The 169,645-nt window shown below is 54.8% G+C and carries 143 protein-coding genes (1 of these 143 running past the window's edge); 60 read left to right on the forward strand and 83 right to left on the reverse strand.

Annotated features, from left to right (window positions below):
• From AC5DDB_RS16360 to AC5DDB_RS16375, 4 genes are all read right to left on the reverse strand, one after another.
• A protein-coding gene (locus tag AC5DDB_RS16360; protein WP_491740813.1) for a 3-keto-disaccharide hydrolase crosses the window boundary here: on the reverse strand, positions 1–65 show its 5' end (the start). The gene continues 1,195 nt to the left of window position 1, outside the view; the window shows 65 of its 1,260 coding nt (coding positions 1–65); its start codon is at positions 63–65; its stop codon lies beyond the left edge, outside the window.
• A gap of 122 nt (positions 66–187) precedes the next feature.
• A complete protein-coding gene (locus AC5DDB_RS16365; RefSeq protein WP_491740814.1) occupies positions 188–730 on the reverse strand; it encodes a YegJ family protein in 543 nt (180 codons plus the stop codon).
• A gap of 63 nt (positions 731–793) precedes the next feature.
• Complete coding sequence (locus tag AC5DDB_RS16370) at positions 794–1,672, reverse strand: ThuA domain-containing protein (RefSeq protein WP_491740815.1); 879 nt, start codon at positions 1,670–1,672, stop codon at positions 794–796.
• A 105-nt stretch (positions 1,673–1,777) separates the two neighbouring features.
• Positions 1,778–2,050 carry a MoaD/ThiS family protein gene (locus tag AC5DDB_RS16375; RefSeq protein WP_491740816.1) on the reverse strand — a complete coding sequence of 91 codons (273 nt, stop codon included), beginning with the start codon at positions 2,048–2,050 and terminating at the stop codon, positions 1,778–1,780.
• Positions 2,051–2,213: 163 nt separating this feature from the next.
• Between AC5DDB_RS16375 and tyrS the strand changes: the two genes are divergently transcribed.
• The 4 genes from tyrS to AC5DDB_RS16395 all read left to right on the forward strand — a co-directional run bounded on the left by tyrS (position 2,214) and on the right by AC5DDB_RS16395 (position 6,188).
• The gene (tyrS, locus tag AC5DDB_RS16380; protein ID WP_491740817.1) at positions 2,214–3,440 is read left to right on the forward strand and encodes a tyrosine--tRNA ligase; all 1,227 of its coding nucleotides are present in this window, start codon (positions 2,214–2,216) and stop codon (positions 3,438–3,440) included.
• Positions 3,398–3,937: a dual specificity protein phosphatase family protein gene (locus tag AC5DDB_RS16385; protein WP_491740818.1), complete on the forward strand. Its 540-nt coding sequence runs from the start codon at positions 3,398–3,400 to the stop codon at positions 3,935–3,937. The genes tyrS and AC5DDB_RS16385 overlap by 43 nt, the downstream gene beginning before the upstream one ends.
• Before the next feature lie 126 nt (positions 3,938–4,063).
• Positions 4,064–4,348 (forward strand): hypothetical protein, encoded by a 285-nt coding sequence (locus AC5DDB_RS16390; RefSeq protein ID WP_491740819.1) that lies wholly within the window; start codon positions 4,064–4,066, stop codon positions 4,346–4,348.
• A gap of 127 nt (positions 4,349–4,475) precedes the next feature.
• A complete protein-coding gene (locus tag AC5DDB_RS16395; protein ID WP_491740820.1) occupies positions 4,476–6,188 on the forward strand; it encodes a sodium:solute symporter family protein in 1,713 nt (570 codons plus the stop codon).
• 69 nt (positions 6,189–6,257) lie between these two features.
• Here AC5DDB_RS16395 and AC5DDB_RS16400 read toward each other — a convergent pair whose 3' ends face one another.
• Both AC5DDB_RS16400 and AC5DDB_RS16405 read right to left on the reverse strand, forming a co-directional pair.
• Positions 6,258–6,587: a hypothetical protein gene (locus AC5DDB_RS16400; RefSeq protein ID WP_491740821.1), complete on the reverse strand. Its 330-nt coding sequence runs from the start codon at positions 6,585–6,587 to the stop codon at positions 6,258–6,260.
• A 71-nt stretch (positions 6,588–6,658) separates the two neighbouring features.
• Complete coding sequence (locus AC5DDB_RS16405) at positions 6,659–7,687, reverse strand: hypothetical protein (RefSeq protein ID WP_491740822.1); 1,029 nt, start codon at positions 7,685–7,687, stop codon at positions 6,659–6,661.
• Between the two features lie 390 nt (positions 7,688–8,077).
• Here AC5DDB_RS16405 and AC5DDB_RS16410 point away from each other — a divergent pair, with 390 nt between their 5' ends.
• Positions 8,078–8,941: a sugar nucleotide-binding protein gene (locus tag AC5DDB_RS16410; protein ID WP_491740823.1), complete on the forward strand. Its 864-nt coding sequence runs from the start codon at positions 8,078–8,080 to the stop codon at positions 8,939–8,941.
• A 301-nt stretch (positions 8,942–9,242) separates the two neighbouring features.
• Here AC5DDB_RS16410 and AC5DDB_RS16415 read toward each other — a convergent pair whose 3' ends face one another.
• The 8 genes from AC5DDB_RS16415 to AC5DDB_RS16450 form a co-directional block, all read right to left on the reverse strand.
• Entirely contained in the window at positions 9,243–10,169 is a 927-nt protein-coding gene (locus AC5DDB_RS16415; protein ID WP_491740824.1) for a DUF1559 domain-containing protein, read from the reverse strand.
• 24 nt (positions 10,170–10,193) lie between these two features.
• A complete protein-coding gene (locus AC5DDB_RS16420) occupies positions 10,194–10,634 on the reverse strand; it encodes a hypothetical protein (RefSeq protein WP_491740825.1) in 441 nt (146 codons plus the stop codon).
• Positions 10,631–11,197: a hypothetical protein gene (locus tag AC5DDB_RS16425; protein WP_491740826.1), complete on the reverse strand. Its 567-nt coding sequence runs from the start codon at positions 11,195–11,197 to the stop codon at positions 10,631–10,633. The genes AC5DDB_RS16420 and AC5DDB_RS16425 overlap by 4 nt, the downstream gene beginning before the upstream one ends.
• Positions 11,194–11,709, reverse strand: a complete 516-nt coding sequence (locus AC5DDB_RS16430) for a type IV pilus modification PilV family protein (RefSeq protein ID WP_491740827.1) — start codon at positions 11,707–11,709, stop codon at positions 11,194–11,196. Before AC5DDB_RS16430 ends, AC5DDB_RS16425 begins: the two co-directional genes overlap by 4 nt.
• 31 nt (positions 11,710–11,740) lie before the next feature.
• Positions 11,741–12,802 (reverse strand): type II secretion system F family protein, encoded by a 1,062-nt coding sequence (locus AC5DDB_RS16435; RefSeq protein ID WP_491740828.1) that lies wholly within the window; start codon positions 12,800–12,802, stop codon positions 11,741–11,743.
• 34 nt (positions 12,803–12,836) lie between these two features.
• Entirely contained in the window at positions 12,837–14,039 is a 1,203-nt protein-coding gene (locus AC5DDB_RS16440) for a type II secretion system F family protein (protein WP_491740829.1), read from the reverse strand.
• 77 nt (positions 14,040–14,116) lie between these two features.
• Positions 14,117–15,166, reverse strand: coding sequence for a type II secretion system F family protein (locus AC5DDB_RS16445; RefSeq protein WP_491740830.1), 1,050 nt, complete (start codon positions 15,164–15,166; stop codon positions 14,117–14,119).
• On the reverse strand, positions 15,166–16,389 hold the full coding sequence (locus AC5DDB_RS16450) for a GspE/PulE family protein (RefSeq protein ID WP_491740831.1): 1,224 nt from the start codon (positions 16,387–16,389) through the stop codon (positions 15,166–15,168). The genes AC5DDB_RS16445 and AC5DDB_RS16450 overlap by 1 nt, the downstream gene beginning before the upstream one ends.
• Positions 16,390–16,657: 268 nt before the next feature.
• Between AC5DDB_RS16450 and AC5DDB_RS16455 the strand changes: the two genes are divergently transcribed.
• The 3 genes from AC5DDB_RS16455 to AC5DDB_RS16465 are packed head-to-tail and all read left to right on the forward strand — an operon-like array spanning position 16,658 to position 19,492.
• Complete coding sequence (locus AC5DDB_RS16455; protein WP_491740832.1) at positions 16,658–17,833, forward strand: glycosyltransferase family 4 protein; 1,176 nt, start codon at positions 16,658–16,660, stop codon at positions 17,831–17,833.
• Positions 17,834–17,859: 26 nt separating this feature from the next.
• Positions 17,860–18,264, forward strand: a complete 405-nt coding sequence (locus AC5DDB_RS16460; RefSeq protein WP_491740833.1) for a hypothetical protein — start codon at positions 17,860–17,862, stop codon at positions 18,262–18,264.
• Between the two features lie 28 nt (positions 18,265–18,292).
• Positions 18,293–19,492 carry a M24 family metallopeptidase gene (locus AC5DDB_RS16465; protein WP_491740834.1) on the forward strand — a complete coding sequence of 400 codons (1,200 nt, stop codon included), beginning with the start codon at positions 18,293–18,295 and terminating at the stop codon, positions 19,490–19,492.
• 48 nt (positions 19,493–19,540) lie between these two features.
• On the opposite strand, the gene AC5DDB_RS16470 is transcribed toward AC5DDB_RS16465, so the two are convergent.
• Positions 19,541–20,365, reverse strand: coding sequence for a metal-dependent hydrolase (locus tag AC5DDB_RS16470; RefSeq protein WP_491740835.1), 825 nt, complete (start codon positions 20,363–20,365; stop codon positions 19,541–19,543).
• 370 nt (positions 20,366–20,735) lie between these two features.
• Between AC5DDB_RS16470 and AC5DDB_RS16475 the strand changes: the two genes are divergently transcribed.
• Complete coding sequence (locus AC5DDB_RS16475) at positions 20,736–22,451, forward strand: helix-turn-helix domain-containing protein (RefSeq protein WP_491740836.1); 1,716 nt, start codon at positions 20,736–20,738, stop codon at positions 22,449–22,451.
• A gap of 459 nt (positions 22,452–22,910) precedes the next feature.
• On the opposite strand, the gene AC5DDB_RS16480 is transcribed toward AC5DDB_RS16475, so the two are convergent.
• The gene (locus AC5DDB_RS16480; protein ID WP_491740837.1) at positions 22,911–23,315 is read right to left on the reverse strand and encodes a DUF7674 family protein; all 405 of its coding nucleotides are present in this window, start codon (positions 23,313–23,315) and stop codon (positions 22,911–22,913) included.
• A gap of 456 nt (positions 23,316–23,771) precedes the next feature.
• Complete coding sequence (locus AC5DDB_RS16485) at positions 23,772–24,584, reverse strand: Sir2 family NAD-dependent protein deacetylase (protein WP_491740838.1); 813 nt, start codon at positions 24,582–24,584, stop codon at positions 23,772–23,774.
• A 205-nt stretch (positions 24,585–24,789) separates the two neighbouring features.
• On the opposite strand from AC5DDB_RS16485, the gene AC5DDB_RS16490 reads away from it, so the two are divergent.
• Positions 24,790–25,755, forward strand: a complete 966-nt coding sequence (locus AC5DDB_RS16490) for a hydroxypyruvate isomerase family protein (protein WP_491740839.1) — start codon at positions 24,790–24,792, stop codon at positions 25,753–25,755.
• Between the two features lie 85 nt (positions 25,756–25,840).
• Entirely contained in the window at positions 25,841–28,351 is a 2,511-nt protein-coding gene (locus AC5DDB_RS16495; RefSeq protein WP_491740840.1) for a heavy metal translocating P-type ATPase, read from the forward strand.
• A gap of 160 nt (positions 28,352–28,511) precedes the next feature.
• Here the strand turns inward: AC5DDB_RS16495 and epsC are convergent, their stop codons facing one another.
• Positions 28,512–29,447 carry a serine O-acetyltransferase EpsC gene (gene epsC / locus AC5DDB_RS16500; protein WP_491740841.1) on the reverse strand — a complete coding sequence of 312 codons (936 nt, stop codon included), beginning with the start codon at positions 29,445–29,447 and terminating at the stop codon, positions 28,512–28,514.
• 589 nt (positions 29,448–30,036) lie between these two features.
• Here epsC and AC5DDB_RS16505 point away from each other — a divergent pair.
• From AC5DDB_RS16505 to AC5DDB_RS16530, 6 genes are all read left to right on the forward strand, one after another.
• Positions 30,037–31,371, forward strand: a complete 1,335-nt coding sequence (locus tag AC5DDB_RS16505) for an HD-GYP domain-containing protein (RefSeq protein ID WP_491740842.1) — start codon at positions 30,037–30,039, stop codon at positions 31,369–31,371.
• A gap of 290 nt (positions 31,372–31,661) precedes the next feature.
• Positions 31,662–32,474 (forward strand): CPBP family intramembrane glutamic endopeptidase, encoded by an 813-nt coding sequence (locus tag AC5DDB_RS16510; protein ID WP_491740843.1) that lies wholly within the window; start codon positions 31,662–31,664, stop codon positions 32,472–32,474.
• A 73-nt stretch (positions 32,475–32,547) separates the two neighbouring features.
• The gene (locus AC5DDB_RS16515; protein WP_491740844.1) at positions 32,548–33,066 is read left to right on the forward strand and encodes an exonuclease domain-containing protein; all 519 of its coding nucleotides are present in this window, start codon (positions 32,548–32,550) and stop codon (positions 33,064–33,066) included.
• Positions 33,067–33,111: 45 nt separating this feature from the next.
• Entirely contained in the window at positions 33,112–33,732 is a 621-nt protein-coding gene (locus tag AC5DDB_RS16520) for a Uma2 family endonuclease (protein ID WP_491740845.1), read from the forward strand.
• Entirely contained in the window at positions 33,725–34,195 is a 471-nt protein-coding gene (locus tag AC5DDB_RS16525) for a bis(5'-nucleosyl)-tetraphosphatase (protein WP_491740846.1), read from the forward strand. Before AC5DDB_RS16520 ends, AC5DDB_RS16525 begins: the two co-directional genes overlap by 8 nt.
• A gap of 20 nt (positions 34,196–34,215) precedes the next feature.
• Positions 34,216–34,704 carry a hypothetical protein gene (locus tag AC5DDB_RS16530; protein ID WP_491740847.1) on the forward strand — a complete coding sequence of 163 codons (489 nt, stop codon included), beginning with the start codon at positions 34,216–34,218 and terminating at the stop codon, positions 34,702–34,704.
• Between the two features lie 62 nt (positions 34,705–34,766).
• Here the strand turns inward: AC5DDB_RS16530 and fbaA are convergent, their stop codons facing one another.
• Positions 34,767–35,798 carry a class II fructose-bisphosphate aldolase gene (gene fbaA, locus AC5DDB_RS16535; protein WP_491740848.1) on the reverse strand — a complete coding sequence of 344 codons (1,032 nt, stop codon included), beginning with the start codon at positions 35,796–35,798 and terminating at the stop codon, positions 34,767–34,769.
• 376 nt (positions 35,799–36,174) lie between these two features.
• Between fbaA and AC5DDB_RS16540 the strand changes: the two genes are divergently transcribed.
• The 4 genes from AC5DDB_RS16540 to AC5DDB_RS16555 all read left to right on the forward strand — a co-directional run bounded on the left by AC5DDB_RS16540 (position 36,175) and on the right by AC5DDB_RS16555 (position 46,341).
• Positions 36,175–37,326, forward strand: a complete 1,152-nt coding sequence (locus AC5DDB_RS16540) for a XylR family transcriptional regulator (RefSeq protein ID WP_491740849.1) — start codon at positions 36,175–36,177, stop codon at positions 37,324–37,326.
• Between the two features lie 208 nt (positions 37,327–37,534).
• Positions 37,535–42,052: a PVC-type heme-binding CxxCH protein gene (locus AC5DDB_RS16545; RefSeq protein WP_491740850.1), complete on the forward strand. Its 4,518-nt coding sequence runs from the start codon at positions 37,535–37,537 to the stop codon at positions 42,050–42,052.
• A complete protein-coding gene (locus AC5DDB_RS16550; protein WP_491740851.1) occupies positions 42,045–43,583 on the forward strand; it encodes a N,N-dimethylformamidase beta subunit family domain-containing protein in 1,539 nt (512 codons plus the stop codon). Before AC5DDB_RS16545 ends, AC5DDB_RS16550 begins: the two co-directional genes overlap by 8 nt.
• 94 nt (positions 43,584–43,677) lie before the next feature.
• Complete coding sequence (locus AC5DDB_RS16555; RefSeq protein ID WP_491740852.1) at positions 43,678–46,341, forward strand: hypothetical protein; 2,664 nt, start codon at positions 43,678–43,680, stop codon at positions 46,339–46,341.
• Here AC5DDB_RS16555 and AC5DDB_RS16560 read toward each other — a convergent pair.
• Positions 46,338–46,979: an antibiotic biosynthesis monooxygenase gene (locus tag AC5DDB_RS16560; protein ID WP_491740853.1), complete on the reverse strand. Its 642-nt coding sequence runs from the start codon at positions 46,977–46,979 to the stop codon at positions 46,338–46,340. The two genes, AC5DDB_RS16555 and AC5DDB_RS16560, sit on opposite strands and share 4 nt — an antisense overlap.
• A gap of 342 nt (positions 46,980–47,321) precedes the next feature.
• Here AC5DDB_RS16560 and AC5DDB_RS16565 point away from each other — a divergent pair, with 342 nt between their 5' ends.
• On the forward strand, positions 47,322–47,558 hold the full coding sequence (locus AC5DDB_RS16565) for a hypothetical protein (protein WP_491740854.1): 237 nt from the start codon (positions 47,322–47,324) through the stop codon (positions 47,556–47,558).
• A gap of 351 nt (positions 47,559–47,909) precedes the next feature.
• On the opposite strand, the gene feoB is transcribed toward AC5DDB_RS16565, so the two are convergent.
• From feoB to AC5DDB_RS16585, 4 genes are all read right to left on the reverse strand, one after another.
• Positions 47,910–50,156 carry a ferrous iron transport protein B gene (gene feoB / locus AC5DDB_RS16570; RefSeq protein ID WP_491740855.1) on the reverse strand — a complete coding sequence of 749 codons (2,247 nt, stop codon included), beginning with the start codon at positions 50,154–50,156 and terminating at the stop codon, positions 47,910–47,912.
• Positions 50,157–50,360: 204 nt separating this feature from the next.
• Positions 50,361–51,257 carry a hypothetical protein gene (locus tag AC5DDB_RS16575; protein WP_491740856.1) on the reverse strand — a complete coding sequence of 299 codons (897 nt, stop codon included), beginning with the start codon at positions 51,255–51,257 and terminating at the stop codon, positions 50,361–50,363.
• A gap of 149 nt (positions 51,258–51,406) precedes the next feature.
• On the reverse strand, positions 51,407–52,336 hold the full coding sequence (locus AC5DDB_RS16580; RefSeq protein WP_491740857.1) for a DUF1559 domain-containing protein: 930 nt from the start codon (positions 52,334–52,336) through the stop codon (positions 51,407–51,409).
• A 168-nt stretch (positions 52,337–52,504) separates the two neighbouring features.
• On the reverse strand, positions 52,505–52,975 hold the full coding sequence (locus AC5DDB_RS16585) for a hypothetical protein (protein WP_491740858.1): 471 nt from the start codon (positions 52,973–52,975) through the stop codon (positions 52,505–52,507).
• Positions 52,976–53,146: 171 nt separating this feature from the next.
• Here AC5DDB_RS16585 and AC5DDB_RS16590 point away from each other — a divergent pair, with 171 nt between their 5' ends.
• The 3 genes from AC5DDB_RS16590 to AC5DDB_RS16600 all read left to right on the forward strand — a co-directional run bounded on the left by AC5DDB_RS16590 (position 53,147) and on the right by AC5DDB_RS16600 (position 57,671).
• Positions 53,147–54,796 (forward strand): hypothetical protein, encoded by a 1,650-nt coding sequence (locus AC5DDB_RS16590; protein ID WP_491740859.1) that lies wholly within the window; start codon positions 53,147–53,149, stop codon positions 54,794–54,796.
• A gap of 125 nt (positions 54,797–54,921) precedes the next feature.
• Complete coding sequence (locus AC5DDB_RS16595) at positions 54,922–56,328, forward strand: DUF1800 domain-containing protein (RefSeq protein WP_491740860.1); 1,407 nt, start codon at positions 54,922–54,924, stop codon at positions 56,326–56,328.
• Positions 56,329–56,477: 149 nt separating this feature from the next.
• Entirely contained in the window at positions 56,478–57,671 is a 1,194-nt protein-coding gene (locus AC5DDB_RS16600; protein WP_491740861.1) for a DUF1501 domain-containing protein, read from the forward strand.
• Positions 57,672–58,099: 428 nt separating this feature from the next.
• On the opposite strand, the gene AC5DDB_RS16605 is transcribed toward AC5DDB_RS16600, so the two are convergent.
• Positions 58,100–58,900: a cyclase family protein gene (locus AC5DDB_RS16605; protein WP_491740862.1), complete on the reverse strand. Its 801-nt coding sequence runs from the start codon at positions 58,898–58,900 to the stop codon at positions 58,100–58,102.
• A gap of 183 nt (positions 58,901–59,083) precedes the next feature.
• Here AC5DDB_RS16605 and AC5DDB_RS16610 point away from each other — a divergent pair, with 183 nt between their 5' ends.
• Positions 59,084–61,738, forward strand: coding sequence for a VWA domain-containing protein (locus tag AC5DDB_RS16610; protein ID WP_491740863.1), 2,655 nt, complete (start codon positions 59,084–59,086; stop codon positions 61,736–61,738).
• An 81-nt stretch (positions 61,739–61,819) separates the two neighbouring features.
• On the forward strand, positions 61,820–63,280 hold the full coding sequence (locus AC5DDB_RS16615) for a DUF8809 domain-containing protein (protein ID WP_491740864.1): 1,461 nt from the start codon (positions 61,820–61,822) through the stop codon (positions 63,278–63,280).
• Between the two features lie 47 nt (positions 63,281–63,327).
• On the opposite strand, the gene AC5DDB_RS16620 is transcribed toward AC5DDB_RS16615, so the two are convergent.
• The 4 genes from AC5DDB_RS16620 to AC5DDB_RS16635 all read right to left on the reverse strand — a co-directional run bounded on the left by AC5DDB_RS16620 (position 63,328) and on the right by AC5DDB_RS16635 (position 66,544).
• The gene (locus AC5DDB_RS16620; protein WP_491740865.1) at positions 63,328–63,528 is read right to left on the reverse strand and encodes a hypothetical protein; all 201 of its coding nucleotides are present in this window, start codon (positions 63,526–63,528) and stop codon (positions 63,328–63,330) included.
• 400 nt (positions 63,529–63,928) lie between these two features.
• On the reverse strand, positions 63,929–65,128 hold the full coding sequence (locus AC5DDB_RS16625) for a Gfo/Idh/MocA family protein (RefSeq protein WP_491740866.1): 1,200 nt from the start codon (positions 65,126–65,128) through the stop codon (positions 63,929–63,931).
• A gap of 280 nt (positions 65,129–65,408) precedes the next feature.
• Positions 65,409–65,879 carry a hypothetical protein gene (locus AC5DDB_RS16630; protein WP_491740867.1) on the reverse strand — a complete coding sequence of 157 codons (471 nt, stop codon included), beginning with the start codon at positions 65,877–65,879 and terminating at the stop codon, positions 65,409–65,411.
• 137 nt (positions 65,880–66,016) lie between these two features.
• Positions 66,017–66,544, reverse strand: a complete 528-nt coding sequence (locus AC5DDB_RS16635) for an acetolactate synthase (RefSeq protein ID WP_491740868.1) — start codon at positions 66,542–66,544, stop codon at positions 66,017–66,019.
• Between the two features lie 333 nt (positions 66,545–66,877).
• Here AC5DDB_RS16635 and AC5DDB_RS16640 point away from each other — a divergent pair, with 333 nt between their 5' ends.
• On the forward strand, positions 66,878–67,510 hold the full coding sequence (locus AC5DDB_RS16640; protein WP_491740869.1) for an HAD family hydrolase: 633 nt from the start codon (positions 66,878–66,880) through the stop codon (positions 67,508–67,510).
• A gap of 6 nt (positions 67,511–67,516) precedes the next feature.
• On the opposite strand, the gene AC5DDB_RS16645 is transcribed toward AC5DDB_RS16640, so the two are convergent.
• The 6 genes from AC5DDB_RS16645 to AC5DDB_RS16670 all read right to left on the reverse strand — a co-directional run bounded on the left by AC5DDB_RS16645 (position 67,517) and on the right by AC5DDB_RS16670 (position 73,382).
• A complete protein-coding gene (locus AC5DDB_RS16645; protein ID WP_491740870.1) occupies positions 67,517–68,905 on the reverse strand; it encodes an ATP-binding protein in 1,389 nt (462 codons plus the stop codon).
• Positions 68,902–69,291, reverse strand: coding sequence for an Hpt domain-containing protein (locus AC5DDB_RS16650; protein WP_491740871.1), 390 nt, complete (start codon positions 69,289–69,291; stop codon positions 68,902–68,904). The genes AC5DDB_RS16645 and AC5DDB_RS16650 overlap by 4 nt, the downstream gene beginning before the upstream one ends.
• Positions 69,292–69,317: 26 nt before the next feature.
• Positions 69,318–70,205, reverse strand: a complete 888-nt coding sequence (locus AC5DDB_RS16655; protein ID WP_491740872.1) for a hypothetical protein — start codon at positions 70,203–70,205, stop codon at positions 69,318–69,320.
• A gap of 138 nt (positions 70,206–70,343) precedes the next feature.
• Positions 70,344–71,273: a response regulator gene (locus AC5DDB_RS16660; protein ID WP_491740873.1), complete on the reverse strand. Its 930-nt coding sequence runs from the start codon at positions 71,271–71,273 to the stop codon at positions 70,344–70,346.
• A 134-nt stretch (positions 71,274–71,407) separates the two neighbouring features.
• The gene (locus AC5DDB_RS16665) at positions 71,408–72,235 is read right to left on the reverse strand and encodes an STAS domain-containing protein (RefSeq protein ID WP_491740874.1); all 828 of its coding nucleotides are present in this window, start codon (positions 72,233–72,235) and stop codon (positions 71,408–71,410) included.
• Positions 72,236–72,389: 154 nt separating this feature from the next.
• Complete coding sequence (locus AC5DDB_RS16670) at positions 72,390–73,382, reverse strand: NAD(P)/FAD-dependent oxidoreductase (RefSeq protein WP_491740875.1); 993 nt, start codon at positions 73,380–73,382, stop codon at positions 72,390–72,392.
• A 350-nt stretch (positions 73,383–73,732) separates the two neighbouring features.
• Between AC5DDB_RS16670 and AC5DDB_RS16675 the strand changes: the two genes are divergently transcribed.
• Entirely contained in the window at positions 73,733–74,791 is a 1,059-nt protein-coding gene (locus tag AC5DDB_RS16675; RefSeq protein WP_491740876.1) for a PA0069 family radical SAM protein, read from the forward strand.
• 14 nt (positions 74,792–74,805) lie between these two features.
• On the opposite strand, the gene AC5DDB_RS16680 is transcribed toward AC5DDB_RS16675, so the two are convergent.
• From AC5DDB_RS16680 to AC5DDB_RS16690, 3 genes are all read right to left on the reverse strand, one after another.
• On the reverse strand, positions 74,806–75,885 hold the full coding sequence (locus tag AC5DDB_RS16680; RefSeq protein WP_491740877.1) for a protein-glutamate methylesterase/protein-glutamine glutaminase: 1,080 nt from the start codon (positions 75,883–75,885) through the stop codon (positions 74,806–74,808).
• Between the two features lie 179 nt (positions 75,886–76,064).
• The gene (locus tag AC5DDB_RS16685; RefSeq protein WP_491740878.1) at positions 76,065–76,430 is read right to left on the reverse strand and encodes a response regulator; all 366 of its coding nucleotides are present in this window, start codon (positions 76,428–76,430) and stop codon (positions 76,065–76,067) included.
• A gap of 98 nt (positions 76,431–76,528) precedes the next feature.
• Positions 76,529–77,125, reverse strand: a complete 597-nt coding sequence (locus tag AC5DDB_RS16690; RefSeq protein ID WP_491740879.1) for a chemotaxis protein CheX — start codon at positions 77,123–77,125, stop codon at positions 76,529–76,531.
• A 257-nt stretch (positions 77,126–77,382) separates the two neighbouring features.
• Here AC5DDB_RS16690 and AC5DDB_RS16695 point away from each other — a divergent pair, with 257 nt between their 5' ends.
• The 3 genes from AC5DDB_RS16695 (at position 77,383) to AC5DDB_RS16705 (ending at position 81,171) form a co-directional block, all read left to right on the forward strand.
• The gene (locus tag AC5DDB_RS16695; protein WP_491740880.1) at positions 77,383–78,717 is read left to right on the forward strand and encodes an HD-GYP domain-containing protein; all 1,335 of its coding nucleotides are present in this window, start codon (positions 77,383–77,385) and stop codon (positions 78,715–78,717) included.
• A 181-nt stretch (positions 78,718–78,898) separates the two neighbouring features.
• Entirely contained in the window at positions 78,899–80,167 is a 1,269-nt protein-coding gene (locus AC5DDB_RS16700) for a pyridoxal phosphate-dependent aminotransferase (RefSeq protein ID WP_491740881.1), read from the forward strand.
• Positions 80,167–81,171, forward strand: coding sequence for an ABC transporter permease (locus AC5DDB_RS16705; RefSeq protein WP_491740882.1), 1,005 nt, complete (start codon positions 80,167–80,169; stop codon positions 81,169–81,171). Before AC5DDB_RS16700 ends, AC5DDB_RS16705 begins: the two co-directional genes overlap by 1 nt.
• Positions 81,172–81,187: 16 nt before the next feature.
• Here the strand turns inward: AC5DDB_RS16705 and AC5DDB_RS16710 are convergent, their stop codons facing one another.
• The 3 genes from AC5DDB_RS16710 to AC5DDB_RS16720 form a co-directional block, all read right to left on the reverse strand.
• Positions 81,188–82,909, reverse strand: coding sequence for an ArnT family glycosyltransferase (locus AC5DDB_RS16710; protein ID WP_491740883.1), 1,722 nt, complete (start codon positions 82,907–82,909; stop codon positions 81,188–81,190).
• 87 nt (positions 82,910–82,996) lie between these two features.
• Positions 82,997–83,392, reverse strand: a complete 396-nt coding sequence (locus tag AC5DDB_RS16715; RefSeq protein WP_491740884.1) for a hypothetical protein — start codon at positions 83,390–83,392, stop codon at positions 82,997–82,999.
• Complete coding sequence (locus AC5DDB_RS16720) at positions 83,389–84,312, reverse strand: DUF58 domain-containing protein (protein ID WP_491740885.1); 924 nt, start codon at positions 84,310–84,312, stop codon at positions 83,389–83,391. Before AC5DDB_RS16720 ends, AC5DDB_RS16715 begins: the two co-directional genes overlap by 4 nt.
• 339 nt (positions 84,313–84,651) lie before the next feature.
• Between AC5DDB_RS16720 and AC5DDB_RS16725 the strand changes: the two genes are divergently transcribed.
• From AC5DDB_RS16725 to AC5DDB_RS16745, 5 genes are all read left to right on the forward strand, one after another.
• On the forward strand, positions 84,652–85,068 hold the full coding sequence (locus AC5DDB_RS16725) for a hypothetical protein (protein ID WP_491740886.1): 417 nt from the start codon (positions 84,652–84,654) through the stop codon (positions 85,066–85,068).
• A gap of 123 nt (positions 85,069–85,191) precedes the next feature.
• Positions 85,192–85,506 carry a Rieske (2Fe-2S) protein gene (locus tag AC5DDB_RS16730; RefSeq protein WP_491740887.1) on the forward strand — a complete coding sequence of 105 codons (315 nt, stop codon included), beginning with the start codon at positions 85,192–85,194 and terminating at the stop codon, positions 85,504–85,506.
• 176 nt (positions 85,507–85,682) lie between these two features.
• The gene (locus AC5DDB_RS16735) at positions 85,683–88,136 is read left to right on the forward strand and encodes a DUF1553 domain-containing protein (RefSeq protein ID WP_491740888.1); all 2,454 of its coding nucleotides are present in this window, start codon (positions 85,683–85,685) and stop codon (positions 88,134–88,136) included.
• A 30-nt stretch (positions 88,137–88,166) separates the two neighbouring features.
• Positions 88,167–89,492, forward strand: coding sequence for a DUF1501 domain-containing protein (locus AC5DDB_RS16740; RefSeq protein WP_491740889.1), 1,326 nt, complete (start codon positions 88,167–88,169; stop codon positions 89,490–89,492).
• Positions 89,493–89,576: 84 nt separating this feature from the next.
• On the forward strand, positions 89,577–91,181 hold the full coding sequence (locus tag AC5DDB_RS16745) for a PPC domain-containing protein (RefSeq protein ID WP_491740890.1): 1,605 nt from the start codon (positions 89,577–89,579) through the stop codon (positions 91,179–91,181).
• A 98-nt stretch (positions 91,182–91,279) separates the two neighbouring features.
• On the opposite strand, the gene AC5DDB_RS16750 is transcribed toward AC5DDB_RS16745, so the two are convergent.
• Positions 91,280–92,398 carry a Gfo/Idh/MocA family protein gene (locus tag AC5DDB_RS16750; protein ID WP_491740891.1) on the reverse strand — a complete coding sequence of 373 codons (1,119 nt, stop codon included), beginning with the start codon at positions 92,396–92,398 and terminating at the stop codon, positions 91,280–91,282.
• 167 nt (positions 92,399–92,565) lie between these two features.
• Here AC5DDB_RS16750 and AC5DDB_RS16755 point away from each other — a divergent pair, with 167 nt between their 5' ends.
• On the forward strand, positions 92,566–94,038 hold the full coding sequence (locus AC5DDB_RS16755) for a DUF1501 domain-containing protein (RefSeq protein WP_491740892.1): 1,473 nt from the start codon (positions 92,566–92,568) through the stop codon (positions 94,036–94,038).
• Between the two features lie 117 nt (positions 94,039–94,155).
• Here the strand turns inward: AC5DDB_RS16755 and AC5DDB_RS16760 are convergent, their stop codons facing one another.
• The 13 genes from AC5DDB_RS16760 to AC5DDB_RS16820 all read right to left on the reverse strand — a co-directional run bounded on the left by AC5DDB_RS16760 (position 94,156) and on the right by AC5DDB_RS16820 (position 109,609).
• Positions 94,156–94,617, reverse strand: coding sequence for a TraR/DksA family transcriptional regulator (locus tag AC5DDB_RS16760; RefSeq protein WP_491740893.1), 462 nt, complete (start codon positions 94,615–94,617; stop codon positions 94,156–94,158).
• A gap of 332 nt (positions 94,618–94,949) precedes the next feature.
• Entirely contained in the window at positions 94,950–95,495 is a 546-nt protein-coding gene (locus tag AC5DDB_RS16765; protein WP_491740894.1) for a class II glutamine amidotransferase domain-containing protein, read from the reverse strand.
• Positions 95,496–95,677: 182 nt separating this feature from the next.
• The gene (locus AC5DDB_RS16770; RefSeq protein ID WP_491740895.1) at positions 95,678–96,754 is read right to left on the reverse strand and encodes a FemAB family XrtA/PEP-CTERM system-associated protein; all 1,077 of its coding nucleotides are present in this window, start codon (positions 96,752–96,754) and stop codon (positions 95,678–95,680) included.
• Positions 96,755–96,837: 83 nt separating this feature from the next.
• On the reverse strand, positions 96,838–98,022 hold the full coding sequence (locus tag AC5DDB_RS16775; RefSeq protein WP_491740896.1) for a glycosyltransferase: 1,185 nt from the start codon (positions 98,020–98,022) through the stop codon (positions 96,838–96,840).
• Entirely contained in the window at positions 98,012–99,205 is a 1,194-nt protein-coding gene (locus tag AC5DDB_RS16780) for a glycosyltransferase (protein ID WP_491740897.1), read from the reverse strand. The genes AC5DDB_RS16775 and AC5DDB_RS16780 overlap by 11 nt, the downstream gene beginning before the upstream one ends.
• Positions 99,198–100,334 (reverse strand): glycosyltransferase, encoded by a 1,137-nt coding sequence (locus AC5DDB_RS16785; RefSeq protein WP_491740898.1) that lies wholly within the window; start codon positions 100,332–100,334, stop codon positions 99,198–99,200. The genes AC5DDB_RS16780 and AC5DDB_RS16785 overlap by 8 nt, the downstream gene beginning before the upstream one ends.
• A gap of 58 nt (positions 100,335–100,392) precedes the next feature.
• Positions 100,393–102,951: an RIFT barrel domain-containing protein gene (locus tag AC5DDB_RS16790; protein WP_491740899.1), complete on the reverse strand. Its 2,559-nt coding sequence runs from the start codon at positions 102,949–102,951 to the stop codon at positions 100,393–100,395.
• Positions 102,948–104,861, reverse strand: coding sequence for an asparagine synthase (glutamine-hydrolyzing) (gene asnB / locus AC5DDB_RS16795; protein ID WP_491740900.1), 1,914 nt, complete (start codon positions 104,859–104,861; stop codon positions 102,948–102,950). Before asnB ends, AC5DDB_RS16790 begins: the two co-directional genes overlap by 4 nt.
• A gap of 157 nt (positions 104,862–105,018) precedes the next feature.
• Entirely contained in the window at positions 105,019–105,639 is a 621-nt protein-coding gene (locus AC5DDB_RS16800) for an acyltransferase (protein WP_491740901.1), read from the reverse strand.
• 4 nt (positions 105,640–105,643) lie between these two features.
• Positions 105,644–106,192: a mechanosensitive ion channel family protein gene (locus AC5DDB_RS16805; RefSeq protein WP_491740902.1), complete on the reverse strand. Its 549-nt coding sequence runs from the start codon at positions 106,190–106,192 to the stop codon at positions 105,644–105,646.
• A gap of 94 nt (positions 106,193–106,286) precedes the next feature.
• Positions 106,287–106,790: a hypothetical protein gene (locus AC5DDB_RS16810; RefSeq protein ID WP_491740903.1), complete on the reverse strand. Its 504-nt coding sequence runs from the start codon at positions 106,788–106,790 to the stop codon at positions 106,287–106,289.
• A gap of 68 nt (positions 106,791–106,858) precedes the next feature.
• A complete protein-coding gene (locus AC5DDB_RS16815; RefSeq protein WP_491740904.1) occupies positions 106,859–107,899 on the reverse strand; it encodes a response regulator in 1,041 nt (346 codons plus the stop codon).
• 258 nt (positions 107,900–108,157) lie between these two features.
• Positions 108,158–109,609 (reverse strand): sulfatase family protein, encoded by a 1,452-nt coding sequence (locus AC5DDB_RS16820; protein WP_491740905.1) that lies wholly within the window; start codon positions 109,607–109,609, stop codon positions 108,158–108,160.
• Positions 109,610–109,817: 208 nt separating this feature from the next.
• On the opposite strand from AC5DDB_RS16820, the gene AC5DDB_RS16825 reads away from it, so the two are divergent.
• The 12 genes from AC5DDB_RS16825 (at position 109,818) to AC5DDB_RS16880 (ending at position 124,532) form a co-directional block, all read left to right on the forward strand.
• A complete protein-coding gene (locus tag AC5DDB_RS16825) occupies positions 109,818–110,564 on the forward strand; it encodes an SIR2 family NAD-dependent protein deacylase (protein ID WP_491740906.1) in 747 nt (248 codons plus the stop codon).
• The gene (locus tag AC5DDB_RS16830; RefSeq protein WP_491740907.1) at positions 110,561–110,875 is read left to right on the forward strand and encodes a DUF167 domain-containing protein; all 315 of its coding nucleotides are present in this window, start codon (positions 110,561–110,563) and stop codon (positions 110,873–110,875) included. The genes AC5DDB_RS16825 and AC5DDB_RS16830 overlap by 4 nt, the downstream gene beginning before the upstream one ends.
• 90 nt (positions 110,876–110,965) lie before the next feature.
• Positions 110,966–111,475 (forward strand): flavin reductase family protein, encoded by a 510-nt coding sequence (locus AC5DDB_RS16835; RefSeq protein WP_491740908.1) that lies wholly within the window; start codon positions 110,966–110,968, stop codon positions 111,473–111,475.
• Positions 111,476–111,662: 187 nt separating this feature from the next.
• Positions 111,663–113,120, forward strand: coding sequence for an FAD-binding oxidoreductase (locus AC5DDB_RS16840; protein WP_491740909.1), 1,458 nt, complete (start codon positions 111,663–111,665; stop codon positions 113,118–113,120).
• Positions 113,121–113,126: 6 nt separating this feature from the next.
• Positions 113,127–114,326: an FAD-binding oxidoreductase gene (locus AC5DDB_RS16845; protein WP_491740910.1), complete on the forward strand. Its 1,200-nt coding sequence runs from the start codon at positions 113,127–113,129 to the stop codon at positions 114,324–114,326.
• An 81-nt stretch (positions 114,327–114,407) separates the two neighbouring features.
• The gene (locus tag AC5DDB_RS16850; RefSeq protein WP_491740911.1) at positions 114,408–115,757 is read left to right on the forward strand and encodes a (Fe-S)-binding protein; all 1,350 of its coding nucleotides are present in this window, start codon (positions 114,408–114,410) and stop codon (positions 115,755–115,757) included.
• 8 nt (positions 115,758–115,765) lie between these two features.
• Positions 115,766–116,236, forward strand: coding sequence for a VOC family protein (locus AC5DDB_RS16855; RefSeq protein WP_491740912.1), 471 nt, complete (start codon positions 115,766–115,768; stop codon positions 116,234–116,236).
• A complete protein-coding gene (locus tag AC5DDB_RS16860) occupies positions 116,223–116,408 on the forward strand; it encodes a DUF2256 domain-containing protein (RefSeq protein ID WP_491740913.1) in 186 nt (61 codons plus the stop codon). Before AC5DDB_RS16855 ends, AC5DDB_RS16860 begins: the two co-directional genes overlap by 14 nt.
• Before the next feature lie 98 nt (positions 116,409–116,506).
• Positions 116,507–119,878, forward strand: coding sequence for a hypothetical protein (locus AC5DDB_RS16865; protein WP_491740914.1), 3,372 nt, complete (start codon positions 116,507–116,509; stop codon positions 119,876–119,878).
• Between the two features lie 432 nt (positions 119,879–120,310).
• On the forward strand, positions 120,311–121,915 hold the full coding sequence (locus AC5DDB_RS16870) for an arylsulfatase (protein ID WP_491740915.1): 1,605 nt from the start codon (positions 120,311–120,313) through the stop codon (positions 121,913–121,915).
• A gap of 78 nt (positions 121,916–121,993) precedes the next feature.
• Entirely contained in the window at positions 121,994–122,971 is a 978-nt protein-coding gene (locus AC5DDB_RS16875; protein ID WP_491740916.1) for an HAD family hydrolase, read from the forward strand.
• 286 nt (positions 122,972–123,257) lie between these two features.
• The gene (locus tag AC5DDB_RS16880; protein WP_491740917.1) at positions 123,258–124,532 is read left to right on the forward strand and encodes a carbohydrate porin; all 1,275 of its coding nucleotides are present in this window, start codon (positions 123,258–123,260) and stop codon (positions 124,530–124,532) included.
• A 14-nt stretch (positions 124,533–124,546) separates the two neighbouring features.
• Here the strand turns inward: AC5DDB_RS16880 and AC5DDB_RS16885 are convergent, their stop codons facing one another.
• Positions 124,547–126,025, reverse strand: coding sequence for a sulfatase-like hydrolase/transferase (locus AC5DDB_RS16885; RefSeq protein WP_491740918.1), 1,479 nt, complete (start codon positions 126,023–126,025; stop codon positions 124,547–124,549).
• A 274-nt stretch (positions 126,026–126,299) separates the two neighbouring features.
• Between AC5DDB_RS16885 and AC5DDB_RS16890 the strand changes: the two genes are divergently transcribed.
• Both AC5DDB_RS16890 and AC5DDB_RS16895 read left to right on the forward strand, forming a co-directional pair.
• On the forward strand, positions 126,300–127,667 hold the full coding sequence (locus tag AC5DDB_RS16890) for an excinuclease ABC subunit UvrC (RefSeq protein ID WP_491740919.1): 1,368 nt from the start codon (positions 126,300–126,302) through the stop codon (positions 127,665–127,667).
• A gap of 93 nt (positions 127,668–127,760) precedes the next feature.
• On the forward strand, positions 127,761–128,729 hold the full coding sequence (locus AC5DDB_RS16895; RefSeq protein ID WP_491740920.1) for a DUF892 family protein: 969 nt from the start codon (positions 127,761–127,763) through the stop codon (positions 128,727–128,729).
• A 6-nt stretch (positions 128,730–128,735) separates the two neighbouring features.
• Here AC5DDB_RS16895 and AC5DDB_RS16900 read toward each other — a convergent pair whose 3' ends face one another.
• Positions 128,736–129,506, reverse strand: coding sequence for an HpcH/HpaI aldolase family protein (locus tag AC5DDB_RS16900; protein ID WP_491740921.1), 771 nt, complete (start codon positions 129,504–129,506; stop codon positions 128,736–128,738).
• Positions 129,507–129,658: 152 nt separating this feature from the next.
• Between AC5DDB_RS16900 and AC5DDB_RS16905 the strand changes: the two genes are divergently transcribed.
• Complete coding sequence (locus AC5DDB_RS16905; RefSeq protein ID WP_491740922.1) at positions 129,659–130,573, forward strand: leucine-rich repeat domain-containing protein; 915 nt, start codon at positions 129,659–129,661, stop codon at positions 130,571–130,573.
• Between the two features lie 174 nt (positions 130,574–130,747).
• Here the strand turns inward: AC5DDB_RS16905 and AC5DDB_RS16910 are convergent, their stop codons facing one another.
• From AC5DDB_RS16910 to AC5DDB_RS16920, 3 genes are all read right to left on the reverse strand, one after another.
• Entirely contained in the window at positions 130,748–131,512 is a 765-nt protein-coding gene (locus tag AC5DDB_RS16910; RefSeq protein ID WP_491740923.1) for a gamma-glutamyl-gamma-aminobutyrate hydrolase family protein, read from the reverse strand.
• Positions 131,513–132,043: 531 nt separating this feature from the next.
• On the reverse strand, positions 132,044–133,480 hold the full coding sequence (locus AC5DDB_RS16915; RefSeq protein WP_491740924.1) for a UdgX family uracil-DNA binding protein: 1,437 nt from the start codon (positions 133,478–133,480) through the stop codon (positions 132,044–132,046).
• Entirely contained in the window at positions 133,477–134,730 is a 1,254-nt protein-coding gene (locus AC5DDB_RS16920; RefSeq protein WP_491740925.1) for a putative DNA modification/repair radical SAM protein, read from the reverse strand. The genes AC5DDB_RS16915 and AC5DDB_RS16920 overlap by 4 nt, the downstream gene beginning before the upstream one ends.
• A 127-nt stretch (positions 134,731–134,857) precedes the next feature.
• Here AC5DDB_RS16920 and AC5DDB_RS16925 point away from each other — a divergent pair, with 127 nt between their 5' ends.
• Both AC5DDB_RS16925 and AC5DDB_RS16930 read left to right on the forward strand, forming a co-directional pair.
• Positions 134,858–135,538: a hypothetical protein gene (locus tag AC5DDB_RS16925; protein WP_491740926.1), complete on the forward strand. Its 681-nt coding sequence runs from the start codon at positions 134,858–134,860 to the stop codon at positions 135,536–135,538.
• 90 nt (positions 135,539–135,628) lie between these two features.
• Positions 135,629–137,041: a DUF1501 domain-containing protein gene (locus AC5DDB_RS16930; RefSeq protein ID WP_491740927.1), complete on the forward strand. Its 1,413-nt coding sequence runs from the start codon at positions 135,629–135,631 to the stop codon at positions 137,039–137,041.
• Between the two features lies 1 nt (position 137,042).
• Here AC5DDB_RS16930 and AC5DDB_RS16935 read toward each other — a convergent pair whose 3' ends face one another.
• From AC5DDB_RS16935 to AC5DDB_RS16980, 10 genes are all read right to left on the reverse strand, one after another.
• On the reverse strand, positions 137,043–138,974 hold the full coding sequence (locus AC5DDB_RS16935) for a flagellin N-terminal helical domain-containing protein (RefSeq protein WP_491740928.1): 1,932 nt from the start codon (positions 138,972–138,974) through the stop codon (positions 137,043–137,045).
• 78 nt (positions 138,975–139,052) lie between these two features.
• Positions 139,053–140,747 (reverse strand): flagellar hook-associated protein FlgK, encoded by a 1,695-nt coding sequence (gene flgK, locus AC5DDB_RS16940; protein ID WP_491740929.1) that lies wholly within the window; start codon positions 140,745–140,747, stop codon positions 139,053–139,055.
• A 39-nt stretch (positions 140,748–140,786) separates the two neighbouring features.
• Entirely contained in the window at positions 140,787–141,287 is a 501-nt protein-coding gene (gene flgN, locus AC5DDB_RS16945; protein WP_491740930.1) for a flagellar export chaperone FlgN, read from the reverse strand.
• A 33-nt stretch (positions 141,288–141,320) separates the two neighbouring features.
• On the reverse strand, positions 141,321–141,719 hold the full coding sequence (locus tag AC5DDB_RS16950) for a rod-binding protein (RefSeq protein ID WP_491740931.1): 399 nt from the start codon (positions 141,717–141,719) through the stop codon (positions 141,321–141,323).
• A 27-nt stretch (positions 141,720–141,746) separates the two neighbouring features.
• Positions 141,747–142,829 (reverse strand): flagellar basal body P-ring protein FlgI, encoded by a 1,083-nt coding sequence (locus AC5DDB_RS16955; protein ID WP_491740932.1) that lies wholly within the window; start codon positions 142,827–142,829, stop codon positions 141,747–141,749.
• A 72-nt stretch (positions 142,830–142,901) separates the two neighbouring features.
• Entirely contained in the window at positions 142,902–143,960 is a 1,059-nt protein-coding gene (locus AC5DDB_RS16960) for a flagellar basal body L-ring protein FlgH (protein WP_491740933.1), read from the reverse strand.
• The gene (gene flgA, locus AC5DDB_RS16965) at positions 143,957–145,063 is read right to left on the reverse strand and encodes a flagellar basal body P-ring formation chaperone FlgA (protein ID WP_491740934.1); all 1,107 of its coding nucleotides are present in this window, start codon (positions 145,061–145,063) and stop codon (positions 143,957–143,959) included. Before flgA ends, AC5DDB_RS16960 begins: the two co-directional genes overlap by 4 nt.
• Before the next feature lie 63 nt (positions 145,064–145,126).
• Positions 145,127–145,927, reverse strand: a complete 801-nt coding sequence (flgG, locus tag AC5DDB_RS16970; protein WP_491740935.1) for a flagellar basal-body rod protein FlgG — start codon at positions 145,925–145,927, stop codon at positions 145,127–145,129.
• 60 nt (positions 145,928–145,987) lie between these two features.
• The gene (gene flgF, locus AC5DDB_RS16975; protein WP_491740936.1) at positions 145,988–146,755 is read right to left on the reverse strand and encodes a flagellar basal-body rod protein FlgF; all 768 of its coding nucleotides are present in this window, start codon (positions 146,753–146,755) and stop codon (positions 145,988–145,990) included.
• Between the two features lie 223 nt (positions 146,756–146,978).
• Entirely contained in the window at positions 146,979–150,125 is a 3,147-nt protein-coding gene (locus AC5DDB_RS16980) for a hypothetical protein (RefSeq protein WP_491740937.1), read from the reverse strand.
• A 237-nt stretch (positions 150,126–150,362) separates the two neighbouring features.
• On the opposite strand from AC5DDB_RS16980, the gene AC5DDB_RS16985 reads away from it, so the two are divergent.
• Entirely contained in the window at positions 150,363–151,079 is a 717-nt protein-coding gene (locus tag AC5DDB_RS16985) for a hypothetical protein (protein WP_491740938.1), read from the forward strand.
• Positions 151,080–151,095: 16 nt separating this feature from the next.
• Complete coding sequence (locus tag AC5DDB_RS16990) at positions 151,096–151,452, forward strand: hypothetical protein (protein WP_491740939.1); 357 nt, start codon at positions 151,096–151,098, stop codon at positions 151,450–151,452.
• Between the two features lie 9 nt (positions 151,453–151,461).
• On the opposite strand, the gene AC5DDB_RS16995 is transcribed toward AC5DDB_RS16990, so the two are convergent.
• The 6 genes from AC5DDB_RS16995 to AC5DDB_RS17020 form a co-directional block, all read right to left on the reverse strand.
• Positions 151,462–152,151, reverse strand: coding sequence for an ABC transporter ATP-binding protein (locus tag AC5DDB_RS16995; RefSeq protein WP_491740940.1), 690 nt, complete (start codon positions 152,149–152,151; stop codon positions 151,462–151,464).
• Positions 152,148–152,573, reverse strand: a complete 426-nt coding sequence (locus tag AC5DDB_RS17000; RefSeq protein ID WP_491740941.1) for an acyl-CoA thioesterase — start codon at positions 152,571–152,573, stop codon at positions 152,148–152,150. Before AC5DDB_RS17000 ends, AC5DDB_RS16995 begins: the two co-directional genes overlap by 4 nt.
• A 5-nt stretch (positions 152,574–152,578) precedes the next feature.
• Positions 152,579–154,111, reverse strand: coding sequence for a sodium:solute symporter family protein (locus AC5DDB_RS17005; RefSeq protein WP_491740942.1), 1,533 nt, complete (start codon positions 154,109–154,111; stop codon positions 152,579–152,581).
• Positions 154,108–154,344: a DUF3311 domain-containing protein gene (locus AC5DDB_RS17010; protein ID WP_491740943.1), complete on the reverse strand. Its 237-nt coding sequence runs from the start codon at positions 154,342–154,344 to the stop codon at positions 154,108–154,110. The genes AC5DDB_RS17005 and AC5DDB_RS17010 overlap by 4 nt, the downstream gene beginning before the upstream one ends.
• Positions 154,345–154,434: 90 nt before the next feature.
• The gene (locus AC5DDB_RS17015; RefSeq protein ID WP_491740944.1) at positions 154,435–156,945 is read right to left on the reverse strand and encodes a TRAP transporter permease; all 2,511 of its coding nucleotides are present in this window, start codon (positions 156,943–156,945) and stop codon (positions 154,435–154,437) included.
• Positions 156,946–157,127: 182 nt separating this feature from the next.
• A complete protein-coding gene (locus AC5DDB_RS17020; RefSeq protein ID WP_491740945.1) occupies positions 157,128–158,159 on the reverse strand; it encodes a TAXI family TRAP transporter solute-binding subunit in 1,032 nt (343 codons plus the stop codon).
• 449 nt (positions 158,160–158,608) lie between these two features.
• Here AC5DDB_RS17020 and AC5DDB_RS17025 point away from each other — a divergent pair, with 449 nt between their 5' ends.
• The gene (locus AC5DDB_RS17025) at positions 158,609–158,836 is read left to right on the forward strand and encodes a hypothetical protein (protein WP_491740946.1); all 228 of its coding nucleotides are present in this window, start codon (positions 158,609–158,611) and stop codon (positions 158,834–158,836) included.
• A gap of 186 nt (positions 158,837–159,022) precedes the next feature.
• A complete protein-coding gene (locus AC5DDB_RS17030) occupies positions 159,023–160,312 on the forward strand; it encodes a PASTA domain-containing protein (RefSeq protein WP_491740947.1) in 1,290 nt (429 codons plus the stop codon).
• A gap of 83 nt (positions 160,313–160,395) precedes the next feature.
• On the opposite strand, the gene AC5DDB_RS17035 is transcribed toward AC5DDB_RS17030, so the two are convergent.
• Positions 160,396–160,896, reverse strand: a complete 501-nt coding sequence (locus tag AC5DDB_RS17035; protein ID WP_491740948.1) for a DUF1579 family protein — start codon at positions 160,894–160,896, stop codon at positions 160,396–160,398.
• A gap of 176 nt (positions 160,897–161,072) precedes the next feature.
• On the reverse strand, positions 161,073–162,932 hold the full coding sequence (glgB, locus tag AC5DDB_RS17040) for a 1,4-alpha-glucan branching protein GlgB (protein WP_491740949.1): 1,860 nt from the start codon (positions 162,930–162,932) through the stop codon (positions 161,073–161,075).
• A gap of 341 nt (positions 162,933–163,273) precedes the next feature.
• On the opposite strand from glgB, the gene AC5DDB_RS17045 reads away from it, so the two are divergent.
• The gene (locus AC5DDB_RS17045; RefSeq protein WP_491740950.1) at positions 163,274–164,392 is read left to right on the forward strand and encodes an LptF/LptG family permease; all 1,119 of its coding nucleotides are present in this window, start codon (positions 163,274–163,276) and stop codon (positions 164,390–164,392) included.
• A gap of 100 nt (positions 164,393–164,492) precedes the next feature.
• Here the strand turns inward: AC5DDB_RS17045 and AC5DDB_RS17050 are convergent, their stop codons facing one another.
• From AC5DDB_RS17050 to AC5DDB_RS17070, 5 genes are all read right to left on the reverse strand, one after another.
• Positions 164,493–165,614, reverse strand: coding sequence for an aromatic ring-hydroxylating oxygenase subunit alpha (locus AC5DDB_RS17050; RefSeq protein WP_491740951.1), 1,122 nt, complete (start codon positions 165,612–165,614; stop codon positions 164,493–164,495).
• Between the two features lie 124 nt (positions 165,615–165,738).
• Positions 165,739–166,701, reverse strand: coding sequence for an NAD-dependent epimerase/dehydratase family protein (locus AC5DDB_RS17055; RefSeq protein ID WP_491740952.1), 963 nt, complete (start codon positions 166,699–166,701; stop codon positions 165,739–165,741).
• 79 nt (positions 166,702–166,780) lie between these two features.
• Positions 166,781–167,935, reverse strand: coding sequence for a hypothetical protein (locus AC5DDB_RS17060; RefSeq protein WP_491740953.1), 1,155 nt, complete (start codon positions 167,933–167,935; stop codon positions 166,781–166,783).
• 84 nt (positions 167,936–168,019) lie between these two features.
• Entirely contained in the window at positions 168,020–169,420 is a 1,401-nt protein-coding gene (locus AC5DDB_RS17065) for an O-antigen ligase family protein (protein WP_491740954.1), read from the reverse strand.
• Positions 169,417–169,645: hypothetical protein (locus AC5DDB_RS17070; RefSeq protein WP_491740955.1), on the reverse strand; the 229-nt coding region annotated here is incomplete at its 5' end. The genes AC5DDB_RS17070 and AC5DDB_RS17065, both read right to left, overlap by 4 nt.

Consider the following 169,645-nt stretch of genomic DNA (forward strand, 5'->3'; position numbering starts at 1 on the left):
TCTGACGAAGACTTGGCACAACCGACAGAAAAAATAGCAACTAGCAACAGCAAATTTCGAGGCATGGAATAACTCATGGAACAAGTATTAGGAATGATCAATTGGGGTCGGTCGGGAGAGTGGAATTCTAAGATCTAATCTTCATGATACGACGACTCTTACTTTAGCCTGGAACTTAGGCCAACTGCTAATCAAATGGGCTTGACTCGATCTTGTAGGGAGACTGTTGGTCGAACGCTTCTCGTTCTGCCTCCGAAAGGCGGCTATGCATCAGTCGGATCGAGTACCCGCCAACTAGTTTTCCGTCTTCGATATATCGCCAGTCCGAGATCTCATCCGTCGAAGCTTCCACCTGATCACCGGCTTTGACGGTTGTGATCATCACAGGATTGTTGTTGAGAACTCCAAAAAAACGACCGGCGTCATGTCGCACAGGATTGAGCCACATATGTTCGACCAAGTCGTTTTCTTCAATCGGTACCTTGATGGCAAAGTGAGACTGTGATGGCGTTGGCGAGTCCAGAGCTTTGATGAACTGGTCGACAGTTTCACGCGCTTTCTGACGCGCTTGTTCCATCTCTGAGTCGCCCTTTTCGACATACATAACGTCGGGTTGGCCGTCCCGTTGAATGGTATCGCCAGACTCGATGGCTTGGTGATCACAGCCTGCGAATGCTAGTAGTAAAACTAGCAATCCTAGCGAACTGATACTGCAGGTAGCTTTGGTCATAAGCTGTGACTTTGGGATTTCATCGTTCGAGCGATAGGAACCACATTCAACTCGATACACAAACTAAGGTTGATTGGTGCTTGTTTTTTCGGCGGTCGGAAAACTGTCTGGCACGGGGAGAGTTACTTCGCCGGTTGCGGCCCATTCGCAGCCACGGGCGGTGATGGTTTGGAAGCCGACGCAATGCATGGAATAGTCGGCGTGACCCATTACGTTCGTGAACACACGGCCTTTGCCGTAAGGGATCCACCAGACCATCGGCTCGTGAGCACCGGTGCCGCGTTGATCGGGAGCGGAATAAGCGGTGGCGAGAATATGCATATTCATCGCGGGACCACGTTGGCCGTGATAGAGTTCATCCTTCGCATGCAGCCATTCGGCGGGAATACCTTCCATGACAGCATGGCCACGGTCACGAACGACAACCGAAAATTGGTGTTGCGGCCCGTGCCCAGCTCCCGGCCCCTCCCCGGCTTCGGTGCGGATGGAATCACCCGCGTCATTGACGGTCACCCGCGGACCGTATTTTGCGTTTCGCCAACCGAGTCCGATCATCTTGTTCCATTCCGGCCAACCGGGAAACGCATTGTTAGCCGCATGTACAATCACCAACCCACCGCCGCCGGAAACATATTCTTCCAGGCTCTTTTGCACCTTCTCCGGCCATGGTTCGCCGTTGTAATTGCTGAGAACGACATCGTACTTCGCAAATTCCGGGCGGAACGATTTCCAGGCGTCCGGCTGCGAACCCTTGCCCGGCGACGTCGCCACATCGACGGTGAACCGATTCGTATCTTCTAAGAACGCTTTCAGAATCGGCGTGGTTTTCTGCCACTGGTGATTGTTCTGGCCGTCCACGATCAAGAGCTTCAGTTTGTCCGCAGCGATGGCGGAAGAACAAACGCTCACGCAAACGACGAAAGCTAGCGCTAGTTTTCGCATGGTGTCCCTTTATCGGTATGTTGAATGTCAACGGTTGTCAGTATTGGGCTAGGATCTTCTCTTCCACCCTCTACTCTCGACTCATTACTCTCATCGCCACCCACTCTAACCACCTTCAGCGAGGGCGACAATTTCCAGCGTGTCGCCGGTGTTCAGCGGGTGAGTTTTGAATTCCGACCGCGAAAGTTTGTGCCCGTTGTGAAACAGCAGTAGGTAAGGGAACACCTCGCCGTTGGCGTCCAGTACACGGCTTCGCAGTTTCGGAAACCGCGTCCACAACTCTTCGAGTGCCTCGCCCACGGTGCCGGCTTCGAGTGGAACCGTTTCCTGCTCGTCGGTGAAGCGATTCAACGCAGCTGGGATTTCAAGTTGAATCATGATGGCACGTTGGCGGTCGAATTCGATTTTTGACCCTCAAAGTATGACAAAACCGCCCGGCGGCAACAATTCCGCGGTGGAATGACCGGCGACAGCTTGCTACGCTTTCGCTTTGATCTTCGGATCGCCAACCCGTAACGGATGTTCTGAATTTGGCCGCCCCATGACCACCGCATTTCCGCCCGTCGCCGAACAGCTTGCCATCATTCGGCGGGGTATCGAAAAAATCGTTCCCGAGGAAGAACTCGCCCAGAAACTCACCGCCAGCCGCGAAAGTGGCCAACCGCTGCGGATCAAGTACGGCATCGACCCGACCGCTGCCCATGTGCATCTCGGTCATACGGTGCCGCTACGGAAAATGCGGCAGTTCCAAGAATTGGGGCATCAAGCGGTGATCATCATCGGCAACGCCACCGCGATGGTCGGCGACCCCAGCGGCCGCGACGAAGCCCGCAGCAAACGGCTGTCAGCGGAGGAAGTCGAAGAGAATGCCCAGTTCTATCTCAGCCAAGTCGGCAAAGTGGTCGATCTGGAGAAAGCCGAAGTGCATCGCAACGGCGATTGGTTCGGCGAGATGGGCCTGGCGGACATTCTCATGCTGTGCGGGAAGGTTACGATTGCCCAACTACTGACCCGCGACGACTTCTCGAAACGCATGGCGAACGAAGCGGCGATTTATCTCCACGAATGTCTTTACCCGCTAATGCAGGCGTGGGACTCGGTGAAGATCAAGGCGGACATCGAACTCGGCGGCACCGAGCAACTTTACAGTTTCATGCTCGCCCGCGATCTGCAAAAAGACGCCGGTCTGCCCCAACAGATTGGCGTGATGAGCCCGATCCTCGTCGGCACGGACGGCGAAAAACGCATGGGCAAAAGTTTGGGAAATTACATCGGCATCAGCGAGCCGGCCTACGAGATGATGAAGAAGTTCATGCAGCTACCCGACGCGGTCATGCCGATGTACTTCGAATTGCTCACCGATCTTCCGTTAGACGATGTAAAAAAGTTGGTCGCCGGTCATCCGAAGGATGCGAAAGTCGCGCTCGCGAAAGCGGTCATCGCGGACTATCACACCGCAGATGATGCGAACGCCGCCGCTGACCGCTGGCAAACGGAAATCGGTGGCGGCGGACTGCCCGCGGATATCCCCGTCAAAGAACTCACAAGCAGCCAACTGCAAGACGGCCAAATGCCGCCGTTGGATTTGTTTGTTGCCCTCGACTTGTGCAAATCGAAAGGCGAAGCCCGTCGACTCGTGCAGCAAGGCGGCGCAAAACTCACCGAGGACAAAACACCAATCCAGTCCATCGAAGACCCGATTACGGTCACGGATGGATTACTCGTTTGGGCTGGCAAAAAGAAGTTTTGCCAGGTGAAACTTGTGTGAAGCCAATTGAGAGTTCCTTTATGTGGCAAGTCGTGAAGGGATTATTCGTTTCAACCGATGCCGATGCGCGTGATTTCGAAACTCTCAACGCTGCAAAAATAACGCATATCGTCAACTGTGCGATCGAGTTGCCGAATTACCATCCTGATCAGTTTGCATATTTACGTCTCAACCTTAAAGACCCTGATGATTCCATGATTTCCTCGATCGAGGAGTCTTGTCGTTTCATCGAGAACGGGCGCATGAAAGGCAATGTGGTTGTGCATTGCCGTGGAGCAATCAGCCGCAGCCCCGCAATTGCCCTGTCCTATTTGTGCTACTGTGAAATGTCAATTCTGAGTGCCGCCGAACAGCTCTCCGAAGTAGTACGGACTCGACCGAACGAGTTATTCTTACGACAAATCATGGTTCACTTCGGCGAAAAAGTGGATGAAAGAAAACTTTCCATTTTACGCCAAATTTTGAGTGGAACCGAGGATAGTGCGTACAGTCAATAGGCAGGTTAAATTTGATCTAGACGCGGTTCACCGTTTTTGCAAGACTCCGCGCACTCTCTCAAAATCTCAACTCAAATGACTCATGATCCGCCGGGATGATTCTCGCCATGCGGTCGGGGTGCGTCTATGTCTTTCAAGTCGACTCTCATCTTTACAGTTTTGGTGGGCATTAGTGGCTGCGGTTTGATGAAGCCGATTCAAGCCACCGGTGACTATCTGAAAAGCTCGTTGGCACCCAAGGGCCATGATCAAAATGCCTGGGCCGACGATGAATCCGACGCTTGGGTTGAGGAGGCCGGTCGTGAGGCCCGCTCCGATCAAGTCCGGCAACGCGACCCGGACCGTTGGTTCCACGACTTAGGCAAGTCCGAAAAGCACCGCAGCATCGAACGAAACCTTGGTATCGACTAACAAGTGCCAGTTCTCGGTTGAAACGTCGATCCACCTCCTTCGTTTCCTCTAGCGTGTCACGAGGCGACTTCGCATGTTACAGTGCGAAGTCTGCAGACATCGACGCTCATGCTAGAAGGCGCACAGGATGAACGGGGGAGGCTATTTTACTTGGCTCGATTGGGCCGTCCTCATTGGTTATTTTTTGCTGACAATGGGGATCGGAGCGTACTTCTACCGGAAAACACGCTCCACCGAAGGTTACACCGCCGCGAATCGGTCGCTGCCCGGTTGGGTGTGTGGACTCTCGATCCTTGCGACTTATCTCAGCAGTATTAGTTATCTCGCGCTGCCGGGAAAATCGTTTGCGGACAACTGGAATCCATTTGTTTTCTCGCTGTCGATTCCCATCGTTGCGTTTTTCGCCGTCCGCTACTTTCTACCCTACTATCGCAACAGCGGTGAAGTCTCCGCGTATGCCTTGCTTGAACGTCGCTTCGGCTTATGGGCGCGGATCTATGCGAGCATCTTCTATTTGTTGACGCAGATCGCCCGAATTGGCGTAGTGATGTACTTGATGGCGTTGCCGATGCAAGTCATCTTCGGGTGGGACATCTATACCATCCTTATTGTCACTGGGATTTCGGTGACACTGTATTCGTTTATTGGCGGCATCTTAGCCGTCATTTGGACCGATGCTATTCAAGCGTTGATTCTGATGGTCGGTGCAATCGCTTGTTTGCTAGTGATGCTAGGTAAGATACCTGGCGGCGTGGGGCATGTTATCGAAGTGGCTATGTCACACGATAAATTCTCGCTTGGTGAGTTTGGTCTCGGTTTTCAGGACGAGGAGTTTTCGACGGGCAAGTTAGTCTTGGATCTCGCGAACCCGACGTTCTTAGTTGTGCTAGTTTATGGTGTCGTGATCAATCTACAGAACTTTGGTGTCGATCAAAGTTATGTGCAACGTTATATCGCTTCGCGTGATGATCAAGAAGCTCGACGAAGCATTTGGCTAGGCGGGCTGCTGTATGTGCCGGTGAGTATGTTGTTTTTCTTTATCGGCACGACATTGTTTGTGCTCTATCAGGCGGATCAACCCACTGCGACACGCGAGGGTAGTGATCTTTGGGAAGTCAATCAGTTAGTGCTTGCTCAAAAAGAAGCACAAGGTCGCAACCCTAACCCCGAGCAAGCTTCAACCGAAGACATCAAACTGGCTGATATCGGAGATCGTGTTTTCCCACACTTTATCGCTTCGCATTTGCCACCTGGAATGACAGGGTTATTAGTGGCCGCTGTGTTCGCGGCAGCGATGAGTACGGTCTCAACTAGTTTGAATTCGTCCGCAACGTTGATCATGACGGACTATTATCGACGACTCATCAAGCCGGATGCGAGTGAAAAGTCCTCGATGCTTGTGCTCTATGGAGCGACGATTCTTTGGGGTGTTCTAGGAACAGGGCTTTCGTTGGTGCTAGTTCGCCTGTCAGAGAGTGCACTCGATGTATGGTGGACTCTATCAGGGATTTTTGGCGGTGGGATTACCGGCTTGTTCCTATTAGGTTTTCTCAGTCGTCGAGCAAACAACGTGGCTGCCATGATTGGCGTGCTGACCGGAATCGTTGCAATCCTGTGGTTGTCACTACCGAAAGTGCTTGATTACTTGATGGACTTGCAAGCCGACTCATCACTACATCAGATGGCAAAGTCATTTGAGATGAAACAAGGACAGTGGATCAGTCCGTTTCACGCGTTTTTAGTTCCTGTGTTAGGAACACTAGTCATCCTCTTGGTGGGAATTGCAATTAGCAGCTTATCGCGTCGGTCGAATGCTAGTTCTTCGCAAGTCAAACAATAAAAAAAGCTAAGCCCCCAATGGCGAGGGTCTTAGCTTTAAGATGAATAATCAAATCTAAGCTGTGACAACCTAGTAGGTTGGTAGGGGATTCACTGGCATTGCGACTGCAGTCGACGGGTAGGCAATGGTCGGTTGCATGGCGACAGGGCCGTTGCTCACGGGGACACCGGCAGGAACGGCTGCGGTGGTTGCTCCGTAAGAGTTGTAGAATCCGGTTTGTGTATAGCCTGGAGCCGCCGCTGTCGGATAGCCGCCAGGTGCAGCACCAACGCCGCAAGCACCGGTCGAACATCCACCACCGGCAGGTGGATAGTAGGCGCCGTAACCACCTCCGGAATGGCAGCAGCCAACAAGACCAAGGGAAACAGCGGCGATGATCAGGCTAGCGATCGTTTTCATGTCATCTTCCTTGCTACAAGAGAGCAGACGTGTCGAGAGAGAGGGACTAGCAATTCGAATGCTACCGAGAGTTAGGCAGCAGGATGTGTCTTTGATGTCGTCGAGTCGGTTGCAGCGAGCGCTGCCACGGGACTTTTTACTGGAGTGAGGGATTGAACTCCGTCGGGCCACCATGATGTGAACCCGGCGGGGTGACGCTTGGATTGTTGTTCAAACACCAAGCCATCGAGTCGAACTTTCTTGGAATTGGCATCGAGTGGAACACTCGCCACATGACCGCCCCGCCATAGTTCAATCGCAGCGGTGAAGTCGTCTGGTAGATTCTCTGCGTGAATCCGATAGTGGCCTGCGTTTTGGACCACTCGTAATTGAATGCGACTTCGATGTCGCCACCAGCGTGAAAATTCTCGTTGATCCGTCTGCCACATGAAGGGGTACGATCCGATGTTCGGCGTTTCCCACACGTCGCTTTCATCGTAGACCGCTGATGTTTCGAGCATCATCGGGAGACCCGCGCGGTACCGTCGTGTAATCCGCTCGGAGAGTTTGGCTCCCGAGTGGTCTCCAAGTGCTTGACTCCGAGGAATCGTCAGCGGGATCGGTTCACTGCCTGGGATTTCCCCATCGATGCACAAAACACAGCGGTAAGGAAATGGATAGTCGGCAATTCGAGCCCAGAGTCCGTTGTTGCGTTCGATGACGTTTTTTAAACGATCGAGGAACGTCGATCGGGCGGGATTGTCTGGTCCGTGATTGGTGATAATCGTTGATAACGTCGGATTCGCGAACGGTCCCGCGGCTGCACCGGTGGGAGCGTCGTAAATCAATGGGGCGATATCAACGCGAGTAATTCCGTAGCGTTGACAAAGTTGGGTATCTGGTTTTTGTGCAGAACGCCCGGAGTGATACAGCACGAATCGTCCCGGTGGGAACGGTGCATCTTTGCCGGTGACAAGTGCGAGCGGAGATCGCGGTCGCGCTGCTGCTTCCGGCGACCAGGCGGTCACGGGAATTCCAGCTTGCGTAAGCCAATCGGCTACTCGGCCGGAGACTCCGGCGAGCATCAATGGCAACTGAAGCTGTGCGTTTCGTGCAGCCATGGTTCGTGTGATCGAGCAAACATTGAGAGTGTTGAGAGGCTCCGTTTGAGCGGGCGGAACGATACGTGACGAATCGCGAATCGTCAACACGACTTCGCCGAAGACTTGAGTCTTTTTTGGTAAATTCTGCGAACCCAGTTTGAGAAATTGCCGATAGATTCGGTGGCGTATGAGGTTACGACTTTGCAAATAGTTCGTTGCAAGTTTTGCAAAGTGAGAGACCGCGAATTTTGGAGAATTAAGGTTGTCCTTAGAAACCCCGGATGGATATACTCCGCCTCCCGTGAGAAGCGGATTGGCAAGGAATGACTAATTCCGTTTCTCGATTTTTGGACCGAAGTCCCGCACTTGATTTCGATCCAAACGACCCGCAACGCAAGGAGGCATGGCGTGGAAACGATTCTCATTACCGGCGCGAATACATTAGTCGGCGCGAATCTCGTGGCGGAATTGTCGGCGTCTTATCAGGTGTTCGGCGTGAATGCCGATGCTTCACCTGCCGAATCTCTGGCGACCTATCAGCCCACCGTTGTGATTCATTGTGGCCCGGTTAGCGATGGCTGTTGGGCGTCTAACGGTGTGGCCGATCAAACCGCTTGTGATTGGGCGACGGCCGCCGAGTCGGCAGGTTGTCGGTTTGCATTGATTTCCTCAGACGCCGTATTCAGTGGCCCGTGGATGTTCCACGAAGAAGACTGCCCTGCTGTGTGCGACAGTTCTGAAGCCAAGCAGATTCGTGCAATCGAGCAAAGTGTGATGGCGGCCCATGCGAACGCACTTGTCGTGCGGACACACGCCTTTGGTTGGAGTCCGACTGGCGAAGGTTGGTTGGAGAACGGTTTGGCTGTGTTGGAGTCGAAGAAGGCGATTGCCGCCGACACCACACGTCATGCGACGCCGATTCTCGCCACCGAGTTGGCGGCACTCGTCATGCAAGCGATTGAAAACAACCTGACCGGCCCCTGCCATATCGCAGGTTCAGAGCGTGTCAATCCGACGCAATTCTGGCAGCAAGTGGCCCGAGAATTTGGGATTGGTTCGGTGACCGCAGAAATGGCCACCGCAACCGAGCAGCCATCACGTGGCTTCGGACGCGGTGAAACCAGTCTCGACTGTCAACGCATTCGGCAAGAATGCGGCGGGAGTTTGCCGATGCTCTCCGAAAGTTTGCGAGCACTTCACGAACAAACGGAAAATGGTTTCCGCGATCAATTGCAATCGTCTGCGAAAGAGATGTTGCCGGTCGCTGCGTAAGGTGCGGCCGCGTTGTCTCAACGAAATCCATCAAAGAAATCGAGGATAGCCAAGACGGTTCGGCCATCCTCGATTTTTGATTCATGCCATGCGTTATGTCAGCGGTTTGCTCGTTGACTACGAACGTTCGGCACTGGCAAAGCCAATGATACCCGTTGCCCATGCTGCGAAATTGGCACGCATGATATGGGATCGAAGATGGCTTCTTGACGATCGATATCAATCGGCCATCCTCAATGTGAAGGGCACGCGACGTTCCAGTCGTTGACTGAAACCTCCATCTGCGCAGGTCGCGGTTCGACTAAAAATCGTCACCGATGAGTTTGCCGTCGGAACGGTGGCCGAGGCTTTGGAGAACCCCCGGTTCGATGTTTTCACTAAGGAAGCGAACCGAACCATCACCGAGGGCAAACTGAGCACCACCGGCGTGGGCACTGCCGAAACCACCGACGGCTAACGGATCACCGGCAACAAAATTCGCGGGTGGATTCGGGTTGAAGTTGTTGAAGTCGCGATCGCTGTTGAAGCTGCTCGTGTTCCGCAAGCTGGATCGCGTTCCCGATGCCCAACCAAGATCGTCCGGCTCGACGAACTTCTCGCCGACGAAAATCGTGTTGGAACTGCCATCGAGAATGTCCTCGTAACGAATGTCGCTGTTGAGGAACATCACGCCTGTGTTCTCGGTGTCGATTGGGTCTTCGGTCGAGTTATGACAGGCAGCGTAGGTTGTCATTGCGATTTGGAAAGTAGGGTTCATCGGGAGCCCAACTTCATCGACGGCGTCATCCGTATCGTCTCGGACACGTCGATCAGGACTGGACGGGCAGAAAAATGCACTGACCGTCATGGCTCGGACTTCCGCGTTTTCTGGGGCGTAGACGCTCTTCGAGAAGTCGACTTGGCGAAACGCCTGGCCCTGTTCGATGTGCGGTAGAAGTTGCACCATCCAACTCATGTGGTAGCCCTCGGGCACGGAACGGATCGGGCCGGTCGGGTTGACCACACCAGGCGGAAGCACTTCGTGCATGTGCTCGTAGTTCAGCAAGGCCAACCCAAGCTGCGCGAGATTGTTCTTGCATTGGGTGCGACGGGCAGCTTCCCGGGCCTGTTGTACGGCGGGCAGCAGAAGGGCAATAAGAATTGCGATGATGGCAATCACCACCAGCAGTTCAATCAATGTGAACCCACGCGGGCGGTTTGATGAGCGATGCGGGGGAATCTGTCTCATGAATATTCTCCAGAAAGTTGAGTCTTAAGATTTCGGTTTCTCGGCAACCGCTGCTGGGGAGCCGTTTGTTGAGGGAACAGATACGGTGATGGTTTTCGAGCGGCGAACCGCAGCCACCGATCCTGCGGGATACAGTGTCGTGACCGTGACTTGCGATCGATCATCTGCAGACACGCTGATCGTGACTTCGCCGGTTTCGAAACCGTTCAAGTGTTCGGCGGCAACAGTCCATGTTTCGCCTTCGTAATTGGGATTTGTACGGAGATGGTAAACCGCTCGGGATACGCCGGCTTCCGTCAACCATGCGGCTTGTTCGATTTGCAGTTCCTTCCGCTGTTGCGATCGATTGGCGAACGTCATCTTCGCCAAATTCATTACGAGAAAACTGGCCAGCATGAGACAGATCATCGCAATGACGACAACACTACCACGACGGGGCAAAGTTTGTTTTCGTACGAGTTTCATGGAGTTTCCTCCTCGTCGTTGGTCGACGGTGCGAACCGATTGTCTCGACCGATGGCAGCTTTGATCTGGTACTCGCGGTGAGGTTGATCGACCGTCGCTGCTCCTTTGCTCGCCGGGCCCGATGGACGTCGCACGGTGAGTGTGGCAAGTGGTCGCGTGTCGGTTTGGTCCAAATTCATCAAGACGATCGTGCCCTCAGGAAGTCGAAATTGGTCGGACCGGAGATTCTCGCCGTCACTTTGAACGGTGCGAGTCAAACGATCGTCGGCAAAGTTCCACACCACTGATTCGGAAGACGTGGCATGAAAGAGGATTCCCGTGGTGACGTTGTCGTCTTGCATCAGTTCCGCGTTGGTTGCGGTGTGCGAATCTTGGCGGAACTCGTCGGTTAAGCGGCGTTCACTGCCGGACGTTTGCAATGTCTTCGAGATCGACTTCTCGACGCGAAACAAACACACGATCATCGAGATTGCCACCGCCGCAATGACCGAACCAACGCTGACGGCGATCAATACTTCAACGAGCATGGAACCGCTACGGTTTGTGGGCAATTTGCGGATCATGGTTCGTCTCCTGTGGGATAGACCCATGTCGTTAAGCCGACGGGAGCCGACCGTTTGTCGTTAGTGCCCTGCCAGCTCAATTGCACGCGAATGCGTTTCGCATCGCCCTCCGGTTCCACGAGGACTTGCAGTTCGGCTTCGGGGAGTTGTTGGGCGATTGCATCCGGTAGCGAGATGTTACCCGCCGATTCCGGTGTGATCTCGTCCCAGGGTTGGAGTGTGATTTCTTCGAGAATGTTGGCGGCGGTTGTCAACGCTTCGGTTTGCCGATCGTTTTGACGACTCGTCACCATCGCAATTCGCAAGACGGGAGCTGCGATCAGGAACATCGTGCTGAGCAGGATCGCTGCCATCAACAGTTCCACAATCCCTAGCCCACGACGCGACGAATGGTGACAACGCGAATGGCGGTTACGCTGCAAAGGTTTGTGTGGCGTGACCAAGTCGAAATGGGGATGCCACCCCGATGTCGTCGCTGCGACATTCGACATGGGTTTGAAAAAACGGGACAAAATTCGATTCCTCATTTCAGGATTCGATCGATTACGAAAGGTCATTGAGCAATTTTACCAACGGCATAAACAGACTGATCACGAGGAAGCCCACGAACACTCCGATGGCGAGCAGAACGAAAGGTCGCACAAGTTCGAGCAGAATTTCCCAGCGATTGCCTCGTCGTTCTTCCATGCGGGTGGCGATTTCCTCCAAGGCCCACGGCAGATTTCCGACACGTTCGGCGGCATGCAAAATGCGGGCTTCGCGAAGCGTTAAAAATCCTTCGTCCACAAATGCCAGCCAGACATCGTTGCCCCTCTCGGCTGCTTGACGGATGGCAAGCACTCGGTTCGAGAACCGCGAACTGCCGCTGGGTCTTCCGAGTGTTCCCAGCACACCCGCCAACGGTCTGCCGGCGGACACGGTGTCACTCAGTACCCGTAGCATGGTGGGAGTCCGCGAACGTGTCGAACGGTAGCTGTCGATAAGCGGTACCCACAACCACGTGCGACGTAAAACCAACCAAGTTAGCAGGCAGACGACGAAGAGTACGATAGGAACATAAAAGTAATTGACGAAGGCGTCAGAAAGAGTGATCGAGATCTTTGTCATCGCCGGAAGTTCGGTCGCGAAGTCTTCGAAGATCTTTTTGAACTTCGGAATGATGGAGTGCATGATGAACCCCACCACGCTGACCATGACCAGCAGCAACATCGAGAGGTACAGGAAAAAACCGAGCCAGGAATTCCGTCGTTGTTCACGTTGCGTGAGTGCAATGGCTTGATGTTTCAGCGTCCTCCCGAGTGTGCCGGATTCGGCGCCTGCTTGGACGGCCAGTTGCACATCGCGGGGGAACAAGTTCGGCACTTGATCGAGGGCATCGGCGATCGGCATGCCATCGTCGAGGTAGTCCGCGAACAGTTCCGTCCGGCGACTCCACCGTGGAGCCGGCGAATCGGCAGCGACCGCTCGCACCGTGTCGGACAGTGGCATGTTTTGCTCGACCGCAGCAGAGAGCATCCACAGCAAACTACTTTGCCGACGCCGCCGCGAACGAACTAAGAACGGTTCGAACAAGTGAGATGGATTGAGACTCAGCCAGTAAAACATGAAAGGTGTCTTTACGGAATTGAATCGAAAGTTATCAACTCAAGTCATTGAGCAGTCTGAACAGCGGCAGGAACATCGCGATGACGAACCATGCGACAATCCAACCGGTGATCAGTATGACCACCGGTTCCAGAACGGGGGCCAATGCGAAGATTCGCACTTCCGAACGGTTCTCGTAGTCGTCGGCGAGTGCAGCTAATGTTTCACCAAGATTTGGACGACGTCCGACCGCGGTCAGCACTTGCATAAAGCTCGGCGGAAACCGAGACGCAATCGGAAACGGCAAATCATTCAAGCCGCGAGTTTCGAGCACGTCGGCCAGGCGGTCGGCGTCTTCCTCCAAGGCGGAATCGTTGGTCGCTTTTCCTGCCAAGCGGATCGCCGCCGGCAACGGCGTGTTGTTATCCACGAGCAAACTCAGCATCCGTGTGAAGCGGGCAAACGACATGTGTCGCAATGTCGGACCAATCACTGGGACCCATCCGAGAATCCGTCGTCGCCATGAGGCTGTCCACACGGTTCGCAGAATACGGACGCAGATGCCAATCAGCAAAACGAGACCCGAAAGGATGGCAATCCCGTAGTTTCTCACAAGGTCAGACAGGGCAAAGACGGCCATCGTCAACGATGGCAGCTCGATGCCGAAATCTTCAAAAATGTTTCGGAACTGTGGGATCAAAAAGATCAGAAGGACTAGCAGCACACCCAGACAAGCCATCCCGACGACACCGGCATAACCGATCGAGTACATCGCTTTGCGACGCAGTTCGACGGACCGGCGACTTTGCTTCACGTATTCCGTGAGGACTTCACCCAGACGATTGGAACGCACACCGACTTCCACTAAGGCCCGCAACTCACTTGGTGCTCCACGACCTTGCAGGGCTTCGTCGAGCGAGTCACCACGATCCAACCGCCTTGCCACGGTTTGCAAGGCCCGTTTGGTTCGGCCGCGTGGAATCTCTTCCGCCAACACCGCCAATCCCGACGCCAACGGCAAATCGGCAGCGGTCAGTTCCGCGAGGTGTTTACCGAGTTCAAAGTCCGTCTGCGAAGAGCGACCGAACGGCGGATCGTCATCGTCAGCCGTCTCTGAACGGTCGACCTGCGTGAGCGATTCCACGGTCCACCCCAACCCAGTGAGTTGTTGTCGGGCTTCGCCCTCGTCACGAGCCCGAATTCGCCCCGTGTTGTGGCCGCCATCGATGTCGATCGCTGTGTAATCAAATTCCGCCATGTGTCATCTCGTCACTTGTATATGCTCTCGACTGCCGGGGCACACTGTTTGTCCGTGCTAATCGTTTTCAGTTTTCGTTATGACAACATCTTCAAAAGTTGCGTGAATGGTCCGAAGACCGCGAGACAGTAAAACAGCGTGACTCCGCCGCCCAACACAATCGCTGCGATTGCGGGAAAGGCGATGCGAATCCATGCGATTTGGGATTCCGCGCGGCCGTAATACATCTCCTCCGCACTTTGCAACGACCGCACAAGTTGCGACTGCTCAACCGGTCGTGACAGGACCCAATGCAAGAATGGCGGCATGCCGGCATGACGAGCAGGTTTTCCACGCCCCAGGCGGATATCGTCGGCCAGCTGTTCACTCGCTTTCCGCAAGCGGGGGTCGGTCATGGCATCGGCCGCAAGAGTGAGGGCATCGGGTAACGGCACACCGTGTTCGATCATGATGCCCAGGAGATTCGCGAACCCCGCATATCCAAAATTCCGATTCACCGCCTTCACGCCCGGAATCCAGCCAAGCGGACGACTCAAACCTTGAAAGTGCAGCGAGCCGGACCGTTGAATCACGACCCACCACACAAAGATCAACAGAAACACAACCGGCCCGATCCACCACCACGCCGCCAGCGATTCGGATAGATCCACCAAGACGCTAAAGAACCCGCGTACGTCCCCGATGAACGATATGTAGGTCTCGTGCAGCATTCGCACTAAGATCGGAAGAATCAGTCCCACGAACAATCCATAAGCGGTCATGATCACGATCAACGGATACATGAGCGCGACAGCAATGCGGTGTCTGAGACGCCCCATTTCTTCCGCGTGTTCGGCGAGCGATTCCAACGCGACCGGCAACCGATTCGAACGCAAGCCCGCTTCCACGATTGCCCGATAACTCGTCGGCAACCGCTTGCCTTCCGCTGCAATCGCTTGCGGAAGCGACTCACCCTGCCCGAGTCGAGCTTCCACGCGTTCGGCCAACTGCACGACTTGTCCGCGTTGAGTGCGAGCGAATGTTCGCAGCCCGTCTTCCAACGGCACACCCGCCTTGACCAACGCGATAATTTCGTCGTTGAACGCGATCAACTCTTCGAGAGGAATCGCCCGCTCGTTGCCAGCCATCAGGTGTCCTTTGATCCAAAAACGCGAATGAATTCCGCGGGTGATGTGCGACCGTCGCGAACGGCATTCAGTCCCGACTCACGCAACGATTGCAACCCGTTCGCCTCCGCGACGCTTTCCAAGGTCCGGGAATCGACACGCGATGCCATCTCCGCACCCACGCCGTGTCGTTCGGGGGCTAAAAACTCCGTGACAATGAACCGCCCGACGTAACCGGTACCGCGACATTCTTCACAACCCACCGGTCGCCGCACCGTCTCGACGGGCAAACCAAGTCGGTCGGCAACGTCACGAGACTGCTCTGCACATTCGCAGAGTTTTCGCATCAATCTCTGACAGATCACCGCCAACAACCCGCTGCGTAGCAGATACGGTTCAATGTCCATATCTAACAGCCGACCAATGGACCGAGCCGCACTCCCGGCGTGAAATGTCGTCAGGACCAGATGCCCCGTGAGTGATGCTTGAAACACAGTCTCCGCCGTTTCGCGGTCACGGATTTCCCCGACGAGCAGCATGTCCGGGTCTTGTCGCAAAACGCTTTTGAGTCCCGTTGCCAAGTCGAAACCCGCGGAGGGATTGACCTGCGTCTGGTCCGCACCGGGAACGACAACTTCGATCGGGTCTTCCAACGTGACCACACTCCGTCGGCCTTCCGATGTCGCGATGATCTCTCGCAAGGCTGCGTAGGCGGTTGTGGTTTTTCCGCTGCCGGCCGGTCCCGTAAGGAGAATCACGCCATCGGATTGACCGAGCAATTGACCGAGTTCACTGACGACATTCGTCGGCAAACCGAGTTCGTCTAGCCGCCGATACCGCCCTGCTCCCACGAACAACCGAATCACTGCTTTCTCACCGAACAGCGTTGGAAACGTGCTCAGTCGGGTTTCGGTATCGGAACCGGCGGTCGGGAGTTTTTCGGTGTCTTCGCCATCACGCCACGGACGAATCCGGCCTTCCTGTGGTGTTTCTGTACGATACGTGAGCAAGTCCGCGAGCACTTTCAACCGAGCAATGACTTGTGGACCGGCTTGCCGAGGAAACTCACACACCCGCTGCAACACGCCGTCAAGCCGCCATTTCATTTCGAGTGCGTCTGCGGTCGGGACTAAGTGAATGTCGCTCGCCCCGGCCGTTCGCGCTTCGGTCAACACCGTCTCGACGAGCCGAGGCACATCGACGGGCAACGAACGAAAAGCAGCAAACGCATCCGCAAGCGACATGGATTCTTGATTCTTTCGTAGTGTGATCGCAACTCTAAAGATCTGAAAGTTCGTGTGCCACTGGCAATGTCAGTGCGGTTCACCTTTTAGGAACCGATCACAGAACACTGGCAAAGCCAGTGGCACACGACTGAACCGGCAGATCAGACAATCCGATATTCAGACAGACCGCCCCACGACGGGGATTTGTTTAGCGGATTTCACGGAATCTTTCTGTTATCGTGTCTCTCCGACTCTTGTCTCTGGCCCCTTGCCCCTGACCCCACCCATGCGGACTGTTCATTTCATTACGCGATTGATCATCGGCGGTGCTCAGGAGAACACGCTGCTGACGGTCGAAGATCAATTCCGCGATTACGGAGATGAGGTTACGCTTGTCACCGGTCCCGGATTGGGGCCCGAGGGAAGTTTGATCGAGCGAGCCGAACGCGGCGGATTCGATTTGCGGATCATTCCGCAGTTGGTGCGAAACATTCGGCCACGAGCGGATTGGCAAAGTTATCGCGAGTTCATCCGTTTGTTGCGGGAGATCAAGCCGGAAGTCGTGCATACACACAGTTCGAAAGCCGGGATTCTCGGGCGGATGGCGGCGGCGAAACTTGGTATTCCGGTTGTGCACACGATCCACGGAGCGGCGTTTCATCCGTATCAGAATCCAGTCGTCAATCGCGTCTACACCGGTCTGGAACGCCGTGCGGCCAAGCAGTCGGCGAAGATTATTTCCGTCTGCGATGCGATGACGAACCACTACCTCGCCGCGGGCGTCGGGCGACCGGAACAGTACGTCACCATTTATAGTGGCATGGAAGTCGAACCGTTTCTCACGCCGCCGAAACCACGGGAGCAAGTCCGAGCGGAACTTGGTTTCGGTCCCGACGACGTGGTCGTCGGCAAGATCGCAAGGTTGTTTCATCTCAAAGGACATGACGATGTCGTCGCGGCCGCCGCGAAAGTTTGCGGTCAGTTTCCGCAGTTGAAATTTCTGTTCGTCGGTGATGGAATCTTGCAGGACGAGATCCGTCAGCAAATCGCGGCCGCTGGCTTGACGGATCGGTTCGTGTTCACCGGGTTAGTGCCACCGGATCGGGTACCGGAGTTGATTCACGCGATGGACATCGCCGTGCATGCCAGTCTGCGAGAAGGACTCGCGCGGGTGTTGCCACAGGCATTGATCGCGGGCAAGCCGGTGATCACGTATGATATCGACGGCGCCCGCGAAGTCGCGATCCCCGGCGAAACCGGTTATCTGTTGCCGCCGCGTTCGGTCGACGGCATCGCCAATGCCCTAACCGAACTCGTCGAGCAACCGGAGTTAAGATCACACCTCGGCCAAACCGGTCGCGAACGGTTCACCGAACAGTTTCGACATGAAACTATGACACGCCGGATACGAGAGGTGTACGCCGAGGTCTTGCATCTTTCAGTCGGTAAGTCATTGCCTTGATCCACCGCTGATGGGAGTCGAGCACCATGAAAAAAACAAAACTTGTTGCCTGGCTCATCAATTCTGGAATCGTCGTTTTACTGTGTTGGTGGGTCTGGAATAGCTCAGCGATTTGCGCAGCATTCCGATTGAGTCGTGGAGATGCAACCGTTAGTTCTGGCGTTAAAGGCGGTTATTTCTTAACAATTCCGAATTATATCGACTTGGCCACATATCTTAGGCAACACGATTCTGATATCCGAATCCTAGCATCTCATAATCGACCAATGACAATAACACTCAAACACACAACAACTGACAGGGATGGTTTTGAATCGTTGTTGAGATTGAAAGGTAATATCATCCTCAGTATAGAGAGCAGTTTGCTCGACAGTGATCAACTTCGTGAACTCAGAGAACAAAAGAATCTTTGGTCCGTGTCAGCAGATTGAGGCTGGACCTACTTCGCTAGGAAACACCATGTTCGATTTACAAGCAATCCAAACCGCGTTGCGGGAGTTTGGGTTGGACGGTTGGTTTTTGTATGACTTTCGCGGGTCGAATGTGTTGGCCGGGCGAGTGTTGAAGTTGGATCCATCACAGATGGGGTCGCGACGGTGGGCGTATTGCATTCCGGCGAACGGGGAACCGAAGAAACTCACGCACCGCATTGAATCGGGGGCGCTCGATCATTTGCCGGGGGCGAACACGATTTATCTTTCGTGGCAAGAATTCGAAGCCGGCATCGCTCATTTGCTCGACGGAATGAAAAAAGTCGCAGTGGAGTATTCGGAACGCGGTGGCAATCCGTATGTGTCTAAGATTGATGCGGGCACGTTGGAACTCGTGCGGGAGTGCGGCGTCGAACCGGTGTCGTCGGGAAACTTGATTCAACTCTTCGAAGCCGTGTTGTCACCGCGTCAGCAACAGTTGCACCTTGATGCCGCGAAAGTGACGGACTCCGCGTTCACAAAGGCGTGGCAGTTCATTCGCGATGGCGTGCAAAACGGCGGCAGTGTGACGGAGAAAGCCGTCGAACAGGTCATCATGGATCATTTCGCTGCGAACGGGATGACCACCTATCACCCGCCGATTGTCGGCGTCGGTTCGCACAGCGGTCTGCCACACTATGAGACTGGCAGCGGTGAGGACACGAACATCCGCGAAGGCAGTTTTGTGTTGGTCGATTTGTGGTGTAAACATGACGATCCCGATGGCATCTACAGCGATCTCACTCGCACCGGTTTCGTCGGCACGGAAGTCCCGCAGAAATATACGGACATCTTCAACATCGTCGCGGCGGCCCGAGATGCAGCGGTGGAGTGCGTGCGGAGTGCGTTCGCCAGTGGCGAGGAACTGCCCGGTTGGAAAGTCGATGCGGCCTGTCGAAAAGTCATCGAGGACGCGGGATACGGCAAAGAGTTCGGACACCGCACCGGGCACAACATCGGTCGGGAAGTCCACGGCAACGGGGCTCACATGGACAACCTCGAAACTCGCGAAGATCGCTCCGTGATGCGGAACACGTTGTTCTCCGTCGAACCCGGAATTTATCTGCCGGAATTCGGTGTCCGGAGCGAGATCAATGTGCTCATTGAAGACGACGGCACCGTCCGCGTGACCGGTGGGATCGGGAACGCAGAACCACAAACGGAAGTGATTCCGATTTTGAAGACGTAGAGCATCGTGGGTGAGTCGAGTCTCTACTCTCTACCCACCACCCTCTACTTAGTACAGCATTCCCCGTTCTTCTTCCGCAACACGTTCGCGTTGAATCGGCTCACGCGGAACCGTTTCTGGTGGCTGGGGCACAATCGGGTCGGGTTGGAAGATGTCGCCGGTTTTCGGAGTGAGTTCTTCGTCGGCTTGCATGCGGTCGGCGTGCATGTGTTTGGTTCGCAGTCGGTCATACGGATCGACAACCAACCCTGCGTCGATCAGCGTCAGCCAAGTCAATAATGCCAGGAAACCGAAGCAGCCGATGTTTGCATGGGCGGCTTTGCCAAAGACTTTGAGCGCACTTCCGGCGGACTTCTTCAACTTCAGTCGCACGCCGGACCATTGCACGCTGTAGAGTTCATCGAGAATTAGGTGTGAGAGAAACCCGACGGCCACTCCTCCTGCCATCAGAAGTTTGACGGACTTCGCCTCGCTGAGATACCCGAGGTACACCAACTCTGCCGAGATGAATAACGCCGGGATGCTGTGGAACATGCCCCGATGGACCGACAGTCGGCGAATCAAAGTGGCCCCGCCGTAGCGGATAATTGCGTACAGCACGACCGCGACCAAAATGGCGGCATCGACGGACCCGAACGAACGGACCAGACGACGAATCACAATCATCGGCACAACCGCCCCGACGAGTGCCGAGATTTCACGCACCGGACGTCCGCCGTCGGCGTCCAAGTCCGGCAGCATTCCGCCGACCCATGTCAAGACGCCAGCGAGCGCCGCCTGTACGGGCGTAAATCCCAGTCCGAATGTCGCCGCCGCTCCGTAGGCGATGCCACAAAGTCCGCTGACGCTAATATGTTCGCGATAACCCGCCATCCAGAATCCCTCCCGGGCGGGACGATATCACGACCGCCACCAAGCGACAATGGCGTTTCTGCCCTCCGGAATGCATGTGATTCAACTTCAATACAAATCGGCAAAGTCGGTTTATTTTGCTAAAAGTGTTGGGAATATGCACATTCTACGCGAAAGGGGAAGCGGTCGTAACTGGCGTTGAGTTTTTGCATTGTGACGGAAACATGCCCCTTGCTTGCCCTTCGACATGGTTTAGAATGAAGGTAGAAAGGGTGAGAAACCCCTACCGTTCCCATTCCGTCCGGGAGAAGAGTCGTCCCGGTCCGATGCCGCAACCAGTCGTCTGCGGACACGGAAAATTGAGTCGTCAGCCGGCGGAGACTTGTCGATTATGCCTAAAAAGTATCACAGCCTTGAAGAAGCCGCTCAGATGGTCGGCGTTAGCGCAGACGAACTGATGAAGCTCAAGGAAGCGGGCGAAATTCGTGGCTTTGCCGATCGAGGCACTTGGAAATTCCGCGAAGACGATTTGGAAGAACTCAAGCGGAGTCGCAATTTCGATTCGAATCCGGATGTGCCGATCCTGACCGATGACGATCTCGAAACCGAGGAAGATCGTTCGGTTTTGGCGGGTGAGGAAGATTCGCTCGGTGAGATGCCCACGGTCATTCGTGGCGAAGCTCCGACGATGAGCGAACATAAGTCCGACAGTGATGTCCGGTTGATCTCCGATGACGACCTCACTACCGACAGCGGTCCCGGCGATACGCCCGTGACCGACGACTCCGACAGTGACGTGCAGTTGTACGATTCATCGCCATCACTGGTCGATGACGACGACAGCGATAGCGACAGCGATGTCGGTCTGATGGGTGGCACGGAAAGCGACTTGCGGCTGATCGATGACGATAGCGACAGCGATGTGCAGTTGCTCGACGCCGGTCACAGTGACGATGCCACTCTTGTGAGCCCCGACGAACACACCGACAGCGACGTACGACTCATCGATCTCGATAGCGACAGCGATGTGGCGTTGGTTCCGGACGGCAGTTCCGGTTCCGCGTCAATCGAAGCCTCCGTATTCGATGACGAAGAAAGTGGCGTATTCGATGACGAAGAAAGTGGTGTTTCGCTGGGCGAAGGCAGTAGCATCAAACTTGCCAGCGAAAGCGGTATTTCCCTGGAGAGTCTTGATAGTGGCATCGACCCTGATCGCGCAGATAGCGATTTGGGCAACAGCGGAATGTTGATGGGCGGCGACGAGGACGACGACAGCGGATTGACGCTAGAAGTCGACGATAGCGGGATTGCTCTCGAAGGTTGGGACGACAGCGGAATTACGCTCGAAGGCGACGACGATGCGTTCGTCTTGGGTGATGACGACGACAGTAGTTTCGCCGGTCCTTCCGATAGCGGGATCGCGTTGGAGAGCCTCGAAGACAGCGGCATCGGCCTGGAAAGTGGCTCGGTCGACATGGGTCGCACGATGCCCATGATGGATGCCCAAAACGACCTCGATCGCGACGATACCGCAATGGAAGTTCCCGTTTTGGGCGGGGAAAGCGAATACGAACTCGCGACGACGGGTTCCGACGACAACGTCTTGATGTTCGATGACGAGTCGGACTTCAACGAAGATGAAGCCACCGTCGTCCGCAAAGATGCGAAATCCAGTGAGGAATTCGATCTGACTGGCGGCGACGATTTCGACATGGAAGACGACTTCGACGACGATTTCGGTTCCGAAGATGAAATCGCAACTGCAGCCGATGAAGACGAAGACGCCTTCGCCACGGCCGACATGGGCTTCGATGAAGCCGACGACGATCTCGACCCCTACGATGACGACTTCGACAGCGACTACGACGAAGGCGAAAGCCACGCCGACTTCTCCCCCGGAGCGGCCGGCGGCGGTCAGCAAATGGTCGTGGCGGCACCCGAAGCGGAATGGGGCGGCGGAGCTTTTGCCGGTCTCGCAATTTCGACCGTCCTTATGACCGTCTGTGCTCTGATGATGTTCGACCTCGTCAAATCCATGTGGTCCTGGCAAGAACCCTCCGGCTTCAACAGCACCCTACTCGGCATCGTCAAGGACATGATCAAGTAGACGACGATCGACAAAATCCATCGAAACCGCCCGTATGGTCAAACATCATACGGGCGGTTTTTTGCGTTGGTCACAATCCAACGAGATTTTGGACGCAGATATGAGCATCTGGTTGCTAGCAACAGTTTGCACTCTCGTTTGGTTCTTGTGGGTTTTGGGAAGTGTCTTGTCGCTCCATGCCGATCAGCTCGAAAACAAACGACCGGAAGACGCGGGCGTCAGTATCGCACCTATCATCCCGTGCTTTCCCATCGCAGCTGTTCTTTTCGCGATGTTGATTGACCTAGTGATTGCCCCCTGGGGTACCCGAGTTATCGCGACGTTGCATGGATTGATCGCGGTTGCGTTTCTGGTCGGAATCGTAAACGTTATTCGACGTATTCGCTCTCACCAAAGATAAGGGCGAGACCCATCAGTTGATTGATCTTGTTTGCAACCCATGCTACGACTTGTCCTAGCCTATATAAGCCGAGGATTTCCAGGACCTTGCCCGATGAACTCGGATTCGCCCGTCCAAAAACGGATCACTTCGCTATACCAGTATCGAGTCTGAATCCCGAAGTGCTTTTCGAACAAGGTCTGTTGGTCCGTTAGCTGCCCGCTGTAGTACCAGAGGTCTTCGAGCAACCCTACTGTGATTGCTTCTGATGCTGCATACGTCCCGTTCTCTAGGATTCTTTCAACGACAGCGAAAATCTCTTTGAGCTCTTGTGTGTTCTGCGAACTCTCGGGAGATGCAATGTGTTTAGCTAACTCTGCCAAGTCACAATAGAGAAGCTGTTCCTCGCCATCTTCATACTCTTCCGCCACATAGGTTGTCCATCTCTCTTTGAAAGAGTTGGCTACACTTAGCAGCAATGGCATGATCTCTTGGGGCTCAATTGACCGATGCTTTCTATTGGAGCGATTGCTATGAATTCTCGACCAAAGAATTCGAAATGGTGTAATGAGCTTTTGGCGATCAAACATGTCATTCAGTATAACGGTTCGGTTCGGCTGGGTCGCGACTTAGCTTTCGTTTGACCACATAAAATCAAAGCTGAGACATGTTCTAGCTTACGCAAACGAACCTTGCCTCATCCTAGCCTAGACGGATTCAACCAGCGTATCGTCGACTCCATGCACCCACCTGTGAAACCTATCATTGGGCCGGGAAGTAATGTCGCTGTTTCAAATGGCCATCCATTCTTAAAAATGCAGAGTAACGCAATCAAGATTCCGCCCACGATTCCCATGACAGGCGGCAACCAATATCGTTTATTGGTCATGGTAATCTCGCGTCCATCGTTTGGGGGTACTGGTGCTAGGTCACGTTCCAGTTTACCCGAACGCGCGTTGTACCAGACGGGGTAACGTTTCGGTGGCGTTGCTTTGGAGCCAGACGTTGGCGTTGGTGCCGACGGTGGGGTCGATGACTAACACTCTCGCGCCGGCTTCACGGGCTTGGATGGGAAGTAACGCGGCGGGGTAGACTTCGCCGGAGGTGCCGATGCTGATAACGAGATCGCACTCTCGGGCGGCATCCAGCGAATCGCTCCAATCCGGTTCGCTGAGTTCGTCGCCGAACAACACGAGTTTCGGACGGTACGCATCGTTGGCGTCCATTCCGATGAGAGGTTCGATCGTTGCTAGAATCGCTTGTGTTTGGGAACCTTCAGCGCGAATGCCGTGAAGTTGCCGGACGATTCGTTTGAGTTCTTCTCGGTCGATCAATCGCACGAACCGCCCACCCAGTGTCACGACTTCGAACAGCGTGCCATGAATTTCCTTCACAACCGCATTGCCCGCCAATCGATGTAACCCGTCGACATTCTGCGTGACCACGGTGACATCGCGATGGCGTTCGAGTTCCGCGAGTGCCTCGTGAGCGGCATTCGGGAGTGCTTTCGCGATTGGTTCCAACACGGCAAGCAGAAAGGCCGCTAATTCGTCCGGTCGGGATTCCAAGGTTTCCAACAAACCATCCCAGGTGGCAAACCGCTCGGGTGGGAAGGTCTCCCAAATGCCGGCGTCATCGCGAAAGGTGGCGATTCCACTGTCCGCGGAAATGCCCGCTCCGGTGAAGGCGACAATCCGCTTGGCATATCGCAGCCATTCGACCGCCAGTTCAAACTCGTCCGACGTTTCACTCATGCTATCCGCCCTGCAACGATTCCGTCGAACCGCATTGTTTTCATGAGAATTCCACCATCAAGTGTTTGCAACGGTGGTCGGTTTGGTCAAGGGAAGAAGTGTTACGGATGACGATATCGCCGTGGTCTTGTAAACTGAACGACGAGTGCTGCCGGTTGCGCTGGCAAATGGTACCGAACTTCTCGAATCCCACACGAGGTTTCCGATGGCTGATCAATCTGAAAACAAACTGTCGCGTCGAGCGATTCTAACCCGCACCACCGGAGCGGCATTGGCGGGTGCAATTGCGATGCAGGCCTCTGCCCAAGAAGTCAAACCTCTTGAAGTTCGCCCGGATACCACGCTGATTGACGACGTCAGCGAGACTAAGAGTAATTCGGCGGGCAAGAAGATCAAGCAGTCGATCGTGCAATGGTGCTTCGCCGAACACTGGGACATGGAACAGACTGCAAAGGTGGCGAAAAAGTTAGGTTGCCAAAGTGTCGAACTTGTGGCACCCGAGCATTGGCCGATGTTGAAAAAATATGGTCTGACCTGTGCGATTGCCTCAGTGGATATGTCGCCCGATCCGCCGTTCGTGAACGGGTTCAACAACCCTGAGAACTATCCGAAGTTGCTGAAAGCGACTCGTGATGCGATTGAAGCCGCCGCTGCTCACAACGTGCCGAACGTGATTTGCTTCACCGGGATGGCGGGGGATATTTCTCGTGAACAGGGGCTGAAAAACTGTGTTGCCGGGCTGAAGGAAGTCATTGGCTTGGCAGAGAAGAAAGGCGTAACGCTTTGCCTGGAAATGCTCAACACGCGTGACGATTCGCACCCCATGAAAGGCCATCCTGGTTACCAAGGCGACGACATCGACTATTGTGCCGATATTTGCCGAGGAGTTGGCAGCGAACGGATGAAGTTGTTGTTCGACATCTATCACGTGCAGATCATGAACGGCGATGTGATGCGGCGAATCGAACAACTGAAAGACCTCATCGGTCACGTTCACACGGCTGGCAACCCCGGTCGCAAGGAACTCGACGACACCCAGGAAATCAACTATCCGCCGATCATGCGGAAGCTTTTGGAAATCGGCTACGACGGATACGTCGGTCAGGAATTCATTCCCACCGGTGACCCGCTCGCCGGTCTGAAACATGCCGTCGAATTGTGCGATGTGTAAGACGGCCGAGAATCGGAAAAATCGTGTTTGCTAGCGTACAACAGGCGTTGTGTAATGCACCGAGATATCTCGTCGAGACAAATTGGTGCGTTACCCTTCGCTTGGCGCACTCTACAATTCCGACATGAAACCAGACCCTAAACTTCAAATCGTAACCCAGTCCGCGACCGATCCCGTGTGCGGGATGACGGTCGATCCGAGTTCGTCATTGTCGAGCGAACACGACGGGCAAACGTATTACTTCTGCTGCGAGCATTGCCAGCACAAGTTCGAAAGCGATCCTGAGTCGGTGTTGCATGCGGACTCAGCGGGCGGGTGTTGTCACAGTTCCGAAACCGCAACCAAGCGGACGCACTCCGCGAAACCGGGCGTTTATATTTGCCCGATGTGTCCGGAGATTGAGCAAGATCACCCCGGTGATTGTCCGAAATGCGGGATGGCGCTCGAACGCAGCGGTCCGCCACCAACTTCGAAGACGATCTACACTTGCCCGATGCACCCGGAGATCGAACAGGACGAACCTGGCGATTGTCCGAAGTGTGGCATGGCGTTGGAGCCAAAGACGGTCGCCATGTCGGCGGAGGACGAGGACGACCCCGAACTGCGTGACATGAGCCGCCGGTTCTGGGTGGGAGTGGCTCTCGGTGTGCCGTTGTTCTTGCTCGCAATGTTGCCAATGCTCGGCGTTCCGGTGCACGACGTGATTTCCCCGCAGGCATCACAGTGGATTCAACTCGTCCTCGCCACGCCGGTGGTGTTGTGGTGTGGCCTGCCGTTTTTTGTGCGGGGGTGGAAGTCGATCGTCAATCTCCACGGAAATATGTTTACGCTGATCGCGCTCGGCGTGGTAGCCGCGTACGGTTATAGCGTGATCGCTGTGCTGTTTCCGCAGGTGTTTCCGGCGTCGTTTCAAGATCATGCAGGCTTGATCGGTGTGTACTTCGAAGCGGCGGCGATGATCGTGGTGCTGGTGCTGCTTGGGCAAGTCATGGAACTCCGTGCTCGCAAACGGACCGGTGGCGCACTGCGGGAATTGATGAATCTCGCCCCGCCGACGGCTCATCTTGTCGGGGACGATGGCGAACGCGAGATTCCCGTCGACGAAGTGCAATCGGGAAATCTGCTGCGTGTGCGACCGGGTGAAAAGATTCCCGTGGATGGCACAATTACCGAAGGCGAAAGCAATGTCGACGAGTCGATGATCACCGGCGAACCGATTCCCGTTGCCAAGACGGTTGGTGATTCCGTCATTGGTGGCACATTGAACGAGACGGGTTCGTTTTTGATGCGGGCCGATCAGGTCGGCAACGAAACGATGTTGGCTCGAATCGTGCAAATGGTCTCCGAAGCACAGCGGAGTCGCGCCCCGATCCAACGCATCGCCGACCAAGCTGCCGGGTACTTTGTGCCGTTCGTGGTCGGCGTGGCGATCATCACGTTTTTCGTGTGGCTCGCGGTGGGGCCGTCGCCGGCGTTCACTTACGCACTTGTGAATGCCGTCGCAGTGTTAATCGTGGCCTGCCCATGTGCATTGGGGTTAGCGACACCGATGTCGATCACCGTCGGCGTCGGGCGAGCGGCCCAAGAAGGCGTGTTGTTCAAAGATGCGGCTGCCTTGGAAACACTCCGGAAAGTCGACACACTCATTGTCGACAAGACCGGCACACTCACCGAGGGCAAACCGAAACTGACCGATGTTCAACCGGTTGGGGAACGATCCGAACAGGATGTCTTGGCACTCGTTGCTGCGATCGAAAGTCAAAGCGAACATCCGTTGGCTCGGGCGGTCGTGGATGGTGCCAAGGACCGGAATGTCAGCTGGAACGATGTCAACGACTTCCAGTCCATCACTGGTGGCGGTGTGCAAGGCAGTGTCGATGGAAGACGCATTCTCATCGGTAAACGGGAACTACTCGAAAAGGAAGGCGTTTCGGGAATCGCGGAACTCACCGAGCAAGCCGACCAATGGCGACGCGAAGGCAAGACTGTGTTGTTTGCTGGTGTCGATGGGGAACCGCTTTGTCTTCTAGCGGTCGCCGACCCGATCAAATCCAGCACTGCCGAAGCCGTTCGAGAGTTGCATCGCTTGGGATTATCGATTCGGATGCTGACCGGCGATCACGAACAAACCGCTCGTCACGTCGCAGAGCAACTCGGCATCGATGATTTCGAAGCCGGAGTCAGTCCGGAAGACAAGCACGACCGTGTCGAGTCGTTGAAGCAGAGCGGTCATGTTGTGGCGATGGCGGGTGATGGCATCAACGATGCCCCGGCACTTGCAGCAGCCGACATCGGTATTGCAATGGGTACGGGCACGGATGTGGCCATCGAAACCGCCGACGTCACGCTTGTGCAGGGCGACTTGCAAGATATCGTGCGGTCAATCCATCTCAGTCGGGCGGTGCTGCGAAACATCAAACAGAATCTGTTCTTTGCATTCGCTTACAACACGCTCGGCGTTCCAATCGCAGCCGGCGTGTTATACCCCGTGACTGGATGGTTACTCAGCCCGATGCTTGCCGCAGCAGCCATGAGTTTCAGTTCCGTCTCGGTGATTTCCAACGCGTTGCGATTGCGGCATACGGTCGACGTGTAGACTTCAACGTCAATAAGGTGTTGGGAATGAGGATGGAGGATAGACGATGGAGGATGGCGACTTGCTGATGCCCAGCTATCCTCTATCATCCATCTTCCATCCCGCAGGACCAACGAAGCCGAACACTGAGCGAGCAACCACCGGTATCCAACCGCAGCAACTAAACCGCTTCACGGAATCGCAGATTGGGTTTTTCGATGGTGACGACGGTGTTCGCTGGCACGCTCTTCATTAGCGAGACGCTGGCCCCGATGACGGAGTTATGTCCGATGACGGTGTCTCCGCCGAGGATCGTGGCGTTGGCGTAAATCACGACATTGTCTTCGATCGTCGGGTGGCGTTTTTGGCCGCGAATGATTTCGCCGTTCTCGTCTTTCGGGAAACTCAACGCACCCAACGTGACGCCTTGATAGACTTTCACACCGGCAGCGATGTCGCAAGTTTCGCCGATCACCACGCCTGTGCCGTGATCGATGAAAAACGACGGGCCGATGTTCGCCCCCGGATGAATGTCGATGCCGGTCCGCGAGTGAGAGCACTCCGCGAGAATCCGTGGAATGAGCGGCACCTCGAGTTCGTACAACCGATGAGCCATGCGGTGAATCGTGACGGCCTCGAAACCGGGATAGCAAAAAATGATTTCGTCGAGCGACCGTGCCGCCGGGTCTCCGTCGAGTGCGGCTTGGGCGTCTGTCGAGAGAAGTTTCCGCATGTCCGGAAGAGATTCCAGAAACGCGATCGCTTTCTTCTGCCCTTCGGCTTCGAAATCGATATGTTTTTTCTCCTCGCATTGGACACCATGTTCGACATCGTACGCATGACGCAATGCTCGGCAGATTTGCACGGTCAGGCGGTCATGGAGGTCGTCAATCAAATTGCCGACGTGGTACATGACGTTGCCCATGTGCAGATTCTCTCGCCGGCGATAACCGGGGAACAGAATCTCCTTCACGTCTTGCCCGATTTGAATGATGGCGTCAATGTGTGGCAGCGGACAGTGTCCCAGATGGTGCGTCGCCGCTGTTTCGAGATAGCTCTCGACAATTCGATCCGTCAATTCCGGCAACTGCTCTTTCAGGCGGACATCGGTCGCCATGCGTCTGATCTCCTGGGCCGTCTCTTGGCCTACTGTGTCTGCGGTCGAAGCGGAAAGCTTCACGTACTCAAGTTTTTTCCGCGAGACACAACCCGCGTTGATGAATGGTAACCCACCCTGGGCACCACAAAGGTGAACAAATCTAATCTCTGCCGTCCCCATTCTACCGGACGAACGCTAGAAAGTGGACACTCGAAATCCGGTGGAAGTTCATCCGTCTGGAAGGACGCGGTCGCGCACCGGCATCCTTGTCTTTTCGTCTATCGGATTTCCTGGTATTTCAAGCGGTCTCGTCGTAGGTGTTGCAGCCGGGATTTTCGTCATCGTTTGCCATCGACCAATCAATCTTGTGAAAACTCTCCAATTTACCGAAGTGGTGAAGCTTCCGCCGATCAGATGGCGTTGCAATGTGGCCTGTCGTCGTAACTTGGAACAATCTTGAGTCTTTCTCGGAATTTTCCTCGACTGAGTTGGCAAAGTTTGCCGATTAGAGAGACAGGTGTGTTTTCGGGGGTGTGGTGAACAAAAATGCTCATCCTCCCCGGTAGATCCGGGTTGCAAGCCATCCGATCGTGAAGGCCGAACGCAGATGATCGATGCGAACGACTGGGTGTTCCCAGGAATCTCGACAAGCGAACTCCAACACCGTGTGGTGTCACAGCGCTTCCACCCCAACGACACCGAGCGACTCGAACTCGCGAACCGATATCAGATTTTACGCCGTTCCTTTGGACGGTTGAGTCATCGTTGGACACCTTTGTTACAAGATCCTCAATGTCCGGTTCGACATGAACCGGCACTGAATCGATTGGCAAAAGAGGCCATCGGTACGTCGAAAGTCGTCTATGCGGAACTTGGGCGGATTAAGGAATCCTTAGACGATTGTTTGCCCGCGAGTGTGCTGTCGTCCCTGCTCGATTGGAACTCGCTACAAATTGGACGTTTGGAGTCGCAAACCAAGTTGCTGGCGTCTGCTAAAAACACGATGCAAACTTTGGGCAAGCAATTGGCGTTGATTGCCTCGGGGCGACAGGAATCCTTCGCCGAGTTGGCGAGTTTGTCGCGGAGCATGTTGATCGATTTGCGTTGGCGACCACAGATTGAAAGTGTGTTGCCCGACCCCGATTTGGACCTGTCGCTAAGTTACCCCAATGCCAAAGATCATCCCACGCTCAGTCACGCTGCGGCAGTGGGTTGGGAGACGGCACGTTTGACGGCATGGTTGATCCATCACGGTTTGGTCGTCAACGGTCGCGCGGTTTGTGGCGACTTGGACGCGGGTTTGGTCGTGGCAGCATCGCTTCTCCAAGACGTGGGATTGATTCGCCTGGAACGCAAGTTTCGCCTCTCGCCGAAGGAACTCCAGGCGAAACACGGGGACGATTACAAACAACATCCCATCTATAGCGTGGCGTTGTCCTCGCAGATTGCCGACTTGCCGGTCGAGTTGTGTCGGGCGTTGGGGCAACATCACGAACGGCTGGATGGAACCGGTTACCCGCGGGGGCCGGAAACGGGGCGGATGTCGGAAGTGTCTCAGTTGTTCGGAATTGTCAATCGTTTCTGCAGCTTGGTTCATCACGCACCGGATGATGTCTCCGACATCGAACGATTCGATCCATCATGGAGATACTGTGCGGCGGCGGCTCAACTTTACGACGAAGCTCAACGCGGTTGGTGGAACATCGAGTTGGCCAAGCAGATCGGCGAGTTGCTCGACCCCGAACTCCCTTCAGCAGTGGATCGATCGTTGGACACCGGAATGCCGGTTGATCTGGGGATGATTGCTCGTCGTCGATGGAAATTACACGTGCCACACCGCGACTTGGGCAAACCACACATCGAGCCGGCGGCGTTCCCCACGCAGAACGACGGAAACTGGCGAACCACCGCGTCCGCCATCCCCCAACAACGCTCCGCATAGGAACGAAAAACGATAGCAACGACGGAACACGCGACTTCACCTCTCCCTCTGGGAGAGGTCGGACGCAACGCGGCCGGGAGAGGGTCTTCGCTCGACCAGCCGAACGCCGCGATTTTACGAATCACATAGATGTAGGATTCCACATCACAACAACAGGTCGTCAGTTCAGCCCTCTCCCGAGTCTCCGACTCGACCTCTCCCAACGGGAGAGGTGAAGAAATGCTGACGGGTTTTCATTTTCGTCGCGACAAGTCATTTGCACTATAGAACGAACACAAGGACGCATCCTGATGGTGAGTTCGGTACCCAATCTGCCTTCGTTGGAGGCACCGAACGAATACTGGGACCAGACTCGCCGACCGTTGGTGTGTCTGGTGTTCTTGCTGCCGTTGTTGGTTGTGTACGAGTTCGGTGTGTTCTGGCATACCGATCCGGAAATTGACGTCCGCAACGGAGCCGACGCCTGGATGCGGTTGGGCTTGGAAAACGTGGGCGTACAGTTTGATTGGCTAGTGCCGATTGCGATTGTCGTGGTGTTGTTCGGTTGGCATCTCGTCATTCGAGACCGCTGGCGGATGTCGTTGGACACCCTGCTCGGCATGTTTGCCGAAAGCCTGTTGTTCGCGTTCTTGCTGATTGTGTTCGGCCAATTGCAGAATCTGGCGTTTGAACGCTTGATGCCGCCGGATCCAGTTTCGATTCTTCCCCCGTCACTGTCGGTCGACGCGAATTTTCTCGCCTCGGAAACGCCCTCGAATGCCATTGGTTCAACGTCTAAGGCGGTGACTTATCTGGGGGCGGGCATCTATGAGGAATTCATCTTTCGATTGTGCTTGCTTCCAGCGTTATATGGCCTGGCCCTCATGACACGCGTGCCGAAACGTTGGGCGGCTGCATTCGCGGTGCTGGTCACGAGTCTCCTGTTCGCGGGGGCGCATCACGTCGGTCCTATCGGCGAACCGTTCGCGATTTTCCCCTTCGTCTTCCGCTGCACCGCGGGGTTGGTGTTCTCCGCCCTATTCGTCCTCCGAGGCTTCGGCGTCACCGTCGGCTGCCACGCTGCTTATGATTTGCTCGTGGGTGTGCTGTTGGTCGTGATTTGACGATTGAAATATCAGACGTTTCCCATCGTACAACATAACAAGTCAAATCTTGTTCGCGACTGGAGACGCCAACATGCCTTACGTCATGGTCGACATCGAATCGGACGGACCGATTCCGGGTGATTATTCGATGGTCTGTTTCGGGGCCGTCGTAGTGGAACCGGAGTTGGACCGCACGTTCTACGGCAAGCTCAAACCAATCTCAGAGCAATTCATCCCGGAAGCATTGGCCGTGAGTGGGTTTTCCCGTGACGAGTGTCTGGCGTTCGATGAACCGACAACCGTGATGCAGAAGTTCCGTGATTGGTTGGGCACACTTGGGAAAAGTCGGTTGATGTTCATCTCCGACAACAACGGTTTCGATTGGCAATTCATCAACTGGTACTTTCACCATTTCCTCGGTGAGAATCCGTTCGGTCACAGTTCGCAGAACTTGGGGTCACTCTACAAAGGATTGCAGAGAGACACCTTCGTGAACTTCAAGCATCTGCGAAAGACCAAGCACACGCACGATCCCGTCGACGACGCCCGAGGCAACGCCGAAGCCCTCCTGCAAATGAAAGAGATGGGTCTAAAGATCAGCTTCTCGTGACGCACACCCTTTGCGAGAGTACAATGGGAGTATTGGAGATAGCCCATGAGTACAACGATTTCGACACTTACGATTCGCCCGCATTGGAACGGTGCCCATCTCACACCGGAGGATTTCGACGCCTGCGACGATTGGGAACCCGGCCACCGTTACGAACTGATCAACGGAGTGCTGATCGTGACTCCCCCACCCTCCGAAGGCGAACGCGGACCAAACGAAGATCTCGGCCGTTGGTTGTTGAACCACTTCGACTCGCAGGATTCGCCACCGTATTATTACACGCTTCCCGAACACACCGTTGTCAGGGATGCGAATCGACGGCGGGCGGATCGGGTGATTTGGGCGGGGTTGGATCGGTTTCCGAATGTGCGGGAAGATCAACCGGCGATTGTCGTCGAATTCGTCTCGGCCGACCGACGAGATCGTATCCGCGATTGCGAAACCAAACGGCAAGAATACCTCAGTGTTGGTATTCAGGAGTACTGGATTATCGACCGGTTCGTGCGACAGATGCTCGTCGTTCGAAAAACTGATACGGGGTTTACCGAACACCGGATCGTCGAGACGGAAAACTACGCAACGAATCTGCTTCCCAGGTTTGAATTGCCCATCCGGCGTTTGTTTGCGATTGCCGATCAACTGCGAGATGCCACGACTGATGAGTGATAAGAAACGGCGGCGGAAAGTAAAGTCGTGTGGGGTGATTCTGTTTCGACGCCAGCCGGAGTTGGAATTCCTGCTGATGATTCATCCGAAACGGTTGGATCTGCCGAAGGGCCACGTCGATCCGGGTGAAACGGATTTGGAGTGTGCCCTGCGGGAGATGGAAGAAGAAACCGGTGTGCCCCGATCGGCAGTGAAAATCGAAGAGCGGTTTCGTTTCGAGGAAATCTATTTCCCACCCGATAAACGCTACGGCCGACCGGTCGAAAAGACGCTAGTGATTTTCCTCGGTTGGTTGCTCGAAGATCGCCCGATCATCGTGACCGAACACGATGACTACAAGTGGTTCCCCTGGAACCCGCCGCATGATCTGCAAAAAAAGACGATCAACCCAGTGCTAGCAGCGATTGAGGAACACTTCGATATCGTCGAAGATTCTATGACATCAACCCGCGAAAACCTGTGATTCAGTCGGAGAGGACTTTGATGAAGACTTCTATCGCTATCTGGGGCATTCTTGGACTCATCGCAGTGTCCGAGTCATTCATCTACGGACAGAACACCGAGACGAATGCTCGCAACGAACGTGTTGCGGCGCCAGTTGTCTATCACGATTTGGTGTTAATCGTTTCAACGAAGGCCGGTGTTGCAGCGATTGACTTCGACAAGGCGATTGAAAACGGAATCACGTACCGCTACCGATTCTGCCCCACGGACACCGTTGAGGAGCAAAATGGTACGGGTAAGGTCTTCGAGAAATATCGACGTTTTCAGAATATGATCGGAGCAACTCGACTCGTCGACGATGGTAGTCAGCTTTGGATTGAAGCAGATGAGATTCGCTTGGAATGGTCGTTCGGTGGTCCTGACCGCGGCTGGGTTTACTATTCTCCCGAGAATACTCGAGTGCAAATTGCCAACTCGAAAAAGTTCGCTGAGTTGCAACTCAGTCAATTTGCTTGGTCGAACAAATAAAAAAGTGAGGAAGGAAAGCTCCTCCCTCACTTTTCCGTGAATCTGACATTGTCAGTGTCGAATTAAACTTTGCCGAAGATCGTGTTCCCGCTGGAACGCAAGCCGTCACAGGCAGCGGCCATGCGGTCGGCGACGCCTTGTTCGGCTTTCTTGAGGTAGCTACGAGGATCGTAGACTTTCTTGTTGCCGACTTCGCCTTCGATTTTCAGCACGCCGTCGTAGTTCTTCATGATGTGGTCGACGACGGGACGAGTGAAGGCGTATTGGGTGTCGGTGTCGATGTTCATCTTCACGACGCCGTATTCCAGTGTCGCTTGCAGGTCTTCGACGGAAGTCCCCGATCCGCCGTGGAAGACGAGATCGAACTCGGCTTCTTTGCCGTATTTGGCCATGACAGCGTCTTGGCCTTGTTTCAAGATATCGGGACGCAGTTTAACGGCACCCGGTTTGTAGTGGCCGTGCACGTTGCCGAAGGTGGCGGCGAACATGTAACGACCGAGCCCGTCGAGAGCCTCGTAAACAGCCAGCATGTCTTCGGGGGTGGTGTAGAGTTTGTCGGCGGGTTGATCGGAATGATCCACGCCGTCTTCCTCACCACCGACGACGCCGGCTTCGACTTCGAGAATAATTTCGTTCTCGGCACACAGTTTCAGCAACTCTTTCGAGAGGGCGATGTTCTCGTCCAAGGGCAATTCAGACGCATCGAGCATGTGTGATTGGAACAAGTTGGCTTGCCCGGCTTCACGACGTCGTGCGGTTTCTTGGATCAGCGGTTTGAGGAAGCTGTCCACTTTGCCCGGTTGACAGTGGTCGGTGTGCAAAGCGATCAGCACATCGTATCGTTCGGCCAACCGATGACAGGCTTCCGCGAGCACGATCGCTCCGAGCACTGCATCATTATTGCTGAGACCAGAAGCAAATTGCCCGCCGCCGGTGGAGACTTGAATAATGCCGTCAGACTTTTTCTCTGCGAAGGCCTTAAGTGCTCCGTTCATGGTGGTCAACGAAGTCACGTTCATCGCGGGATAGGCATAGCTGCCTTGTTGTGCCGCATCCAACATGGCGGCGTATTGGGCGGGAGTTGCAATCGGCATTGGAAAATCCTGTTGGGCAAAAAATCTCAGAAGCAAAGCGGACCGTCTCGGAGACAATCGGGGCGCGGACCGTCCTCCCAGCTTGTTCAGCCGCATTGTTACGAAGTCGGCATCCCTCCGCAAGTGACTCCTTTGTGTTCTCGAACGATTCTCCATCGCATCGAAAAACTCGAATCAGTAGGGGCCATCAGTTTTTCACTTTGAGTCATAGGTGGCACATCCCAGAGCGTGGCGATGGGCGTGGCGAACGTGGAAACCACGCCCTTCCCGTTGGTCATGGCGTGCCACCCAGGTTATTCCTAGTTTCATCTCTGACCAGCCCAGTCCGAATGAGTGGATCGGTCTCAATTCGTGAATCGGACGTTACAATCAAGGAATGAAACGTCGTGTCGTGCTGATCATCGAAACCTCCAGCGTCTACGGAAGGGATTTGCTTTCGGGCATCGTGCGGTTTATGCGGATGCGTGACGACTGGTCCGTGTTCCTCGAACAACGCGACCTGTGGAAGCAACCGCCCTCGTGGCTGAATCGTTGGAGCGGCGATGGAATCATTTCCCGCGTCACAACGCCAAAACTTCTCGATTCCGTCGCGAAGACGGGTGTGCCTTTGGTCGAAGTGACCGATCGGCATGGGGAAACGAAGTTGCCGCAGGTGCGGTCGAATGATGCGGCCATCGGGCGGATGGCGGCGAATCACTTGCTCGAACGCGGGTTTCAGCGATTCGCGTTCTGTGGCTTTCGTGGAGAAGCCTGGTCGAAACGCCGCGAGGACGCTTTCGCGAATGCGGTGGCGGACCACTCCGACGAACCATGTGCCCGTTACAACACTCCCTGGCATGGACCGTCCGCGTTGTCGTGGGAAGAGGAACAAGATCGGATTGTCGATTGGCTTCAACGAATCGAACTGCCGTTCGCGGTGATGACGTGCAACGATATCCGTGGGCAACATGTCATCGAAGCCTGTTCGAAACTGGGATTGTCTGTGCCGGAACAAGTCGCGGTCATTGGGGTCGACAACGATGAACTATTGTGCCGAGTGTGTTCCCCGCCACTCTCAAGTGTCATTCCGAATGCGGAAGCCGTCGGTTATCGGGCGGCCGAAATGCTGGCCGAGTTGATGAGCGGTGACGACATCCCGCCACGAACGGAAATCATCGATCCTCTCGACATCGCGACTCGGCAATCGACAGATGTTGTCGCGATTCAGGATCGAGACATTGCCTCAGCGCTCAAGTTCATTCGGGAGAACGCCAGCCGAGGGATTAGCGTCGAGGATGTGGTGCGGAATAGCGCTGTGTCTCGTAGCACCCTCGAACGGCAAATTCGCAAGTATCTCGGGCGAACGCCGCAAGAAGAAATTCGGCATGTGCAGATCAAACGTGCCCGTGAATTGTTGCTGACGACCGATCTCACCACCGAACGCATCGCCGAACTCTGCGGCTTCGAGCACACGGAATACTTTCACGTCGTGTTCAAACGCATCACAAAGACCACGCCAGGCGAGTTTCGTCGGCAAAGTCCCCGTTGACCAGATTCCGTCTTGCCGGACTGCGGTGAACATTCAAACGCCTTGGTTTGCAAACTTCTGCGAGCCGAAACCGACTTTCGTGGAAGTAAACCGCATGCACGGTTTGCACACCGGGATCAAGTTGGCAGAATGAACGCATCAAAAAACCTTGGTGTGTGGCGGCTTCACTCCAAGCACTCCGAAACCGTACGCGAAACTGAAACGAATCATGCGACGATTGATCCTACAAACGTGCGTTCTTGTGTTGGGCGGAATTTCGGAGTTCAGTTACGCCCAGATCGCGACACGTCCGAATGTGGTGCTCATCATGACCGATAACCACGGGGCGTGGACACTCGGCTGTTATGGCAATCAAGATATTCGCACGCCACGAATCGACCGGATGGCTCGCGAAGGCACGTTGTTCACGCAGGCGTATTCGTCGAATCCGGTGTGCTCGCCGACACGGGCGACGTATCTCACCGGGTTGATGCCCTCGCAACACGGCGTGCATTGTTTTCTTGTCGGTGGTCGACTGCAGACCGGTCCCGCTGCGCGGAACACGCTGGAGGAATTCACTTCGCTGCCGGAGATTCTGAACGATGCCGGTTACGCGTGCGGACTCGTCGGCAAATGGCATCTCGGCGGAAACATGTCGCCACAGGAGAAGCTCGATGAGTACTGGATCACCATGCCCCATGGCGGAACGAGTACGTTCTACAATGCGAACATCATCGAGGACGGCAAACTCCGCCAAGAACCACAGTACCTGACCGACTTCTGGACGAACCATGCAGTCCAGTTCATCGATCAACAAGCCGCTGACGAGAAACCGTTCTTTTTGTTCCTGTCTTACAACGGTCCGTACGCGCTGAGTCGGTTATTGCTCCGTGAGGGACAGAACCGGCACGCAGCGTACTACGCCGACAAACCGTTGCCGTCGTTCCCGCGTGAGCCGGCCCACCCTTGGCAGTATCACAATCTCGATTACCACAACAATCCGATTTCCATCCGCCGGGTGGCAACGGAAGTCAGCGGTGTCGATGACGGCGTCGGTCGCGTGTTGGACACACTGAAAGACAAAGGCATCGACGAAAACACCATCGTCATTTTCGTGGCTGATCAAGGATGGAGCGGCGGGCACGGCGGATACTTCGGCATGGGCGACCACACCCGCCCCGTTACCGCCGACGATGAAATGATGAAAATCCCGATGATCTGGCGTCACCCTGGTGGGATCACCGCTGACGCGAAGTCGAATGTGCTCATCACGAATTACGATTTCCTGCCAACGCTCTTGGGATATCTCGGCCTGAGTGATCGGTTGCCAAACGATCCACCGCGTCCCGGACGGGATTTCTCACAGGAGCTGCGAGAGGCGAACGCGGTCGAAGTGAAAGACGAAGCCGTCTTCTACGAATTCGAGCGACTACGGTGCATCCGCACGCGGGATTGGAAGTACGTGCATCGCCATCCCAACGGACCGCATGAACTTTATCACCTCAAAAACGACCCCGACGAATTCACGAACCTCGTGACGTTTTCAGAACACGAGGCGACTAAGCGACAATTGAAGCAACGTCTCGACGCATATTTTACGAAGTACGCCGAACCGCGGTACGACATGTGGAACGGCGGTGGATCACAGACGCGAGTATACGTCGGCATCGACGAGGAACACGCTCAAGTTGAAGACGTCCCATCCCCTGCATTGCCGAAAGATTTTCAACCGGTCGACATGACCGTGCCGGACGGATTCACGGTTGAACTTGTCGCTGGTCCGCCGTTAGTCGCACACCCGACGTTCGCGACGTTCGACGATCGCGGCCGCCTCTTCGTTTGTGAGAACGCCGGCGTGAATCTCTCCGCGAAGGAACTTGAAGAGCAACTGCCAAACTCGATTCGCATGCTCGAAGACATCGACCAAGACGGCCGCTTCGAGAAAAGCACCGTCTTCGCGGACAACATGACATTCCCGATGGGTGGTGCTTGGCATGATGGTGCGTTGTATGTCGCATCGCCACCAAACATTTGGCGTCTCGAAGACACCGATGGTGACGGTGTCGCGGACAAGCGAGACAAACTCGTCAGCGAGTTCGGTTACACCGGCAACGCGGCCAGCATTCACGGCTGCGTATCGGGACCGGACGGGCGGTTGTATTGGTGCGACGGTTATCACGGCCACACCTTCGAAAACGAGAGCGGCGAAGTCACTAGCCAGCGGGAAGGTTCGTATCTGTTCTCTTGCCGACCGGATGGCAGCGACGTGCGAATTCACTGTGGCGGCGGGATGGACAACCCCGTCGAAGTCGATTTTACCTCCACCGGCGAAATGCTCGGAACGGTCAACATTCTCTATACCCGTCCGCGGGTCGATGCCCTTGTGCATTGGCTCTACGGTGGTGCATACCCGCACCGCGAACGCGTTCTGAAGGAACTGCAAACTACCGGCGATTTGCTCGGCCCGGTGCACGAGTTCGGTCACGTGGCGGTGTCGGGAACGTTGCGGTATCGGTCGGGGATTCTCGATCACCGTTGGCAAGACAACTTCTTCGCCACGTTCTTCAATCAAGGCAAAGTCGTGCGGTTGGAAGTCTCGCCGGAAGGTTCCACGTTCCAAGTCCGTCAGCGTGAATTTCTTGCCAGCGAGAACCGCGACTTTCATCCCACCGATATCGCCGAAGATGCCGACGGAAGTTTGCTTGTGGTCGATACGGGCGGTTGGTTCTATCGCGGTTGCCCGACGTCGCAGTTCGCCAAACCCGATGTGCTCGGTGGCATCTATCGAATTCGTCGTCAAGGCATGACATCCTGGGATGACTCACGCGGCAACGCCATCGATTGGCAGTCGTTGACACCCGCCAAACTTGTGAAGTTCCTCGGCGATCGCCGACCGGTCGTGTGGGAACGTGCGATCAATGAATGTGTGAAACGCTCGGACGAGGTCGTGCCGTTGCTGAGCACAACAATTCAGAGAGGCGATATTCGCCCACGGTTTGGTGCGTTGTGGGCACTCACGCGGATGCACCCCAAAACGCCCGCGATTCGCAAAGGCATTCGCACTGCACTCAACGATCGCGATGTCGGATTGCGAGCGGCAGCGTGTCGTAGTTTGGTAGCCGATCCCGATCCAACTGCTTTGGGTCGTCTCAGTGAAATCGTCGTCAAAGACGAACCGCAAGTTCGCCGTGTGGCAGCGACGGCACTCGGTCGGTTGGGTGATCCGCAAGCGGTCTCGGCGTTGTTGGAATCCCTCAAGACTCCCGTCGATCGCGCGTTGGAACATGCGTTGACGTTCGCACTCATCGAGATCGACGATGCCGCGTCTGTGCAGAACGCTCTCGTCAGTGACGACCCCAATATCCGCAAAGCGGCGTTGATTGCGCTCGATCAAATGCACTCCGGCGGACTCACCGAAGCGGACGTGTTCGCCCAAATCAAGTCCGAAAGTCCAGTCGTCGCTCAAGCTGCTGCTCGCATTTACGAACGCCATACCGATTGGAAGCGACACACCGCCATTGTCGCGAGTCGCTTGCTCGTCGACTATGAAAAGTTCAACGCCAACCAGGAACTTATTCGTCGTTTGCTCTCACGGTCGCTGACTGATCCAGCTGTTGCCGACCTGATCGGAACATTACTGGTCCGGGAGGATCTTCCCAAAGAGATGCGGTCGTTAGCCCTTTCTGTGTTGGCGAGCAGACCCGGATTACCCGTCGCCGAAAGGTGGGTTGGTCCGCTGGAATTGCTGTTGTTGAGCCGTGACGAACAAACGGTCCACGACGCGATTGCAGTGGTCGCTGCATTGAAGACGGATCGGTTTGCCGGTTTGCTGGAAAGAATCGCGACAGATACATCGCAGCCGATTTTGCTCCGTGTTGCCGCGAAGGAAGCGCGTTCGGGGAAACCGGGACGACTGACGGATGAATCGTTTCGTTTGTTGATTCAAACCATCGCAAGCAGTCCGAAACAGGCGACTGCCATCGCACAGAAAATCGGTTCGACTTCGTTGAGTAAGTCGCAGTTGTTGGAATTAACGACTGTGTTGACAGATGTGTCGGCGGACGTGTTGAGTGAATTGATCCGCCCGTTTGCCCGAACGAGCGATGCCGAAGTGCGGGCACGGTTTCTCCAGGGCGTCGGTGGAGCCCGACAGGGAACGAAACTGTCGTCCGTGCAATTCTCGGACATCATCAAAAGTTATCCGCAAGATTTGCTGCCGGAAGCGAACCGGCTACTCGACCAAATGCGACAAGCTGAGCAAGCGAAACTCGCCCGGTTGGATTCACTGATTGCGGCACTCGATGACGGCGACGCCGAACGCGGTCGTGAGTTGTTCGCTAGCGAAAAATCTAAGTGTGCCACATGTCATCGCATCGGCGAAGTCGGCGGGAAAATCGGTCCTGATTTGACGACCATCGGGGCGAATCGATCCGCTCGCGATTTGTTGGAATCGATCGTGTTTCCCTCGGCGAGTATTGTCCGCGACTACGAACCGTACCGAATTGCCACCAGCGACGGACGAGTATTCGCCGGGCTGATCGTGCGGGAAACCGATGCGGAAGTTGTCATCCAACAGCAAACGGGCGATCCCATCACGATTGCCCGGGACGACATTGAAATCCTCTCCCCCAGTGATGTGTCGATCATGCCGAAGGGGTTGGAGGAGAACCTTTCCGAAACGCAGTTGGCCGACCTCGTCGCGTATCTGCGAAGTTTGCAGTCTCGCGAGGGAGGCCAAGATGACTGACGAAACGAACCAGTACAGCCGCCGCGAAGTTTTGAAAAGTGGCTTAGCGGCACCGTTGGCGTTGGCGGCGGGTTCCGCACAGGCGTCTCCCGCGACGAGTTCCATCATTCAGCGAGAGAACCAGCAACCTGGCACGACGGATTGGCAACTCACGCGAGTTCGCATCAACGCCGGTCCGTACCGGACCACATTGATCGAGGGCTATTGCTCGCATCAATCCATCGAAGCCGGAGAGACACTTTCGATCTCTGTCAGCACAGACCCAGTGCGTCAATTTACGATCGACATCTACCGTATGGGATTTTACGGCGGAGCTGGCGGGCGACACATGACAACACTCGGTCCACTTAACGGAACCACCCAACCGGTTCCTGAACTCGGACCGATACCAGGGCGATTACGCGAATGTGATTGGTCCCCGAGTGTCGAATTCAAAATCCCGGATGATTGGGTGAGCGGGGTATATCTCGGCAAGTTGACGACCGTACCGGAATCCCCTTCAGACCCGTATTGGCAGAGCTACGTGATCTTCATTGTTCGCGATCGCCGACCGGCCGCGATGCTCTTTCAATGTAGCGACAACACCTGGCAGGCTTACAATCGGTGGCCGGTGAATGAGTCGCTCTACACGCACCCTGACGGTGCCCATGCTCCCGGTGTGGCCGTGAGTTTCGATCGGCCTTACGGCAAGTACGTGCAGATCTTCGACCATCCGCTGTCGATCGGTTCGGGCGAGTTTCTGCTGTGGGAATACCCCTTGTGTTATTGGCTGGAACAACACGGTTACGATGTGACCTACGGTTCCAATCGCGACACAATGGACTCCAAGTTTCTCACCCGCTGTGGCACGTTTCTCAGCGTTGGGCACGATGAATACTGGGACGTGCGGCAATACAACGCGGCCGAGACCGCAATCAACAGGGGCGTGAATTTCTTGTGGCTGTGTGGGAATTCGGTGTTCATCGATTCGCCGTTTGCCGCCAATGCGAAAGGACAAGCCAACCGTCGAATTTCGCGAGCCGGATGCTACGGGCCGTTGCGACAAGATGAAATCGAATCCTATTCATCCCTGTTCGCTGGTCTAAAGAGTACAGCCCCCGACGAGCGAAAAATCATCGGGGCTCGGAGTGTCGTCCCATTCAACGGCGGCGGAGATTGGACCTGCACCAATCCCGAACATTGGGTTTTCCAAGACACGGGAATGAAGAACGGCGATTCGATCCCCGGTTTAGTCGGTTGGGAACATCACGGCGAACCAGATCCCGATCGAGTCGGTTTAGAAGTCTTGGCCGAAGGGCGTGTCTGGTCGGGTGGCGTGCGTGAAGGGGCTTATGCCGCAACGATTTTTCCCGGTCCGAAGAACAACTTCGTGTTCAATGCGTCCAGCATCTTCTGGTCGCAGGGATTGAGTTCACCACCGGGACACATCTTGCCTTGGTCGCATGGCTCACGTCCGCACGGTCCCGATCCACGGGTGCAGCAAATGACTCAGAACCTGCTGAATCGGGCCGCGAGTTCATCGCCCGGCTAATCATCACCGGACTCGATTCCTAGTGTCGATGCGTTTATGCTCAGTGCGATCATGTTCCCTGTTGCTTTCATCCGCGCTGACGAAAGACCCGACAATGGACCGAATCATTTTTGAACGACTGATTCTGAGTGTCGTGTTCCTAGTGGGAATTCCCACGCTTGCCGACGCCGAGTCCATTTGGATCGAAGGCGAAAATCCCGTTCAAAAAACGGTGACGAAACACGGCTGGTACGACAACGTTCGCAAAGACGGTATGTCCGGCGGCGAGTGGTTGTCGCATTACGATAACCGTCGGCCCGGCATGGCGACTTATCGTTTCAACGCAGCGGAATCTGGTGAGTTCACGTTTTGGTGGCGGGGCAATGTGCTGTTGTCGGAAGTCGCGTTTCAGCTCAATGGCGGCGACTTTGAGACGATGAACTTTCGTGACAAACGCGGCCAATATCAAGTGTCGCCGAATCCCGATCACCGAGCCCTCGCGTGGGTGAAAGTGGGATTGGTGCAACTGCGGCGTGGCGAGAACACGCTCACGATTCGCTTTCAAAGCAAGGTGTCCAATCATGGTGGGACCGATGCGATTCTGTTCGACAACACCGGTTTCGTTCCCAGTGGCATCCGCAAACCGAATGAAGACGTCGCCGGCAAACCCGATGAATGGTTCCCCGTCGTTTTCGATACCGATCGCTTCTCGCCCGATTCCGTCATTGATATGTCGAAGTACATCGAAGCCCCTGCCGGGAAACATGGGTTTTTGAAACGTGAGGGCAGCACGCTGAAGTTCGAGAACGCGGGTGCACCCGTCAAGTTTTGGGGGTGTGGGGCGAACGTGTCGTTCGGCAAATTTACGCGGGATCAGCAAACGTCGCGGATCAAATATCTGCGGAAGCACGGCGTGAATATGGTCCGGCAACACCCAGTGTTCGGCGAAGTCGGTCCGCTTGTGAACGGGAAGTTCGATGCCAGAAAAATCGACGAATTCGACTGGTACTTCGCGGAACTAAAGAAGCATGGGCTGTATATGACGTGGTCGGTGTTCTACCCGCTCACGATTGGCCCAAACGACGGCTACGACCCGAAATTGTACGCCGAGTTGCCGGACGAGGGTCGCGGACGCAAACGCACTTACGGTCTGGTCAACATCGAACCGAAACTGCAAGAGTTGCAGTGGGATTACGTGAAGGCGTTGTTGCTGCACAAGAATCCTTACACGGGTCTGCGGTACATTGACGATCCCGCGCTTGCGGTCCTCGAAACGCACAACGAAGACTCGATTTTCTGGCATTTCCCACTGGGCGATTTACGCGACCCGAACAAATTCCCGTTGCATTCTCAACGGTTGCGACAGAAATGGTTCGCCTGGGTGAAACAGAAGTACGGTAGCGAAGCGGCCACGAAACAAGCGTGGGGACAACTGCGGCGAGGTGATGCTTGGTCGCAGGGCGAACTGGAATTGATGGGGGCGTATCACTTCGGAGGCGACGGTCCGACTTACGAATTCAAAGGCCAAACGAAACGCACCGGGGACTTCATCGAGTTCCTCGCACGACTGCAGAGAAATTTTTACGAACACCGCGAACGACAACTTCGCGATTTGGGCTACCAAGCCGTCACCGTGACAACGGCGTGGAAAGCCGGTGGGCCGTCTGCGGACCCCGCGAACTTGTGGACCGATCTCGCTGCCGACATGATCGATCGGCATAACTACTTCGGTGGCGGCAGCGGTGGACATGGCATCGCGGAGGGCAAAGTCAACAACGCGTCGCACCTGAGTCGACCCGGCAGCGGGTTGCTCGCGATTAGCTTGTACCAAGTGGGAGATCGCCCGTTCTCCTGCACCGAATGGACGCAACTTCCCCCGAACCAGTACAAACTCGAAGCAGCCCCGCTGATTGCCTTCTATGGCATGGGTCTACAGGGTTGGGATGCGTCGTATCATTTCACGAGCAGTCGGGAGTATCCCGGCGACGGTTGGCCGAACCTGAGCAGTTACGTCACCGACACTCCGCATTACATCGGCCAATTCCCGGCGTTGTTCTTCGCGTTGAAACATGGACACATCGAAGAAGGCCCTGTCATTGCCCGGCGAATACTTTCCGAGTCGAACTTGTTCACTGGCACCGATCCGCTCCACCAAGATCTCTCCAGCGGGCATGATGTCAAAGATGTCGACGAAAACGCGGGCACCTCACCGGCAACACTGGCGATCGGCAGAGTGACGATCGACTTTGCCAATGAAGAGTCGGCGAGGCAGAAGACTGCTCTTTCTCAGTATTGGAACCCGAACGAAAAAACCGTGCGGTCGGCCACCGGTGAGTTGGTGTGGAATTACGGTCGTGAATTGGTCACCATTCAAACTGAGAAGACGCAGGGACTCATCGGCCGCGTCGGCACGAAAGCCGTGAAACTTCCCGGCGTGACCGCGAGTGTCAACACACCGTTCGTGTCGTTGCTGTTCACGCCGCTCGATGACCAACCGCTGGCTGAATCAAAGCACATCCTGATCACCGCGATGGCCCGCGACAAACAAACCGGCACGGAATACTCCGCCGATGGCACGCAGTTGAAGACGATCGGCGGTCCGCCGCTACTCATGGAACCCGTGCAGGCAGAGATTCAAATCGCTGGTGCAAAACCGAAGCAAATCAACGTGCTCGATGTCTACGGCGTGCCCACCGGAAAAACGGTATCGACGGACCAGAGCGGGAAATTTCAAATCGACGGTCGTCATCGCAGTTACTACTACGAAGTGAAGCGTTAAGACTGTGCGACGACTTTAACTTCGTACGGGTTCTCGCTGGAGGGTGATGCCGGCAGTGGTGCGTTGAGATAGACTTCTTCCGCGCGACGATTCAGCCAAGGACGAAAGAGTCTTGTGAGCAGCGGCATCACGACCCACGCGAGTGTGATCACCATTACCACAGTCGTGATCAACATGGCAACCAGCGAGGGAAGCCGGGTCAAGACTGGTCCCAGCGTGCTCGAAACCACCACAATGGATGGGAACACGCCGAGCCAAGTCACGAGGGCCATCTTCCACTTCGGCGGAACAAAGTTTCCGTCACGGAAGAACGCTTCAAAACCGTGGAGCCGACGAATCACGGCACTTCCATCGATCAAATCTGCGGTTTCGTCTTGGTACTGACGAAACAATTCGGATTCGTAGAAATCGTGACTATGTTGCAGACTTTGGAATGCCCGATGCACCCGGAACTCGCGGGAGTTGCTGCCCGGTGCTGGTTTCATGAGATGTACACACATGACTCCCGGTGATGCCAACGAACGCTGTACTAATCGCACCAAAGCCGCTTCGAGTTCCGCTTCCTTGCCTTCCTTCGCGACTAACGCGATGGCCCAATGAACCGTTTCAGTCGAATGGGAAACATCGAATTCGGGCATCGGCGGCGATCCAATCGGGGGAGAAACAGCGAATGGCGAATTGTAAGTCGCGTTCCCGGCTGGATTCAATCAGCGATTTTGTTCGGACAAATCTGCATTCTCGGGAAACTCAGAAACCCTGGAGATTTCACGCGGTCTCAGTCGATAACAGCGACTCCGTGTGTGGAGACCGCAGAACAAAAATTTGACGGTTTCCGCCTCATTTGGTAGAATGCGATCAATACCAAACCAACAATTCAACGCCGGCCCCCCGGCGTTTTTGTTTTTGCCGACTTAGGCGATTCCATGGGGAATCGTATCTTTTGCTCGGGTCGGCTCCGAGCGTAACCCACAGGAGTTTCTATGTTTCGTTGTGAAAAGTGTGATCACGTCGTCGAACCCGGAACCCCGGCCCAGCACGTTGTCGTGCAGCGACGTCCAGTCGAGTACCCCGAACGAAGAGAACCGCTCTCAAGGCGTCCTGGTCGTCAGTTCCGAGATAAAACTGTCGACAAAGGTGGTGAGGGCAGCGAAATTGTCCGCGAAATGAAAGTTTGCCCCGATTGTGCCAAATCGTCCGAAACGGCGATGGCCGGCTAATTTGGCATCGATTCGGGCAGATCGGAATTTGATTTTCCCGAAGCCGCGAGGTCCTTCTAACCCCTCGCGGCATCTTTATGCGCGGTGGTTACCGCCGACGTAAATCGTCTAGCGCGATAAAGTTATCGCTGCTTGAATGCTGGGGCTGGTTCGAGGAGCAGGAACCACAGCGGCTACCACATGCGGAATCTTCAGCTGTCTTCAGAAACTGTACGATCCGTCGCACGAGTTCCAATGAGGCTAATCCGACGAGGACCAGCGCAATGACAGTTTGCCAAAATTGTGCGTCCATAACGATTTGGGTTTCCTGAATTGAGAGGTTACGTCGATTCCTTCGACGCGACGAGCGAGTTATGAGAGGATCGCCATCCCGATTTGATAGGTGACGAGAGCTCCAAGGTAAGCCAAGCAAGTCATGTACAAGAAAGTGAACACCGGCCATCGCCAACTATTCGTCTCTCTTGCAATCACCATCAACGTGGCCCCGCACTGGGCACATAATGCGAAGAACACCATAATCGAGAGTGCCACCGGCGTATTATATACCGGCTGACCTGCGAGAGAACCACTTTCCCATTTGGCTTTTCGCATGTGTTCGACGAGACCGGCATCGGGTTCGTCAGTCTCGATGTCTCCGCCGAGACTGTAAATCGTGCCCAATGTGGAAATGATGACTTCACGAGCCGGGAACGACGCGATCGCCCCCACACCGATTCGCCAGTCCCAACCCAATGGCCGCACCACGGGTTCGATGGCATGTCCCATCCGACCGAGCATGCTGCCGGAGATGAGTTCGCTACTGAGCCTGTGGTGTTCGTCTTCCAACTCTTCGATGCGGGCTTCCTCGGCTTCGGTGTGAGTTTCTTTGGCGTCGAGCGATTCCAACTCCGTTTGAACGGCGTTGAGTTCGGTGTGATCACCCGGCCAATAACCAGCGGCCCACACGACAATTGTGGTCGCGAAGATCAATGTGCCCGCACGGGTGACGAAGGCTTTGCCTCGATCGTAGACACGACTCAGCACGATCCGCGGCGATGGCCACTTGTAACTTGGCAGTTCCATCACGAACGGCGGTGTTTCGCCTTTGAAAATGGTCTTCTTGAGAATCCACGCGACCGGAATCGCCACTATCGCTCCGAGAGCATAGAACGCAAACAGGACCAGCCCATGTAGTTCGACCCAACCGCCGAGGTAACTCACGGAGGGAATGAACGCAGCGATCAGTAAAATGTAAACCGGCAGCCGGGCGGAGCAACTCATTAGCGGGGCGACGAGCATCGTGATCATGCGGTCGCCGCGGTTTTCGATCACACGGGTCGCCATTACCCCGGGAATTGCACAGGCATACGACGACATCAACGGGACAAACGACTTCCCTGACAGACCGATTTTTGTCATCAGTTTGTCCATCAGAAACGCGGCTCGGGCCATGTAGCCACAGTCTTCCAGAATCGCGAGACAGAAGAACAGAAACACGATCTGCGGCAGAAATATCAGCACGCCACCGACTCCGGCGATGACGCCATCGATCAGCAGACTCCGCAGTGGACCGGGAGCCATCGAAGACTGCACAAGGTCGGCAATTGCCCCCTGCCCGGTTTCGATCCAGTCCATAAACGGCCCGGCCCAGGAATAGATTCCCTGAAAGACCAGGAACATGAGAGCCGCGAAGACGACGAGACCGCCGACACGGTGCGTGAGAATTCGATCAATCGAATCACTCGCGAATCGGCGTTCTTCAGCGGGGCGGGTGACGACGCCATCGAGCGTATCTTTCACCCAACCGTAACGGGTACGAGCTTCGATCGCCGGCACTCGACAACCACTTTCCGCCAAACGCTCGCGGGTTGCCTTCAATGAATTCGGCAACTGATCGGGGTATCGGTTGCCCCACTCGCGTTCGGTTTGCCCGCCGACATCCAAGACCAATCGGTCCATGAGATACACGGGCAACGGTTCGGTTTCTCCCCATCCGCGAATCGTTTCCGCGAATTCGTCACGCACCCGGCGGAACTCTTCGGGGAACACGTCTCGCGGTTCGGTCGGAGGTCGATCGGCGGCCGACAAGATCGTTTGTCGCAACTCCGCCAGTCCGACTCGGCGATGGGCTTCAGTCTTCACCACCGGCACACCGAGACGTTCGGAGAGCAGATTCGTATCGATTTCAATGCCCCGTGCTCGGGCGACATCGCTCATGTTCAAGCACAGCACCACCGGCAAACCGATATCAAGCACCTGACTGAACAGATACAAGTTTCGTTCCAAGTTGCCCGCGTCGACGATGCATAACACGGCATCCGGTCGGCCGACGTCGTCTTGTCTGCCGAGGAGCACGTCGACTGAAACCATTTCATCGAGCGATCGCGGCGAGAGACTGTATGTGCCGGGCAAATCGACCAACGAAACTTTGTGCCCCTCCCATGTTACGCGGCCGATCTTCTTCTCGACGGTGCAACCGGGAAAGTTTCCGATGCGGGCATTCATCCCAGCCAACGCATTGAACAGCGTGCTTTTCCCGGTGTTCGGGTTACCAACGAGTGCAACCGTGTAAGATCGAGACTCGACAGGCGATTGAAGATTTGAATCGGCAATGGACATGAGGACTCGCGGCGGGTCGGCAATGCATGCGGATGGATTGGAACGTCGAGCGGAGACGGTGGCACGACGAGTTCTGCTACACTAGCAGGATTGAGACTGAATCTCAACGTCCGCACGCTGCGGAGAATCGAAGCGACCAACGAAAACAGCCTCGCACGTTTTCACGTCGAGGCTGTTGCGTTGAATGATTAGGTTCGAATCCGGCTATCGGCCCAGCAAATTTCCTAATCCGCTGGCGAGAGCTTGTGTGTTGGCTTCGAAATGAACCATCCAGGTCACGAACCAGTTGTTCTCTTGGATGTTCGTGATCGCTTGGGTGCGGTATAGCGTGGAGGCCACACTCGTCGAGACGGCAAATCCTTCGGCGAAAGCGATGCCGGTTTTGACTTGTCCACGGTAGCCCCACAACGCTTCCAACTCGTCATTCACGGGAGGTTTGGCTCGAAAGACTTCCGAAGCGACTGTGCCAGGCGGAAGGTTCACGACATCCGCGTCTGCCCATCCAACAAGCCCTTCGAAACTCGCACCGACAAAGTATTCCGGTCCGGTTTCATCTGCCGGATAGAACATGAATGTCGCTTCCGGTCCAATGCCGAACGTGTACGAACTGAGCGAGTCCACTTGAAATGGTGCATAGTTCGCGTTCGGTGTGGCTACATTGGGAACGCCTGGCGTGAAGTTTGGGAGGTTCGGATAGCGTGTGTTCGGAGATGTCGCTCGGGCACTTAGCGGAGCGTCATCCGGTGTGGAAAACGTCGCGTACTCGAAGCTGCCGGTCCAACCAAGGAACAGCCGACCAAAGTCTAACGGCTTTTTCAATGTCGGATGATGCCAAGCCAATCGCGTGGCAAAACCGGTATCCGCGACTTCGTCGAACAACCCGGCGGTCGGTGTGATCGTCCCGAAGCTAATGTCCGCGACTAAGGGCGGTTCCCAACCCGCGTCGAAGAACGTTTCCGGGTGATCTAACCCGGTCGGGTCCATCGAGTATTGGCCGGGTGGGGAGTAGATCAGAAAGTGACCCTGTGCCCGTGCTTCGGTCGTCAACAGCGACAACAGCAGACCGGCCCCGATCGACCAACCAAGAAAAATTCGTTGCATGGAACGACCTCGCAATGCACGCAAGGCGGGCGCGATCCATCGCAACAGCCCGCCCGCGCTGTGAAAGACAGTATCGAGTGTATCGTCACAACGGGTCGTATCGGTTGACCGAAATTCACTGCTTCTATCGTTCGAACCGGATTGAACGTCTAAAAGTCGCCCACAACTTCACCACCCGACCGAGTCGCCAACGCATTGTAGATGTCCGCATCGATGGTTTCGCTGATCGCCCGCACCGAACCGTCCCCCAAGGCGAACTGACAAATGCCCGCATGCGGAGCACTCAGTCCTTTGTCATCGGTGCCCAGTTGATTGGGCCGAAATTGCGTTTCAAACAATACCATATGACCGTGATCGTCCGTGGGATCGGCGACATCACGAACGGCAGCACACCAGGCCGTTTCAAACACCGAGTGTCCACCGGATGTCGTGCCGGGCAACGGTCCATTGGTGCGTTCCCCGATGAACAACGTCGATGTCAGTCCGTCGGTGATGTCTCGCAAGCGTGTCGGACTGTTGCGGTAGAATACGCCACGACTTTGCAACGGTGTGTCGTCCAGGTTGACGGACGGTGTCGACGGTCCCCAGTTGGCGGCGTAACTCGCGGTGGCGTACTGTTCGATTGGCGAACTGGAATCATCACGCACCACGAAAGAGTTTTCCGAGTACGGATCGGACGGGCACAGGAACACCGAGAGATGCGTCTCCCGCGGAACTTGCTGAGACGGGTCGAAGATCGGAATGGTACAGTCAAATTGATCGAACAAGTTCTTCTGTTCCAACTGAGGCAGCAACATCAAGCCCCAGGAATAGCCCATTTGATTCGCACCGGCACCGGAGGAGGCGAACTTATGGAGATATCCCGGCGGCAATGTGCGGAATGTCGATTCGTAATTGTGCATACCCAAGACAAGTTGCTTGAGGTTGTTCTTACATGCCGACCGTCGAGCGGCTTCGCGGGCTTGTTGAACCGCCGGTAACAGCAATGCAATCAAGATCGCAATAATGGCGATGACAACTAACAGTTCGATCAAGGTGAAGCCGGATGCCTGCCGGACTCGGGAAGAAGTAGGATGCATAGAAAGTCCTTGTCTTGCCGTGTGCGTACGCTCGTCGGCGTCGCGGTGGCAACGAGATGGATGATGGAACGTCCGCCCCTATTGGGGCGACGGAATTCGAACGCCGGACACGAAGACATGCCCGTCGTTAGCACAGTGGAGAGTGGCCGCGGAGGTGCGGCGGCGAATTCAAATCCATCTCGGAGAAGGCAGCACCGGGCGTTCGCGAAGTCGCCCAAGTTTCGACGAGAACTTCGACAATAGCGGTAAGGACATCGGGCTGGGGCAAATGACCTTCCGGTGTCCCCACAACCCGACAAGCATCACCAGCACTTGAAGCCAGTGCATCCACGCATGAGTTGAGACCGGATGGTCCGCAACTTCATCGGCGTTAGAAGCATGGTCGACGGGTTCGGACAGGCTGGCCGAATCGGAGACCGAGAACTCCCACCACAAAAACCGGATATGCGTGTGGGACTGCCCCGAAGCGACCGACGCATGGGAATCGTCACGGTGATGATGCGGGTGCGGATGGGCATGCGAGTGCTCGCCATCGGAGTGCGTATGCCGACGTCCGGGCATGACGAACATCGCCGCCAACACGCCAAACACGAGCAGCCCAGCGAGACCGAGTTTTCGAGTTCGCCCGCGAAGTCTCAAAACGAGTTCCCTATCAAGATTCGAGAGGCTGATCTTACTCGTCCCAAACTTGGGCCCGCAACGCAATGTGTTCAGATTGGATGAAGACAATCGAAAAACATTGAAACCGTGAACGGCATCGGTGGGTAACACTCAGCAGATGATAAATTGGTCTTACGAATGGAAATTCCCATGCGGCACGTTGGACGTCAGATGCTGATCGGGCTTTGGGGACTCCTCTTGGTAGGATCATCACATGGGGTCGCTGGACCCCCGACCGCGACGGAGTTTCTAGAGTCTCCACCGCTCGTGCGTGTGGAAGTCTCGAACGCGGGTCGTTTGTTGAATCATCCTCGCATCCAGGGGTTCGTAAAACGGATTGCGACGACGGCGGAGTTTCGTCATCAGTGGAATCGCCCGGAAGCCGACCCGATTCAACAAGTCCTCGCCTACGCCGAACGTGTCACAGGAGAAACCGGCACCGCTGGACTGGCGGAGTTGCTTTCCGGACGATTGAGTTTGGCGGTTGCGGGGCCGAAGCAGTACGTTTGGCTGTATGAGCTTTCAGACGCCACATATCGCGAACGACTCAGTTCCGAGTTGGCCGCTTTGGGCGTACGGAAAACGGAAACGCCGGACATTCGCAAACTCGGGTCGATGTCCGTCGGTTTGATCGATCGTTGGCTGGTCGGTTCCGAGGATCGTAGCACCGTTGCATTGGCGTTGGAGAAGCTCAAGTCGAGTCCGCCCGCACGAAACGACGACGCACCGATCCTGAATCTGTGGTTGGACTGGAAAACGCTCAACAGCCTCAATAAAAAGCCCGATCGGTTGCAACTTCCCGTGAAGGACGCCGGTCAACTGATCGTCTTTGGCAACTGGTTGGGTTTGCTGGTCGGGACCGACGAACTCACGGTCCATGTGACGGAGAATGACCACAAGTTGCAGATCGAGGTTCTCGGAGACGGCAACGCGGATGCCCCGGCTTCGCTGTTCGGAAACGGAGCCAAACTGGCACCACTGTTGAACGGCCCCGGCACATTATGGTCAGTTAGCGGACTGCGAGATTGGTCCGGCTTGTGGCAAGATCGCGAGGAGTTGATGACTCCTCAAGTCATCGCTGCGGCAGAGAAAGCCAATGAGCAAATCGCTCAGCAGTTCAAAGCACTCAGGTCGCAGTTTTATCCAATTGAACTCGCGGAGACGCTCGGCCCGCAATTCCGCTGGGCGATTGCTCGGCAACAGAATCTCGACTATCACATCGATGAAAACAACTCGCTTCCCGCTGCGGTGCTGACCGTTTCACTTCGCGACGCGAAACGCTTCAGGGAGATCACCGCCGGCCCGCTGCGAGCGGTGAGTTTTATCGCCGCCTTTGGCGAAGCCAAAATGCGATCTGTCGCCGAAGACTATCAAGGCGTGAAGATTTCGAGTCTTGCATTCCGTGATGATGCCGTCTCCGTCAAGAATTTCGATCAACGATTGTTCAATCTCCGCCCCGCTTGGGCGACGACAGACGATCATTTCATTCTCGGCAGCACGACGGAAATCGTCCGCAACACGCTCGACGAAATCAATTCGACAGCCGCGGAAAGCCCCAACACGAACGTAATTGCTGCCCAAGCCGGTTCGTTCGCGGAGTTGGCAGCCGCTCTGCGGGATTACCGCAGGACGATCGTCGACGAAACCGTGCTCAACAACGGCATTGCCCCCGACACCGCGAATTCTGATTTCGACATCGTCGCGGACGCGATCAAAACACTCGGAAATCTCCAAGGCCAACTCGAACGCACACCACACGGTTTTCATTACACGCTGACTTGGATGACCGAAAATCCGTAAGCCGGGGAAGCCCCCGCTTTGAAGTTCACGAAATAGGGTGCCACGGCTTAGTGAGCCGTGCTTTCCAATCAACGGTCATTTGGCACACGTTGAACCATTGTTTTTCGACTCGGAACGAAACAATCATGTCCGATCCACAAACTACGCTCGACCGCTTTCGTCCGCGAACCGCTTGGGCGGCGTATTTTCCGAACGGCGGTAACCCCTGGGACGCTACGAAAGTCGCCCACCTACTGCGGCGAGCCACTTTCGGGGCAAGTCCCGAGGAATTGAAAACCGGCGTCGATTCCCGTCCGACGAAGCTGGTTGCGGATTTGATTCGAGGTGGCGAAGGACAGTTCGAGTTCGAAGCACAGATGCACTCGCTCGTCGAAACCGCCATCGCTTCGCATGACCCGAAACAACTGCAAGCGGCTTGGGTGGTGCGGTTGTTGTCGTCTCCGCATCCGCTCCGGGAACGCATGACGTTGTTCTGGCACGATCACTTCGCGACCTCACAAGCCAAGGTCGATAATCTCCGACTGATGCAACGCCAGAACGACACCCTTCGCCAGCATTCGCTCGGTCATTTCAGCGAAATGCTACACGCGATGGTGCGGGACCCGGCGATGTTGATTTGGCTCGACTCCGACACGAACCGCAAAGGCAACCCGAACGAAAATCTCGCTCGCGAAGTGTTCGAACTGTTCAGCCTCGGTGTCGGCAATTACACCGAACAAGACATCAAAGAAGCCGCCCGCGCACTGACGGGATGGAGTGTCCAAGGCGAGAACGCGGTCTTCGATCCCTCGCAACACGACGCCGGCTCGAAGACGATTCTCGGCAACACCGGTCGTTGGACCGCTGGCGATGTGGCCCGCATTGCTTTGCAACAACCCGCCTGTGCCCGGTTCCTCGTTCGCAAGATCTTTCGAGAGTTCGTCAGTGAAACCACCGAACTTCCCGAAGACTTGCTGAACCCGTTGGCCGACGAATACCGTCTTCGCGATTACGACACCGCCTGGCTGATGAGCACCATTTTCCGTAGTTGGGTGTTCTACTCCGATGCGGCGATTGGCCAGCGAATCAAAAGCCCGGTGGAATTCCTCGTCGGAGCGGTTCGCAGTCTCGGCGGGCAAGCGAGTCCGACCAAACTGGCGGAAGCGTGTGACACGCTCGGGCAAAGTCTGTTCTTTCCGCCGAGCGTCAAAGGGTGGGACGGCGGAGCGGAATGGATCGATCCGAACGCCCTGCTCCTTCGGCAAAACATGGCATTCCAACTCACCCGTGGCGACGGACCCGCTTCGCATTGCGACCCGGCGATGTTGGCCTCGGAGATGAAACTCGACGACGATCAACGAACCGCCCGATTCTTCCTCGGGTTGTTCCTCCAGTCCGAAGAACATCCGGCGAGTCCGGATATCACGTCGGCATTACGAAATCAGAGAATCAAATTGCGTTCGCCATTCCGCAGCGACCGCGCTATCAACGGATTGCTCGCGAGAGAAGCCGCTCATCTGGTGATGACGCTGCCAGAGTTTCAGGTGGCGTGACGAAGTGGAACGCAAAGGGCGGCGAGTGGAGAGCCGGAAGATCAAAAACGGGTGGGGCAGACAACGTAGGGTGCGTTGCAACGCACCGCCAACTGGTTCGATCAATACTTGGTGCGTCACGACGCACCCTACGAATGAGGGAATTCGTCATGGCCGGTTTCAATCGTCGAGAGTTTTTGCAGGCGTCTTCGGGGCTGGCGATGGGGGCGGCGTTGCCGATGGCGTTTCGTCGGGCAGCAATGGCGGCGGAGCAATCGAAACGCGAAACCGTGCTCGTCGTAATCGAATTGACCGGCGGGAATGACGGACTCAACACGGTCGTGCCGTTTCGCGACCCGCTCTACAAATCCGCCCGTCCGCAACTGAATCTCGCTTCGGACAAAGTTCTCAAGATTGATAGGCAATTAGGGTTTCATCCGTCGCTCACGGGGTTTTCGCAGCTCTTGGAGGATTCCCAACTCGCGATCGTGCAGGGCGTGGGATATCCGAACCCGAATCGCTCGCACTTCGAGTCGATGGATATTTGGCACAAAGCGACGCGGGAGAAGTCCGAACGCTTCGGTTGGTTGGGACGGACAACGTCACTGGCTGGCTCGAAACTCTCGGCGATGTCCGTTGGCGATGGCGAAAGCCCGTTAGCACTGTTCTCGCCTGCAGGACCGGCAGCGTCGGTGCGGTCATTGGATTCCTATCGTCTTAAGACCGGTGAGGACCGTCGCGAGATGATGGAAAAATTCGCCAATCGAAAACCATCGACAGCGAACCCGCTGCTCTCATTGGTCCAGAACTCGACGGCTTCCGCGTACGAGACAGCTCGGCGATTGGAAAGCGTGGCAGCGGGGGCGAAGAAGACGGACTATCCGCAAACGAGTCTGGGCAAGCGGTTGCAACTCGTCGGGCAGTTGATCGCCGCCGAGTTGCCGGAGCGGATTTATTACGTCTCGCATGGCGGATTCGACACGCACGCCAACCAACTTGATGTCCATCCCCGTTTGCTGAAAGAGCTAGGCGACGCGGTTCGGGCGTTTCAAACCGATCTCAAAGACCAAGGCCATGCCGACCGAGTGGTCACGATGACCTTTTCCGAATTCGGTCGCCGGGTGAAAGAGAACGGTTCCGGCGGAACCGATCATGGCGTTGCTTCGCAGATGATGTTCGTCGGTCCGAAAGTGCAAACCGGTGTGATCGGTGAGCATCCACGTCTCGACGACCTCACCGATGGCGACCTCAAACACCACACCGATTTCCGCTCCGTCTACGCCACCGTGCTGGATCAATGGCTCGGCGTAGATGCAAAGGCGGTACTGGGCAGAGCGTTCGAAACGGTGCCCGTTTTCGCATGACGTGTCGAGTCGAGAGCGTACGATTTCACGCTTGAGAGATTGCAAGGAACACAAACTCTTACCAAGAAAGAAGTTGTGTGCCACTGCAGGAAATTGCATCGAATTAGCGTCGTGGGTGGCATGCCCACCGTTTTACGTGGGCATGATTAGACATTCAAACACCGCTGGCCCATGCCCACCCCAAACGGTGGGCATGCCACCCAAGTATAAACCGCATTGAATGTCACGCAATATTGTCTCCAATACATGCAATTTCCTGCACTGCTAGCTTGCCTAGCAGTGCGAGTGACCAGCCTGCCGGGAGTCGCTAGAAACACTGCTGGACAAGCCAGCAGTGGCACGCATTGACGCTGGCAAATGCGAAATCGTATCTTCGACACCCTACTCTCAACCCTCTACATCATAATGCAGAATGGCCACGCGGCGTCTCACTCCGTCGCTGCCGCATCCAACACCGCCCACACACGTGTCGGTCCGCCGGTGCCGGTTTCGAGTTTGATCGGGGCGACGATCAGCGTAAAACCTTGGGGCGGGAGTTTGTCCAAATGAGCTACGTTCTCCAAGCCAAACTTGCCAGCTTTGTTCACGATGTGATGCACCTGAAACTTCTTTGAAATCCCGCGATCGATGCTCATGTTGTCGACACCGATGCCGAGCACGTCACGCTGCTTGACCAGAAATTCCGCGGCTTCCGGAGAGTAGGACGGAAAATGGAGTTCGCCGCGTGAGTCTCGATTCTGGTACCGCGTCAGGTTGTTCCAAAATCGACCCCAACCAGTGTTGAGCAGCACGATTGCACGTTTGGGAATTTCGCCGTGTTGCTTTTCCCAGGCTTGGATATCGGCCACGCTGAGCATCGCATCCGCGTTGGATTCGGCTTGCAAAGAGATGTCGAGCACAACGCCGCGACCGATCAAATTCGCCAGCGGGATTTCATCGACCGACGGCTGATTCGGTTCGAAATGGTTCGGGGCATCGATGTGCGTGCCGAGATGCTCGGGCATGCGGAACGCCTTGGAAAGCACGCCGTCTTTCTCCAGCGTCGCAATCGTGTCCATTTGAAACGGATAGTAATTCTCACCCGGCCAAAACGCATTTTTTGAGTTGAGCGGATAACTCAAGTCGACCGCCTTCGCGAGTGACTGGGCCGGGAACAACTCCTCCGCATGCGAGTCGACGCTGACAATTGCCGTCAGAACACCCAGAAGGATTCGGATCCGTTTCATCATCCACTCCCTGACATTGGCGAGACCATCAGTAACCGACGGGCATGATAACACGTTTTTCACCGCCTCACCCCCGATGCTTCACCGCCCGCGATTTCAAGATTTTCCCAGATCACCCTGCGTGATTTCGCCCGCACATTCGTCGTTCCAATTGACAAACGGGGACGGCACAGGCGATGGTGTGACGTGAACGCTTGGTCAAACACGCTGGGAGAAACCGCCCGTATGACGGAATACGCCCTGGAACTCACGCGACCGTTCTGGCTCGTTACACTCACGTTGCTCGTGGTGGTGCTGTGGTTTCACGTGCGGAGTTTGAGCGATTTTTCCCTGTGGCAACGTCGACTCTCGCTCGCGGTTCGCTCGTTGATTGTCGTGTTATTGGCGTTCGCGATTGCTGGATTATCGCTCCGCACACCCACGAAACAACGCACGTTGCTCGTCGCCATCGACGCTAGCAAAAGCGTCGGCGAGGATGCGAAAGAAAGAACCGACGAGTTACTGTCTGAACTCCAAAAGTCCGCTGGTGATGTCGCATTGCGATTCGTACGCTTTGCAAATACGCCGTCGGCGGCGGTGGAAGATCCGAAAACGTGGACTGAAGAACTCACAGACGATGAACAACTCGGCAGCGATCTTTCTGCCGCGATTCGAGTCGGTGCGGCGGCGATCGCTCCTGACCGCGTGCCGGAATTGCTTTTGATCACCGATGGCAACGAAACGAGTGGCGACGGACTCGCAGCAGCGGACCGGGTCGGTTTTCCCGTCCATGTGATTTCGCTGCCGACGCGGGACGATCCCGAAGTGCAACTCAGCGAGGTACTTGTGCCCGCTCAAGTTCGGCAGGGAGAACCGTTCTATGTGGAAGTCGTCGTGCAATCCAATCGCCAGACGAAAGCGAACATCGACGTTTTCCGCGACGACATCCGCATCGAGTCCAATGGCGAATCGCAGACTTATCAATTGCAAAAGGGTGAGAACCGCTTCCGCATTCGGCAAACGATCGACGACCAACGCCAAGTCGATTTCGCCGTCCAGGTTCGCACGGAGTCCGACACACTCCTTGATAACAACCTGGCTCGCGGGTTGGTGTTCGCGGCTGGCAAACCGGCGGTGTTGGTGATCGATCAGGAACCCGACCAGACCGATTCCTTCCGCTGGGCACTCGAAGAACAAGACATGCGGGTCGAAGTCCGTCCGCCGCAGGGTATCCCCCGCGATTTGGCCGAGTTGCAAAAATACGACTGCCTAATTCTCTCGAACATCCCCGCGACGGAAATGTCGCTGCATCAAATGGACATCATCCGCACGTACGTGGAAGACCTGGGCGGCGGGTTCATTATGACCGGCGGCGATCAGGCGTTCGGACTTGGCGGTTACTACAAAACCACGCTGGAAACCATTCTGCCGGTCCGCAGCAATTTTGAGAAGGAACGCGAGAAGCCGAGTTTGGCGATGGTGTTGGTCATCGACAAATCCGGTTCGATGGGCGGGCAGAAAATCGAGTTGGCCAAGGACGCTGCGAAAGCCGCCGTCGAGTTGTTGGGCCCGCGGGATCAAATCGGCGTGATCGCATTTGATGGCTCAAGCAACTGGGTGAGTGAACTCCACGCCGGTTCGGACAAAGGCTACATACTCGACCGGATCGCCACCATCGAAGCTAGCGGCGGCACGAGCATTTATCCTGCACTCTCCGATGCCTACGACGCGTTGCTCGGGGCGACGGCGAAGTTGAAACACGTGATTCTTTTGACCGACGGCCAAAGCGAACCGGGCGATTTCGAAGGTCTCGCCAGTGATATGGCCGCCGCCCGGATGACAGTCAGTGGTGTGGCGGTCGGTGATGGAGCCGATCAGGACTTGCTCGAACGCATCGCGGAAATTGGCGGCGGTCGTTACTACTTCTGCAACGATCCCAACTCCGTGCCACAAATTTTCGCCAAGGAGACCGTCGAAGCCAGTAAGTCGGCCATCAACGAACTGCCCTTCATCCCGCAAATCGTTCGTCCGACCGCGGTGCTCAATGGCGTGGATATGGAAAATGCTCCATTCCTGCTCGGTTATGTGGTGACGCGTCCAAAACCGACGAGCGAGTTTATCCTCGCCAGCGAAACCGGCGAACCGCTGCTGTCTTGGTGGCGATACGGCCTGGGCATGAGCGTGGCGTTTACGTCGGACATCAGCCCGCGTTGGTCGGCGGAATGGCTTGCCTGGCCGGAGTTCGGCACGTTCTGGGCCCAAGTCATTCGGCATGCGATGCGAAAATCGACGTCCGAAGGAGCATTCGTCACTGTCGAGCGAACTGGCAACCAAGCGCGAGTAGTGCTAGACGCCGTCGATGCCTTTGGCAACTTCGTCAACGAAGCCGACACGGAACTCAGCCTGATCCGGCCTGATCTTGATCCTCAAAAACTCACACTTCGCCAGACAGCTCCCGGTCGGTACGAAGCCGAATTTGATGCCGACGATCGCGGTGCGTATCTGATGGAACTTCGTCAGAAATCTGTCGGCGGAGACGTTCGGCTCCGACAGAACCGAGCCCTGGTCGTCGGTTACCCGGACGAACTTCGTCTGCGTCCCACCAATGAAGACTTGCTCAAGAAAATCGCTTCGACAAGCGGCGGGCAATACAACCCGACGATGGAAACGCTGTTCGCACCCACCGAACGGACGGCCGAACTTCGATTGGCGTTGTGGCCGTTCTTGATGATAGCGGCGTTGGTGTTGTTCGTGTTCGACGTCATGTTGCGACGAATCGATTTTTCCACGGGAAGTCGTGGATTGTTCGGACGACGAGCAAACTCGGAACGGATGGGGGCGGAAGCTGCGGTCACTCACTGAGAATCTGCTTGATCCGTCGTTCAGAATTTGTATAGTAGCACGTTGGTGGAATTTCCTCACTTGGAAGCCAAGGGAACGAGCATGCACACAGAAATCCGCACACGACTTTCAGGAGTGCAGCGTCGCTTGCGATTCATGCGGTCGATTCAGTGGCTGGTCACCGGCTTGTTCGTCGGCACCATTCTCGGGTTGGTGCTGGCGTTGTTGTGGAAATCCGGCTCGAACATCGCATGGTGGATGCCACTTCTCACGCTAGGAGTATGCGGTTTGACCGGGGCGGTTTTGGGGCTCGTCCTACCATTGTCTTGGCAGAAATCCGCGATGGAAGTGGATAACCACTACCAACTCAAAGATCGATCGCTCACGGCGCTGGAGTTCGCCCAAGACGATCGCAACGATCCGCTCCGGAAGTTGCAAGTCGAAGAAACACTGCAAAAGCTCGATGGCGTTGAACCAAACCGCGTTGTGCCGTGGCGTCGGCCGCATTGGTTGCTTGCATCACTTGGGACCGGGGCGGCTGTTCTCACGATTATGTTGTGGCCGGTTCAAGAACCGGTTGCGGCCAGTGTGCCATTTGAAACGCGGCAAATGCTCGAAGCGCAGGCTCAGGAACTCCAAGAAGAAATGCTCGACGAGTTGAAAGAGTTGGCAAAAGACAAGAACGAAGACGAACTCGATGAACTCGTGCAGAAATTGGAAGAACTCGTCGAGGAACTTCGCGACCCGGCCGTCGATGAACGTGAAGCGCTCGCGAAGTTATCGCTGATGCAACAGTCGATCACGAGCACGATGGCCACATTCAACTTAGAGCAGGTCGATTCAGCCATGCAATCGCTGGCGGAATCCGTCGAGTCTGCCGACGCACTCCAACCGCTCGCTGCTGATCTTAAAAACCAAGACTACGAAGACGCCGCCGAGAAACTCGAAAAGTTCGATTCCGAGAAACTCTCGAACAAAGAAAAACGAGCCGTCGCCGCGAGTCTGAAGAAACTGTCACAAAACCTCGCCAAGGCGAAACAAGGCGAACTCAGTGAATCGACTGGCGAATTGTCCGAAGGCTTGGAAAAGAAAAATCAATCTCAATGCAACGGAGCGGCTTGCAAGTTGGCCGGGCTGTGCAAGAAGCAATCGTTACGAAAATCGATTTGCAATTGCTTGGGGAACCAACTCGGGCGGCTGAGTCTTTGCAAAAGCCAATGCAACAAAAACGGTTGCAAAGGAACCAGCAAGAGTGACAACCCAAGCAACAATTGGGGCACCGGTGCCACCAACAAACCCTTTGGCGAGTTGGCGACGAAACTCGACGGCAACCGAGACGAAGTCAACGTCGATGGGCAGCAAGGTGACGGCCCAAGCGAACGGGAAATCATGACAACAACGGAAGCCAAGCAGCTGGCGTCACGCAGCTATAAAAAGCGGTATCAGGAGTTCCGCAAACAAGCCGAAGCGGTTCTCGAAAGTGAACCGTTGCCGTTGGGACATCGTCAGACCGTCAAACAATACTTCGAAAGCATTCGTCCTACTGAATCGGATACCGAGTAGATCGACTCATGCTGGGCTGGGGGGCGTTTCGCTAACCCAGCCGCTTCTCAACCTGCGAACGGTTGGTCTTCCAGAGCATGTGGTTCGCTCTTTTCTGCCATGTCGCGAGCCTGCAGGAAGGCCGACAGAATGGGGCGTTGGTTCACACCGCTCGACTTCCGTGGCAAGTATCGGCCATAGACTTTTCGCGGCGTGCTGGCGAAGACATTTAACCGTGATGAGTGACGTGCGAAAAACGAATTCGACATGATCCATACTCCATTCCAGAAGGAATTTTCGTTTCGAGCCAGAGTTGGCTCTCTGCTGTAGGGATCACGGAATTCGTGTGTAAGCGGACACACATTAGCGACGGTATTTTAAAAGGGAATGCCAAGGAACGAGTGCTTACGCTCGTGCAAACCGTCTCGCCAGGCTTCATAGGTCTGACGTTTGACGGTCATAACGAAGTCGTTCTTCGGGCGAATCGAATGACATTCGATCCAACCCCCACGGTGATTCCGTACGAGGAGAATAGCGTCCCGAAAACGGAACTTAACCCCCGCGCACAACTCCTCCCAAGCCAAATCTTCGTCCATTGTTTCCAACTGTCCGCCAGTATTGTGTGTCACTAGCGAGACGCCAGTGACACACGCAATCGAGCCTTGATTTTTACTTTCGGCAAGCTTCGTGATGGAACGGCAGCCAGGCACCATTGTCTGCACTACTGGCGACGGACTTTTCAATGAAGTTCATGCCGTCGACACCATCGTAGACGTTGGGGTAGATCGTATCACGTTTCTCGAAATCGGAACCGGTAATGCGAGCGACGATGGCATCGTACGCCGAGCGGTAAATGTTGGCGAAGGCTTCGAAGAACGCTTCCGGATGCCCTGCCGGCAGTCGGCAAGCGGCTGCTCCGCTTTCGTTCATATAAGGGGCGTTCGGATTGCGGGTGTAGAGTTTGTGTGGTTCGCCGTTGCGTCGCACCAACATCTCATTGGGGGTTTCTTGTCGCCACGCCAGTGCGCCTTTTGTGCCGTCGACTTCGATGAACAAGTCGTTCTCGCGACCGTGAGAAATCTGGCTCGCGGTCACGGTGCCAAGTCCGCCGTTTTCGAACCGAATCAAAGCACAACCATAGTCATCGAGTTGCCGACCAGGGGCAAACACCTTCAACGTCGCCGAGATTTCCGCCGGAATCAACCCGGTCATGTAGCGAGACAAGTTATAGGCGTGTGTGCCGATGTCGCCAAATCCGCCTGCGACACCACTCTTCGCCGGGTCGCTCCGCCACTTGGCTTGCTTGTTGTCTTCGTCTTCGAGTTTCGATCGCAACCAACCTTGAATGTAGTTCGAACGAATCGCCTGAATCTCGCCGAGTTCGCCATTCAAAATCATTTCGCGAGCTTGGCGGACGAGCGGATAACCGGTGTAGTTGTGCGTCAGTGCGAACACCGCGCCGCTGTTCTCGACGATGCCGACCAATTCTTCCGCCTGACCCATGTCGAATGTCATTGGCTTATCGCAAATTACATTGAAGCCAGCTTCAAGCGCGGTTTTTGCAATGGCGAAGTGAGTGTGATTGGGAGTCGCGACACTGACAAAATCGATCCGTTCGTCTTCGGGAAGTGCCGATTCCTTTTCGACCAGCTCGTCAATGGATCCGTACGCCCGCTCAGGAGCGATGTCGTAGGATGGGGCAGATTCTTTCGAACGCTGCGGATCGGACGACAACGCACCTGCGACAAGGACGGCTCGGTTGTCCAAAACGGCTGCGGTGGCGTGAACGCGGCCGATGAACGATCCTTTTCCGCCGCCCACCAACGCCATACGCAATTTTCGATTCAGGGGGCCGTTTGTGGTGTCCATCGTGTGTTTCCCTCTCGAGCGGGTCAGTCAAGGAGTGCGTCGCTCCGGTATGAAGAACCGGGACGCATGAAGATTGGATTCGTTCTCACAGAGGATAACAACGGCCGGATTAAATCTGCAACCGTTGGCATTCACAGACCGCTGATGCAGTCGTTCAGCGGCAAAATCGAGAATTTACAAGGGATTACAGCCGTCATCGGTAATGTGGTGTTATGCAACTTTATCGACGTAAGCCGTTGCCCGTTAGTGGCTTGCGGTGTGACTTTTTTGGGAGGGCTGTTTAATTCGTAGAGCAACGATGGAGGTAGGCATGAGGTGCGGTTGGGTCGATGATTTTAATCACACCACTGATCGCATTTTGAGAATCGAATGCAGACGAATATTTCCGATGGTTCACGGGATCGATTTTGTTAAGAACAACCGTTTGCCCGATGAGATCAGCAAGAATTTGCCCACGAGCTAGAACTTCGAATGTTGCCGAACCGGCTTCCTCGACCTGAATCTCGCCGAGACGTGTCGTTTCGGGAATCTCAATGGTGTACAACCCGGGTGGAAGATTTTGCACATCGCAGTGCAACTGCACGCCGTTGAACATTTGGGTGAAATGAATCTGGTTGCTTTGCGACTCGTCGGAAAGTGTTTTTAGTACAGACTTTGCGTAAACTGTCGGCAAAGAAGTTTCGTGCGAATTCACAGCACCGACGAACAACGCCACGCTTAACACAATTCCCAAGGCATTCCAAAAGCTCATCGGATTCCGACTTCTCCGTCAAAGAGTCCGCCGATCGATTGCCCTACGGGACGGGTTCTCCCTCGCGATGGAGTGATCAGGCGTTCTCGGTAACTAAACATCAGAACGTTCCGGTCACTTGTACCATGTGTCTCTTTTTACATCACATCCTCGTCATCTTCAAGTAAGTCTTTTTCGGTAATGACCGTGAGTCCATTTTGGGCAAGAGTCTTTAGGCCGAGATCGATGTCGTCGACGTACACCGCGATTGCTCCCTGGCCTCCCCGTCGAAATAGCAAGGGGTAGCTGTAGTGGATACTGACTTCCGCGCGCAGAAGTGCTGAGCAAACTTGGACATACGGTTGAGCAACGTTCGGAAGTTGCACACCGATGACGTCGGTTTCGAACACCGTAAAACCGGATAAGTCCAGTAGTTCTCGTCCACGTTCGTAGTGATTGAGCATCAATCGCACGACACAGCAGTCGATCGAGTCGGCAATCGACAATGCCATGATGCGGAGGTCTTGTCGCTCGAGATGTCGCATCAAGTCATTCAGGCTACCGACGCGATTTTCCAGAAACACGCCAAATTGCCGCAAACATGGCCATTCGCGACCACGCATCGTACCGGCCTCGGTGACAATTCCGCTGCCCGAGTCGTCTTCATCGTCGTAGAATTCCGCCATTATTGTCCGTATTGGTCAAGGGGATCGTCTCGAACCGACCGTTCTTGGGGTTCGGTTTCCTTTGCCTGATCGTACGCAACCGAATTTTTTTTCGCTACAGAATTCCCGGAAACAGTCGTCACAACACATGATTTCCCAGGCTTCGACGCATATGGTGCGACATCCGCAAAGTTTTCCAGTTCGTTTTTACGTTCTGTGCTTTTTCATGGATTCCATTTGCCGAATTTACGAATTGTTTTTCATAACCGCGATAATTGATCGGCGAACTGATATCTACGGTTCAACGTCGAAGCGGCTTGAGTTCGTCGAAACCACACTCCTCCGAGGACCATTGTGACAAAGATTCGCACAATCGTGTTTGATTTGGGCAATGTGTTGCTGAATTTCTCGCATGACCGTATGCGGCAACAAGTCCGCGAGTTATGCCAGTGTTCGTTAGAGGATGTTGAACCGCTGCTGGACGCATATCGTGGTCTATTTTATGAATTCGAACGGGGTGAGGTCTCGCAGAGCGAAGTTCATCAGCGGTTCGAAGATGTCCTGCAGAAACCGATTGCGTACGACGATTTGATGACAGCAGTGAGTGATATCTTCATTCTCAATGAGTCGATGCGACCGCTGTTGACTGCAATTCGTGACCGTGGCACGCGGTTGGTGCTGCTGTCGAACACGAACGCGGCTCATATCGAGTTCGCCAAACGACAGTTCGATCTCTTCGAGGATTTCGATGCGGAGGTGTTGTCGTACGAGGTGAAATCGGTGAAGCCGGAGCGAGCCATTTTCGAGGCGTTGTTCGAGGCGATCGAATGCGATCCGGGCGAGTGTTTCTATACCGACGACACGGTCGGACACGTCGAAGCCGCTCGGAAGTTGGGAATCGATGCCGAGGTGTTTATCGATGCCGCGACATTGCGTGATCAACTTCGCCGACGCGGTTACGAATTGCCTGCAACTGGTTTCAATTGAACGACGTTAGAGTTGCGGGCCGAATTTCTGCAGACGGTGGAGAAGATCGTCGCGATTGATCGGCTTGATGGCGACTTCATTGAAACCGGCTTGAATGCACTCTTCCTCATTGCCTTGCATGGCGTTTGCAGTGAGAGCGATGATCGGTCGCCGATAGCCGTGTTTCCGCAAATACTGGGTGGCTTCCAAACCACCGAGCACCGGCATTTGCAAGTCCATCAGTACGACATCGAACGGCCAATTTTCTGTCTTTTCAGCGTGTCGGATTTTCTCGATGGCTTCGTGGCCGTTTTCTGCTTGAACAATTGCAGCGTCGTGTTTCTCGAGGAACTTCGAAATGATCACTTGGTTGTCGGGTGCGTCATCCACGAGCAGAATCCGCATACCGGCGAGTGTGCCCAATGTCGGTGGCTGCATTACGCCACTTTGTTCGGGAGTCGCGATTAGAGACGTGACTTGATTCGATCGGTCAATCGGGCCGGTGGGTGTCGTCAGCCGAAACGTGCTGCCTTTGCCAAGTTGACTGGTCACGTGCAGATCGCCGCCAAGCATCAAGGCCAATCGCTTGCTGATCGTCAGTCCCAAGCCGGTGCCGCCGTATTTGCGAGTGGTGCTATTGTCGGCCTGATGGAACGACTCGAAAATCCGGTCACTCGCTTCTTGCGAAATACCGATTCCCGTATCGATGACGTCAAGTGCCAGCAACGGACTGCGAGAATCCATCGCCAAGCACCGCCCGACAATTTTGACGCTGCCGGTTCCGGTGAATTTGATCGCGTTGCCAACCAAGTTAATCAGAATTTGTTTGAGTCGAATCGGGTCGGATTGGATGTGCTCGGGGATGTGTCCTTCGACTTCCGATCGCAATTCGAGACCCTTCTCCTCGGCTCGGTTTCCGAGGAGATCAATCACGTCCGTGACGAGTTTCGGAACGGAAAGTCGTGTGTTCTCGATCGAAAGCCGACCGGATTCGATCTTCGCCAGATCGAGAATGTCGTTGATAATTTCCAGTAAGTGATCGGCGTTTCGACGAATGGTTTTGAGAATCTGACGGCGTTCTTGGGGCGGTATGCCCTCGCTACGATCGTCAAGCAGATGATCGACGTAACCGATGATCGCGGTCATCGGGGTGCGGATTTCGTGACTCATACTTGCCAGAAATTCGCTTTTCGCCTGATCGGCGGCGACGGCTTCTTCCTTGGCCTTTCGCAGTTGTTCGGCGAACCGGCGGGCATCCTCGATCGAACCGCCACGCACTGCTTCGACCACCGCGGAACTCGAACCGGATTGATTCCATGTGTTCCGAATCTGCGAAAACGCATTCTCCAAGGCAAGTTCGAATTGACCGAGTAACTCGGAGCGTGTCTCGTCGAGAATCTTTTCGATCTCTGTCATGACGGATTCTCACCGGCTTCGCAAAACTCGGTTAACGGTGGGAGGCAGCGTTGAAGTGCTTCGTCAAGCTTGGCGATCAATGGTTCGAGTGAGTCGTATTCGTTGGCGGCCACTGCGGATTCAATGCTCCACGCCGTTGCTCGTGTTTCATGACATCCGAGGTTGTCCGCTGATGACTTCAGCGTATGGGCGATTCGCTGCGCGGTTGGCCAATCGGAACTCGCGATCGCCTGACGAAGTTGGTCCAACCATTCGGGGCCGTGCTCTAGAAACATTCGTGCCACGACTTGGGCAATCTCTCGATCGTCGCCGGCACGGGCGAGTGCGTCGGCTCGATGAAAGATCGCAGGGGCATTCTGACTAGACGCTGAGTGTTCAGACGACATGGGAATCCTGGTTTGCACGAATTCGGTCACGTGGGTGGCGTGTCTTTGGTGTTCGGTAAATTCCATGCGCGGCCAAGTGGTACGCCACGACGGATGGCAGACATGAACCGTTTGGTGTCGCGGACGCGTTCATTGACTTCGATGACGCTCAAATACAGATGCACGGCAATCAACAGGGCCAAGACCGCGATTGTCCAAATCAGAGCGTTAAGACGTGTTTGCTTCGCGGTAATCAATTCCAGACCATTCCCCATCACGAATTCGACTTTCTTATCGTCGGCCTGGGGTGTTTGGGGGGGGACGGCTTTAGACGCGACGGATTCTAACGACTGAGCGGCCGGTGTGTCGGTAGTTAATTCGATTTGAAACTGATCAACAATGTTGCAGACGGTTTCGCGGAACGCCTGCGAGTTTTCCGTAGCATGGAAGATTCGAATGAGACTATGCACATCGTTGCGTAGCAATTCGAGTTCGACACGCATCGGTGATTGTTTCTCGACGGTCCGCCAACGTGTTTTTCGCTCGGCGTCAAAGGCCCATTGGGAGTCGGTCAGCTTGTCGAGCAACGGCAATTGCATGTCCCCTGTGAACTGCTGCGACCATTCGGTCTCGTTGGCATCGCTACCGGTGACCGCTTCGATATACACAGACGGGTATGGCTGCGGTGCGTGCTGGAAGACGACTTTTGCGAGCTTGGTCGACGTGCTGGGAAGTTGATCCGGTTCCCATCCCGCAGGAAGACGCAACGTGATTTGCCGCGATGATTCTTCGTCCAAGCAAATGTGATGCGTTGTTCCGAGCGGCGGGGGATTGAAACGCGCCTCGGCAATGGCTTCCGCGACACACCATAACGCTGCGATGAGCAAAAGCAGTAGCAACGGCCATCCTAGCAAATTTTGCCAAAATCGCGTCATCCTATTTGGACTTTCTGGTGAACGTTCGGAGACACTGTTTCTCGGCGAGCACTAAAGCAATTGACTTCTGATCGTAGCTGCTTTGGTTTTGCGGAGGTCGAAATTGTAAGGCTCACATCAAACTTGCCTGGGGGCTCGTCAGACAACCTGATCCGGGTCTGCGGATGGTTGTTGTGAGCGTCGATAGACCAACGTAATCTCGTTACCTTTTTCATTGAAACGCACTTCATCCATGAAAGTCCGGATAAGAAACAACCCGCGACCACTCGGGCGAAGCAGGTTTGTAGGATTGGTGGGGTCGTAGTTGAAATTGGAAACGTCGAAACCGTCACCATCATCGCGAATCTGGTAGACGACTTCATCCGGTGATTCTTGCACCCAAACGTGGACGCGACGGTCCCGATACGGCAACTGCGTGACACGTTCAGCGGCCAAACGGTAATACCGAGTGCCATCGCCTTCGCGTAACTCGGAATCGAGGCCAAGGTTTCCGTGATGGACCGCATTACGAATTGCCTCGTGTAATGCCACACCGATGCGGATCACGTTCGCTCGTTCGGTGCCGGGAAACTCGGAAAGCGATTCCTGTAAACGGGACACCAGCGGCGAAATCAACCGGCTATCATTTTCCAGTTCGAAGAAATACTCCGACCGTCGCCAACAGGTACTCAATCGTTTTCGTTGTCGACGTTCGCGGGCAATTTCCAGAACATTGTTGATCGTCTCGTGGGCGGCACCGGCAAAGTTAGCCTTGGGGATATAATGCGACGCACCCACCCGCAACGCTTCCGCGGCGATCTCCTCGCTGCCATGCGCAGTGACGAGCACAATCGGGATTTCCGGGGCCTGCTCGTGGACGTGTTTGACGAGTTCCAAACCATCCATGCGGGGCATCCGCAGGTCTGTCAGGATGACATCCGGCGGGCAATTCGCGATTTGCTCCAACGCATGGATGCCGTTATGCGCGGTGCTGACCAAGCAGCGTTCATCTTTCTGCATCAACGCTCGGTACAATTCCCGGTCTACGGGGCTATCGTCGACGATCAGAAGTTGAAAACTCTCACTCATGGTCTTGATGTTCGAATTCCGAGAACAACGGCCTGGTGATCTTCACTCGACTCCGATCAATTCACTCTAACAGGAGCGGTTTTTCACGGACACCAATTCTCGATAAATCTTCACTAGGCGAATGTGTCTACGTTTCAAGGACCGTCCTGTTGGCTGCGAGTCTTCGCAACTTGCACGGCCAGTTCAATCTCGCGACGTGCTTGGTCCGCCACGGCGGAATCTTGAAGTGAGATAGGTTGCCGACGCCGAAGTATCGGTAGAAACTGCGATTCAATCACGTTCTTCAGTTTGTAACGTTCCGCCACCAGCGGCCCTGGTTGGCCAAGTTCGTCTGCGAAGGACTTCACCTTTTTTGTCATCGTCTCGCTGTAAGCCGCCCATTCCGATTTTGACGGAACCGTGGCGGAGAACTTTTGATAGTCGTCCCAGTAATCCTCAAGTGTCGAAGCGGAACGGGCGAGTCGCTGTTCTGGTGGGACGGGACCGAACAGCCACCACGCACCGAACCCGATGGCGGCCGTCATCAGAATGGGCAGCCACACGCGACGTTGTCCAAACATGGCCAATTTTTGCCACAGCGGTTCCTCGACGATTTTACCGATGGCTGTCGATTCTCGCTCGAAGACCGGCCACTGGTTTTCAATGTTCAACGCTCTGAACATCTCTTTGGTGTCGTGACTAGGTTCGCAGACCGCGAAAGTGCCACCTTTCTTCTGAACAGCCTCCCCCAGGCGAGCCAAAGACCCAATCAGCTGAGTTCCCACATAGGACATCGCACCGAGATTGACAATAACGTTCTTGACCTTTTCCTTTTCGTAATACTTCACCACACCTTGAAGTTCGGTTTCCGAATCGACGACTCCGAAACCCACCGGATGCCCTTGAAACGTGACCAGCAACGTGTTGCCTTTGCGTTCGGTCGCGTAGAGCTGATTATTGGTCAGAACGTTGGTTCGAGTCATGGGCGAGGACAACGTGGCGAGGAAGGTGGCCCCAGCGAGTTTGGTCGCCGGCCAATCCAAAGACGGAGTTTGTCCCCCACTCTTAGACGTTGAGTGTGAAGACAGCCCACCACGAATTGTGAAGAAATGGAAAAGGCGACGCGTCGGGTTCGGTCTAAGAGTTCACAATTTTGTTGGCCAAAGCCAATCCGCTTTGGAACGCACCCTCGACTCGCGGACCGCCGCACCAGTCCCCGCACGCACCAATTCTGAGTTGTTCGTCAAACAAGCAACGCGTCTTCAGAGGATTGGTGGGCTTCGCGTACCGCCAGCGATGCGTCCAACTTCGAGAAATCGCCGCCGGCCAATGTCCCGTCTCGCGTTGAAAAACGGTCAGAAGTTCTCGCTCGATCGTGTCAGGCGACTCATCGAGATGCTGACGGCTCCACTCAGCCGATGCATGCAACACCCACACCTCGGGGGAACGTTGTCGACCGGGTTTACTAGAGTTGCAGGCGATCCATGCCAACTCGGAATCGTTGATAAACGCGCCGCCGTATGGCAGGTTCATACCGACGTTCAGAATCAACACAAGTGTCCAACAGGCTTCCATCTCCACGTCACGTGCTGGAACTGCTATCGAGGGAATCGAATTCAATAAGGCAGCGGTCTGCGGTGCGGGAGCCGTACAAATCACCGTTTCGGACCGAGCGACCGCCTTCTCATGGTCGTCGTAAAGCACCCATGAATCCGCGACCTGTTCCAAACCAGAGATCTGCGATCCCAAATGGATCGTCAGTTCGTCCGCCAACGATCGACAAACCGCGTTCATCGTCGGAACGCCGACGTAACGCGTGGCATCCGACTTGTCCGCCACAACTTCGCCGTGCTTGAGTTCGACAATTGGAGCACGCCACTGGTCCACAATACCAGACTTCAGCCAATGGTCGAAGACCGTCTGAAAGGCCGGCTCTGTCACCGTGAAGTATTGGGCGCCGTGATCGGTAAGGATTTCGGTGTCCGTCCGACGAGTGGCCATCCGACCGCCCACGCCACGGCTCTTCTCGAAGATCGCAACGTTCAAACCGGCATGCTGCAAAACTTGAGCACAGATCAACCCCGACATTCCCGCACCAATGATGACGACATCCGGATTGTGCACTGCCATCCCGAGCGGCCTTTCTCGACTCTGGGTCTCGTCTATCGGTGTTCCCAATTGAGCGACTACGGACTTCACACCTAAGGAGACGTTCTTCTCGAATGAAACCAACCGAAACCCATCAAAGTTTCGTGATATTTTCGGTTTGTGAAGAAAAAGTACGACGACAGGTGTGAAATGGCAGTAAGCCGCGTACCGAGTTCTTAGACGCAACCGCAACTCTGGCCAGCCAATCGCCCGGCGTACTCTCGGAAATTGACGATTGGAATCGGTTTGCTATAATCGTTTGTTCACGTTTTGGGCAGTGGGTACTGGCTTGCGTGATGATGGATCAATCAATCGACAAGGCACCTGACCGGATGAGACACGGCTCGCAACTCGATCCCCCGAATCGGTTCGAAACCACTCGACGCGAGTACGACTTTGAACATATCGAGTGGGACGAGGAGTACATCGATGCTCTCAAAAACCGACGGATCGAGTACATCTACGACAAATCGCAGTCCATCATTTCCAAAAACAACTCCCCCGACCTCCCCTTCAACCACAGCCTGAACCCCTACCGCGGCTGCGTCCACGGATGTAGTTATTGCTATGCCCGTCCCGGGCATGAATATTTAGGGTTCAATGCCGGTTTGGATTTTGAGACGAAGATTGTCGTCAAACCGGATGCGCCGAGGCTGCTCCGAGAGTTTCTTTCGCGAAAGTCGTGGCGACCGGAACCGATTTCTTTTTCGGGCGTGACTGATTGCTATCAACCGGCGGAGCGAGAATTCCAGTTGACTAGGGAATGTTTAGAGGTGGCCCTGGAATTTCGGCAACCGTTGAGCATTGTGACAAAGAACGCGTTAGTCATCCGCGACTTGGACTTACTGGAACCATTAGCCGCCTTGGGACTGGTGCACGTTTACTTGTCGGTGACGACGCTCGATCCGAATTTGGCACGTCTCATGGAGCCACGGACGAGCATCCCCGCTGCCCGACTGCGAGCGGTCGAAATGCTTTCGGCGAAGAACATTCCTGTGGGCGTGATGACGGCACCGATCATTCCCGGATTGAATGATTCCGAAATCCCGGAGTTGTTGGAAGCCGCCAGCAAAGCGGGGGCGATGTGTGCGGGTTACACACTGCTACGGTTGCCTCTTTCCGTCGAGCCGGTGTTTCGGGAATGGCTCGAACGCACCCATCACGACCACGAAGAAAAAGTTCTCGGTCGGATTCGTCAATCGCGTGGCGGCAAACTCAACGACTCGACTTGGGGCCAACGAATGCGTGGAGACGGAGAAATCGCAGACCAAGTCCGCAAACTATTTCGCGTGTTCGCCAAGCGATTCGGCTTGGAAGCAAATCTTCCGTCCCACAATTGCGACAGCTTTCGCAGATCCACTCAAGACGGTCGGCAACTGACTCTTTTTTGAACTCTGCAAACGGATTATGCAAAGCACTTCCGTTTGACAGTTCGTTGCAAACTTGTCGCCATGTCCGGCAGCGAGACAACTTCGTCGGCGAGTCGTTCCTGAATCGGAAATCGCGGCATCCCGAACACAACGCAGCTAGCTTCGTCTTGGACCATGATCTTCGCGCCAGCTCGTTTGAGTTCTCGACAGCCGATCAAGCCATCTGAGCCCATACCCGTCATGATAACGCCTAGTGAATTGGCTCCGAAGACAGGAACCATCGATCGAAACAGATAGTCAACAGCCGGGCGACAACTATTCTCGGGAGGATCATCCGTCACCCGAACTTGCACGCCATCGACGCCGCTAACAACCTTCATCTGCTTTCCACCGGGAGCAATCAGAACATGCCCGGGTTGGACCGGGTCTCCGGTTTCCGCTTCCTTCACCTTCAGTGCACTCGATGCGTTCAAACCATCCGCCAATAGTTTGGTAAACATCGGTGGCATGTGTTGCACGATGAGAATCGGAGCCGGGAAATCTGCAGGCAGTTCAGGAATCAACTTCCGCAAGGCATCCGGCCCACCCGTGGAAATGCCAATGCCAACTGCATTAATGACACCGGCCGACTTGAAATTCTGACTCCGAGAAATACTCGGCGGGGCCGACCGGGTTGGTGCTGATGGCCGGTTTGCACTTTGCATCTTCGCCCGAAATGCTTCGATTCGTGTTTTCAAGTCGTGAATGAGTTGCTGTCGGCTCTCTTCGATGGAGTCCGTGCGAGGTTTAACGATGAAATCGAATGCCCCGCGACGGAGGGCGTTCATAGTCCGTTCGGCATCCGTTCGATTGGCACCACTAATCATGATGGCCTGTGTCGATAGTTTCTCGGTTTTGATTTGTTCGAGAACTTCAAGCCCGTTCATGCGTGGCATTTCGAGGTCAAGCGTCATGAGATCTGGCGCATATCGCTTAATTTTCTCTATCGCGGCAACACCGTCTCCCGCCGAGGCAACAATCTCGACATCCGGGATCGCATCCAACGCATCCCGGACAATCTTACGGTAAAGAAGTGAGTCATCGACAATCAGCATGCGGATAGGTTGCTGAGTCACAGAAACGATCTTTCTAGTTTCGACGGACATGAAGGGACAAGGCCGTCGCATGGTGTCTAGGTTAATATTGAGCGTCGAAAATTCACGGGACGATCTGTGTGGGGCAGTCAGATCGGATTCACGACAAACTGTGGAGAATTGTCTAAGCGAGGAACCGCTCGTCGTGAGCCCGCCGCTCTTTATGTCGCTGCAGGAACCCAACGATCGAGTTTAGCTTTGAGCACGTCGACCGTGAACGGCTTGACGATGTAGTCGGAAACACCGGCTTGAATCGCAGACACAACTCGTGAGCGTTCTGCCTCTGTTGTAATCATGACAAAAGGAATCGTCTCGTTCATTCCACGAACGTTCTGAAGGAACTCCAGCCCGTCCATATTCGGCATGTTCCAGTCGCTGAGAATCAAATCGAACTCACCACTTTGGAATAACTTCAATGCCACGGCGCCGTCTTCAGCGTCGACAACATCTGTGACATTAAGTAGCGAAAGGCCGCGTTTGATAATGGTTCGCATTGTACCGGAATCGTCGACAACTAATGCCCGCATGAGCAAAGTCTTTCTGTAATAGCATCAAGAACAAGATGGCGAGAGAATGTCGCGTCTAACTAAGAGCTGAAACTAATTTCAAAATCGAGTCTTTTGAACTAAGCGGGTGCGAAACCTGCTTCGAGGCAAAACTTGCCGACATCAGACTGGTAGTTCAAACAGATCGGCTGAATGGAAGTCGGGTAATGAATTTCATGGTTGCTACCGCTAATGATGTTCGGAGTACTGATCGATAAGTTCAGTGATGCGAATTTTGCCTTCGCGGAACCGGCGATCATATTTGTGATCTCACCGACGGCGTCAAGTACATCGGCATTGACTTCCTCAACCTTCATGCCAAGCATTCGCTCGACAATGTTTAAGGCCGTCTGGCGAGCGACACTGAAAACGACAGTGCCAGTTGCTCCGCCGGTAATGCCGATCACCGCGCTCAGATCGTAAGCTGGAACCTTCGAGTTTCTAAGGGTCAAGCTTTCACGAACAGGTTCGCAACCGAGCATCATTGTGAATACATCGCGTGTCGAGCCCATAAGTGGGTTCACGATAGCCGCTGTCAATCGCGACGTTTGGCTGGTCGTTGTCATAGCGTAGCTGCCAGTCGGGAATTCAATGACGGGGAAATGCAACAGAGGGGCATGCTTTGAATACGTGCCCAAAGCTAGCTTACGGTCAGGCGTGTGGTGTTTCGTAACCATCAGGAAACTCGTCGAGAGCTAAACAGCCGGTGGAGTTCTAACGATTCTACGAGTTTGCACATCCACAACTCTGTAAAGTGGAACGGTTGAGCAGCTGATGCAAGACTTCATGCTGTTAATTTTCAACGAGACCATGAATTCGACATGTTGGCAGCAATCGTGGACTATGGTTAGATGTAGTTGCTGTCGCGTTACGACTGTGCGCTCGTTGAGATTCCATCGACTCTAAAACACTCTTTTCGCCGATGACCAACGCCTTGACATCTGAATCCACGCAGGAAACCGAACCACAGAATGTGTCTGTGCGAATCGCTGATCTGCTAATTGGCTCTAAGTTACAGCATCCGCTCTGCAATAGTGCCGGTGTGCTGCTAGTTGCTGCGGGGACAGTCATTACTTCGCAGTTAAAGCAGCGAATCTCTTCTTATGGCTCGGATAAAGTTCATATCGATGCCGACGATTTAGGAAACGTGACATTAGATGTCTCCGAAATTGAGGACCGTAAGTTTGTTGGCGGAAGTGCTGCACTGATCGACCGTCTCGATACCATCATTGATCAAGGCATTCTGTTCGTCAAGAACGATGGTCCTGCGATGCAGGATCAGATGGTGTCTAACGGTCGAAAGGCCTTTGATAGTTCCCGTGGAGAAGAATTGCTTTCACAGCATCAAACAACTAGCGATTCGCTAGATTCCATGATGCGCGAGGCTGTACACGGAAGACAACTCGATGCACAACAGATTACGCAAATGGTGGCGACTTATCTGACAGACATGATGGAAGATAACGAGCATGTGTTAAGCATTGCGATGAGTGCCGATCAACAGAGACTCAGTGAACGGTCCTTGCAAACCGCGTTGATATCGATGACGATCGGTGCGGAAATGGGCTTTGATGCCGACAACGTCCGGTTGCTAGGGATCTGTGGGCTCGTTCACGACTGGGGAATGACTCGCGTTCCTGAGGAGATTCTCTTAAAGAATGCGCCGCTGACAGAAGTGGAATTCCTAGAAATTCAAAAGCATCCCGTTCATACAATTGATTTGTTAGGACAAATTACAGGTATTCCTGGGATCGTGCCACTAGTAGTTTATCAGGTTCATGAATCGCTCAATGGCACTGGGTATCCGCGTGGACGTCGAGGAATGGCGATTCATCCATTCGCCCGGATTTTGCATGTTGCCGACACCTATACAGCTATGACTATGCCCCGATGCTTTGCAGATTCGACAACTCCCTACGGAGCTATTGAATGTCTGTTGAATCTCGCCTCTGAGAAATACATCGATTCCAAAGTTGTCACGGCGTTGCTCAATGCGTTCAGCCTTTTCCCGATCGGAAGCTTCGTGACACTCGACGATGCCAGCGTGGCCCAAGTTCTTCGTCCCAATCGAGGGAAGTTCAATCAGCCGATTGTGCAAATCGTGAGAGATTCGAGCGGGGCCAAAGTGCCGGTTTGCGACGAGGCGATCGTCGATCTGGCGAACTCGGAGCGGAGCGTTGTTCAAGCGATTCCAACGCCCGGGCGGAATGAAATTCCGTTCTCGAAAGACATCTTCCGGGGTTCGGCGGCTTACCAGTTTCGGTTCTAGAACGCGAAACTCTTGTCCATCACCACGTGTAAGATGTCGACAAGGTCGAAGTCGATTTCTTCTTCTTGGCACGTGAAGGTCCGCCAAGGGGGACTTCCCGCGATTGCGTTGCCGCAGCACTCTGGGCATACTGGTGGCTCGTCTTGAACCCAGGCTACCTGCGCTTTTTGAGGATTGCATCGTGTCGGCCACGCTGAGTGAGTTTGCGAAATCGTTGACGGTGGAAACCGCATTTACTGTGTTGGCGGTTGCCAAAGCGTTGAAGGCGGATGGGAAGGATGTCGTCGAACTGGAGATTGGCGACAGCCCGTTCGATAGCACCGCGTCGGCGAAGTCGGTCGGGATCGAGTCGATTGAGCAGAATCATTCGCACTATTGCCCGTCGCCCGGTCTGCCGGAGTTTCGCGATGCGGCCGCAGCGATGGTGGACCGAGAGTTCCGCATCCCCGCCAAACGCGAGAACATTGTCGCCGGTCCCGGAGCGAAGGTGTTCGAGCAGTTCTTCTGCGAAGCGTTCGTCAACCCCGGCGATGGCGTCTTGGTGTTCAGCCCGTATTTCCCGACATATGTGCCGAATATCGAGCGACGCGGCGGACGGATCACGCTCTCGGCCTTGAAGCAGGAAAACGAGTTCCGACCGAATATCGAGGAGATCGATCAGTTCGTTAATCATGGCGAACAACCGAAAGCGATCTTCCTGAATTCGCCACATAACCCGACCGGTGGCGTGACGACCGAAGACGATTTGCGAAACATCGCCGACATCGTGCGGGGCAAAGACATCGCTGTATTTAGCGACGAACCGTATTGTCACATGGTTTGGAAGGGGCGGCATCATTCGTTGCTCGCTCAACCGGGCATGATGGACCAATGCGTCGCGGCGTACACGTTCAGCAAGTCTTACAGCATGAGCGGTTGGCGACTTGGGTTTGCGGTGTCGGCTCCGCACATCATCGACGCCATCGGCAAAATGGTGAATACCACGCTGTCTTGCACACCCGCACTCGTGCAGCGGGCAGGAACAGCGGCACTCAACCAGGACGATGCCGAACGCGATGCCACGATGAAGAAGTTCCAAGAGAAAGTCGAACTTCTCACCAACGGCCTGAACCGCATCGACGGTTTTCAGACCATCGAACCGACATCCACGTTCTACGTCTTTCCGAATGTCGCACCGGTATGTAACCGATTGGGAATCACAAGCCACGGTTTGGCGCTGTATCTGCTCGAAGGAGCCGACGAAAACTTCGGCGTGGCGTGCTTGGGCGGCGAATGTTTTGGCGAAGCGGGAGCCGGTTTCTTGCGGTTTAGCTGTGCCGAACCGAACGAACGCCTTGAACAAGCTCTTGGATTCTTGCCGATCGCGATTTCGCGGGAAGATAAGGTCTCCGAGTATTTGGCCGCGAATCCGAAACACCGACTCGATACCCCCTACCCCGTTCCGAACTAATGGCCGCAAACGTTTCGATTATTCGTCGTCTGGCCGCGATGCTCGGTCCGTTGTTGGGATTGGCGGTTGTGTACGTCATCTTCGGCGTCGCGGATATGCTACACGCAGACGACCCGGAAAACGCACTGTTCTTCACCTGGGGAACGGTGCAAAAGATTTTGCGTGACGCTTCGCTGGTTGGTGTGGCAGCGTTGGGGATGACGTTGGTTGTGATCTCTGGCGGCATCGATCTGTCTGCCGGGGCGGCAATCTCACTCTGCGCCACCGTAACAGCGTGGTTTTTCCGCGAGGAGTACGGAACCGTCGTCGCGTTGACGGCGGGCTTGCTTACCGGATGCGCGAGTGGTCTGTTGAACGGTTTGTTGATCAGCGGTCTCCGCGTGGTGCCGTTTATCGCGACGCTGGGCACAATGACCATTTTCTTCGGCCTTGGTTTGATTCTGTCAGATGACACCCCGATTCGCGCCTTCGGCAAAGCCCCCGATTGGGTGTTGAATCTGCAGACTCCCTATCCGATCCCAGATTGGCTTGGTGTGTCCAGTGGCGTGTGGGTGATGTTCATCCTGTCGATCCTGACCGCGATCGTATTGCGGTTCACGGTGTTCGGGCGACGTGTGATTGCGATCGGTTCGAACGAACAAGCGGCTCATCTGTGTGGCGTACGGGTTTCGCGGGTCCGCGTGTTGGTCTACACATTGGCGGGGGTGTTCGTCGGCGTGGCGGGCTTATTTCAGTTCGCGATTCTCAACGGCGAAGGCGATCCGAAAGCCGGGATGGGCAAGGAACTGGAGATCATCGCGGCCGTAGTGATCGGCGGCGCAAGCTTGAACGGCGGACGCGGTTCGATTCTCGGAACGCTTTCCGGCGCGATCGTGATGACGACGATCATCAACGGTTGTGTCACGCTGGAAATTCCTACGTCTTATCAACGCGTGATTCTCGGCGTGATTATTATTGCCGCCGTCACCCTCGATCAATGGCGACAACGACGCTCCGGCAATTGAGCGGTGGGAACTGCCGTTAACGTGCAACGACCGGTTCTTCGGCAATTGCGGGTGGACGCAGAGCGGTCGTCGCGGGGAACGGCGTGAGCTCGAAGAGTGCCAGCGGTTCTCCTTTGACGGGTCCGGCGTTATCCGTATTCCGGGCATGGCGAATGAGCCGACAGTTTCCGAGTTGACTGAGTTGGTCCGTGCGAGTCGTCGCAGATATGACCAGCAATCGGCCCGATGACTGCAATTGCTCGCTGAGTTGCTGCGGTTCCTCAACCCGCGTGACGGGCTCCGGGAGATAATAGACCACCGGGTGCTCTTTGAGATCATACACACGCACCGGAGTCGGCGGCGGGTTTTCTGCCAAAGCTGTTGCGAACTGCACGTCCGCCAAACGACCATCGCGATTGGGGAAAATCCATCCCATCACAATGACGTAGCATCCGCCGAACCCGAACGCGGCGGAGAGTACACCGGCTCGCCAATTTTGTCTTACGAAGAAGATTGAGGCCGCGAGAACCCCCACGCAGAAACTGGCCAACGCGAAGCCGGTCGGCTCGATCAATTGCGGCCACTTGCGATTGACGACCGCCAACCCGACCGCCGTTAACAGGCAACCGGTGAACAAGTTAACCACCACCCAACCTCGCCAGAATTTCCGTTGACCGGTTCGTAACTCTGTGACAACTTCGGACAGCGTTCGCCCGAGCGTCAAGGAAACTCCCGGCAACGCGGCCATCAGATAATGATGATGTTTGAACGCCGAGGCCGTCAGGATGGCGAACTGCACGCCAAACCAAATCCAGAGAAAGCGTTCGCGTTCATCGCCACCACGCAGACGGGCCCAACTGCGAGGCCACATCAGGGGCATTAACAACGACCAAGGCAACGTGAGTGCGACGACTTGTGGAAGGTAGAACCAAATGGGTTGTCGTCCAAGTTGGCCGATAGCCCGCCCGACGGTTTCCGCTTGCCAGATCTCCCAAGCATCAGGGATTTGTCGCAGAACCAAGTACGGCCAAACGAAGACGGCCGCCAACACAACAAGCAATCCTAACGGATTGAACAGATTCGCGAACGATCGCCACCAGCGTTGCGCGACGAACCAAACGCCGCAGACGGAGAGAATCATCGCAGGGCCGTAATGGAACTTGGCCAACCAGGACAGACCCACGAGCGACAACACACCCGCCCAACGCCAGAATGAACGCGTGCGGGGTTCTCCCGGTCGGTATGTTGCGATCAAAAACATCGCGGCGGTTGTAATGAGACAAAGTTGCATGTCGACTTCGGCTTTGCGACCGAAATCGATGGTCGAAACCATCGAGACTTGCACCAAGGCCGTCGCGATGCCCGCCGCATTTCCATACCAACTACGTGCCCAGTATCCCATCAGCCCGGCCAGCATTAGTGCGGCGATTACAGACGGCAGACGCACGGTCCATTCCGCATGCGTTCCAAAGACCGCGCTCGAAGTGGCAGCCGTCCAGTAGGCCAATGGCGGTTTCTTCAAGCGAGGCAGGTTTGCGAAGCGTGGCACGACCCAATCGCCGCTGGTGAGCATCCCTCGTGAGACGACCGCGACAAAACTTTCGTGTTTCGTCAGCGTGCGATAACGCCCGATTTCAAAGAATAGAACGAACAGCCCAAATACCGCGACCAACGCCCAAAGTCGCCAAGAGCGGTGGTTGGCGGTTGGTAACGTGATCGTTGGGTTTTCCGTCACCATTCGTTGATCATGGTCCGTCATGATCGGATTCTCCGAGAGTCCATTTTGTTCGGCTCGCGGGAGAATAGGAGAAATGGGAATTCCGCTCAAGACGGTTTCCGCCAGCGTTCAATTCGCGTCGTCGTCGGACTTCCACATTCCTAGGATTGCGTCGGTCAGGTCGTCAGTGTCGGGTTCCGGCGGAACGGCGGGGTCGGAATGGAGCGAACTCAGCAGGTGATCGGCTTGTTCCGGTCCGCAAATTCGCTGAAGTTGTCGCAGGAAGACGGGAAACTCGTCGCTGCGGAGTGCGTCGGCGAAGGTCTCCCAGCGACCGATGAGGTGTCGCGGATTATTGGCCAGCACCAATCGTCGGGCTTCTTCGGCGATGGTTGGCCAACCCGCTCGTGTCGCAGCGACACCGGAGAGAATCAGAAACCGATCTCGCCCCGACAACTGCTGTTTCGCTGCTGACGCCGCCGCCAATCGAGCGTAGATGACCAAGTTACGTTCGTCCTCGCTCATCGTTTTTTCGCTTTGCGTCGGGTGCGGTAATCGAGGAACTTTCCAAGCGCGGTGTGATAGGGCTGAGTCGTGACCAACTTATGGTAGTCGATCCCGATCTTCCCGCACGTTTGCACTAATTCCTCACAGAACTGTTGGTACTGTTCGAGGTACAAACTCCGAAGTTGATGGGGGTCGACGAGAACTCGGTGACCGCCACGTTCCAAACTGCGGAATTGTGTCGGGTGGCTGAACGGAAACTCTTCTTCCTCGGGAGCCACGATATGGAACACGATCATTTCGTGCCGGGCGTGGCGATACAGCTTGAGTGCAGTTGCAAAGTCGGCAATGCGATCGAAACAATCGCTAAGAAACACGATGAGACTGCGTCGCTTGATAGTCGGTAACAAATCCGCCAGGACTTTAGCGATACTGGTCTCGCCGCCGGTGCGGATGTCTTCCAGAGTTTCAACAAGCCGGCGAAAACTCTGCGGATTCGCGGACGGTTCGAAGCGATTCCGTACCGTCGTGTCGAACGTCATCAAGCCGGTGGCATCGCGTTGTGTAAGGAGCAAATAGCCGAGAGAAGCCGCCAGATAGCGGGCGTAGTCGTACTTCGCCAGCGTGCTCTGCTTGTATCCCATGCTGCCGGAGCAATCGACAATCAGGTAACACCGTAGGTTGGTTTCGTCTTCAAATTCTTTGATGTAGTACTTGCCGGTCTTGCCGTAGGCTCGCCAATCGATGTGACGGATTTCATCGCCCGGGTAATACTTGCGATGCTCCACAAATTCGATACTCGACCCTTTGTACGGACTTTTATGCTGCCCGATCATGAATCCTTCCACGACCAACCGGGCAACCACTTCCAACTTGCCGAAGTTGGCGAGAGCCGTGGGATCGAGAGGAACCTCCGAACCGCCGGAAGATCGGAATGCCATCGTGTTCTTCCTTTGGCTCTGACCAGGGAAAATTGTTGGGTGTTCAAGGGGTGAAACAAAAATGTTTCAGGCTTTAGCAGTGTTTGTTAATGTATCTGAATGTGTCGATTGAGAGGCAGTCGACGTATGTGGTGTTTTGTCAACAGTTTTGGATTGTATTTAAGGTCACATTTGCTTTGGCACTCAAGTTGCCTCACTCTGGTCTGCGAATTGCAGAATGTATTCACCCTTAGTCGCTCATCCCATTGTGAATGGAGTGCTCAACTTCCGCAAGGATTTTCAACTCCGAGTTTCCCACCGATTTCAGTCCTCAACGACGGCAGTATCCCCAGACTTCCCATGGCTAACCCACCCGACTGGCTTTCCGAACTTGCAAACGCTGTTGCCGGCGATATCCTGCCGGTCGACATCCTCGCACCGGTGGGATGTCATTATTGGACGAACGGTGCAATCTGGGAGGTGACGTTATTCGTCTCCAAAACGGAAACTCAGGGCGGAGCCTGTGACGGGCGGCTGAGTTGGTCACGATTCACCTTTGATATCCAATCCTTGTACAGACTGTTCGACTCCATTACCTCGCTACAATGGCAAGCGTTGCCGTTCGACGACGATGACGATTTCGGTGCTCATCTGTTGTGTGAGGGGATTTACGAGGGAGAATCCGTCAGTCTGCGTGTGCTTTCCCGACCACCAGAACGGTTCGAAGTCGGTCGAACTGCCGATCCCTACGGTAACAAGTTGAATGATGAATGGTGATTCAACCGGCCGGTTCTGGCGGTGAAGTTCAAATTGTGCCTGCACGTCGTCTATGATGTTCTCCCGATTCGCCGTGGATGACGCACGGCTTGAATACCATTGTGTGTTTTGGGGAACGTGACTGTGGCCGAACGTATTCAAGTGTCCCGCGTAAGCGAAATTCCGCCGGGAACCAGCCGAGAGGTGGTCGTTCGCGGGCGTGTCGTCGCGATCTTCAATGTGGACGGTGAATTCCATGCGCTCGACGGCGTCTGTCCACACGCTGGCGGACCGCTCGGTGAAGGAGCGTTAAACGGCAACATTGTCACCTGCCCCTGGCATGGCTGGCAGTTCGACGTGACATCGGGGCAACATTGTCTCAATCCGAACTTGGTTCATGCTAGCTTTCCCACGAGCATCGAAGACGAATACATCGTCCTCGAGTTGCCCGATGCTTAGGTTGATGAAGAAAAAGCGTTCCGATGTGCATCCTTGCACCGCTAGCAAGGCCGAAATGTGAACACCGGGGATCGTAAAAAAATGATTTCGCAGGGGGTTCCGAATTGTCTTTGCCGAAGTGAGTTTCCTATACTATCGATAGATTGGAGTATTTTGATCTGTCGGTGGGAGCCTTGATGAAACGACTTTTGCTCTGCTGGAGCGTTTTGGCATGTGTTTCTAGTGTCGCGTTTGCAGAAGACGTGACCTGGACACGGCTGGAACTGACGCCGAAATCGATCACGTTACGTGGCCCGAACGCCAAGCAACAGCTGTTGGTGACGGCGTGGGCGTCGGATTCTCTCCGGAAAGACGCGACCCGCAACACGGAATTTCTTTCGGATAACCCGCAAATCGTTCGTGTGGATGCTAGCGGATTGCTGCAACCTGTCGGCAATGGCACGACCACCGTCCAAGTTCGCCACGCTGGTCTGACGGCCACGGTTCCTGTGGAAGTCATGCAGTCCGAACATCCATTACCCGTGGATTTCGAACGCGACGTGCAACCGATTCTCACCCGCTTCAGTTGTAACGCCGGAGCCTGTCACGGTAAGGCCCGTGGCCAAAACGGGTTCCAACTTTCCCTGTTAGGGTTCGACCCGAATTTCGATTACGACGCGCTCACGAAAGAAGCCCGCGGCCGCCGCGTGTTCCTGCCCGATCCGTCGCAAAGCTTGCTTCTCACCAAACCGATCGCCCGCACACCGCACGGTGGTGGCAAACGCCTCGATCCCGAAGGCGAGCACTTTGAAACGCTCACGCGTTGGGTGCAATCCGGGGCACCGCGAGAACTTCCCGGTGTGGCGAAGTTGGAAAGGATCGAGATTTACCCCACCGAACGCATTCTGAAGAACAACGATTCGCAACAACTTCTCGTGACCGCGATTTACACCGACGGCACACGTCGAGATGTCACGCGACTCAGTTCGTTTCAGTCGAACGAAGCCGCGATTGCATCGGTCGACGAAAACGGAATCATCACCGCTGGGCAACTGACCGGCGATGCGGCTGTGATGGCGCGGTTCATGGACCAAATTACCGTTTCGGAAGTCGCCGTCCCGCTGCCGGGAAAAGTACCGCCAGAATTCTACACCGAGTTGCCAACGCAGAATTTCATCGACGGTCTGGTCTGGGACAAACTCCAGAAGCTCGCATTGAAACCTTCAGAACCGGTCGCCGATCACACGTTTCTGCGTCGGGTTTATATCGACATTATCGGTCGTACCCCAACCGCCGACGAAGCGCGGGCATTCCTTGAGGATCCATCACCAAGCAAACGTAGCGAGTTAGTTGACGATTTGTTAGAGCGTCCCGAATTCGCTGAACACTGGGCGAACAAGTGGGTCGATTTGTTGCGACCGAACCCGTATCGCGTCGGCATCAAAAATACGTTGAATTACGACTATTGGATTCGGCAAAAGTTCCGCGAGAACACGCCCTGGGATGAATTCACGCGGGAACTGCTCACCGCTCAAGGCGGCACATTCCGCAATGGTGCCGTCACACTTTTCCGAGACCGCCGCGAGCCGGACGAACTGACGACGATCGTTAGTCAACTGTTCCTCGGCGTGCGACTCGACTGTGCGAAGTGTCACCATCACCCGTTCGAAGTGTACGGGCAAGACGACTTCTACAGCTTCGCGGCGTACTTCGCGAAAGTCGGTCGTAAAGGAACCGGGTTATCGCCGCCGATCTCCGGGTCTGAGGAGATTATCTTCACGGCGAGCAAAGGCGAGGTAAAACATCCGCTGACCGACGAGGTGCTTCCGCCGAAGCCGTTGTTTGGCGAACCGGCGGAAATTCCTGCGGGAACTGATCCACGCGTTAAATTGGCCGAGTGGATCACCTCGGACGAAAACCCCTTCTTCGCCAAAGTGATGGCCAACCGCATTTGGGCGGACCTGATGGGCACCGGCATCGTCGAACCCGTCGACGATTTGCGTGGCACGAATCCACCCGCCAATAAACCGCTACTCGATGCTCTCGCGAACGATTTCCGCGAAAGCGGGTACGACATCAAACACCTCGTCCGCCGGATCGCGAACTCATATGTTTACAGCTTGAGTTCATTGCCGAACGATCGCAATTTCGTCGATACCCGCAATCATTCGCGGTACTATCGACAACGGTTGCGGGCGGAAGTGTTGCTCGATTCGGTCGCCCGCATCACTGGCAAACCGAACTCCTTTTCCGCGATGCCGGATGGTTCACTCGCCAAAGAAATTTGGACACACCGCGTGAAATCCGATTTCCTCGATGCCTTCGGTCGCCCTGACCCCAACCAAGATCCACCCTGCGAACGCACCAGCGACACAACCTTGGTCCAGGCCCTTCACCTGATGAATTCGCGGGACTTGGCGGCGAAAATTACGAGCGACAGTAGCCGGGTCGCGGAGTTGGCCGCCAGCGACAAACCCGTCGAATCCCTCATCGAAGACCTGTACTTATGGGTGTACGCGCGATTTCCTTCCGATCAAGAGCGACAAATCGGCGTAAATTTATATAATCAAGATGGACAAACCCGCCGAACGGCGACCGAAGATCTCCTGTGGGCACTGCTCAACACGCCGGAATTCGTCTTCAAGAACTGATTCCCACCTTCAAACCCTGCCGAGGCTCCCATGCCAATTCATCGAAACTGCGAGGGAATGACTCGCCGAAGCTGCTTGCAACTCGGTCTGACCGCACTCACCGGCGGCGGACTCGCACATGCTCTGCAGCTGAAAGCTTCTGCCGCTCCCACTGTGGAATTTGCCGCCCAGGCAAAAAGTTGCATTCTGATCTGGCTTGATGGCGGTCCGTCGCACTACGAAACCTTCGACCCAAAACCGACCGCGCCAGCGGAAATTCGGGGCGAGTTCTCGGCGATCAACACCAGTGTGCCCGGCGTGCATTTCTCGGAGCACTGCACGAAACTCGCAGCGATGATGGACCAGATCGCGGTCATTCGGTCCATTCGACACAACCAAGGCAACCACGGGGCCGGCAACCACTACATGATGACCGGTGCACCGCCGCGAATTCCAGTGGGTTGTGGAGCATTCGTCAGTTTCCATCCGAGCTTAGGGTCCGCGACGGCTTACCATCGGGGTAACAACGGCGGTCTGCCGGCGTATTTCTCGATGCCAAGTATGTCCCGATCGGGTGGCCCGAACTTCCTCGGCGCAAAGTACGCCCCGTTCGTGGTTTCGGATAACCCATCCAGTTCGAACTTCCGCGTGCGAGACGTCGCTTTGCCCAACGGTTTGACGAACGAACGCTTCTCCAGTCGGACTGACCTGCGAAAACTCGTCGACCAATTGCCCCGCATGAACGAAGCGGCCGCGTCCGATCCGGTGCCCGCGTTGGATGAATACTACGAACAAGGCATGGATTTGGTGACTTCGCCGGAAGCTCAAGCTGCGTTCCATATTCAAAGCGAACCGGACGAACTGCGAGACGAATATGTCCGCGACGGATTCGGCCAACGTGCGTTACTTGCTCGACGATTGGTCGAAGCCGGTGTGCCGTTTATCACGCTATACGAAGGCGGTTGGGACCATCACCGTGGTCTGTTCGACTCGTTCAACAAGCGGATGCCGAAGGTCGATCAAACGGTCGCCACCTTGATTCGCGATCTCGATAACCGGGGTATGCTCGATTCGACACTCGTCGTGATGCTCGGCGAATTCGGTCGCACGCCGAAGATCAACAAAGACGCCGGTCGCGATCACTGGTCGAATGCGATGTCCGTCCTCATGGCCGGTGCCGGCACACCCGGCGGAACGATCGTCGGTGCCACCGACCGGGCTGGTTATTCGGCCGTCGATAATGTGAAGAGCCCCGAGAACTTCGCGTCCACCATCTACAGCAAACTCGGGATCGACCCGAACACCGTCCTCTACACACCTCAAGGTCGCCCCACGCACCTCGTGACCGATCCGACACCGATCAGCGAATTGATGTAGGGATTAGGATTTAGGGGTTAGGGTTTTGTGGGGTGCATTTAACGCACCGATTCGAAGAGACAACGGGCGAGATATAGTAAATCAATGACACGATCCTACCTGGTCTCTGGCCTCTTGTCCCTCGCCCTCACCGTAACGGCGTTTGCGGAAAAACCGTCTGTGACGGCATTGTACCCTACAGGAATGCAGGCTGGCACGACAGCGACGATAACAGTCGATGGCAAAATCGGTGATCGGCCGGTTTCCGTGTGGTGCAGTCGTGACGATGTCACGATCGAAGTGGATGAGAAGAAAAACGAGTTCCGCGTCACTGCTCCTTCCGAAGCAGTACCGGGGCCGTGTTGGATTCGACTCTACAATGCGGAGGGAGCGTCGTCGGTCCGACCGTTCGAGATCGGCACACTGAAGGAGCTCAACGAAACCGAACCGAACGAAACGCCTGAGAAGGCCAATACTCTGGAATCGTCTCAGATGACGGTCAACGGTCGCTTGGCAAAATCGGGCGATGTGGACACGTTCGCGATTCCCTTGAAGACGGGCGAAACACTCGTCGCATCGCTGGCGGCTCACGAATTCGGATCACCGATGGACGGTGTGTTGCAGGTGCTTTCGCCGGAGGGGTTCGTGTTGCTGCAGAACGATGATGCACGCGGTATTGATCCGCTGTGCGTGTTTACGGCTCCGAAAGATGGCGAGTATTCGGTCCGCGTGTTCGCGTTTCCGGAGGCACCGAATAGCACGATCGGTTTCGCCGGCAACAACACTTATATCTATCGTTTGACCCTCACGACCGGCCCGTTTCTCGATCACGTCGAACCGCTAGCGGTTACGAGTGAAGATACACCGTTGCAAGCAATCGGTTGGAATCTTCCCGCCGACTTTGGTGGATTGATCACTACGCGCGATGCAGCGAAAGCAACAGCCATCGTCTCTCATCCAGAAGCCGCAGGGATCATTCGTGTGCCGATCTTGGCGACTTCGGTTAGCGCGGAATCGAATGCCGGTGAAACCATTCCCACGCCGACATCAATCGGCGGTCGCATTGATCCACCGGGCGAGACGGACGTGTTCAAGTTTGACGCCAAGAAGAACGATACGTTGGTTTTTCGGGCGGAATCGCGTTCATATCGACAGGAACTCGATCCCGTGTTGCGGCTATTGGATGCGAACGGAGCCGAGATCGCCCGCGTCGACGACCCAAAACGCAATGAGTTTGATGCCGTCCTCGAACGCAAGATTCCTAGCGACGGGACCTTCCAGATCGAAGTGTCGGATCTGTTTGGGCACGGCGGCTTGCGATATGCGTATCAGTTGCAGATTGGTCCAAAGCCGCAGGACTTTTCCTTGTCGATCGCGCAAGATGCGTTTGAGTTGAAGGCGGGCGAGTCGCTGAAGATTCCCGTCACGATTACGCGTGAAAACGGTTTGGCGACTGTGCTCGAAATCGCAGCAGCCGGACTTCCGGATGGCGTGACTGCAAAGCCGGTTCGTTCGGAAGGCAAAGGCGATTCCGCGAAGAAAGTCGAACTGGAATTGACCGCCGCGAAAGACTTCGCCGTGAATCAACCGTTTCAAATCGTCGGCAAAACGATCGACACCGACACGGTTCAGGAACACACCGCGACTGCATCTGCTCCGGGTGCGTACTCACCGATCGCCGATCTCTGGCTGACGGTTCGCAAACCGTGATCAATACCTTGGGTGCCACGGCTCTGTGAGCCGTGCGGAGCCATACGCCAGAAAACCACGGCTCACAGAGCCGTGGCACACTCTCTATCTTTGTTCGTTTACGAGAGCATCGTGAGTGGGTTGTCGCGGTTTTCGAGGGGGAACGAGACTGGTTTGTTTTGCCGATGCGATTCGAACACAGCGGCGATCATTTCGATGGAAGCCCGTGCGTCTTCCACGTTGCAAAGTGGTTCGCGGTGGTTTTCGATGGCATCTAACAAGTCGCTGACAATGACCGCGTGTGCGCCACGGTAATCGAAATCTTTGAGCGTCTCCGCTTTACCAGGGCCGTTGGAGGTGATGGGAATCCACTCGGCTTCACTTCTCGCAGCAGACCAACTCGGGCTTTTCAACCAGAACGCCGGATTGAGATAACCCGACTGCATTTCGATGACTCCTTTGCTACCGAAGATCGACAGACCGAACTTCGACGGTCGTCCGCCTGCATCCTTGTGCGAGTTGAAGTAGCCGGTGATGCCATTCGTGAAACGATACATTGCATCAACGCCGTCACCCGTAAGCGGTCCGATACCTTCGGGACCGTCTTTCACGTCGCTCTTAGTCACGCGGTGTCCATCTTGCCGGACTTCGGCAAAACACCATTCGACCTTCCCGCCGATCGCTTGCATCAATTCGAGCGAGTGAGAACCGAGCACCCAAAGATCTTCGCTGCCGCCGCGTCGGTCTTCCTTGCCCCGAGCGCGAATCTCCAACACATCGCCGATTGCCCCGTCTTGCAACATCTTTTTGACGATCGGCAACACTGGCGAATAGTGGGCAATATGGGCGATGGTCAATCGCAGGTGACGCATTTGGCACGCTTGCACAATGTCGTCAGCTTCGGCGAGGGTGCGGGTGAATGGTTTCTCTGTGTAAACGTGGCAACCGTGCTCCAAGGCCGACATGATCATCTTGTGATGCTGATCGATCCACCGCGGACACACGGCGACGATGTCGAGTTTTTCTTTCTCGATCATTTCGCGATAGTCCGCGTAGCCGGTGTCGACCTTCAACTTCTTCAGAGCCGCCTGCAAACCGGATTCATGGGCATCGGCGACGGCCACGATTTCCGTTCGCGGATTGGAAAGCCAAGCCGTGTCCATGCCGTGTCCATAATTTCCTCGTCCCGTATGGCCGATCACTCCGACGCGGTAAGACTTCTTCGATTCGTTAGGCATGAGGCGGCTTCCTCTTTGATTGGGCGAAGATTGATGCGTTCATCATGGCTAGCCAGTTGCATTTTTCCAACCGATTGAAAAGTGGAAGTTGTCGGATGAGTCGAAACCGTTCAGAATAGTCGGAACTGGAACCATCGACCGCAGCGCTCTTCGCGGAATCAAAGCTCATGAATACCAACACCATGAATCAACATATTTGGACCCGCCGTCAGCTTCTCGCACGTGCCGGTGCCGGAGCGGGTTTGTTGGGGTTGGCAGGGTTGCTGCACGACGAAGGCGTGCTGGCGGCGAGCAATTCGACGAGTCGCTCACTCAATCCGATGGCTCCCCAGGAAACGCACTTCCCGCCAAGTGCGAAACACGTGATTTGGATCTTCGTCAACGGCGGGCCGAGTCAGGTCGATACCTGGGACTATAAACCCGCGTTAGAAAAGTGGGACGGTAAATCGATCAAGGAATTCGACGAAAGCTTTAAAGACACGACTGGCTTTTTCAAAAATGCCGTCGGCGGGTTGATGAAGTCGCCCTTCAAGTTCACACCACGGGGCGAGTGTGGCAAACCGGTTTCGGAAATCTTCCCGCATCTGGGCGAACACGTCGACAAGATGGCGTTCATTCATTCCGGCCATACGGAATCGAACAACCACTCGCCGGCGTTGTTCATGATGAATTGCGGGTTGCCTCGCATGGGCTTTCCGTGCGTCGGTTCCTGGGTGACTTACGGACTGGGTAGCGAAGCTCGCGACTTACCGGGGTTTGTGGTCATGAGCGATCCCAAAGGCCGCGGGTTGCCGAAAGGTCACGCCGCGAACTGGGGAGCCGCGTTTTTGCCGGGCGTGTATCAGGGCACGCATTTGAAACCGAAGGGGCCGCCGATCGAAAACCTCTCGCCCCCAGCGAGCAGCACACCGACCACACAGCGAAACCAACTCGATTTTCTCAAGAAGATCAACGAAATGCATCGCGAGCAGTTCGCCGCCGAGGCGGAACTGACGGCTCGAATTCAGAGTTTCGAGCTGGCCTATCGGATGCAATCCGCCGCACCTGAAGCGATCGATCTGTCCGCTGAACCCGAACACATTCAAAAGTTATACGGTTTGAATCAAGAGAACTGTGGGCACTTCGCGGCTCAATGTTTGACGGCACGACGCATGGTCGAACGGGGCGTGCGGTTTGTGCAGATTTATTCCGGTGGGATGGAAAATCAACGTTCGTGGGACGGTCACGCCGACATTCAGGGGAATCATTCGCAATTCGCCGGGGAGACCGATCAACCCGTCGCCGCACTACTGACTGACTTGGCTCAGCGGGGGTTGTTGAATGACACCTTAGTCGTCTGGTGCGGTGAGTTCGGTCGATTGCCGATTGCTCAGAAAGGTGCGAAGCCCGGTCGCGATCACAATCCGCATTGCTTCACCGCATGGCTGGCGGGCGGCGGTGTGAAAGGCGGCGTGAGTTATGGTTCGTCGGACGAGGTCGGTTACAAAGCCGCTGAGAACAAAGTCCACGTGAACGATTTGCACGCCACGATCTTGCACCTCTTAGGCATCAATCACGAGCAACTTACCTATCGCTACAACGGTCGGCGGTTTCGTTTGACCGATGTCGCCGGTCATGTCCTGCACGACATCATCGCGTGAATTTTCTTTCCGGTATATAGGCAACGTTCTTGGATATCAGCGGAAAGGCATCGACAAAAAAAGCCCCGGATTGGTTATCCGAGGCTTTGGAGATTCATCGTCAGTGACAGGGCGTCATCAATCGCGGACGTCGATGTCACCGATCGTGTATTCTTTCTCGCTCATCCGGCCTTCCATTTCGTAGGCAGATTCCCAGTTCGCTTCGAACATTTCGGAACTTCCGCCTTCTTGCTCGTAAACACGTTGGCAGTTAATGCACAGCGATGTGAACGGTAGGGCTTTCAAGCGTTCGATCGGGATGGCTTTATCGCACATCTCGCATTGCCCATAGCGGCCAGTGCGAATTTGCTGAATGGCTCGCTCGATTTGCTTTAACTCACGGCTTTCCAACTCCGCGATGTGAGTATTGAGCTCGTCAGATTCGCCGTCCAGGGCGGCATCACAGACATCACCGCCACGTTCAAGGCCGACATCCGAATCTTGGGAACGTTCAAACTCGCGGAGGAGCTTTTTCCGAAGAGCGTCGCGTTTGCTGGTCAAACGCTCGTGAAGTCGGAGCAATGCATCTTTTCTCGCCATGAGTGCGTTCCTTCCTCCGGCACGCATCACCGTAAAGTTCGTGATTTCGTGCGTCGCAGAGACGTGTATTGGAGAAATGGGGGGTAGACCATGAAATATAGGTCTGACAAAACAGGAAGGAAATTTATGAAACGCAAAATTTTTCTGAAAATCACAAATCACTTCTGTTTTGTTCCATACTCCGTTTCACATTTCATACGTTGCTGACGAAGGAAATGTTGACAAAAACAGATGCGCAGAGCGAAATTTTCGGATTCCGCGTTTCGAATAGCAGTTCGTTCGGGAGAATCGCGTTTGGAGAGGATGATCGGGTTATGACGATTGCGAATTCGTCATACCAGGACGGCGGTCGACTGGCGAATGCGGACCAACTGGGTTTGTTGGGTTCCTAACTTGATGCAGGGTATATGGTTGTGTTCAATAACGCCAGTGTGCGTTGAGTATGTGAACACATCGTCATTGTCTGACATCCAGATATTGGGACTCTCATCCCAGCCACGAGCCAGGACCAAGCGGTGTCGAGGGGCATCCCAGATTGCCGCCGCCCATTGTCCCCACAAGTAACGGAAGGCAGCCGGGCCACGTGCTTGGTAGAACTCCAGCAACTCCCGCGGAACAAGCCCGTCTTGGGTCTGTTGTCCAGATTCCCCCCATTGGGGACAGCCTAAGACGGTCGCACAGAGCGTACCATCCGCATTTTGAACCGGCTGACGCTCGGGGAGTGTCGCAAGATCATACCGCGTGTGAATCATTGCAGCTTCGCCAAGCAGAACCATCCCGTTTCCGGTTCCAGGTTCCATACGCTGCAACACCGCTTCGACTCGTGTGGAATCGATTCTTTCACCATCGTGTCGAATAAGACCGGCCATTTCCGCCATTATCTTTGCTCCGATTCCCTAAGTCGTCAAAAAAGTACGAACTTGACTCGGGAAACGATAGGTCGCAGTACTCATTCGTCAAATGACTCGTGACTTACCTATTTGAAGAAATTGGAAGCGCTGGCAATCAAGATACCTGAAACGGATATTAGATCTAGTCAAAAGTTCAAAAGTGTACAAAACTAGGGGATTCCCCGGACGATTTTTGGGCCAATCCACTGCGTGATACGGATCGGAATTTTTTGCCAGATGCGGATTGCGAGGCGAAACTTTCCGTTGTCGGGACGCATCTCTCCAGGGTCACCCTTTCGAATAAGAGACTGCCAAACTGCGGGGCATTCCTGAGCACCCCACTGCTTCTTGAAGCGATATGTTCCGCTGTCGATCGTGCTGCGACCGAAGTCGAAGGTGTGCTGTCGGCGTTCGACGCTGCGACACAATTGATGCCAATACATTCGCATATTGACGCCGGTCGGGTTGAAGTCGCGAATGGTGCTGGCACTGGGCACCTGCGTTACGCCCGGCCCATGCACCAATAACGCGGCCGATGCCAACTGCCCATCAAAGTAAACACAGCAGATTTCTGCATTATCCGGGAACGCATCCAAGATGCCTGCGAACAGGGATTTCGGAAATGGCGGCGTGCCGAGATCTCGCATGTTTCGACAAAAGACCTGATAGAAATCGTCGAGCAACTCCTGACGACCCCATACGACGACAAAGCGTTTATCGTTCAGCGGTTTCCGAACCTGGCTGCGAACCTTGGATTTCAAGTCCGTCCAAAGTTGCTCGGTCGTTTCCGGCAAGGCCAAACGCATGTGGACTTTGGAGGTGTTCTCGGCGTTCAAACGTGGATGGTTGTGTTTCGTCTCGTGACGTAGTTCCAAGGAGCGGACATTAAGTTCATCCGCCAACTGAGTTGCGTGGTCGATCAGGGATTCGGCAATCTCTGCGGAGTCTGCCAAGACACCGCCGCTATTGAGATAGGGGAGACTCACGAGAAATCGTCCGAACAGCCATGTATCGAGCAACGACAATGGCAACACGCCCCCGATACGGCCATTCACATAGGCCGTAAGAAAGTACGGCTGTTGCCCCATGCTCCGCTGAAAGATCGCGGGCCATTCACGACGCAACATGAAGCCGAGATAACCATGAGACGAAACGTATTCGTCCCAATCCGCCGGAGCAATCTGCGAGACAACGATTTTGAGTTCTGATGAGGCCATCGTCGGAGGAGCAATTCGCAAGGATGTCATGTGTGACTCGGTCAGATAATTGGGGTTGCGAAGTGAGCTGTCGTATGCGTCATGCTGTATCGTACGATGACTGGCAGACAAGATCATCCAGCGATTGCCGGCTCGCGTTCGATTTGGGGCTCTGGAGTTGACAGCACATCCCGATAGATATTCACGATCGATTCCATCCGTTTGGCGAAACCGAAACGCTCCACGACGGATTCGCGAGCGGCAGCTGCCAACTTCGCCCGACGATCGGGAAACACCAACATTTCTCGAAGACGATCTCGTAGCACTCCCCAGCACCCTGGTTCCACAAGCAACCCATTTTGATTGTCGTCAATCGCACGGGGAACACCGGCAATTCGTGTGGCTACGATCGGCAATTCACTGGCCATCGCCTCAAGGACGACGTTCGGTAAACCTTCGCGTAGCGAACTGAGGGCAAATACATCGAGTGCTTGGAAGAACTCGCGCGGATCAATCAAGTGTCCGATTAAATGAATTCGATCTTCCATCCCCGCCGACTTGATCGCCGCTTGCAGGGAATCGTGTTCGCCGCCCACGCCTCCAATCAGCAACCCGACATCGCGGCCCTCTCGAATCAAACTGCTGACGGCTTTGATCAAAAGATCGAAACCTTTCTCCGGAGAAAGTCGACCCAAAGCGCCAATCAAAATTCGATTCTTTGGCACATGGAAAATTGCTTTGGCATCTTCACGGGAAAGCGTGCGGTCGTAGTCTTCGGCAATGATGCCATTTTCAACGAGTTGGACACGATCCGGCGACAACCCCGCATTCAGACAATGGTCGACCAAGTCCGGCGAGACGCACAACACGCGGTCGTACCACTTCATGGACCAACGGTCGACCTGGTAATAAATCTCGGCTCGACGCGTATTCGTCACCCAACCGTGCACGGTGGTGACAAGCTTCATCGGGTGCAGTTTTGCCACTGCCAGACCGAGAACATTACTTTTGTAATCGTGCCCATGCCAAATGGTCACTTGGCGTCGCCGACAGATCCGTGCCAATTGGAACAACACACGAGGATCGAACGGGCCGCCATCACGCACGGAAATGATATCCGCATCGGCTAGTTCCGCACGTTCTTCGAGCGTGTCCCAACCGGGATCTTTCGGCGGATGCATGAACGCGCACGCGCTGTCGTATCCGGCTTCGGCAAGAAAGCGGGGCGAATTGAGAATGGTTTTCTCTGGCCCGCCACCGACCCCCGTGACGACACGGGTGTGCAACACAAACGGGCGACGGTCCGATTCATTCGACATAAGAGTTGGTCTCGATAGATTCTGCACACACCTTTGCGTGCGGGGTCCAGACGGATTCCAATCGACGCGCTTTCGCGTCCCAACTTTCATTCTCGAGTCGCTGGCGAGCGGTTTGCTGACTCGCTGGCACACCGGTGCGAAGACGTTCGATGATTCGGTCGGCAAACGCTTCCGGTGTGCTGACGGCATCAAGGCAGTCTTCCCACTCCGTCACGGCGGGTAACTGTCGCGTGACCACCGCCCGACCGGTCGCTAGGTATTCCTTGAGTTTCAACGGCTGCATGGCTTGGGTCACAGGCTCGTCAACGTACGGCATGATCAAAACCGACGCGCGAGCCGCCCATGTTGGCAGTTCCGCAAATGGTACCGGTGGCCGCAGTTCGACATGTGGCAATCGAGACAGTTTCGGATCCGGATCTTGTTGCGGTCCGAGTAGCACAATCGTTCCACGCTCGAGACTGCCCGAAAGTGCTTCCAAGAACCGCACATCCATGCGACGATCAATCACGCCCCAGAACAGGATCATGGGTTCTTCGCAGTTCAACGGTGTCGCTGCAATTTCGGGCAAACTTTTCCAATGATCCAAATCGACGCCATGCGTGAGCATTATCGGTAACCGCCCTTCGGACTTCGCGTGTCGTTGCAACGTTTCACTGACGACGACCACATCATCCGCTTCACGAAGCATATCGCGGTCCATGCGAGCGAGCGTATCGCCATCCAAGCCGGGCCAAACGCTGAAGTCGTCGACGCAGTAGTAAACCCATTTCGCCACCGGCAATTGGCTGGGTAAGTCGGCAGTGATGGGTAACGTCGTCAATGCGATGACGGGTTGGGGTAGGGATTCCACGATCGGTTTCAATTGGCGGGTGAGCAACGCACGATTCAATCGCCGATCCCAAGTCCGCGTGAACCACGGCCACATTCGCGGATTCAGAACGGTCAGGTTTTCGGGAATAGCCTCGGATTCGGACCGTTCAACCCGTCGCCAATCTCGAAGTTTCTCCCAAACGCGGTTGACCGTCATCCGATCCAGTTTGGGGGTCCGTGTGCCGATTGTGTTGACCCACACTGTCGGCGTATGCGGTAACAATCGTCGCACGAGGTGTTGGCAACTCGACGGATGCCGGCCCCAGTCATCAGAGAACACTAACAGCGAGGGACCACCGTCCGATTCAGACATCGGTCATCTCCTCGTAGTGTGTTCGGTAGGCGTCGAGCATGCCATCCAAGGAAAACATCTCATAAGCTTTCGCACGGGCATTGCGAATGAGATCGTTCCGTAACGACTCATCGGACGAAACAGTGAGAATCTGTTCGGCAATCGCGGCAGGAGATTTGGGTGGTACGAGCAAACCGGTTACCCCGTGCGTCACCATCTCACCCACTCCGCCGACATCGGTCGACACCACAGGAATCCCCGCGGCCATGGCTTCGATGATCGTCAGCGGGATTCCCTCACTGATACTGGAAAGCAAAAACACGTCCGCCGTCGATAACAATCGAGCAACATCGGTTCGTGTGCCCAACGCTCGCACGTTCGACACGAGCGAATGCTCTTTGATAAACGAACCGATTCGCGGACGTTCTTCACCATCTCCCACTAACACAAGTTTGACATCCGGCCGCAACTTCGACAGTGACCGCACCGCTTCGAGGGCCGTCAAATGATCTTTGAGCGGATGTAATCGCGCGACCATCATGACGACCAAGTCGGAGTCAGCCAATCCGAGTTTTTCGCGGACATCGTTCCGTAATTCGTCATTTGTCGAACCGAAGGCCGAGAGATCAACGCCGTTGTAGATCACTTCGACACGTTGACGCGGCAAGCCTTCCTTCTCGATGAGAGCGTCCCGGACAGCGGCTCCGACTCCTACCAAACGATCGTCCCGCTTGAGTAGCAATCGGTTGCAAATGACACGTTTGGTTTTGCGAACATCGGGATAATGTCGACCGTGCTCGGTGAACAGAATCGGCAAACCGCCACGTCCGCGACGGGCGAGCATCGTTTGGAAGAACGGTGTGTATTGGTGGGCGTGCACAAGTTGCACTTGCTCGGATTCGCAGAACGACCACAGTCGTTTCGCACATTGCCGATCGACACCCGGCTGGCGTTCCAACACCTGAACGGTAAACCCTTCCGCCTGAAGCGTTTCGCCGACCGGGCCGAGTTCATCTAGGCAAGCGAACACAAATCGAAATTGGTCGGACAACCGGCGGGCGAGCGTCGCAGCCAATAACTCCGCACCGCCAACATTCAAGCTGTGAACAACTTGGCAAACCGTAGGACGCGAGTGAGTCGGGGCAATCATTCGAACAAATCCGGTAATCAGTCTGACTGGGAAAAATGGCGAGGGTCATCGCCAGAGTTCAGGCATCACGATGTGACTGCCAACGTCGGGGGTTTATGAGTCTGACCGCGATCCGTCCCCATTGGGATGGTCGTTTCAGCATCCGTTTGACTCGTGTTTTCTGGGAGAGAAACGGAGCACGTGGCGGAAATGGCGTCGTCGGTAAAGGCCGATCGATTTGAGGAGGTTCCGACTCGTTGCGGAAGGCGGCATCGCGTGCGCCTTCGGTCATCAAGACGGAGACACACCGAACGACCGTGCGATTTTCAAACCGATGCAAATCGGCCCATGCACGGTCTGCCCATTTCTCGCCACGTTCGAGAAGTTGCTGGCGAAGTTCCACATCGTCTGCATACCGAGCCGCCCACCGCAGTACGTTCGCTTTCCGCATTTCCTGAGCAGCCCATGTCTCGTTGGGGTATTCCAATTCGTCGGCCCGATCGAGCCAAGGGCTCTCGTTCTGTAACATCCATCGAGCATAATGCAGCAACGAGCCACGTGCGTAATCGAAGGTTGCGTCGAATTGCTGGTACTCAGTTTTCCTATCGAGGTACTTCGCCAGCGACGTCAAGAACACGACATAGGACCAACGCTCTTCCGCGTTGAGTAAATCGAGCGAATCGATGTCGTCTGCGGGATGGACACAACGTGTTACGAGTGTCTCCGCGAAATTCAGGAAGCGGTCTTCACCGGTGAGTTCCCAGGCATCGAGACACGCATTCAGCGAATTCCCCGCCCCACGACCGGGACCGTGATAGTCTGGATCGTAAGTTGCAGACGCCAACCCCGTCGGTCCATCGTCGACGACTCGCATCACCGTTCGACGACCGTCGTCCATACGGATGACCCACTCCGCCAGTCCGATGACCGCGTTTCTCGCCAAGGTGGAACCGGTGAGATAATGGTACGTCAGCAACCCGGTCGTGTAGTTGTGTTCGTTACTCGGGCCGCCGCCATAGTCTTTCCCCTGCGGGCAGTTCGCTTTCGAATACGTTCGGTGGGTCGCGGTGCGGGCGTGCTGAAAATGGTCGGTGTGCCAAAACATACCACCGGCATAGGCGGCCTTGTCGGCCATGGTGTGGTAGATGTCGATGTCCATCACGTGCCGAGCCAACGGGTCGAACAACTGCCACCATTTGGGATCACCCGTGCGAGCCAATTGCAGAATGCTGCCGTAGATCAGGTCAAATTGATTGTTGTAGTGTGAGACAATCGGAGTCTCTTCGGCGAATTCGGCTTGCTCGTGATCCGCCCGGATGTCCCCGAAACTTCGCCAACCATACTCGTCGGTGGTTTCTCGTCGGGCCGGTACGGCGTTGGTGCCGCCAAGTGCCTCGTTCAAATAGTGTTCGAGTCGGTCCGTGCTTCGTGCGCATGTGACCGGCGCAAAAACTCGGCAGTCATCGATCCACTGCGCGGAAGGCAAACTGCGAACCGGTCGGTGAACATGAGCAAGAACTTCGCCTTCATCCGTTCGCGAGGTGTGAAACCAAACGGTGTGCGTCTTGCGTTCGCCGCCTTGAAGTTCGTGTCCGCCCGGCCAATCTTGGGGGAAGAGTTCGACGATAACAGTGTCGTCACTAATTCGAAGGGCTTTCGGAAACTGTTGCCAAAACTCAGAAACGCTGCACTGGAGAACTTGGCTCGCGTTTTGAATTTTGATCGTTGGCTCGGCCCGTTTTCCTTCAGCGACATTCGGTTCGTTCAAGCGATAACCTCGGTACCGCATCGGCACGCGACCCGTATGATCGACGTGTGCCTCACTTCGCCATTTCTCTCCGCCACTCGATTCCTGATGCAAGTGGAACTCGACGTGTTCGCTCTTCTTCCAGTATGTGCCCGGTTCTAACTGCCAAGATAGTTCACTCGAAGCATCCGCAAAAATCGCAGGGACTTCGACCATGAAGGCCTGAAACATGACCGAACCCGAGTCGCCCAAGTCCCACAATCCGCCGGCATGCTCGGCGGCCTGCGGATTGTGCAGTGTGACATCCAACCGAACCGCCCCGGTTGCGGGGAACACATCGATTCGCACCGCGACACGCAACGGGTTATCGGCCAAACTGCCAGTCGCATGAGCCGACCATCGCACCGGACCGGAGGCAGCCCAAGTCACGGAATTCCACGTGATCGGAACGGGACGACCGTGCTGATCGTGCAGTCGCAATGCAATAGGCAATACCGGTCGATCGTCAATCTGCACCTGGAGACTGTCGGACAACGGTGTCAGATCGACATGGAAATTCGTCTCGACGGCTGCGATCGGTTCCATCGTAATCGGCCATTCCGAACGGCCTGGTGCGACACGATTGGCCAGGAAGTCGACGAGCACCCATTTCGCGGAACCATCCGGCCACCGAGCGAGAATCTCCGTTTGTGCCGGAACCTGTTGACCGGACGAATTGGTGATGCTCCAACCATCGCATTCCATACTCATGCCGCGTGGCAAACACACGCCTTGCGAAATTGGAACGCCTGTGAGTTCACGGCTTAAAGGGTTATCCAGCGCGAACGGAACGATGGTGCTGGTGGAAGTCGTTGACAGCTTTGCCGACTGAAAGTTCTTTAACGATGTCATGCTTTCACCGCCTTTGCAGAAGCCACGTTTGGCGTCGGGGATGTGGTATAAGTTTCGAGCCAACGTCCGAGAACAAGCAGCGTCCACAGCATCGTGCCGTGACGACCGGTACCCGATCGGTGTTGCCGTTCGATCCGGCGGACGGTATCGGGTTGGACGAACTCATGAAGACGACAACCGTCGGCGAGCAGATACGCTTCGCATTGGTCACGCAGTGGTCCGCGAAGCCATGTGTCGATCGGGATCTCGAACCCTTGTTTTCGTCGATGTGCCAACTTCGGTGGCAAACGGTCTTGATAGAGTTCCTTGAGCAGCCATTTCGTCTCGCCGTCTCGGACTTTGAACCGTGACGGGATCGTGGCGGTCAGTTCCAATAGTTCGTGATCGACCAACGGCGGACGAACTTCCAAACCAAACGCCATGCTCGCGCGATCGACTTTCGTGAGAAAGTCGTCTGGCAGTAGCACATTCGTATCGACCGCAAGCATGCCGGCTAATGTGTCGCCATTGCCTGCCGAGTACGCCGCGGTAATGTCAAAACCAGGTCTCGCATCGGTGAACGCATCCGGGTTGAGCAGTTGCCCGAGCCATGCGTCGTCGCGGATGGCGAGCGTGTTTCGGTACGCATCCCGAGTCGACCGCGAGAGGTTTGTCAGTGCCGAACGCAATCGCATCGGTCGTGGTAGCCAATCAGCTTGCGGCCAACACGACGCTAACCGGGCCAACACTTGAGAGCGAAACCATGTCGGTAACCGTCGTCGCCAACGGTCTTCTTTCAGGTCGTGCGAGTACCGAGCATAACCACCGAAGGCTTCGTCTCCACCATCGCCGGAAAGCACAACCTTCACCGATTTCGCCGCGACTTCCGCCACACACATGGTCGGCACGGCGGAAGCGTCTGCGAAGGGTTCGTCATAGTGGTGGATCAACCGATCCAACCCCGCGACCGCTTCGGCTCGTACGATTTGCTCGGTGTGTTGGGTGCCGAATTGCTCGGCTACTTGCTTGGCATAAGGAAGTTCATTGAAAGCGTGTTCGTCGAAGCCAATTGAGAACGTTTGCAAAGTCGACCTGCTCGCAAGATGCGACACGATCACACTTGAATCCAATCCCCCGCTCAAGAAGGCACCGACGGGTACATCCGCAATGCGGTGTGACTGAATCGTTTCGGTCAGTTTGGTATCGACGCGGTCCTTCCACTCTTCCAAAGTGGTGGCGTGATCCTCTTGGAACTTCAACTCCCAGTAACGCTGTGGTGACGATTGCCATTTGGTCGCATTGATGTGTATCCAACTAGCGGCCGGCAACTTACGAACCTGCCGAAACACGCACCGATCACCAGGGATAATGCCGAAAGTGAGGTAATCGCGAATGGCCGATGCTGACAACGACCGATCGATTCCCTCGTGCGCCAAGATGGCTTTGAGTTCCGAACCGAAGACGAGTTTTTCTTCGTCCTGATAAACGAACAACGGTTTTTGACCGACGCGATCGCGGGCCAGGAAAAGTTGTTGCTCTCGCGAATCCCAAATGGCGAAGGCGTACATCCCCCGCAGATGGTCGCACATTGCGGGGCCGTGGTCTTCGTAAAGATGCACCAGCACTTCGGTGTCTGACTGGGTGCGAAACTGATGACCATTGGCTTCAAGTCGCCCACGCAACTCGGCGTGGTTGTAGATTTCGCCGTTGAAGACAACCTGCACTCGGCCGTCTTCATTACCCATCGGCTGGCGACCACCTTCGAGATCGATGATCGAAAGTCGGCGGTGAACGAACCCGAGTGGTCCGTCACGGAATGTCCCTTCGCCGTCCGGTCCGCGGTGTGCGATTGCTTGGCCCATCCGTTCGACGGTCGACTTTTCGACGAAACGGGCCGGGTCTCGATACAAAACCCCTGCAATCCCACACATTCCACGCCTCGAAGTTCGATCACAAACTCATCGGCGTCGAGTGCGAACGCAACGCGTCCACTCCGACTCGACAACCGAGTGTGATAGAACTCTACAACGTGTTTGCGGGTGCGTTTTGATTGAGACCGTACGCACCTAGGGATTCTACGAAGTCGGTTCAGTGTGTGCCGAGTTCGGCCGGTGAGAGATTATTAACCGGAGTTGCGGAATCGGAGGGTTGGTTGCGATAACGAATCACGCGGGCGGGAACACCGACGGCAACGGCATAATCCGGCAACGGTTTGGTGACGACGGCTCCGACACCGACAATACAATGCCGACCGACGTTCGCCGCCACAACTGCGCGTTCGCCGATCCAGGAATCCGCACCGATCGTGACCGGTTCGTAAACTCCTGGTTGCTCGCGGATGGGGATATCGAGACGTTCGGTGCCATGCTGTCGGCAACCGTTCATGATCGATACATTCGATGCAATGAGCGCATCTTCTTCAATCGTTACATCGCCTAGCGTGCAGTAACTGCCGATATACGCGTTGCGGTGGAGTCGCGCGGTGGGGTGGGAAATCGTGGTGCCAAATGAGATGCACACATTCGCTTCGCAAGTGGGCAAGACGAGACGATAAAACGCCCGACGTAACGTCACCCCGATCGTGCCCGGAATCAAACTGACCGTTTGCGACCAAAACGAAAATGTGCCCGTCACGCGACAGAGCCCCGCCGCCGGTGCCATGATGACGATGGCAATGCCGTCGATGAGTTTTTTGATTCGGGCACGCATAGGTTTACTCGGATTTGGCGGCCGATTCCGGCTGCACATTCAGCAGTTCCACGGGTGTCGTGAAGAGGTTGCTATTGGGAATCAGCACCATCCCGTTTGCGGTTTCCAGAGTGGTGTAACGCAGGTCAATGTCGTTCACAATCCCTTCCCAACCCGAAACCTTGATGCGGTCTTGTCGCTTGAACGGTTGGTAAATGAGCAACAACATTCCCGAAAGCACGTTCGAGACAATGTCCTTCAGAGCAAACCCCAATGCGAACCCGGTTAAACCAAGTCCCCCGACCAAAGCCGCAACATCGATCCCGAGTGTGCCCAACACCGTGATAATGGCACAGCACCAGATAACGCCTTTGATCATTTTAACGATGAAGTCGATCACACTGACGTCGGCTTCTTGTGCTTTTAGCACGCGACGGACAATGCCGACAATCACAAAAACGACCACCCAGGTCACCGCCAGGATGATGACAGACGAAACGATCTCCGGCAAGTAGTCGCGAAACTGAGCTTCCCAGCTTGCTGGCGTGTTGTCTTCGGGAGCGGCAAAGAGCATGTCTGGGTCCGATCTGGGGAAATAGTCGTAGGTGCAGAGGAGCGTCGTGTCTCAATGCATCATGTTACGCACCAGATCTCCAATCGCAAGACGATTAGGTATCGCTCGGCGAGAGTTCCCATTGTTGATGGAAGTTTTGGAGGAACGTTTCACAGACCGCTTGCCATTCAGTCAGGTCGGCGGTTCGGGTGTCATCGCTGGCGAATTGGCTCAGCGAGGATTCGAACGCTTCGTGAAACTGGCTTCCGATATTGCTGTAAACCACGTCGATACCCGATTCCGTGGACCGAATGCGGCCGTTGAACGATTCCTGAGTGATCAACCGTCTGAAGTGTTTGGCCGACTTGTGAAGTTCGTACGCGAACTGTTTGACGGTTTCGCTTTCGGATTCGGAGCACCACTTTTCTGAAAAATCAAGAATCTCGACCAGCATCTCTTCGGCGGATTCCAATCGAGACGTTGGCAGCATTGTCGTTTCGGAGTTCGTCCAGCGAGACAATTCGTAGTCCAAACGACCGAGCAACGAGAACAAGGCGTGCTCGTAATCCGTGGGGGCATCGTGCAATTCGCAGGCACTAGTTGAGTTTTCGGCAATCATGAATAATCCCCACGAGTCAGTCGGGCTGTGCGTGGCTAGAACGCAGTTTGACGAATCAGACGATCGGGCTAAGAAGCAACGACACGGGCGACATGTCGTTCGACCTTGGCCACTAAATTCTCCCAGGAGACCGGCTTGGCCACCGAACCGGCACAACCGCTCAATCGCCCTCGCATGCGGTCGAACAGCGTGTCCTCTCCGGAGAGCAGTAACACGGGAATATGTTTCGTTTCAGCGTGTTTTTTGATTTGCTTGCAGAATTGATAGCCACCCACGCTCGGGGTTGTCGAGTCGATGAGAATCACATCGGGAACAACGGCCACAAGGTGATCCAATGCATGGATTTCATTGTCGGTCGCTTCGACTTCATACCCGGACCGCGTCAATGCGAGTGTCGCTAACTTGCGGAAGGTCGGGCTGGCATCGAGCAACAACACACGGGGCGGCGTGGGATCTTCCGGTGGTTCATCCTGGACGGAATCGTGCGTGTCGGCAGTTTCCTCATTACAGACTTCTTCCTCGTCACAGACTTCAGCGACTTCGAGAACTTCGCTCGGTTCGTCCTCCAAGACTTCCAAGTACACGGGTTCCGCTTCGATCTCTAGAATCTCGCCGACTTCACTGTCGTCGAGCACACGCCAATCGGCCTGTGAACTATCGAGAATCTCGTCGACAGACCATTCGTAGGTTTCGCCTGTGTCATCGCCGATCACTTCGGACTCCCAGGTCTGCAAAACCGAGGGGGCGATTTCGATCTCGGCCGTGCTCGAATTTTCGGGGTCGTCCGTCAAATCCTGCGAGACATCCAAGTCGGTAAGGATATCCGCATCAGAGACAGCAGTACTCGCAAGTTGATCGCTGAGAGATTCGATCCAGACGAGACCGGCTTGAGCCTGCGGACTATCGGGCGAAACCGTCAACGCTTCCCGCAAGTGCTTCGCTGCCTCGGCGGGGGAATCCGCGACCCAAGCTAACCACAACCAGACTTCCGGGTTTTGCGGGTCGTCATGGGCGGCTTTTTCGAGATGCAACCGAGCCAACAAACGGTGTCCGCCGCGTGCGGTTTGGATCCCTTGTTCCAGACTGTCTGAGCGCAACAACTGGGCCATGCTCTCTCTCCACTTCTTCTTCACGAGAATCGGATCACGGCCGCAAGCTATGCGGAATTCCGAGTCTTTGAAGAAAAGGTAGGTTGAGTTCGGCGATGCCCAAAATCGCGAATGGTGTTTTCGGCAAGTTTTCGTTGTGGATCGGACGAACACGTTCGATGAATCGGTTCTAACGATTCGATGCATCACACCGAAAGGCACGATACCGACAACGCCAACCGCCAGGAATCATGGATGACGGATTCCGTCGTCGAATGATCACTTGGCGTTCGCTTTCGTTGCAGCTAACTCGGGAAAAGCGGATTTTAAATCGAGTGTGTCGCCCGTCTCACGCTGGAGTTTTATGAGCACTTGAAACAATGACCGTAGCTTGGCTTGGTGCTTGGGCTCGTCGGCAAGGTTCTTTATTTCCAACGGATCGTTCGCCAAGTCAAACAGCAACACCGTCGAGGACTTTGGGTAGAGAATCAATTTGAAGTCGCCATCAATCACCGCCCGTTGAAGTTGCAGGTAGGCACCGTAGATCGCGTCGTACTGGCGATCCCGCTTGCCGGTGATCAAGGGGAGTAAACTGCGGAACTGCACGTAGTCCGGTTTTGGAATACCCGCTAGTTCCAACGTCGTCGGCATGACGTCCTGCAAATAAACGCGAGCATGGATTTTCTTGCCGGCTGCAACGCCGGGACCAACCATCATCAACGGCACGCGGATACTGTGGTCGAACATATTCTGTTTGCCGATCAGACCATGTTGTCCGACGGCCAAACCGTGATCGGCGGTGAAGAAGATCATCGTGTTCTTGGCTTGTCCGGTCGCTTCAAGCGTATCGAGAATTCGCCCGATCTGCTCGTCCATGTGCGTGATGATTGCGTAGTATTCCTGTCGGTGCACTTTCACTGCGAACTCGGTGCGTGGAAACGGTGCGAGTTTCTCGTCACGCAGTCCCTTGCCGGCTCCCATTTCTTCCTTGTGCGGGTACTCGGGGAGATAATTCTTCGGAACCGAAATGTTCTTCAGCGGATACTTCTCGACGTATTCTTTCGGACTCTGACGCGGATCATGCGGCGCGTTGAAGGCGATGTACATGAAGAACGGGTCCTTGCTCTTCTTCGCTTCACGCAGATAACTTTCCGCATCGTCGGCGACGACCTCACTCCAGTGTTTTCCGCCTTTCCAGAAACCCTCGAACTTGGTGTCCCATGGCTTCCACGCATCCGGTTTGCCTTCAATTGGCCGGTTGTAGCCTTGCGGGGTTTGGTTGGGCATGCCGCCGCGAATATGTTGGGCGGTGTCGAACGCTTTCTCGGCTTTGGCTCGCACATGCCATTTACCGGTGAAGTAGGTGTCGTAACCGGCGTTGCTCATCAATGTCGGCCAAAAACGACCGGCTTCGCGTTCGGCATCGGTTTTGGCGTAGACCTTTTCGGCCTTCCATAGGAACCGTCCGGTGTTGAGCATCGTGCGACTCGCCACACACACCGCCCCGCTCCACGAACCCATGTTGTATGCTCGTGTGAACGTGGTGCCTTTGGCGACCAGCCGGTCGAGGTTCGGCGTTTTGATTTCCTTATTACCGAGTGCCGCGAGCGTGTCGAACGCTTGGTCGTCCGCGAACAGAAACAACACATTCGGACGGTCTGCCGCGGTGGCAGGCGAGGTGAAAATCGTCGTCAGAACAAGTGCGACGATCGAACAAAGAGTGCAGCGCATGGAAAACCTCGAATTCGAACCGATTGAAGAAATCCCACGCTATCGCGGACGTTCCAACGCGTCAAGCAGTTCACCCAGCATCGGGAGCGAGTCAAATTTGGAAACGCATCGAACCTTTCATCTCGAAAGGGCATCCGCTATGGGTTGAGTGTTCGATTTTTGGAAACGACCCTTGGGTCTCGACTCTCCAAGAGGAAAAGGTTCCCGCATGCAAACCATCGTCATCTTCAGCGGCGCAGGCCTATCGGCGTGTAGCGGGTTGCCGACGTTTCGAGGAAGCGGTGGCCTGTGGGAGAACCACAAATTCGAAGACCTCGCCGAGCACACCGCGTGGTTTCGCAACCGGGAGTTGGTGTTGCGATTCTACGCAATGCGATTCAACCTCTACTGTGATGCAAGTCCACACGCCGGTCACGATGCGATCGCAAAGTTGCAAGAGCATTTCCGCGTTTTCAACATCACACAGAACATCGACGATTTGTTGGAACGCTCTGGCAGCCAGGAAGTCATTCACCTGCACGGTTCGATCAATCGCAAGAAGTGCGAATGGCATCAGGATATCAATCCCGAGGAGAACAACCGCTTTCGTTGCGACTACAAAACCGTTGCCGAAACCGCCGTCGAAATGGGTGATATGTGCCCCAAGTGCGGCGGACAAATGCGACCGGATGTCGTGTGGTTCGGCGAAGCCGTCCGGCAAAGCGATACGGAGTTGGACCTGCTGCACCGTACCCGTCGCAAGTTGGCGGACGAGAATGGTATCTTTGTGTGCGTGGGAACATCGGCGCGGGTGTATCCGGCTGCGGGATTTATCAATTTCTTCGAAGGTGCCTCGCGGAAAATCCTGATCGACCCTGATCCGCCCGCGTTGGCCGACTTCCATTGTCTCCGCGGAACCGCCAGCGAGAAACTCCCCGAACTCGCCGACCGCTTGATCGAGGAGTTTGGCACATGAGCAGCGAACTGAATCTGCAATCGACCGACGAGGGTGTGTTACTTCCAGTTCACGCGCAACCGAAAGCCAGTCGCAATGGGATTGTCGGCATTCACGATGGCGGCCTGAAAGTCGCCGTCACGCAGGCCCCGGAAAAAGGCAAGGCCAATACCGCTCTTATCAAAACGATTGCCAAATCGTTAGGACTGCGGAAGAGCCAGATCACGCTCGTCGCGGGCGACACCAATCGCGCCAAAACGTTTCTCATCACCGACATCACCCCGAAGGAACTGCAAGCCGTGATCGACCACGTCGTTGGCCGGTCAGATTGATCGGTCGTCGTTGCGTGCAACGCGTGCGCGATTGAGCTAAACTGAGTCAAACCACAACGACAGAAATTCGCTCAGCAGAAAGCTCCGAGAATGTCCACTTCCGAAGAGACGACCGCCACCTTGGAAACGATCGGTCGCGTGCTCGGTCGAACTCCCAGCGGCGTCTTTATTCTGACCGCTTCCGATGGCGACGGTCACGCCACTGGTATGCTTGCCAGTTGGGTGCAGCAAGCCGGTTTCGAGCCGCCCGCCGTCACGGTCGCTGTCAACAAGTCGCGTTACCTCAACGAATGGCTCGCCAAGTCGCCACACTTGGTGTTGAACTTGGTCGGTTCGTCGCAAACGAGTTTTCTGAAGCACTTCGGCAAAGGTTTCGAACCCGATCAACCGGCTTTTGAGGGTGTCGATACCGCCGACACCGCACACGGCATACCTGCTCTCGCCGGGGCATTGGGGCGTCTCGAAGGAGTTGTGAAGAACAAACTCGAAAGCGGCGATCATGTGATTTATCTCGTCGAAATCGAGTCCGCCCATGCCGGTGAAAGCATCGACGAAGACCGCCCCATGGTCCACATCCGCAAGAACGGCTTCGGTTATTGACGGAGGTCAAACGTGGGTGGCATGCCCACAGCTTGGGGTGGGCATGAGCCAGCGACGTTCGAATGTCTATTCATGCCCACGCAAAGCCGTGGGCATGCCACCCACACCCGACTCCACAAATTGACGCAACCACTTCCATTGTGCATCGAACTGTTCGCTCAATGATGAGTTCTGGGAGACGATCTTCATGACCGCTGCCACCGCAACTGGATTTATCGATCGGCTTCGCGACATCGTCGGCGAGGACGGTTTACTGTACGATCCGGCGGAACTCTTGGTCTACGAATGCGATGGCTATGTCGTTGAGAAGAAAACACCCGATGTGGTTGTCTTTCCCACCTCGACCGAGCAAGTCGCGAACATCGTGCGGACCTGCAACGAATTTGAGATCCCCTTTGTGCCGCGTGGAGCGGGCACGAGTTTGGCAGGTGGATGTCTGCCGATTGGTGGCGGCGTGATGATCGCCCTCACGCGGATGAACAAGATTCTTGAAGTCAACTTGCGAGATCGATACGCCGTCGTCGAACCGGGCGTCGTGAATGTGCATCTCACGCGACATCTAGCGGGCACCGGGTATCACTATGCTCCCGACCCGTCCAGTCAGGGCGCGTGTACTATCGGTGGGAACGTGGCGACAAATTCCGGCGGCCCGCACACGTTGAAATATGGCGTGACCGTCAACCACGTGCTCGGCATCGAGTTCGTACAGCCTGACGGGACCGTTACCGAAATCGGCGGCATTGTGGACGAACCCGGCTCGTACGATCTGACGGGGCTGTTCGTCGGCAGCGAAGGCACTTTCGGCGTGTGCACGAAAGTGATCGTCCGACTGACACGCAATCCGGTCGCGTATCGCACGATGCTTGGTGTGTTCGAAACCGTCGCCGACGCTACGCATGCGATCAGCGACATCATCGGAGCCGGCATCATTCCGGCCGCATTGGAGATGATGGACCAAGGTATCATCACCGCCCTTGAAGACGCCTTCCATTTTGGGTTTCCGCTCGACGCCGGTGCGGTGTTGCTCATCGAAGTTGACGGTTTGGAAGTGTCTGTCGATCGTGAAGCCGGTGAGATCATCGAACTGTGTAACAAACAAAACGCCCGCGAAGTCCGCACCGCCGACACACCTGAACAACGCCAACTGTTGTGGAAATGTCGCAAACAAGCGTTCGGGGCGATTGGTCGTCTCAGCCCGAGTTATTGCACACAGGACGGCGTCGTTCCTCGCACGAAACTGCCGGAGATTCTGGCCGCAATTACCGAAAGCGGCAACCGACACGGCATCCGCGTGGTGAATGTGTTTCACGCAGGCGATGGGAACATCCATCCGATTCTGCTGTTCGATGAACGCGACGAAGACCAAATCCGCCGCGTGATGCTCGCCAGCGACGAGATTCTTTCGAAGTGCATTGAACTCGGCGGCAGCGTGACGGGGGAGCACGGCATCGGTGTCGAGAAGATCAACTTCATGAGTCAACTTTTCACCGAGAGTGATCTCGCCGTAATGGACGACATCCGCCGGGCGTTCAATCCCGCAGGTCGCTGCAGCCCCCAGAAAATGCTGCCCACCGCCGGAGCCTGCGGCATGGAACACCACGCCCCCATCGAAAAGTCCCACCCCAACCGCCGCGCCGCGATGTAGTTTCCCATGCCAGATTTCACCCCCACATCCACCCAAGAACTCAGCGAGTTTCTCGCCGCCAATGCCGCCGGTGACCGGCAGGCGTATCAAATTACCGGCGGTGGTACCGCACTCGACTATGGTTGCCCGTTGTCGAAATCGGTCACGAACATCTCAACAAGGGGGTTGAACCGTGTGATCGACTACCCCGCTCGCGACATGACGATCACCGTCGAAGCTGGGATGACGATCGCCGAACTTGCGAAAACATTGCAAGCTGAGAACCAGGAATTGCCGATCGATGTGCCTGATCCAGAATCCGCGACGGTCGGTGGGGTTTTGGCGTGTGACGTTTCCGGTCCGCGGCGATTTGGTCATGGTACGCTGCGGGATTACCTGATCGGTGTGACCGCGGTCGATGGTTTGGGCCGTACGTTTCACGCCGGCGGTCGCGTCGTGAAGAATGTGGCCGGTTATGATCTGTGCAAACTTCTGATTGGCTCTGTGGGAACGCTCGCAGTCATTACGGAAGCGACCTTCAAAGTTCAGTCAATGCCCATACCAATGGCGTCTGCGTGGGAACTGGTCGGGTTTGAGAAGTTGGCCGATTGTGATGCGGCGGTTGCAGCGTTGTCTTCGTCGGTCTGTCGGCCGATGGCGGTAGAAGTCGTCAATCAGAAAGCCGCCCGGATGATGGCGGAAGCTGTCGTCGAACCCGTTCGTGATACACTGTGGGGGTTGGCGGTGTTGATCGAAGGCAGCGAAGCCGACGTGCAGTGGCAATCTCAGCAATTGCAATCCGAATGGGAACATCTCGACGGGCGTCAGTTGCATCCCCTGTTAGACGTAAGCCGAAAAGTTGGGCCGCCTCTCGGGGCGACAGCCACAATCCGTGTCATTCTGCCACCGTCGGGATGCAAAAGTTTTCTGGAATTGGCCGACTCGAACGATGTCGCGTTGTCCGCGCACGCGGGTGATGGAGTGGTCACGGGCGTGCTTCCCACTGACGCATCGCCAGCGTTGGTTCGAGAACTTCGCGAGAAGGCTCACGGACTCGGCGGGCGGCTCACAGTCGAGATGTGCCCAGCAGAGTGGAAACAGGAATTGCCAGTATTTGATCGATCGGAATCCACGCTGCGGTTGATGCGTGAGATCAAAACGAAACTTGATCCGCACGACGTGTTGAACCCCGGTCGATTGTTTCCGAAAGAAGATAAAAAGTCGTAGGGTGCGTCGCGACGCACCGTAGTTCCGCGCGGAGTCTTAGTGCGTTGTGATGCACTTGACGCCGGGTCGAAAGTCAAAATCATGAGTGAAACATCGTCAACGGAAACACCTTCGGCGTCGGAGTCGTCACCACTCGGGGCGGCGATTCCATATGACCGGTTTTTGGACTGCGTGCATTGCGGACTCTGCACGTCGGCGTGTCCGACGTATCTCGAAACCGGCAACGAAAACGATTCCCCCCGCGGACGCATCTATTTGATGCGTGCGGTCACGGATGGTCGGTTGCCGATGAGCGACACCGTCCAACGGCATCTGGATTTGTGTCTCGATTGCCGCAGCTGCGAGACGGCGTGCCCCTCGGGAGTGCAATACGGACGGCTCATCGAACCGTTTCGCGTCGACCTGGAACAAGCGGAGGCAAAAAAGAACGGCGGGCCGGGTTGGTTTCGTCGTTTCGTTTTATACGGTTTGTTTCCCTACCCCAACCGCATGAAATGGGCGTTGTTGCCGGCCCGTTGGATGCAGAAACTGAAACTAGATCGTCTGATCGAAAAGCTCGGTCTGACGCGGTTGTTGCCCACGCCGCTGCGTCGAATGCAATCGCTCTTGCCGCCCTTGTCCGCGCGACCGTCAAACCTTCCGACGGTGTTGCCACCGATCGGACCGAAGCGGGCGAAAGTTGGCCTATTCACCGGCTGCGTGGCCGAAGCGGTATTCGCGGAAACGAACCGCGCGACCGCTCGCGTGTTGCAAGCCAACGGTTGCGAAGTCGTCATTCCACCCGAGCAAAACTGTTGTGGCGCTATTCACTACCACAGCGGTGCCTCCGACCCGGCGATCGACTTTTTCACGAGAAACCTGAAAGCCTTTCCTGATGACTTAGATGCCATCATCGTCAATGTCGCCGGTTGTGGTTCGATGCTCAAAGACTATGGTCATGTCGCGAAGGAACTCCGCCCGGACGACACGAACCTACAAGAGTCACTCGAAACATTCGCCGGACGTATCAAAGACATTTCCGAGTTTCTTGTCGAGTTGGGGCCCATCCCGCCGACACACCCCGTGCCAGTGAAAGCAACGTATCACGATGCCTGTCACCTGGTGCATGCTCAGCAAGTTCGTAGTGCCCCGCGGGTATTGCTCGGGCTGATACCGGAATTGGAATTGATCCCGTTGACGGAATCAGACATCTGTTGCGGAGCGGCTGGGAGTTACAATTTGACGGAACCAGAGATGGCAGACCGCCTTGCCAAGCGGAAACGACAAAACATCGAATCGACAGGAGCCGAGATCGTTATTAGTGCGAATGCCGGTTGCACATTGCAAATCGGGGCCGAGTTACGGAAGAATGGACAAACACTTCCGGTCGTGCACCCGGTCGATTTGCTTGACCGAAGTTATCACGGTTCCAGTCCAATCCCCATTTCCTGAGGCGAATCATGTCGGACAATGCCATTCACCAGGTCTATCCGTATCTCCGAGTTCGCAACGCGGATGCTGCCATCAACTTCTACCAAACCGCATTTGGGGCCAAGGAGAAGTTTCGACTGAGTGAACCAAGTGGGCGAATCGGCCATGCGGAACTTCAGTTTGGTTCCTTTACGGTGATGCTTTCCGATGAATTCCCGGAGTACGGAGTTCAAGGCCCGGAAGCGTTCGGTGGCACCGGGTCTTCGGTTCATCTGCACGTCGATGACGTCGATGCCATGACCCAACAAGCCGTCGACGCCGGGGCGAAACTATTGATGGAACCGAAAGACCAATTCTATGGCGAACGTGCGTCGAAGGTGCTCGACCCGTTCGGGCATGAATGGTTGCTTGGCTCCCAGATTGAAGACGTAACACCGGAAGAAATGCAGCGACGTTGGGATGCGATGCTCGGCGGATCCGGTTCCGATGCCAACTCGTAAAGACGCACTTCCGGAGAAAATCTGCGTTGTCTGTCGGCGACCATTTCGATGGCGTAAAAAGTGGGCGAAGTGCTGGGATCACGTGAAATACTGCAGTGAGCGTTGCCGTCGTGAGTCAAAACGGCACAGCGATGGAACTCAGTCCCGCACATGCAATCAAAGTGGTGAATGACACATTTGCCTCCAGCGCGAACCTTTCGTTTCAACGCGTCTCTAATTCGCAAGAAATGCTCCTAATTCGGGAGTGGTCGAACTTGCGGAACCGGGACCATGCAACCTGTCGAAAAGAATCGCCGAAGCCATCGCCAAGGCCTCTCTCGGGCTCGCATGATGCTGCGAGATCGTCTGGGATGGCTGCCGGGATTTCCTGGTGAAGTACGAGAGTCTTGTATCGCGTGGAAGACATTCGAACCCACGAGTTCCGACTTTCTGACGGAAACGATTGTTGATGGCGAAACTCTGCGGGAAATGGAGTTCGCCCTGACAAAACTACGACACCAATTCCCCCATGCTCTGCCGAAACTGACGCCAAGTGTCGATCGTTGGTTGGCACGCATGGACTATCTGTTGCAAGCACTCAAAGAAAGTGTGCATCGCAAACACGCTATCGATCTGTGTCTATGGTCCGAGTCTCAACTGATACCAATGCGTTGGCGTTTGCTGATTCAAAGAATCCAGACTCAGCATCCCGAATTAAAGCGAATTCTCAATGCCGTCCTGTTTCAGCAGATGACCGGTCTAAATACACCGTCATTTCATGTGCTGACTTGGATCGAAAAACACCAGCAACAGTTCGTCCAACTGACTCGAACGCCACTAGGCAGTCATTCAGATCGCCTGGTGGCTCTGCAATTACTAATTCTTAGGCTCCGGAAAGAAACCCCAGAAAAGTTACAAGATCGGCTACTCGATATTCTCGGTCATGAAGTGACTTGGCAATTGCCGAGCCAGGACTACTATTCGCATGCCAATTGGGTCGCGAAAAAGATTCACCTGCGACTCAAGTATCCCGATGCCGAAGTCGCACTGCCTGAACGCCGAACCGATGATAGCGTTGGTGAACTCATCAAGTCTCTATTGGTAACATTGGTCGGCTTCGAACCAGCAGTGCGGTCACGGGCATTGAAGCTTTGGGATTGCTTGATTGCACCCGACTTTGCCGCACAACTGCAGTCACAGTACTCGCATGTTGCCAGCGAAGAAAGCCGTCTGCTCGACATTTGGAATCAGCTCGATCATCAGTCGCGAATTCCACGGGAGAAACGAAAACATTGGAAACGTCAGGCTCGTGTGACGGCGACGATCATACTTCCGATCAAACCGCTTCGCTATGCAATCGATTCAATGAACCATTGTTGCCAGAATCGAGATTTGCTGAAAGCTTGGCATGAGTTCTTTCTCTCCTGCGGTTTAGAGAATGCGACCAAACGCCTAGTAGTGTTTCAGCATTGGATGCGAGCTGCTAGGCAAAACTTTAAGTACGGACAAGAGCGTCTAGTAGAGTTTCTTCAGTGTTTTGGGCGGGCTAGTCGTCGTTACGGGGCGTGTGTTACGCTTCTAAATCAATGGTGTCAGCAGATTCAAGGCGAGAGCGAATCTTCGTCGTGTTTTGTCGAAGATTATCTTAGTCGCGATGCGAGTTGGTCACATGGTCGTCGTCTGCTTGGTATTGTTGAACAACTAGTTTTTGTACAGAAGGTTGAGGTCGGCCCGAAACTGCTGTGTTCGGTGGCGACCTTTCTACGTTATTGTCCGCATGACCAAAAGCTGTTGGACGTTATTCAAGAACTCGCGACAGAACGAGATTCCAACTATAAGGAAGGGCACATACAAATCGCATTATTGTTTGGCGATGATGCCAGTCAGGTTTGCTCTCTCTTGCTAAGTCTAAGCTCGAATTGGCTACTTGAGAGACCGATCGAACACTTGACGCGTTCTATTTGCGATCGAGAACTTCGCGGGCTCGTTCGAGAACTGGTTCAGAACGACGACGTGGCCAAGTTGGATGAGGTCTCGCAGGCAACGCTTATGTTAGAGGCGTTTGGGCTGAAGTTTCCTGACTGGGAGTTCGAGTCTGCGGAGACCGGTTGGGTTACTCGTTATCCGGTCGAACTTCGAGAGTCACTATTGAAACTCTGTGATGTGACTCTAGAAGCCCGGCAAGTGGCTGAACGGGTGATGTCAAAAGATTTGCCACGCCGGGAGCAGGTTGAGAGTGAGCTAGTCGCGATTCAAGCGAAACTTGATCGAGAAGATGATGAGTTGTTGCGAGACCATCTTCGTCGACGGATGAACCATTTACTGCATCGACTCGAGTCGCAGGATTCTATTTCCGAACAACGAATGGGACGACTCAAACGAAAACTGCAGCATCGAGCTTTGCAGCTGAAGGTTGAACACATTCTAGCACGTTGCCGCAGCTTAGTTCAGCAGCATCTTCAGTTACGCGGTCTGGGGGCCGATCGGTCTTGTGAGTTCTTTAGAAGTCCCTATCGCGAGTTGTTTACGGGAGTCGCCAATCTAAGGGGACGGACAAAAACGCTAGGTTTGCGACTTTTGCTGGAAAGTACTAGCGAGCGACCGTGGAACTATTTGCCGAGTTCACGCAATGAGCTATTTCAGTCACGGATGAAGTCGCTCGGTGTTGATTTAGAGCCTTGGCTTGATGACCGCACTCATCTAGCCGGCCGCACAAGTTGTGGGCAGACTTATACAGTCCGTTGGACGAAGCAGTTGATCGACTATTTCTTGATGGGGTTTCATTTTCAAACGTGTCTGGCGCCGGATGATTGCAACTTCTTCTCGACGATATCGAATGCGGTCGATGTCAACAAACAGGTGCTCTATGGGAAGACTGAGTCTGGGCGGGTCGTCGGGCGTTGCCTATTTGCGTTGACGACCCACGGTAAAATTCTGACTTTTCACCGTTACGCTCACAATCAAGATGATGGGTTTGATGCGCTGGTCGATCGGTTCGCTCGTGCTCTTGCGGATGCCATGCGAACCACGCTCGTGTCGCATGGTATTGTCGAATCACTCGGGGTTGATGATTGGTATAACGACGGTCCGGTGCCAGTGGGCGGCGAATGGGATTTGCAGTCTGATGATAGCCTTCTGTTACGGATCCTTCGCGATCAAGACTCGACACGGATTGTCGATCGACTTCGGCAGCTTGTCGGGTATCATGTGGCTCTTGAGTCATTGCTCGAAAAACTATTAGAGCTTGAAGAGTTTCAGAAACGCTCGGATATCTTGTTGGCGTTCGCGGAGCGGTTGGATACATCTCAGCCGGTTGAGTTGAGGTATCAACTACGACTCGCAGCATTGATTTATCGTAGTGGGCACCGAGAGACTGCCCTATCTATTCTGAATCGGGTTAAACCGAATCGCTTGATGGCTGTTCTCAAGCAAAACGAATGTCGCTACTGCGACGGATTTCATCGGATTGGCGACTATGACGTTGTTGCCGGAATGCTAGTCGAGTTCAATCCGTCATTCGCTCTAAGAGTGCTCAGGCAAACCCGTCCCGCTGATGTGGTTGAAGACATCGACGAACAGCATGCAAAACGCCGTGCCGCTTTAGCAACGGTTCACTCACGGTTGGGACGTGATCGACTTGTTCAGAAGCTATTACAGAAGTAGTAAGCTTCAGGCTGTTGAATTTCTTGCGTGGTGCTTGGCAGCGATTGATTCGAAGAGCGAACAAGAACTCATACCAGTTAACGGCGAGAGTGTGAGTTGTTCGTTCCATGTGATGTCACATCGGACTGCGATTCGAGGAGACTTGGGAAAGGAAAAGTTGTTTTTCTATCAATAATGGAACTGTCAATTCGCGCGATTATTGATTCGGTTGCAAGACAATCATTCAGATTTGATGAAGTCATGTTGTTTGATGGACTTCTGGAATGCGGCGGGTTAGTCTGGGCGTTCAAAAACCCATTTGGGTGAAGATCGTTCCGTAGGAATTGGTCTTTGGGCCAACCTCGTTCCGCGTTTCTTGTTCCCGTTAACGTGTTGGAAGTTGATGGCGAACAATCGTTTTGTCGCATGACAGTTTTATTGGTGGAGTTACGGATGAGACGTAAATTGTCACGGATCGCCTTGTCGATCGTTTTGCTAGGACTGCTCGGTCCGGGAGTGGTTCGAGCAGCCGATAAGCCGAATATCCTCGTGATTTGGGGGGATGATATTGGTACATGGAATATTAGTCACAACAACCACGGGATGATGGGCTACAAGACACCTAACATCGACCGTATTGCGAAAGAAGGAATTTCTTTTACCGACTATTATGGCCAACAAAGTTGTACGGCGGGTCGTGCGGCTTTCTTGGGTGGCAACGTGCCGGTTCGCACGGGGATGACCAAGGTCGGTCTGCCAGGTGCAAAAGAAGGCTGGCAGAAGACGGACGTCACAATTGCGACCGTCATGAAAAGTCAGGGTTATGCCACCGGTCAGTTCGGTAAAAATCACCAGGGCGACCGCGACGAGCATCTGCCAACGATGCATGGCTTCGATGAATTCCTAGGCAATCTTTATCACTTGAATGCCGAAGAAGAACCGGAAAACCGAGACTACCCGAAAGATTTGAAACTGCCTAGTGGCAAGACGTTTCTCGAACAGTACGGTCCACGTGGCGTGCTTCATTGTAAAGCTGATGGCAAAGGCGGGCAGACGATCAAGAATACCGGTCCACTTACGAAGAAGCGGATGGAAACCATCGACGATGAAACCGTAGCAGCCGCCAAAGATTTCATCACTCGCAAGAATGAAGCGGGAGAACCGTTTTTCTGTTGGTGGAACGGCACGCGGATGCATTTCCGCACGCACGTTAAAGAAGAGCACACCGGAATTTCGGGACCGGATGGCAACGAGTATCACGACGGTATGGTCGAACACGACATGCATGTCGGGCAACTTCTCGACCTGCTCGACGAACTCAAGATTGCCGACAATACGATCGTGTATTACTCGACCGACAATGGTCCACACTACAACACCTGGCCGGATGCCGGCACCACGCCGTTTCGCAATGAGAAGAATAGCAACTGGGAAGGTGCGTATCGTGTTCCCGCCTTCATCCGTTGGCCAGGCAACTATCCGGCCGGTGAAACTCTAAATGGTATCGTGGCCCATGAGGATTGGCTGCCGACATTCGGGGCGATCGCTGGGGCGCCGGATATCAAAGAGAAACTCAAGAATGGTGTCGAACTCAACGGTCGCAAGTACCGTAACTACATCGACGGCTACAATATGCACGAGTACTTGGCGAACGCTGACAAGTACAAAACCTTTACGGAGAATATCCAAGCTTCTCCCCGAAAAGAGTTTGTGTATGTCAACGATGATGGGGCCATTGTCGCAATGCGATTAGGGGCTTGGAAAGCGGTCTTCTTGGAGAATCGTGAGAAGACCTTCCAACTCTGGCGGGAACCGTTTACGGAATTACGAATTCCGCTTTTGTTCAATCTCCGGCGTGATCCGTTCGAGAAAGCCCAGCACAATTCGAATACCTATCACGATTGGTTCTTGGATCGGGCCTTTGTACTCATTCCGATGCAGCAACTCGCCACCAAGTTTCTGATGACGATGAAAGACTACCCGCCGAGCCAAACACCGGGATCATTCAATCTCGACAAAGTCCAAAAGATGATTGAAGATGCCGCCCGCGGACGGTAATCGAGAGTCATTGCAGCAGAAGAGACGCCTGAGAACGGCGTCTCGTTTTCTTTGCCGTACCAGATCGAGGTTTGAACGATGAGAATAGTTCTGTCGCTGGCGTATCTGTTGGTGACTTCGATAGCTTTCGCCGCCGAACCGTTGCCGTCATGGAATGACGGCCCCACACGTGATGCCATCATCGCATTTGTTAAAAAGGTCACGCAGAAAGACGGAGCCGATTATGTGGCTCCTTCGGACCGCATTGCCACGATCGACAATGATGGCACGCTATGGTCTGAACAGCCGGCCTACTTTCAGTTGTTCTTCGCATTGGATCGCGTTCGAGCGATGGCGAAGGATCATCCCGAGTGGAAAACCGAACAACCCTTCAAAGCCGTGCTGGAGAACGATCACAAAACGTTGTTGGCATCTGGGAAGGATGGCTTGTTGAAGATTGTCGCTGTGACTCACTCGGGCATGTCGACCGAGGAGTTTGCAGGGTTCGCTCGCGAGTGGTTGAAGACAGCCAAGCATCCCACAACGGGACGACCATATACAGAGATGGTCTTCCAACCCATGCTCGAGTTGCTCGGCTATCTGCGTGAAAACGAGTTCAAAACGTTCATCGTTTCGGGCGGAGGAATCGAATTCATTCGTGTGTTCTCGGAGGAAATCTATGGCGTTCCGCCTGAGCAAGTTGTCGGGAGCAGTGTGAAGACCAAGTTCGTGGTGCAGGATGGTCAGCCAACGATTCAGCGACTTCCCGATGTCAGTTTCATTGACGATGGTCCGGGCAAGCCGATCGGGATCAATCAACACATCGGGCGGCGTCCGATTTTGGCAATCGGAAATTCCGACGGCGACTTCGAAATGTTGCAATGGACGACGTCTGGCCCAGGATTGAGACTAGGCGGAATCGTGCATCATACCGATGCCGAACGCGAATGGGCTTACGATCGCGATTCGAAAATCGGAAAACTGGCCCGTGGTCTGGACGAAGCCAAGCAACGCGGGTGGCTGTTGATCGACATGAAACGTGATTGGAAAACAATCTATCCCAAAGTCGATAACTAGAGCAGTTTTCATCTTTCGATGCGGGGTTCTGTCTCGTGGGGTGGCGGTAAACATTGGAGTTGGCTTGTCCTCTGCAACCCATGAGACCGGAACCTCGACTAGCCTTCAAAGTCGACCTGATCGTGAGTAATCGTTGAAACGGAACGACTGACAAAACCGAATCCGACATTGTGCTTTGGGAACGCTGGCAACGGTTACGGCTGGCGTGACGGAAAAGTTTCGGCGATACCCTGATTACGGGTCGAACCGTCATCTCCCCACCCGCAGTTTGGCAAGGACGCCGCCAATGTCGCTTCGTATCTCGCTGACGTGCTGCTGCATGGCACTGATCGCTTCGTCCAGTTTACCCGCTGGTGAGATGGCATCGCCCAGCCAGATATTTTGTGAAGAAGATCGACTCACCGGCAATTGGCTCGGGTTGCGTGACGGACTGGCCGAAGATGGCGTCACGTTCGAACTGTACGGAACCCAGTTTTATCAAGGTGTGACTTCCGGCGGTCTTCAGCAAGAGGGCGAATACGGCGGCAAGTTCGATTACCTGGCTCATGGCGATGGAGCGGCATGGGGGCTGCCGGGTTTCTTTATCGATATGCACGGCGAGTCCCGTCTTGGAACGACGGTCAATCAAATCGATGGTTTGCTCACGCCGAGCAATATCGCCATGGCCTTTCCCGAACCTGAAGGCAATGTGACCGCGTTGACCGCCTTGAAACTCACCCAGGCTTTGTCACCGAACTTTGCTATCTTCGCCGGGAAGATTAACACGCTCGACGAATACCCAATTCGATATTCGGCTGCACCAAGTTTGAGTCGTCCTGGGATTGGCGGTTTCATGAACACATCGCTAGTGTTCAATCCAATTGCCGCCCGTACCGTGCCCTACTCTGCCGCCGCTGTCGGAGCCGCCATTCTGCACGAAGGCGAACCCGTTTTCAGTCTGACGATTATGGACCCCGAGGAACGGGCGACAATCGGTCTTGAGGGTCTGTACGAAGAGGGCGTCACCATCGTGCCGGATCTCGTTCTGAAAGGGGAACTCTTCGATCGGCCCACGCTTTTGAATATCGGTGGAACCTATGGCACCGCAGACTATCAATCGGTCGATCCAGCTTCTTATCTGCTCATCCCGATGATCGGGCTTGTCAGTCAAGAAGAATCCGGTTCGTGGAGTTTCTATGCGAATGGCTATCACGCACTCTGGGTCGATTCGAACGACCGCACACGAACATGGGGTGTTTTCGGCCAGTTCGGTGTCTCGGACGGCAACCCGAACCCCGTTCGCTTCGTTGCTAACGGCGGGGTCGCCGGACGCAGTATGTTGCGAGGTCGCACGTTGGATACCTTCGGAGCGGCTTTCTTCTACGTCGGTTTGAGCGACGAGATTAAAACCCTAACCGCACAAATTCGTCCCCAGCAGGATGAATATGGAACAGAGTTGTTCTACAACTTCGCCGTCACGAAGTGGTGTCGACTGACCGCCGACCTGCAAGTTGTGCGACCAAGTACCCAACGACTGGAAACCGCAGTCATCCCCGGTATGCGGTTGGAATTAACGTTCTAATCGCAACGCGAGCATCACCAAGCCGGATCGACCATTTCCGCGTTGAACCGGTTCCAATGACGCAGCAGCAAATCAAGTTGATCTCGGTGTGTGTTCGCGAGGTTTTCGCTTTCGTCGAGATCGACAGCCAGGTGATAGAGTTCCCAGTTCGCTGCGGAATTCCCGCGTCCGTGTCGCACGATTTTCCATTCGCCCGCGCGAAGTGCCTGTCGTCCGCCGATCCGCCAAAACAATTCCGTATGTGGCGGCTTGGTGATTGTTCCGGTGAGGAATGGCAGCAAATTGACACCATCGGTGTCACGGTGCGGTTGCCCGCTGATACTGCGAAAAGTCGCTGAGAGATCGAGCGAAGTCACAGGATGAGAGTAAGTCGCATCCTTCGGAAGTTGGTTCGGCCACTGCATCAGGAATGGAATCCGAATTCCCCCTTCGTACACGGAACCCTTCTCACCCCGCAGCGGCGCATTGCTGCTTGTCAATTCGCGAGTCGGGCCGCCATTGTCGCTGAGAAAAACGACGAGCGTGTCCTCGCTGATCTTGTTCTGCTCCAGTGTTCTCAAGATGTTTCCCACGCCGTCGTCCAGATGAGACAACATCGCCGCGAAGATTCGTCGATGAATGTCCTCGATATGGGAGAACTTCGCGAGGTACTTGTCTGTCCCTTGCATCGGGCTATGAACCGCGTTGTACGCAACGTACAGGAAAAACGGTTGCTCGTGGTTGCGATTGACAAAGTCCACGGCTTCCCGCGTGATGGCATCGGTGAGATGTTCGGTTTCGTTGACCGGTTGGCTGTCACGTAGGACCGGATTGTTCGCATCGTATGCCGGTTCGAAGTAACCCATGTGCGTGGACCAGATGACCCGTCCGTCCGCCGAAGTCCAACGACCTTGGCCACCGTCGGGGAGCGTCTTTCGCCGGAGCCATGTTTTCACTCCCTCCCACGGGGGCGGAACGAAATAATGGCCTTCGTGGAGAAACCCGAAGAACTCATCGAAGCCACGTCGTTGCGGATGAAAGTTTGCGGTTCCGCCAAGATGCCATTTCCCGACGAGACTCGTCACATACCCTGCGTTTCGCAAATCATCGGCGATCGTTTTCTCAGCATCGGGTAGACCGACGTCGGGATTCTCGTTTCTCGCTCCGATCGGATTGAACTCAAACCCGAAGCGAGTTTGGTATCGCCCGGTGAGCAACCCTGCCCGCGAGGCGGCACAATACGGGGCTGTCACATAGCCATCGCTGAACCGGACGCCATTGGTTGCGATAGAATCGATATGGGGCGTGGGAATGTCTTTGCCACCGTAACAACCCAATTCGCCGTATCCTAAATCATCCGCCAAGATCAGTACGATATTCGGACGCGAAACCGATTCGTCGGCGGCGATTCCGATGCGACTTTCGATCATTCCCACAACGAACAACAACAGTGTCACGCGAAGGACGAATCGAGTAGGAACACATTCCGGAGTGCAACTGATGGCTCGCCGCATTTTGAGACTCGCAGGAGAAAAGGACGGAGTTTCGCCGTGTTTCCTACCGCCAGACCATCTTTCAGTCCTTCTGTCCGTCGAGTGAACTGCTTGAAGCTCGCCGATAGAATCACACGAAAAATACTATCAGCCTGGTAGGGCCTATCTCAACGGAGTTGCTTGTCGGCCTGCGTGAATCGGTCTTTGTGTCCGCATTGAGTATTGACGTTTCCCGAAATCGGCCAACAATACCAGTCGGTGGCGAACACAATCGAGACTGCAGGAATCGCTTGTCATGGCGGACACGGACGAAAAATCACAATCGGAACTGCCGCCCGATGGGCATGTGCACGGGCGACTGTCGGCATACGCCGAGGCCCGGGAGCTTCCCACCGAGTCGGGCGTCTATCTGATGAAAGACGCGGAAGGCCGTGTGATTTACGTCGGCAAGGCGGTCAATCTTCGCAGCCGCGTGCTCAGCTATTTTTCGTCGCAGGCGGCAACCGAGCGACGAACCGCGGAGTTGGTCAAAGAGATCGACCATATCGACCACATCCCGACCGACAGCGAAGTTGATGCGTTGTTGCTCGAAGCCCGGTTGATCAAAGATATTCAGCCACGATTCAATACCGATCTCAAAGACGACAAAACATTTCCGTACTTGCAAATCACGACGAACGAAGATTTTCCCCGTATCGAGTTCACTCGCAAACCCGAAACAAAAGGCGTGAAACTCTACGGCCCGTTTACCAGTGCTGGACAACTCCGAGGCACGATCACGGTTCTGCAGAAGATCTTTCGTTTCCGGACCTGCACACTCGACATCGACGAACAAGACGAACGCTGGCGGTGGTTTCGTCCATGTCTGCTTGCGAGTATCAACCAGTGCACGGCTCCCTGCAATCTGCGGATCAGCCAGGAAGACTACAAACGCGATATCGCCCGGCTGAAACTGTTTCTCGACGGTAAAAAAGCTAAGGTGATCAAGGAGCTACAAACGGAAATGGCGGCGGCGTCGAAGGAACTCAAATTCGAGAAAGCCGCCCGACTCAGAGACGACATCAAAGCGTTGGAGACAATCCATCTGCGTGGCGACTTGGAGCAACACGCCCAACCGGAAGCGTTCTATGTCGATCCGAAGAAAGGTCTCAAGGGCTTACAAAAAATCTTCCAACTCCCGGAGATGCCTCGTGTGATCGAAGGTGTCGACATCGCCCATTTGCAGGGCGGTGAAACCGTCGCAAGTTTGGTGCAATTCATTGATGGCTTGCCGTTCAAACACGGTTATAAACGGTTCAAAATTCGAACTGTCGAAGGCGTAGATGACTTTGGTTCGATGCGTGAGGTCGTCTCACGACGTCTTCGTCGTTTGCAGCAAGAGCACGGAAAGTTCCCCGATATCTTGTTGATCGACGGAGGCAAAGGCCAGCTGAACGCGGCCTTGGGAGCAATGGAAACCATCGGGGTCACGTCACCACCGCCGTTCGTGATTTCACTCGCCAAGCGTGAGGAAGAAGTCTACGTACCTGGCGAAGCCGAGCCTCGGAAACTCAGCCGACATTCATTCGCATTGCGTTTGTTGCAGTACGTCCGCGACGAATCCCACCGCTTCGCCCAGCATTACCACCATATCCTCCGACGGAAAAGCACCTTCAACGAATAAGGGAATTTCCCAGGTCGTCCGGAAATTGGATTCTCCTACAATTAGGGTCGCGACACGACTATGAAGTCTACGACTCGATTGAGGAGGATTTCGATGAAACGCACACCCCAAGAGCAGCTCACGCATTTCTTGAGCGATATGTACTCGGTCGAGCAACAGGCGCTAGCCCAGTTAGTGTCGGCTCCCGAGATTGCTGGTGATCTGGGACTGGCTGCCGACTTCCGAGAGCACCACGACGAAACCGAACGACAGGCGGAACTCGTCCGCGAACGTTTGGAAGCCTGCGGGGGTTCGCCGTCGGCCGTCAAAGATGCCATCATGAAAATCGGCGGCAAAGGCTTTTTGCTCTTTGCACAAGTTCAACCAGAGACACCCGGACGATTGATCGACCATGCGTATGCCTACGAGGCAATGGAATGGGCCGGGTATGAGATGTTGATCCGATTCGCCAAAGCGGCCGACGATGCGGAAACCGTCGCGACGGCCGAAACAATTCGCCGCCAAGAACGCGCCATGATGGAGCGACTCGAAAAGCGATTCGATGCAGCGGAACAAGCTTCCCACGTCGATGTCTCGCCCGAGGAACTTGATCAGCATCTCACCAAGCATCTGGCGGAAGTGCATGCCTTCGAAAGTCAGGGTGTGCAACTATTAGAAAAGAGCCAGAAAATCGCCGGCAATTCGTCGTTGGAAGAGGTGTATCATAAGCAACTTCTACGGATTCGCGAACATATGCGTTTGGTCGAGGAACGACTCGAAGCTCTCGGCTCGGACGTGTCGGAACTTAGAGACGGTGTGCTGGCTGTCGCGGGATTGAATTGGGGTTGGTTCTTTCAAATGCAGTCTGATACCCCCGCCAAACTCGCTGCCTTTGTTTACGCAGTTCTCCATCTGCAGATCGGTGGCTACGAATTGCTTAAGCGAACCGCCCAACGTCTGGCCGATCCGCAAACGCAATCGCTTTGTGAAACCGTTTTGGCTGACAAACGTCAGATGGCTGAGATGCTTGTGGCGTCTTTCGATTCCGCGATACAGGCAACCTTGGAGGCCGTCCACGCGTAGGAAGCCCTAGAAGAATTTCGCATAGGTAGCTTTCGTGGCAGCGATGCCGGCGGAGAACATTTTGAGTTCGTTTGTGGGAGAGAGCAGTCGGCAGCCCTTCTCGACCATCATCTCTCCATGTTCCGGCGACACGCAAACCGCGCCCCAACTTTTGCCGTGATTGCGACACGCCGCCGCGACTCGGTCGATCGCGTCCAAACACTTTTCGTGGAAGAACTGCCCCGTGACTCCAAACGCCTGACTGAGATCGCTCGGCCCGACGAACAACAAGTCCACACCGTCGATGGCGGCGATCTCATCAACTTCTTCCACAGACTGCAGCGTTTCGATCTGAATCGCGATGAACGAGTTCGCGTTGGCTTGTTCGCAGAAGACCGCTGGCGGGACCGTTGCGTATTGGCCATCGAATCCGCCGGTGTTCAAGCCTCGACAACCATGCGGATGAAAACGCGACCATTGCACAAACTGTCGAGCTTGATCGGCCGTGAAGATTTGAGCCGCCATCACGCCGCCGGTTCCGGCTTCCAGACACTTTGTCACCAAGGCGTAATCTGTGGGAGCAATGCGGGTGAACGATTCCAACCCCACACTTCGAGCCGCCATGCAACTGACTTCCAGTTCCCGCATGCCGAACCCAACGTGCTCATGATCGAACCATACGCCCTGGAATCCACCTTGCAAGCCGATCATTTGCAGCAAGTTGTGATGCATCGCCCGCCCGACGCCGGCTATCAGCGTCAGTTCGTCGCGCTGGAGCCGTTCGCGAATCTGTTTCATGGGTTCAAGTTCCCGTATGGATACGAATTGATCAGCCAGGTTGGATTTCAACGCCAGTGTGCCCCGGCGGCGTGACGAAATCCAGTCTGTCTGGTACCGTGAGCAAGATGACTTTGTGAATTTGAATCGAGCGTTCTTCCGGAGGGTTGGCTGTGAATCTGCCGAAATGGCTTCTTTGTGTCGGTGTTTTGTCTCTCAGCCTCGGATGTGGGGAAGAACCCCCGGCGACCGAACCAGAACCCGTTCAACCGACCGCGCCTGCACAACGGAAGTCGTCTGCCGCTCCAACAGAATCAGCCGATGCCCCGAAAACGGTCTCGATTGAAGAATTACGCACCCAGTTGGGCGCCAATGAGAACGCCCAGTTCGCGGAGCGTGAGGGTGAAATCATCGCGGCGAACTTGTATAACTCGGGCGTAACAGATCTCTCGCCACTGAAAGGGTTGCCTTTACGCGAACTCGACCTGCGGGGATTGGCAGTGTCCGATTTGTCGCCATTGGCCGGCATGCCATTGGAAGCGTTGTATGCGGAAGAAACGCAAGTGGCGGACTTGTCGCCATTAGCCGGCATGCCATTGACAAAGCTCTATCTCAGCCGGGCACCGGTGAAAGATTTGTCGGCATTGGCGGGAATGTCGCTACGAGAACTCAACCTCGTCGGCACACCGCTCGACAGTCTGAGTAGCTTAGGGGATACCAGCATCGGCACATTGTGGCTGGTCGACACGAAAGTCAAAGACCTCACACCGCTTTCGAATCGTTCGATCACGAGTTTGGATATTCAGGGCACGCCGGTCGAAGATCTGTCTCCGCTGGCAACGATGTCATCGTTACAGCGATTGAACATCATCGACACACCGGTGACCGATCTGACGCCGCTGAGCCGGTTGGCACTGCAACGTGTTTTGCTCACACCAAAGAAAATCAAAACCGGTTGGGAAGTGCTTCGTGACATGCCAACGTTAGAGGTGATTGACACCGAACCGTTGGAAGTCATTCAATCACAAAACCGTCGCCCATTAGCAGCCGCGCAATTTTGGGAACGTTACCCGCAATTGTTGCCATGAGGGGCCCGTGTGGAAAGTTGGCGTCCATGCCCCGTATCGGCCGACATCATGTCAGCCACGGATTCCACACGGTTCCGGCAGGGGATGTGATGCAGCGTTAAACTCCATCACATCCTGGACCGAATAACTTCAGGTAACTTGCGGATTTGGCGAATCGCTTGGCGATTCTTGGTGTTATGCTGCTCGTCGTTGCGGCATTTGCAGCAGAGCTGGTTCGGGTTCTTCGCAGGCTTCGAGGAAGTTTTCGAAGACTTGCATATCAAGAGCCGACGCGGTGCTATTTTCCGGGTGCCATTGCACGCCGAGACAGAACCAATCGTCGCTAATCGATTCGTAGGCTTCGATAACACCGTCAGGTGCGGTTGCAGAAACTTTGAAACAGTGAGCGAGTTGATCCACAGCCATATGATGTTGGCTGTTCACTCGGATTTCGCCAGGGCCGTAGATCTTGTCGACCCGTGTGCCTGGAACGATATCGATGATGTGACGGAGGCAGTTCTCGACGGAATCGCGATGATGAAACGCTTTCGGCACATCTTCGGTGACGTGTTGGTAGAGTGTACCTCCACAGATGACATTGAGTTCTTGCATTCCCAAGCCGATGGCGAGCACAGGAATCTTCATTTCGACGGCCAACCGGCAAAGACGACGGTCAAAATCTTCCCGACGGTTGGGCATCGGACGGGTGGACGGATGAAGTTCCAAACCGAGACGGATCGGATCCAGGTCCAACGCACCGCCCGTAATGACTAAGCCATCGAGCATTTCCAAGAACTGTCGCAAGTCATCGTCGCTGGCCAATGGTGGGATGATCATTGGAAGTCCACCGGCTGCCGTTACGGAATCGTAATAGCCGGAGTTGATCCAGGTCAGCGGAATCGAATCCTTGCGTGCGGGACGGAAATCACCATTAATACCGATGAGGGGTTTCCGGGCCATTGTCGAATCCTTTCGCGGGGTTCAAATGCACATCCAGTGCATCCGTTTCAAAAAAAACAGCGAGCTAACGGGAAGCTCGCCGTTATCAAAACTCTGTATTGTCCAGCGTCAACAGAATCCCGAAGCGAACTTGGGTTCGGTCCATCACTGATCGAAAATCAAATCGTGCGATTTTCATTATCCGGCCCAGAACTCAAGTTGTTATGTGTGCTTCGCGAAAAAGCGTGTTTGATTTTGTTGACGCGAGCGATCTTAAAAACTCCGTCCTCAGTTGTCTACAAATTCGCTCATTTTGGAGCTGTTACCCGCCTGTCCTACTAGATGTCGGGGTAGTCTGAACACGCGGCCATATCGCAAGCTAGGACGAACTTTATAGGTAGAATGCCGTAAACGATTCTCGAAAAACGGCTTATGGCAAGTAGCGGTTGCATCGAGCTTGTAGGAGAATCATGGAGTTTTGAGACACACGGAATGATTTTTTTCGGAAAATTCTCGGATCCGTTTTTAAGGTGTCTTCATGTGTTGAAATGTTCATGTCTGAGGCGAGTCTAGGTCCCGAAGTTGATCGGCAACTTTCTGCAAGTCGGCCTCGAACGCGGCTTGCATGTTTGCACGAGCGTCGGGATCGGGAGCGCGGAGTAATGCAGAGGGGTGATAAGTGGCGATTGTCCACGACGACCAATCCGTTTCGCGGAACTCACCTCTTTGCTTGGTGATACGAAAGTCGCGACCAATAATTGCCTGAGCTGCCGTCGCGCCGAGACACATAACTACGTCCGGTTGAACGAGTTCGATCTCATGTTCCAACCAGGGTTTACACGCTGCGATCTCGCGGGCACCGGGTTTCTTGTGGAGTCGTCGTCGGCCGCGTGGTTCGAACTTGAAGTGCTTGACCGTATTCGTGATGTAGACCAAGTTGCGATCGATGCCGACCGTCTTCAAGGCATCATCGAGGAGTTTCCCGGCGGGGCCGACGAAGGGTTCGCCTTGAATGTCTTCCTGATCCCCGGGACATTCGCCGACCATCATCACTCGTGCCGACGCCGGTCCTTTGCCAAAGACCGTTTGAGTGGCGTCCTTGTAAAGGTCACAGCCTTCGCACGTTGCGGCAGCGGCAGCGAGTGTTTCGAGCGTCTTGGTTTCCGGGAGAAAATCGGCGGCGGACATGGCGAATCCTTCGGTTTGAGAGATCATCGTTTGCACGCGTCGTGGGGCATCGGCGAGCAAGTCGGGAATGATTTTCGTTTCCGGCAACGTAGGCCAATGTTTCAAAGGCATCTCCGCCCGCATGGCTTTCAGCTTGATCCGTGCTGGATTGAAGATCGCTCCATAGTACGTCTTCCATAGGTCCTCCAACTCATCCGGCGACGGTGCTTCCGAGGCAGGCACGCCCTCACCATAACGCAGTTGCTTGGCTACGGGATCCCAGGCGGCGGATTCGTACGGTGTTAGAATCGTCCAACGCATTTCCGGAAAGCGACGCGAAAAGAACGGAGCCGTCAATCGCAAGACGTAGTGATCGGGACGATGCCAAGCGACAAAATGTTCCTCGTCATCGCGTTGCACAGATCGAAACCGCACAAACGCTTTGGTTTTGTGGGCTTCCCGACGAACAGCGGCGTCCATTTTCGTCAGTGTGAGCACATCGTCATCGGAACTCACATCGAGTAGATACCGTTCACCATGCGTCATCCGCCACAGAACGCGGTACATTACTTCCCAGCGAAGCGGATCACAATGGGATGCCACCTTCTGCGCCAACCGCAGAAACTTTGGTGACACAGTAAACGGTTTGCCAAGTTGTTTGCGATTGCCAAGATCATCGGAATCGTCATCTGCAAATTGCAGGGTGTTGGATTTCTGCCAACGGTCGATCCACCGCACATCTTCGGAGCGAATCCCCGCTTGCAGAAGTTCACGTGCGGTGGCTCGCCAATCTTCAAAGTACTCCGCCGACCGGGTAATCATACTTCCCCCGTCAGTGCCGACCCAGCGGCATCGAATAGGGTGAGTTGTCGATGTCGTGTTCGGACTTTCTTACTAAGGTCCAAACGGTCGAGGTCTTTCAAGTTCGGATTATGTCCATCGACCAACACGAACGACGCAGTCTTCTTGAGGGACACGCGAAGCTTCTTGAGGTCTTCGATGCGAATGCGTTTCCAGCGTCGCATCTTCAAAATTCGTGTGACGTTCTTCGTACCGATTCCGGGAACACGCAGAATCGCTTCCCGAGGAGCGGTGTTCAAATCGACTGGGAAAAACTCACGATGACCGAGTGCCCATGCCATTTTCGGATCATGTTCTAGACTCAAATTTGGTTGGGCATCGTCGACGATTTCGTTGACGTCAAACCCGTAGAATCGCAGCAGCCAGTCGGCCTGGTACAATCGATGTTCCCTCATGAGCGGAGGTGACAACCCCGGCAAACGGGCGTCGGCATGCGGAATCGGACTGAACGCCGAATAGTACACGCGTTTCAGGTGATGATCGCCATACAATTCGCTCGCCGTTCGCAGAATTCCGGCGTCGGGCGTGTCGGTGGCCCCCACGATCATTTGAGTACTCTGACCCGCCGGCGCAAATCGCGGGGCTTTGAAACCAGCCTTCCGATCCGCCTGGATTTCATCGCGACGTTGCCGAATATGACTCATCGCCTCGGTGATCGCCGGTTTCTTCTTCTCCGGTGCGAGTTTCTTCAAATCAGCTTCGGTGGGCAATTCAATGTTGACGCTCAAACGATCCGCCCACAAACCGGCTTCCTCGATCAACTCGTCGTCAGCTGCGGGAATCGTCTTCAAATGGATATAGCCGCCAAAGCCATGATCTTGTCGAAGACTCCGCGCGACCGCGATGAGTTGCTCCATCGTGTAGTTGGAATCGACAATAATTCCCGAACTGAGGAACAGTCCCTCGATATAATTCCGACGGTAGAAATCAAGCGTCAGTTGCACGACTTCCTGCGGCGTGAAACGGGCTCGGGGCGTGTCGCTGGTGACGCGGTTCACGCAGTATTGGCAATCGTAGATGCAGTAATTCGTCAGGAGAATTTTCAGCAGCGAGACACATCGTCCGTCTGGCGTATAACTATGGCAAATCCCCATGCCCTCGGTACTGCCGAGTCGCGAGTTCGCCCGTGTAGACTTTGACCCGCTACTGGCGCAAGATGCATCGTACTTCGCGGCATCGGCCAGGATTTCCAATTTGGCGTTTCGATCCATGAACGATCCAATGTGATATCAAATCAAAAAGTGTCTGAGTCATTGTAGTCTCGTTTGTTCATCCGACCACCGAAAATCGAGCAAATGCGTTCCCGCATGTTTTCCCTTTCGCGTCACTGATGCATCTATGCCTTTTTGGAATCCGTTTTCTCGTCGTCCCCCCGTCAAATTGCATGCCGATTTGATTTGGCTCGCACCGGCGTGCAAACACCACGGGTTGGTACTGGACTGGCAACGACGAGCACAAACCGGTCTTAGCGTGGTGGTGGCCCATTTCCCGGAAACGTTGGCCGTCATTGAAGAAGAGTTCGAAAACGCCGGTGTCGAGGTCGACCCGCAATCAGGTCCGATTTCAATGTCCGAATTCGACCGCCGCACAACGTCCCTGGAGGCACAACCGGTGATCACGACCCTGGTCGATTGGTTGCCGACAGACGATTTGGGACGCGTTCAGACCGACGATTCAGCTCGGATTTTTCTTGCAATCGCCGAACGTCACTTTCTTGCCGATCGCGATGCGGATGTGTTGCAGTTCGCGGCCGGATTGCGAAACCCGTGCGATGTGCAGTTTCATATCTCCCTGCGAGACCCGTTACTGGCCCCGTTTGCGGGTGAACAAGTGCGAGACATTCTCAAGGCCATGGGGTTAGATGATCGAGAGGCGATCCGCGTGCCGTTCGTGAATCGCCGCGTCCGACATGCCCAACGACACTTCGCCCGACACGCCGAAAGTGACGGCCCGGCGAAGTCCCCGAGTGACTGGCTCCAACGTCACTGCCCGAGTTTAGCCTCGTCAGCGATGTCTTGATCGCGTAAAATACTGTGCTGTGTGGACAGGAATTAGCAGCCATGCTGCAACCTCGACCCCGCCTTGTACTCCCACCGAAAGAATCCCGCCATGTTTTCAGAACGAATTTCTCGTCGTCATGCTTTGTCTCGTTGCGGTATGGGATTTGGGGCGTTGTTCGCTGGTCAGATGTTGGCGGAGAACGCATCGGCGGCGGGGACGAATCCGCTCTTGCCGAAGAATCCCCAGTTTCCGGTCAAAGCCAAACGGGTGATTCATCTCTTCATGAACGGCGGGCCGTCGCAGGTCGATACGTTCGATCCGAAACCCCAGCTCACTAAGTACCATGGCAAGAAGTTGCCGATGGAGAACTTGCGGACCGAACGCCCGACCGGAGCCGCCTTGGGATCGCCGTACAAGTTCAAGAAGTATGGCGAAAGCGGTCTTGAAGTGAGCGAGCTGTTCGCGAAGACCGCCGAGAACATTGACGACATCGCCGTGATTCGTTCGATGCACGCCGATGTCCCGAACCACGAACCGTCGCTGATGCTGATGAACTGCGGCGATGCCCGGTTAATCCGCCCGAGTGTCGGTTCTTGGCTGACGTACGGTTTGGGCACCGAGAATCAAAACCTGCCGGCGTTTATCGCGATGTGCCCTGGCGGTTATCCGATTCAGGAGTCACAGAATTGGCAAGCCGGTTTTCTGCCCGGGATCTATCAAGGAACGTACATCGATACGCGTCACACGCAGATCAACAAGCTGATCGAACACGTGGAAAACAAACGCATCCCTGAGCCGGAACAGCGTCGGCAACTCGATTTGCTACAGACGCTTAATGCCAAGTATCAAGCCTCACGAACGCATGACCCTGTCGTTGAAGCGCGAATTCAATCGTTCGAACTTGCCTACCGCATGCAACAAGAAGCCGCCGACGCATTTGATGTGTCTCGCGAGCCAAAGCACATCCTCGATGCCTACGGTCCCGGCACGCAAGCTCGACAAATTCTGATTGCTCGGCGACTCGTCGAACGAGGCGTGCGTTACGTGCAAGTCTGGCATGGAGCGGGCCAACCGTGGGACAACCACGACGATCTCGAAGTCAATCACCGTCGGCTTGCCGGTCAGTGTGATCAAGCGATAGGTGCGCTTCTCACTGACCTGAAGCAACGTGGTTTGCTCGATGAGACACTTGTGATTTGGGGCGGCGAATTCGGCCGCACGCCGGTCGTGGAAATGCCGAAGAAAGGCAGTAACGCCGGCAAGATCAATGGTCGTGACCACAACCATCATGGCTTTTCCATGTGGCTTGCCGGCGGCGGTGTCAAAGGCGGACAGGCATACGGTGCCACCGACGAGTTCGGTTTCAAAGCCGTCGAGAATCGTGTACATGTGCACGATCTTCACGCCACGATTCTCAAGCTCATGGGCTTTGATCACGAAAAGTTCACGTACCGTTACGCCGGTCGCGATTTTCGTTTGACCGACGTACATGGCCATGTGATCGAAGATCTCATTGCGTAACTTAGAGAAACGATAGCAACGTGAGTTGGCTCGATTGGGCCGCGATCTGCAAGGTGGCCTGCAACGCGATTTGGATGTTGTTCGTTTGCGTAATGACCTCGGTGAGGTCGGCGTCGAATTCCTGCGAAAGATCGGCCTGAATTTGCACCTCACGGTCGGCCAATCGATTGGCTACGGTCTCCAGAACTTTGAGTTTCGCTCCGACTTCGCCACGCAACGCGTTGAAACGGTCGACTTCATCGTTGAACAATGGTTGCAACCGATTGAGTTCGCGTTGGTCACCGGTTCGCAAGGCATTTTCCAGGCGAACAAGGATTCCAAAGACTCCCTCCGGTTCCTGCGGGTTCTTATCGACACCGACGAACGGCGTCGCGGGATTTGTTCCGTTTTCCTGCCCGGCAATGCCGAGCGCTGACGAGATCGCGTTCTCTTCGATAATCAAAGGCCCCGTGCTAACGCCATCGTTGTCAGTAATAGAAATGCCGTTCCCGACAGCGTTCAACGATGCCACCAGCACTCCGGGATCGACCGCGTTGATCGCATCGAGCACTTGTTGCACGTTCTTGGCCCCTGCGAGGTCAATCTCGACTTCGGTTCCATCCCGCCGTTGGATGTGAAGCGGCGTGCCGTTATCAACTGGCACACCAAGTCCACCATCAAGTTCGGCGAGTGTCGTCGTGCCCGTCAACGTGCGTAAACCGAGCAGCGTTGCATTCTGTCCGCCGTTCTCACCGATGGAAAAATCAACCCCATTCACCCGACTGGCCACAATCAGACCGCGTCCGGTTGGGTCGATCTCTGTAACGAGATCGAGTCCTGTTTTCTGCAATGAGTTAAACACATCCTCGACTGTCGTCGCCGTGGAAAGATCGACTGTTACGGTCCGGTCGCCCTGGGTGATCTGTAACCCGGTGCCTGTGGTCACTCCGATTCCCGTGCCACCGTTAAGACTGGAAAGTTGTGTCTGTAGCGTTAATCGAGGGTTCAGGTTGCCACCGTTCACCACCGCAACTGCAGGACTTTCGATCCCTAACTGAGCAGCCGTCGCTGACCCCGTAATATCAGCCACTTCCACCGTTCCAGCAGACGGTGTAAGTCGCAATCCCGAACTTGTCGCCGGATCGATATCGACCGCCAAAGTGATTGGACCCGCTGCAAAAGCCGCTTCAATTCGCGTTTGCAAGTCTTCAATTCGACGCGCGCCCGTGAGGTCTACGGTTGCGGTTTGCTGATTCACTCCGTCGTCGACGGTGACAGTGATCTGGCCAAGTTCCACACCCAGACCACTATTGAGCGAACTGATCGCTGTCTGTAGCGTGAGTGCCGGATTCACATCATTCAAAACCGGTTCCGAGACCGCAGCAAACGCGGAAATACCATCGACATTGTTAGAGAGCGTGAGCCCCGAGTCGAGGTGTGAGTCGATCTCTAAGCCATCACCCAAATACCGTACGGCCCCGGAGTCAGTGATCTCAAATGGTGGAGCCTCGGACTGACTGCCACCAAACAGATATCTTCCACGAAACTGCGTGTTCGCAGTGCCAACTAATCCTTGAATCAGCGCTTGCACGTCTTCGGCGAGCGTGAGACGTTCCGCCTCACTCATGTTATTGCCGCTCCCGTTCAGGAGAATCGATTTGGCCTCGTTTAGTCCATCGTTGACGGACTGAAGTGCTAGTTCGCTTGCAGCTAGGAACGAAGAACTCGTCTGAACACTCGTTTGATACTGTTCCTGTCTTTCGAGCGAACGTTGAAATACAATCGTCCGCACAGCGGCTGCGGGCGATTCACTCGGAACGAAGAACTTTTGCCCACTCCCAGCTTGATCCTGCAATCTAGCTAGCAGTTGCTGGCTCGTTTGCAAGTTCTGCTTGAGTCGCTGACTGATCAGCGAGTTCGGGATGCGTCCGGCTAGTAATGGTCCGATTGTCATGACAGTTCAGTGGGTCGGATGACGAAAACTAGGAATTGAGTCAAGCCATGCACTCGATGGTGAGTCGCTATAGTCTTGTTATAGGTTCAGCATGACTTGCATAAGTTCGTCGACAGTCGTGATGATTCGAGCGGCTGCTTGATAAGAGTGCTGGAATTCAATCAGTTTGAGCGCTTCCTCGTCGAGGCTGACCCCTGAGAATTGATCTCGCTGGCTTTGCAAAGAGTCTCGGTAGGTTGCAACTCCCTCGGAAATCGCTCGTTCCGAGGCCGAACTTTGAGCGATCTCGCCAATGACATTCTCATAGAACCCCGTCAGGCTCCTGTCACCCAGAGCCGTTACGGGGCCGTCGAGAAACTCAGCAAGTCGGCTCGCATTTCGTCCGTCGGATGGACCGCCACCCTGTCCCGTCGCTAGCAAATCAGCATTCTGGATGACGGCGGCGTTGACACCAATTGACGCGGCGTCCGATCCAGAGAAAAACGTGTTGATTCCTAGACCGGCGAGCACACCACTTGAGTCGTTAGCAAACGAGAACTCATAGCCCGATGCAGCGTCAAGTTGTAGCTGTCCGCGGGGTGTGATTGATGCTGAAAGATTAGGAATCGCATCAAGGGCAGCCTGTAAGTCAGTGAGTGATGTATCCGTTCCAATTCCGTCGAGATCGATTGGTATCGTCGTTGTTTCGATAAGCCCGGTGAGTTGGTTGTGGATCTTAACTTCAAACTCACCGTGTTCAGGAACTGTCGGTAAGTCGATCGTGTTTAGCGCCGCTGTACTGTCGAAAACTTCCGTCAATGAAGTCAACGTGGTAGATGCCGTGGTCCCTTCGCCCGATGCATGCAGACGGTTGAACTCGGAGATAAGTCCACTCGCAAATTGATCGAGCTTCTCGACGAATCCCCCCAGGATCTCATCGCGACCTTCAATGACGCCGCGGAGTTCGCCACCCGATCGACTAAGGTCGGCTTTCGTGACACTTGCGACGACACTATTAGTGATAACGCCATTCGTGTTAGTTCTAACAACTTCGAGATTCTGAGTGGTGCCGGTTAAAATCAGGAAGTCGGAACCTGAGTAAATGTCGACCGTGCCACTCGGGTTCTCGCGGAAGCGGACGGGGACAATCTCCGATAGCCGTCGCATTGCAGCGTAACGTTGCGAGCGTTCGCCCCCGGCATTACTAGAAAAATTACTAGCAGCTTCTAGTCCTGCGATCCGAGGGTTGAGACGCGCGATCTCATTGATCAGCCCGTTCGCTTCTTCGACGAGTTGCTCAACACGAGCAGTTTGGTCGGTGCGGAGTTGATCGATACGTACACGAAGGTCGCGAATGTCATTGGCAAGTTCTTGCCCTTGCTGAATAGCGAGCGATCGTAGTGATTCGGATTCCGGCTCGTCAGCTAAGTTCGCGAGCGCTTGTTGGAAGTCATTGAGACTCGTCGACAGGTCGCTATCACCAAGTTCTCGAAGCTCGATTTCGAGTTGTCCATAGACCTCTTGTCTGGCATCTGCAGCAGCGGCATCAGTCGTGGCGGAGTAGAGTCGACCTTCGAGATATAAGTCGATTTGCTGTTGAACGCCCTGTCCAAGAACTCCAATTCCAAATAGCAAGTTCCCATTACTATAGGAACCGCCAGTTTCAAGGATGATCTCTTCGCGAATATAACCGGGCGTGCTGGAGTTCGCGATGTTCTCGCCGGTGACTTGAACCCCAGCGCTAAAAACCTCGAGCGACCGACCAGCAGTGCTTAGTGTTCCATTCAAGCTCATAGGATTTGCTCCGACCTGCTAGCTCTGTAATCGCCGAGGTCACGCCGATGCATCTAAGATGGCACCCCCACGGGATTCCGTCTGTGCCGAAGGTCCATAACCGACTGTTTTACGACCATTTCTGGCGATTAACTGCAATAACTCCGATTGATGACGGTGAGCACCTTGTACAACAACCCATTGACGCCAAGTTTGTCGACGAACTCGTTCGGTCGACTGTTTGATTTGCGCGAGCTGATCGAGCCATCGCGTCGCGTTGGGACTAGCAGTCTGACGAACCCATTCGGTAATGGATCGAACCGGTTCACCTTGATGAGTGGCTTTATGAAGCCATTCCTCTCGGCGGGACAACAATGCTTGTAAACGTTGAACGCACTCGTTCTGTTTTGATGCGGAATCCTTCAACCCGGCAGCATCCGCGACGACTAGCAATTCGTCTTGATGACAAAGAACTTGTTCAAGTTCTTCATTCGCCGACTGAATCTCGCTCAGAATGCGATCGAGTTCGCGAGCGAGTGAGTTGTCTAATGGTGTTGTCATTTCTCCGCCTTCGACATCGTCTAAACTTGGGACTCAAATCGTCGACCTTGTTATCGAACCTTTTGAGGATTCTGTTACGCCGAGGGAGTCCATAGCTGAATAACTAGCGGCGGCCTCGGCTTGGGCACCTCGAATGGATGTTAGAACACGACCATTTCGTTGCGATTCAAATGCTCGGAAGAGAGGTGCCGCTAACGCATCTCCATGTTTCTCCGCAAGATCGTCAGCGATGTGTTCATCGAACTGTCCCTGAAAAATGCGTTCTGCTTGTCCACCGTGAAAGTACGCAGGTTCTCCCTGTGCACTTCGTAGTGACTTGATCATCTGGCGGAAAAACGTACCCCCGACAAACTCTTGAAAAGCTTGGCGAACCTCCTCGTGTTCATTCGGAGTGCCCGCAGAGGGTAGCAGTGCAGTGTTGATAGTCGACATGATTCGTCATCCTTGCGGATTCAGTTTCTAACCGTTCTCTTGGTAGACGGCGTGTAGTTTGCCAGTTCGATGAAGTTCGCGAATGATCGCAATCACATCATCTGTCGGGACACGAAGCTGATTGAGTGCTTGAATTAGGTCGTCCAGACGTTGCGGTGAGTTCTCATTCGTGTTGTCGACGATTGGTACAAACCTGCCAGCTGTTGGCCCCACTGGTAATGGGTTCGCGCCGCCGACTTGAACTGTCAGGTTCTTGTGAGATATCACAACCGGACTAATTTCGACTTCACCAGTGACAATGATGACGCCTGTCTTCGCATTCACAACGACCCGTGCTTGGGTATGGGGATTCTCAATGCTAATTGCTAGTAGTAAAGCGATGAATTGAACAGGGTCATCATGGTACTGTTCAGGGATTTGGACTTGAACCACACCGGGACCACTTGCCTTTGCGAGTCGCGAGTACCGTACTTCAAAGCCAAATTCGGTATTGATTGCTCGCGCAATTTCGTTGGCACTATGGAAGCTAGAGTGGGCGGCGTCGAGTAATAGCGTGACAAGGTGACCATTCGCTGTGTTCTCGAATAGCCCGGGAAAGTTGTGTTCCAAGACCACTCCATTCGGGATCTTCGCGGTTGTTTCTTGTCCGGCTTCTTGAATGAATAGCGGGCCGGAAACTAATGCAAGTGCAATGTCTTTCTTTTGAGGATCTGTCGATGTCAATGGTGTGACTAGTAGACGTCCTCCCCGCAGGCTTTTAGCACCCATGACGGAACTCACATGGGCGTCGATGCGTTGTCCTTTTCGGAGTCCTGTTGCAGGGACTGTGGCCTCGACCATAACCATCGCGACATTTTTGGCGTTCTGCAGTTCATTGATGGCCGTTGGTGCGTTCATGCGTTGGAGTGCCGCTTGCAACGCACGCATTGCGGGTAAATTACGACCGCCGTCACCGGTACCTTGTAAACCAACGACAAGTCCCATGCCGGTAAGTTTGACTTCTTTCTGACCATAGATCGTGCAGATGTTCTCCAGTCGTACACGTGCGAACACGTCATCGCTATTGGCGAGGAGAACGATCAATGCTAGTAGGAAAGGTAGTCGTTTCATTGCATTTTGGATTTGACGGTGATAGTTCGATCGAATGGCTCGATGACAGCCCTCTGGGTGTTCCAATGATTGTTAGAAGGGGAAGATCACATCGAGGATGCGAACGCCCCAGGCGCGTCGGGTACTATCCTTGACTCGGCCGGCTTGGTCCTTCGTGATTTTCAAGTTGGCGATGTTCTCGCTAAGAGCGGTGTTGTCGCGATTGATGTCAACGCTGCGGACGGTTCCGGTGAGGGTGTATTCCCAAGTATCGTCATTGGATTCAATGGTCTTCCGTGCCTCAAGTACGAGGTTGCCGTTCGGCAAGACATCAACAACAGTCGCGGCTATCCGGTAGATGATTTCTTCACTTTCAAGGACTCGCCCGGTCGCATCGAGTCTGGCATTCAAAGAGGCATCCATAGCCGGTGAGTTCTCGGCGGCATTTGTGAGATTGCCGTCCTCACTAATTCGCATGAACTCGCCGATTTCTGCTAGCAACGAACCACGTCGACTTCGATTGAAACGCGAGTCGACGGAGACTTCCGAGATCTCTTTGACGATGATCGTCACGATATCGTGGACATGGATTTCCTGGGGCGGCGTTTGCGGAATGAAACAGAGCGAATGATGTTGCATCAGCAACGGCTGTTCGAAACCGACATATCCGGAAGGTGGCAGAACAGGTCGGGCCGGCGGTAAACCGGATGGTCGGGGCTGTGAATAAGGGTCCGGCGGTGGAAAGACTCCGCGGGGTGCATATTGGTTCTGCGGCGGATACTGCTGTGGTGGTGGATAATAGTTCTGCGGTGAAGGCGGTTGTTGTTCGGCTTGGTAAGGATCCGCGTAACGATTTTGGCCGGATGGGTTTTGGGGATCATTGTTTAATGGGGATGGATACTGTGCCGCCGGTGGTGGGGGCGCAGGATTCAAACGATTCGGCTCTTGCAACGGGTATCCGGTGTCAAAGTCCGACGGATTGCCGTACGAAGACGGTTCTCTCACGCGGCCGTCACCGAAATCGTAGGCGGGCGGTCGCGGGGGAAACTGCGGCGGTTGTGCCAACGCGTTCGACTGAAACAAGTACACGACGGTGATTACCGATCCTGTACAGAGCATCGCGGTTCGCAGGGTGTTTCGTGTTGTACTCATCGACTCACTCCTGCTGGCTCTCGAGAGATGGAAACGGAACTCGTCGGTGAGGGGATTTCTGCGGTGTGGACGCCGGTCACTCGTGCCGTTAACCGGTCCTGGCCGGTTAAACTCATGACGGTGATGGGGTCGTCGAGTCCCCCGTCGCTGAGTGACTTCATTTCACGTCGCACACTGATGCCGCCACTCCGAACGGTTACTGTCACGATGTCTCGCGACCGCACGAGTAGCACACGCTCGAGATCCTTTGTTTCAATCGCTTCACCGTGACGAATTGCTCGTTTGGTTTGTCGTCCGACGATGTTTTCGGGAACCGTGATTGCTTGCTCGTGACTTAGGGATTGGACCCACTTCAAATCCGACGCTTGCAGGATATGGCCGCGTGGCACACTTTCAGCAACGGTCAGTACAAACGGTTGAATTTGAATTTGGCACTGGATTGTTAGCCGAACGGGTTCCCCTTGAGAATCCGTCGTCGTTGCCGTCAAAACCTGTGGAGTGTCAACGGGACCTTGCCAGCCGGTGAGCTGGATACTTTCCTGTCGCATAAATGTATGAAGTGCATGGGAATCGGCTAGCGAAACGGAACTCGGAACGATCGAAACGTTGACTGTGTCCAACTGTAATTCCGGCCAACGGTGATGAATCGTTTCGCGTACGGCTTGAATGAGGCGTGTTTCGGCTTGTTCGATTTCGCGTGGCGAAGGTGCACGAGATGCAGCGGTTTGCTGAATTCGAGTGATCGGTTCCAGTACTACTGCCGCCTGCGTGACTTTAGGCGTTTGAACTCGGACCACGCTGTGCCCGGAGAATTCAAGATCGGCGAGATTGATTCCTACGGCTCGGAGTCGGGCCCGCATGTCGATAAAGCGGAAGTGCTTCTCTGTCCCCGGTGCAGGAGCCGGACCGAGTACGGTCTCTTGCAGTTTCTTCGTCAGAGTTGGGTCGACATCCGTAACATCTGCGATATCACCCAGGGTGACAACAGCATTTTCGATCGTTGCAGTCTCGTGAAACCGTACGATGGCTGCGTTGCCGGTCGTGCATAAAGCAATGACCAAGCTGATTCCCACGAGCCAAATTTTCGATTCTCGATTATCCATGCTCGATCCTCGAATTCGAATCGACCACTCGCAAATGCGGTGATCAGTTCGAGTCGATTTCCATTAGAAACGTCGCAAGTTGGCGACGAGTTGCAGCGTTTGATCGGCGGCCTGTACGACTTGACTGTTCAATTCGAAGTTGCGTTGGATTTTGATCAGGTCCACGAGTTCCCGCACGGGCTCGACGTTGGAAGATTCTAGGAACCCCTGCAGAAGTGTGCCGCGTCCTTCGAGCCCAGGTTGACCGACGAGCGGTTGCCCGGATGCTTCGGTGACGGAATACAAGTTATCGCCGCGTTGCAACAGACCTTGCGGGTTGATGAACCGGGCCGTTTCAATCTGTCCGACATTACTGAGCGTGTTCTGGCCGGCCTCGCGAACACTCACAATGCCTTCCTGGGAAATCGATATCTCGACGGCTTCGGGTGACACGGTGATCGGCGGTTCGAGCACGCGACCGCGTCCCGCGGATTGCGTGACCAGTTGGCCGTTCGGGTTCAAACTGAACGAGCCCGAGCGGGTATACATGATCTCGTTGCCATCCTGCACGGCGAAGAATCCGTCGCCGAGGATGGTGACGTCGAGTTGTCGTTCGGTTTCGAGTGGGCTGCCTTGGTTGTGGTCGACCGCAGTGGCATCGGCGCGTGTCCCCATACCGACCGCAACGCCAGTGGGGGTGAGTTCTCCCTGAGCATCTTGTGCACCGGGAAGTTTGAGTTGCTGATAGTACAAGTCGGCGAAGTTGACCCGCGAGCGTTTGAAGCCCGTCGTTCCCGAGTTCGCCAGGTTGTTCGCGACGACATCCAGATTGGTCTGGAAGGCTTGCATACCCGTCGCAGCAGAGTGTAGTGCTTGTAAACCCATCTCGCCCCCTTCGGAATTCCGTCCTCAACGTAAACCCATGAAACTCGTTTGTCGGCCCGTCTACCGCCCTGGCACACTTTGTAACAAGCGGGAGAGGGTTTCATCTTGAAGTTTGAGGAGGTTGAGATTTGTCTCGAATGCTTTCGATGCTTCGATCATTTGGACGGTTTCGGAGATCGCATTCACGCCGGAGACTTCCACGTACCCTTGTCGAACACGGGTCGCTAGTCCGGCGGGAGACGTGGGTCCATTTGAGGCATAACGGTTATCACCGATCTTCTCGAGATCAGCCAACGACTGCGGCACCACGATATCCAATTGAGCCACTTGCGATTGCACACCGAGTTCGTCCATCACGGAAATCACTCCGTCCGCGCTAATCGAAATCTCGGTGGCGTTTGCGGGGATGACGATCGGCGTGCCTGTGTTGTCCAAGACCTGATCGCCCTGCTCCGTGACGAGTTCACCGATCGCATTTTGTGTCAGCGAACCATCCCGCGTGAGAAATTCGTTTTGCCCATCACTCACCCGGAGAAACCCCTGGCCTTCCAACGCGACATCGAAACGGGCTCCGGTTTCTTCCAGAGAACCATTTTTGAAGTCGGTCACAACGTCGGTGAGCGAAGTCCCACCGGTTACACGCTCCAGATGCCCAGGCAAATTGCGACCGGTTCCGTATTCGACATCATACGGATGATACGTCTGAGCAATCGTAAGATCGCGTTTGAATCCGGCGGTGTCGGCGTTGGCCAGGTTGTTGGCAATCACGTCCAATCGCTTTGATTGAACCTGTGCTCCCTGAGCCGACAGGTAAAGTCCGTACAGCATTTTCGTGATCCCAATTCGGCAAACACAACGTGCCCTACCAAACAGGATCGACCGTTACGACCGTTAACTTAAGCCTAACTCCTCTATTTTGACGCCCGGAAACTTCCCGGAATGGGAATGGTGGAATGCGGAAACAGTACGAAGCTGCGGTTTTCGATACCAAAACTTCTCTTCCGGAAATTCGCCAGAACTGATCGCAAATCCAATGTAACGCTGCTGTTGCCTACTCGGGCTTTTGTATTGCATCGAGTTTTTTCAGTACGGCATCAAGTTGTCGGGTCATGAGATTCAAGCGGGCTTCGAGCGTTTCAATGCGTTCTTGCAGTTTGTTGAGGTCGTCATTTTTGTTCACGGGGTTCAGCAGGTTCATGCGTGGATTGCGAGCCGCAAGGCGGGCAGCCTTTTCCGCCTGAAACTTCTCATATTCAGCGGCAAGAGCGGGCGCTCTTTCTTCAAGGGATTTTTCAAGCACTGCCATCGGCACGTCAGCCAACACGTAATACTGAATTGATGCGATCTGGTCATCGTGCGTGGCTTGGACTCGGATCGGCACCGTGACCGGGATTCCCGTTGACGGTTCGCCAGGAATATTTTTTGTAATCTGGGTCCCAAGTTTCTGAAGATTTTCGTAACTGGATTGAATCGTCTTAGGGAGCACTGGTGAAAACTTCGATTGTGCGGTTTGCTCGATAACTTCTTGAGCACGTGCAAGAATGACGTTGTTGTCCAGCACGACCGTGCCGGTTTTGGAATCGATCTCCATTCCCTCTTGGGTTTCGATCAACTCAATTTTAACGTCTTTCGGCTTGGCTCCAATCAGTTCGTGGGTCAGTGTCGTGTTTGGACCATCTGCGAGCCGAAATGCCGATTGGCGATATTTCCATCGTATCGGCATGGAAGACTTTGAGGAGTCGCCTTCGTGCTTTGGGGAATCAGTCGCGGTCCAGCGATATAGCCGATCGCCGTCGATCACGTAAGCAGTTTTTTCGGCGGTTTTTAGCATCGGTCGTGGCGGTTGTTCGCCAGCCGTCCATCGAAACCCCGCTGGTTGCAATTTCCGGGAAAGTACGATCTGCTGATCTTCGGGACCCGTAACGTACAGCGACATACTCGTGAGGACTTCTTGCGAGCGAATCGTACTTCCGACCGACGTCGGCCGCGACGTCAAAGCTAGTTCCACTTTCAGGTCTGTACCCGGGATGTCAGCGGACCCCATCGGTGCCCGATGCCCTGGACGCAACACGTGTGTCCAGGGCGAAGAAAGATTGATCGACGAGGTGTTGGCATTTCGTTGCCGGCTGTGTTCGCCGAAGGTGTCGATCACCCATCGATTGTTGGCGGCTGGCAACAAGCTCGGTATCGCGCGAACATCAAGAAGGAGCAACGGCTGGAATTGTCGATCCATCAGTAAGCCATCGAGCAGAATTCCATATGCGTTATAGAAATTCTCTCGGTCAGCCATTTGTGCCGAGATTTCGCGTTCAAGCTGAAAATGATCCATACGGTAGATTCGGGCCGTTACAAGATCGGAGACCATGAACGATCCATCGTACACTTCGACCTTCTTGATTGGATTATTTCGGTGAATCGAATGTTTGAGTTCGAGCGTCTGCAGGTCATGGATATCTAACCGGTTGGGGTTTGACTCGGTTACGAGGAAGACATGCGTGGGCGAGACTTCGAGAAATCTCGCGTAATTGCTAAGAGATTGATTGGCGAGAACCTTCCCGTTCGCCACATCGACGACGGCGATACGTGGTTCATTCTTGGAAAAAGAGGTGCCGTCCCGTGATGCATCCGAGTTTGACCGTTTGATCGTTGAAATGACGGCTAACCTTTGATTAGGGAGCGTGTCCACGTCGCGATTGTCTTCGGTATCCTCGCTATTCTGTTGAGATTCGGGAGCATCGATTAAGGTGAAACGGTCCGCTTGAAATGGCAATTTGAGGCTTGGATATGACACGTCACGCGAGAAATCGTATGTCGCCTGACTGTCGCCAAACACCGCCTTCACGCGGAATTTCGTTTCACTGATTGCATCGAGTTTCGGCGTCCACGTTGCGCGGATTTGATGAGGACGCGATTCTTCAGAGATCTCAATTCCGCTGGGTTGTTCGATGAGACTTAAAGTCACTCGAGGGTCGGCCGAGATCTTTAGTTCAGATGGCTCACCCGCAACGACTTCCTGGGGGGCCTCGAAAGTTGGCAGCAGGAATGGTTCGTCCGGCAACTCGAATTCAGCCCACGACACGAAAACTGCATGGTCACGGTAAGCGAAAATTGTTTGCTCGCGTGCGTCATCACAAAGCACTTGCCGTTGAAAGTTGATCTTTTTGAAGTCAGCACCCGATTGAACGCCACGCGGGATTTCATTGGTGGAGAAGCTGGTTTTCAACTGAAACGAAACCTGACGGCCAACGGGCTTCATGGTGTTGTACGAAGCGACCTGCAACCAAGCGCGGTGCGATTGCGGTTCCGTGTTTGACGAGCCAGAGCGACTCGACCGAGTGTAAGAAGCGTATGACGAACCGCCAAAGATCAACGGGCGTTTCGAGGAAAAAGCGGCTGCTTCGAACGGGAGTTTTCCGATCTTTGTCTCCAGCGTGGCCGAATAGATGTTCGACCCGGATGCGACCACTCGCGAAAAGGGGCCCGGCGTAAACGCGGAAGCAGACTGATGGTCGTAGAAGATTTGCGCGAACGAGGGGTTTTGATCATCAAGTGCGTTCGTGCGACGGAGCGCCTCCAAACCCGATGGTGAATACGGACCGCGTCGGTAAGCATACAGGCCATCGGCTGACACTGCTGCATCCATCGCGTCCCGCCCGTGCGTTTTGTCGAAAACGGACTTCACGTGACGATTCCCACGCAGATCAACCGCTGAAACTGCCGAGCTATGTCCGCTACCGTAGCAGTAGTAGATGAATGGGTCTTCGGTATTCTGCGATAAAAAAACACTCGAGACACCAACCGAAGCCAGCGGGACTCTCTCAAGCAGTGTGAGTTTTTCTGCATCGATGACATACATATTCGCGTCTTGTGTGCACACCACGGCAAAGACACACTGGTCGCCAAACTGTTTGAAGCAGACCGCGTAAGGAGTCGGTCCAACCGAGACCGTATTGACCGGCGTGAGGCTGTCCTCTTGAATGTCTTGCTGTCGATAGAATGCGACCACGTTTTTGTGCGGATCGACTGCGGCAAAGTCACCGGTGCGAGGGTGCATCGCCAACGACGCATAGTCACCGGACAACTTGACGACTCTTATGCCCGGATCTGCGGCGTGGAGAGGGGCAGTCACATGTGTCCCAATCGGAACGACAATCGTCGAAGCTATTACAATGCAGACGAGTCGTAGGGCAGCAGTCATCGTTGAAAGACTCCGTCGAAAGGGAATCGTAGTTTGACACCGGAAACGAATTACACGATTCATGGGGTGTTCATACTATCACGCCAGGCTCGTGGTTCAATGCTGGACCTGAATCAGGCATTTGCGATGGCGATGCGAGGACGCAGTGATGAGTCATCAGCAAGTCAAGAAGTTGACAGGAGACTAGGATCGTTTGAGAATCGACATTCTAGTTGCCTGTTGTTTCGGTGAGCCAAAATGGAACCGCGTGTAATCAAAGTGGGAGATATGGCGGAGGTTGCGACGTTGTTGCGGCCGGGTGGTTTTGTGGTGGTGCACGGGGAACGACATTCGGCTCGGTGTGCCAAGGGGTATTTGGAGGTCGGCACTGAAGTCGTTGTGACTGGGGGCGACAATCACGGTTTTATCGTGATCGCGGCTAGCGAGTCGCTTCAATTGGAATTGCTGCCGGACTTTGGGAAACCTGTCTACTCGTCCTTCGGTGCGTCTGCGAAAGCGGCGGCGTTGGAAGCTGAACGGCAAATGCAGATTTGGTGCGTCAAACGACGGAAATGGCGAATGCGAATCGGACCCGTGGTCGGTCTGGTATTCGCTGCGGTTGGCGTTGCTCTCGTGTGGGACTTACTCGAAACCATCCCGACTTGGGAGAACGCGAAAGCGTGGACAGTCGCCGGACTACTGGGAATTGGAGCTTTCGTCGGTCTAGGATTATTGGAGGTGATCGACGCGGTCTTGCTGAGGATCGACTTCGCGTTGCATCGGTTTTCCCTCGGCATCACGGCGTTGATACTCGCAGGAATCACGGCAGGTCTAGTCTGGCTGACGCCGCAATACGGGCTTCTCTGGGGAATCGTGGCGGCGGTCGTGTTGGGATTTCTGACCGGTGTGCCATTGGCCTTCGGCTTTGCACTCGTCGCCCGCGGCGATGCGCCCCAAGTCTCCAAAGTGAAGTGAGTCCGAGCAAAACATCATGAGCGATTTCGGCACCGTTTTGAGTATCCATCGGCAAGATGGAAAGTCCACAACTGACGCGGATGAAGCGCGTGTCAAATCTCTCACACAGCAAATGGTGTTGCCTTATGACGACCGGATCAACGATTTCTCGGCATTCAATCTTCGATACGGCAGCAGTTCAGGGCCTGATGGTTCGGACGGGATCTTGGTCAGTCTGACGGAATACTCGTTCGATGATCTCGATTTTGAATCCGGACAAACCGATGAATCGCTCATCAATGAAGATCGTCCCTTTGCCGAACGGTTTGGCGAGGAACTTCAAGAGAAGCTGGGGCCAGAGTACATCGTCGAAGTCTACTGCGGACACTGGTAGCCACTGCCATCACGCTGCGTCGACGAGTTGCCCGTCTTTGAGTTCCTTGCGGACGGGAAAACGGCCCGCGAGTTCGGTGCTATGTGTCACGCACAGGAGCAATGTGTTTTGCTCTTTGGCGATTTCGAGCAGCAGCGAACCAACACTTTCGGCGGTTTTCTGATCGAGATTTCCGGTTGGTTCATCGGCCAGCAACAAAGCCGGTGCGTTGATCAACGCGCGACAAATTCCTACCCGTTGTCGTTCGCCGCCGGACAGCTGAGCCGGACGGTGCGTCAATCGTTCGGATAAACCGACGCGATCCAGCAATTCTTTCGCTCGTTTCTCGGCGGCTTCGTCGGCACCGTCACCGGCGAGACGCGGGATCAACACGTTCTCCAAAACTGTGCACTGTGGCAACAGATGATGGTCTTGGAAGACGAAACCGATGTTCGCATTACGATAGCGGGCCCGATCGGTTTCCGAACCGGTGAGCACGTCTTGGCCGAGAATTCTCACGGCTCCCGATGTCGGTTCGTCGAGTGTCCCGACGATGTAAAGCAGCGTGCTCTTTCCTGACCCCGAAGGGCCGGTCACGACGACACTTTCGCCGCGTTGCATCGTCAGATTCAGATTCCGCAATACGGACAAATCCCCACCGGCAGTGGTGAAAGTCTTCGTCAAGTTTTCGACGGCCAAGTCGGCGGGTGCGTCGCTCATGACTCGGTATGTTCCTGAAGTTGGCTGATGAAGGCGGGCGGAATTTCGATGGACCGCATCGGTTCGCCAGGACGGAAGACACAGCACACGGTTTTCATTTGTCCGCGGGCGATGCGGGTTTCGTCACGCCAGAATTCGTAGTTGATCGTCAAACTCTTCACGCCAATGCGTTCAACCGTCACACGAACTTCGAGCACATCTTGATAGAACGCCGGCGATTCGAAACTGCACTTGGACGACACCCGAGGCCAACCCCAAGTGGAGCCGTCGTCGCGTTTCTCCATGATCGACAGACCGAGCGAATGCAAAAATTCATGCTCGGCGACTTCCATGTACCGATAGAAGTTCGCGAAATGCACGATGCCCGCGAGATCGGTCTCATGGAATTCGACTCGATGAGTGGTTGTAAACGAGCTAGCCATGTCTGTCAGACTTTTGGAGATTCGGTAACAGGAGTGAAGAAACGGTCGATGGTTTCTTGCGGCGGCGGTGGTGTGAGTAGGCTGACAAAGATGACGGCAAGTGCTGATGCGCCACACATCGGTGCGACGGGATGAAAACCGAACCATCGGTAGGCATCGTTGGCACCGTAGTCGGCCGCGATGAATAGATAGATTCCAACCGCGATGGCCGTCAGCACGGACACATACCCGCCCCAAACCGTGGTGCGTCGCCAATACAGACACGCGAACGCCAGCGGCGTGAGGGCGGCAAAACCACTGAAACACCAAATGCCCAACTGAAACAAACGCGGCAGCTCAAGCAGACTGAGTCCGTAAACAATTGACACAATTCCCACAATGAACAACCGGGCGATCCACACGATTTTCCGGTCGTCATAGGTCTCACGTCCGCCGTAATGCAGCACGATATCTTCTGTGAACATCGTTCCCAGGCAGAGGAATTGGCTATCCAACGAGGACATGATCGCCGCCAAAACTCCTGCCGCGAGTAACCCACCCAAGATAGGATCGGTCAGGCGACCGACCATCGCGCCGAGAACGCCGTTGGCATGAAAATCCGGAGGAAACATATTTGTTCCATCCGGGCCGATGATCGAAGTCGCCCATACCCCCAACATGACACAAGGGAGCCACACGATAAGGATAAACACCGGATGGGCCACAATCGCGAGTTTGAAGGAACTCGCACGTTTGGCGGTTAGCCAATGTTGAAACACATGCGGGAACATTCCGACCGAGAGCGGTATCAACAGGAATGAAAAGAACGTGGGCTGCGTGAGTTTATCGAGTGTGAGTTTTTCGGGGTGTTGTTCGAGCACCGCTGCGGTGGCTGCTTCGGCTCCTCCGATTTTATCCGAGATGGTAACGAACGTGACCACACCGAGCGTCATAAAGACCAGTGTTTGAAACGTGTTCGCCCAGGCCGTTCCTCGCATGCCGCCGAAGAATACATACGTCAGCACAACCACACAGATCACTAACGAACCGAGCCACTGTGGAATGGCACCGGCTGTGTCCGGGAACATCTCGGGAAGTGCCCCCTTGGTGACGGCTTTGAGCATCACCCCCGCGGGAACGACGCCAATCAGCAAATAGACCGCCACCATCGCAACGAGAACGGGAAACAAGAGCAGTCCAATGCCGTTGCTGTTGAGTCGATCGCGGAAGAACTGAATCTGCGTCGTGTAACCGTAACGCCGACCGAAAGTCCAAAGTTTTACACCCAAGGTGAAAAAGCACAGCGAGTGCACAATCCCGCTGGCCGACGCCAGAATCGGATAAACACTCACGCCCTTCGCGAATGCCTCTCCTGTAGAACCAACCAACGCGAAGCCGGTCATCGTGGTGCCGAACAGGGACATCAACAGTAAAACCGGACCAATCGAATGGCTGGCGAGCATATAGTCTTGGCTGGTTTTCCGTTGCCAACGCGTGGACACCAAGCCGAGCAACAGCAGCAGAACGAGATAACCAGCGATGATGACGAGTTGTGTCACGGTTGGTCCTCGTTGGTGGTTTCCGTAGGAGTTTCGAGGACTTCAGCATCGGTCGGCCAACAATTTTGCACGACCAAGTACCACGCAAACGCGGACAGGATCGAGATCAACGCATGATAGGCCAACGCCATCGGCACACGATCGAACAACAACGCATCAGCTGCGAAATGCCAATCCATTTGGTGCAAGACGATCAAAAGTCCAACGAGCAGTCCGGCGAAAAAATTCGGCATGATGGTTGATTCTTGTCGGTTTCGTAGGGTGCATCGAGATGCACCGACCTTTCACGCGTGCTGTGATGTATTGCGAGGCATCAAGCGACGCTAAGTCTCTTTCAATTCCGGCTGCAGTTTTCGTGATCGTAGAAAGTTGATTGTCGCGGTCACGAGAAACAACGCCGTTCCCGAGAGATTCGTATACAGACCGATCTCTTGCCCACCGATGCGGACTTCCGGCGTGAGCAACAACGCGGCTGCGAGCAACATTCCCACCCGCACGAATGGTCGGATATTCGTGAACAAGAACCCGGCAATTCCCGCTGCGAGCGCGGTAATACCGATACACGCTGCCGCCACTTGAATGAACACGTCCCACAACACGAGCCGTTGATCACTGAAGACGACGCGGGCATCGCTACTGTAGGGGTCTTCGCGAAGTTTCGTGGTCGATTTGCCATCGGCGTCTTTGACAGTGCGATCAGGTTGGTACTCGACGATACCAAGCCGCCGTCGATTTTCGTTCTCGTTGACGAAGTCGATCGTCCATTGCTCGCCGGATTGGGCAGGAATCCGGAACACGCCGAAGTAGTCGGTTTCGACGATGGTCGGTTCGGCAGATTCACCGGAAGAAATCTCGATACGTCCATTCTGCATCGGTTCGCCGAACTTGCGAAGTTCACCGACGAGTTCGGCTTTATCGGGCGATCCGTCGGCGGTAGCCACGCTGACGAATTTCACTTCCGGCTTATTACTCATCAGCAACAGTTCCGGGCGGTACACGAACATAAATGGCAAGGTGAAACCGACCAGCGAGAATTTGAACGCTGCGAACGAAGTCGGCATGATTTCCGCTTTCGCGATTGTCGCCGATGCATACGCCGCGAGCGCCACCGGCGGTGTGACCATGCTCATCATCCCGAAGTAGAAAATGAACAAGTGAGCCGCGAGCGGAATCACGCCCATCTCTTTCAAAAGTGCCCCCATGAGCGTCGCCATCAACAGGTAACACACGACCGACGGCACACCCATGCCGAGCACGATCGAGCACACCATGATCCCAACAAGTGCCAGGAACAAACTCGATTCGACAACGCTTTTAATTTCACTACTAAACGCCGTCGCGATGCCCGTGGTTTGCACGACGGCAATGATGATGCCCACGCATGCACTGGCCGCCACGAGTGACGTGCCGTTCTTGGCGGACTTGGTGAAGGCGTCGAGAATTTGCGGCCGCCAGGCGGGGTGAATCAAACCAAAGATCAGCAAGCCGAACGAACCAAGAATCGACGATTCCAACCACACGCCGAGCAGTTGATCGAAATTCGGATCGTCGATCATCTCGGCAAATTGGAACCGATAGACCAAAGTCGCCGCAAAGAATGCCACCCCAGCGAGTAACCGGGGAGCCATTCCGATCGGGAGTTCCTTACGGAATAAGCTGGCGAAGAGAATAAAAACCAACGAACCGGTGACGGCTCGGAATGGTGAGAAGTCTGCGATGAGCAGGTAGATCAAGATGCTCAGGGCTCCGAAGAACACGGCGGCTTCAAAACCGTTCAGGCGTCGCTTGGTGTCTTCGGAACTCGCCGGCTGCACGCCGAGTTTCTTGGAGTAAAAGTGGACGATCAAATAAATCGAAAGGTAATACAACACCGCCGGGATGGCCGCTGCAGTGGCGATCTGGGTGAAGGTGGGTTGTGGCTCGACGAGTTCGAGCATCATGTACGCACCGGCCCCCATCACCGGCGGCACGAGTGCCCCACCCGATGCGGCAGCCGCGTTGATTCCCCCTGCGATCGTCGGCGAGAACCCCGCGTTTCGCATCATCGGGATTGTGAACGCCCCCGTGGTGACGGCATTCGCGACGGCACTTCCCGAGAGTGAACCCATCAAACCGCTACCAAGAACCGACACCTTCGCCGGTCCGCCAGGACTGCGACCGAAGACTTTCTCAGCGAAGTCGATGATGAACTGCGTCGCGCCGGACATTTCCAAGAATGCCCCGAACACGACGAACAGGAACACGTATTTATACATCACCTCCGCCGCTTTGCCGAAGACGCCGGAACTCAGGAACGCGGTCGTCGCGAGTTCCTTCAAATCTTGTCCGGCGTGCGGCAGCATCCACGATGGCAATTGAGCGAGCGATGTAGTTTGGCTGAGGTGACAATAATAACTGTGAACCATAAACGCGATCGCCAGGAGTGGCACAATCCAGCCGATCGCCCGTCGGGTCGCTTCGAGTACGATCAGCAAACCGACGATGCCGACGATAAAGTCGGTCTGTGTGAACGCTCCCGCTCGGCGTCCGAGTTGTTGCCCGTCGAGCCACAGGGATTCAAAGGCGGACTCGGTTTGGATCACCACGAACCCGCAGCAGATCGTCGAACCGACCATGCAAATCGTATTGATGATCCAGTCGAGCTTGGTGTCTTTGAGTTTCTTGCTGGTCGGGTACGTCAGAAAACAAAGCACCAAACCAATGCCCACGAAGATCGCCAGAGGCGATTCAAATTGGTCGAATACATTCTGCCAAAAGTTCACCGTGTAAAGCGTGAACAGGCAAAGCGTGGCTGAAAGCGTGATGACCAAACCGTGACGGAGACGATCGAACACAAGCGGGACTTTCGATAGGTGGGACGTCGATGCGGGTCGTTCGGTGGCTGACTTTCTCGCGAAGAAAGTTCGGGTGCCACTGGCTTTCCCAATGACACCCATCCCGAAATTCTTGAATCCGGCGAAATCTGACTCACAAGTCGATATGCGCTGACAGCAATTCGCCAGCGCATGCTTAACGACTATTCCTTCGATTCTGCCGGAGCGTCCGCAGGTTTTTCTTCTTCCGCGGGTTTTTCTTCCGCGGCGTCTTCACCCTTCCAGATGCCGACTTCCTTGTAGAACTTGATGGCACCTGGGTGGAACTCGGTGCCGGTGTAGCGGGCGGCGTTTTCTTCGCTGATGAACTTGCTCGCTGGGTGGTTGATGTTCTTACGGTTTTCCCAAAGAGCTTTGGTGATCGCGTAGATGAAGTCTTCCGACTGATCGGCTGAGGTCACGAAGTGCATCGAGCCGGTATTCATGCTTTTGAAATCACCGGTGAGATCGGAATACACCTTTTGCGGGATCGTCACTTCTTGGAAGAAGGGGTATTCGTCGATCAGGCTTTCCATCGCAGCGTCATCGTAAGGAATGAAGTGGATGTCGTGCGTGCTGCACGCTTGGCTGATGGCGGCGGTTGGGACGGCTCCGCCGAGGAAGGCGGCATCGGCACTGTTGTCGGCGAGGAGTTCCACCGCGTCACTTTGACCGGCATTCTTGGCGTTGAAGTCGTCGAACGTCAGGCCGTGAGCTTCCAAGATTGGTTCGAGGAACATTTCAAAGCCGGCCCCCGCAGGACCACACACGACGGTTTTGCCTTTGAGGTCTTTCATGGTTTTAATGCCGGAATCCGCCTTGGTGATGAACATGGCGACGTTCGGGGCAATCGTGGCAACCGCACGGGTGTTGTGCTTGGTTTTGAATCCGCCTTCTCCGCGGACTGCAAAATAAGTGATAGCCGAGTTCGAAAGTGCAAGCTGAAGATCACCACTCGAGAGCTTGCGGATGTTTTCCTGCGATCCTTTTGTGGTTTGGGACTGAACCTTCCAGTCTTTCTTTCCTTCCGACTTGTTGAGGGCTTCGGCGATCTCTGTGCCAACCTGGTTGAACGCCCCACCAACCGGTGCGGTTCCCAGGCTGATGAATTTCGTATCACCACCGCCCTCACCACCGGAACAACCCAGAGCTAAGGCGAGACAACCAACCAGACCATACCAACGGGTGAGAGACATTGGGCAAAACCTTCCCATGAAATGCAACGAATTGAGTTTCAGGCAGGATCACTCGGCAACGGGGGCTTGGCGAATGATTGTTACGAACATACGGATTCTTGTGGATGTATCACAGTATCACGCAGCTAACCGGCTTTCCAGTTCGCGGCAGGAACTCGGAATTTATCCGTGCGAAGACAGATCCGGAGTCGAAAGGATTTTTTGAGATTTGTGTTCAGAGGGGGGAATTCCCTGTTTTTTCTGATCAGGTACATTTGATAAGATAGAAATGTTAGAATGTTACAGTTTGCGGAACCTCATGTTCGCCAATGTTGGGGATGGTCGCCGCTCGTGAAACCCTTACGGATGCCTATGGTAGAAATGGAAGAATGATGTATCGCGTTGGAGATCGCGTTATTTTTCGCAAAAGCAAGCACAGCACTTGCCCCGGGCCGCGTGCACAGGAAATCATGCCGAGCCCTTCCGGAGAAGACTACAGTTACCTCGTCGATAAGTTTTGGACAGTCGTCGATGTGATCGGGGAAGACGAGATTGTGTGCTTGACGCCACGAGGCAAGCGGCACCAAATTTCGGTCGATCATCCAAACTTGCGGCGGGCAAATTGGTTGGAACGGTGGTTTTACAACCGTCGGTTTCCGGAAGTTCAAGCAGATTCAGCCCTTGCGCCATCCCGCTGACGAACACAATTCGATCTGGTCGCAAAACGGGGAAGTTGCTAGAATCCCCGCCCTCTTTCAAGGAATCGACCGTAACATCTTTCAAGATCATAGCTTCCGTCTAATGGCCTATTTGAGTCTTGGGCCACGGAGAGCGTGAGGCAAACTTGAAAGATCACCGGTTTGCCATCAGAAGGACTCGAAACTATGAGCAGGATGCTCAAAAAGTGGGCCACGATCGCGTTCGTCTGCCTTCTTACTAGTACTGTGCTGCTGCCGGCGAATATGTTTGCCCAAGGAGCGCCCGCGAACGGAGCAGCTCCGCCGGCCAATGATGCGAGGTTGGACCAACTCCTCGAAGATTGGGCACGCGAGTCCGCGAAAGTGACGAAACTCAAAGGCGAACACCATCGGTTCGTCTACGACAAAGTCTTCAAGGTCGAAAAACGTTCGAAAGGCGTGTTCTATTACGAATCGCCGTCGAAGGGGCGAATCGATATTACGCCGGTCGATGTCCAAGGCCAAACCGCCCGTCGCAAAGATGCCGAAGGCCAACCGTTCCAACTCAAGGCTGACCGGGCAGAACGCTGGATCTGTGATGGCCAACGCATTTGGCAGGTCGATGAAGACAAAAAACAGATGGATGTCTTCCCGATTCCCAAACAGAACCAGGGTCGTAACATCATGGACGGCCCGATGCCGTTCTTGTTCGGGATGCCGAGAGAAAAAGCGAAAGCACGATACGATTTGACGTTGGTCGCGGAAAATCAACAGTACGCCACCATCGAAGCACTGCCCAAATGGCAAATTGATGCTCAGAACTGGCAGAAGGCGCAGATCATTCTCGACAAGAAGATCTTTCTGCCGAAAGCGGTACAACTGGTCGATCCGGCTGGGAACTTGGAGACGGTTTATACCTTCGACGATATGACCGTCAATACGTTCAATGCGGGGCTGCTTCAAAAGTTGTTCCCCGAAAAGAACCCGTTCGTGCCGGATCAGAAAGACTACATGGTCAAGGCTCACGATCCGAACGCGGGTCAGCAAGTGGCTGAGAGCTCACCGCCGCAAGGGCCGGTTGTTCCCAGCGTGGTCAACTTTCCGTGGAAGAATGCCCAGGAATTGCTGACGAAAGCCGGTTACAAAGTTAACATGCAGCCCGGCAAGGTGGCACCTCAGGCGGTTGCGAACTACGTGACTTACGAACAAGACCCACCAGCGAACTCCCCATTGCCACAGGGTGGAACCGTGACGATTACCGTCTATGTTGCCGAGGGCATGGTGCCAGGTGTGATTGGCCAACCTTGGAAAACCGCCGGTGCGGAATTGGAAAAGGCCGGGTACAAAGTGAAGTACCTGCCCGGCGATCCACCACCGCAACCGAATATGTTGTATCACGTGTATGCACAAACGCCTTCAGCGGGACAGAAGCTGGAAGCGGGCCAGGAGATTGAACTCAAAGTCTACAACACTCCTCAAGCCGCTGCGAAACCGTAGACATCGCTCTTGAGTCATCCACCTCGACCGCCGGTCCCCAACGGCGGTTTTTTCATGCGCCGGTATTCACTGGCGACGAGTCGTCACTTTCGATTGGTGCGAACATTCTTTCCTTGAAATGTCTGCAGCACATTCCGTTCTTTGCTCTGCACGATGATCGACCACTCTTCAGTGTTCTGATCAGGGAAATGAGCCTTTGTGACGACGACGACATCTCCAACTTCCCCCTCGACCGTCAACGTCTTGGTCGCTTGATCCCAAGTCCCTTCTTGTTTGAGCATCGTGCCATTGGAATCGAACGTGAACATCACGTATTTCTTCGTCTTGGGATCGTAGCCGCGTAGATTCATTCCCTGAGAGGAGTCGCTCAGGGAATATGTCTGCTGAATAAATCGGCCGCCAAGAATCCATTTCGTCTCGGCATCGCCGGACAGTTCGACATCCTTCATGCTCGTCTTCCACGAGCCAACAAACTGCTCCAAGGGTTTGAGTTCCGGGAGGGCGGGTTCTTCCGCCACGATTACCTGGGGGCTGAGGAATCCAATGGCAACGCATGCGGTGAACAGGGGGAGAAACCGATTCATGTTGGCTCCAACGATCAAGAAGTGAGTCGTGTCGAGATGCTCCGAATGGGCAATGGACAGACTACTACTTCTCGCAGCGTCTTGCCAATCCTCACAGCGAATTGGTGATCGCAACCGTTGTTTTGCGTTGGCGTTCAAAACAACGGTCGAGCAATTTCATATTGGGCTTGAAAGCATCAAGAAGGTTTCAAGATCAGCAACCCGAGTGGAGGAAGTTGCAGCGTGATGCTGTGGTCTCGACCGTGGGATGGTTCGTCTTCGCTTTGGACACCGCCGAGGTTGCCGACATTGCTGCCGCCGTACACTTCCGCATCGCTGTTGACGATTTCGTTGTAGTACCCGGCTGCCGGCACACCGACACGGTAATCTTCATGGACTTGCGGAGTGAAGTTGCCGACGACCAACACAAAATTCTTGCGGTCTTTGGTGTAACGGACGAACGCGACCACACTGTTTTGGGCGTCGTCGCATTGAATCCATTCAAACCCGGTATGGTCGCAATCGGTTTCGTAGAGAGCGGGCTCATTGAGGTAACAATGATTGAGGTCCGTCAGAAACTGCTTGACGCCAGAATGTTTGTCATGCTCGAGCAATGGCCAGTCGATTTCGGAATCGTGGTTCCATTCGGTCCACTGTCCGAACTCGCCGCCCATGAAGAGCAGCTTTTTCCCCGGCTGGGCATATTGATAACCGTACAATAACCGCAAGTTTGCGAACTGCTGCCAATAGTCGCCTGGCATCTGTGAGAGCAACGCCCGTTTGCCATGGACGACTTCGTCATGTGAAAGCGGCAGAATGAAGTTCTCGCTGAAGGCGTAGATCATGCGGAAGGACAAGTCGTTCTGGTGATAGCAACGATACAGCGGGTCGCGACCCATGTACCGCAGCGTGTCGTTCATCCAGCCCATGTCCCATTTGAAGTTGAATCCCAGCCCGCCGTGATCGACCGGGTGAGACACCCCGCCCCACGCCGTCGACTCTTCCGCCACCGTCAGAATGCCCGGATACAACCCGTGCAACATGGCGTTGAAATCTTTGAGGAACTGAATTGCTCCCAAGTTTTCACGTCCGCCGTATTGGTTCGGAACCCATTCACCGTCGCGGCGGGAGTAATCGAGATACAACATGCTGGCAACCGCATCGACGCGAATTCCATCGATGTGGTACTGCTCGCACCAGAACCGAGCGCTGGCGAGCAGGAATTCTTTGACCTCGAACCGTTCATAGTTGAAGATGAACGTGCCCCAATCCGGGTGGAACCCTTGGCGTTGGTCGGAGTGTTCATAAAGGTGTGTGCCGTCGAAGTCGCCTAGCCCGTGGGCATCGGTCGGAAAGTGAGCGGGCACCCAGTCGATCAGCACACCGATCCCGGCTTGATGCAGTTCATCGATGAACGCCATAAAGTCGTGTGGCGTCCCGTAGCGTGAGGTGGGAGCGAAATACCCGGTCGTTTGATACCCCCAAGAACCGTCGAATGGGTGCTCGGTCAGGGGCATCAATTGAATATGCGTGTAACCCATTTGCTGGACGTAGTCGATCAGCATGGGGGCGATTTCGCGATAGTTGAAGTATCGCCGTCCGTCCGTAGGACGTTTCCACGAGCCCAGGTGGACTTCATAGATCGAGACCGGTCGGTCATGCCAATCGCCGTCCTGACGGCTATTCATCCAGTCGGCGTCTTGCCATTCGTGCCCGGTCAGGTCATACACCACCGATGCGGTCTTCGGTGGGCGTTCGGCATAGAACGCGAACGGATCGGCCTTTTCCAGCATGTGATCGTTTTGCGTGCGGATTCCGAATTTGTAAGCCTCGCCGGCCTGCATTTCCGGGACAAACCCAGACCAAATCCCGGTATCGCTGCCCCACAGCCGATCTCGGCCATGTTCCCATTGATTGCGATCGCAGAGAACAGACACTTCCTTCGCATTAGGCGCCCAAACGGCAAAATGCACGCCGCGAACGCCGTCGCGTTCTTGGAGATGTGCTCCGTGATGTTGATACATGGTGGCCGACTCTCCAAATGATGCCAGTTCCAAGGTGCAGTCCGAACATGAGCTAGGCGTTGACTTTAGCAACCGCGAATGTCGACAGCAACAATCGTCGATCCGGAAAACCAAGCCTCCGACCCACGATTTGGCAAGATGAAGAAGCTATGAGGATCACAGCGGATCGGTCATTCGATCCATCACGAACCCGGTCCCATGCCGATAACAGAGATACGCAATAGGTTTCGGAGGCTAAAGGTTAGGAACAAGGGAAGTCCAAGATTCCCGCCAATCGTCCAACTCCGCCCGCCGAAATGCATGGGAACTTCGTTCCCGCGAATGACCCATGATGTCAGCATTGTCGTGAGTGATTGTCGAGGAGAGTGAAGCCGATGTTGACGATTTTCGACCGCTACCTCATTCGTAGCTTCTTCGCGGCTTTCCTGATCGTCGTGGTTTCGATGCTGGGGTTATTCGTCATCATCGACCTGACCGACAACGCCGACGAATTCGCCAAGAATTTCAATGGCGATTGGCGACCATTGCTGATGAGCGTGGTGAAATACTACTCCGTGCAGTCGTTGTTCTTCTTCGATGCAGCAGGAAGTATGCTCGGGCTTGCGACATTGGTGATTCTACTTATTCAACTTCAAAGACGCGGGCAGATCGCACCGATTCTTGCGGCCGGCGTGCCGACGTTTCGGTTGACTCGTCCCCTGGTCTTATGTGTGACCGGTGTGGGATTGCTGGTGTTCGCGAATCGGGAGTTATTGATTCCGAAGTATGCCCACCTCAAGCATGTGCAACGTGGCGAAGACTCGGGAACGTCTCACCGGGTCGAAGCGGTTTACGACTTCGAAACCTTCGTGATGATCGACGGCGGACGATTGATTCCGTCCGAATCGCGTCTCTTGGAGCCGAAATTCGTCCTACCGACACCTACCGTGGCACGCGAACTGACGGTCATCAATGGCAAGGAAGCTCACTTCGAGACCCAACAAGGGCAACCCGGTTGGCGGATTACCGAAGTCTTGCAGGACATTCAGCAGTTGCCGTTGACCGGTGTTGGTCATCAACTCGTGCGACCGATCCCAAATTCCAACGATATCTTCGTGCAAACTTCGATCGGCCCGGACATTCTCTTTAAACGCAAGTCGGCGGAGTGCTATTTGGCATCGGGCGATATCGTCGAACGTATCCGAAACCCGGCGTTCACGACCATGTCGATCAGGAATCTGCAACTCGAGTTCCACCGTCGATTTCTGGAACCGGTTGTACTATTCCTGTGTGCGATGTTGACCGTGCCGTTGATGATCCAGAAAGAAACGAAAGGCGGTTTGCCGATCAATACCGCGATGAGTTTTCTGTTTCTGGGTATCGTGTGGGTCGCCGGTTTTGTGTTTACCTTCGCAGGACGAATCGGCTGGATCACCCCTGCTCTCACCGCCTGGGGACCAGCCATTCTGACAGCAGTGATGGTCGCCCAACTCCGTCATCGCGTGACGACATAACTAGTCTGGGTGCCGGGTGCCACGGCTCTATGAGCCGTGCTGAGCGACGTTGTTTGAAAGCACGGCTCACAGAGCCGTGGCACACGTTTGTTGTTGGCCGTTATGCGGCGGAAGCGTTCGCGGCTTGACCGTTCAGCATGGCTTGCAATTCCTGTTGGAAATGCCAGACGCGTTCTTCGCGGGGGGAAAGACAACCGACGAACGGAATGCCAGGGGTTCGCGCGCCTTTTTGCACGCTGGTCGCGATGTCGATGTCTTCCAACAAGGCTTTCAGGGTAAAGCGTTTCGCGCCCCAGCACATCGCGGCTGCGGTCAATTTCGAGACGATGTTGGGATGGTGCGGTTCGAGAAACATCCATAACCGCACACGGGTCGCTTGGGCGGAAATCGGTTCGACCGTGTGACACCACGTAAACATCCCCGCGCGGCCCGCCATCAGATGCGGACATGCCATTGTGTGGCGATAATGGTCGTCGCGTGTGAGTCCCATTACACCGTACACCACACGGTCGGCCAATCGTTGTATTCTCCCGACGGGTGGCGAATGGGTTTCGAACCGCGACCAACCCTCGCCGAGTGTGTGGTGACAGGTCTCTGCATCCGGGTTTCGTCGGAAGGTCGCTGTGTGCACGCTTTCGAGGTGATAACTTTCGAGCGCATTCTCGACGATGATCTTCCAATTCGCCGGCACTTCCCGTTCGATCTTCCCGATGCACGTGCGATTGCTAGCAAATGCCGATTCGAAGTCGGCGTGCGATTCGCCGAACCATTCTGAAAGCGAGGGCACACTGCGTGAGAGCGAAACAAAAACCACGTTTCCGCACGTGTCGATCGGAAATGATTGCAGGCAGATTTTCTCGGTATCGATCGGGCGAAACCCTTGGGCTTCGGGGATGCGACGGGTGCGACCGTCGGCTCCGTACTCCCAACCGTGATACCCACATTTCATCCGGTGAGTGCAACCAGATTCGGACGCTTGCAGCAGATTGAAGCGATGCGGACACACGTTGAGATACGCCCGCAACTCCCCTTCTGATCGCCATAAGACTAACGGTTGTCCGAGCAGTGTTCGTGTAACGAAACTTCCTTCGTTGGCTAGTTCGTCAGTCGTTGCAACGGCATGCCACGCTGGTCGGAAGACAGCTTCCATCTCACGTGCGTGTTGTTCCTCACCACCGTACGCGGAGGCGTCGAGCAATTGCGGCAGTTGGGAATCGTGCACGAACATGAGTTCTGTTTGTGTTCTCTATCAAAAAGTGTCCCACGGCTCTATAAGCCGTGCCAAGTTGTGAACCGGAACAGAGCACGGCTCCTAGAGCCGTGGCACCCCGAACGTTCTTAGTGACTTAGTTCTGTTCTGCGAACCAGGCGACGGTTTGTTCTAGGCCGGTTCGTAGATCGACTTCCGGTTTCCAACCCAGCACCCGCGTTGCTTTGGCATGACCGGCCAAGTTCGATCGCAAATCGCCGGCACGTTCCGGGCCGTGATCCGGCTTGGGTACATTGGGCGATTCGATACCGGCGGCTTTTTGGTGCGCTTCCACGAGAGAATGAATCTGCCCGGCCAGCTGATTCACATCTGTGCCGATCTCTGTGCTGATGTTGAATGCGTCGAACGGTTCGTTCAAGTCCGTCGTTAACGCCAACACGTTCGCCCGGGCAACATCGCGACAGAATACATAGTCTCGCACGCAACCGCCGTCACCGAAGATTGTCGAAGGGTTTCCCTGAAGCATAGCTTTGCAGAAAATCGCGACCACACCGGCTTCCCCATGCGGATTCTGTCGCGGACCGTAGACGTTCGTGTAACGCAATGCGACCGACTTCAAACCATGCTCGCGGGCGTAGAACTTCAGATACTGCTCGCCGATGAACTTCGTGATGCCATACGGACTAATCGGAGCTGCGGGCGTTTCCTCCGGCACAGGGGTGTCGACGTCGCCATAGAGAACACCACCCGAGGAAGCAAACGAGACCCGTTCGACATCGTGCTGAACACAGTTTTCAAGAACGTGCAACATTCCGAGTGCATTGACTTCGGCATCGAACACCGGTTCACGAACCGAACGACTCACCGACATCTGAGCCGCCTGGTGTGAAACAAGTTGCGGTTTCACGTCATCGAAAACTTTCTTCACGGCATCGCGGTTGCGAATGTCAACTTCAAACACCGGGACATCGTCCGGCAAGTTGGCTTTGTTGCCGGATGAAAGGTCGTCGATCACGAACGCTTCGTGACCAAGTTCCAAAATTTGGTCGACAATATGACTGCCGATGAAGCCGGCTCCGCCTGTGACGATGACGCGCATGGGTTGATCCTCTTAGTGTCGGAGTATGTCAAAGATGGCTGCCCGCCGCTAACAGAGGACGGAGCGTTCGTGACGAATTTCAATTCGCTGGATTCTTCGCGGCAAGCGCGTCGATGACGTCGAGCATATTCGTCCAAATATCGCCTTCCACACCGTTCTTGTTCAAGTACTGTTCCAAATCGTTGATCGAATATTGTTGACCGCCGATCTGCGATTTCCGGACGGCACTCTCGCTGGGAACGAGAGAGGCATTCGTGTATTTCGTGAAGAACACGCTGGCGAGAATGTCACAAGACGATGCCGTAAACGGACGGGTGACATCGCCGAAATCGTGGAGGATTGTGCGGTTGTGCGAGGTCACAAACGCTCGCAACTTCGGCTCTTCGTTTTCTACGGTCACGCGGATAAAGACGAGTTCGTAAGTCGGTTGCGTGTTGTTTCCGATCGCAGCCATATCACAGCGATGCAACAGTACCAATGTTCGCAAGTCGGCTGGGGTCGCTTCGATATCGGGCTTCACCAACAGCCCGAGGCTGCGGAAGTTTTCGATCGAATCCAGCACGGCGGGTTCACTCTTGGCCGACACCGATGCACCACGATAAGCCGCGGTCGCGGCGACAGGTCGTGGATGCAAGTAGATCTCGCGAGTAACCGGGTCTTTGAGGACCTGAGCTTGAATGCTCATGTAATGCTCATCGAGATAGGAAAGGATCATCCGCGAGCTGAGTGTCGGCAAGTCTTTCCGGTCTCCAGGGGCGATTTTCAATCCCACGGTCAAGGCAGGCATACGCCGGAGCAGTGGCGGCAACTTTTCATTGTTCTTCTGGCCTGGAGGAAGAGGCAAGGCGACAAAGTTCGTCAGCATTAGCGGTTGTCCGGGGGCCAACACTTGGCAGCGGAATCGGCTGCCTCGGCTAAATGCCGACTCCAACTCCGATTCCCCGACCGGAAGTTGAGTGATCACATCATTGCGACCGTCGGCGGTCGGTTCGTCGTCGAGGTTGGTCAGTCCTTCCTCGTCGAGTGTAATCTGTTGACCGCCGACTTTGATCGTCAACGGTTTGGCCTCCTCATCGACGGCTTTGCGGAAGTTCAGGATCGGCAATTCCGGTTCGGTTTCCGTGTTTTCCGGTTTGCCGATGCCGATGACAATTCCGCAGCCGATGACAACAACGCCAGCAATTGTGAGCGGAAGCACCGTTCCGGAAAAGCCGAATCGGTTATCAAATCCCATGGGAAATCCTTTTGTCGAATGTCAGACGATAGAATGATGGTCGGAGTCGTCACGAATACGCTAAGAGAGTTCCGTCGAGGTGACTCAGGCGGCACGAGACCGTCGGATTCCATGACTCGAGGACCGACTGACGACGCGTGCCATCGGTCGCAAATTCGCTAACCGTCCGGCTGTGACCCCGGCGGTCCATAGAAACACGAAACCGAAATCATGGGGCATCCAGACGGTCATCAACGAGAGTGAAAACGCCACCATGCTACCGGCGAGATACGCAAAGAAATGGGTCCCGCGTCGATGTGTCATCAAAGCGAGACGGACCTGACTGGCCAACGTACTCACACCGACCGCGATGAAACCAAGCAAACCCAGCCAACCAAATCGGAGCAACATCAACACGTAGGCATTGTCGATGTAACGAACACGTTTCAATGTGTCGACATCTTGCGGGCCAACAGGCACGTTAATCGGAAAACCACTGACGGCTTCGGTGCCAAATCCCAGAAGTCCGGCCCGTCGCATGGCCGGCCGGTAGACCTGAAGTAAGTACAACCGATTCATCGTGCCGGTGTACTCCACTTCGTTACCGTCGACGAGAATGGCTTTGTCTTCGGTTTTCTTCTCTTGTGCCAATTTCTCCACCATTTGCATTATTGGCTGATAACTGAGTCCGAGTACCAACGCGGCTGCACCACCGCCAATCACCAGCCATTGACGTTTTTCTTTCCAAATGAGTAGAGCAGAAACGTACAACGTCACCGGCACGGCAAGAGTCATGGCTCGTGAACCGGTCACGATGATTCCGCCCACGCAGATGAACGGTATCACTTTCCACCAACTCGGTCCCTGATGGCGACGAGCGCTGGAAAATGCATAGAGTGCCCAAGGCAGAAGCAGAAGTTGTAACGCCGCGAAATAGATCGGGTGTTTACAAGGACCGAACGCCCGCTTGAGTCCCCAACGTTGATGTTTTCGCCATGCCCCCTCTGGGCCACCGAAAACGGCATCGAACGGATTCACATTCGCGAACGCTTCGAAAAGCGAAGCCGCTCCCAGAAAACAGGCAACGACGGCCATGATCGGTAGCAAGTCTCGAATGTCGTCCATGCTTTGAATAGCGAGTCGCCCCGCGAAGTACGGTAGCATCCATTCTCCGTAGGCCCGTAGGAACACGCCCATCGAGAAGCCGCCGTGGTACCAATCCGCTAAACAATGGACACAGACCAACCCCAACACCATAAAGTCGATCGCGACAAATTTGGTGCGAATCGTGCCGTCGCGGTGGAACAAATACATCAGCAGCACGCAGGCCGATCCCGCAATCCGCAAGTCGATCGGTTGTCCGAAGACTTTCTGCGAAATCCAAATCGGTAGGGCAATTGCGATAGCGATCGCAATTCCGACGGCACTTCGCGGACCGTGCTTGACCATCCGCCAAGCCGCCACCGCTACCAAGGCCAACAACGACACCAAAAAGAGTCCATTCATGAGGCGATCCTTCGTGCATTGAGAGCCGATGTTTCCGGCATGGCGATTGTCTTCGACTTGTCCGCGGTCGAAGCCGGAAATGTCCCGACCCATTCACGCCAGGCATGTGCGTAGGAGTTCAATAGTGATTGCGTCTCGACACGGGTGAACCACGCGGAGTCGGTCTGCACACTGAGTGTCATCGCTCCGTTGCAATGACAAATTCCGAACCCCGCCCGGGTCCGC

Source organism: Thalassoroseus sp. (genome assembly GCF_984380535.1).

Excerpts from the sequence above, each read along its gene's own strand:
- AC5DDB_RS16365 (WP_491740814.1), bottom strand. The coding sequence starts at position 730 with ATGACCAAAGCTACCTGCAGTATCAGTTCGCTAGGATTGCTAGTTTTA.
- AC5DDB_RS16370 (WP_491740815.1), bottom strand. The coding sequence starts at position 1,672 with ATGCGAAAACTAGCGCTAGCTTTCGTCGTTTGCGTGAGCGTTTGTTCT.
- AC5DDB_RS16375 (WP_491740816.1), bottom strand. The coding sequence starts at position 2,050 with ATGATTCAACTTGAAATCCCAGCTGCGTTGAATCGCTTCACCGACGAG.
- tyrS (WP_491740817.1), top strand. The coding sequence starts at position 2,214 with ATGACCACCGCATTTCCGCCCGTCGCCGAACAGCTTGCCATCATTCGG.
- AC5DDB_RS16390 (WP_491740819.1), top strand. The coding sequence starts at position 4,064 with ATGTCTTTCAAGTCGACTCTCATCTTTACAGTTTTGGTGGGCATTAGT.
- AC5DDB_RS16395 (WP_491740820.1), top strand. The coding sequence starts at position 4,476 with ATGAACGGGGGAGGCTATTTTACTTGGCTCGATTGGGCCGTCCTCATT.
- AC5DDB_RS16400 (WP_491740821.1), bottom strand. The coding sequence starts at position 6,587 with ATGAAAACGATCGCTAGCCTGATCATCGCCGCTGTTTCCCTTGGTCTT.
- AC5DDB_RS16405 (WP_491740822.1), bottom strand. The coding sequence starts at position 7,687 with ATGGCTGCACGAAACGCACAGCTTCAGTTGCCATTGATGCTCGCCGGA.
- AC5DDB_RS16415 (WP_491740824.1), bottom strand. The coding sequence starts at position 10,169 with ATGAGACAGATTCCCCCGCATCGCTCATCAAACCGCCCGCGTGGGTTC.
- AC5DDB_RS16420 (WP_491740825.1), bottom strand. The coding sequence starts at position 10,634 with ATGAAACTCGTACGAAAACAAACTTTGCCCCGTCGTGGTAGTGTTGTC.
- AC5DDB_RS16425 (WP_491740826.1), bottom strand. The coding sequence starts at position 11,197 with ATGATCCGCAAATTGCCCACAAACCGTAGCGGTTCCATGCTCGTTGAA.
- AC5DDB_RS16435 (WP_491740828.1), bottom strand. The coding sequence starts at position 12,802 with ATGTTTTACTGGCTGAGTCTCAATCCATCTCACTTGTTCGAACCGTTC.
- AC5DDB_RS16440 (WP_491740829.1), bottom strand. The coding sequence starts at position 14,039 with ATGGCGGAATTTGATTACACAGCGATCGACATCGATGGCGGCCACAAC.
- AC5DDB_RS16445 (WP_491740830.1), bottom strand. The coding sequence starts at position 15,166 with ATGGCTGGCAACGAGCGGGCGATTCCTCTCGAAGAGTTGATCGCGTTC.
- AC5DDB_RS16450 (WP_491740831.1), bottom strand. The coding sequence starts at position 16,389 with ATGTCGCTTGCGGATGCGTTTGCTGCTTTTCGTTCGTTGCCCGTCGAT.
- AC5DDB_RS16455 (WP_491740832.1), top strand. The coding sequence starts at position 16,658 with ATGCGGACTGTTCATTTCATTACGCGATTGATCATCGGCGGTGCTCAG.
- AC5DDB_RS16460 (WP_491740833.1), top strand. The coding sequence starts at position 17,860 with ATGAAAAAAACAAAACTTGTTGCCTGGCTCATCAATTCTGGAATCGTC.
- AC5DDB_RS16465 (WP_491740834.1), top strand. The coding sequence starts at position 18,293 with ATGTTCGATTTACAAGCAATCCAAACCGCGTTGCGGGAGTTTGGGTTG.
- AC5DDB_RS16470 (WP_491740835.1), bottom strand. The coding sequence starts at position 20,365 with ATGGCGGGTTATCGCGAACATATTAGCGTCAGCGGACTTTGTGGCATC.
- AC5DDB_RS16475 (WP_491740836.1), top strand. The coding sequence starts at position 20,736 with ATGCCTAAAAAGTATCACAGCCTTGAAGAAGCCGCTCAGATGGTCGGC.
- AC5DDB_RS16480 (WP_491740837.1), bottom strand. The coding sequence starts at position 23,315 with ATGCCATTGCTGCTAAGTGTAGCCAACTCTTTCAAAGAGAGATGGACA.
- AC5DDB_RS16485 (WP_491740838.1), bottom strand. The coding sequence starts at position 24,584 with ATGAGTGAAACGTCGGACGAGTTTGAACTGGCGGTCGAATGGCTGCGA.
- AC5DDB_RS16490 (WP_491740839.1), top strand. The coding sequence starts at position 24,790 with ATGGCTGATCAATCTGAAAACAAACTGTCGCGTCGAGCGATTCTAACC.
- epsC (WP_491740841.1), bottom strand. The coding sequence starts at position 29,447 with ATGGCGACCGATGTCCGCCTGAAAGAGCAGTTGCCGGAATTGACGGAT.
- AC5DDB_RS16505 (WP_491740842.1), top strand. The coding sequence starts at position 30,037 with ATGATCGATGCGAACGACTGGGTGTTCCCAGGAATCTCGACAAGCGAA.
- AC5DDB_RS16510 (WP_491740843.1), top strand. The coding sequence starts at position 31,662 with ATGGTGAGTTCGGTACCCAATCTGCCTTCGTTGGAGGCACCGAACGAA.
- AC5DDB_RS16515 (WP_491740844.1), top strand. The coding sequence starts at position 32,548 with ATGCCTTACGTCATGGTCGACATCGAATCGGACGGACCGATTCCGGGT.
- AC5DDB_RS16520 (WP_491740845.1), top strand. The coding sequence starts at position 33,112 with ATGAGTACAACGATTTCGACACTTACGATTCGCCCGCATTGGAACGGT.
- AC5DDB_RS16525 (WP_491740846.1), top strand. The coding sequence starts at position 33,725 with ATGAGTGATAAGAAACGGCGGCGGAAAGTAAAGTCGTGTGGGGTGATT.
- AC5DDB_RS16530 (WP_491740847.1), top strand. The coding sequence starts at position 34,216 with ATGAAGACTTCTATCGCTATCTGGGGCATTCTTGGACTCATCGCAGTG.
- fbaA (WP_491740848.1), bottom strand. The coding sequence starts at position 35,798 with ATGCCGATTGCAACTCCCGCCCAATACGCCGCCATGTTGGATGCGGCA.
- AC5DDB_RS16540 (WP_491740849.1), top strand. The coding sequence starts at position 36,175 with ATGAAACGTCGTGTCGTGCTGATCATCGAAACCTCCAGCGTCTACGGA.
- AC5DDB_RS16545 (WP_491740850.1), top strand. The coding sequence starts at position 37,535 with ATGCGACGATTGATCCTACAAACGTGCGTTCTTGTGTTGGGCGGAATT.
- AC5DDB_RS16550 (WP_491740851.1), top strand. The coding sequence starts at position 42,045 with ATGACTGACGAAACGAACCAGTACAGCCGCCGCGAAGTTTTGAAAAGT.
- AC5DDB_RS16555 (WP_491740852.1), top strand. The coding sequence starts at position 43,678 with ATGGACCGAATCATTTTTGAACGACTGATTCTGAGTGTCGTGTTCCTA.
- AC5DDB_RS16560 (WP_491740853.1), bottom strand. The coding sequence starts at position 46,979 with ATGCCCGAATTCGATGTTTCCCATTCGACTGAAACGGTTCATTGGGCC.
- AC5DDB_RS16565 (WP_491740854.1), top strand. The coding sequence starts at position 47,322 with ATGTTTCGTTGTGAAAAGTGTGATCACGTCGTCGAACCCGGAACCCCG.
- feoB (WP_491740855.1), bottom strand. The coding sequence starts at position 50,156 with ATGTCCATTGCCGATTCAAATCTTCAATCGCCTGTCGAGTCTCGATCT.
- AC5DDB_RS16575 (WP_491740856.1), bottom strand. The coding sequence starts at position 51,257 with ATGCAACGAATTTTTCTTGGTTGGTCGATCGGGGCCGGTCTGCTGTTG.
- AC5DDB_RS16580 (WP_491740857.1), bottom strand. The coding sequence starts at position 52,336 with ATGCATCCTACTTCTTCCCGAGTCCGGCAGGCATCCGGCTTCACCTTG.
- AC5DDB_RS16590 (WP_491740859.1), top strand. The coding sequence starts at position 53,147 with ATGCGGCACGTTGGACGTCAGATGCTGATCGGGCTTTGGGGACTCCTC.
- AC5DDB_RS16595 (WP_491740860.1), top strand. The coding sequence starts at position 54,922 with ATGTCCGATCCACAAACTACGCTCGACCGCTTTCGTCCGCGAACCGCT.
- AC5DDB_RS16600 (WP_491740861.1), top strand. The coding sequence starts at position 56,478 with ATGGCCGGTTTCAATCGTCGAGAGTTTTTGCAGGCGTCTTCGGGGCTG.
- AC5DDB_RS16605 (WP_491740862.1), bottom strand. The coding sequence starts at position 58,900 with ATGATGAAACGGATCCGAATCCTTCTGGGTGTTCTGACGGCAATTGTC.
- AC5DDB_RS16615 (WP_491740864.1), top strand. The coding sequence starts at position 61,820 with ATGCACACAGAAATCCGCACACGACTTTCAGGAGTGCAGCGTCGCTTG.
- AC5DDB_RS16620 (WP_491740865.1), bottom strand. The coding sequence starts at position 63,528 with ATGTCGAATTCGTTTTTCGCACGTCACTCATCACGGTTAAATGTCTTC.
- AC5DDB_RS16625 (WP_491740866.1), bottom strand. The coding sequence starts at position 65,128 with ATGGACACCACAAACGGCCCCCTGAATCGAAAATTGCGTATGGCGTTG.
- AC5DDB_RS16630 (WP_491740867.1), bottom strand. The coding sequence starts at position 65,879 with ATGAGCTTTTGGAATGCCTTGGGAATTGTGTTAAGCGTGGCGTTGTTC.
- AC5DDB_RS16635 (WP_491740868.1), bottom strand. The coding sequence starts at position 66,544 with ATGGCGGAATTCTACGACGATGAAGACGACTCGGGCAGCGGAATTGTC.
- AC5DDB_RS16645 (WP_491740870.1), bottom strand. The coding sequence starts at position 68,905 with ATGACAGAGATCGAAAAGATTCTCGACGAGACACGCTCCGAGTTACTC.
- AC5DDB_RS16650 (WP_491740871.1), bottom strand. The coding sequence starts at position 69,291 with ATGTCGTCTGAACACTCAGCGTCTAGTCAGAATGCCCCTGCGATCTTT.
- AC5DDB_RS16655 (WP_491740872.1), bottom strand. The coding sequence starts at position 70,205 with ATGACGCGATTTTGGCAAAATTTGCTAGGATGGCCGTTGCTACTGCTT.
- AC5DDB_RS16660 (WP_491740873.1), bottom strand. The coding sequence starts at position 71,273 with ATGAGTGAGAGTTTTCAACTTCTGATCGTCGACGATAGCCCCGTAGAC.
- AC5DDB_RS16665 (WP_491740874.1), bottom strand. The coding sequence starts at position 72,235 with ATGACTCGAACCAACGTTCTGACCAATAATCAGCTCTACGCGACCGAA.
- AC5DDB_RS16670 (WP_491740875.1), bottom strand. The coding sequence starts at position 73,382 with ATGGCAGTGCACAATCCGGATGTCGTCATCATTGGTGCGGGAATGTCG.
- AC5DDB_RS16675 (WP_491740876.1), top strand. The coding sequence starts at position 73,733 with ATGAGACACGGCTCGCAACTCGATCCCCCGAATCGGTTCGAAACCACT.
- AC5DDB_RS16685 (WP_491740878.1), bottom strand. The coding sequence starts at position 76,430 with ATGCGGGCATTAGTTGTCGACGATTCCGGTACAATGCGAACCATTATC.
- AC5DDB_RS16690 (WP_491740879.1), bottom strand. The coding sequence starts at position 77,125 with ATGGTTACGAAACACCACACGCCTGACCGTAAGCTAGCTTTGGGCACG.
- AC5DDB_RS16705 (WP_491740882.1), top strand. The coding sequence starts at position 80,167 with ATGGCCGCAAACGTTTCGATTATTCGTCGTCTGGCCGCGATGCTCGGT.
- AC5DDB_RS16710 (WP_491740883.1), bottom strand. The coding sequence starts at position 82,909 with ATGACGGACCATGATCAACGAATGGTGACGGAAAACCCAACGATCACG.
- AC5DDB_RS16715 (WP_491740884.1), bottom strand. The coding sequence starts at position 83,392 with ATGAGCGAGGACGAACGTAACTTGGTCATCTACGCTCGATTGGCGGCG.
- AC5DDB_RS16720 (WP_491740885.1), bottom strand. The coding sequence starts at position 84,312 with ATGGCATTCCGATCTTCCGGCGGTTCGGAGGTTCCTCTCGATCCCACG.
- AC5DDB_RS16725 (WP_491740886.1), top strand. The coding sequence starts at position 84,652 with ATGGCTAACCCACCCGACTGGCTTTCCGAACTTGCAAACGCTGTTGCC.
- AC5DDB_RS16735 (WP_491740888.1), top strand. The coding sequence starts at position 85,683 with ATGAAACGACTTTTGCTCTGCTGGAGCGTTTTGGCATGTGTTTCTAGT.
- AC5DDB_RS16740 (WP_491740889.1), top strand. The coding sequence starts at position 88,167 with ATGCCAATTCATCGAAACTGCGAGGGAATGACTCGCCGAAGCTGCTTG.
- AC5DDB_RS16745 (WP_491740890.1), top strand. The coding sequence starts at position 89,577 with ATGACACGATCCTACCTGGTCTCTGGCCTCTTGTCCCTCGCCCTCACC.
- AC5DDB_RS16750 (WP_491740891.1), bottom strand. The coding sequence starts at position 92,398 with ATGCCTAACGAATCGAAGAAGTCTTACCGCGTCGGAGTGATCGGCCAT.
- AC5DDB_RS16755 (WP_491740892.1), top strand. The coding sequence starts at position 92,566 with ATGAATACCAACACCATGAATCAACATATTTGGACCCGCCGTCAGCTT.
- AC5DDB_RS16760 (WP_491740893.1), bottom strand. The coding sequence starts at position 94,617 with ATGGCGAGAAAAGATGCATTGCTCCGACTTCACGAGCGTTTGACCAGC.
- AC5DDB_RS16765 (WP_491740894.1), bottom strand. The coding sequence starts at position 95,495 with ATGGCGGAAATGGCCGGTCTTATTCGACACGATGGTGAAAGAATCGAT.
- AC5DDB_RS16770 (WP_491740895.1), bottom strand. The coding sequence starts at position 96,754 with ATGACATCCTTGCGAATTGCTCCTCCGACGATGGCCTCATCAGAACTC.
- AC5DDB_RS16775 (WP_491740896.1), bottom strand. The coding sequence starts at position 98,022 with ATGTCGAATGAATCGGACCGTCGCCCGTTTGTGTTGCACACCCGTGTC.
- AC5DDB_RS16780 (WP_491740897.1), bottom strand. The coding sequence starts at position 99,205 with ATGTCTGAATCGGACGGTGGTCCCTCGCTGTTAGTGTTCTCTGATGAC.
- AC5DDB_RS16785 (WP_491740898.1), bottom strand. The coding sequence starts at position 100,334 with ATGATTGCCCCGACTCACTCGCGTCCTACGGTTTGCCAAGTTGTTCAC.
- AC5DDB_RS16790 (WP_491740899.1), bottom strand. The coding sequence starts at position 102,951 with ATGACATCGTTAAAGAACTTTCAGTCGGCAAAGCTGTCAACGACTTCC.
- asnB (WP_491740900.1), bottom strand. The coding sequence starts at position 104,861 with ATGTGTGGGATTGCAGGGGTTTTGTATCGAGACCCGGCCCGTTTCGTC.
- AC5DDB_RS16800 (WP_491740901.1), bottom strand. The coding sequence starts at position 105,639 with ATGCGTGCCCGAATCAAAAAACTCATCGACGGCATTGCCATCGTCATC.
- AC5DDB_RS16805 (WP_491740902.1), bottom strand. The coding sequence starts at position 106,192 with ATGCTCTTTGCCGCTCCCGAAGACAACACGCCAGCAAGCTGGGAAGCT.
- AC5DDB_RS16810 (WP_491740903.1), bottom strand. The coding sequence starts at position 106,790 with ATGATTGCCGAAAACTCAACTAGTGCCTGCGAATTGCACGATGCCCCC.
- AC5DDB_RS16815 (WP_491740904.1), bottom strand. The coding sequence starts at position 107,899 with ATGGCCCAGTTGTTGCGCTCAGACAGTCTGGAACAAGGGATCCAAACC.
- AC5DDB_RS16820 (WP_491740905.1), bottom strand. The coding sequence starts at position 109,609 with ATGCGCTGCACTCTTTGTTCGATCGTCGCACTTGTTCTGACGACGATT.
- AC5DDB_RS16825 (WP_491740906.1), top strand. The coding sequence starts at position 109,818 with ATGCAAACCATCGTCATCTTCAGCGGCGCAGGCCTATCGGCGTGTAGC.
- AC5DDB_RS16830 (WP_491740907.1), top strand. The coding sequence starts at position 110,561 with ATGAGCAGCGAACTGAATCTGCAATCGACCGACGAGGGTGTGTTACTT.
- AC5DDB_RS16835 (WP_491740908.1), top strand. The coding sequence starts at position 110,966 with ATGTCCACTTCCGAAGAGACGACCGCCACCTTGGAAACGATCGGTCGC.
- AC5DDB_RS16840 (WP_491740909.1), top strand. The coding sequence starts at position 111,663 with ATGACCGCTGCCACCGCAACTGGATTTATCGATCGGCTTCGCGACATC.
- AC5DDB_RS16845 (WP_491740910.1), top strand. The coding sequence starts at position 113,127 with ATGCCAGATTTCACCCCCACATCCACCCAAGAACTCAGCGAGTTTCTC.
- AC5DDB_RS16850 (WP_491740911.1), top strand. The coding sequence starts at position 114,408 with ATGAGTGAAACATCGTCAACGGAAACACCTTCGGCGTCGGAGTCGTCA.
- AC5DDB_RS16855 (WP_491740912.1), top strand. The coding sequence starts at position 115,766 with ATGTCGGACAATGCCATTCACCAGGTCTATCCGTATCTCCGAGTTCGC.
- AC5DDB_RS16860 (WP_491740913.1), top strand. The coding sequence starts at position 116,223 with ATGCCAACTCGTAAAGACGCACTTCCGGAGAAAATCTGCGTTGTCTGT.
- AC5DDB_RS16865 (WP_491740914.1), top strand. The coding sequence starts at position 116,507 with ATGCAACCTGTCGAAAAGAATCGCCGAAGCCATCGCCAAGGCCTCTCT.
- AC5DDB_RS16870 (WP_491740915.1), top strand. The coding sequence starts at position 120,311 with ATGAGACGTAAATTGTCACGGATCGCCTTGTCGATCGTTTTGCTAGGA.
- AC5DDB_RS16875 (WP_491740916.1), top strand. The coding sequence starts at position 121,994 with ATGAGAATAGTTCTGTCGCTGGCGTATCTGTTGGTGACTTCGATAGCT.
- AC5DDB_RS16880 (WP_491740917.1), top strand. The coding sequence starts at position 123,258 with ATGTCGCTTCGTATCTCGCTGACGTGCTGCTGCATGGCACTGATCGCT.
- AC5DDB_RS16885 (WP_491740918.1), bottom strand. The coding sequence starts at position 126,025 with ATGCGGCGAGCCATCAGTTGCACTCCGGAATGTGTTCCTACTCGATTC.
- AC5DDB_RS16890 (WP_491740919.1), top strand. The coding sequence starts at position 126,300 with ATGGCGGACACGGACGAAAAATCACAATCGGAACTGCCGCCCGATGGG.
- AC5DDB_RS16895 (WP_491740920.1), top strand. The coding sequence starts at position 127,761 with ATGAAACGCACACCCCAAGAGCAGCTCACGCATTTCTTGAGCGATATG.
- AC5DDB_RS16900 (WP_491740921.1), bottom strand. The coding sequence starts at position 129,506 with ATGAAACAGATTCGCGAACGGCTCCAGCGCGACGAACTGACGCTGATA.
- AC5DDB_RS16910 (WP_491740923.1), bottom strand. The coding sequence starts at position 131,512 with ATGGCCCGGAAACCCCTCATCGGTATTAATGGTGATTTCCGTCCCGCA.
- AC5DDB_RS16915 (WP_491740924.1), bottom strand. The coding sequence starts at position 133,480 with ATGATTACCCGGTCGGCGGAGTACTTTGAAGATTGGCGAGCCACCGCA.
- AC5DDB_RS16920 (WP_491740925.1), bottom strand. The coding sequence starts at position 134,730 with ATGGATCGAAACGCCAAATTGGAAATCCTGGCCGATGCCGCGAAGTAC.
- AC5DDB_RS16925 (WP_491740926.1), top strand. The coding sequence starts at position 134,858 with ATGCCTTTTTGGAATCCGTTTTCTCGTCGTCCCCCCGTCAAATTGCAT.
- AC5DDB_RS16930 (WP_491740927.1), top strand. The coding sequence starts at position 135,629 with ATGTTTTCAGAACGAATTTCTCGTCGTCATGCTTTGTCTCGTTGCGGT.
- AC5DDB_RS16935 (WP_491740928.1), bottom strand. The coding sequence starts at position 138,974 with ATGACAATCGGACCATTACTAGCCGGACGCATCCCGAACTCGCTGATC.
- flgK (WP_491740929.1), bottom strand. The coding sequence starts at position 140,747 with ATGAGCTTGAATGGAACACTAAGCACTGCTGGTCGGTCGCTCGAGGTT.
- flgN (WP_491740930.1), bottom strand. The coding sequence starts at position 141,287 with ATGACAACACCATTAGACAACTCACTCGCTCGCGAACTCGATCGCATT.
- AC5DDB_RS16950 (WP_491740931.1), bottom strand. The coding sequence starts at position 141,719 with ATGTCGACTATCAACACTGCACTGCTACCCTCTGCGGGCACTCCGAAT.
- AC5DDB_RS16955 (WP_491740932.1), bottom strand. The coding sequence starts at position 142,829 with ATGAAACGACTACCTTTCCTACTAGCATTGATCGTTCTCCTCGCCAAT.
- AC5DDB_RS16960 (WP_491740933.1), bottom strand. The coding sequence starts at position 143,960 with ATGAGTACAACACGAAACACCCTGCGAACCGCGATGCTCTGTACAGGA.
- flgA (WP_491740934.1), bottom strand. The coding sequence starts at position 145,063 with ATGGATAATCGAGAATCGAAAATTTGGCTCGTGGGAATCAGCTTGGTC.
- flgG (WP_491740935.1), bottom strand. The coding sequence starts at position 145,927 with ATGGGTTTACAAGCACTACACTCTGCTGCGACGGGTATGCAAGCCTTC.
- flgF (WP_491740936.1), bottom strand. The coding sequence starts at position 146,755 with ATGCTGTACGGACTTTACCTGTCGGCTCAGGGAGCACAGGTTCAATCA.
- AC5DDB_RS16980 (WP_491740937.1), bottom strand. The coding sequence starts at position 150,125 with ATGACTGCTGCCCTACGACTCGTCTGCATTGTAATAGCTTCGACGATT.
- AC5DDB_RS16985 (WP_491740938.1), top strand. The coding sequence starts at position 150,363 with ATGGAACCGCGTGTAATCAAAGTGGGAGATATGGCGGAGGTTGCGACG.
- AC5DDB_RS16990 (WP_491740939.1), top strand. The coding sequence starts at position 151,096 with ATGAGCGATTTCGGCACCGTTTTGAGTATCCATCGGCAAGATGGAAAG.
- AC5DDB_RS16995 (WP_491740940.1), bottom strand. The coding sequence starts at position 152,151 with ATGAGCGACGCACCCGCCGACTTGGCCGTCGAAAACTTGACGAAGACT.
- AC5DDB_RS17000 (WP_491740941.1), bottom strand. The coding sequence starts at position 152,573 with ATGGCTAGCTCGTTTACAACCACTCATCGAGTCGAATTCCATGAGACC.
- AC5DDB_RS17010 (WP_491740943.1), bottom strand. The coding sequence starts at position 154,344 with ATGCCGAATTTTTTCGCCGGACTGCTCGTTGGACTTTTGATCGTCTTG.
- AC5DDB_RS17020 (WP_491740945.1), bottom strand. The coding sequence starts at position 158,159 with ATGTCTCTCACCCGTTGGTATGGTCTGGTTGGTTGTCTCGCCTTAGCT.
- AC5DDB_RS17025 (WP_491740946.1), top strand. The coding sequence starts at position 158,609 with ATGCCGAGCCCTTCCGGAGAAGACTACAGTTACCTCGTCGATAAGTTT.
- AC5DDB_RS17030 (WP_491740947.1), top strand. The coding sequence starts at position 159,023 with ATGAGCAGGATGCTCAAAAAGTGGGCCACGATCGCGTTCGTCTGCCTT.
- AC5DDB_RS17035 (WP_491740948.1), bottom strand. The coding sequence starts at position 160,896 with ATGAATCGGTTTCTCCCCCTGTTCACCGCATGCGTTGCCATTGGATTC.
- AC5DDB_RS17045 (WP_491740950.1), top strand. The coding sequence starts at position 163,274 with ATGTTGACGATTTTCGACCGCTACCTCATTCGTAGCTTCTTCGCGGCT.
- AC5DDB_RS17055 (WP_491740952.1), bottom strand. The coding sequence starts at position 166,701 with ATGCGCGTCATCGTCACAGGCGGAGCCGGCTTCATCGGCAGTCATATT.
- AC5DDB_RS17060 (WP_491740953.1), bottom strand. The coding sequence starts at position 167,935 with ATGGGATTTGATAACCGATTCGGCTTTTCCGGAACGGTGCTTCCGCTC.
- AC5DDB_RS17065 (WP_491740954.1), bottom strand. The coding sequence starts at position 169,420 with ATGAATGGACTCTTTTTGGTGTCGTTGTTGGCCTTGGTAGCGGTGGCG.